Annotated in this window: 222 protein-coding genes (2 of these 222 only partly in view); 125 read left to right on the top strand and 97 right to left on the bottom strand. The window is 56.8% G+C overall.

Features of this window, described 5'->3' with window-relative positions; translation table 11 throughout:
* Positions 1 to 1992, bottom strand: the 5' portion of a protein-coding gene (locus tag MDHKLMBL_RS09760) for a methyl-accepting chemotaxis protein (protein WP_104270717.1). It extends 24 nt beyond the left edge of the window; 1992 of the gene's 2016 nt are visible here — the first part of the coding sequence; its start codon is at positions 1990 to 1992; the stop codon falls past the left edge of the window.
* Positions 1993 to 2299: 307 nt separating this feature from the next.
* Here MDHKLMBL_RS09760 and ubiU point away from each other — a divergent pair, with 307 nt between their 5' ends.
* The 3 genes from ubiU (at position 2300) to MDHKLMBL_RS09745 (ending at position 4674) form a co-directional block, all read left to right on the top strand.
* Positions 2300 to 3295 carry a ubiquinone anaerobic biosynthesis protein UbiU gene (gene ubiU / locus MDHKLMBL_RS09755; protein ID WP_104270716.1) on the top strand — a complete coding sequence of 332 codons (996 nt, stop codon included), beginning with the start codon at positions 2300 to 2302 and terminating at the stop codon, positions 3293 to 3295.
* A 13-nt stretch (positions 3296 to 3308) separates the two neighbouring features.
* A complete protein-coding gene (locus MDHKLMBL_RS09750; protein ID WP_104270715.1) occupies positions 3309 to 4202 on the top strand; it encodes a U32 family peptidase in 894 nt (297 codons plus the stop codon).
* A 109-nt stretch (positions 4203 to 4311) separates the two neighbouring features.
* Complete coding sequence (locus tag MDHKLMBL_RS09745; protein WP_008175419.1) at positions 4312 to 4674, top strand: DUF488 domain-containing protein; 363 nt, start codon at positions 4312 to 4314, stop codon at positions 4672 to 4674.
* 77 nt (positions 4675 to 4751) lie between these two features.
* Here the strand turns inward: MDHKLMBL_RS09745 and MDHKLMBL_RS09740 are convergent, their stop codons facing one another.
* On the bottom strand, positions 4752 to 5078 hold the full coding sequence (locus MDHKLMBL_RS09740) for a carboxymuconolactone decarboxylase family protein (RefSeq protein WP_081467548.1): 327 nt from the start codon (positions 5076 to 5078) through the stop codon (positions 4752 to 4754).
* Positions 5079 to 5863: 785 nt separating this feature from the next.
* On the opposite strand from MDHKLMBL_RS09740, the gene MDHKLMBL_RS09730 reads away from it, so the two are divergent.
* The gene (locus MDHKLMBL_RS09730) at positions 5864 to 7852 is read left to right on the top strand and encodes a putative bifunctional diguanylate cyclase/phosphodiesterase (protein ID WP_008175413.1); all 1989 of its coding nucleotides are present in this window, start codon (positions 5864 to 5866) and stop codon (positions 7850 to 7852) included.
* Positions 7853 to 7862: 10 nt separating this feature from the next.
* On the opposite strand, the gene ubiT is transcribed toward MDHKLMBL_RS09730, so the two are convergent.
* The 3 genes from ubiT to MDHKLMBL_RS09715 form a co-directional block, all read right to left on the bottom strand.
* Positions 7863 to 8354 (bottom strand): ubiquinone anaerobic biosynthesis accessory factor UbiT, encoded by a 492-nt coding sequence (ubiT, locus tag MDHKLMBL_RS09725; RefSeq protein ID WP_241956212.1) that lies wholly within the window; start codon positions 8352 to 8354, stop codon positions 7863 to 7865.
* 68 nt (positions 8355 to 8422) lie between these two features.
* Positions 8423 to 9082, bottom strand: a complete 660-nt coding sequence (gene narL, locus MDHKLMBL_RS09720; RefSeq protein ID WP_104270714.1) for a two-component system response regulator NarL — start codon at positions 9080 to 9082, stop codon at positions 8423 to 8425.
* Positions 9083 to 9099: 17 nt separating this feature from the next.
* Entirely contained in the window at positions 9100 to 10959 is a 1860-nt protein-coding gene (locus MDHKLMBL_RS09715; protein WP_104270713.1) for a HAMP domain-containing protein, read from the bottom strand.
* 181 nt (positions 10960 to 11140) lie between these two features.
* Between MDHKLMBL_RS09715 and MDHKLMBL_RS09710 the strand changes: the two genes are divergently transcribed.
* The 15 genes from MDHKLMBL_RS09710 (at position 11141) to MDHKLMBL_RS09640 (ending at position 30165) form a co-directional block, all read left to right on the top strand.
* Positions 11141 to 12409: an MFS transporter gene (locus MDHKLMBL_RS09710; RefSeq protein WP_104270712.1), complete on the top strand. Its 1269-nt coding sequence runs from the start codon at positions 11141 to 11143 to the stop codon at positions 12407 to 12409.
* Between the two features lie 130 nt (positions 12410 to 12539).
* Positions 12540 to 16283, top strand: coding sequence for a nitrate reductase subunit alpha (locus MDHKLMBL_RS09705; protein ID WP_104270757.1), 3744 nt, complete (start codon positions 12540 to 12542; stop codon positions 16281 to 16283).
* Positions 16280 to 17854, top strand: a complete 1575-nt coding sequence (gene narH / locus MDHKLMBL_RS09700; protein WP_008175403.1) for a nitrate reductase subunit beta — start codon at positions 16280 to 16282, stop codon at positions 17852 to 17854. Before MDHKLMBL_RS09705 ends, narH begins: the two co-directional genes overlap by 4 nt.
* A 10-nt stretch (positions 17855 to 17864) precedes the next feature.
* A complete protein-coding gene (narJ, locus tag MDHKLMBL_RS09695; protein WP_008175401.1) occupies positions 17865 to 18605 on the top strand; it encodes a nitrate reductase molybdenum cofactor assembly chaperone in 741 nt (246 codons plus the stop codon).
* Between the two features lie 23 nt (positions 18606 to 18628).
* Positions 18629 to 19306 carry a respiratory nitrate reductase subunit gamma gene (narI, locus tag MDHKLMBL_RS09690; RefSeq protein WP_104270756.1) on the top strand — a complete coding sequence of 226 codons (678 nt, stop codon included), beginning with the start codon at positions 18629 to 18631 and terminating at the stop codon, positions 19304 to 19306.
* A gap of 64 nt (positions 19307 to 19370) precedes the next feature.
* On the top strand, positions 19371 to 20177 hold the full coding sequence (locus MDHKLMBL_RS09685; protein ID WP_104270755.1) for a peptidylprolyl isomerase: 807 nt from the start codon (positions 19371 to 19373) through the stop codon (positions 20175 to 20177).
* Between the two features lie 341 nt (positions 20178 to 20518).
* Complete coding sequence (locus MDHKLMBL_RS09680; protein ID WP_008175395.1) at positions 20519 to 21268, top strand: Crp/Fnr family transcriptional regulator; 750 nt, start codon at positions 20519 to 20521, stop codon at positions 21266 to 21268.
* Between the two features lie 43 nt (positions 21269 to 21311).
* Complete coding sequence (locus tag MDHKLMBL_RS09675; RefSeq protein WP_053112952.1) at positions 21312 to 21698, top strand: putative zinc-binding protein; 387 nt, start codon at positions 21312 to 21314, stop codon at positions 21696 to 21698.
* 36 nt (positions 21699 to 21734) lie between these two features.
* On the top strand, positions 21735 to 22136 hold the full coding sequence (locus MDHKLMBL_RS09670; RefSeq protein ID WP_053112951.1) for a hypothetical protein: 402 nt from the start codon (positions 21735 to 21737) through the stop codon (positions 22134 to 22136).
* 157 nt (positions 22137 to 22293) lie between these two features.
* Complete coding sequence (gene nosR, locus MDHKLMBL_RS09665) at positions 22294 to 24393, top strand: transcriptional regulator NosR (RefSeq protein ID WP_092032136.1); 2100 nt, start codon at positions 22294 to 22296, stop codon at positions 24391 to 24393.
* 64 nt (positions 24394 to 24457) lie between these two features.
* Positions 24458 to 26353: a TAT-dependent nitrous-oxide reductase gene (gene nosZ, locus MDHKLMBL_RS09660; protein ID WP_053112950.1), complete on the top strand. Its 1896-nt coding sequence runs from the start codon at positions 24458 to 24460 to the stop codon at positions 26351 to 26353.
* Between the two features lie 227 nt (positions 26354 to 26580).
* Positions 26581 to 27849, top strand: coding sequence for a nitrous oxide reductase family maturation protein NosD (locus MDHKLMBL_RS09655; protein WP_092032133.1), 1269 nt, complete (start codon positions 26581 to 26583; stop codon positions 27847 to 27849).
* Entirely contained in the window at positions 27846 to 28778 is a 933-nt protein-coding gene (locus tag MDHKLMBL_RS09650) for an ABC transporter ATP-binding protein (protein WP_053112949.1), read from the top strand. The genes MDHKLMBL_RS09655 and MDHKLMBL_RS09650 overlap by 4 nt, the downstream gene beginning before the upstream one ends.
* Positions 28775 to 29605, top strand: coding sequence for an ABC transporter permease (locus MDHKLMBL_RS09645; protein ID WP_053112948.1), 831 nt, complete (start codon positions 28775 to 28777; stop codon positions 29603 to 29605). Before MDHKLMBL_RS09650 ends, MDHKLMBL_RS09645 begins: the two co-directional genes overlap by 4 nt.
* 14 nt (positions 29606 to 29619) lie before the next feature.
* Positions 29620 to 30165 (top strand): nitrous oxide reductase accessory protein NosL, encoded by a 546-nt coding sequence (locus MDHKLMBL_RS09640; RefSeq protein ID WP_053112947.1) that lies wholly within the window; start codon positions 29620 to 29622, stop codon positions 30163 to 30165.
* Positions 30166 to 30233: 68 nt separating this feature from the next.
* Here the strand turns inward: MDHKLMBL_RS09640 and moaA are convergent, their stop codons facing one another.
* Both moaA and MDHKLMBL_RS09630 read right to left on the bottom strand, forming a co-directional pair.
* Positions 30234 to 31226 carry a GTP 3',8-cyclase MoaA gene (gene moaA, locus MDHKLMBL_RS09635; RefSeq protein WP_092032036.1) on the bottom strand — a complete coding sequence of 331 codons (993 nt, stop codon included), beginning with the start codon at positions 31224 to 31226 and terminating at the stop codon, positions 30234 to 30236.
* A 144-nt stretch (positions 31227 to 31370) separates the two neighbouring features.
* Positions 31371 to 33662, bottom strand: a complete 2292-nt coding sequence (locus MDHKLMBL_RS09630; RefSeq protein ID WP_104270711.1) for a nitric-oxide reductase large subunit — start codon at positions 33660 to 33662, stop codon at positions 31371 to 31373.
* Between the two features lie 262 nt (positions 33663 to 33924).
* Here MDHKLMBL_RS09630 and MDHKLMBL_RS09625 point away from each other — a divergent pair, with 262 nt between their 5' ends.
* From MDHKLMBL_RS09625 to MDHKLMBL_RS09615, 3 genes are read left to right on the top strand one after another with little or no spacing between them, the layout of a single operon-like run.
* Positions 33925 to 34149, top strand: coding sequence for a hypothetical protein (locus MDHKLMBL_RS09625; RefSeq protein WP_008175371.1), 225 nt, complete (start codon positions 33925 to 33927; stop codon positions 34147 to 34149).
* Between the two features lie 23 nt (positions 34150 to 34172).
* Positions 34173 to 34565, top strand: coding sequence for a YbaN family protein (locus MDHKLMBL_RS09620; protein WP_008175367.1), 393 nt, complete (start codon positions 34173 to 34175; stop codon positions 34563 to 34565).
* A gap of 28 nt (positions 34566 to 34593) precedes the next feature.
* The gene (locus MDHKLMBL_RS09615) at positions 34594 to 35031 is read left to right on the top strand and encodes an RrF2 family transcriptional regulator (RefSeq protein WP_008175365.1); all 438 of its coding nucleotides are present in this window, start codon (positions 34594 to 34596) and stop codon (positions 35029 to 35031) included.
* A gap of 42 nt (positions 35032 to 35073) precedes the next feature.
* On the opposite strand, the gene MDHKLMBL_RS09610 is transcribed toward MDHKLMBL_RS09615, so the two are convergent.
* Together MDHKLMBL_RS09610 and MDHKLMBL_RS09605 are read right to left on the bottom strand one after the other, a co-directional pair.
* Complete coding sequence (locus MDHKLMBL_RS09610) at positions 35074 to 36147, bottom strand: fatty acid desaturase family protein (protein ID WP_008175363.1); 1074 nt, start codon at positions 36145 to 36147, stop codon at positions 35074 to 35076.
* A 54-nt stretch (positions 36148 to 36201) separates the two neighbouring features.
* Complete coding sequence (locus tag MDHKLMBL_RS09605) at positions 36202 to 37305, bottom strand: ferredoxin reductase (protein ID WP_104270710.1); 1104 nt, start codon at positions 37303 to 37305, stop codon at positions 36202 to 36204.
* Positions 37306 to 37501: 196 nt separating this feature from the next.
* Here MDHKLMBL_RS09605 and MDHKLMBL_RS09600 point away from each other — a divergent pair, with 196 nt between their 5' ends.
* Positions 37502 to 38128, top strand: a complete 627-nt coding sequence (locus MDHKLMBL_RS09600; protein ID WP_008175361.1) for a TetR family transcriptional regulator — start codon at positions 37502 to 37504, stop codon at positions 38126 to 38128.
* A 12-nt stretch (positions 38129 to 38140) separates the two neighbouring features.
* Here the strand turns inward: MDHKLMBL_RS09600 and MDHKLMBL_RS09595 are convergent, their stop codons facing one another.
* A complete protein-coding gene (locus MDHKLMBL_RS09595) occupies positions 38141 to 39610 on the bottom strand; it encodes a WS/DGAT/MGAT family O-acyltransferase (protein ID WP_104270709.1) in 1470 nt (489 codons plus the stop codon).
* A 216-nt stretch (positions 39611 to 39826) separates the two neighbouring features.
* Here MDHKLMBL_RS09595 and MDHKLMBL_RS09590 point away from each other — a divergent pair, with 216 nt between their 5' ends.
* From MDHKLMBL_RS09590 to MDHKLMBL_RS09570, 5 genes are all read left to right on the top strand, one after another.
* Positions 39827 to 40711 carry a bile acid:sodium symporter family protein gene (locus MDHKLMBL_RS09590; protein ID WP_008175359.1) on the top strand — a complete coding sequence of 295 codons (885 nt, stop codon included), beginning with the start codon at positions 39827 to 39829 and terminating at the stop codon, positions 40709 to 40711.
* Positions 40712 to 40726: 15 nt separating this feature from the next.
* Complete coding sequence (locus tag MDHKLMBL_RS09585; protein WP_092032020.1) at positions 40727 to 41107, top strand: CidA/LrgA family protein; 381 nt, start codon at positions 40727 to 40729, stop codon at positions 41105 to 41107.
* On the top strand, positions 41100 to 41837 hold the full coding sequence (locus MDHKLMBL_RS09580) for an LrgB family protein (protein WP_014578190.1): 738 nt from the start codon (positions 41100 to 41102) through the stop codon (positions 41835 to 41837). Before MDHKLMBL_RS09585 ends, MDHKLMBL_RS09580 begins: the two co-directional genes overlap by 8 nt.
* A gap of 101 nt (positions 41838 to 41938) precedes the next feature.
* The gene (locus tag MDHKLMBL_RS09575; RefSeq protein WP_104270708.1) at positions 41939 to 44014 is read left to right on the top strand and encodes a TonB-dependent receptor family protein; all 2076 of its coding nucleotides are present in this window, start codon (positions 41939 to 41941) and stop codon (positions 44012 to 44014) included.
* 38 nt (positions 44015 to 44052) lie between these two features.
* Complete coding sequence (locus MDHKLMBL_RS09570) at positions 44053 to 45411, top strand: TrpB-like pyridoxal phosphate-dependent enzyme (RefSeq protein ID WP_008175355.1); 1359 nt, start codon at positions 44053 to 44055, stop codon at positions 45409 to 45411.
* Here the strand turns inward: MDHKLMBL_RS09570 and MDHKLMBL_RS09565 are convergent, their stop codons facing one another.
* The 5 genes from MDHKLMBL_RS09565 to tmpT form a co-directional block, all read right to left on the bottom strand.
* Complete coding sequence (locus MDHKLMBL_RS09565) at positions 45412 to 47247, bottom strand: alkaline phosphatase D family protein (RefSeq protein ID WP_241956211.1); 1836 nt, start codon at positions 47245 to 47247, stop codon at positions 45412 to 45414.
* A 92-nt stretch (positions 47248 to 47339) separates the two neighbouring features.
* A complete protein-coding gene (locus tag MDHKLMBL_RS09560; RefSeq protein ID WP_104270706.1) occupies positions 47340 to 48899 on the bottom strand; it encodes a SpoVR family protein in 1560 nt (519 codons plus the stop codon).
* Complete coding sequence (locus MDHKLMBL_RS09555; RefSeq protein WP_206748289.1) at positions 48896 to 50185, bottom strand: YeaH/YhbH family protein; 1290 nt, start codon at positions 50183 to 50185, stop codon at positions 48896 to 48898. The genes MDHKLMBL_RS09560 and MDHKLMBL_RS09555 overlap by 4 nt, the downstream gene beginning before the upstream one ends.
* A 39-nt stretch (positions 50186 to 50224) precedes the next feature.
* Complete coding sequence (locus MDHKLMBL_RS09550) at positions 50225 to 52147, bottom strand: PrkA family serine protein kinase (protein WP_053112944.1); 1923 nt, start codon at positions 52145 to 52147, stop codon at positions 50225 to 50227.
* A gap of 402 nt (positions 52148 to 52549) precedes the next feature.
* The gene (tmpT, locus tag MDHKLMBL_RS09545; RefSeq protein ID WP_008175346.1) at positions 52550 to 53203 is read right to left on the bottom strand and encodes a thiopurine S-methyltransferase; all 654 of its coding nucleotides are present in this window, start codon (positions 53201 to 53203) and stop codon (positions 52550 to 52552) included.
* Between the two features lie 93 nt (positions 53204 to 53296).
* Between tmpT and MDHKLMBL_RS09540 the strand changes: the two genes are divergently transcribed.
* The 6 genes from MDHKLMBL_RS09540 to MDHKLMBL_RS09515 all read left to right on the top strand — a co-directional run bounded on the left by MDHKLMBL_RS09540 (position 53297) and on the right by MDHKLMBL_RS09515 (position 59748).
* Complete coding sequence (locus MDHKLMBL_RS09540) at positions 53297 to 54232, top strand: D-2-hydroxyacid dehydrogenase (RefSeq protein ID WP_104270705.1); 936 nt, start codon at positions 53297 to 53299, stop codon at positions 54230 to 54232.
* Positions 54233 to 54526: 294 nt separating this feature from the next.
* Positions 54527 to 56035, top strand: coding sequence for a COG3014 family protein (locus tag MDHKLMBL_RS09535; RefSeq protein ID WP_104270704.1), 1509 nt, complete (start codon positions 54527 to 54529; stop codon positions 56033 to 56035).
* Positions 56036 to 56056: 21 nt separating this feature from the next.
* The gene (locus tag MDHKLMBL_RS09530; RefSeq protein ID WP_104270703.1) at positions 56057 to 56452 is read left to right on the top strand and encodes a YcfL family putative periplasmic lipoprotein; all 396 of its coding nucleotides are present in this window, start codon (positions 56057 to 56059) and stop codon (positions 56450 to 56452) included.
* Positions 56453 to 56464: 12 nt separating this feature from the next.
* A complete protein-coding gene (lpoB, locus tag MDHKLMBL_RS09525; protein WP_104270702.1) occupies positions 56465 to 57067 on the top strand; it encodes a penicillin-binding protein activator LpoB in 603 nt (200 codons plus the stop codon).
* A gap of 18 nt (positions 57068 to 57085) precedes the next feature.
* Positions 57086 to 58492, top strand: a complete 1407-nt coding sequence (locus tag MDHKLMBL_RS09520) for a DUF6844 domain-containing protein (protein WP_104270701.1) — start codon at positions 57086 to 57088, stop codon at positions 58490 to 58492.
* Positions 58486 to 59748 (top strand): CsgG/HfaB family protein, encoded by a 1263-nt coding sequence (locus tag MDHKLMBL_RS09515; protein WP_104270700.1) that lies wholly within the window; start codon positions 58486 to 58488, stop codon positions 59746 to 59748. The genes MDHKLMBL_RS09520 and MDHKLMBL_RS09515 overlap by 7 nt, the downstream gene beginning before the upstream one ends.
* A gap of 92 nt (positions 59749 to 59840) precedes the next feature.
* On the opposite strand, the gene MDHKLMBL_RS09510 is transcribed toward MDHKLMBL_RS09515, so the two are convergent.
* The gene (locus MDHKLMBL_RS09510; protein WP_092032009.1) at positions 59841 to 61094 is read right to left on the bottom strand and encodes an OmpP1/FadL family transporter; all 1254 of its coding nucleotides are present in this window, start codon (positions 61092 to 61094) and stop codon (positions 59841 to 59843) included.
* A gap of 200 nt (positions 61095 to 61294) precedes the next feature.
* On the opposite strand from MDHKLMBL_RS09510, the gene MDHKLMBL_RS09505 reads away from it, so the two are divergent.
* Complete coding sequence (locus MDHKLMBL_RS09505) at positions 61295 to 62656, top strand: YihY/virulence factor BrkB family protein (RefSeq protein WP_092032006.1); 1362 nt, start codon at positions 61295 to 61297, stop codon at positions 62654 to 62656.
* Here MDHKLMBL_RS09505 and MDHKLMBL_RS09500 read toward each other — a convergent pair.
* The 4 genes from MDHKLMBL_RS09500 to MDHKLMBL_RS09485 form a co-directional block, all read right to left on the bottom strand.
* On the bottom strand, positions 62639 to 63688 hold the full coding sequence (locus MDHKLMBL_RS09500; protein WP_104270699.1) for an HDOD domain-containing protein: 1050 nt from the start codon (positions 63686 to 63688) through the stop codon (positions 62639 to 62641). The genes MDHKLMBL_RS09505 and MDHKLMBL_RS09500 overlap by 18 nt on opposite strands.
* A 110-nt stretch (positions 63689 to 63798) precedes the next feature.
* Positions 63799 to 65028: a DUF445 domain-containing protein gene (locus MDHKLMBL_RS09495; RefSeq protein WP_104270698.1), complete on the bottom strand. Its 1230-nt coding sequence runs from the start codon at positions 65026 to 65028 to the stop codon at positions 63799 to 63801.
* 119 nt (positions 65029 to 65147) lie between these two features.
* On the bottom strand, positions 65148 to 65882 hold the full coding sequence (locus tag MDHKLMBL_RS09490) for a 16S rRNA (uracil(1498)-N(3))-methyltransferase (protein ID WP_104270697.1): 735 nt from the start codon (positions 65880 to 65882) through the stop codon (positions 65148 to 65150).
* Positions 65883 to 65911: 29 nt separating this feature from the next.
* Positions 65912 to 67264, bottom strand: coding sequence for an adenosylmethionine--8-amino-7-oxononanoate transaminase (locus tag MDHKLMBL_RS09485; protein WP_104270696.1), 1353 nt, complete (start codon positions 67262 to 67264; stop codon positions 65912 to 65914).
* 247 nt (positions 67265 to 67511) lie between these two features.
* Between MDHKLMBL_RS09485 and MDHKLMBL_RS21180 the strand changes: the two genes are divergently transcribed.
* The 7 genes from MDHKLMBL_RS21180 to MDHKLMBL_RS09455 all read left to right on the top strand — a co-directional run bounded on the left by MDHKLMBL_RS21180 (position 67512) and on the right by MDHKLMBL_RS09455 (position 72033).
* Positions 67512 to 67979, top strand: a complete 468-nt coding sequence (locus MDHKLMBL_RS21180; RefSeq protein WP_241956210.1) for a type VI secretion system PAAR protein — start codon at positions 67512 to 67514, stop codon at positions 67977 to 67979.
* A 6-nt stretch (positions 67980 to 67985) separates the two neighbouring features.
* Complete coding sequence (locus MDHKLMBL_RS09475) at positions 67986 to 69248, top strand: phospholipase effector Tle1 domain-containing protein (RefSeq protein WP_199185500.1); 1263 nt, start codon at positions 67986 to 67988, stop codon at positions 69246 to 69248.
* Positions 69245 to 69853 carry a DUF2931 family protein gene (locus MDHKLMBL_RS09470; RefSeq protein ID WP_053112937.1) on the top strand — a complete coding sequence of 203 codons (609 nt, stop codon included), beginning with the start codon at positions 69245 to 69247 and terminating at the stop codon, positions 69851 to 69853. The genes MDHKLMBL_RS09475 and MDHKLMBL_RS09470 overlap by 4 nt, the downstream gene beginning before the upstream one ends.
* A gap of 85 nt (positions 69854 to 69938) precedes the next feature.
* Positions 69939 to 70331 (top strand): hypothetical protein, encoded by a 393-nt coding sequence (locus MDHKLMBL_RS09465; RefSeq protein ID WP_053112936.1) that lies wholly within the window; start codon positions 69939 to 69941, stop codon positions 70329 to 70331.
* A gap of 64 nt (positions 70332 to 70395) precedes the next feature.
* Positions 70396 to 70788 (top strand): hypothetical protein, encoded by a 393-nt coding sequence (locus MDHKLMBL_RS20805; protein WP_139216037.1) that lies wholly within the window; start codon positions 70396 to 70398, stop codon positions 70786 to 70788.
* A 125-nt stretch (positions 70789 to 70913) separates the two neighbouring features.
* Positions 70914 to 71348, top strand: a complete 435-nt coding sequence (locus tag MDHKLMBL_RS09460) for an ABZJ_00895 family protein (protein ID WP_053112935.1) — start codon at positions 70914 to 70916, stop codon at positions 71346 to 71348.
* Between the two features lie 151 nt (positions 71349 to 71499).
* Positions 71500 to 72033 (top strand): DNA-binding protein, encoded by a 534-nt coding sequence (locus tag MDHKLMBL_RS09455; protein ID WP_092031998.1) that lies wholly within the window; start codon positions 71500 to 71502, stop codon positions 72031 to 72033.
* On the opposite strand, the gene MDHKLMBL_RS09450 is transcribed toward MDHKLMBL_RS09455, so the two are convergent.
* Positions 72023 to 72580 carry a DUF6933 domain-containing protein gene (locus MDHKLMBL_RS09450; protein WP_053112933.1) on the bottom strand — a complete coding sequence of 186 codons (558 nt, stop codon included), beginning with the start codon at positions 72578 to 72580 and terminating at the stop codon, positions 72023 to 72025. The genes MDHKLMBL_RS09455 and MDHKLMBL_RS09450 overlap by 11 nt on opposite strands.
* A gap of 193 nt (positions 72581 to 72773) precedes the next feature.
* Here MDHKLMBL_RS09450 and MDHKLMBL_RS09445 point away from each other — a divergent pair, with 193 nt between their 5' ends.
* Both MDHKLMBL_RS09445 and MDHKLMBL_RS09440 read left to right on the top strand, forming a co-directional pair.
* The gene (locus MDHKLMBL_RS09445) at positions 72774 to 73586 is read left to right on the top strand and encodes a HipA family kinase (protein ID WP_227507821.1); all 813 of its coding nucleotides are present in this window, start codon (positions 72774 to 72776) and stop codon (positions 73584 to 73586) included.
* Positions 73583 to 74437 (top strand): DUF3037 domain-containing protein, encoded by an 855-nt coding sequence (locus MDHKLMBL_RS09440; protein WP_075267582.1) that lies wholly within the window; start codon positions 73583 to 73585, stop codon positions 74435 to 74437. Before MDHKLMBL_RS09445 ends, MDHKLMBL_RS09440 begins: the two co-directional genes overlap by 4 nt.
* Positions 74438 to 74678: 241 nt before the next feature.
* Here MDHKLMBL_RS09440 and MDHKLMBL_RS09435 read toward each other — a convergent pair whose 3' ends face one another.
* The 7 genes from MDHKLMBL_RS09435 to MDHKLMBL_RS09405 all read right to left on the bottom strand — a co-directional run bounded on the left by MDHKLMBL_RS09435 (position 74679) and on the right by MDHKLMBL_RS09405 (position 82011).
* The gene (locus MDHKLMBL_RS09435) at positions 74679 to 75425 is read right to left on the bottom strand and encodes an amino acid ABC transporter ATP-binding protein (RefSeq protein WP_053112931.1); all 747 of its coding nucleotides are present in this window, start codon (positions 75423 to 75425) and stop codon (positions 74679 to 74681) included.
* A 13-nt stretch (positions 75426 to 75438) separates the two neighbouring features.
* Positions 75439 to 76110 (bottom strand): amino acid ABC transporter permease, encoded by a 672-nt coding sequence (locus MDHKLMBL_RS09430; RefSeq protein ID WP_053112930.1) that lies wholly within the window; start codon positions 76108 to 76110, stop codon positions 75439 to 75441.
* 91 nt (positions 76111 to 76201) lie between these two features.
* The gene (locus tag MDHKLMBL_RS09425) at positions 76202 to 76960 is read right to left on the bottom strand and encodes a transporter substrate-binding domain-containing protein (protein WP_053112929.1); all 759 of its coding nucleotides are present in this window, start codon (positions 76958 to 76960) and stop codon (positions 76202 to 76204) included.
* Positions 76961 to 77324: 364 nt separating this feature from the next.
* The gene (metF, locus tag MDHKLMBL_RS09420; RefSeq protein WP_053112927.1) at positions 77325 to 78194 is read right to left on the bottom strand and encodes a methylenetetrahydrofolate reductase [NAD(P)H]; all 870 of its coding nucleotides are present in this window, start codon (positions 78192 to 78194) and stop codon (positions 77325 to 77327) included.
* 12 nt (positions 78195 to 78206) lie between these two features.
* On the bottom strand, positions 78207 to 79601 hold the full coding sequence (gene ahcY / locus MDHKLMBL_RS09415; protein WP_008175303.1) for an adenosylhomocysteinase: 1395 nt from the start codon (positions 79599 to 79601) through the stop codon (positions 78207 to 78209).
* A 68-nt stretch (positions 79602 to 79669) separates the two neighbouring features.
* Positions 79670 to 80860 carry a methionine adenosyltransferase gene (gene metK, locus MDHKLMBL_RS09410; RefSeq protein ID WP_053112926.1) on the bottom strand — a complete coding sequence of 397 codons (1191 nt, stop codon included), beginning with the start codon at positions 80858 to 80860 and terminating at the stop codon, positions 79670 to 79672.
* A 149-nt stretch (positions 80861 to 81009) separates the two neighbouring features.
* The gene (locus MDHKLMBL_RS09405; protein ID WP_039882088.1) at positions 81010 to 82011 is read right to left on the bottom strand and encodes an ArsR/SmtB family transcription factor; all 1002 of its coding nucleotides are present in this window, start codon (positions 82009 to 82011) and stop codon (positions 81010 to 81012) included.
* 235 nt (positions 82012 to 82246) lie between these two features.
* Here MDHKLMBL_RS09405 and tkt point away from each other — a divergent pair, with 235 nt between their 5' ends.
* The 6 genes from tkt (at position 82247) to MDHKLMBL_RS09375 (ending at position 89071) form a co-directional block, all read left to right on the top strand.
* A complete protein-coding gene (gene tkt, locus MDHKLMBL_RS09400) occupies positions 82247 to 84247 on the top strand; it encodes a transketolase (protein WP_053112925.1) in 2001 nt (666 codons plus the stop codon).
* On the top strand, positions 84247 to 85278 hold the full coding sequence (gene gap, locus MDHKLMBL_RS09395) for a type I glyceraldehyde-3-phosphate dehydrogenase (protein ID WP_008175297.1): 1032 nt from the start codon (positions 84247 to 84249) through the stop codon (positions 85276 to 85278). The genes tkt and gap overlap by 1 nt, the downstream gene beginning before the upstream one ends.
* Before the next feature lie 29 nt (positions 85279 to 85307).
* Entirely contained in the window at positions 85308 to 86468 is a 1161-nt protein-coding gene (locus MDHKLMBL_RS09390; protein WP_008175289.1) for a phosphoglycerate kinase, read from the top strand.
* A 54-nt stretch (positions 86469 to 86522) separates the two neighbouring features.
* A complete protein-coding gene (gene fba / locus MDHKLMBL_RS09385; protein ID WP_048496096.1) occupies positions 86523 to 87587 on the top strand; it encodes a class II fructose-bisphosphate aldolase in 1065 nt (354 codons plus the stop codon).
* 154 nt (positions 87588 to 87741) lie between these two features.
* A complete protein-coding gene (locus MDHKLMBL_RS09380; protein WP_104270695.1) occupies positions 87742 to 88713 on the top strand; it encodes a DnaJ C-terminal domain-containing protein in 972 nt (323 codons plus the stop codon).
* 13 nt (positions 88714 to 88726) lie between these two features.
* Positions 88727 to 89071, top strand: coding sequence for a chaperone modulator CbpM (locus MDHKLMBL_RS09375; protein ID WP_053112922.1), 345 nt, complete (start codon positions 88727 to 88729; stop codon positions 89069 to 89071).
* Between the two features lie 13 nt (positions 89072 to 89084).
* Here MDHKLMBL_RS09375 and MDHKLMBL_RS09370 read toward each other — a convergent pair whose 3' ends face one another.
* Positions 89085 to 89258, bottom strand: a complete 174-nt coding sequence (locus MDHKLMBL_RS09370) for a DUF6435 family protein (RefSeq protein ID WP_104270694.1) — start codon at positions 89256 to 89258, stop codon at positions 89085 to 89087.
* 205 nt (positions 89259 to 89463) lie between these two features.
* Between MDHKLMBL_RS09370 and MDHKLMBL_RS09365 the strand changes: the two genes are divergently transcribed.
* From MDHKLMBL_RS09365 to MDHKLMBL_RS09350, 4 genes are all read left to right on the top strand, one after another.
* On the top strand, positions 89464 to 90924 hold the full coding sequence (locus MDHKLMBL_RS09365; RefSeq protein WP_104270693.1) for a DUF5666 domain-containing protein: 1461 nt from the start codon (positions 89464 to 89466) through the stop codon (positions 90922 to 90924).
* Positions 90925 to 91006: 82 nt separating this feature from the next.
* Positions 91007 to 91894: a DUF6502 family protein gene (locus tag MDHKLMBL_RS09360; protein WP_104270692.1), complete on the top strand. Its 888-nt coding sequence runs from the start codon at positions 91007 to 91009 to the stop codon at positions 91892 to 91894.
* 40 nt (positions 91895 to 91934) lie between these two features.
* Positions 91935 to 93458, top strand: a complete 1524-nt coding sequence (locus MDHKLMBL_RS09355) for a DUF5666 domain-containing protein (RefSeq protein WP_104270691.1) — start codon at positions 91935 to 91937, stop codon at positions 93456 to 93458.
* 127 nt (positions 93459 to 93585) lie between these two features.
* Positions 93586 to 95526, top strand: a complete 1941-nt coding sequence (locus MDHKLMBL_RS09350) for a methyl-accepting chemotaxis protein (RefSeq protein WP_104270690.1) — start codon at positions 93586 to 93588, stop codon at positions 95524 to 95526.
* Here MDHKLMBL_RS09350 and MDHKLMBL_RS09345 read toward each other — a convergent pair.
* Entirely contained in the window at positions 95523 to 96497 is a 975-nt protein-coding gene (locus MDHKLMBL_RS09345; protein WP_104270689.1) for an NAD(P)H-dependent flavin oxidoreductase, read from the bottom strand. The genes MDHKLMBL_RS09350 and MDHKLMBL_RS09345 overlap by 4 nt on opposite strands.
* A gap of 126 nt (positions 96498 to 96623) precedes the next feature.
* Between MDHKLMBL_RS09345 and MDHKLMBL_RS09340 the strand changes: the two genes are divergently transcribed.
* From MDHKLMBL_RS09340 to MDHKLMBL_RS09330, 3 genes are all read left to right on the top strand, one after another.
* Positions 96624 to 97355 (top strand): DsbA family protein, encoded by a 732-nt coding sequence (locus MDHKLMBL_RS09340; RefSeq protein ID WP_053112916.1) that lies wholly within the window; start codon positions 96624 to 96626, stop codon positions 97353 to 97355.
* Between the two features lie 135 nt (positions 97356 to 97490).
* Positions 97491 to 98510, top strand: a complete 1020-nt coding sequence (trhO, locus tag MDHKLMBL_RS09335; protein WP_104270688.1) for an oxygen-dependent tRNA uridine(34) hydroxylase TrhO — start codon at positions 97491 to 97493, stop codon at positions 98508 to 98510.
* Between the two features lie 21 nt (positions 98511 to 98531).
* Positions 98532 to 99263, top strand: coding sequence for a DUF481 domain-containing protein (locus MDHKLMBL_RS09330; RefSeq protein WP_053112914.1), 732 nt, complete (start codon positions 98532 to 98534; stop codon positions 99261 to 99263).
* Between the two features lie 51 nt (positions 99264 to 99314).
* On the opposite strand, the gene MDHKLMBL_RS09325 is transcribed toward MDHKLMBL_RS09330, so the two are convergent.
* The 5 genes from MDHKLMBL_RS09325 to MDHKLMBL_RS09305 form a co-directional block, all read right to left on the bottom strand.
* Entirely contained in the window at positions 99315 to 100262 is a 948-nt protein-coding gene (locus MDHKLMBL_RS09325) for a YbgA family protein (protein ID WP_008175265.1), read from the bottom strand.
* Positions 100263 to 100365: 103 nt separating this feature from the next.
* Positions 100366 to 102609 carry a glycosyltransferase gene (locus MDHKLMBL_RS09320; protein ID WP_008175264.1) on the bottom strand — a complete coding sequence of 748 codons (2244 nt, stop codon included), beginning with the start codon at positions 102607 to 102609 and terminating at the stop codon, positions 100366 to 100368.
* Positions 102606 to 103664: a lysylphosphatidylglycerol synthase transmembrane domain-containing protein gene (locus MDHKLMBL_RS09315; protein ID WP_053112913.1), complete on the bottom strand. Its 1059-nt coding sequence runs from the start codon at positions 103662 to 103664 to the stop codon at positions 102606 to 102608. Before MDHKLMBL_RS09315 ends, MDHKLMBL_RS09320 begins: the two co-directional genes overlap by 4 nt.
* A gap of 65 nt (positions 103665 to 103729) precedes the next feature.
* Entirely contained in the window at positions 103730 to 104752 is a 1023-nt protein-coding gene (locus MDHKLMBL_RS09310) for a DUF6160 family protein (RefSeq protein ID WP_104270687.1), read from the bottom strand.
* A 312-nt stretch (positions 104753 to 105064) separates the two neighbouring features.
* Complete coding sequence (locus tag MDHKLMBL_RS09305; RefSeq protein WP_104270686.1) at positions 105065 to 105724, bottom strand: GntR family transcriptional regulator; 660 nt, start codon at positions 105722 to 105724, stop codon at positions 105065 to 105067.
* 251 nt (positions 105725 to 105975) lie between these two features.
* Between MDHKLMBL_RS09305 and MDHKLMBL_RS09300 the strand changes: the two genes are divergently transcribed.
* Together MDHKLMBL_RS09300 and gloA are read left to right on the top strand one after the other, a co-directional pair.
* The gene (locus MDHKLMBL_RS09300; RefSeq protein ID WP_104270685.1) at positions 105976 to 107112 is read left to right on the top strand and encodes an alkane 1-monooxygenase; all 1137 of its coding nucleotides are present in this window, start codon (positions 105976 to 105978) and stop codon (positions 107110 to 107112) included.
* 329 nt (positions 107113 to 107441) lie between these two features.
* Positions 107442 to 107990 (top strand): lactoylglutathione lyase, encoded by a 549-nt coding sequence (gene gloA / locus MDHKLMBL_RS09295; RefSeq protein WP_008175256.1) that lies wholly within the window; start codon positions 107442 to 107444, stop codon positions 107988 to 107990.
* 6 nt (positions 107991 to 107996) lie between these two features.
* On the opposite strand, the gene MDHKLMBL_RS09290 is transcribed toward gloA, so the two are convergent.
* The 7 genes from MDHKLMBL_RS09290 to atzF form a co-directional block, all read right to left on the bottom strand.
* Complete coding sequence (locus MDHKLMBL_RS09290) at positions 107997 to 108950, bottom strand: DMT family transporter (RefSeq protein ID WP_053112909.1); 954 nt, start codon at positions 108948 to 108950, stop codon at positions 107997 to 107999.
* The gene (locus tag MDHKLMBL_RS09285) at positions 108947 to 109600 is read right to left on the bottom strand and encodes a LutC/YkgG family protein (protein WP_104270684.1); all 654 of its coding nucleotides are present in this window, start codon (positions 109598 to 109600) and stop codon (positions 108947 to 108949) included. The genes MDHKLMBL_RS09290 and MDHKLMBL_RS09285 overlap by 4 nt, the downstream gene beginning before the upstream one ends.
* Positions 109597 to 111036, bottom strand: coding sequence for a LutB/LldF family L-lactate oxidation iron-sulfur protein (locus MDHKLMBL_RS09280; RefSeq protein WP_008175234.1), 1440 nt, complete (start codon positions 111034 to 111036; stop codon positions 109597 to 109599). Before MDHKLMBL_RS09280 ends, MDHKLMBL_RS09285 begins: the two co-directional genes overlap by 4 nt.
* Positions 111029 to 111811 carry a (Fe-S)-binding protein gene (locus tag MDHKLMBL_RS09275; protein WP_008175233.1) on the bottom strand — a complete coding sequence of 261 codons (783 nt, stop codon included), beginning with the start codon at positions 111809 to 111811 and terminating at the stop codon, positions 111029 to 111031. Before MDHKLMBL_RS09275 ends, MDHKLMBL_RS09280 begins: the two co-directional genes overlap by 8 nt.
* Before the next feature lie 151 nt (positions 111812 to 111962).
* Positions 111963 to 112232 carry a ComEA family DNA-binding protein gene (locus tag MDHKLMBL_RS09270; RefSeq protein WP_008175232.1) on the bottom strand — a complete coding sequence of 90 codons (270 nt, stop codon included), beginning with the start codon at positions 112230 to 112232 and terminating at the stop codon, positions 111963 to 111965.
* 461 nt (positions 112233 to 112693) lie between these two features.
* Complete coding sequence (locus MDHKLMBL_RS09265) at positions 112694 to 113386, bottom strand: GntR family transcriptional regulator (RefSeq protein ID WP_104270683.1); 693 nt, start codon at positions 113384 to 113386, stop codon at positions 112694 to 112696.
* A 44-nt stretch (positions 113387 to 113430) separates the two neighbouring features.
* Positions 113431 to 115245 (bottom strand): allophanate hydrolase, encoded by a 1815-nt coding sequence (gene atzF, locus MDHKLMBL_RS09260; protein ID WP_104270754.1) that lies wholly within the window; start codon positions 115243 to 115245, stop codon positions 113431 to 113433.
* A 352-nt stretch (positions 115246 to 115597) separates the two neighbouring features.
* Between atzF and urtA the strand changes: the two genes are divergently transcribed.
* From urtA to MDHKLMBL_RS09165, 19 genes are all read left to right on the top strand, one after another.
* Positions 115598 to 116905, top strand: coding sequence for an urea ABC transporter substrate-binding protein (gene urtA, locus MDHKLMBL_RS09255; protein WP_104270682.1), 1308 nt, complete (start codon positions 115598 to 115600; stop codon positions 116903 to 116905).
* Positions 116906 to 116996: 91 nt separating this feature from the next.
* Positions 116997 to 118595 (top strand): urea ABC transporter permease subunit UrtB, encoded by a 1599-nt coding sequence (urtB, locus tag MDHKLMBL_RS09250; protein ID WP_104270681.1) that lies wholly within the window; start codon positions 116997 to 116999, stop codon positions 118593 to 118595.
* Positions 118596 to 118598: 3 nt separating this feature from the next.
* Positions 118599 to 119723, top strand: a complete 1125-nt coding sequence (urtC, locus tag MDHKLMBL_RS09245; RefSeq protein WP_062781283.1) for an urea ABC transporter permease subunit UrtC — start codon at positions 118599 to 118601, stop codon at positions 119721 to 119723.
* On the top strand, positions 119720 to 120544 hold the full coding sequence (gene urtD / locus MDHKLMBL_RS09240) for an urea ABC transporter ATP-binding protein UrtD (RefSeq protein WP_104270680.1): 825 nt from the start codon (positions 119720 to 119722) through the stop codon (positions 120542 to 120544). The genes urtC and urtD overlap by 4 nt, the downstream gene beginning before the upstream one ends.
* Positions 120544 to 121242 (top strand): urea ABC transporter ATP-binding subunit UrtE, encoded by a 699-nt coding sequence (gene urtE, locus MDHKLMBL_RS09235; protein ID WP_088827170.1) that lies wholly within the window; start codon positions 120544 to 120546, stop codon positions 121240 to 121242. Before urtD ends, urtE begins: the two co-directional genes overlap by 1 nt.
* On the top strand, positions 121239 to 122135 hold the full coding sequence (locus tag MDHKLMBL_RS09230; RefSeq protein WP_104270679.1) for an urease accessory protein UreD: 897 nt from the start codon (positions 121239 to 121241) through the stop codon (positions 122133 to 122135). The genes urtE and MDHKLMBL_RS09230 overlap by 4 nt, the downstream gene beginning before the upstream one ends.
* Positions 122136 to 122176: 41 nt before the next feature.
* A complete protein-coding gene (gene ureA / locus MDHKLMBL_RS09225; protein ID WP_008175208.1) occupies positions 122177 to 122479 on the top strand; it encodes an urease subunit gamma in 303 nt (100 codons plus the stop codon).
* 12 nt (positions 122480 to 122491) lie between these two features.
* Positions 122492 to 122809 (top strand): urease subunit beta, encoded by a 318-nt coding sequence (locus tag MDHKLMBL_RS09220; RefSeq protein ID WP_104270678.1) that lies wholly within the window; start codon positions 122492 to 122494, stop codon positions 122807 to 122809.
* The gene (gene ureC, locus MDHKLMBL_RS09215) at positions 122806 to 124509 is read left to right on the top strand and encodes an urease subunit alpha (RefSeq protein WP_104270677.1); all 1704 of its coding nucleotides are present in this window, start codon (positions 122806 to 122808) and stop codon (positions 124507 to 124509) included. The genes MDHKLMBL_RS09220 and ureC overlap by 4 nt, the downstream gene beginning before the upstream one ends.
* A 47-nt stretch (positions 124510 to 124556) precedes the next feature.
* Positions 124557 to 125099 carry an urease accessory protein UreE gene (gene ureE / locus MDHKLMBL_RS09210; RefSeq protein WP_104270676.1) on the top strand — a complete coding sequence of 181 codons (543 nt, stop codon included), beginning with the start codon at positions 124557 to 124559 and terminating at the stop codon, positions 125097 to 125099.
* On the top strand, positions 125071 to 125784 hold the full coding sequence (locus MDHKLMBL_RS09205) for an urease accessory protein UreF (RefSeq protein ID WP_104270675.1): 714 nt from the start codon (positions 125071 to 125073) through the stop codon (positions 125782 to 125784). Before ureE ends, MDHKLMBL_RS09205 begins: the two co-directional genes overlap by 29 nt.
* A gap of 23 nt (positions 125785 to 125807) precedes the next feature.
* Positions 125808 to 126446 (top strand): urease accessory protein UreG, encoded by a 639-nt coding sequence (ureG, locus tag MDHKLMBL_RS09200; protein ID WP_104270674.1) that lies wholly within the window; start codon positions 125808 to 125810, stop codon positions 126444 to 126446.
* Between the two features lie 44 nt (positions 126447 to 126490).
* Positions 126491 to 126676: a hypothetical protein gene (locus MDHKLMBL_RS09195; protein ID WP_104270673.1), complete on the top strand. Its 186-nt coding sequence runs from the start codon at positions 126491 to 126493 to the stop codon at positions 126674 to 126676.
* Positions 126677 to 126802: 126 nt separating this feature from the next.
* Positions 126803 to 127213, top strand: a complete 411-nt coding sequence (locus tag MDHKLMBL_RS09190) for a hypothetical protein (protein WP_146083412.1) — start codon at positions 126803 to 126805, stop codon at positions 127211 to 127213.
* Positions 127214 to 127378: 165 nt separating this feature from the next.
* Entirely contained in the window at positions 127379 to 128410 is a 1032-nt protein-coding gene (locus tag MDHKLMBL_RS09185) for a phosphoribosyltransferase-like anti-phage protein (RefSeq protein ID WP_104270671.1), read from the top strand.
* The gene (locus tag MDHKLMBL_RS09180) at positions 128400 to 129050 is read left to right on the top strand and encodes an NADAR family anti-phage protein (protein WP_104270670.1); all 651 of its coding nucleotides are present in this window, start codon (positions 128400 to 128402) and stop codon (positions 129048 to 129050) included. The genes MDHKLMBL_RS09185 and MDHKLMBL_RS09180 overlap by 11 nt, the downstream gene beginning before the upstream one ends.
* Before the next feature lie 86 nt (positions 129051 to 129136).
* Positions 129137 to 130381, top strand: coding sequence for an AAA family ATPase (locus MDHKLMBL_RS09175; protein WP_104270669.1), 1245 nt, complete (start codon positions 129137 to 129139; stop codon positions 130379 to 130381).
* Positions 130382 to 130504: 123 nt separating this feature from the next.
* Complete coding sequence (locus MDHKLMBL_RS09170) at positions 130505 to 131440, top strand: nuclease-related domain-containing protein (protein ID WP_104270668.1); 936 nt, start codon at positions 130505 to 130507, stop codon at positions 131438 to 131440.
* Between the two features lie 77 nt (positions 131441 to 131517).
* Positions 131518 to 132063, top strand: coding sequence for a hypothetical protein (locus MDHKLMBL_RS09165; protein ID WP_104270667.1), 546 nt, complete (start codon positions 131518 to 131520; stop codon positions 132061 to 132063).
* 657 nt (positions 132064 to 132720) lie between these two features.
* Here MDHKLMBL_RS09165 and MDHKLMBL_RS09155 read toward each other — a convergent pair.
* On the bottom strand, positions 132721 to 133152 hold the full coding sequence (locus MDHKLMBL_RS09155) for a tautomerase family protein (protein ID WP_104270665.1): 432 nt from the start codon (positions 133150 to 133152) through the stop codon (positions 132721 to 132723).
* Between the two features lie 242 nt (positions 133153 to 133394).
* On the opposite strand from MDHKLMBL_RS09155, the gene MDHKLMBL_RS09145 reads away from it, so the two are divergent.
* A complete protein-coding gene (locus MDHKLMBL_RS09145) occupies positions 133395 to 134306 on the top strand; it encodes an alpha/beta hydrolase (RefSeq protein ID WP_104270664.1) in 912 nt (303 codons plus the stop codon).
* Between the two features lie 670 nt (positions 134307 to 134976).
* Here the strand turns inward: MDHKLMBL_RS09145 and MDHKLMBL_RS09135 are convergent.
* On the bottom strand, positions 134977 to 135657 hold the full coding sequence (locus MDHKLMBL_RS09135) for a hypothetical protein (protein WP_104270662.1): 681 nt from the start codon (positions 135655 to 135657) through the stop codon (positions 134977 to 134979).
* 39 nt (positions 135658 to 135696) lie between these two features.
* Positions 135697 to 137043 (bottom strand): hypothetical protein, encoded by a 1347-nt coding sequence (locus tag MDHKLMBL_RS09130; protein ID WP_241956209.1) that lies wholly within the window; start codon positions 137041 to 137043, stop codon positions 135697 to 135699.
* A 311-nt stretch (positions 137044 to 137354) separates the two neighbouring features.
* Between MDHKLMBL_RS09130 and MDHKLMBL_RS09125 the strand changes: the two genes are divergently transcribed.
* Entirely contained in the window at positions 137355 to 137990 is a 636-nt protein-coding gene (locus MDHKLMBL_RS09125) for a hypothetical protein (protein WP_104270661.1), read from the top strand.
* Positions 137991 to 138071: 81 nt separating this feature from the next.
* On the opposite strand, the gene MDHKLMBL_RS09120 is transcribed toward MDHKLMBL_RS09125, so the two are convergent.
* Positions 138072 to 138818, bottom strand: coding sequence for an NYN domain-containing protein (locus MDHKLMBL_RS09120; RefSeq protein ID WP_104270660.1), 747 nt, complete (start codon positions 138816 to 138818; stop codon positions 138072 to 138074).
* A 176-nt stretch (positions 138819 to 138994) separates the two neighbouring features.
* Here MDHKLMBL_RS09120 and MDHKLMBL_RS09115 point away from each other — a divergent pair, with 176 nt between their 5' ends.
* Positions 138995 to 139282: a hypothetical protein gene (locus MDHKLMBL_RS09115; protein ID WP_104270659.1), complete on the top strand. Its 288-nt coding sequence runs from the start codon at positions 138995 to 138997 to the stop codon at positions 139280 to 139282.
* Between the two features lie 135 nt (positions 139283 to 139417).
* On the opposite strand, the gene MDHKLMBL_RS20910 is transcribed toward MDHKLMBL_RS09115, so the two are convergent.
* The gene (locus MDHKLMBL_RS20910; protein WP_158254280.1) at positions 139418 to 139591 is read right to left on the bottom strand and encodes an RSP_7527 family protein; all 174 of its coding nucleotides are present in this window, start codon (positions 139589 to 139591) and stop codon (positions 139418 to 139420) included.
* Positions 139592 to 139717: 126 nt separating this feature from the next.
* Between MDHKLMBL_RS20910 and gcvA the strand changes: the two genes are divergently transcribed.
* Together gcvA and MDHKLMBL_RS09105 are read left to right on the top strand one after the other, a co-directional pair.
* A complete protein-coding gene (gene gcvA / locus MDHKLMBL_RS09110) occupies positions 139718 to 140596 on the top strand; it encodes a transcriptional regulator GcvA (protein WP_104270658.1) in 879 nt (292 codons plus the stop codon).
* A gap of 50 nt (positions 140597 to 140646) precedes the next feature.
* Entirely contained in the window at positions 140647 to 141309 is a 663-nt protein-coding gene (locus MDHKLMBL_RS09105) for a hypothetical protein (RefSeq protein WP_104270657.1), read from the top strand.
* 66 nt (positions 141310 to 141375) lie between these two features.
* Here MDHKLMBL_RS09105 and MDHKLMBL_RS09100 read toward each other — a convergent pair whose 3' ends face one another.
* Both MDHKLMBL_RS09100 and MDHKLMBL_RS09095 read right to left on the bottom strand, forming a co-directional pair.
* Positions 141376 to 141930, bottom strand: a complete 555-nt coding sequence (locus MDHKLMBL_RS09100; RefSeq protein WP_092034361.1) for a hypothetical protein — start codon at positions 141928 to 141930, stop codon at positions 141376 to 141378.
* The gene (locus MDHKLMBL_RS09095; RefSeq protein ID WP_146083411.1) at positions 141930 to 142733 is read right to left on the bottom strand and encodes a protein nirG; all 804 of its coding nucleotides are present in this window, start codon (positions 142731 to 142733) and stop codon (positions 141930 to 141932) included. The genes MDHKLMBL_RS09100 and MDHKLMBL_RS09095 overlap by 1 nt, the downstream gene beginning before the upstream one ends.
* A 573-nt stretch (positions 142734 to 143306) precedes the next feature.
* On the opposite strand from MDHKLMBL_RS09095, the gene MDHKLMBL_RS09090 reads away from it, so the two are divergent.
* Entirely contained in the window at positions 143307 to 144698 is a 1392-nt protein-coding gene (locus MDHKLMBL_RS09090) for an esterase (protein ID WP_104270655.1), read from the top strand.
* An 84-nt stretch (positions 144699 to 144782) separates the two neighbouring features.
* Here the strand turns inward: MDHKLMBL_RS09090 and MDHKLMBL_RS09085 are convergent, their stop codons facing one another.
* From MDHKLMBL_RS09085 to MDHKLMBL_RS09070, 4 genes are all read right to left on the bottom strand, one after another.
* Positions 144783 to 145583, bottom strand: a complete 801-nt coding sequence (locus MDHKLMBL_RS09085; protein WP_104270654.1) for a class I SAM-dependent methyltransferase — start codon at positions 145581 to 145583, stop codon at positions 144783 to 144785.
* Between the two features lie 70 nt (positions 145584 to 145653).
* Positions 145654 to 146148 carry an MOSC domain-containing protein gene (locus tag MDHKLMBL_RS09080; protein ID WP_167450399.1) on the bottom strand — a complete coding sequence of 165 codons (495 nt, stop codon included), beginning with the start codon at positions 146146 to 146148 and terminating at the stop codon, positions 145654 to 145656.
* 37 nt (positions 146149 to 146185) lie between these two features.
* On the bottom strand, positions 146186 to 146932 hold the full coding sequence (locus MDHKLMBL_RS09075; RefSeq protein ID WP_241956208.1) for an SDR family NAD(P)-dependent oxidoreductase: 747 nt from the start codon (positions 146930 to 146932) through the stop codon (positions 146186 to 146188).
* Between the two features lie 128 nt (positions 146933 to 147060).
* Positions 147061 to 147603, bottom strand: coding sequence for a nucleoside 2-deoxyribosyltransferase (locus MDHKLMBL_RS09070; protein WP_104270652.1), 543 nt, complete (start codon positions 147601 to 147603; stop codon positions 147061 to 147063).
* Positions 147604 to 147751: 148 nt separating this feature from the next.
* Between MDHKLMBL_RS09070 and rho the strand changes: the two genes are divergently transcribed.
* The 6 genes from rho (at position 147752) to MDHKLMBL_RS09035 (ending at position 152021) form a co-directional block, all read left to right on the top strand.
* Positions 147752 to 148798 (top strand): transcription termination factor Rho, encoded by a 1047-nt coding sequence (gene rho, locus MDHKLMBL_RS09065; protein WP_241956207.1) that lies wholly within the window; start codon positions 147752 to 147754, stop codon positions 148796 to 148798.
* A gap of 288 nt (positions 148799 to 149086) precedes the next feature.
* Entirely contained in the window at positions 149087 to 149719 is a 633-nt protein-coding gene (locus MDHKLMBL_RS09055; RefSeq protein WP_039881949.1) for a nucleotidyltransferase domain-containing protein, read from the top strand.
* Entirely contained in the window at positions 149682 to 150101 is a 420-nt protein-coding gene (locus MDHKLMBL_RS09050) for a hypothetical protein (RefSeq protein WP_008172514.1), read from the top strand. Before MDHKLMBL_RS09055 ends, MDHKLMBL_RS09050 begins: the two co-directional genes overlap by 38 nt.
* An 87-nt stretch (positions 150102 to 150188) precedes the next feature.
* A complete protein-coding gene (locus tag MDHKLMBL_RS09045) occupies positions 150189 to 150368 on the top strand; it encodes a DUF1294 domain-containing protein (RefSeq protein ID WP_081467527.1) in 180 nt (59 codons plus the stop codon).
* A 97-nt stretch (positions 150369 to 150465) separates the two neighbouring features.
* Positions 150466 to 150906 (top strand): DUF4174 domain-containing protein, encoded by a 441-nt coding sequence (locus tag MDHKLMBL_RS09040; RefSeq protein ID WP_104270649.1) that lies wholly within the window; start codon positions 150466 to 150468, stop codon positions 150904 to 150906.
* 167 nt (positions 150907 to 151073) lie between these two features.
* Positions 151074 to 152021 carry a ferric reductase-like transmembrane domain-containing protein gene (locus tag MDHKLMBL_RS09035; protein ID WP_104270648.1) on the top strand — a complete coding sequence of 316 codons (948 nt, stop codon included), beginning with the start codon at positions 151074 to 151076 and terminating at the stop codon, positions 152019 to 152021.
* Positions 152022 to 152178: 157 nt separating this feature from the next.
* Here the strand turns inward: MDHKLMBL_RS09035 and gtfA are convergent, their stop codons facing one another.
* Both gtfA and ggpS read right to left on the bottom strand, forming a co-directional pair.
* Positions 152179 to 153621: a sucrose phosphorylase gene (gene gtfA / locus MDHKLMBL_RS09030; protein WP_104270647.1), complete on the bottom strand. Its 1443-nt coding sequence runs from the start codon at positions 153619 to 153621 to the stop codon at positions 152179 to 152181.
* A 17-nt stretch (positions 153622 to 153638) separates the two neighbouring features.
* The gene (gene ggpS, locus MDHKLMBL_RS09025) at positions 153639 to 155912 is read right to left on the bottom strand and encodes a glucosylglycerol-phosphate synthase (protein WP_104270646.1); all 2274 of its coding nucleotides are present in this window, start codon (positions 155910 to 155912) and stop codon (positions 153639 to 153641) included.
* Between the two features lie 224 nt (positions 155913 to 156136).
* Here ggpS and MDHKLMBL_RS09020 point away from each other — a divergent pair, with 224 nt between their 5' ends.
* Complete coding sequence (locus tag MDHKLMBL_RS09020; protein ID WP_053112881.1) at positions 156137 to 157069, top strand: MFS transporter; 933 nt, start codon at positions 156137 to 156139, stop codon at positions 157067 to 157069.
* A 73-nt stretch (positions 157070 to 157142) separates the two neighbouring features.
* Here the strand turns inward: MDHKLMBL_RS09020 and MDHKLMBL_RS09015 are convergent, their stop codons facing one another.
* The gene (locus MDHKLMBL_RS09015; protein ID WP_104270751.1) at positions 157143 to 157577 is read right to left on the bottom strand and encodes a DUF3010 family protein; all 435 of its coding nucleotides are present in this window, start codon (positions 157575 to 157577) and stop codon (positions 157143 to 157145) included.
* A gap of 26 nt (positions 157578 to 157603) precedes the next feature.
* Positions 157604 to 157948, bottom strand: coding sequence for a PBPRA1643 family SWIM/SEC-C metal-binding motif protein (locus tag MDHKLMBL_RS09010; protein WP_104270645.1), 345 nt, complete (start codon positions 157946 to 157948; stop codon positions 157604 to 157606).
* A 260-nt stretch (positions 157949 to 158208) separates the two neighbouring features.
* On the opposite strand from MDHKLMBL_RS09010, the gene MDHKLMBL_RS09005 reads away from it, so the two are divergent.
* Positions 158209 to 158502, top strand: coding sequence for a hypothetical protein (locus MDHKLMBL_RS09005; protein WP_104270644.1), 294 nt, complete (start codon positions 158209 to 158211; stop codon positions 158500 to 158502).
* Positions 158503 to 158529: 27 nt separating this feature from the next.
* On the opposite strand, the gene MDHKLMBL_RS09000 is transcribed toward MDHKLMBL_RS09005, so the two are convergent.
* Complete coding sequence (locus MDHKLMBL_RS09000) at positions 158530 to 159144, bottom strand: PEGA domain-containing protein (RefSeq protein WP_014578102.1); 615 nt, start codon at positions 159142 to 159144, stop codon at positions 158530 to 158532.
* A gap of 36 nt (positions 159145 to 159180) precedes the next feature.
* Positions 159181 to 159732, bottom strand: a complete 552-nt coding sequence (locus MDHKLMBL_RS08995; protein ID WP_104270643.1) for a hypothetical protein — start codon at positions 159730 to 159732, stop codon at positions 159181 to 159183.
* Between the two features lie 230 nt (positions 159733 to 159962).
* Here MDHKLMBL_RS08995 and MDHKLMBL_RS08990 point away from each other — a divergent pair, with 230 nt between their 5' ends.
* Together MDHKLMBL_RS08990 and MDHKLMBL_RS08985 are read left to right on the top strand one after the other, a co-directional pair.
* On the top strand, positions 159963 to 160595 hold the full coding sequence (locus MDHKLMBL_RS08990; RefSeq protein WP_104270642.1) for a DUF1294 domain-containing protein: 633 nt from the start codon (positions 159963 to 159965) through the stop codon (positions 160593 to 160595).
* Between the two features lie 2 nt (positions 160596 to 160597).
* Complete coding sequence (locus MDHKLMBL_RS08985) at positions 160598 to 160933, top strand: thioredoxin family protein (protein WP_104270641.1); 336 nt, start codon at positions 160598 to 160600, stop codon at positions 160931 to 160933.
* Positions 160934 to 160982: 49 nt separating this feature from the next.
* Here MDHKLMBL_RS08985 and MDHKLMBL_RS08980 read toward each other — a convergent pair whose 3' ends face one another.
* The 4 genes from MDHKLMBL_RS08980 to MDHKLMBL_RS08965 form a co-directional block, all read right to left on the bottom strand.
* On the bottom strand, positions 160983 to 161663 hold the full coding sequence (locus MDHKLMBL_RS08980) for an arginine N-succinyltransferase (protein WP_104270640.1): 681 nt from the start codon (positions 161661 to 161663) through the stop codon (positions 160983 to 160985).
* 487 nt (positions 161664 to 162150) lie between these two features.
* Positions 162151 to 162795, bottom strand: coding sequence for a TetR/AcrR family transcriptional regulator (locus tag MDHKLMBL_RS08975; RefSeq protein WP_104270750.1), 645 nt, complete (start codon positions 162793 to 162795; stop codon positions 162151 to 162153).
* Positions 162796 to 162823: 28 nt separating this feature from the next.
* Positions 162824 to 163585 carry an SDR family NAD(P)-dependent oxidoreductase gene (locus tag MDHKLMBL_RS08970; protein ID WP_104270639.1) on the bottom strand — a complete coding sequence of 254 codons (762 nt, stop codon included), beginning with the start codon at positions 163583 to 163585 and terminating at the stop codon, positions 162824 to 162826.
* A gap of 356 nt (positions 163586 to 163941) precedes the next feature.
* Positions 163942 to 164148: a cold-shock protein gene (locus MDHKLMBL_RS08965; RefSeq protein ID WP_008172483.1), complete on the bottom strand. Its 207-nt coding sequence runs from the start codon at positions 164146 to 164148 to the stop codon at positions 163942 to 163944.
* Positions 164149 to 164461: 313 nt separating this feature from the next.
* Between MDHKLMBL_RS08965 and MDHKLMBL_RS08960 the strand changes: the two genes are divergently transcribed.
* Positions 164462 to 165331, top strand: a complete 870-nt coding sequence (locus MDHKLMBL_RS08960; protein ID WP_104270638.1) for an NAD(P)-dependent oxidoreductase — start codon at positions 164462 to 164464, stop codon at positions 165329 to 165331.
* 7 nt (positions 165332 to 165338) lie between these two features.
* Here the strand turns inward: MDHKLMBL_RS08960 and MDHKLMBL_RS08955 are convergent, their stop codons facing one another.
* Entirely contained in the window at positions 165339 to 166274 is a 936-nt protein-coding gene (locus MDHKLMBL_RS08955; RefSeq protein WP_104270637.1) for a sensor domain-containing diguanylate cyclase, read from the bottom strand.
* Positions 166275 to 166433: 159 nt separating this feature from the next.
* On the opposite strand from MDHKLMBL_RS08955, the gene radD reads away from it, so the two are divergent.
* Positions 166434 to 168212 carry a DNA repair helicase RadD gene (gene radD / locus MDHKLMBL_RS08950; RefSeq protein ID WP_104270636.1) on the top strand — a complete coding sequence of 593 codons (1779 nt, stop codon included), beginning with the start codon at positions 166434 to 166436 and terminating at the stop codon, positions 168210 to 168212.
* A gap of 60 nt (positions 168213 to 168272) precedes the next feature.
* On the opposite strand, the gene MDHKLMBL_RS08945 is transcribed toward radD, so the two are convergent.
* From MDHKLMBL_RS08945 to MDHKLMBL_RS08935, 3 genes are all read right to left on the bottom strand, one after another.
* A complete protein-coding gene (locus MDHKLMBL_RS08945; RefSeq protein ID WP_053112870.1) occupies positions 168273 to 168953 on the bottom strand; it encodes a hypothetical protein in 681 nt (226 codons plus the stop codon).
* Entirely contained in the window at positions 168950 to 169438 is a 489-nt protein-coding gene (locus MDHKLMBL_RS08940) for a hypothetical protein (RefSeq protein WP_053112869.1), read from the bottom strand. The genes MDHKLMBL_RS08945 and MDHKLMBL_RS08940 overlap by 4 nt, the downstream gene beginning before the upstream one ends.
* Positions 169439 to 169530: 92 nt before the next feature.
* On the bottom strand, positions 169531 to 172191 hold the full coding sequence (locus tag MDHKLMBL_RS08935; protein WP_104270635.1) for a cation-translocating P-type ATPase: 2661 nt from the start codon (positions 172189 to 172191) through the stop codon (positions 169531 to 169533).
* Between the two features lie 159 nt (positions 172192 to 172350).
* On the opposite strand from MDHKLMBL_RS08935, the gene MDHKLMBL_RS08930 reads away from it, so the two are divergent.
* Positions 172351 to 172833: an FKBP-type peptidyl-prolyl cis-trans isomerase gene (locus MDHKLMBL_RS08930; protein ID WP_053112867.1), complete on the top strand. Its 483-nt coding sequence runs from the start codon at positions 172351 to 172353 to the stop codon at positions 172831 to 172833.
* Positions 172834 to 172906: 73 nt separating this feature from the next.
* Here the strand turns inward: MDHKLMBL_RS08930 and MDHKLMBL_RS08925 are convergent, their stop codons facing one another.
* The 3 genes from MDHKLMBL_RS08925 to dctP all read right to left on the bottom strand — a co-directional run bounded on the left by MDHKLMBL_RS08925 (position 172907) and on the right by dctP (position 176034).
* Entirely contained in the window at positions 172907 to 174316 is a 1410-nt protein-coding gene (locus MDHKLMBL_RS08925) for a TRAP transporter large permease (RefSeq protein WP_199185497.1), read from the bottom strand.
* The gene (locus MDHKLMBL_RS08920; protein WP_053112866.1) at positions 174313 to 174939 is read right to left on the bottom strand and encodes a TRAP transporter small permease subunit; all 627 of its coding nucleotides are present in this window, start codon (positions 174937 to 174939) and stop codon (positions 174313 to 174315) included. Before MDHKLMBL_RS08920 ends, MDHKLMBL_RS08925 begins: the two co-directional genes overlap by 4 nt.
* A gap of 87 nt (positions 174940 to 175026) precedes the next feature.
* Entirely contained in the window at positions 175027 to 176034 is a 1008-nt protein-coding gene (gene dctP / locus MDHKLMBL_RS08915; RefSeq protein ID WP_053112865.1) for a TRAP transporter substrate-binding protein DctP, read from the bottom strand.
* A gap of 249 nt (positions 176035 to 176283) precedes the next feature.
* On the opposite strand from dctP, the gene MDHKLMBL_RS08910 reads away from it, so the two are divergent.
* Entirely contained in the window at positions 176284 to 177216 is a 933-nt protein-coding gene (locus MDHKLMBL_RS08910; protein ID WP_053112864.1) for a DUF4124 domain-containing protein, read from the top strand.
* 58 nt (positions 177217 to 177274) lie between these two features.
* Here the strand turns inward: MDHKLMBL_RS08910 and MDHKLMBL_RS08905 are convergent, their stop codons facing one another.
* On the bottom strand, positions 177275 to 177868 hold the full coding sequence (locus MDHKLMBL_RS08905) for an NUDIX hydrolase (RefSeq protein WP_094182577.1): 594 nt from the start codon (positions 177866 to 177868) through the stop codon (positions 177275 to 177277).
* A 138-nt stretch (positions 177869 to 178006) separates the two neighbouring features.
* On the opposite strand from MDHKLMBL_RS08905, the gene MDHKLMBL_RS08900 reads away from it, so the two are divergent.
* Complete coding sequence (locus MDHKLMBL_RS08900) at positions 178007 to 179311, top strand: ferredoxin reductase family protein (protein ID WP_053112862.1); 1305 nt, start codon at positions 178007 to 178009, stop codon at positions 179309 to 179311.
* Positions 179312 to 179578: 267 nt separating this feature from the next.
* Complete coding sequence (locus MDHKLMBL_RS08895; protein WP_053112861.1) at positions 179579 to 181150, top strand: inorganic phosphate transporter; 1572 nt, start codon at positions 179579 to 179581, stop codon at positions 181148 to 181150.
* On the opposite strand, the gene MDHKLMBL_RS08890 is transcribed toward MDHKLMBL_RS08895, so the two are convergent.
* Entirely contained in the window at positions 181128 to 181373 is a 246-nt protein-coding gene (locus MDHKLMBL_RS08890) for a hypothetical protein (RefSeq protein WP_008172468.1), read from the bottom strand. The two genes, MDHKLMBL_RS08895 and MDHKLMBL_RS08890, sit on opposite strands and share 23 nt — an antisense overlap.
* A gap of 38 nt (positions 181374 to 181411) precedes the next feature.
* On the bottom strand, positions 181412 to 183220 hold the full coding sequence (locus MDHKLMBL_RS08885) for a Na/Pi cotransporter family protein (protein WP_053112860.1): 1809 nt from the start codon (positions 183218 to 183220) through the stop codon (positions 181412 to 181414).
* A gap of 202 nt (positions 183221 to 183422) precedes the next feature.
* Here MDHKLMBL_RS08885 and MDHKLMBL_RS08880 point away from each other — a divergent pair, with 202 nt between their 5' ends.
* Both MDHKLMBL_RS08880 and MDHKLMBL_RS08875 read left to right on the top strand, forming a co-directional pair.
* On the top strand, positions 183423 to 183890 hold the full coding sequence (locus MDHKLMBL_RS08880; RefSeq protein WP_167450398.1) for an AtaL-like protein: 468 nt from the start codon (positions 183423 to 183425) through the stop codon (positions 183888 to 183890).
* Between the two features lie 63 nt (positions 183891 to 183953).
* Complete coding sequence (locus tag MDHKLMBL_RS08875; protein ID WP_104270634.1) at positions 183954 to 184388, top strand: SRPBCC family protein; 435 nt, start codon at positions 183954 to 183956, stop codon at positions 184386 to 184388.
* A 23-nt stretch (positions 184389 to 184411) separates the two neighbouring features.
* Here MDHKLMBL_RS08875 and MDHKLMBL_RS08870 read toward each other — a convergent pair whose 3' ends face one another.
* Complete coding sequence (locus MDHKLMBL_RS08870; protein ID WP_008172460.1) at positions 184412 to 184615, bottom strand: hypothetical protein; 204 nt, start codon at positions 184613 to 184615, stop codon at positions 184412 to 184414.
* 72 nt (positions 184616 to 184687) lie between these two features.
* Between MDHKLMBL_RS08870 and MDHKLMBL_RS08865 the strand changes: the two genes are divergently transcribed.
* The gene (locus MDHKLMBL_RS08865; RefSeq protein ID WP_008172458.1) at positions 184688 to 185017 is read left to right on the top strand and encodes a rhodanese-like domain-containing protein; all 330 of its coding nucleotides are present in this window, start codon (positions 184688 to 184690) and stop codon (positions 185015 to 185017) included.
* 80 nt (positions 185018 to 185097) lie between these two features.
* On the top strand, positions 185098 to 185256 hold the full coding sequence (locus MDHKLMBL_RS20980; protein ID WP_008172456.1) for a PFL_1563 family small protein: 159 nt from the start codon (positions 185098 to 185100) through the stop codon (positions 185254 to 185256).
* Positions 185257 to 185264: 8 nt separating this feature from the next.
* Here the strand turns inward: MDHKLMBL_RS20980 and MDHKLMBL_RS08860 are convergent, their stop codons facing one another.
* Positions 185265 to 185450 carry a hypothetical protein gene (locus tag MDHKLMBL_RS08860; RefSeq protein ID WP_014578070.1) on the bottom strand — a complete coding sequence of 62 codons (186 nt, stop codon included), beginning with the start codon at positions 185448 to 185450 and terminating at the stop codon, positions 185265 to 185267.
* 164 nt (positions 185451 to 185614) lie between these two features.
* Here MDHKLMBL_RS08860 and MDHKLMBL_RS08855 point away from each other — a divergent pair, with 164 nt between their 5' ends.
* Positions 185615 to 186754 (top strand): mechanosensitive ion channel family protein, encoded by a 1140-nt coding sequence (locus MDHKLMBL_RS08855; RefSeq protein WP_062782166.1) that lies wholly within the window; start codon positions 185615 to 185617, stop codon positions 186752 to 186754.
* 225 nt (positions 186755 to 186979) lie between these two features.
* Complete coding sequence (locus tag MDHKLMBL_RS08850) at positions 186980 to 188287, top strand: carboxylate--amine ligase (protein WP_014578068.1); 1308 nt, start codon at positions 186980 to 186982, stop codon at positions 188285 to 188287.
* Positions 188288 to 188347: 60 nt separating this feature from the next.
* Here MDHKLMBL_RS08850 and MDHKLMBL_RS08845 read toward each other — a convergent pair whose 3' ends face one another.
* From MDHKLMBL_RS08845 to MDHKLMBL_RS08820, 5 genes are all read right to left on the bottom strand, one after another.
* On the bottom strand, positions 188348 to 189079 hold the full coding sequence (locus MDHKLMBL_RS08845) for an SDR family oxidoreductase (protein ID WP_104270633.1): 732 nt from the start codon (positions 189077 to 189079) through the stop codon (positions 188348 to 188350).
* 22 nt (positions 189080 to 189101) lie between these two features.
* The gene (locus MDHKLMBL_RS08840) at positions 189102 to 190715 is read right to left on the bottom strand and encodes a GMC family oxidoreductase (protein WP_104270632.1); all 1614 of its coding nucleotides are present in this window, start codon (positions 190713 to 190715) and stop codon (positions 189102 to 189104) included.
* Between the two features lie 253 nt (positions 190716 to 190968).
* Positions 190969 to 191346: a cupin domain-containing protein gene (locus MDHKLMBL_RS08830; RefSeq protein ID WP_104270631.1), complete on the bottom strand. Its 378-nt coding sequence runs from the start codon at positions 191344 to 191346 to the stop codon at positions 190969 to 190971.
* 66 nt (positions 191347 to 191412) lie between these two features.
* A complete protein-coding gene (locus MDHKLMBL_RS08825) occupies positions 191413 to 192081 on the bottom strand; it encodes a glutathione S-transferase family protein (protein ID WP_053112853.1) in 669 nt (222 codons plus the stop codon).
* A gap of 90 nt (positions 192082 to 192171) precedes the next feature.
* Positions 192172 to 193065: a patatin-like phospholipase family protein gene (locus MDHKLMBL_RS08820; protein ID WP_008172443.1), complete on the bottom strand. Its 894-nt coding sequence runs from the start codon at positions 193063 to 193065 to the stop codon at positions 192172 to 192174.
* A 154-nt stretch (positions 193066 to 193219) separates the two neighbouring features.
* Between MDHKLMBL_RS08820 and MDHKLMBL_RS08815 the strand changes: the two genes are divergently transcribed.
* Positions 193220 to 194815 (top strand): BCCT family transporter, encoded by a 1596-nt coding sequence (locus MDHKLMBL_RS08815; RefSeq protein WP_008172442.1) that lies wholly within the window; start codon positions 193220 to 193222, stop codon positions 194813 to 194815.
* A 72-nt stretch (positions 194816 to 194887) separates the two neighbouring features.
* Here the strand turns inward: MDHKLMBL_RS08815 and ltaE are convergent, their stop codons facing one another.
* The gene (gene ltaE / locus MDHKLMBL_RS08810; RefSeq protein ID WP_104270630.1) at positions 194888 to 195898 is read right to left on the bottom strand and encodes a low-specificity L-threonine aldolase; all 1011 of its coding nucleotides are present in this window, start codon (positions 195896 to 195898) and stop codon (positions 194888 to 194890) included.
* Positions 195899 to 196033: 135 nt separating this feature from the next.
* Here ltaE and MDHKLMBL_RS08805 point away from each other — a divergent pair, with 135 nt between their 5' ends.
* Positions 196034 to 196489, top strand: coding sequence for a GatB/YqeY domain-containing protein (locus MDHKLMBL_RS08805; RefSeq protein WP_014578054.1), 456 nt, complete (start codon positions 196034 to 196036; stop codon positions 196487 to 196489).
* 115 nt (positions 196490 to 196604) lie between these two features.
* Positions 196605 to 197033: an organic hydroperoxide resistance protein gene (locus tag MDHKLMBL_RS08800; RefSeq protein ID WP_104270629.1), complete on the top strand. Its 429-nt coding sequence runs from the start codon at positions 196605 to 196607 to the stop codon at positions 197031 to 197033.
* Positions 197034 to 197066: 33 nt separating this feature from the next.
* On the opposite strand, the gene MDHKLMBL_RS08795 is transcribed toward MDHKLMBL_RS08800, so the two are convergent.
* On the bottom strand, positions 197067 to 197354 hold the full coding sequence (locus MDHKLMBL_RS08795; protein ID WP_062781409.1) for a hypothetical protein: 288 nt from the start codon (positions 197352 to 197354) through the stop codon (positions 197067 to 197069).
* Between the two features lie 157 nt (positions 197355 to 197511).
* Here MDHKLMBL_RS08795 and MDHKLMBL_RS08790 point away from each other — a divergent pair, with 157 nt between their 5' ends.
* The 4 genes from MDHKLMBL_RS08790 to MDHKLMBL_RS08775 all read left to right on the top strand — a co-directional run bounded on the left by MDHKLMBL_RS08790 (position 197512) and on the right by MDHKLMBL_RS08775 (position 200649).
* Positions 197512 to 198207, top strand: a complete 696-nt coding sequence (locus tag MDHKLMBL_RS08790) for a hypothetical protein (protein ID WP_104270749.1) — start codon at positions 197512 to 197514, stop codon at positions 198205 to 198207.
* Positions 198208 to 198253: 46 nt separating this feature from the next.
* Positions 198254 to 198973: a DnaJ domain-containing protein gene (locus tag MDHKLMBL_RS08785; RefSeq protein WP_104270628.1), complete on the top strand. Its 720-nt coding sequence runs from the start codon at positions 198254 to 198256 to the stop codon at positions 198971 to 198973.
* A gap of 107 nt (positions 198974 to 199080) precedes the next feature.
* Positions 199081 to 199875, top strand: a complete 795-nt coding sequence (locus tag MDHKLMBL_RS08780) for a transporter substrate-binding domain-containing protein (protein ID WP_227499638.1) — start codon at positions 199081 to 199083, stop codon at positions 199873 to 199875.
* An 84-nt stretch (positions 199876 to 199959) separates the two neighbouring features.
* The gene (locus MDHKLMBL_RS08775) at positions 199960 to 200649 is read left to right on the top strand and encodes a transporter substrate-binding domain-containing protein (RefSeq protein WP_104270627.1); all 690 of its coding nucleotides are present in this window, start codon (positions 199960 to 199962) and stop codon (positions 200647 to 200649) included.
* A gap of 9 nt (positions 200650 to 200658) precedes the next feature.
* On the opposite strand, the gene MDHKLMBL_RS08770 is transcribed toward MDHKLMBL_RS08775, so the two are convergent.
* From MDHKLMBL_RS08770 to MDHKLMBL_RS08755, 4 genes are all read right to left on the bottom strand, one after another.
* Positions 200659 to 202551 carry a PHA/PHB synthase family protein gene (locus tag MDHKLMBL_RS08770; RefSeq protein ID WP_104270626.1) on the bottom strand — a complete coding sequence of 631 codons (1893 nt, stop codon included), beginning with the start codon at positions 202549 to 202551 and terminating at the stop codon, positions 200659 to 200661.
* A gap of 25 nt (positions 202552 to 202576) precedes the next feature.
* Complete coding sequence (fabG, locus tag MDHKLMBL_RS08765) at positions 202577 to 203320, bottom strand: 3-oxoacyl-[acyl-carrier-protein] reductase (RefSeq protein ID WP_053112845.1); 744 nt, start codon at positions 203318 to 203320, stop codon at positions 202577 to 202579.
* Positions 203321 to 203428: 108 nt separating this feature from the next.
* A complete protein-coding gene (locus MDHKLMBL_RS08760; protein ID WP_039881948.1) occupies positions 203429 to 204646 on the bottom strand; it encodes a polyhydroxyalkanoate depolymerase in 1218 nt (405 codons plus the stop codon).
* Entirely contained in the window at positions 204643 to 204972 is a 330-nt protein-coding gene (locus MDHKLMBL_RS08755) for a 2OG-Fe(II) oxygenase (RefSeq protein ID WP_082813960.1), read from the bottom strand. The genes MDHKLMBL_RS08760 and MDHKLMBL_RS08755 overlap by 4 nt, the downstream gene beginning before the upstream one ends.
* 110 nt (positions 204973 to 205082) lie before the next feature.
* On the opposite strand from MDHKLMBL_RS08755, the gene mtgA reads away from it, so the two are divergent.
* Together mtgA and ybiA are read left to right on the top strand one after the other, a co-directional pair.
* Entirely contained in the window at positions 205083 to 205775 is a 693-nt protein-coding gene (mtgA, locus tag MDHKLMBL_RS08750) for a monofunctional biosynthetic peptidoglycan transglycosylase (protein WP_104270625.1), read from the top strand.
* Positions 205776 to 205870: 95 nt separating this feature from the next.
* The gene (ybiA, locus tag MDHKLMBL_RS08745) at positions 205871 to 206350 is read left to right on the top strand and encodes a riboflavin biosynthesis intermediates N-glycosidase (RefSeq protein WP_104270624.1); all 480 of its coding nucleotides are present in this window, start codon (positions 205871 to 205873) and stop codon (positions 206348 to 206350) included.
* 40 nt (positions 206351 to 206390) lie between these two features.
* Here the strand turns inward: ybiA and tenA are convergent, their stop codons facing one another.
* The 3 genes from tenA to MDHKLMBL_RS08730 are packed head-to-tail and all read right to left on the bottom strand — an operon-like array spanning position 206391 to position 208257.
* The gene (gene tenA, locus MDHKLMBL_RS08740) at positions 206391 to 207059 is read right to left on the bottom strand and encodes a thiaminase II (protein WP_104270623.1); all 669 of its coding nucleotides are present in this window, start codon (positions 207057 to 207059) and stop codon (positions 206391 to 206393) included.
* Between the two features lie 24 nt (positions 207060 to 207083).
* The gene (locus tag MDHKLMBL_RS08735) at positions 207084 to 207296 is read right to left on the bottom strand and encodes a hypothetical protein (RefSeq protein WP_008172415.1); all 213 of its coding nucleotides are present in this window, start codon (positions 207294 to 207296) and stop codon (positions 207084 to 207086) included.
* Between the two features lie 58 nt (positions 207297 to 207354).
* A complete protein-coding gene (locus MDHKLMBL_RS08730; RefSeq protein WP_104270622.1) occupies positions 207355 to 208257 on the bottom strand; it encodes a DMT family transporter in 903 nt (300 codons plus the stop codon).
* Between the two features lie 112 nt (positions 208258 to 208369).
* Between MDHKLMBL_RS08730 and MDHKLMBL_RS08725 the strand changes: the two genes are divergently transcribed.
* The 6 genes from MDHKLMBL_RS08725 to MDHKLMBL_RS08700 all read left to right on the top strand — a co-directional run bounded on the left by MDHKLMBL_RS08725 (position 208370) and on the right by MDHKLMBL_RS08700 (position 214606).
* On the top strand, positions 208370 to 209233 hold the full coding sequence (locus tag MDHKLMBL_RS08725) for a LysR substrate-binding domain-containing protein (RefSeq protein ID WP_104270621.1): 864 nt from the start codon (positions 208370 to 208372) through the stop codon (positions 209231 to 209233).
* Positions 209234 to 209290: 57 nt separating this feature from the next.
* The gene (locus MDHKLMBL_RS08720; protein ID WP_104270620.1) at positions 209291 to 209938 is read left to right on the top strand and encodes a DsbA family oxidoreductase; all 648 of its coding nucleotides are present in this window, start codon (positions 209291 to 209293) and stop codon (positions 209936 to 209938) included.
* Positions 209939 to 209958: 20 nt separating this feature from the next.
* Entirely contained in the window at positions 209959 to 210414 is a 456-nt protein-coding gene (locus MDHKLMBL_RS08715) for a DUF4112 domain-containing protein (protein WP_104270619.1), read from the top strand.
* A gap of 116 nt (positions 210415 to 210530) precedes the next feature.
* The gene (locus MDHKLMBL_RS08710) at positions 210531 to 211892 is read left to right on the top strand and encodes a glycine cleavage T C-terminal barrel domain-containing protein (protein WP_104270618.1); all 1362 of its coding nucleotides are present in this window, start codon (positions 210531 to 210533) and stop codon (positions 211890 to 211892) included.
* Positions 211893 to 211958: 66 nt separating this feature from the next.
* Complete coding sequence (locus tag MDHKLMBL_RS08705) at positions 211959 to 212873, top strand: methylenetetrahydrofolate reductase (protein ID WP_104270617.1); 915 nt, start codon at positions 211959 to 211961, stop codon at positions 212871 to 212873.
* Positions 212870 to 214606: a formate--tetrahydrofolate ligase gene (locus tag MDHKLMBL_RS08700; protein WP_008172404.1), complete on the top strand. Its 1737-nt coding sequence runs from the start codon at positions 212870 to 212872 to the stop codon at positions 214604 to 214606. The genes MDHKLMBL_RS08705 and MDHKLMBL_RS08700 overlap by 4 nt, the downstream gene beginning before the upstream one ends.
* A gap of 8 nt (positions 214607 to 214614) precedes the next feature.
* On the opposite strand, the gene gbdR is transcribed toward MDHKLMBL_RS08700, so the two are convergent.
* Positions 214615 to 215739: a choline metabolism transcriptional regulator GbdR gene (gene gbdR, locus MDHKLMBL_RS08695; RefSeq protein ID WP_008172402.1), complete on the bottom strand. Its 1125-nt coding sequence runs from the start codon at positions 215737 to 215739 to the stop codon at positions 214615 to 214617.
* A gap of 310 nt (positions 215740 to 216049) precedes the next feature.
* On the opposite strand from gbdR, the gene MDHKLMBL_RS08690 reads away from it, so the two are divergent.
* Positions 216050 to 217432: an L-serine ammonia-lyase gene (locus MDHKLMBL_RS08690; protein WP_008172400.1), complete on the top strand. Its 1383-nt coding sequence runs from the start codon at positions 216050 to 216052 to the stop codon at positions 217430 to 217432.
* A 26-nt stretch (positions 217433 to 217458) separates the two neighbouring features.
* Here the strand turns inward: MDHKLMBL_RS08690 and MDHKLMBL_RS08685 are convergent, their stop codons facing one another.
* From MDHKLMBL_RS08685 to MDHKLMBL_RS08680, 3 genes are all read right to left on the bottom strand, one after another.
* Positions 217459 to 220029 (bottom strand): GcvT family protein, encoded by a 2571-nt coding sequence (locus MDHKLMBL_RS08685; protein ID WP_104270616.1) that lies wholly within the window; start codon positions 220027 to 220029, stop codon positions 217459 to 217461.
* A gap of 233 nt (positions 220030 to 220262) precedes the next feature.
* Positions 220263 to 220478 (bottom strand): hypothetical protein, encoded by a 216-nt coding sequence (locus MDHKLMBL_RS21345; RefSeq protein ID WP_227497799.1) that lies wholly within the window; start codon positions 220476 to 220478, stop codon positions 220263 to 220265.
* 232 nt (positions 220479 to 220710) lie between these two features.
* Positions 220711 to 221229: a DsrE family protein gene (locus MDHKLMBL_RS08680; protein ID WP_008172396.1), complete on the bottom strand. Its 519-nt coding sequence runs from the start codon at positions 221227 to 221229 to the stop codon at positions 220711 to 220713.
* Between the two features lie 350 nt (positions 221230 to 221579).
* On the opposite strand from MDHKLMBL_RS08680, the gene MDHKLMBL_RS08675 reads away from it, so the two are divergent.
* Entirely contained in the window at positions 221580 to 221786 is a 207-nt protein-coding gene (locus MDHKLMBL_RS08675) for a diguanylate cyclase domain-containing protein (RefSeq protein WP_081467523.1), read from the top strand.
* On the opposite strand, the gene MDHKLMBL_RS08670 is transcribed toward MDHKLMBL_RS08675, so the two are convergent.
* Positions 221783 to 222526, bottom strand: coding sequence for a maleate cis-trans isomerase family protein (locus MDHKLMBL_RS08670; RefSeq protein ID WP_008172391.1), 744 nt, complete (start codon positions 222524 to 222526; stop codon positions 221783 to 221785). The genes MDHKLMBL_RS08675 and MDHKLMBL_RS08670 overlap by 4 nt on opposite strands.
* Before the next feature lie 134 nt (positions 222527 to 222660).
* On the opposite strand from MDHKLMBL_RS08670, the gene MDHKLMBL_RS08665 reads away from it, so the two are divergent.
* Entirely contained in the window at positions 222661 to 223053 is a 393-nt protein-coding gene (locus MDHKLMBL_RS08665; protein ID WP_008172389.1) for a DUF2784 domain-containing protein, read from the top strand.
* Positions 223054 to 223068: 15 nt separating this feature from the next.
* Here MDHKLMBL_RS08665 and MDHKLMBL_RS08660 read toward each other — a convergent pair whose 3' ends face one another.
* Genes MDHKLMBL_RS08660 through MDHKLMBL_RS08650 form a run of 3 tightly spaced genes read right to left on the bottom strand, consistent with a single transcriptional unit; the run spans position 223069 to position 224203 of the window.
* Positions 223069 to 223272: a DUF3185 family protein gene (locus MDHKLMBL_RS08660; protein WP_053112831.1), complete on the bottom strand. Its 204-nt coding sequence runs from the start codon at positions 223270 to 223272 to the stop codon at positions 223069 to 223071.
* A gap of 44 nt (positions 223273 to 223316) precedes the next feature.
* Positions 223317 to 223541, bottom strand: a complete 225-nt coding sequence (locus MDHKLMBL_RS08655) for a hypothetical protein (RefSeq protein WP_053112830.1) — start codon at positions 223539 to 223541, stop codon at positions 223317 to 223319.
* 35 nt (positions 223542 to 223576) lie between these two features.
* Positions 223577 to 224203 carry a class I SAM-dependent methyltransferase gene (locus MDHKLMBL_RS08650; RefSeq protein ID WP_053112829.1) on the bottom strand — a complete coding sequence of 209 codons (627 nt, stop codon included), beginning with the start codon at positions 224201 to 224203 and terminating at the stop codon, positions 223577 to 223579.
* A gap of 105 nt (positions 224204 to 224308) precedes the next feature.
* Between MDHKLMBL_RS08650 and MDHKLMBL_RS08645 the strand changes: the two genes are divergently transcribed.
* A protein-coding gene (locus MDHKLMBL_RS08645; protein WP_053112828.1) for a LysR family transcriptional regulator crosses the window boundary here: on the top strand, positions 224309 to 224320 show its start. 891 nt of this gene lie beyond the right edge of the window; 12 of the gene's 903 nt are visible here — the first part of the coding sequence; its start codon is at positions 224309 to 224311; the stop codon falls past the right edge of the window.

Genomic DNA, 224320 nt, shown 5'->3' with positions numbered 1-224320 from the left:
CTCGTTGGCAAGGTCCTGAAGGACCCTGGCCAGCCGTGCCTGCTCGCCGGTCACCTGGGTGATTTCCTGGGAGCCGGTCAGCGTCAGTATGGCGGCTTCACTGACTGATTCCATGCTGCCCGCCAGCTCCCGGGTAACCGCCACCTGCTCTTCAGAGGCGGTCGCAATCTGGCCGGCCATATCGGAGATGCTGTTCACGTCGGTCAGGATATCCGCGAAGGTCTGCTCCAGCTCGGACGCCTGCTCACTGGTGGCGTTAGCCAACTTATGGCTTTCGACAATCGAGCGGCTGGCATTGTCTGTAATGCTCTGAAAGCTGGTGATAATCTCCTCGATCTGGGTGGTGGATTCATGGGTCTGTTGCGCCAGAGTGCGGACTTCGTCGGCGACCACCGCAAACCCTCGACCATGCTCGCCGGCGCGGGCGGCTTCAATAGCCGCGTTCAGCGCCAGCAGGTTGGTCTGGTCGGCAACCTTCCGGATCACATCGACCACATCGGCGATGGTTGAGCTGCGGCTTTCCAGCTCTTCGATCACCTCGTTCACCTTCTGAACCGACCTGGCCAGCGACCGGATGCTCTTCACGCTCCCGTGCAATACCTGTTCGCCACTGCGGCTTTTCTCCATGGCACTGCGTGCGGCATCGGCCACCTGCTGGGTGTTTCGGGAGATTTCCTCGGAGGTAGCCGACATTTCTTCGGTCGCCGCCGCCACTTGCTCAATCTGTTGCTGCTGGTTCTTCACCTGGCTGGCGTTCTGACCGGCGGTGGAGCTGGTCTCTTCCGTGGCGGTGGCCAACTGGACGCTGGACTTGTCGATGTGCAGCAAGGCATTGCCGAAGCGTCCGAACAACTCGTTGATGGCCTTGCCAATGGTGCCCACTTCATCTCGGCTCGAAATTTCGATTTCGCGGGTCAGGTCCTTGTTGTCCATGGCAAAGCGTACTCCATCCAGCAGTCGACCGACCTGCAAATTGATCGCGCGGATGATAACCAGCATCAGGATCAAGACGATCAGAACCGCGCCGGCGGAAATGACGGCAGCCACCATCAGGTCTCGACGGGCATCGGCGACGCCTGCCGAGGCGAGGCTCATGAGTCCGGAGAGCATTTCCTGTCTGGCCTGATTGAGGACACCGATTCTCTGGGTTGTGGTGGCAAACCAGTCAGATGCGTCCAGTGCATACATGCCAGATGGACTGCTGAACAAGGTTTCACGACGCTCCGCCAGAGCATGGCTCGCGGCACTCAGGTGCTGTTTTTCCAGGGTTTCACGTGTCTTGTCATCCGCCGACAGCATGGCCATGGCTTCATTCAGGTAGGCTTCCTGATGGCCGCCAAGACGTGCAATTCGAGCCACGGCAGGCAGATTGAAGTCACCGCTGCGAATCATCGACGCGCCGGCAGCCCGCTCGCGACCGGCCATCTCTGCGACGTTGGCGAGGGCATAGTAGCCGTTAACCTCGCGAGTAATTTCTGGATCTGTCGAGCGCCGGACGATGAGGCCAATCCGGTCGATCAGCTCCATAATCATCGCGGTATAGCGGGGAGCAGCGTCGCTGCGGTTGTCCACCAAGTTGCGGAGGGCACCAAGATTTCCGAGACCATCACGGACAGACCGAATGCTTGCTTCAACCGACTGATCGAACTCCGTGTCAGCCATCAGGGCCTCGATTTCACGAAAGTAGGCCGAAATCCGGTTGTCGGTCTGGTTCCGCTGGTCCCTGAGGTCTCTTTCAGCCTGGCGAGCAGTATCGCTTCCCGGTTTGCTGGCAAGGAACACAGCAGAACGGCCACGCTCTTTTTGCAAGGCTTCGGTCAGTGGATCGCCGGCTTGGGCCAGTTCCACCATTTCGCCCAGTTCACGCATGTCGACGAGTTTTCCATAGCTCAGCACGATACTGCCTGCGGCAAAGAAGAGAATAACGAGCAGGGCCGGTACCACCAGGGTAACCAGCTTGCCTCGCATAGAGAGGTTGTTAATGAGTTTCATAGCCGTGCCTTGATCAAATAGACGTTAAGTCAATTATCCCGGCCTGTCCCGCACAGGTTCTATAATCTTGACGGGGTAGCCGATGGGGTAGTTTCAGGTGTGTGAGTTCCTGTGATCGTGTGTTAATTGCCTGATATTGATCAAGAAACGGTGCTGGTACGTAGCAGTGCGGAGGGTACCTCTCCCGGGGTAGGTCCCTCGGTCGATGAACCAGCGAGGAGAGCGGCTTGCCCGAGGCTGACAATGGTCAAGGCATTTACTGCGTAAGTGCCGGTAACGTATGGGCATTCTAGTAGTGGAGAATGCCATGGAACTTGTCTGCCCTGCCGGTAGCCTTCCGGCCCTGAAAGCCGCCGTGGAAAACGGTGCCAACGCCGTCTATTTCGGTTTTCGTGACAGCACCAACGCCCGTCAGTTTGCTGGCCTGAACTTCAACGAAAAGCGCGCCGCAGAGGGTGTCGACTATGCCCACTCGCACGGTGCAAGAGTGTTCTGTGCCATCAATACGTACCCGCAACCAGACGGCTGGGAGCAATGGAAGGGGGCGGTAGACCGCGCCGCAAGGCTTGGTGTGGATGCCATCATTCTGGCCGACATGGGCCTGCTGGATTATGCCGCCAACCGTTATCCCAACATCCCACGGCATCTCTCAGTTCAAGGGTCTGCCACGAGCCACGAAGCGCTCTCCTTCTACAAGGACAACTTCGATATTCGCCGGGCCGTGCTGCCCCGGGTTCTGTCGCTGGACCAAGTGCGTGGTGTGGCCAAACACAGCCCGGTGGAACTGGAAGTGTTTGCCTTCGGTAGCCTGTGCATCATGGCTGAGGGCCGCTGCTACCTGTCTTCCTACCTGACCGATGAGTCCCCGAATACCCGGGGCGCCTGTTCCCCGGCCAAAGCTGTGCGTTGGCAGGAAACCCCGCAGGGGCTTGAGTCCCGCCTCAACGATGTCCTGATTGACCGTTATGGGCAGGGCGAATCCGCCGGCTACCCGACGCTGTGCAAAGGCCGTTTTGAGGTTGAGGGTCATGTTTACCACGCCATTGAGGAGCCGGTTAGCCTGAACACCCTGGACCTGTTGCCGGAGCTTCAGGCGCTGGGTATCAGTGCCGTGAAGATTGAGGGGCGCCAACGAAGCCCGTCCTACATCGCAGACGTAGCCAGAACCTGGCGCCATGCCCTGGACGAGCTTGAGGCCGGCCACGACGGCTTTACTGTTGAACCTCAGTGGCAGCAGACGCTTGCTGGGCTTTCCGAGGGCGGCCTGACAACGCTGGGCGCTTACCATCGCAAATGGAAATAGGGTTTTACCATCCATGTTGAAGTTATCCTTGGGGCCGATCCTGTGGTTCTGGTCCAGGCAGACCGTTTTCGATTTCTATGCCAATGCCGCCGAGTGGCCGGTGGATACCATCTATCTGGGCGAAGTGGTGTGTTCCCGACGGCGGGAACTGAAACCGGATGACTGGCTCGATCTGGCCCTTGATCTGAAAGCCTGTGGCAAGAATGTGGTGCTCTCCACGCTCACGTTGATTGAGTCGGAGGCCGATTTGCGTCGCCTGCGCCGGTTTTGTGAGCAGGATGAATTCCTGGTGGAGGCCAACGATCAGAGCGCTCTGCAGGTGGCCATCCGGAACAGGATACCGTTTGTTACCGGTCCCTCGATGAACATCTACAACACCGCCACCCTGAAGATCCTCGCCGGGCAGGGCCTGAAGGAGTGGAGCCTGCCGGTGGAGCTGGGCAAGGAAACCCTGGAACAGCTAATCAGGGAGCTGCAGCAGGAAGAACTGGACCTTCCCGCCGAAGTGTTTTCCTGGGGCTTCCTGCCCCTGGCATGGTCCTCCCGATGCTTTACCGCCCGCCATTACAACCTGCCCAAGGACAACTGCGAGTTCCGCTGCCTGCAGCACCCGGACGGCATGGAGTTGCGCTCCCGGGAAAGCCAGGAGCTGTTCCGCATCAACGGCATTTCCACCTTGTCTGGCTCCCGTTACGACCTGATGCGGGAGTTGCCGGATATGGAGCGTATGGGGGTAAGCACCGTGCGCCTGAGCCCGGAACATCAGGGCATGGAGGAGGTGGTCAGACGCTTTGATCAGGTCCGCCGGGGAGAAGTGCCAGCCTCCGACCCGCTGCAACTGGTGGAGGCACCGCCGTGCAACGGGTACTGGTATGGCAAGCCGGGGATGGACCTGATCCCGACTTGATATAGATAAACCGCCCCTGCGACTTTTGCTGGTTTTTGTTAGCGTCGTTTGCTGAGATTGCTCTATATCCCGAGTTTTATTCTCTGGAAAATCCGGGAGGAATGCGCTTATGGATATCCGACTGAAACGCGCTTATGCAGAACCCTCAACCTCAGATGGCCCACGGCTGCTTGTTGACCGTATCTGGCCTCGGGGAGTGGCCAAAGAAGATGCGGATATAGCTCACTGGCTGAAGGGTCTGGCGCCGTCAACTGAACTGCGCAAGTGGTTCGGTCACGATCCCGAAAAATGGCCGGAGTTTCGGGAGCGGTACCTTGAAGAGCTGACATCAGGTGATGCCAGCGAGGATCTTGAGGCACTTAAGAAGCTGCTTGAGCAACATGACCGCATAACGCTCGTGTTTGCTGCGAAGGATACCGAGCACAACAATGCTGTGGCGCTCCGGGATTATATTTTGAATGACCAACTCTGAATCATTGGAGAATGGCGGCCCGTTGGGCCGTCCAGATTGCTGAAAACGCTCGCACCTTCTTGGTCTGTCGGCGAACCTTATTCCTGGCTGAGCGCTTCCTGAGCCCACTGCCAAGCGGCAACCGTCGCCGGAAAGCCTATCGAATTCATGCCCAGCACCAGCGCGTGCTCGATTTCCTCACGTGTGAGGCCCAGTTCCAGACTACGACGAATGTGGGACTTCAACGCGGATTCGCGACCCGCACCAACGCAAACGCCGAGCTTTACCAAAGCGCGCATTTTTTCATCCAGAGGGCCAGCATCGGCGAGGGCTTTACCAAGCTGTTTATGCGCTTGTTGCAGCTCTGGAAACCGTTCGCTGAAGGCAACGAAAGTTTTGGGGAGTTCGCTGTCGTGTTTATTCATTTGATTGCCTCGTTTGCGGGTTCCGCCAAGCCTCCGTGGTCGGTTTCACCGGTGAAGAGATTCTGATATTAAACGAAAACCTTACCTGACATTGCAGGATTATAGAATCGGTAAATGCATTCAGATAATGCAGCCTCTGCCGTATCCAGGCGTCAATAGCGTCAGTTTGCACATGCTAATCGACCAACTATTCGTGTTGGCGGCTTATTTGCAATTTTTCAGAGAAATTACCAGTGTTCAGCGAGATTAGGCTGCGGCTTCTACTCGGTCCCGCCCATTGGCTTTGGCCTTGAACAACGCCATATCCGCTCGCATTAAAGCTTGGCACGGCAGCTCATTGGGGGAAACTTCAGCAACCCCCAGACTAATCGTCTGATGGCCGACCAGGGGAAACGACATTTCCTTAATCCTTTTTCGCAAAGCATCTGCCAAAAGCAGAGCGCCCCAGAGGCTCACGCCAGCAGCATTGGCCCAGACAATGTTGAGATGTTGTATATCAAAAACCCAGAGTGGGGTTTGTAATCGGTCAGCCACCAAAGTGGGTGGTTGTAACGTCCTGTGGGAGTTTTGGGATAGGCTGTTCATCGGTTCAACGAGATTGAGTTCCAGAGTTTGCTGTTTAATTTTCGCCCACTATCAGCGTCGTTGCGATACCCATAACAGGTCCACCTAATCATGGGTAAGTGCAGACTTAACTGACTAGTCGCGCTGAACGATTCGGCAGGTTGTTGTCTGCGTCTTGCGCTATTCTGTGACTACCGGCTTTTCGATAGAGGTGATATCAGTTGGCGAAATCACAGTTTGACGGATCAACGACTTTCGAGATTTTTCCCTGGAACAGGAATTTTGAGACCGGGTTTGGGGATATTGATGATCAGCATAAAGCCCTGGTGGAGATTCTGAATCGACTAGCGTGGCATTTTGCCTCAGATGCTTCGGAAATGACGGCAGATCGGGTAATGGACGAACTGCTGTCTTATGCATCCTATCACTTCCAGTTTGAAGAGCAGATCTGGGATCGCGCCCTGGGCGATTCGGAAATGGCCAAGAATCACCACGACAACCACCAAATGTTTTTTGCGCGAATTCAGATGCTCAAGCAAGGGCCTGGATCCCACGAAGAAAAACTGACCGAGCTATTTGACTATCTTACCAAGTGGCTGGCTTTTCATATTCTTGAATCAGACCGACGTATGGCGCTTACCATTCGGGCGATGGATCAGGGGCTAACGGTCGGAGAGGCGAGCGAGAAGGTGGATTCCGAGTTGAGCGGTTCCATTTCTGTGCTGGTCAGCGCGCTGCTCGAAATCTATGGCAAATTGTCTGCAAGCACCATTCAGTTGATGCGGGAAAAAATGGCGCGACTGCGAACCGAAGATGAACTGCACCGTCTTCAGCAAGAGCAAATAAAGGAGGCCTTGGATAATCAGGCCAGCGAATATCAAATACAACTGGAAGCGCTCGCATTTGAGGATCCGTTGACAGGCTTGTTAAACAGAAATGGAATCGTTCAAGCACTCAGGAAGCAGTTACAAGGAATAGGTCAGAGTGGGTCGGGCTGGTCGGGTGCTGTGGTTGCTATTGATCTTGATGATTTTGTGATGATCAATGCCACGCTCGGCGAAGACACCGCCGATTATTTCCTCAAGCTTCTCACGCGACGTTGGCTTGATTCAATCCCGTCGGGAGCCCGCCTCGCCCGAACAGGGGGCGATGAGTTTATACTGCTACTACCAGATACGAGCGAAATAGAATCCACGCTCGAAGCTCTGCGCCTATCGGGCCTGCAGGCCTTTCATCTGAATGATCAGCAAGTGATCGTCGAATTCACGGCCGGTATCGTGTTTGTCGTGGAGCAGACGGTTTCGGATGCTGATAGTTTGCTTCGCAAAGCGAACCAGACACTGTTCCTTGCCAAGCACGAAGCGAAAGGCGACTGGCTATATCTGGATGCTGAAGAACAGGGCCGTTACCGTGCCAGAGAGATAATTCTGTCAGGAATCCGTGAGGCCCTTACCAGAAACAATTTCCGGCTCCTGTATCAGCCCAAAGTTAACCTGCGAACGGGCGAGATCGTCGGGGCTGAGGCGCTGATACGCTGGCAACACCCGGACAAAGGGTTGATGTCTCCGGGCAAGTTTCTGCCGGCAATTGAACACCACAATCTGAGCATCTCAGTTGGGGAGTGGGTTCTGCGGGAATCGCTGCGGCAAATGCAACGTTGGGATCAGCAGAACCTCGAACTGAAGGTGAGCGTTAACATTGCTGCCTTGCATCTGCAGTCCGAGGCGTTTCCTGAGACCCTGACAAATATTCTCAAGGAATTTCCGGACATCAATCCCTCTCGACTGGATCTTGAGATTCTTGAATCCGCAACGCTGGGTGATCTGGGGCAGGCCGTGGCTACCATCTCAGCGTGCCAGGCTCTGGGTGTGGTTTTCTCACTCGATGATTTTGGAACCGGCTACTCTTCATTGTCGTATCTTAAACAGCTGCCAGTAGAAACTCTGAAACTCGACAGGGAATTCGTTTCTGGCGCCGAAAATGATCTGGAAAACCACTCGATACTCCGGAGTGTTATCGAGTTGTCCCGGGTATTTCGCAAACAATTTATTGCGGAAGGTGTGGAGACGGTTCGTCAGGGTGAAATCTTGCTGGAGCTTGGTTGTGAGGTCGCACAGGGCTATGCCATCTCGCCGCCAATGGAGCCCGAAAAGCTGCCAGCATGGGTTGCCAGTTGGCGGCCCTTTCCCGAATGGCTAAAACATCGCTAACGCAAGAGAGCTATTGCCGCAACAGATTTCGCAGACTGAGACACCACTCCAGGCTATCCAGCAGGTTTTTTACGCCCAGGCCCAGCTCCGTGTCACCTTCGATAACCAGCTTGCGCTGGAAAAACAGCTGATCTGGGTCCTGTCGACGTTCTGCCAGGGTTCTGAAGGCGGTCAGCGAGCCCCGGATGGTTGCCTCCCCGGGGCCGTCGATCACCCTGAGTCGGCCGGCCCAGAAGCCAATGGTGATACCGGGTTGTCCGCCATTCACCTCCAGGCGAATACGGCGGCCTTCGAAGTCATCGAATTCTCCGTCATCGATTGCCTGGGCAAAGATGCGATTAAGCGGCGCTTCTGCAGCCAGCTGCTTCAGGGGCACCGGGATTCGGCGATCAATAGCGCCTAGCATGGGCACAGGGGAGGGCAGGTACTCCCGAAGGACCGAAAGCGTTTGCCCCACGAGGGGAGAGTTCAGGGAGGTGATGGAAGCTAGTGGAAAAGCCATGCTTTACTCCGGGCGGTCAGTAACCGGCCTAGAGTAAAGCAAAGTGCTCTGGAACGATTTGATATAACTCAGCCCTTGTGCAGGCCTTCTTCCACCGCCCAGACGGCCACTTCCACCCGTGAGCGCAGGTTCAGTTTCTTCAGCAGGTGTTTCACATGGACCTTGACGGTGCCGTCGCTGATGTCGAGCTTGCGACCAATCATCTTGTTGGAGAGGCCCTCGGCAATCAGGCGCAGAATATCCTTCTCCCGCGGCGTCAGGCTGTCGAAATCCGGGCGTGATGCCTGCTGGGGCTTGTTGGAGCGCAATGCCTCTGCCAACAGCGTGGTCAGTCGGTCACTGATCACCATTTTGCCGACCGCCGCCTGATGGAGCTGGTTGATCATGTCTTCCGGTTCCATGTCCTTCAGCAGGTAGCCGTCTGCACCGGCCCGCAGTGCCGCTACCACGTCATCTTCCTGGTCCGACACGGTGAACATCACAATGCGGGAGCTGATATTCTGTTCCCGCAGTTTCTTCAGGGCCACAATACCGTCCATCTCGGGCATGTTCAGGTCCATCAGGATCAGGTCGGGCTCCAGCTCAGTGGCCAGCCGAATGCCGTCGGCGGCGTTACTGGCCTCCCCGGCCACAACCATATCGTCTTCCATGTCGATCAGTTGTTTGATGCCCTGGCGAAGAAGCGGGTGATCGTCGATCAACAGAATACTTGCGGGTGACTCAGACATCGGGTTCTCTCTTATTGTCAGGCGTTTGATGCTTCTGTGGGAATCAGGTTCCGGCTTTTGGGGACGTAGCCCAGGGTGACTTCCACACCCCCTTCCTCCCGGTTGCTTACTTCGACTTTGCCGCCCAGCGTTCGGGCACGATCCTGCATGATGATCAGGCCGTAGTGATTGACGGGCTGATCACTGCCGGGCAGCCCCTTGCCATTGTCCCGAATCCGAACCCGCACCTGCGGTGATTCGAACAGGACATCCACGGTTATGTCTGTGGCATCCGCATGTTTAACCGCGTTGGCCAGACCTTCCCTCACGATCTGAAGGGTATGGATCTCCTCGTTTGGCGACAAGGTTTGCGGTGGCAGATTGTAGTGCAGCTCAACCGGTTTACCCAACCGCTCCGAGAACTCTTCAATGGTCTTTTGGAGGGCAGTGAACAGGTCCGGCGTATCTAGCTTCAGGCGGAAGGTAGCCAGCAGCTCCCTGAGCTGCCGGTAAGCACTGTTCAGGCCGTTACTCAGTTCATCGAGAATGGCCTCGTGAATCTCTTGCTTCTCGCCCTCAATATTGAGACGGCGCAATCGGGCCACCTGCATTTTCAGGTATGACAGTGACTGGGCCAGAGAATCATGAAGCTCCCGCGCGATCACGGTGCGCTCCTCGGCGAGGGTCTGCTGCTGCTCCTCGGTGATCTGACGTTCCAGAAAAATGGCGGTGGCCAGCTGGTCGCTGAGGGTTTCCAGCAGGCGGCGGTTGGTTTTTGACAGACCTTCCTTGGCCGGGTACCAGACTTCCAAAGTACCCAGTAATTCCCCGGGGGTACGAATTGGAAGCAGCAACCTACGCCCGTCGTTGTCTTCGATCGGCAGCTCATCATAAACCTCGGGCGTAACGAGGCAGGCATCGCAGTTATGGTCACGGCAGTAGAAGGGCCTCTCCCGGGAGGCGGTGGTGATGGCCTCTATCGGTTCAGCCGATTGTCTGTCATGAAGAAACAGACGAATGGGTCCGATGCCCAGAAGCTGCTCCAGCTTCTGAAGCATGGGGATCGCCCCGTGACACAGGTCGTGCTTGGCGAACAGGTCGCGGCTTGCCGAGTGCAGCAGCTGGAGGGCCGTGTGGCTTTTTTCGAGCTCTTCCGTTTTCAGGCGCGCCCGTTCCTCCAGCTCGTGGTAAGTCAATGCCAGCTCGCTGGTCATCTGGTCGAAGGCCTGGCCCAGTTGCGCGAGCTCGTCAGAGCCGGCCAGGTCGGCTCTGCGGGAGAAATCCTGTTCGCCAACGGCGTTGGCAATGCTCACCAGCTTTCGCAATGGCCGCAGAATCCGGTTTTTCAGGTCAATGAATAGCGCGACGATGATCAGGATTGAAAAGGCCAGACTGATGATCTGGATCAGGTGCAGCAGGTCAATGCGCGCCTCGGTGCGTTGTTCCAGCATCTTGACCAGCTGGTCCACTCGATCAACGTATTGCTGCGTTGAGGCGAGCATATTCACGGTTATGGGCGTGCCCTGATCGTGATTCTGCATGGCCGGCCGGAGCATGGTTTGCCAGGATTCCAGAATCATCTGGTACTGAATGGCAAGCGGATGCTCCCGGCTCGCGGGGATCGCATGGGTAATGCTCGAATCGGCCAGCTTGGCCTCATAACGGTCGAGCATCTGCACGATGGAGTCTAACCCCGAGGCCGGCGCTTCCGGGCCGGCACTCCGGGCCAGTAACTGGAATGCCCCCATGCGCAAGGCACCTGCCAGATTGATGGCAGTGGCATTGCCTTCAATGCTTTTGGACACCGCAAGCGTGGTCGCCATGCTGACAATGGCTGTCAGCACCACGGCGCCAACGACGATGGCGATTCGGGTAACAAGCGGGCTTCTGGATGTCATTGAGTCTTTTGCGAATCGATGTATTTGGCGGGACGGACTGAATTATGCCCGGCCCGGACAGTCCCTGATACCTCCTTGAGGATAGTCAATTACCCCAATGGTTGGTAACCCATCATAATCTTTGACCCTTTTGTGATCAAAAGATGAAACTGAAAAGCAGGTTTTTAGCAGAGCAAAAGTAATGAAGTCCGAAAGGGATGGTGCAGAGGACCGGCTAGCGTCACTGGCGGTGGTGCTGCCGCTGGCGATGGCGGGCTTCGTTGTTGCTGCCGGATGCTGGACCCTGTTCGCGGTAGCCGGAGTCCACCTGCGCCTGGAACTGGATCTCAGCGACATCCAGTTTGGCTTCCTGCTGGCGATGCCGATGGCGGTTGGGGCAGCACTCGCCGTTCCGGCAGGGATTGCTGCACAGAAATTCGGTGCCCGTCGGATCATGCTGATCTGTCTGGCCGGACTTGCCGCCTGCATGCTGATACTTTTAATCACCGACACCTTTCCAGGCTACCTGATCGCCGCTGGCGGATTGGGGCTGGCGGGCGGATTCTACAGTGCCGGGTTACAGTTCGTGACGGGACACTGTGAATCTCCACGCCTGGGCCTTGTCCTGGGGGTATTCGGTGCCGGAGTCACCGGCGCCGGATTCAACTACTACCTGGTGCCTCTGTTTCATGAAGCTTTTTCCTGGCACGGGGTGCCGCTGGCGTACCTCATCGTCCTGGTGCTGGTTCTTGCTTTGCTGGTCATGCTGACCGATCCGGAAGACGCGGCGGCGGACCCGAGCGCTGAAACGTCAGTCAGGGTCTTGTTGCGCCAGATGCAGTCAAGGAGAGCCGGTCAACTCTGCGGCTATTTTGGCATTGTCGCCGGTAGTTTTTTTGCCCTGGCGTTGTGGCTGCCGGATTATCTGTCGTCACAGTTCGAGCTGCCGGTGGATTCCGGTGCCCGGCTGGCGCAATGGTTTGTTATTCCGGGAGCCCTGGCCCAGATCGCTGGCGGAGGTTTTTCCGATCGGTTCGGCAGTGCAAGAGTTGTCAGCCGCGCTCTGGTTGTCTGCCTGATTGCGCTGTTTGTTCTGTCCTACCCACCCATGACGCTCTTCATCCAGGGCGTCGACGCCATGATCCGTGTTGAATTTGCCCTGCCCATGCAGGTCGAGAGCGTGTTTGTGGTGACTCTCGGGCTGGCCATGGGTTGCACCATGGGTAGTCTCCAGCGGCTGGTCATTATCGAAAATCGGCCTGTGGCGGCCTTTGTTGCCGGGCTGCTTCTGGTAAGCGCCTGTTCCGTGGCGTTTCTTCTACCAGTGATCTTCAGCAGTGTGAACCACTGGCTGGGCATCCGCAGTGCGGTCTTCATGATTCTCTTCCTCTTACTTGTGGGCTGCCTGTTCCTGTTTGCCCGGGAAAGTCGCCGGCACGAGCGCGAGCACCTTCTCCACCCGGGGATATAGGCCGCCTACCCCCTGGGTGGTAGAAGCGGGTTATGAGGTAGTAACCACGCAGATTTCGCGGTTTTTCTCACACACAATGGTCTCAAATCGGAGCAACGATCCAGCAGACGGGTTGATGGAGAAAGAGACCATGAGTCATTTGATCGATAAACTGAATTACTTCAGGAAGAAGCGCGAGCCGTTCGCCAACGGCCATGGCGAAACCCACGAAGTCAGTCGCGAGTGGGAAGACAGCTACCGCCAGCGCTGGCAGCACGACAAGATCGTGCGTTCCACCCATGGCGTAAACTGCACCGGCTCCTGCAGCTGGAAAATTTACGTCAAGAACGGCCTGGTTACCTGGGAAACCCAGCAGACCGATTACCCCCGTACCCGCCCGGATCTGCCCAACCATGAGCCCCGTGGTTGCCCCCGCGGTGCCAGCTACTCCTGGTACATGTACAGCGCCAACCGCCTGAAATACCCGCTGATGCGCAAGCACCTGATGAAGCTGTGGCGCGCGGCAAAAGTTGAGCACAAGGATCCGGTGGATGCCTGGGCCTCCATTGTTGAAGATCCCAAGAAAACGGCGGAATACAAGCCTCGCCGGGGTATGGGCGGGTTCGTGCGTTCCAGCTGGGACGAAGTCAACGAGCTGATTGGCGCCTCCAACGTTTACACCGCCAAAAAGCATGGCCCAGACCGCATCATCGGCTTCTCGCCGATTCCTGCCATGTCCATGGTCTCCTACGCAGCCGGCAGCCGTTACCTGTCCATGATCGGTGGCGTCTGCATGAGCTTCTACGACTGGTACTGCGACCTGCCGCCGGCCTCCCCGCAAACCTGGGGTGAGCAGACCGACGTGCCTGAATCCGCAGACTGGTACAACTCCGGCTATATCATTGCCTGGGGCTCCAACGTACCCCAGACCCGTACCCCGGACGCCCACTTCTTTACCGAAGTTCGCTACAAGGGCACCAAGACCGTCGCCATTACTCCGGATTACGCCGAAGTCTCCAAGCTGTCCGACGAGTGGATGAACCCCAAGCAGGGCACCGATGCCGCTCTGGGCATGGCCATGGGCCACGTGATCCTGAAAGAGTTCCACGTCGACAACCCCAGTGAGTACTTCACCGACTACGTGCGTCGCTACACCGACATGCCTTACCTGGTCATGCTGGAAGAGAAGGATGACGGCAGCTTCGTGCCGGGCCGCTTCCTGCGCGCCAGTGACCTGGTGGACGGTCTGGGTGAAGAAAACAACCCCGAGTGGAAAACCATCGCCATTGATGAAGCCTCCGGTGAGCTGACGGCTCCCAATGGTTCCATTGGCTACCGCTGGGGTGAAAAGGGCAAGTGGAACCTGAAGCAGACCGCCAAAGGCTCCGACGTCAACCTGCAGCTGTCCATGGTCGAGAAGCACGATGACGTTGTGGACGTCGCCTTCCCGTACTTCGGTGGTATCGAGCATGATCACTTCAAACACGTGGAAATCAAGGACATCCTCAAGCACAAGCTGGGTACCCGCAAAGTGCAGCTTGCGGACGGCTCCGAAGGACGTGTGGTTACCGTCTATGACCTGATGGTCGCCAACTACGGCATTAGCCGTGGCCTGGGCGAGGATGACGGTGCCACTTCCTATGACGAAGTTAAGCCTTACACCCCGGCCTGGCAGGAAAAGATCACCGGCGTCCCCGCCGAGAAAGTGATCCGCATTGCCCGTGAGTTCGCCGATAACGCCGACAAGACCAAGGGCCGTTCCATGGTCATCGTCGGTGCCGGTATGAACCACTGGTACCACATGGACATGAACTACCGCGGCCTGATCAACATGCTGATCATGTGTGGCTGCATCGGCCAGAGCGGTGGCGGTTGGGCTCACTACGTAGGCCAGGAAAAACTGCGTCCGCAGACCGGCTGGCAGCCCCTGGCCTTTGGTCTGGACTGGCAGCGTCCGCCCCGGCATATGAACTCCACCTCCTTCTTCTACGCCCATTCTGGCCAGTGGCGTTACGAGAAGCTGGGTGTCGACGAGATCCTGTCGCCGCTGGCGGACAAGTCCAAATTCGGCGGTAGCCTGATTGACTACAACGTGCGCGCCGAGCGCATGGGCTGGCTGCCGTCTGCCCCGCAGCTCAACCGCAACCCGTTGGGTATTGCTGCTGAGGCAGAAAAAGCCGGAATGGAAGTGTCGGACTATGTGGCGCAGTCCATGAAAGACGGCTCCCTGGCGTTTGCCAGTGAGGATCCGGAAGCGCCCCAGAACCATCCGCGCAATATGTTTATCTGGCGATCCAACCTGCTGGGGTCCTCCGGTAAGGGCCACGAGTACATGCTCAAGTACCTGCTGGGTACCAAGAGCGGCCTGCAGGGCAAGGATCTGGGCCACGAAGGTGGCGCCAAGCCGAAAGAGGTCAAATGGCATGACGAAGCGCCGGAAGGCAAACTCGACCTGCTGGTGACCCTTGACTTCCGCATGTCCACCACCTGTCTGTATTCCGACATCGTTCTGCCGACGGCCACCTGGTACGAGAAGAACGATCTGAATACCTCCGACATGCACCCGTTCATCCACCCGCTGACCGCCGCTACCGATCCGGCCTGGGAAGCGCGCAGTGACTGGGAGATCTACAAGGGCATCGCCAAGGCGTTCTCCAAAGCCACCGAAGGCCACCTGGGTGTCGAGAAAGACGTGGTTACCCTGCCGCTGCTGCACGACGCTCCGGCCGAGCTGGGCCAGCCGTTCGATGTGAAGGATTGGAAGCGGGGCGAGTGCGACCTGATCCCGGGCAAGACCGCGCCCAACTTCATCACCGTTGAGCGGGACTACCCGAACACCTACGCGCGCTTCACTTCGCTTGGTCCTTTGATGGACAAGCTGGGTAACGGTGGCAAGGGCATCAACTGGAACACCGAGAAAGAAGTGACGTTCCTGGGTGACCTGAACTACAAGCACATCGACGGAGCCAACGCCGGCCGTCCGAAGATTGAAAGCGCCATTGATGCCGCGGAAGTGATCCTGACCCTGGCCCCGGAAACCAACGGCCAGGTTGCGGTGAAAGCCTGGGCTGCGTTGTCAGAAATGACCGGTCTGGACCACACCCATCTGGCGAAGAACAAGGAAGAGGAGAAGATCCGCTTCCGGGACATCGTGGCGCAGCCGCGCAAGATCATCTCCAGCCCAACCTGGTCTGGTCTTGAAGACGAGCATGTCTCCTACAACGCGGGTTACACCAACGTCCATGAGCTGATCCCCTGGCGCACCCTGACTGGTCGTCAGCAGTTCTACCAGGACCACGAGTGGATGCGCGCCTTCGGCGAGAGCCTGCTTGTGTATCGCCCGCCGATCAACACCAAGACGGTCAGCAGCATGATCAACCAGCGCAGCAACGGCAACGCCGAGAAAGCGTTGAACTGGATCACGCCGCACCAGAAGTGGGGTATCCACAGCACCTACAGCGACAACCTGTTGATGCTCACCCTGTCCCGCGGTGGCCCGATTGTGTGGCTGAGTGAGGACGACGCCAAAGAACTGGCCATTGAGGACAACGACTGGATCGAGCTGTTCAACGCCAATGGCGCCATTGCAGCCCGGGCGGTTGTGAGTCAGCGGGTGATGCCCGGCATGGTGATGATGTACCACGCCCAGGAGCGGATCGTGAACATTCCGGGCTCGGAAATCACCGGTACCCGTGGCGGTATCCACAACTCGGTCACCCGGGTGTGCCCGAAGCCGACCCACATGATCGGCGGCTACGCCCAGTATTCCTACGGCTTCAACTACTACGGAACCGTAGGTTCCAACCGCGACGAATTCGTGGTGGTTCGCAAGATGCACAACGTCGACTGGCTCGACGGTGAAGGCAATGACACTGTTCAGGAGGCTGTAAAATGAAGATCCGTTCCCAAGTCGGCATGGTGCTGAACCTGGACAAGTGCATCGGTTGCCACACCTGTTCAGTGACCTGCAAAAACGTATGGACCAGCCGTGAAGGCATGGAATACGCCTGGTTCAACAACGTCGAGACCAAGCCCGGTATCGGCTACCCGAAAGAGTGGGAGAACCAGGACAAGTGGAAGGGCGGCTGGATGCGTGACAGCTCCGGCAAGATCCGCCCGAAGATCGGTGGCCGTTTCCGGGTACTGGCGAACATCTTCGCCAACCCGGACCTGCCCCAGATTGACGACTACTACGAGCCGTTCGATTTCGACTACCAGCACCTGCACACCGCTGGCGACAGCAAGCACCAGCCGGTGGCACGGCCGCGCTCGCTGATCTCCGGCCAGCGCATGCAGAAAATCGAATGGGGTCCGAACTGGGAGGAAATCCTCGGTACCGAATTCGCCAAGCGCCGCAAGGACAAGAACTTTGACCAGGTGCAGGCGGACATCTACGGCCAGTTCGAAAACACCTTCATGATGTACCTGCCGCGCCTGTGCGAGCACTGCCTGAACCCGGCGTGTGTTGCCAGCTGCCCGAGTGGTGCCATTTACAAGCGTGAGGAAGACGGCATCGTCCTGATCGACCAGGACAAGTGCCGTGGCTGGCGGATGTGTGTCTCCGGCTGCCCGTACAAGAAGATCTACTTCAACTGGAAAACCGGCAAGTCCGAGAAGTGCATTTTCTGCTACCCGCGGATCGAAGCCGGCATGCCCACCGTGTGCTCCGAGACCTGTGTTGGCCGGATTCGCTACCTCGGTGTGCTGCTGTACGACGCAGACCGCATCGAGGAAGTGGCCAGCGCCCCGGGCGAGCATGAACTCTATGAAAAGCAGCTGGAAATCTTCCTGGACCCGTTCGACCCGAAAGTGATCGAGCAGGCGAAGAAAGATGGCATCCCGATGAACGTGATCGAAGCCGCCCAGCAGAGCCCGGTGTACAAGATGGCGGTGGACTGGAAACTGGCCCTGCCGCTGCACCCGGAATACCGCACCCTGCCCATGGTCTGGTACGTGCCGCCCCTGAGCCCGATCCAGTCCGCGGCGGAAGCCGGCAAGGTCGAATTCGACGGCATACTGCCGAAGATCGAAAGCTTGCGGATCCCGGTGAAGTATCTGGCCAACCTGCTTACAGCTGGTGACGAGAAGCCGATTGTCCGGGCTCTCAAGCGGATCATGGCCATGCGTCTGTACAAGCGTGCCGAGACCGTTGAAGGCAAGGAAGACCTGCGCGCCCTTGAGGAAGCCGGTCTGACCAAGGCCCAGGCGGACGAGATGTACCGCTACCTGGCCATCGCCAACTACGAGGACCGCTTCGTGATTCCCACCAGCCACCGCGAGCTGGCGAAAGAAGCCTTCCCCGATGCCACCGCCCATGGCGAGCGCAACGGTTGCGGCTTCAGCTTCGGTGAAGGCTGCAACGGCGACAGCAAGTTCAACATGTTCGGTGGCCGCAAACAGACCACCAGCATGGTCCAGAAGCTGTCGACCGTGAAGCAGGTTGACCCGAAACAGCTGCAGGAATAAGGAGGCCAAGATGCAACTCTTAAAAGTACTGGCCCGGGTGCTCGAGTACCCGACCGAAGAACTCCAGGCCTCCAAAGATGCCCTGATTGCCGCTGTCCTTGAGGACAGCCGGCTGCCGAGGCAGAACAAGGAGCAACTGCTGCGCTGCGTGGAAATGGTCTGCGATGGCGACCTTCTGGACATGCAGGAGAACTACGTGGGTATGTTCGACAAGGGCCGGGCCACGTCCCTGCTGCTGTTCGAGCACGTGCACGGGGAATCCCGCGACCGTGGCCAGGCCATGGTGGACCTGATGGAAGAATATCGCAGCAACGGTCTGGAAATCGACGCCAGGGAACTGCCGGACTACCTGCCACTGTTCCTGGAATACCTCTCAACCCGACCCTGGGACGAGATCCGGAACTGGTTGGAGGACATCCACCACATCCTGGGCTTGCTGGGTGAGCGTCTGTACCAGCGGGAAAGCTTCTATCACGTGGTGATGGACTCGCTGCTGACCCTCTCCGGGCGTGCGGCAAACCGCCAGGAGCTGGCCCGGATCGTCGCCTCGGAAGAGCGCGACGACACCCCGGAGGCTCTGGACAAGGTCTGGGAAGAGGAAATGGTGAAGTTTGTTGATGATCAGGGCAGCTCCTGCAGTACCGGCAGTGTTGTAGGCCAACGCCGCCGGGAACTGGAACAGACCCAGACCATTCACCTGAGTGATCAGCTGATGACGGACGCAACACCCCGTCAGGCAGGGCGCGCCTGAGGGCGCAGGAGGAAACGGAAATGATGTCCTATCTCAATACACTACTGTTCGGGGTTTATCCCTACATTGCTATCGCGATCCTCGTGATCGGCACCTGGGCCCGTTACGACCAGGGCCAGTTCACCTGGAAAGCCCATTCCAGCCAGATGTTGCGCAAGAAAAACATGGTGATGGCCAGCGTGCTGTTCCACGTCGGCGTACTGGTGATCTTCTTCGGCCATCTGGTGGGCCTGCTGACACCGCACGCGTTCTACGAGCCGTTCATGACACCCGGCACCAAGCAGATCATGGCGATCGTGGTGGGTGGTATTGCCGGCATCATGGCTATCATTGGCGGCGGCATGCTCGCCTGGCGTCGTCTGACTGATCCACGTATCAAGGCCAGCAGCACCTTTGCGGACAACATGATCATCGTCATCCTTGTCATTCAGCTGGCACTCGGCCTGCTGACCATTCTGCCCACCATGGGTCACCTGGATGGCAGCACCATGCTCAAGTTCTCTGCCTGGGCCCAGGGCATTGTCACCCTCCAGGGCGGCGTGGCCGGCTACATTGCCGACGTGCACTGGATCTACAAGACCCACATCTTCCTGGGCCTGACCATCTTCGTACTCTTCCCGTTTACCCGACTGGTGCACATGCTCAGCGTGCCGGTGGAGTATTTCGGGCGCAGGTACCAGGTGGTTCGCAAGCGCGCCTGATGCAAATGAAATCGGGGTCGGATGAAAGCATTCATCTGACCCCATGTTTACCGAGGTTATTGCTATGCAACTCATCCCCGTCGGCGACGCCGAAGAACCCAGAAACCAGTTCCCGCCGGTCACCGTGGGTGAAACCCTCATCGGCGAAGACGACATCGCCCGGGAAATGCAGCACCACCCGGCCGAAGAAGTGGCCGAAGCCTGGCACGACGCTGCCAGAAGCCTCGTCATCCGCGAGCTCCTCCTGCAACAGGCCAGCCGCCTCAAGCTCGACGACATCGCCGACGAGGAAGACCGCATTGCCCGGGTACTGGAACTCGAACTCAACGTCCCGGACCCCACCGAACAGGACTGCGAACGCTTCTATAACGCCAACCCGGCCCGCTTCCGCAGCCCAACGCTGATGGCCGTCAGCCACATCCTCCTCGCTGCTGCCCCGGACGACGTCCAGGAACGCATCCGCCAGGAAGAAGCCGGCCAACAGCTGCTGTCGTCCCTCATCGACGGCCGCTCCCAGTTCGCCGAACTGGCCAAACAATACTCTGCCTGCGAATCCCGCCACCAGGGCGGCAGCCTCGGCCAGATCAGCAAGGGCCAGACAGTGGACGAATTCGAGCGCCCCGTCCTGTCCCTGGAAGAGGGCCTGAACCCGGAACTGATCGAAACCCGCTACGGCTGGCACATCGTCCGCGTCGACCAACGCATCGACGGCCAGCAGCTCCCGTATGAGCACGTCAAACCCCAGATCCGACAGTACCTGAGCGAGAGTGTAACCCGCCGGGCGTTTCGTCAGTACCTGCAGGTTCTGGCAGCGGAAACTGGCGTAGAAGGAGTAGATCTCGAGCTGCCCGACTCGCCACTAATGCAGTAAAAGGCGCGCGACCAAAGCCTGGAGACTGGCAGGAACCCCCTTTCCAAAACTGTCTGCAGCCATGGATGGCTGCAGTCAAGCGCCACATGGATGTGCCGCAAGGAGCGTGTTTTGGAAAGGGGGTTCCTGCCAGTCTGTACTCGATGTTCAGTGCGCCAGGCGCCAGACCTAGCGGTAGCCTTTTCGACTCAAATTAGTTAGCAAAAAAACACTTTGAGTTAGATCAATTACTCCCGAATAACCCCCCGACTACCCCCATGGGGGGAGCGATTTTCCCCCAGTATCCTTCTACTATTTAAATCATGATTTCGCATGCATGAATATGCAGAGAGGATACACCAATGGCACTGACCCAAACGGCCGAAACCCGCTACACCAAACCCGTGCTCGTCGCCGTCAACAAACCCTTTGACGACGAAGACGGCCTCCAGGCCCTGCGCAGCCATCCACTGTTCTCGGAACTCAATGGCAAAGACCTGCAGCACCTGATCCAGCAATCTCGAAGAATCCGCCTTGGCCATCACCAGCTGCTCTATCGCCAGGACATGCCGGCGCACCATTTCTTCTTCGTGATCTCCGGCCGCTTGCGTCTTTACCGCCTGGACTCCTCCGGCATCGACCGAACCCTCGACAGCATCGCCCCTGGCGACTGCTTCGCCGAAGTCATGATCTATGCCGATCCGCCCCGGTATGCCTGCTACGCCGAGGCCCTGAAATCCAGCGAGGTTCTGATGATCCCCGTGAAGGCCTACCAGGACATGCTGGAAAGCAACCCGAAATACGCCCAGGCAGCCCTGCGGCATTACGCCAAACGCGCGGTTTCCCGGTTCCACGACCTGGAAATCATGACCGTGCAGAACGCCCGTGACCGCCTGATCCGCTACCTGATCGACCTGCTGCCCAATGGCGCAGATGAGGGTGGAGAAGTCGAGTTGCCGCTACCCAAGTGCCTGGTGGCCTCCAGGCTGGCCATGCAGCCGGAGACTTTCTCCCGGATTCTGGCGGACCTGAAAGCCAACGGCCTGGTGCGGGTCAACCGCAGCCGACTGTTCATCTCGGATCCGCAGCGTCTGATTGAGATCAGCCAGTAACGGATCACATTCAAACCTCCAGGCTTTTTGGAAAGGGGGACAAGTGACATCGAGAAAGCAACGTCCACTGATTTACTCATGTTCCGGCTGCTCTGATGTGGCGCAGCTGGCCAACAATGTGGCGGTAAGGCTCGATCATGCCGGTGAGTTCGAAATGTCCTGCATCTCCGGCGTCGGCGGCAAGGTGCCGTCCCTGGTGAAAACAGCCAGGTCCGGTCGCCCGATCACCGTTATTGATGGCTGCCCATTGCACTGTGCCCGGGCCTGCCTCGAGAACATCGGTGTTGAGCCCGATGAGCATGTCCGGCTCTACGAATTCGGCTTCAAGAAACATTATGGACAGAGCTACGGCGAAGATGCCGTGGAAGAAGTGTGCGACGAAGTCCGCAGGCTAACCTCGTCCGACCAGCTCATTGCCCGCCAGGCGTAAATCGCAGCGGCCCGGTACCAGTAAGGATTCACCAAAATGATCAGCAGTTACAGTGACCTGATTCAGGCCTCCTATAGCCAGCAGGAACCCCAGCGTCTGCTATTCGTGTTCTGTCGGGCGGAGTTGCCGGATGAGGCCTCCCCGGAGGAAAAAGCCGCTTTTGAACGCGGCGAAGGCGGCGCCCTGACGCCGGTGGTCTGCGTCGATAAAACCCCTGATGAAGCACCGGATTTCGATGTCCTGCATGAAGAATCCCGTGCCACCGGCCAAGCCTGGGATGTGGTGTTCGTTGCCGCCATGTCCGGCCGGGGAGGCACGCCTCCATCCAGTGATGAAGCGCAGCAGCCACTGACCATGATGGTGGAGTCTATCCGCCTCGGCCATATCAGTAATTACCTCCCGCTCGATTCAAACGGAAACGCTGTCAGCCTGGGCTGACAGCGGGTATCTGATCGATTCGTCAGCCAGGTGTATTCAATAAGAGGTATTTGATTTTCCTCTAATTTGCCTAGGCTTAAGCAATAAGGCGCTTTTTTTCAGGGAGTCTTCAGTGTCCGTTTTTTCCCGCTTCGTTTTTCTCTTTTTCGCATTGATCATGGCCATGGCCCTGAATGCAGCGCCTTTGGCCAAGTATGAGCCCGTTGCCGGTCGTCAGGTTATCAAGCAGGCGTTTCCGGATGTCACCCGGGTCATTCCCCGCAAAGGCAATCGAGCGATCCAGGAGCTCTATGCCCGCAAGGAACTGGTGGGCTATGCCTATCAGTCCCTGGATTTTGTCCAGACGCCCGCCTACTCAGGAAAGCCGGTCAATGCCATGGTGGTGCTGGATATCGAAGGCACCATCAAGGCTGCCAAGGTCATCCACCATGACGAACCCATTCTTCTGGTGGGTATACCTGAAAGTAAGATGCACGCCTTTACCAATCAGTACACGGGCCTCAAAGCCGACCAGCGGGTAACCGTGGGCGGAACCTCTTCGGAACGAAAGGTGGCCGTTGACGGATTGTCCGGGGCCACTGTGACCGTGATGGTGATCAATGAAGTGATCATGCGCACTGCCCACCGGGTGGGAGTGGAACTGGGCATGGTTGAAGGCGAGGATGGAACCCGTCCGCCTCTGGCGACCGTCGACAAACAGGCCTTTGAACAGAAAACCTGGCAGGAACTGACCGGTGACGGCTCGGTGCGCCGGTTAATGCTTACCAAGGGCCAGGTGGATGATTCCTTCAAGGGGACGGAAGCCGAAGGCGTTGATACCGCGGGCCCGGAGGAACGCAAAGAGCCGCTGATTGATCTGTATGCCGCTTACCTGGATGCGCCCACCATCGGCCGGAATCTGCTGGGCGAGAGCCAGTACCAGTGGCTGACATCCGAGCTGGAGGAGGGCGAGCATGCCATTGCCGTGATGGCCAACGGTGAATACTCCTTCAAAGGATCGGGTTACGTTCGCGGCGGCATCTTCGACCGTATCCAGATTCGCCAGTTTGGTGACACCTTTAACTTCCGTGACCTGGACTTCTACCGGCTGAGTGATGTCTATGCCGAGGGCATGCCGGAGTTCACCGAGATGGCGATCTTCATCATTCGCCAGCAGTACAACTTCGATCCCGGTACACCCTGGACAATCGAACTCACTGTGAAGCGCCAGACCGGCCCCCTGGACAGCGAGTTCCAGGTGTTTCCGTTGGAGTACCAGCTTCCGGAGCAGTATTACACCCGTCCGGAGCCTGTAGTGTCCGAGGAAGAATGGCTGGAAAACCAGCCCATGTGGGTTCAGGTGTGGTACCAGCGGGAATTCCAGATTGTGGTGCTCGGTATCGGTATCGGCGTGCTGATGTTCATCCTGTTTTTCCAGGACTGGCTGGTGAAAAAACCGAAGATGATGCGCTGGATCCGCCACGCCTTCCTGACCTACACGCTGTTCTTCATCGGCTGGTATGCCATGGGGCAATTGTCCATCGTCAACGTGCTCACGTTTGTGAACAGCCTGATCAGTGGCTTCAGCTGGAGCACGTTCCTGATCGATCCGATGCTGTTCATCCTCTGGGCCGTGGTGGCCGGCATCATCCTCCTCTGGGGCAGGGCGGTTTACTGTGGCTGGTTGTGCCCGTTTGGCGCGCTGCAGGAGCTGCTGAATGAAATTGCCCGCAAGTTGAAGGTGCCCCAATACACCGTGCCGTTTACCGTGCACGAGCGGCTATGGGCCATCAAGTACATCATTCTGCTGGTGTTGTTCGGAGTGTCGCTGGATTCCATGGCGACCGCCGAACGGCTTGCCGAGGTGGAGCCGTTCAAGACCGCGATCACGCTCAAGTTTGATCGTAGCTGGCCCTTCGTGACCTACGCCGTCCTGCTGCTGGTGGTCAACCTGTTCACCCGCAAAGTGTTCTGCCGCTATATGTGCCCGCTGGGTGCGGCTTTGGCACTGCCGACCAAACTGCGAGTGTTCGACTGGCTCAAACGGCGCAAGGAGTGTGGCAATCCCTGCCGGTTGTGTGATCACGAGTGTGAAGTCCAGGCGATCCACCCGGACGGCCACATCAACTACATGGAATGCCATTACTGCCTCGATTGCCAGATGACCTATTTCGATGACCACAAGTGTCCGCCGCTGATCGTCAAGCGACGCGGCAAGCGCCGGGGTCATAACGCACCGGGCCACCCGGAGGAAATACCCGTGGTTCAGGTGTCTTGAGTAGTCCGATAAAAAGAAAGCATGAGAAGTAAAACCGCCATTACCAATAACGGAGTTGGATGTTATGAAAAAAAGAGATGATCTGACCAAAGACCTGCCGGAGCTTCCGGAAAGCGGCCAGAGCCGCCGTCGGTTTATGGGGGCTGCTGCGCTTGCGGGAGTCGCCGGTGCAGCCGGCCTGGGTACTGCCGTGATGTCGCGGGAGTCCTTTGCGGCTGCCGCCGAGGAGGCCCGTAACAAGTTCGTGGTGCATCCCGGCGAGCTCGACGAATACTACGGGTTCTGGAGTGGTGGTCACTCCGGTGAAGTACGGGTTCTGGGTGTACCGTCCATGAGGGAACTGATGCGCATCCCCGTGTTCAATGTGGATTCTGCCACCGGTTGGGGGATCAGCAATGAAAGCAAGGACGTGCTGGGCCATGACAATACCCACCTGAACGGCGATTCCCATCACCCCCACATTTCCATGACGGATGGTCGTTATGACGGCAAATACCTGTTCATTAACGACAAGGCCAACACTCGTGTAGCCCGGATCCGCCTGGACATCATGAAGTGCGACAAGATCACCACCATTCCGAATGTTCAGGCCATTCACGGCCTGCGTCTTCAGAAGGTTCCCAAGACCAAGTACGTGTTCTGTAACGCCGAGTATGTCATCCCCCATCCGAACGATGGCAGCGACACCAGCCTTGAAAGCAGCTTCACCATGTTCAACGCGGTGGACGCGGAAACCATGGAAGTGGCCTTCCAGGTGATTGTGGATGGCAACCTGGACAACACCGATGCCGACTACACCGGCAAATACGCCTGTGCCACCTGCTACAACTCGGAGAAGGCACTGGATCTGGCCGGCACCATGCGCAACGATCGGGATTGGGCCGTCGTGTTCAACATCGAGCGCATCGAGAAGGCAGTCCGGGACGGTAACTACAAGACCTTGGGCGACTCCAAGGTGCCTGTGGTAGACGGTCGTGCAGGCTCGGACCTGACCCGCTACATCCCGGTTCCCAAGAACCCGCATGGCCTGAATACCTCCCCGGACGGCAAGTACTTTATTGCCAATGGCAAGTTGTCGCCAACGGTCACCATTATTTCGATCGAGAAGCTGGATGACCTGTTCGACGGAGCGATTGAGCCCCGTGATACCGTGGTGGGTGAGCCAGAGCTGGGTCTTGGGCCCCTGCACACCACATACGACGGTCGGGGTAACGCCTACACCACTCTGTTTATCGACAGCCAGGTGTGCAAGTGGAACATTGCCGATGCCATCAGGCACTACAACGGCGAGGACGTGAACTACATCCGCCAGAAGCTGGATGTGCATTATCAGCCGGGCCACAACCACGCGTCTCTGACCGAATCCCGGGATGCCGATGGCAAGTGGCTGGTGGTGCTGTCGAAGTTCTCCAAGGACCGGTTCCTGCCGGTTGGACCTTTGCATGCGGAGAACGACCAGCTGATCGATATCTCCGGTGAGGAAATGAAGCTGGTTCATGATGGCCCGACCTTCGCCGAGCCTCACGATTGCATTCTGGTGCGTCGTGATCAGATCAAGACCAAGAAGATCTACGACCGTGACGATCCGTTCTTTGCCTCTGCCGTTGAGCAGGCCAAGAAAGATGGCGTGACTCTGGAAGCCGACAACAAGGTTATCCGCGATGGCAACAAGGTTCGTGTTTACATGACCTCAATTGCGCCGCAGTACGGGATGACGGAGTTCAAGGTGAAGCAGGGTGATGAGGTGACGGTGTACGTGACCAACCTGGACACCATTGAGGATGTGACCCACGGTTTCTGTATGGTGAACCATGGTGTCAGCATGGAGGTCAGTCCGCAGCAGACCTCTTCTGTGACCTTCAAGGCAGATCGTCCCGGGGTGCACTGGTACTACTGCAACTGGTTCTGTCATGCGCTGCATATGGAGATGCGGGGTCGCATGATTGTAGAGAAAGCCTGATCCACTGAGGTTCTTGCCGGGGTTCATTAATGGGCCCTGGCAAGGCCGCAGGCTTGGGTGTGGCAAACCGATGGTAAAGGGCTTTCCGAAACACGCCCGCGAGTACGTCCCTGTAGGGCTCGAATCGGGCCATCCATGGCCCTCAACGGTTTCGGAAAGCCCTTTACCATCGATTTGCACCAAACTCGGTGCAGTCCTCCTTCATCCTGACTTTTGAGAAAACATTGATGTATCGAATCATGCGTTATGGAGTGGCCCTGACCGTCGCTCTGTTATCGCTGACCGCGCAAGCGGAGCTGCAAGAACAGCTTGATGCCCTGGAACCGGGCGCGAGCTTTGAGCTTCCCCCTGAGCAGATTTCGTCTCTGGCAATCCGGGTGCCCGGTGTGTCTGTGTCTTGCCATGCCGAGACGGTGATTGACCCGGGCGGTCAGGGCAATGCGGTGGATATCATCGCCGAGGGGGTGACGTTTTCCGGATGTGCCGTTCGCAACTGGGGCAGCGATCTTAACGAGCTGGATGCGGGGATTTTTGTGGCTCGGGAGGCCAGGGGTGCGGTGGTTGCGAACAACCGTTTGCAGGGGCCGGCGTTCGGGGTGTGGTTGGATGCAACGCCGGATGTGACGGTCCGCGATAATAGGATTCGCGGTGATGACAGTCTGCGTCCGAATGACCGGGGCAATGGGATTCATCTGTTCAATACCACCGGCGCGCTGATTGAAGGCAATGACATCCGTCGGACGCGGGATGCGATTTATATCGAGACGGCGAATAACAATACGATCCGGGGCAATGAGATGGCGGATCTGCGTTATGGCATTCATTACATGTACTCGATGAATAATCTGCTGGAGAACAATGTCACCCGTAACACGCGAACCGGTTATGCGCTGATGCAGAGCAAGCGTCTGACGGTGATTAACAACCGGTCGGTGAATGATGAGAACTACGGGATTCTGATGAATTTCATTACCCAGTCGGAGCTGCGGGGCAATGTGGTGACGGGTGTGTCCCAGGGGCAGACCGCCGGTGTTGCCATTGAGGGGGCTGAAGGCAAGGCGGTGTTTATCTACAACTCGCTGTACAACACCTTTGAAGGCAATGTCTTTGCCGACAGTAATATCGGCATTCATCTGACCGCGGGCTCGGAAGACAACGAGGTTTTTGACAACGCGTTCGTGAATAATCAGCGCCAGGTCAAGTATGTCGCCACCCGCACCCAGGAGTGGTCAAAAGGGAAGAAGGGCAATTACTGGAGTGATTATCTGGGCTGGGACCGGAATCAGGACGGCGTTGGCGATGTGCCCTATGAGCCCAATGACAACGTGGACCGGCTACTTTGGAAATACCCGGAAGCGAAGGTTCTGATGTTCAGCCCGGCGGTGGATACTCTGCGCTGGGTGCAGGATGCGTTTCCGGTGGTCAAGTCCGCCGGTGTGACCGATTCCCATCCCCTGATGCGGATGCCCGCAGAGCTTCAACCGGAGAACCGATGAGCTGTTTTCACCTTGATAATGTGAGTTACCGGTACGATAAGAGCCCGGTCCTTACGGGGATCGACCTGACTCTGGAGCCGGGGGAAATTCTTGGGTTGTTCGGCCATAACGGGGCCGGTAAGACAACCTGTATCAAGCTGATCCTGGGGCTTATGACCCCTAACCAGGGATCGGTTTCCGTGCTTGGTGGTCACGCCGGTGATCCGCAGGTAACCCAGCATATCGGTTACCTGCCGGAGAATGTGATGTTCTATCCGCAGCTGACCGGTCGGGAGATTCTGAACCATTTCGCACGGCTGAAGGGCGCCTCCCTGCAACAGGTGCCTCAACTGCTGGAACAGGTTGGCCTTGGCGATGCCATGGATGCTCGTACGAAGACATACTCGAAAGGCATGCGTCAGCGTCTTGGTCTGGCGCAGGCGCTGTTGGGCAAGCCGAAGCTGCTGATGCTGGACGAGCCTACCGTTGGTCTGGATCCGGTCGCCACGGCAGATCTGTACCGGCTGCTCCGGGAACTGTGTGAGGGAGGCACCGGCATTGTGCTGTGTTCCCATGTCCTGCCCGGTGTCGAACCTTATATTGACCGTGCAGCCATTCTCACCGATGGCGCACTGAAGGCTGCCGGCGATCTGGCGGCATTAAGGCGACAGGCCAATATGCCGGTAACCCTGTCTCTGGATCCCGCCAACAGTATCTCGGCGCTGGAACATGTGATCGACAGCGCTTCGAGCAGCAGTGGCCTGATCATCAAGTCCGATAGCGGGCGCCTGCGGGTGGATGTGCAGCCAAGGGATAAAATGGCCTTGCTGCATGCAGTGATGGCGTCGGGTGAAGTGGCAGATATCAGCATTCATCAACCCAGCCTGGAAGACATCTACGTGCACTTTATCGGTTCGGGTGGCCTGGCCCACCGGGGAGGCAGCCAATGAACAGTATCTGGACCATTGCCCGCAAGGAACTCAGTGACAGCCTGCGCAACCGCTGGCTGATGGCCATTTCCCTGGTTTTCGCCACCCTGGCTTTGGGCATCGCCTGGTTTGGCGCCGCCGCCTCAGGGCAGGTGGGATATGCCTCCACGCCGGCCACCATTGCCAGCCTTGCGAGCCTTGGAATCTTCCTGATCCCGTTGATTGCACTGTTGCTGGCCTACGATGCCATCGTCGGGGAAGAAGAGGGTGGAACCCTGCTGTTACTGTTGACCTACCCTCTCAGCCGCAGCCAGTTGCTGCTCGGCAAGTTCCTGGGCCATGGCCTGACCCTGGCTTTCGCCACTGTGATTGGCTTCGGCGTCGCCGGCGTGGCCATTGCGGTGCTGGTGGAAAACGTTGCCATTGCCAGTCTCGCAGCAGCCATGCTGCGGTTTATTGGCTCCACCGTGCTTCTGGGGTGGGGTTTCATTGCCCTTGCCTACGTGATCAGTGTCCGGGTCAGCGAAAAGCCCATCGCCGCCGGCCTGGCCCTGGCGATCTGGTTCTTCTTCGTGCTGATCTTCGATCTGATGCTGCTGGGTACCCTCGTGGCGAGTGAAGGCCAGTTCAGCGCGGAACTGTTGCCCTGGCTGTTGATGCTCAATCCCACGGATATCTACCGCCTGCTCAATATCGTTGCCTTCGGCGACAGCGCCCAGCTAAGTGGCGTCCTCAGCCTCGGTGCCGATCTGCCCATCGGCGCCGCTGGCCTCTGGATTGGTCTGGTGCTGTGGTTCGCTATCCCGCTGGCGGGTGCCTTGTTACTTTTCCGAAACCGTCGTATCTGAACGGAGTTATCCCGATGAACAGAAGTAAACTCAACTGGCTCCTCGCCGCTCTGGCAGCCATAACCCTCACCGCCTGTTCGGGCAATGAGGAGCAGACCATGGCCAAACCCGAACCGGTGCATTTCGAAAGCGGCGATGAATGCCACGTCTGCGGCATGGTGATCTCCAATTTCCCGGGCCCCAAGGGTGAGGCCATAACCGAGAAAGAGCAGCACGTCCGTAAGTTCTGCTCCACCAAGGACATGTTCGCCTGGATGCTCCAGCCGGAGAATGAAAACCGTGATCACACCCTCTACGTCCACGACATGACCCAGACCGAGTGGGAGCATCCGGACGACACCGCCCTGATCGACGCCCGGGACGCTTTCTTCGTGGTTGGCTCTGACCGCTCGGGCGCCATGGGGCCGACGCTTGCCTCCTTTGCGACCGAGGAAGCCGCCCACGGGTTCATGATGGAACATGGCGGTGAGGTTCTGAAATACAGTTCGATCACCATGGAGCATCTGAATACCGGCATGGCGAAGCATGGTATGGATGGTATGGACGGAATGGACCACTAGAAATGAAAAAGGGTCAGATGAAAGCTTTCATCTGACCCTTTTGTTGTGCTGGTTGCTGTGCCGGCCGCTTAGCCGCCGGTCATGTTCATGAACCGGAGGATCTGCACATCCCCGTTGCTGGAGAAGTGATGCCGCTCCGGCTTCAGATCCATGGCATTGATAATGGTTTCCCGCAACTTGTCATCAGTCACCGGATTGCCCCGTAGCACCCTGCGCAGATCCACCGAGTGCTCGTTACCCAGGCACAGCAGCAGCCGACCTTCGACGGTCACCCGCACCCGATTACAGGTAGAACAGAAGTTGTGGGAATGGGGAGAAATGAAACCGACCCGGGTCTCGCTGTCTTCCATGCGGTAATAACGGGCGGGACCGCCGGAATCCTCGGTAGCGGGCACCAGCTCGTGATGCTTGCGGATGATGTCCCGAACTTCTTCGCTGGTGCAAAGCGCCAGGCCCCGATCGTGTTCGGAAATCTCACCCAACGGCATCTCTTCGATAAAGCTGATATCCACCTTTTTCTTGCGGGCGAACTCGATCAGCTCCGGGATCTCCTCGTCGTTGCGGCCCTTCATCACCACTGTATTGATCTTGATGCCCCGGAAGCCAGCTTCCCGGGCAGCATCAATACCGTCCAGCACATGTGACAGTTTGCCGGTGCGGGTGATGTTGCGGAATTTGTCGGCGTCCAGGGAATCCAGGCTGATGTTCAGGCGATGCATCCCCGCCTTGCGCAGAGGCTCGGCCATGGTGGTGAGCTGGCTTCCATTGGTGGTCATGGCAAAGTCGCGCAGACCGTAAGTGCCAATCTCCTTTACCAGCTCCAGGATATCCTTGCGTACCAGCGGCTCGCCGCCGGTCAGACGAATTTTTTCGGTACCCAGGTCAACGAAGTTGCGGGCAACGCGGGCAATTTCTTCCAGGGTGAGAACCTGCTGGCGGGGCAGGAAAGTCATGTCCTCGGCCATACAGTACACGCAGCGGAAATCGCACCGGTCAGTGACGGACAGACGCACGTAGTTGACGGTGCGACCAAAACGGTCTGTCAGCTTGTTCTGGGGCATCGGGTTGGTCCTGTTGCCGATTGTTTTTTAACCTGAGTATAGACCAAGTATTGCAGATCGGATCACCAATTCCGATACCCCTCGGGAGGTAAGCCTGCTGTCAGGTAATTCAGAGTGGGCCGTCCCTGGCCCGGGCTCTTTTTTTCAGGCGCTGAGCTCGCTGGTTGCGCCGCTTTCATCGGTTTCGAGGGCAACCGGCTCCAGATCCGGGAAGAAAACGCCCTTCACGACTTGCCAGGTTACGGCGAGTGCGCCAACGATGAAGACCACGTCGCCAACGGTTCTGACCCAGCGCAGGGTTTGCAGGATATCGCTCTGCATGAAGGCTTCACTGCGTGCGTACCACAGGCCCTCGCTGGCGCTGGCAATGAACTGGATAAAGCCGACCGGCAACAGGCTGGTGAACAGCATCAGGACCAGGCCAATATTCAGCCACCAGAAACCTACCTTCATCAGCCGCTCGTCAAAGATGATGCGCGGACGGATGTAACGCAGGATCATCAGTGCGAAGCCCAGGGCCAGGAACCCATAGACACCGAACAGGGCCGCGTGGGCGTGGGTGGGCGTGGTGTTCAGGCCCTGGATGTAATACAGCGCGATTGGCGGGTTGATCATGAACCCGAGCACGCCGGCACCCAGCATGTTCCAGAAGGCAACCGCCACAAAGAAGGTCAGCGGCCAGCGAATATTTTCCATCCACGGTGCGCGGGACTTCAGGCGCCAGTTTTCCCAGGCCTCGTATCCCAGGACCACAAGTGGTACCACTTCCAGTGCACTGAAGGTGGCGCCCACTGCCATTACCGGCGTGGTCGTGCCGGAGAAGTACAGGTGGTGGAAGGTGCCGGGCACGCCCCCGAGCATGAACAGGCTGGCGGATGCCAGGCTGGCAGATGTTGCCACGGTGCGGGACACCAGGCCCATGCTGCAGAAGATAAAGGCTAGGGCAGTGGTTGCGAACACTTCAAAGAAGCCTTCGACCCACAGGTGGACAATCCACCAGCGCCAGTACTCCATGATCGAGATATGAGTACGCTCGCCGTAGAAGAAGCCGGCACCATAGAACAGGCCAATGGCAACCACCGAAGCGGTCAGCAGGGCCAGCAGGTTCTTGTCACCAGGCTGGCGCAGGGCGGGAACAATACCGCGCAGCATCAGCACCAACCAGAACACGATGCCGAGGAACTTGCCGATCTGCCAGAGGCGGCCAAGGTCTACATACTCGTAACCCTGGTGGCCCAGCATGAAGCTGAGATTGGCCGGCATGATCTGGTTGATGGCGAGGAAGTTGCCAATAAACGAACCGGCAACCACAGCAACCAGGGCCCAGAACAGCACATCAACACCCAGTTTCTGGAATTTCGGATCCTTGCCGCCATTGATGATGGGGGCGAGGAACAGACCAGCGGCGAGGAAGCCGGTGGCAATCCAGAACATGGCGGACTGAATGTGCCAGGTACGCATCAGGGAGTAGGGGAACCACTCGGAGGTCTCGATGCCGTAGAAACCCTGACCTTCAACCGTATAGTGGGCAGTGAAGCCGCCAAGCATGACCTGGAAAGTGAACAGGCCAACCACCAGCAGAAGATACTTGCCCAATGCTTTCTGGGAAGGCGTAAGCCCGACTGCACTCAGTGGATCCTTCAGTGGCGCCTGCGGTTCCTCATCCTCCTTGCGAAGGAAGGCCCAGGCCCAGATCAGACCACCGACACCGGCAATCAGGAGAACCACACTGATTAACGACCAGACCACGTTCTCGCCGCTAGGCCTGTTATCGATAAGCGGTTCGTGGGGCCAGTTGTTGGTGTAGGTAACCTCGCTGTCCGGGCGTTCGGTAGCAGCGGCCCAGGCAGTCCAGAAGAAAAACTCGGTCATCCGCTCGCGACGCTCGGCGCTGGGCAGGGTGTTTTCCTTCATGGCGTAGTTTTCGCGGGTTGACTGCAGTTCCGGAGCGTCGCTGAACAGTCGGCTGTAGTAGTCGGCTGTTCTGGCAATAGCTTCGCTCCTGCGCTCGGAAAGCTGCAGAGTGCTGGTAGCGGCGTCGTAGGTATTGGTGCGGTACTCGGTCTTCAGGTCGTACTGCAGGGCGTTCTGCTGCTGCCCGCTGAGGCTGTGCCATTCCTGCCCGTACTCTTCCAGGGCTGCGATTTCCAGCCAGGTTTCCAGTTCACGGTGCAGCCAGTCGGCGGTCCAGTCCGGTGCCTGGTAGGCACCGTGGCCCCAGATCGAGCCAAGCTGCATGCCTCCGACGGACTGCCAGGCAGTTTGTCCATCAAGAATGCTTTCCTCGGTCATCAGGGTGTCGCCGTCGGCGGACACAACGCGATCCGGGATGGGCGGTGCTTCGCGGTACACCTCGGCACCGAAATACCCCAGGAGCGTGAAGGTTACTGCCAGGATTCCGATCAGCAAAAACCAGAGGCGGCGGTACTTAGCCATGGTGCGCTCCTCCCAGTCGGGTCGGGTAGGCGTCTTTCTGTTTCATAACACTGTCTCCTCATTAAACATTTATTTAAGATAAATCTTTATGCAGGAATTTTGATTTGATGCATTTAAGGTGTCAAATTTATTTTGTGGGTATATCGGAAGTCGTAGATGGGTAAGGGAAGGTTTTTAGGTGGGTGACTTTCTACGGTTTGATTTTTTTCTGGTGCCGGCTTAGCATTAAGATGTATTTATAGTAAATGTTATAGGTGGATTCATGAGTGAATACGAAAAGTGGCTTTTCACAGCAAACAGCACCCTGGGACTGTCAGTGTTGGGTTTGATGGTTACAATTCTGCTTGCATACCCGTTGGCGGGCGCGCTTGCACTGTCTGTGCAAATTGCTGCCCATATCGGAACCCTGGTTTTTGCGGTCGGTATCAAGGTGGCCTATGTGGCGCGTCTGGTTTTTCTCAGCCGTTTGGGCAGACCTGTCCATTGAATCCCGGTAGAATAGATGCAGTTATGAACCTTGGTGAGAACCCCGTGATGGGCGATCGTTTTGGGAAAACCGGATTTCGTATTCTTGCGTATATCTCGATTACGCTGGCTGCTGCAGGAGTGGTTCTGCCGTTGTTGCCCACAACACCCTTCGTTCTGCTGGCCGCATTTTTTGCCAGCAAGGGGTCTCCGGCTTTTGCTCAGTGGCTTGAAGACCATCCCAGGTTTGGTCCTGCCATTGATCAGTGGCGTACACGCAGGGCAGTGCCGGCACGGGCGAAGGTGCTGGCGTGCAGCATGATGGCCCTGAGTTGGGGGATGCTGTTTGCGTTGGGAGCGTCAGCGATGGTGTTGGGCATTTCTGGCGTATTTTTGTGCGGCACCGCCTGTTATCTGGTAACCCGACCTTCTTATTGAACGATTGCACACACGACTGGAGTATTGAATGCACATCACCCGCTACACGGATTATTCACTTCGAGTACTGATATATCTGGCAGTTCAGGGTGATCGTCTGGCGACCATTCAGGAAATCGCTGACAGCTATGACATTTCCAAAAACCACCTCATGAAGGTGGTGCACCAGCTGAACAAGAAGGGCTACATTGAAACCATCCGGGGCAAAAAGGGTGGAATGCGTCTGCATCGGGCGCCCTCGGATATTAACGTTGGTATCCTGGTACGGGAAACCGAACAGGACCTGAGCATCGTGGAGTGCTTTTCCTCCAAGAACGCCTGCAAGATAACCCCCGTGTGTGGCCTGAAATCGATGTTCGGTGAGGCGTTGAAGGCCTTCCTGGAAGTGCTGGACAAGTACACCCTGGCCGATGTTATCCAGGATCAGCACAGGCCCCAGCTCTTGAGATTACTTCAGATAGCCTGACGCGGCCAGGCGCGCCCTTGGCGCCTGGCCGCTCCAGCCCTGTCAGGCCGCTCTGGCCATTCCCATCAACTTCTCCGGCAGTGAATGTCGGAGTATGCGTTTGACTACCGTGCCGTACTGCTTGGCAAAACTGCCGGTGTTGTAGTGAATGCCGTGCTTTCGACACACCGCCTGTACCTTCCCGGAAATCTCCGGATACCGGTGGGCGGGCAGGTCCGGGAACACGTGGTGTTCCACCTGGTAGCTAAGATGGCCGCTCAGAATATGAAGCCAGCGGCCCCCGGTGAAGTTTGAGGACCCCGTGAGCTGGCGCAAATACCAGTGGCCCTTGCTCTCGCCCTCGCATTCCTCCTCTGTGAAGGTTTCCGCATCCTGGGTAAAGTGGCCACAAAAAATCACCGTGGATGACCAGAGATTACGGATCAGGTTGGCGCCCACATTCCCCGCCAGAACAATCGGAGCCACCGGAAAGGTAAGCAGCGGGAAGAAAACGTAGTCCTTGAAGGCCTGGCGGCCACCCTTGCGGGCGAATTGCTTCAGGAACGGCAGTTTTTCCCGCCAGCTTATTTCCCGGCTTCGCAGCTTCTCGGTTTCAAGTTCGTGCAGGCCCACGCCCCATTGGAAGAACACGCTCAGCAGAATGTAATTGATGAACTGCAGCGTGTGCCAGGGTTTCCAGGGCTCGTCATCGGTCAGTCGTAAGACGGCGTAGCCGTAGTCACGGTCCTTGCCGATGATGTTGGTGTAGGTGTGATGTTCATAGTTATGGGTACGGCGCCAGGAGTCACCTGTGCAGACCGTATCCCACTCGTAGGTCTGGGAATTCAGGCTCGGGTCGTTCATCCAGTCATACTGGCCGTGCATGACATTGTGACCGATCTCCATATTTTCCAGGATCTTGGCAATGCCGAGGGTTGCCGTGGCAGCAACGAACACCGGCGGAAGGAAGCCGAATGGCATCATGATCCGGCCACCGGCCTCAAGACTCCGGTGCAGCCGGATCATTCTCCGGATGTAACGTGCGTCCCGTTCTCCGAGGTCCGCCAGAACCTCCTCCCGGATCGCGTTCAGATCGGTTTCAAGTTCTGCGAGTTGCGCTTCGGTCATCTTTTTCATGGTCATACTCCCTGCGGTGCGCTCAGGCCCCGCAATAAAATCGGATGTGGGTTCTTAAAGGTCGAGTGAGACCGGGCCGCGGGGAACGGAGATACAAAGTTGGACAGTCTCCTCGCCGGGGCCGGAAGTTTGGCCGGTCAGACGGTTGATGACGGTACCCGTGGTTTTCCGGCAACTGCACTGGTGGCAGATGCCCATGCGGCATCCGTGGCGCGGTGTCAGTCCGGCGGCCTCGGCGATTTCCAGCAGGGTGGCATCGCCCTCGGAATCGACCATCATCTGGCTGCTCTCAAACTGAACCTCACCACCGAGTGTTTCGTTTCCAAGGTTGGCACTTGGCACTGAAAAGAACGTGCTGTGGATATCCGCGTCAGCAAAGCCTCTCTCGGAGAGGAGGCCCTGGGCCAGATCCATCAGGCCTTTGGGGCCGCAGAGATAGACCTGCCGAGCCTTGATGCCTGGCACTGTGTCCAGATCCTGGCCACGCAGGTAGCGGGGTTCCCTGGACTCGTTGGTGGCGATGATATTAAGCGTGAGGGCGCTATAGCGTGCCTTCAGGGCCAACAGTTTCTCCCGGGCAATAACGTCATCACGGGTTCTGACGAAATACAGCAGAGTCACCGGTGCCCGGTAATCCTGGGCCGCCATGGTCTCAAGCTGGCTCAACACTGGCGTGATGCCGCTGCCACCGGCAATAAACAGCACCGGTTGGGCCGGTTCTGGTATCAGAAAATCACCAAAGGCTTCGCCCAGACCGATTACCGCCCCAGTTTGCAGGTGATCGTGAAGCCAGTTGGTCACCAGGCCGCCGGGAAGGCGTTTGATGGTCAGCGTGACCAGTCCCTGTTCCTGCCAGAGCAGGGGTGAGCTCGAGAGGCTGAACGTACGGTTTCGGCGTACTCCATCCACTTCAACACAGATGTTCACATGCTGGCCCGCGCGGAAGCCCGACCAGCGCCTGGCCGGTTTCAGAACCAGTGTCTTGGTGTCCCCGGTTTCAGAAAGGATCTGCTCCACTCTGGCCGGTGTGTACTCTTGTACCCACATGGGGTTGATGCGTTCCAGCAGTGGGTCAAAAAACGCTTCCGGGTCATCCCGGTTGAATAGCTGCCTTCCGAGCCAGTGAAGGGCTTTTTGCTGGGTCTGTTTCGCTAACATGATCGTTGCCTCCCTGAGGCTTTTCGCTGTCCGTGTGTACAAGTGTTCACTTATGTGTACGAATGTACACACGACTACGTAAACTGACAACGGCTGAGCTCGTAATGGCTCAAAATGACAAGCATTCTGTACTTTTATTTTTTGGGATGTGTACACTTGTGAACCATTGGCTAACGGCAGGCGGTATGGGCACAGGATGGCGGAAAAACAGCGAAGAAAGCCCGGTGAAACCCGCGAGAAACTGATGACCGCGGCGTTAACCCTGGTAGGCAAGGGCCGGCATTTCGCCAGTCTTGGTATCCGGGAGGTGACACGTCAGGCAGGCGTGGTGCCCACCTCGTTTTACCGGCATTTCCGCAATATGGACGATCTGGGGTTGCAGCTTGTGGATGAGCTGGGCCTGGTGCTACGCAGGATGATGCGAGAAGCCCGGGCGAATGTGTTGCAGGCGGACAAACTGATTGAAGAGTCGGTGGCCATCTTTATCAGCCACGCGCAGGCCAACCGGAGTTTCTTTCTGTTCATGGCCCAGGGGCTGGCCGGTGAGAGCAGGGCAGTGCAGGAAGGTATCCGGAGCGAGATGCGTTTCTTTGCCAGTGAGCTTGCGAATGATCTGCGCAGGTTGAGGCTGGTGGACCATCTGACCGATCAGGATCTGGACATGACCTGTGACCTGGTGGTGCGCAGTGTCGCCTTCAGCCTGACTGATCTGCTCGGCGTATCCGCCGAAGACGACTATCAGATCGAGCAGATCAGGAAGCGGACCACCCGCTTCCTGCAACTGATTTTCGTGGGCGCCGCCCACTGGCAAAGCGCGGGCTGATTGTCCGTTGTATCAGTCCGCTTTACTCTTTTTCGTCGACTGTTTGCGCGGCGCACTGGGCTTGGCCGCAGCTTTCGGTTTGGCCTTTGGCGGAAGAATCAGGCTTTCCAGTTCGTCCAGTGCTTCACCCGTGTAAACCGCAAGTCTCTGCATACTTGGCAGGGTATCCCTGCAGCCCGTATAGCCGAAGTTCAGTGAGCCGTCATAGCTCAGGCAGGTGATGTTCAAAGCGCCACCGTGAGTAATCAGCGAGACAGGGTACATGGCTTCCAGTTTCGCGCCCTCGTAGTAGAGCGTTCTCTGGGGCCCCGGCACATTGGAGATCGTGACGTTAAATACCGGCCGCATGCGACCGCCAAGGCCGGACATCAGCTGCAGTATATAAGGCGACATCAGGAGCATGGTGTACTGGGTGAGCGCGCTTTTGGGCAGCTTCTGCAAATGCTCTTTGGCCCTTCGCGTTGACGCCTTGATGTTTTGCAGGCGGGTCAGCGGATCGGCTTCGTCGGTCGCAAGCGAAGAGATCATGAAACTGATCTGGGTGCCTGTCCCTTCGTCATCGGACGGCCGGATGTTGACCGGTATGCCGGCGGTGAGGGGAGCGTCCGGCAGTTCATTCTGTTCCAGCAGAAAACGCCTGAGGGCAGTTCCGCACAGGTACAGAACGATATCGTTGAGGGAAGCGCCGGAAACGTGGGCAAGTTCCTTGATCCTGTCGAGCTGATAATGCTGGGTGGCAAACCGGCGCTGGCCGGTAACCCGGTGATTGATCTTGGAGACGGGCCCGGTGAACGGCGCCGTCAGACCGTCCTCGGGGTGGCGGACCGAATGCACCAGCCGGTTGCCCGCCTGCAGCAGACGCGGTGCCATATCTGCCTGCAGTTTCAGGGCATCCATGGCCTGTGAAACCGCACCGGGCACGCTGGCCTCGGAATCGGATTTGCTGCCGCGACGGCGCTCCGGCCGAACCGACCAGGGTGGCGGCATGTCCCGTTTGTCGGGATCGGTTGTCAGTACCCGTTGCATCAGGCGTACACCACTGATGCCATCAATCATGGAATGATGCATCTTGGTGTAGAGCGCAAAACGGTTGTTCTCGAGGCCCTCGATAACGTGGCATTCCCAGAGTGGGCGGGCAAAATCCAGGGGGTTGGAGTGCAGGCGCGATACCAGTATGCCCAGTTCCCGTTCACCGCCGGGGCGCGGCAGTGCCGAGTGACGCACGTGGTAATCCAGATCGATTTTCTTGTCGACTTTCCAGCCCGGCGCCAGTACCCGACCCAACAGCCCGGACCAGGCAAGCTTTAAACCCCAGGGGGGCGCGACATCGCCGGTTTCCTTCATGCGGGTCACCATGTCCCGGAGGAAGGTTTCAGGGGCGCCCTCCGGTAGCGAAAAGATCTGCAGGTTGCCCACATGCATGGGGGTGTCTTCAGATTCTACGGCCAGCCAAGAGGCATCCAGCGTTCCCAGGCGTTTCATTCCTTGTGCGTCTCCACCAGTATCCACGTATTTTAGTTATCTGCTGCAAGTATACTTGCAACTGCTTCGTGACACGATGTTTCAGGTCATAAAGTTCCCCGGTTTTGCAGTGCTTTATCGCCTCAAACGTTTGCCGTTTTAGTCTCCCGAAAGAGGCGAGTGTGTGCTACTTTTCATCGGTTGGTTGCAGTAAAAACAAAAACATCCGGAGGCGTTGTGGAATCCAGCCCGCTTATCTCGGCAGGTCTGCCGATTGCTCTGTTCATCATAATGATCGGTATCGGCATGACCCTGACGATACGAGACTTCCGCCAGGTGGCGGTGTATCCGAAAGGGATGATCGTCGGCACCATTGCCCAGATTCTCGTCATGCCCCTCATCGCCTTCATGCTGGCCACGTTGCTGGCGGTTCCGCCGGCCATAGCGGTCGGACTGGTGATCATCGCTGCCTGCCCTGGAGGCACCACCTCGAATCTGTTTGTGCTGCTCTCGCGGGGGAACATTGCCCTCTCCATAGTACTGACCGTCAGCGCCAGCCTGATCACCATTCTTACCCTGCCGCTGTTTACCAATATTGCCCTTCAGTACTACATGGGAACCGAGGAAGACATTGTGCTGCCGGTCTGGAAAACCGTGGGCATGCTGATTGGCATCGTGCTCTTCCCGGTCGCCATCGGGATGGTGGTTCGTACCCGCAAGCCGGAGGTTGCCCGCAAGGCAGAAAGCATTGTGAGTATCTTCGGCGGTATCGTGCTGGCGGTGCTGATCGTGGCGCTGGTGTACGGTGTTCGCGACCAGATCTGGGAGCTCCTGAAGCAGGCGGGGCCGGCAACCATCCTGTTGAATCTGGCCGGTATTGGTCTCGGCCTGGCGGCCGGCCGGATGGCGGGTCTGACCCAGCGGGAATCCCTGGCAGTGGCGGTGGAGCTGGGTGTAAAGAACGGCACCATTGCCCTCATGGTCACTCTGACTCTGCTGGAATCCAGCGCCATGTCGATCCCGGCTGCGGTCTACGGGGTGCTGATGTTCCCCATCGGCTTTGTTCTCGCCATGTATGGTCGAAGCATCATTCCCATTTCGACGGTACAGAGCAAAAACTGACTGGAGTCCTGCGTTATGCAGTTCCTGAACGGCATTACCCTTCTGCTTGTCTACCAGTTGATAGGGGAGATTACAGTTCGCTTGCTCGGTGTTCCCATCCCCGGGCCCGTACTTGGCATGGTGATGCTGTTCGTAACTTTGATGATACGGGGCAAGGCGCCGGAGTCTGTCGATCAGGCGTCCACGGCCTTACTCAGTCATCTCTCGCTTCTGTTTGTTCCCGCTGGCGTGGGCATGATGGCGCACTTTGGCCGCATCGCCGACGAGTGGCTTCCAATAACCCTGGCGCTGTTGTTAAGTACCGTGATTACCATGGTTGCCACCGCGCTGATCATGCAGGTAACCACCCGCTGGTTTGCCAAGCCGCTTGCTGAAAAGGAGGGCGGCGATGAATGAGCCGGGCCTGCAAGACATCTGGGTATATCTCTCCGCATCACCGCTATTGGGGCTCACGATCACCCTGGTGGCCTATGGCCTGGCCTACCGGCTGTATCTGAAAACCAACTCCAACCCTCTGGCCAACCCGGTGGTCACGTCCGTCGCCATGCTTATTATTCTGCTGCTGGCGACAGGCACCTCCTACAGCGATTATTTTGAAGGCGGCCAGTTTGTTCACTTTCTGCTCGGTCCGGCCACGGTGGCGTTGGCCGTTCCCCTGTACCAGCAGTTTTCCAGGCTTCGACAGCTCTGGTTACCGGTGACCATTTCGCTCTTTTGCGGCGTTGTCATCGCCGCAGGCAGCTCTATCGGCCTGGCCCGGCTTCTGGGTGGGTCTACGGAGATCCAGATGTCCCTGGCCCCGAAATCGGCAACGGCGCCGGTGGCCATGGGGATTTCCGAAAAAATTGGCGGCCTTCCGTCGCTGACTGCCGTATTGGTTGTTATCACGGGCATCACCGGCGCCGTTCTGGGCACCAAGCTCTTTGAGTGGATCCGGGTTCGCGATGACACCGCCAGGGGCATTGCCATGGGTGTTGCAGCACACGGTATCGGGACCGCCCGGGCGTTTCAGGTAAGTTCGCAGATGGGTGCTTTTTCCGGGCTTGCGATGGCGCTTTCCGCCTTCGCTACCGCCTTGCTCGTGCCCTGGCTGGTCGATCTGCTTGAAGCCTGGATCCCCGCCTGAGCCGGCTCTTCCGATGGATTCAATGGGATAACTCCATTTCCCCATCGCTGGCGTACCCGTTATCAAGAGAAACCTTGATAAGCGAACCCTGAGGAGGCCCCTTGAGCAGGAATAACTACCTGGCAGTGCTTGTTCTGTCACCGGTGTGGATGTCGAGCTCGCTTCCGGCGATTGCACAGTCGTCATTGGACAACGATGAGGAGCTGGTGCTTCAAGTAACGTCACCAAGACTGGTTCGGGATCTGTACGAAACGCCCGCGGCAGTCTCGGTCATCAACGCACCCGATATCCGTGAGGGTCAGCAGCGTCTGCAACTGGATGAATCCCTCAATACCGTTCCGGGCCTGTTTTTTCAGAACCGCTACAACTTCGCCCAGAATCTCAGATTGTCTACTCGCGGATTTGGTGCCAGAGCGCCCTTCGGTATTCGGGGTATCCGGATTCAGGTGGATGGTATCCCCTACACGCTGCCCGATGGCCAGTCCCAGATCGATGCCATTGATCTGGATTCCGCCCAGCGAATCGAGGTCATTCGGGGGCCTGCCTCCGTTCAGTATGGGAATGCCGCGGGCGGTGTGATCGATATTTCCACTGCGTTGGGTGATGAGCTGCCCCAGGGCGGTCGGCTGCGGCTCGATGGCGGCAGTGACGACTATCGCAAGGCCGCGATACAGGGAAATGGCGTTGATGGTGATACCAGCGGCATAGCAACGCTTTCCTGGCTGACCTTTGATGGCCACCGGGAGCAGAGCAAGGCAGAGAAAGCACTGTTCAACGCCCGTGTGGCACGGGATCTGGATTCTGGACGGCGGATAACCGCCACATTCAACGCGCTGCATAACCCCAAATCCGAAGATCCGGGTGGGCTCACCCTGGCCCAGGCCGAAGAAGATCCGGAGCAGGCCACCGCATTGGCCAAGAGGCTGGACAGCAGCCAGACCGTGAACCAGCAGACCCTGGGTGTAAGATTTGAAGACTCGGGCGTCCTTCCCGGCCAACTCACCCTCGATACCTTCTACACTCACCGGGATTTCGCACAGCAGTTGCCGTTTCCCGGAAGCAGCCGCATAGCCTACGACCGGCACTTTTACGGCATCAGTTCCCAGTATCAGCAGGAATCGACGCTGGCCGGATTGCCTCTGGTGTGGGTAACCGGCCTGGATGTTCACCATCAGTCCGACGACCGGCGCCGCTATTCGGTGTCTATCGATGGCGATATCACCGGCCAGACCCAGGCGGAAAACCAGAGTGCTACCAATGTGGCGGTGTTTGGCCAGGGCGACCTGGCGCTGAGCGACGCACTCAACGTCTCCCTTGGCGTGCGGTTCGACCGGTTGCGTCTGGCCATTGACGACGACTGGCTGCAAGACGGTAACGATGATTCGGGCAACCGGACTTTCCGGGAATACAGTGGCGTTGCCGGTATCAGCTACAAGCTGGCACCGGCGCACCAGGTATACGCCACCCTCGGTACGGCGTTCGAGTCACCCACCTTTACCGAGTTTGCCAATCCGAATGGCGGCGGCTTCAATCCCGAGCTGGAGCCGCAGCAGGCATTGAATCGCGAGATGGGTATGCGCGGCATGCTTGGCCGTGGCCTCAGCTATGACATGGCCCTGTTCTCCATCCGGGTGGAGGACGAGATCCTGCCCTTTAACGTGGGCGATCAGACCTTCTACGAAAACGCCGGCGAAACCCGTCGCAATGGTTTTGAACTGGGTCTGGCCTGGGACCTTTCGTACGCCTGGCGGGTAACCAGCGCGCTGACCCTGGCGGATTACGAGCTAAGGGACTTTGTGGATGAGCAGGGCAACGACGCCAGCGGCAACGCTATTCCAGGTCTGCCGGAGCAACTCTGGGTGAGCGAGCTGGAGTGGCGCGGTGCAGCCGGTCGTTTCGCGGCTCTGGAGTGGCAGTATGTGGGCGAGTTCTACGCCGAAAACAGCAACCAGACCCTGGTGAGTGACTATTGGCTGGTCGGTATGCGTGCCGGCGATTCAGTACGGATGGCGGATCAGGCCCTGAACCTGTATGCCGGGATCCGCAATCTGCTGGATCAGGACTACTTCAGTAACGTGCGGATAAATGCCAATGCGAACCGCCCTGTGGAAGACCGGGGCTATTTCGAACCCGCCCCGGGAAGAACTTTTTATGCGGGCCTGGAATGGGTATTCTGAGGGGCGATAACAACACAAACAGTAGGGATTTTTAATTCATGCAAACCAAGTTCCTTCTCGAAGAAAGCCAGATGCCGAAATACTGGTACAACCTGCAGGCGGACCTCCCCGAGCCGCTGCCGGCCGTCTTGCATCCGGGTACCCAGCAGCCGGTGGGCCCATCGGATCTGGAACCGTTGTTTCCGATGGCGCTGATCGAACAGGAAGTGACCACCGAACGGGAAATAGAGATTCCTGAGCCGGTGCGTGATGTCTACAACCTATGGCGTCCGGCGCCGCTTTATCGGGCCCATCGCCTCGAGAAGGCCCTCGGCACGCCGGCAAAGATTTTCTACAAATACGAAGGCGTCAGCCCGGCGGGCAGTCACAAACCGAATACTGCAATTCCCCAGGCTTTCTACAATCGTGAAGCGGGCATTCGCACCCTCACTACCGAAACCGGTGCAGGGCAGTGGGGCACATCGCTGTCCTTTGCCGGCTCTCTGTTCGATATCGACGTTACGGTGTTCCAGGTTAGGGTTTCCTACAACCAGAAGCCCTATCGCCGAGCGGTCATGGAAACCTACGGCGCCAAATGTGTGGCTTCGCCCTCGGAGCTGACCGAGTTTGGCCGCAAGGTGCTGGCAGAGACTCCGGACCACAATGGTAGTCTGGGCATCGCCATCTCCGAAGCGGTGGAACTGGCGGTCAAGGACCCGAACACCAAGTATGCCCTGGGCTCGGTTCTCAACCATGTGTTGCTTCACCAGAGCATCATCGGCCTGGAAGCCATGCAGCAGATGGAAATGGCGAACTGCTGGCCCGATGTGATTGTGGGTTGTACTGGCGGTGGTTCCAACTTTGCCGGAATTGCTTTCCCGTTTATGGGGCACGCCCTGAGAGGCGGCGAGAAATCCCGGATTGTGGCGGTAGAGCCCTCGGCCTGTCCCACGCTGACCCGGGGCAAGTACGCCTACGATTACGGTGATACTGCCCACATGACCCCGCTGACCAAGATGCATACCCTGGGCTCCGGCTTTACACCGCCGGGCTTCCACGCCGGCGGTCTGCGGTACCACGGTATGGCACCCCTGGTTTCACATGCCAAGGAGCTGGGGCTGTTTGATGCGGTGTCCTACACTCAGCGGGAGTGCTTCGAGGCCGGCGTTCTGTTTGCGAGGAACGAAGGTATCGTGCCGGCTCCGGAGGCCAACCATGCGGTCAAGGGTGCCATTGACGAAGCCCTGCGCTGCAAGCGGGAAGGCAAGGATGAGGTGATCCTGTTCAACCTCTGCGGTCATGGCCATTTTGATATGGCAGCCTACACCTCCTACTTCGCCGGTGAACTGAGCGACCACGAGTACGACGAACAGGAACTGGCCATGGCCCTGTCCGGGCTGCCCTCGGTCAACGCCTGATCAGTCGTCTTTCGCCCGCTGTTTGAAAATCGTACCCCCGCCGCCGGCATCCAGTTGTCGGATGGCGGTGGGTGCGCCCTCGTCATCCAGTCGCACGTCTCCGATGCCCGCGCCGTTCCACAGCCGCTCGCCGGCCTCGCGGCCCTCGGGTAGCCTGGGGGAAATCCACATGCGCCGTCTCTTGGTGAACCAGTTAAGGGGCGACCAGGGTGCGAACAGCCAGCGATTGAGCCGGTCCAGCCATTCCAGCAGGGCGTTGGGGAATTCGTTCTTGATGCCGCTACTGGTGATCTGCCAGACGCGGGGACCGTTCTGTTTGTGGCGCACCCTCACATCGTAGGCAAACGAATAGTGAACATCGCCTGAGAGAATCACGAAGTGTCTGGGCGTTCGGGGGTGGCCGAAGATATTCAGTAGCACACTGGCCGCGCCCCGATGCGCCATCCAGTTTTCAGCATCCACCAACAGCGGCTTGCCAAAGAAGGTAAACACCCGCTGGATCATCTCGATGAGCTTTACCCCGAACATTGGCGCCGGCGAAACCACCACGACGGCATCCTCGCCCATGATTTCGTGTTGAAAATCGGTCAGTGATTCCCAGTCCATCAGTCCGGAGGGGTGACTGCGCCGGATTTCGCTCCGCCAGCGATGGGTGCGGGTGTCCAGCACCACCAGTCTGGGTGATGTTGGCAGGCTGAAGTGCCAGTGTTGAAAGTGGAACAGCTGGTCGATCAGATCATCCTGAATGGCCGTATCCAGCTCGTGTTGCCCGTTGCTGGACTCGAACAGCCTCTGACACTGTTCGATCAGTTGGCCGAAATTGCCAGGCTGGTTGCCCCAGCCCTGGCACAAAAGATAGCCCAGCAGGGCATTGCCAATAATGCGCCGGGAAAAGGGGTGTTCGTAAGCGGTGGTTTCCCAGAGCGCGGAGAGATTCCAGTCGTCCGTCACGTCATGATCGTCAAAGATCATATAGACGGGCACGTTGGCCATGGCCCGCGCTGCCTGCGGAAGGCTCTTGCGGAACTCGTTGATGGCGGCCTGTTCTTTCCGATAGCGCGCCAGCTCGTCCGGGTCATCGACCGGTTCAGCACTGGTCACACACGCCCAGGGTTCCGGGGACCAGACCAGCAGATACATGGCCATCACCTCGGCAAAGGAAATCAGGTGATTGCCCGCATTGGCCGTGGTGAACACCGGTTTGCGGACGCCACCGAAGAAGCGCTCGGTCAGGTCTTCATTGAATTCGGATTCCGGCAGCAGTTCATCCCGGTGGTAATAGGCATTCGCCACCGAAGTCAGTTCCTTGCTGTGCGAAAGCGAGGCGCCTTCCAGTACCTCCTGGTAAAGGCCCAGTTGGTGAATGACACACTGGATGGCATGTAACATCGGGCCGGCCACATCATCGGCGTAAACCTGGTCGCCGGTCATCAGGAGCAGAGACGGAACGTCCTCAAGCTTCTTTGCCTTCTGCAGCTCTTCATCCACTCGAACCAGCCCGTCAGGAGAGGGGTGGTGGGGTCTTCGGCAGGAGCCGTGGAGTATTCGGTCCAGCCTGGATTTCAGGGTAAAGCCCGGCCTCTCCCGGCCCTCGGGGCAGAGATGTGGAGCCCACGTCCGGATCCACTTGCAAACCTCTGAGCCGTCGGCGGTGAGCCCCAGGTCGTATTCCAGCCGGGTGTCCTGTGGAAGAGCAGTTTCAGGAGTAATGGTCAGCAGATTCAACCAGGCTCGGGTACCGACCCACAGCCGGGTAATCTCTGAATTCTCCAGCGGGCGATCCAGGAGGAGATCTTCGCCCTGGAAAATTCGCACAGTGAAGGAGGCCCGCTCCATTGTGACGAGCCATAAAACTATCGCGTCAGGCGCTGAATGACGAAGTACCGGTCCGGCCAGTACCCCGTCGGATTTGCCACCAGGCTCCAGGTTCAGTCCTCCTCAACTTCCCTGGGCGGGCAGTGGTGGTCCTCCACCACGGTGCCATCGTCCACGCTCTCGAGGTGCACATCAAAGCCCCACAACCGGTGCACGTGCCGCAGGACTTCGTCAGTTTCCTTTCCAAGGGGGACGCGGTCCACGGGAATGTGGCGCAGGGTCAGTGAGCGATCGCCGCGGACATCCACATTCCATACCTGGATGTTGGGTTCCCGATAGCTGAGGTTGTACTGGCGCGCCAGCTTCTCTCGCAGGTCTCGGTAGCCGGGGTCGTCGTGGATGGCGGTTACCCGGTACACGTCTTCCTGATCATCATTCTGGATTGCGAAAAGTTTCAGATCCCGCATTACCTTGGGGGAGAGGAACTGCTGGATGAAGCTCTCGTCCTTGAAGTTCTTCATCGCAAAATGAAGGGTTTCCAGCCAGTCGCTGCCGGCGATGTCCGGGAACCACTCCCGGTCTTCCTCGGTGGGGTTCTCGCAGATTCGGCGGAGATCCGTAAAGATGGAGAACCCAAGAGTGTAGGGATTAAGCCCGGAATACCAGGGACTGTTATATGGCGGCTGGTACACCACCGCCGAGTGGCTCTGGAGAAACTCGAGCATGAAGCCGTCGGTCACCAGCCCCTTGTCGTACATGCGATGCAGCAGGGTGTAGTGCCAGAAGGTGGCCCAGCCTTCATTCATGACCTGGGTCTGGCGCTGGGGATAGAAGTACTGCCCAAGCTTCCGCACGATGCGGATGATTTCCCGTTGCCAGGTTTCCAGCAGGGGCGCGTTCTTCTCGATGAAGTAGAGAATGTTTTCCTGGGGCTCTTCTGGATAGCGTTTGCGACGCCTTACCGGGTCATCGTCCTCGTCAAGCTTCGGTATTGTCCGCCAGAGATCGTTGATGCGCCTCTGCTGGTATTCTTCCCGCTCTTTCTGGCGCCGCACTTCTTCCGACGCCGATATCGGGGCTGGCCGCTTGTAGCGGTCTACCCCATAGTTCATGAGGGCGTGGCAGGAATCCAGGATCTCCTCCACGGCGTCCACGCCATAGCGCTCCTCGCACTCCGCCACGTAATGACGGGCAAACACCAGGTAATCGATGATCGCGCTGGCGTCGGTCCAGGTGCGAAACAGGTAGTTACCCTTGAAGAAGGAGTTGTGGCCATAAGAGGCATGGGCAATAACCAGCGCCTGCATCGGCAGGGTGTTTTCCTCCATCAGGTAGGCGATGCAGGGATTGGAGTTGATCACGATCTCGTAGGCCAGGCCCATCTGGCCGCGCTGATAGCCCTTGGATGTGCTGAGAAACTGTTTGCCGAAGGACCAGTGATGGTAGCCAACCGGCATGCCCACGGAGCTGTAGGCGTCCATCATCTGCTCGGCGCTGATCACCTCGATCTGGTTCGGGTAGGTGTCCAGGCCGAACTCGGCGGCGCACTTGGCAATCTCGTCATCGTATTCCTGGATCAGCTCGAAGGTCCACTCAGAGCCCGTGGAGATCGGCTCCCGGGCCCTGGGCTGATCGCTTTCGGGCGGATTGGGTCGGTCCATGAGGTTAGTCATGCGGCTTTCCTCTCGAACAGCTGGCGGAATACCGGGTAAATTTCACCGGGGTCGGCGATCTGCTGCAGGGCAAAGCTCTGGGGGAATTGCTCCTGGATCTTCTCGTATTCATACCAGAGCATCTGATGGTCCTGCGGCGTGATTTCCACATAGGCAAAGTACTGCACCAGTGGCAGGATATTGTCGGCCAGGATCTTGCCGCACACCGGCGAGTCATCGTTCCAGTTATCACCGTCGGACGCCTGCGCTGCGTAGATGTTCCATTCAGCCGGGGAATAACGGGACTCAATAATCTTGTGCATCAGCTTGAGGGCGCTGGAGACAATCGTGCCCCCGGTTTCCCGCGAATAGAAGAACTCTTCCTCGTCCACTTCCTTGGCGCTGGTGTGGTGCCGGATGAAGACCACTTCGATCTTCTTGTAGTTCTTCTTGAGGAACAGGTACAGCAGGATGAAAAACCGCTTGGCGATGTCCTTGTGCATCTGGGTCATGGATCCGGATACATCCATCAGGCAAAACATCACGGCGCTGGTGGCCGGCTGCGGTTTTTTCAGGTGCTGGCGATAGCGCAGGTCGATTTCATCAATGAAGGGAATGCGGCGAACGTTTGCTTTCAGTCGCGCGATTTCCTCCTCGAGTACCTGGATCTGATCCTCATGGCTGAACGCCGGGTCCAGATCCTCTGGCGCCGATTTCAGCGCTTCAAGCTGCTTTTCCAGATCCCGGATCTTCTTCTTGCGCGCCCCTCCAAGGCCCAGCCTGCGCGCGTGGGCCCCGCGCAATGAGCGTACTACATCCAGCTTGGCCGGCACCCCATCGGTGCTGAAGCCAGAGCGGACATATTTGAACGCTTCGGTATCCTTGAGTTTCTTACGGGCCAGATTGGGCAGTTCGAGATCGTCGAACAGAAAATCCAGGAACTCTTCCTGGGTTATCTGGAAAGCGAACTCATCCATGCCTTCGCCGTCCGGGCTGGCCTGCCCCTGCCCGGAGCCCTGGCCCCCACCACCATCGGGCTTTGGAATGGTGTCACCGGCCACAAACTCCTGGTTGCCCGGATGCACCATCTCCCGCTTGCCGCCCTGGCCATGGTGAAAGATGGGTTCTTCAATGTCGCGAGACGGAATACTGACTTTCTCGCCCCGCTCTATATCGGTGATCGAGCGTTTCTGAACAGCATCCGACACCGCACGTTTGATGTGGTGTCGGTAACGGCGCAGGAACCGTTCACGGTTCACTGCGCTCTTGTTCTTACCGTTCAGTCGCCGGTCGACTATGTGGGTCATTCCCATGGCGTTACTCCAGCTCAGTGAATGGTCACTGACTTAGTGAGACTTGCGAACCCGCAGGTACCATTCAGCCAACAGCCGCACCTGCTTCTCCGTGTAGCCTCGGTCGACCATACGCTCGACGAACTGCTTGTGCTTGTTCTGATCTTCCTGACTCGCTTTCGGGTTGAAAGAAATCACTGGCAACAGATCCTCGGTGTTCGAGAACATCTTCTTCTCGATCACGGCGCGCAGTTTCTCGTAGCTGAGCCAGGACGGATTCTTGCCACCGTTGTTCGCCCGGGCCCGCAGGACGAAGTTGACCACTTCGTTGCGGAAATCCTTCGGGTTGGAAATGCCCGCCGGTTTCTCGATTTTTTCCAGCTCTTCGTTGATTGAGGAGCGGTCGAGGATCTCGCCGGTATCCGGATCCCGGTATTCCTGATCCTGAATCCAGAAATCAGCATAGGTGACGTAACGGTCGAACAGGTTCTGGCCGTATTCGCTGTAGCTCTCGAGGTATGCGGTCTGGATTTCCTTGCCGATAAACTGCACATAGTGCGGTGCCAGGAATTCCTTGATGAACCGGAGATACTTCTCGTGAGTTTCAGCAGGGAACTGCTCCTGTTCGATCTGTTTTTCAAGAACGTAGAGCAGATGCACCGGGTTGGCGGCCACTTCGGTGGTGTCGAAGTTGAACACTTTGGACAGGATCTTGAAGGCGAAACGTGTGGAGAGCCCATCCATACCTTCCATCACGCCGGCGGCGTCACGGTACTCCTGGATCGATTTGGCTTTCGGGTCGGTGTCCTTGATGTTCTGGCCGTCATAAACCCGCATCTTGGAGAAGATGCTGGAGTTTTCCGGCTCCTTGATGCGCGACAATACCGAGAACTGGGCCAGCATATCCAAAGTGTCGGGCGCGCAGGGAGCACCTTCCAGGGAGCTGTTGCTCAGCAGTTTCTTGTAGATCTCGATTTCTTCCGTCACCCGAACACAGTAGGGCACCTTGACGATATAGACCCGGTCAAGGAACGCCTCGTTGTGTTTGTTGTTGCGGAAGGTCTGCCACTCTGATTCGTTGGAGTGGGCCAGGATCACGCCATCAAAGGGCACCGAGCCCATGCCTTCGGTGGTGTTGTAGTTGCCTTCCTGGGTCGCTGTCAGCAACGGATGCAGGACTTTGATGGGAGCCTTGAACATCTCCACGAACTCCATCAGGCCCTGGTTGGCCTTACACAGGCCACCGCTGAAGCTGTAGGCATCCGGATCATCCTGGGAGAAATCCTCCAGCATGCGGATGTTGACCTTGCCCACGAGGGCGGAAATGTCCTGGTTGTTGTCGTCCCCGGGTTCGGTCTTGGAGACAGCAACCTGGTCGAGTACCGACGGATACATCTTTACAACGCGGAACTGGCTGATGTCGCCGCCGAATTCGTGCAGCCGTTTAACGGCCCAGGGCGACATGATGTTTTTCAGGTAGCGAGCGGGGATGCCGTATTCTTCTTCCAGAATCTGGGCGTCTTCGGCCGGATCGAACAGGCCAAGTGGAGATTCGTTCACTGGCGAGCCCTTGATGGCGTAGAAGGGCACTTTTTGCATCAGTGACTTGAGCTTTTCCGCGAGGGACGATTTACCACCGCCCACGGGACCAAGCAGGTAAAGAATCTGTTTCTTTTCTTCCAGGCCCTGGGCAGCATGGCGGAAGAAGGAGACGATGTTTTCTACGGCGTCTTCCATGCCATAGAACTCGGAAAACTCGGGGTACCGCTTGATGACCTTGTTGGAAAATATCCTTGAAAGCCTCTGATCTTTCGAGGTGTCGACGAACTCTGGTTCGCCGATGGCAATTAACATTCTCTCAGCGGCCGTGGCGTAGGCCGTTGGGTCCTTTTTGCAGATCTCCAGGTATTCCTCAAGACTGTATTCTTCTTCCTGAGTACTCTCATACCGGTCTTTGAAGTGCTGCAGTATGCTCATAGATCGCCCTCGCTCGCTGTATCTTCAGCTTTCAGTTCACGCAATTTCCCCGTTGCAGTCAGTTCCGCCCGTCCGGGCGGTTTATTTAGTTATGGGTGGAAGGAATGGATACTTACAAGCCTGTGCACGATCTTGTCGAGGTCGGCTTGCTTACTGTGAGCTTAGTTCACGGTTCGGGAGTTGGACAGTGGGTGAGTGGTTAAGGTTCATTAAATTATGTTAGGCGGGTGTGTTGGTTTTGTAGCTTGCCGGGTTTGTGGGGGGACCGTGTGAGGGGGCTGGAGTGCACCGGGTGGCTTTCTGACAACGAATTGGCAACTCGCTTCGCTCAGACATCAAATTCGTTGTCAGAAAGCCACCCGATACACTCCGATCAGGCCTCCGGGGGGATGCCCCGGGAAGCTAGAGTTTGGTTAAACGGAAGACGCTTTCAGATGCGTTTTCCAGGCCTTTTCTCTTTGTAAACGGATGATCCTTGGCCAGGGTATTGGTCAGGATGTGCTCGATTTTATAGTCGTCCTGGTAAAGTTCCCGCACTTCCTCGTCACTGACGTTGAACGGCGGGCCCTTGATTTCGGTGTCGTAGTCCAGGGTGATGAGCAGGATTCTGGTGCCGTCGGGGATTATGGCGGTAAGGTGGTTTACGTAGTCTCTGCGCATGTGGGGCGGCAGGGCGATCAGGGCGGCCCGGTCGTAGACCAGTCGAACGTGTTTGAGGTCTTCCGGAACCAGTTGGAAGAAGTCGCCGCACCAGAGCTGCAGGTTGTCGTGTTTGAAGGTTATGAAGGGTTCGCCGGGGTGAACTTTGGCTTTCTCGCCGGCTTCTTCGAAGAAGTCCTTGCAGGCCAGTTCGCTCAGCTCTACACCGATGATCGGGTGGCCGCGGTCGTGGAGCCACCACATGTCGTGGGCTTTGCCGCAGAGGGGCACGAAAACGGCGTCGGTGCCTTTGCCAGCCAGTTCCGGCCAATGGTCGTGGAGATACTGGTTAACCGTGCCCTCGTGGAAACCGATTTCTTTTTTGGCCCAGCGTTCGTGCCAGAATTCATGTTCCATGGTTCATACCCTGTTCGTGCTTGGACATGTTGAGTTTTGGACGTTTAACCAAGTCTACCCTAATCTGTGGCCATCTGGATTCAGGAGAAAAGTATGAAAGCGGTGTTTCTTGATGCCAAAACCCTTGGCGACGATGTGGATCTCTCGCCCATCGAGTCGGTGACCGGCGGGTTGGAAAAGTATGATCGGACCACGCCGGATCAGATACTGGAACGTATCCGGGGGTTCGATACCGTGCTGGTCAATAAAGTCGTGCTCTCCCGTGAGCATTTCGAGGCCTGCCCCGAGCTCAAGACCATCGCCGTAGTGGCGACGGGATTGAATAATATCGATCAGGCGGCGGCGAAGGATCACGGCATCAAGGTGATGAACGTGACCAACTACGGCCGCTCAACGGTGGCGCAGCACACCATGGCTTTGATGTTGGCACTGGCCACTCGGCTTCTGGATTACACCCGCGACGTCCAGGCAGGGCGCTGGGGCAAAAGTGACATGTTCTGCCTGATGGATCATCCGATCATGGAACTGGAAGGGCGCACTCTTGGTATTGTCGGCTACGGCGATCTGGGTCAGGGCGTGGCGGAGCGGGCCGCGGCGTTTGGTATGAAGGTTCTTCTTGGAGCTCGGCCCGGGCAGGAACCGGGTGTGGTCGATGGCTACTCGCGAATTCCACTGGAAGAATTGCTGCCCCAGGCAGACGTGCTCTCGTTGCACTGCCTGCTGACCGATGAGACCCGGGACCTGATCGGTGCCCGCGAACTGAAAATGATGAAGCCCGACTCGCTGCTCATCAACACCAGCCGCGGAGGTCTGGTGAACGAACAGGCGCTGGCGGATGCGCTTCGCGCCGGCGAGATAGGCGGCGCCGGTTTCGATGTGTTGACCGAGGAGCCACCCCGAAACGGCAATCCGCTGCTAGCGGACGATATCCCGAATCTGATTGTTACCCCGCACTCGGCCTGGGCCAGCCGGGAGGCGCGGCAGCGGATTGTTGGAATTACTGCAGCCAATCTTGCTTCCGTCGCCTGAGCCGGTCGGAGGCGTGTTGGATTTCGTTGTGATCGACTCGATCGTTGAGTTCTTATAGTCAAGCGGTCGATTGATACGTTGTTCATATTCCGAGTAACAATCTGTATGTCGGAATGTAAAACCTTGCAATAACAAGGGTTTTTCTCCTACCCAAGAGTTCTCTTTCCGATTAACGTGACGCCCCTGGAGTTTTTTTGGACATGTAGTAATTAAGTCTGGCGATCAAGGGAATGTATAGCCATGTGGTGTTTCCCTGTGTTTCAGGCTTTAGCTGTTTCATCAGGGAGTGTTCGTGTGAATCTATTCAACCAATCTATTTTGGCCGTTGGCGTTGCGGCTCTTGTCTCTGGGTGTTCCTCTTTTCAGCACCGTAATCAAATGTCCTCGTTTAATACGGCATACTCGACTGGGGACTACGAAAGTGCACTCGCTGCTGTCAGTTTCGAAACAAGCGAAGATGAAGCTGTAGACACAGAAGGGCACTTGCTGGAGCTTCTTCATCAAGGGGAACTCTATCGTCTTACGGGGCAGTATCAGCAGGCCGCAGATACTTTTGATCTTGCTGAAGAGGGTATGAAGTACCTCGACACGGAGGGGGTTGTCGAGGAAGCAGCTGAAGGTTTCATGGCGGTGATGGTAAACGACTCGGAGCGGGATTATGAGGCTCTCATGTCGGAGGCAGTCCTTGTGAATACATATAAAGGACTGGCTTTCCTTGCGGCTGGTAACAACGAGTATGCGCGCATTGAGTTCAACCGGGCGAATGATCGTACCCGACGGGCTGTAGAGTACTTCCAGAAAGAGATAGCGGCGCAACAGGCTACGCTTGAAGAACAGGCTGAAGACGAGGAAAGTAATGCCTCCCTCGTTAATAATAGTCTCAATAACGAGGATCTTCATACCGCCATCGCGGAAAACTACGGGGCCCCTTCAAGCTGGTCTGTTTTCCCGGAATTTATCGTACCTTCAGCCACTTATCTGCACGGTCTCTACTTCCTAGCGAATGCCTCAAGTGGTGCGGACTATGAACGTGCCGCAACTTCCCTGAAACGTGTCGCCGAAATGAATCCGGATAGCTCTATCCTTAAGGCGGACGCTGAACTTGCTACAGGGCTTTCCAATGGATCTGTAAGCCGCTCTGCATTGGGAGCGCAGGTTTGGATTGTCTACGAAAACGGTCTTGGGCCGGTCCTTGAAGAATCACGATTCGACGTTCCTCTCCTGCTTTTCCATGGAAATCAACAGGCACCAGCCTACTTCGGACTGGCTTTGCCCAAATATTCCGATAGACAGGCTGTGCCGGGAACGATTGGTGTGGTTGGGGATGCGGGCGAGTCAATAGAAACCGAACAGATTTCTGATATGGGAACCGTTATACGGACCGAAATGAAAGAGCGCTTCCCCGGTGTTTTGGCACGGGCAGTTACTTCTGCGGTTATAAAAGCTGTGCTTCAAAATGAAGCCTCCGAGCAGTTCGGCATTGTTGGCCAACTTGGCGCTGCAGCGTTGACCGTTGCGACGACCCAGGCCGATTTGCGGGGCTGGCAGGCGATGCCGGATCACTGGCAGGCCGCGCGCCTGGATCGGCCTGAAAGTGGAACGCTGACACTGCTGGATCATCAGGGCTCGGTGCTTGGTAACCTCGATCTTCCTGATCGGCCGTTTACCCTGGTCTATGTGAAACGGCCCACCACCTTGGCTCCGGCAACGGTTATAACGATGGATCTGCAAGGGAAATCGGAAGCAACGTTTGCGAGATTTCCTGAGGTAACCGAACAGACTCAGGTTTCCAGCGCCCAATAAATCATTGACAGGAAAGTTTGCATGAGATTCGTATTTATCGCGGTTCTGTTGAGTGTAGGTGTTTTCATGGCGGGATGTGCCTCCCAGCCGGAGGCCAATGCGTTGATAGAAAGGCAGGAGCTCAAGGTCGATCCTGAGGTGATCTATACGATGACCGTAACCGAGCTACTGGAGGAACGTCTCCCGCAGCCAGGAGGGGAGAGCCTGCTGCAAATTCAGTTCGCCGTGGAAGCGCGTTCTGATGCGGAGCTAGCCTGGAAGGTGACCTGGTTTGACGCCAGCGGCCTGGTAGTCAAGGGGGTTGGAGACGCTTACCGAAAGGCTTCGGTATTGACAGGGCAGACTCGTTATTTCAAGGCCGCGGCACCTCATGCCCGTGCGACCAGTTATCAATTACATTTACGTGAACCCAAGTAAAAGGAAAAATTAATGTTGAAACGAGCCCTTATATTGTCTGCCAGCGTTCTGATTTTTGCCGGTTGCTCTACACCTACCCGTTATGTTGATCCTGCCGCCGATGATGGTCCGGTCGCAATGACCATGGATTATCGGGATTTCGAGAAAGCCGCGACGGAGGCAGTCGACGACATGCTCGCCAGTGGCGCTGTGTCCAATCCGAACGGTGGCCGCTACATCATGGTTGTAAGTCGGATTACCAATGACACCATGCAGCGAATCGATACCGATCAGCTCACCAAGAAAATTCGTGTAGCCCTGCTGCGTTCCGGAAAGGTTGTGACGACCACTGCGGTTGGCCTCAATGGGGCCGAGGATGAGATGACCATGCGAGCTCGTGAACTTCGGAATTCAGAGGAGTTCGACCAGAGCGGTGTTCAGAAGAAAGGTACATTGCAGGCGCCGGACTTGAGCCTGTCCGGGAAGATTCTACAGCGCAACCACAAGGTCGGGGACGAGCAACAGGTCGAGTACTACATCCAGCTGTCGTTAACAGACCTGGCGTCCGGCCTGGCCTTCTGGGAGGGCGAGACACCCATCATCAAGCGTGGCTCCAACAGTTCGGTGAGCTGGTAACGAATCGGGAGAACTATGATGATTATTCGAAAAACGGCTCTTTCTTTAGCCATGGCGGGGTTTTTCAGCGTGTCTGCACCGGGTGTGGTGATGGCAGCCGAGGGTGAGCTGGCACAGCAGGCCCAGGCCGCAGAACAGCAGGCCAGTAAAACGCCGCCTTCTCCTTTCATGGCGGTCTCTGAGGTGGACCCCGGTGATAAGAAAATTCAGGAATTTCTGGATGCTCGTGGCTGGGTTCGCGGAGAGTCCGATCGTAACCCTGCGGGTGGCACGCTCGTGGTGGCCAGCCAGGCAATTGCCGCCGATCCAACCCACATCGAGTTTAGCCAGGCTCGAGTGATCGCGACAGAGGAAGCGTTTCTAAAGGCTATGGGTGAGCTGGTGTCGCAGGATTCCGTCGACATCGGAGTCTCGCTCGCGGACAAGTTCATGAAGGACGACTTGCCTGAGGATGTCAGGGACAACACCAGCCTTGAAGCATTGGGTAAAGCTGTTGCTGGTCGTGCCGCAGAGTTGACGGTACAGGGCATGAACGCGCTGCTTGAAGAGCTGGGCGTTGATACCGCAAAAATGCCCGAACTGACGATCGCAGAACGTAAAAACCTTATCTATGACGAGTTCGTGAGCGAAACGGCCTGGCGTGCGATGGGGCGTTTAAGTGGTGTCGGGATTTTCGGTGTGATCGAGGAGGTTGGCGGCGACGGCCCGGTGAACAATGGCCGGATGAGTGTTGTCGTGGTGCGGTCTGACCGCTTCAGCGAATTTGGCCGCCAGCTTCGTACCGGAGATGTTGCGCCTGGTCAGGCCATTTCCATGGACGAAATTCGGGAACGCCTGGATCCCCAGCTGCGCGAAGGTACTCCAATGCTGGGCTACTTCGGTGTTCAGCCAATTGTCGACGCCAATGGCCGCTATGGGTTGCTGTCGTTCGGGACCTCTGGCCCCCAGTTGGTTCGTGGTGCCATGGAGGAGTTTGAGATTGCCGCAGAAATGGAGGCCGCCCGGGATGAAGCCATGTTGATGGCCGATGGCTGGCTGGCGCAGTTTGCGTCCATGACCGTTCAGGGGCAAAAGGAAACGACCCGTCGCAAGCTGAAACAGAAGGTGCGTGAAACCCGGGGCGACGGTAATACTGAAATCAAAACCTCCGAAGGTATCGGGCGGATGGTGAATAACATCCTTAAATCCGAGGCCAATGCCCGCCTGACAGGTATTCAGACCGTAGGCCAGTGGGACGCTGTGGATCCTGCCACGGGCCATCCATACCTTGGCTATGTGAAATACTGGTCGCCGGCGACGTCGGCCAAGGCCCAAGGATTGGGAAAAAAAGCTGAAAAAGCCAGCGCCACAACGTCTCAGAGCAGTGGCAGCCAGCCAGCGACGGAGAAGTCCACACGTAGCACAGGATCTTTCGGCTCATGGTAAAGCAGTTGGTCACGTTTCTGTTACTGGTACTGCTGCCCGGGCTGGTTCTTGCTGCGACGGAAGTTCGCACCGTCAATGCGCAAGCAACCGGAATTGATCGCGAGCAGGCCATCTTCAATGCGTTGGGTGATGCGGTGCGACAGGTCCGCGGTGCTCAAATCAGTGCCAGTCGACAGGTGCAGTCGGCTCTGAGCCGAATGTCGGTGCGAACCGCAGATGGTCGCAAAGCCAGCGTTGAAATCCAGAAAGGGTCCAGTAGCCAGACCAATGTATCGGCAGAAGGGCTCATCAGTGGCTATCGGGTGCTATCGGTGACCGATGCCTCCGGTGGCGGCCAGTTGGCGCGACTCGAGGTAGACGTTCCGATTTACAAGACGCCGGGCAACCCTGACGACGGGCGATGGCGGATGGCTGTGTATCCGGTATGGTCCGCGCGCCCTTTCTACGAGGTGAATAACCGGCGACTGTCACGTGAGGAAGTGTCTGATCGCATGACCCAGTCAATCACCGAGGCCCTGGTGCAGTCTCGGCGATTTGCCATGCTCGCTCGCGATAAAGAGCGGGCCGTGATCTCTGAGCGTGCCCGGATGAAGGGAAAGGATATCCCCGTTGCCGAGAAAGCAATGTTGGGTAACGAACTGGGTGCCGAGTATCTGGTGGTGGCTCAGGTGACAGACCTCACCCTCTGGGAGCAGACAAAGGTTTCCAGCCTGACCGGTGAGCAGTTAACCACACAACACGGTGCGCTGGTGCTGGAGGTCCGAGTGGTGGTTCCGGCCACGGGCGAGATAGTGTGGACGCGGACGCTGAATTTGGCATCAAGGGATCTCGGGCTGGAACTGGATGGATCTGCTGGCTCTATGCAGACTCTGTTTGAACGCGCCGGTCAGGAGGTTGCGCTTTCGGTTATCGATGTAGTCTGGCCACCGCTCGTGGATGGCCGACAGGGCAACGAGCTGATTATCAATATGGGCGGTGAGCTAATGAGGCCAGGTCAGCAGTGGCAGGTGTTTGCTCTGGGCGATTCCGTCCGAAACAGTCACAACGGGAAAAACCTCGGTCGCTCGGAGACCCTTGTCGGCACGTTAGAGGTCATCCGTTCAACTCCAAAGATGTCCTATGCCCGGCTTGTTGAGGGCGATATTAGCGGCAAAGGTCAGGTCCTTCGCCGTCCTGAAATGGTTTCAAGTGAAGACCCGGCAGAGGCTATCCGGGGAACGCGAAAACGTACCTGCCTTCCAGTTGATCCTTGTTGAATTATCGAGCGTCGGGTTCCCGCTGATACTTTCTGCCTCCCGGTCAGCCTTTGATGGCGACCGGGATTCTTTTGTTATCTGAGATTCCGGTTCTAGTATTTCCAGCCCACACTCACCGATGCGCCCAATTGGTACATTTCCAGATCAATGGTCTGGTTCGGTGCCAGCGGGTTGGGACCGGTCACTGTCTTGGCCGGGGAATAAAAGGCCATGCCAGACACATCAAGGTTTTCGCTGAAGCTGTGGGTAAATCCTCCAGTGAAGTGCCACTCCTGAACGCCCGGTGCCAGGATGTTGAACAGCACATCTTCATCGGAGATAGGATTCTCTCCATAGCTGACGCCGGCCCGCCAGGCATGCGCCGGTGTTTGCTGCCACTGCCAACCCAGCTTGACGATGGTCATGTCGTCCCAGCCAAAGCCTGCGCCATTATCATCGCCGAGCTGTGCCGTCTGCAGATTGGGCAGCAGCGGGTTGCCCACGCTGTTGATCTCGCTGTAACGGATGTGCTGGATATCCAGCAGGAACCAGTGGTTTTCAAGTCCGGACCAGGCGATACCCGCGTTGAACATCTGGGGAATGTCGAAGTCGCCCTGTTCCGCAAAAAGGCCGCGGTATTTGTCGAACTCGTTCATCTTCAGAATGTTGCGCCAGCTCAGGCCGCCGCGGAGGGTGTCGGTGATTTCACCTTGCCAGCCGATCTGGTAACCGTAACCCCAGGCATCGTCGGTGCCGTTGTTGGAGAGTGCGCCCGGGTCTGAAGAGAATGGCGCGAAACTCTGCAGGCCTTCAGCTTCAAAACGCTGATAGGCAATGACTGGTGAAAGGCCGAAGGCGTGGTTGTCGGAGAACTCCCAGGACCAGGTCGGGGCAATAAAAAGCTGCTCGAGGTTAACGCCGGTACGGCCTGCGTAGAAAGGCCCACCGCTTTCACCCGAGTAGTCGGTGTTCATGCCACCATTGGCAAACACCGAAACGCCGAAACTTGTGGTGTCGGAAAGTTCCCGATTAAAGCCCAGGTGGGGGATAACGAAACCGTTGCGGCTGCTTTTGTAAGTGCCCGGCTGCAATGAGAACGCAGGGGGAGGAGAGACCGGACCCTCTACGGTGTATTCCCGCCGGGGCGAAAAAACTTCGAATCCACCGTCAATCCGGTTCCCGACAAAAGCCATACCGGCCGGGTTGGTTGCCGCTGCAATGCTGTCCTGGGACAGTGCAGTGCCCGCGCCGGCCATGCCTTTACTGGTGGTGCCGTAGCCGTGACTGAAATAGCCGTTGGTGGCCAGGGCAGTCACCGGTGAGAAGACGGTAAGTGCAGCAACGCCCAGAGCAAGTTTGATTCGCATGAGAAAATACCTGATCAGAAAATACCATTTCTTGAATAGCGGCCTTTTTACAGAAGATCTGTTATAAGAGGGAGTAATAAATGCTGATATGGTTATATTGGATGTGTAGCCCTCGCAAACTGCCGTTAATCGGCCATACTCTGGTTACACCGGATATCTGACTGATAATCTGAATAAAACATGGAACGACAGGACCTAAAGTGGCTTCATTCCAATTAAAAGACCGGCTTCAGGCAGCTGAGCGCTGGATTCTGGCGAATCCCAATCCGCCCCAGAGTTGGCCCTGGACCTGGTTGTACAAGGTCGGCCGCACTGCCTATGCGATGGCTCGGGATGTTCTCAGTGGACAATTGACTCTCCACGCCATGAGTCTTGTGTACACAACCCTCCTGAGTATCGTGCCTCTCCTTGCCCTGAGCTTCTCGGTATTGAAGGCGCTGGGAGTGCATCAGCGGATGGAGCCGTTCCTGTTCCAGTTCTTTGAGCCGCTGGGACCGCAGGGGATTGATCTTGCCGAACAGATCCTGGGCTTCGTCGATAATATGAAAGTCGGCGTACTGGGATCGGTGGGCCTGGCGCTGCTGGTTTATACGGTGGTGTCACTGCTCCAGAAAATCGAGCGTTCCTTCAATATGATCTGGCGCGTGCCAGACATGCGTTCCATGGCGCAGCGATTCAGCAATTACCTGAGCGTGATCATGGTGGGACCGCTTCTGATGGTTTCGGCCATTGGCGTCAGCGCGACCATTTTTTCCTCAACCATCGTCCAGAAGCTAATCGAAATCGAACCGTTCGGCTCGGTGATTCTTGTGGCCAGCCGGTTCACCCCGTTTTTCCTGGTGGTTGGTGCTTTCACATTCGTCTATGTATTCATGCCCAATACCCGGGTCAAGCTCCGTTATGCGGCCATCGGTGGTCTGGTGGCCGGGGTATCCTGGCAGGCGGCCGGCATGCTGTTCGCCTCTTTCGTTGCCGGGTCTGCGAAGTACGCGGCAATCTATTCCAGTTTCGCCATCGGCATTATTCTGCTCATCTGGATCTATCTGAACTGGATGATTCTCCTGCTGGGCGCCAGCATCGGGTTCTATCTGCAGAATCCCGGCTCCGTGGCCAAGCGGCGCGAGGTGCAACTGGCACCAGAGCTGCAGGAAAATGTGGCGCTGGCGACCATGTGGCTGGTGGCCAAGCCCTTCAGCGAGGGCAAGCCTGCACCCCAGCAGGAATTACTGGAATACGAGCTGAGGGTGCCGGGTGAGGTAACCCGGGCTCTCAGTGACAAACTGATCCGTGCCGGTTTACTGAGCCTGGCCGGCAGTCAGGGCGATCGGCTGGTGCCCGGGCGGGCGCTGGATCTGATAACGATCGGAGACGTTCTCAGGGTTGTACGCCACGACGAGGACCGGATTGTTGATCGGCTCCCGAAAGTGATTCCTGCCGAATTGGTGGGAATCCGCAAGGTGGAGGAAACACGAACCTTTGCGGAGTTATTGCGCGGCGACGAGGCAAAGGAAAAACCAGGAGCTGTGGCGGAGAGGGAGCCTGTCTCAACTTCTGACAGTTGAACGGCCGCCTTCCCGAAGCATTTTCTGCAGCGCGTTGCGAATGTTGCTGATCTGATCCGGGGTCAGGCGCACCACTTTTGGCAGGTCCTCTTCTGCGAGGTTGCGCTGATGGGCGTGCCTCAGCACTTCCCGGGTGCCAATAACCATGCCGTCCGTCAGCGGAGTGTGCTTCTGTTTTGGGGCTGGCCGTTCCGCGGCCAGCAGGTAGGCATGGTACTTGGGGGGAAGGTTCCATTCGTTCGCCAGGAGCTGGCAGGTAGCCCACTGGTATCTCGCCAGAGCATGCCGAATAAGCGCCGGCTCCGGTTCGCCGATTGCTGTGCGCGACCGGCAGATTCGCTGAAGTTCGCGGCGGATCGTGATGTACGCCAGTGAGGGCAGCAGGCCCACCATAAAGTGTGCACTGGTGTCTTCGCCCTGGGTTCTGGCAATGAGTTCTGCGGCTCGCGCGCAGGTCAGGCCCCAGCGCCAGCCACGCTGACCAAACAGCGCTTCCCGGCTGTTCCTTGCGGCCATCATGGGGCGCATAACCGCCGCGGAAATCACGTTCCGGATGCCATCTACCCCCAAAACAAATACCGCCTGGTCCACCGATTCGATGGCGTGGTCGCTGGTTCGGAAGTAGGGGCTGTTGGCAATCTGAAGCAATTGATCGGTCAGGGAGGGATCACCAAGAATGATCTCCGTGAGCCGCTGGCGATCGGTGGACTCGTCGGACAGGGCCCGCATGAGCATGGGCAGGCTCATGGGTTGGCGGGGCAGTTCCTCCATTTTGTTGCTGGTGAGCCGCTGATAAAGCTCCTCCAGCACTTCCTCGTAGGAAGAAAGATCAGCGCGCAGGGCCGCCGGCTCTGCATCCAGCAGCCAGCAGAACAAATGTTCCTCAAGCTGTTGGGCAAGCTCCGGGCTGGTGTAAGGGGTATCGGCCGCAGGTTTCTCCGGGGATGGATTGAACAGCCGCGCTTCCGGAGCGGGTGGTGCAGATTGTTTGCTTGGGAATAATCCTGAAATCCAGGAGAGAAAACCTGGCATCCGTTGCCTCCGGGTCGAACCTGTGCGAAGTAATGAACCTCCGTTTCCGAGAGTATAGATGTACGACGCATCCTTGCACAGGTTTTAAGCCGGTGAATTATGGCAGGAATTTACAGGAACGACTCCCCGAACACGAACACCAGTTGGCAGATACCGGCGCCAAAGCCGAGGAATGCGCCCACCAGAATCAGTTTGATTTCATCCTCCTGGAAACAGGGCCGTAGCAAGTCCTGAAACTCTTCGGAAGACAGTGCAATCATCCGCTCGACCATGATCGATTCGACGGCTCTGGCCCGGTCCTTCTCGAACACCGGGTTGTTGAACGATGTCTGTGATATTTCGATGGCCTTCTCGCCAACCTTGTTCTTGAGGGTGGCAAAGCCGGTGGGTCCGAAGGCCATTTGGGTCAGTGCCTTGCCCATGCCGGCGGTTTCATCCACCAGCGGTTTGATGTGCTTCTTGACCATGTTGCGGGCGCGATCACCCTTGGGCCCATCGAGAATCGCGTTGATGATGTTGCCAACGGTGAGTATCTCGTGGGTCACGATGTGGCAGAACGACTCTGCCACGGCCGGCTGGCGTTTCAGGAACAGACCCTGAACCCGGAAGGGGCCGACTTTTTTGGCGTGCAGCGGCCGGAAAATCACATTCAGGGCAATCCAGTTGGTCGCCCAACCCACCAGAAGACCGAAGAACGGCAGCACCCACCAGCTCGGATAGACATACCAGACTGCCATCTGGATCAGGCCGAACAGAAAGCCGAAGTAGAGCCCAGAGTTGATGATGAACCGGAATTCCACCTCACCGCACTCGATAAAGATCCGGTTCAGCAGCTCCTTGTCGCTGGCCAGGCGCTCGATGACCATGCCCTTGATATCCAGCAGGTCTTCAATGTTGTCGGAGACATCTTCCACCAGGTTGTCCACGAGCTGGGGCGTGGATTTGCGGACGCGATCGTAGACCATCTTCCTGGCCGAGGCCGGCAGGTTTTCCCAGAAGGTGGGGTATTCCTTGAGCATCATTTCGTCCACGTATTCCTCGATGCGGGGTTCGACGGAGTGAACGATATGGGTGGCGAGAACTTTCGGATCGATCTGCTGGAAGATCTCCCGAACGGTTCCGATCTTGGAGATAGTGGCGTCGACACTGATGGCCGCCATTTTGCGGGCCTTCGAGGGAATAATACCTTGCCAGCCAAGCAGCGGTGGTTTGCCAATGAATTCCAGGGGGTAGAAGGTCATCTTGATGGCAAGCCAGTTGGTGGTCCAGCCAATCAGGGCGGCAATGACCGGAATACTGAGGTATTGCCAGAATTCTTGGGTGCTTAGCAGGCTTGTCATCCCGTTACTCGCGTGTGATCGTTTTTTTGCTTCCGGAGTCGACAGGGATAATGTTGTTGGCACCCCGTTATGTCAATGACTTGCGTGCCAACATGAGACGGCGGTACGGTCGGTGTCTGTCAGCCGCCGATGTCGCCCCACAGCCATTGGCAAAGCGCCATGGCCGCAACCGGGGCGGTTTCCGTTCGCAGTACCCGGGGGCCGAGGGCTACCGGCAGGAAGCCTTCCTTTTCTGCGTGAGCGATTTCCTCGGGAGAGAGGCCGCCTTCCGGTCCGATCATTAGAGCCACCCGCTCTGGGGGAATGATGGACTTCAGCGCGTGTTCGGTGCGGTGGTGGAGAACCAGGCGGACTTCGCAATCGCGGCTGTGTTCCAGCCACTCGGAAACCGTCATCACCGGCAGGATCTCTGGCACCCGGGCGCGCCCGCACTGCTCGGCGGCGCTGATTGCAACGGATTGCCAGTGGCGCAGGCGCTTGTCTTCCCGGTCGCCCTTCAGTTTTACGTCGCATCGTTCGGTGGTTAGCGGCACGATACGGGTAACACCCATTTCCACCGCTTTCTGCACTGCGTAGTCCATGCGGTCACCCTTGGAGAGGGTCTGGCCGAGAACGATTTCCAATGGGGATTCGGTGGTGTTGGCTTCCGGGGTGCCAACCTGGACTTCCACGTTCTTCTTGCTGGCACTGGAAATGGTGGCGGGGTAGTCGTTGCCATCACCGTTGAAGAGCAGCAGCTCCTGTCCCGGCTGCATGCGCAATACCCGGCCCACATGTTGTGCGGCGTTGTCATCAAGTTCGGCAGTGCTGCCCTGGGCGAGGGCAGAATTGGTATAGATGCGGGGTATGCGCATGAGCTGGTCTCTCAGGTTCCTGGCGGTTGTCAGTCGCGAACCGCGATCTCAATGCCTTCCGTTGCAACCTGGCCGAGGTGGCGGATCTGCTCTTCAGTGATCACGTAAGGCGGCATGAAGTAAACCACATTACCCAGGGGGCGAAGCAAGGCCTGGCGGGTCAATGCGTGCTGATAAACACGAATGCCGCGGCGTTCCTGCCAGGGGAAAGGCGTTTTCGACGCTTTATCTTTCACCATCTCCACGGCCAAAGTCATCCCATGCTGGCGGATGTCGCCGACATTGGGGTGGTCTGCCAGGTGCGCCACCGATTCGGCCATACACGTGGAGAGCGCGCGGTTGCTCTCAATCACATTGTCATCCCGGAAGATGTCCAGGGTCGCCAACGCCACGGCGCAGCCAATGGGGTTGCCGGTGTAGCTGTGGCTGTGCAGAAACGCCTTGAGGGTTTCATAGTCGTCGTAGAAGGCGTTGTAGACATCATCCGTGGTCAGCACCACCGACAGTGGCAGGTAGCCGGCGGTGAGCCCCTTGGACAGGCACATGAAATCCGGAGTGATGCCCGACTGCTCACAGGCAAACAGGGTGCCGGTGCGGCCAAAACCCACGGCGATCTCATCCGCAATCAGGTGCACGCCATAGCGGTCGCAGGCTTCCCGCAGTTTGGTGTGATAAATCGGATGGTGCATCCGCATGCCGCCAGCGCACTGGATCAGCGGTTCCACCACCACGGCGCAGATTTCGTCGTGCTTCTCGGCCAGCAGCTTTTCCATGGCTTCAAACTGTCGCAGCGCGTAGGCTTCGTCGGTCTCACCCGGCTCCTTGTTGAAGGCGTCCGGGGAGGGCGCTGTCAGCACTTCCATCAGTAGCGGCTGATAGGTGTCCTTGTAGAGCGAGACATCGCCGAGTGCAAGGGCGCCCAGGGTTTCACCGTGGTAGCTGTTGCTCAGGTTCACGAAGTTCTTCTTGCCCGGTTTGCCGTGGTTCTTCCAGTAGTGGAAGCTCATTTTCAGGGCGGCTTCGATGGCCGAGGAGCCGTTGTCGGCGTAAAAGACCTTGTTCAGACCGGGCGGGGTCACTTCAATCAGTCGCTCGGACAGATTGACCACCGGCTCGTGGGTAAAACCGGCGAGGATAACGTGTTCCAGCTCGCCAATCTGCTTCTGGATCGCTGCGTTGATTCTCGGATTGGCGTGGCCAAACAGATTGACCCACCAGGAGCTGACGGCATCGATAAATCGATTGCCCTCAAAGTCTTCAAGCCAGACACCCTCGCCACGCTTGATGGGCACCAGAGGCACGGCGCCTTCGTGGTCTTTCATCTGGGTGCAGGGGTGCCACACGGACTTGAGGCCACGGGTGACGAGGTCAGCATTGCGCATGATAATTCTCCGTCAGACGGTCTGATTCTGGGTTGTCGCTGTTAACCTGTGCGGATATTACAGTTAACAGCGGATATCGGCCACCCGGATTTCGGGTCGAGCTGGCCCGGTATTGCCTGACGTTTCCTCGCTCTTGATTCCGTCACACTGTGAGATCGATGGGTTTGGCTGGAAGAGCGCTTCAGTATAAACTGGCGCCGTATACCCCAAGGGTCAGGATGGCCCGGCAAAACGCAAAGGACGCGACATGAGTAAAGCGATAGTTCTGCTCGGAGACCTTGGCTCCGATCACGAAGGTTTCCCGCCCACGCCGGTGATCGCCGGTTCCCCCGATGTGTTGATTGATGGCAAGCCCGTTGCCCGGGTAGGCGACCCGCTGGCACCCCATTCCAAACCCAAACACCCGCCCCATCCGCGCACCATCACTGGAGGTTCGTCCACCGTCATGATCAATGGCAAACCGGCGGCGGTGACAGGCGGGGCGATTTCGTGTGGCGGTGTGACGATTGGGTCGGGGTCTGTGGTGATTGGTGATACTCACACGCCGGCGTCATTTTCGGGAGTATCCAGCGCCCCTGCGAAGTTAGGCAGGATCTTTGATGCTGCAGAATCCAAGAGTGGAGTTGAGGGTCTTTTGGATGCAGAAATGAAGACTGGGCCATCTCAATTGCGAGACGGTAGTCGTGCCGATGACGCCGATTTGAAGCATAGTTAAGATAAGATTCTTACTCGTCCTAACAAGCGAGAGAAAGCTGGAAATTCGCTGAGAATAGGCATCTTCTTCGATGGAACTGCCAACCACAAAGACAACGACAAACACCTGCCAGATAGGGATATTACCAATGTCGCGAAGTTGTTTGATCTCTACGAGTCTGGAGCAAATTCAGAGCGGATTTACATCCCCGGGCCAGGAACGATTGCCGGGCATATCGCGCCAGACGGCTTTGACGCTCGCGAAGACATAATTGGTTTGGCCTTGGGGGTAGGTCCCGAAGGGGGCCACAAACGGATTCAGACAGCGATCACTGCACTCAACGACATTCTGGACGAAAGTAAGCCTGATGTAGTTGTGTTGGATGTATTCGGGTTTAGCAGGGGAGCCGCGCTGGCCCGGCATTTCGTGAATCTCGTTAATGAGTGGCCCGCCTCAATAATTTTGCCAGAGATAAATGAGCCGAGCCTGTCAACGTCGGTAGTTAGCTTTCGTAAGTTAAATGCGTTTCCTCGCGATATCACTGCAAGAGTCGGATTTATAGGATTATTCGATACTGTAGGAAGCTTCTATCTTCCCGGAAATCAAAATAACCTGGATTTTAATGTCAATCTCAGGCCGGACAGTGCCGACAGGATTGTTCATCTGACCGCTCATCATGAGATCCGTAGAAACTTCCCCCTTTCGAGTATCCGGGAACCTGCTGGACTTCCATCCAATTTCTCAGAGATAGCATTGCCGGGTGTCCACTCGGATGTTGGTGGGGGTTATGAAAATCCGGTTGGAGGTATCCAGAATCACGAAATCTTCACTGTCAGAGTCTTTTCTGGTCACGGTATGAATTATCGGACAATCCAGAGTGCCCAGAAAAAAATTGAAGCGCTTAACCGAAATGATCACCGCAACATCCAGGCTCGCGTTGAGGGCACGGATGTAATCGCGGAGGAGAGGCGAGCAACTCGAAAGGAATTGGCGATTCATGCTCTTCACCTTATGTATGAGATGGCGGTATCAGAGGGCCTGCCCATGTCGCCTATGGATTTGTCAAACGCCAACCACAGAATCCCCGATGACCTTAAGAAAGCTATTGACGCTTGGCAGGAAGCTGGAGCCAACCTCTTTGCTGCTAGGAAGTATTTGGGGAAATACATGCATACCTCACATCGAGAGGATGTATTGCCTCACCTTCCTGAGAACTCTGGTAAGAGAAGGATCTTCTATAACAGGCCCTCGTTAGCCGTCCAACAACAAGAGGTCACTGCACGACCATGACAAAGCACGTTGCAAATTGTCTCGCCATCAGCCGCCAGATGGTGTTGTTGGTGTTGATCACTGGCCTTGTTGCCTGCTCTTCGGAGAGAAAAACCTATGAATACACCGTCATCGTCTCCGGGGGGCCATCCGGGTGGCCGGTCTGGGTTGAAGAGGTAACACTGAACGGCGACCGCAGAATACCCGGTGGAGCAATCAGTTACGGGTATGATCAAACGCCTCCAACTGGCGGCCGAATTGTTATAGACCCGGCACCAGTTCCGGAACGGGTCGAAGCCCGCTGGTTTTCGCACAGGGAGCAGAAATTTTACGAGGTCTCGCTACCCATGCCCGAGGAATTCAGTGAGACCGTTGCCGAGTGGTTCGAAGATTATCCGACGCCGAAGTATGGGCATTACTTTATCGTTGGCTTCTCAGGCAAAGGCCAGGCTCTGGCGTGGTGGCGAGCATCGTGTCGGGATTGCGCGGGTGACGAAGATTCAGGTTTTGCCGCCCCGGTAATCGACGAATTACGTGCTGAAGCTGCAAATGGTGACCCCTCCGGCTATCAAGCGCAGGTGCAGCATTACATTGACAAAGGGGTCATCCCTGCGCCCGCCAGGTAGGACGTTGAGCTGTCGTTACGCAAAAGAGAAATGCGTAGTGAAGGTGACTCCATGATGGGCACCAATATCACTTAGGTCATTGCTGATGATCGAGGCACTCACAGTTATTTCAGCGTTCTTGGGGATTGCCTCCATGATAGGCGGCTTACTGGGAATACTGTTTACAGTGACAGTAGCGTTTTCGAGGATACGCGTGGTAGAGGCCAAGATTGCCGCGCCCGGCGCCTACCTGGATATGACAAAAATTCTGTGGGGCGATGGCCCCTGGGGAAGGTGGATTCGTGCCATGAACGTCTGGGCCTTTTTCACCTACAGGAATCTCCCTGTGATCGGTAGCAAAGTTGCGTTGCGAATGGGTACAGAGGATAAGGCGACTCCCAGGAATTTAAAGCTGTGGGCGCTTATCCCTGTCAGCTTTACTTTTGTCTGCGCAATGATCTTTGCGTTGTCGGCAATTTTTTTGGTGATTGTTGAGTGAAAAGTCGCCCGCTGTGAACAGCCCCTTTTTTCTCTTACAAAACCGAGCTATGGGGCGAGCAACCGTGAGTGATGAATGGCGAATCTTTGCAGCACATGTGGTGGCTGGAGGCATTCTGCTGAACCTGTTGTTCATCTTTGTGATCGTGACCACGGGGTTTCGTTATGCCAAAAAAATAGAACAACGAGTCGCGACGCATTCTGGCAGTCTTTCCAGTATCAGCCAGATCTGGTCAGAGGCGCTTGTCGGTCGTCTCGTCAGGTGCAGCCATGTCTTTGCGTTCCTTGTTTTCCGTAATTGTTCGTCTCGTTTCTGGCACAGGCGAGCATCGACGTTGGGCGACCCAGATGTTCCGCTGCCAAAGCTCTGGCAAGCGTGGTGTCTCGTTCCTGTTCTGTCAATGTATGGAACGCTCGCCGTTGTTCTGGTGGCAGGTGTATTAATGCAGTCTGAATGAAGCGCTCCCGCCGATGGCAAACTGCTGGGCTTGCCGGCATCTGCCGCAGCGCAAGTGTCTGAGATTTTGAAGTTCTTGAGAACGTGCCAATAAATTAAAAACCAAAAAAGCAAGGAAGCTTAAATATGATCACAAAGACAATTCTCAACTTTACCGGCCTCTACGCCGCTCTCCAGCTCTGCATTATTACGATCGGTGAGGTATTCAACATCGATATGAATTCCGGCGTGCAAATCGGGGCGATGATCGGTGCCGCCTATGGCGCAATGGCCGCATCGGTTTCGGCGTTTGGTAGGGCGCCGACGCTCCGGGAGAACTGGATGATGTCCGTCTCTGTGAACATCAGTGCGCTGGTTGTCTCTTTCATTTCCCTCATCGCTCTGCTGTTCGTTTCAGCCGATGCCCCTGTGATTGATGACCTCATGATAGTTATCTCAGAGCTTCCAATGGGCCTTGTGATGATCGGTTTTGCGGTTGCCGTTCTATTGCAGACCCTCGTGTGCTTGCTGATCTTTGGCAAGGTGGCGCGCCGGTATCTCACGAAGCTCAATCCGGCCTAACTTTTCGATACAGCAAGGTTGTCATATGACAACCTTGCTGTATATGATTTGCCCAAGGAATGGCACGAGTGCCCCGCAAGAGACATGCGAACAAAGATATAGAAGCGGCGCTGGCCTGTGCAGAACTGACTCGCTAACGGAGTTGAAGACCATGAATCGTGAATACGACTTCACGCTTAAATATTCAGTTCCACAAGACTTTGCACATGACCAGCTCGAGAGCTCATTGTTTCAAGCGGGATGCGACGACGCCATCATCGGCCTCGGCCAAAAAGGCCGGCTCGCTCTGAACTTTACACGCGAGGCCGAGTCAGCAGAACAAGCCATGCTGAGCGCGCTGCAGGATGTGCAACGGGCGGTTCCTGAGGCCCGCCTGGTGGAGGCCGGGCCGGATTTTGTGGGTATTTCCGACATGGCGAGCCTGCTGATGTTTTCCCGCCAGAACATGCGAAAGCTCATTCAAACCCATCTGGCCAGTTTTCCAATGCCGGTCCATGAGGGCGCGTCAGCAATCTGGCATCTGTGTGATGTCCTTGCCTGGTTCTCCGAAACACAGAAGCGAGCGATTCCGGCTGATCTAATGGACGTGGCCCGAGTAAGCATGGGCGTGAATATGGTGCGAGAAGCAGGGCGGATCGATCATCGATTGCAGGCGCAGTTAAGACAACAAAGCGCTATCGATTAATGGTATCCAACAACGCCAACATCTCCCGCTGCGGCCAGATCGCGCCTTTGACTCCCTTAACCGTGCAGGGCCTTTCCGCCAGCCACGCGCCGGTTCTGTAGGGTGCAAGATCGCTGATTGAGAGCCGGTTATACCAGATCTGATGCTCAAGATCCTGCCCCATCCGGTTCATGGTCGCCTGCACGGAACGGTCGCACTCCAAGTCGCAAACCAGTTCTGCGAGGGCGCTTTCGGCAGCGTCCATCTGTGCCTGATTCGCGCCGGACTTGAGCAGCGTGTTCATCAATGCATCCTGAAACCACCAGTCCAGCTCCGCGAAGTCCGGTTTTGTCAGGCAGGTTGCCAGCAACGGAAAGCGGGTGCTGTCGTGAACAAAAAACACGCAGTTGCGGCGCTGGATTGTGAGCAGGTTGGCGTGCCAGCCGCTAAGCGGGCTCTCAGGCTCGTCATTAGCGGCATGTGGGATCGGCAGTTTGCGTTTGAGACGAGCGGACGAATCCAGCGGCAGCTTCGTATCAAGTTTCTTTGTGCAGTGGATGCGGATCATGGTTTTCTGGCTATATATTCTATCGAAGTCTTGTTTAGGCCGACTTTGATTTGCGGTGAAATTATAAGTGCATGAAATTACAGTCAGTTATGTATCCTTGTGTGCCGCAATGCGATTACTGATCAAATAAACTTGCCGGTTTATCTGCGCTTCCACAAGAAGAGAATATGGGATACGGTTGGGTCGTTCTACCGTGACCGTCAGCAACAAGATGTACCGTGGTTACTACCGAGAAAAAGGGAATTTCACACCTGTGTCCAGTTTGCCTCCCAATGAAGTCGAGATCGTCGAGGTGTTGCGCCGCTCGGAACACGGCATGACTCTGCCGTTCATCTGCAGGGGCGACGATGGAGAGATTTATTTCGTCAAAGGCAGCGGGGCGGGCAGACAGAGTCAGATTAACGAATGGATCTCTGGCAACCTCGCTCTGGCCATGGGAATTCCCGTAGCTCCGTTCAGACTTGTCGATGTTCCCGACGAGTTAACCGATGTATTATCAGCGGAAGATGCGCTTGCGTTGGGTCGCGGCCCGGCTTTTGGATCCGTGGAGCAGAGGATAACGGAGTTGGCTTTCTCCCAGATTCATGATGTCCCATCGGAAATGCGTGGCTCTCTCCTCGTTTTCGATTGGTGGATATCGAACGTTGATCGTCAATTGACGAAAAACGGCGGAAACGCCAATCTGTTCTGGGATGCGGAAACTCAGCGCCTCGTGGTCATTGACCACAACCAGGCGTTCGACCCTGATTTCGATGCCGACCAATTTTTTCGGTATCACGCCTTCAAGGACAGCGTGCCAGATGTGTTCGATGACTTGATTGAGCGCCAGCACTATACTGAAAGGCTGGAACAGGCTTTGAGGGAGTGGGACGGCATTATCCAGGCCATTCCCGAGGAGTGGTTTTACATAGACTCTGAGATGACGATGAAACTGGACTTTGATCCGGATTCATTCCTGACACACTTGCAGCGTTTTCGTAGCGACAACTTTTGGAACCGGAAATGACCAGGACAGCGTGCCAATACGCCATCGTGCGGTTTATGCCTTATATCGAGACGGGCGAGTTCGCCAACGTCGGTATTTTGCTGTGGGCACCGAAAACCCGCTACCTGGGCTTTAAACTGCTTCGGAAAAAGCATGCCCGTATCACCCAGTTCTTTGAGGAGCTGGACCGGGGACTGTACCTCAAAACCATGGCGAATCTGGATGCTGAGCTGCGCAGAGTACAGGGCATGCTCAAAGACCAGGTCGGCGAGTTTGGTGACAACGACCGGGATTATGGATTTCACAAAGGTCTGTTTCAGGAACTGATCCGACCCCGTGAAACCATCGTTCGTTTCAGCGAGCAGCGGGCAGTGCTGGCGGAGAATCCAGAGCAAACACTGGCTGAGCTCTACGAATATTACGTTGGCCGGAACTTCGTCACCAGGGAATATCAGGAGACCATTCTCGAGAAGGGCATCAAGCAACTCCTGGAACAGCGGGATCTGGCAAAGCGTTTTACCAAGCGTCGGATCGAAGATCAGCTATACGGAGTCACCTTCCCCTTCGTTGAGCAAAAGGACAACGAGGCCATTCGGGTAATCAAGCCCCTGTTCCTGGGGCAGACCGATTCCACGGCCATTATCGAACATGGTGGCAAGTGGAAGCTGAAAGTGGATCAGCTCCGCAAGCGGCATCTGCTGAAAGGCCCCGTGTTATTTCCGGTTAAAGGCCCGGAGCCTGGACAGGTTAATGACCTTCGTGTAGAGGCTTTCGAGGAAACCCTTGCCAACCTGGAGGGCGACGGTATCGAGATAACTCTGCACACTGAAAAAGACAGGATTCTCGAGTTTGCCGGAATGCACGCCCATTAGCGATCTCGGGCTCGTCGGCGGGTATGATTGCGCCTGCCGATTGCCCTCCCGAGGAGCTTGTAATTAATCCTTACAGGTTGCACCCCGAGCGGGTTGCAATTATCGGTACTGCAGGCGATCAGTATGCAGACAGGCTAGGTTACTTCCTCCACTTGCTCTCCCTCCTCCGGAACTTGCAGTTCGCCGGCGGGCATTCAGGAAAAAGCCTCCGCAAGCGGAGGCTTTCAAAGCTGGGTTTGGCTCAGTGCGCCAACACCCGCGAAAGAAACGCCTGGGTGCGCTCGTTCTGAGGGTTGTCGAACACATCGTCCGGTTTACCCTGTTCCACAATCTGGCCCTCGTGGATGTAGATCACGCGGTCGGCCACTTCCCGGGCGAAGCCCATCTCGTGGGTGACGACCATCATGGTCATGCCTTCCTTGGCCAGTTCCCGCATAACGTCCAGCACTTCACCGATCATTTCCGGGTCCAGGGCTGAGGTTGGCTCGTCGAACAGCATCAGGCGCGGTTCCATGGCCAGGGCCCGGGCGATCGCGACCCGCTGTTGCTGGCCGCCGGACAGTTGGCTGGGGTACTTGTCGGCCTGGTTGCCGATGCCTACCCGGTTTAGCAAACGCTCTGCGGTGGCGTTGGCAACGGTTTCCGGAGCATCCTTGACCTTCTTGGGCGCCAGCATGATGTTTCTCTTCACGGTGAGGTGAGGGAACAGGTTGAACTGCTGGAATACCATCCCGACTTCCTTGCGGATTTCAGCCAGAGCTTTCGGGTTGCCGCTCTTGGGCGCGAGCTGCTGGCCGTCCACTTCCAGTGTTCCGGATTCATATTCTTCAAGGCCGTTCACACAGCGAATCAGGGTGGATTTGCCGGAGCCGCTGGCGCCGATAATAACCACCACTTCGCCCTGTTCAACGGTAAGGTCAATATCTTTAAGGACATGCAGTTTCCCGAAGTACTTGTTCATGCCCTTCATTTTTACAATCTGAGTCATGGGTAACGTTCCTTCAGACAGAAGCCAGTCCGCGCCGCTCAACGAAGCGGAGAATGATGGACAGGGACAGGGTGATGGCCAGGTAGAGGATCGCCACCACAAAGTACACCTCAAATGCGGTAAAGGTGTTGGCGATGTAAATCTGACCCTGACGGACCAGTTCACCAACGCCAATCACCGAGAATAGAGATGTGTCCTTGATGCTGACAATGGCCTGGTTACCCAGCGGCGGAATCATCCGGCGGAAGGCCTGGGGCCAGACGACAGACCAGAATGTCTGGTTACGGGACAGCCCCAGGGAAAGCCCGGCTTCGGTCTGGCCCTTGTCGATGGACTGTACGCCACCGCGAACCACCTCGGAAATGTAGGCGCCGGAGTTCAGGGCGATGGCCGCAATACCGGCCGTCAGGGGATCAATGGGGCCACCGATAAGGTCGGGCAGGCCGTAGAAAATGAACAGGACCTGGACCAGGATCGGAGTGCCACGAAAGATTTCGATGTAGGCGGTTGCCGGCCACCGCAGGAACCACTTCTTGTTGATGCTCAGCAGGCCAAAGACAATGCCCAGAGCAAAACCGATAAGAAGACCGCCGAAGGAAATCAGCAGGGTGTAGGGGATCCCTTTTATCAGAAAAGGGATGGAGTCGATGGCTGCCTGCCAGTCGAACTGAAACTGGAATTCCACAGTGAAAGTCTCCGCAGAGTTTTGGAGTCACGAATTGCCGGGGCAATGGTGCCCCGGCACAGGGAATCAGACCACTGGGGTCCGGGAGCCCTTACATGCCCTCGGGCATTGGGCCAAACCACTTCTCGTAGATGGTTTTGTAGGTACCATCTTCCTTCATTGCGGCGAGGGCGTCGTTAACGTCATCAACCCACTCACTGCCATTTTTCAGGGCGATGCCGTATTGCTGGCCTTCATACAGCGGGCCAACGGTTTTTACCTTGCCTTCACCCTTGGTGCGGGCAAAGTAGCCCACGTTCGGGGCATCGTAGAAAACAGCATCGATGGAGCGTGACATCAGCGCCATGTACATATCGGAGCTGCCCGGGTAGGGGGTTACGCCGTCATCGGCTTCCAGGTTCTTGACCAGGTAATCGTAACTGGTGCTGCCGATCTTGGTGCCGATTTTCTTGCCTTCGAGGTCGTCGAATTCGCTGACATCGCCGTTACTCTCGCGAACCAGAATACGGAGACCCGAATCGTAGTACGGGTCTGAGAAATCGACGATCTCTTCACGCTCTTCGGTAATGGTGATGCCGGCAATGGCAATGTCTACATTACCGGTTTGCAGGGCCGGTATGATGCCGTTGAAATCCATGGTATTGAGGTCAATCTCGAAACCGGCACGGTCGGCCACCTCGCGGATGATTTCCATGTCGAAACCGATCATCTCACCGGTCTCCTGGTCCATCATTTCAAACGGAACGAAACTGGGGTCAGTGACGACGCGCAGGGTTTCTGCGCTGACGGTTCCTGCGGCAACGGTCAGTGCCAGACTGGCGCTTACGGTCTTCAGCCACTTCGTGCTCATACATTCTCCTTTTCTTTCTTATGAGGCTCCATTTGCCCGGTAAGGCAAGCCGGACCAATCACTGCTGTTGACTGCGATCTCCGGGGAGCGTTGATGGAACTGCATCACATACACTTTAGACTATTACGCAGATGTGCACAGGAAATCAAATGCTTGGCGGGGAGGTTGGCGGCTCAGGACGGGTGTTGGATTACGGTCCTTCGGACCTAATCCAACCTACGAAGGCTGGTAAGAACCGTAGGTCGGATTAGGCCCGAAGGGCCGTAATCCGACACAAAGCCAACCCAGAATCATTGCCGGTTGCCAGGAGTACTGTAGGTCGGATTAGGCCCAACGGGCCGTAATCCGACACCAGCAAACTACATCAGAAAGCAATCTTCTCCCGCTCACTGATGCCCAGGTTCTTCCAGATGCTGATACTGGGTTCCACCTGGTTCAGGGTATAGAAATGCAATCCCGGCGCGCCGGCCTTCAACAGCTTCTCGCACATCTCGGTGACCACTTCCTCACCGAACTTGCGGATGGAATCGCTGTCGTCGCCGTAGGCTTCGAGCTGTTTGCGAATCCAGCGAGGAATTTCCGCGCCGCACATGTCCGAGAAACGAACCAGGTTGGAGAAATTGACGATGGGCATGATGCCCGGGACCACCGGAATGGTAACGCCCATTTTCTCCAGCCGGTCGATGAAGTAGAAGTAGCTGTCCGCGTTGAAGAAGTACTGGGTGATGGCGCTGTTGGCACCGGCCTGAACCTTGCGGGCAAAGTTCTTCAGATCTTCTTCGGCGTTGCGGGCCTGAGGATGAAACTCAGGGTACGCGGCTACTTCCAGGTTAAACGTATCGCCGCTGTGCTCACGGATAAACTCCACCAGCTCGTTGGCGTAGCGCAGCTCACCGGCGGCACCCATACCGGAGGGCATGTCGCCCCGTAGGGCGACAATCCGGTTGATTCCGTGCTCCCGGTACAGATCCAGAAGCTCCCCGATTTCCTGGCGGGTGCCCCCGACGCAGGAAAGATGAGGTGCCGTGGAAATGCCCTGGCTATGCAGGTTGAGCACGGTCTCGATGGTGCGGTCCCGGGTGGAACCACCGGCGCCGAAGGTGACGGAGAAAAAGTCCGGATTCACCTCGGCCAGCTGGTTGCGCACGTTCTGCAGCTTTTCCTTGCCCTGGTCGGTCTTGGGCGGGAAAAACTCAAAGCTGAAACGACGCTTGAACTGTTTCTGGGATTGCATCTGTTTACCCGATCAGTACTTGTAGCTTTCTGGCTTGTACGGGCCTTCGACCGGTACACCGATGTATTTCGCCTGCTCCGGAGTCATCTTGGTGATCACGCCACCAAAGCCTTCCACCATGGCCCGGGCCACTTCCTCGTCCAGGTGCTTGGGCAGAACCTGAACGTATACGCCTTTCTCGCGGGCATCTTCCGGCAGATCGGCGAACTTGCGCTCGAACAGGTACATCTGGGCCAGAACCTGGTTGGCAAAGGAGCCATCCATGATCCGTGACGGGTGACCGGTGGCGTTGCCCAGATTCACCAGGCGGCCTTCGGACAGCAGGATCAGGTGGTCGTTGGTGGCCTTGTCGCGGTACACCACGTGCACCTGCGGCTTCACCTCGTCCCATTCCCAGTTCTTGCGCATGTAGGCGGTATCGATCTCGTTGTCGAAGTGACCGATGTTGCACACCACAGCACCGCTTTTCAGGGCTTTGAGCATGTGCGCGTCGCACACGTTCATGTTGCCGGTGGTGGTGACCAGCAGATCGGTGTTCTGCAGCAGGTCGCGGTTCACGGCAGACTCGGTACCGGTGTTCACGCCGTCAATGTACGGAGACACAACTTCGAATCCGTCCATGCAGGCTTGCATGGCACAGATGGGGTCGGCCTCGGTCACTTTTACAATCATGCCTTCCTGGCGCAGGGAAGCAGCAGAGCCCTTGCCTACATCACCATAGCCAATCACCAGGGCTTTCTTGCCTGCCATCAGGTGGTCGGTAGCGCGCTTGATGGCGTCATTCAGGCTGTGGCGACAACCGTATTTGTTGTCGTTCTTGGCCTTGGTGACCGCGTCGTTCACGTTGATGGCCGGCACCTTCAGAGTGCCCTCGCGCAGCATTTCCTGCAGACGATGCACACCGGTGGTGGTTTCTTCGGTCACGCCGTGGCAGTTAGCCAGGATTTCCGGGTACTTCTCATGGAGCAGGGCGGTCAGATCGCCGCCGTCGTCCAGAATCATGTTCGGTTCCCAGCCGTCTACATCGGCTCCGACCGTACGCTCCAGGCACCAGTCGTACTCTTCGTCGGTTTCGCCCTTCCAGGCAAACACGGGAATGCCCTGCGCGGCGATGGCGGCAGCGGCCTGGTCCTGGGTGGAGAAGATGTTGCACGAAGACCAGCGCACGTTCGCACCCAGTTCAATCAGCGTCTCGATCAACACGGCGGTCTGGATGGTCATGTGGATACAGCCCATCACATTGGCGCCTTTCAGCGGCTGCTCGGCTTTGTATTTCTCGCGGAGCTTCATCAGGGCCGGCATTTCGCCTTCAGCGATGTTGATTTCCTTGCGGCCCCAGCCGGCCAGGGAAATATCGCGAACTTTGTAGTCGTCAAAGCTGTTCAGCTTTTCTGCGGGAGTGCTCATGGTGTTCTCCTGTCAGTTCAATCAGTTTGGCTTGGGCGTATGCCTGATGACATACGCCCGAAATCGGTTTAGATACCAGCCGCATCTTTCAGGGCCGCGGCGCGATCGGTCTTCTCCCACGGGAAGGCGGTAAAGGTTTTGCCGCCAACCGTCATTTCATAGGGGTCGCGACCGAAGTGGCCGTAGGCGGCTGTTGCCCGATACATCGGATGCAGCAGATCGAGCATGTTGGTAATTGCGTAGGGCCGCAGGTCGAAGTTGTCGCGCACCAGTTCAATGATCTTGTCGTCGCTGATCTTGCCGGTGCCGAAAGTGTTCAGGGAGATCGACGTCGGCTGCGCCACACCGATGGCGTAGGACACCTGGATCTCACACTTGTCAGCCAGTCCGGCGGCGACGATGTTCTTGGCAACGTAGCGGCCGGCGTAGGCGGCGGAGCGGTCAACCTTGGACGGATCCTTTCCGGAGAAAGCACCGCCACCGTGGCGTGCCATGCCGCCGTACGTGTCTACGATGATCTTGCGGCCCGTCAGACCACAGTCGCCAACGGGGCCACCGATCACGAACTTGCCGGTCGGGTTGATGTGGAACTGGGTGTCCTTGTGCAGCAGTTCAGCTGGCAGCGCGTGCTTGACGATCAGCTCCATCACCGCTTCTTTCAGGTCTTCCTGGGTCACGTCTTCATCGTGCTGGGTGGACAGAACCACTGCGTCGATACCAGCAACCCGGCCGTTTTCGTAGCGGCAGGTAACCTGGCTCTTGGCGTCCGGGCGCAGCCACGGCAGCAGGCCGCTCTTGCGGGCTTCGGCCTGGCGCTGAACCAGACGATGAGAGAAGGTGATTGGCGCCGGCATCAGTACATCGGTTTCGTTGCTGGCATAGCCGAACATCAGGCCCTGGTCGCCGGCGCCCTGGTCTTCCGGCTTCTGGCGGTCGACGCCCTGGGCAATATCGACGGACTGCTTGCCGATAATGTTGATGATGCCGCAGGTGTCGCCGTCGTAGCCCACTTTCGAGGAGGTGTAGCCGATGTCCTTGATGACACCGCGCACCAGGTCTTCCAGATCCACCCAGGCGCTGGTGGTGATCTCACCGCCAACGATGGCCACACCGGTTTTTACCATGGTCTCGCAGGCAACGCGGGCATGGGGATCGTCGGTCAGGATGGCATCCAGCACGGCATCAGAGATCTGGTCTGCCAGTTTGTCCGGATGGCCTTCAGAGACCGATTCGGAAGTGAAGATGTTGTAGTCAGCCATAGCGCATGCTCCTCTGTGAGCGATTCAAATTCAGGCCGGTAAGCGGTTTTCTTAAAGCGCTTTCCGGTATCCGGTTTGTTGGTCTGTGTGAGGATACGTAAAACTACGTATCCGTATATCAAAATTTGTTGATATTGCGATCCAGGTCGTCAAATCTGACCGCTGTGTTTCCAGAATTCCCGAACCTGGATCTGGAACCCGTTCCGCAAGCCGATAAACAGCTGTTCTCCGGCAACCAGGCCGGCGTCCGCGGCCCAGGTGGTGAGCTCTTCCGGCTCAAACCCGAGCCAGAGATCACCGCAGTTTGCTTTTGCCCAGTCCTGGTCGTGACTGCACAGGTCGCTGATTACGAAGCAGCCGCCGTTGTTCATCAACGCCGCGGCATCAAGGAAGATGTCAGCGGGGCTGGGCACGTGATGCAGAACCATATTCGCAACGACCAGGTCGAAGGCGTCGCCCCTGGCCAGCAGGGTGTCGGTAACACCTTCTATCAGGTCGATGTTGTTCAGCCGTTCGTCAATGCAGGTGCGGGTGGCCTTGGCCAGCATGTCCCGGCTGTTATCCAGGGCAACCACATGCCCACAAAGCTCTGCCAGAACCGGTAGGAAGGCACCCTCGCCGGGGCCGATTTCCAGTGCGGCCTGCCATTGATGTTTGCGGGACCGTTTGCGGATCATTTCCGCGACCGGCTCTGCGTAAAGATCAAAAGCGGCGATCAGTTCCTGCTGCTCGCGGAACTGCTCTGCATGCCGGGCGAAGAAAGCCTGGGACTGGTCTGCGCGCTGAGTGCGAATGGCCTCAATGCGCTCCTGCAGATGTGGTGGCAGTGGCACCCGGTCTACCGCTTCAAATATCTGTCGGATGGTCTGGTCGGTTGGCTTGTCGCTGTCCAGGTGCAGCGGGCGGCGATAGAAAATCGCATTGCCTTCACGCTGGGGCTCAAGCAGACCAGCCTTGTTCATTACCTTCAGGTGGTGGCTCATACCGGACTGGCGCATATCAAACAACTGGCTGAGCTCCAGAACTCCGAACGTATCCCGTCTCAACACACGCAGAATCTCCAGCCGCAACGGATCCCCGCCCGCTTTGAAGATCGGGGCCAGTGCGTCCACGGAGGACAGGTTATCGGCGTATGTGTTCATGGATGTCATGGAAACGAAGTGTAGGGGGCTTCGGGTGGTCAATCAATAGGCATATCAAAAAATTTTGATATAGATTTATCGTTCTTTGAAATCAGACCTTTCGGAAATCCACAGGCAAACAATCGTGAAACAGGCACATGCCGATTTGCCCCGGCACACACTAATCGGCGAAAATACGCGCCTCATTTTGATCGCCCTTTAATCACTACGAATTCTTTTCCTGCAAAACACTGGAGAAACGTCAATGCCGTCTCGTAAAGATCTCGCCAACGCCATTCGCGCGCTGAGCATGGATGCGGTTCAGAAAGCCAAGTCCGGCCACCCGGGTGCGCCCATGGGTATGGCGGATATCGCCGAGGTTCTGTGGAACGATTACCTGAGCCACAACCCGGCCAACCCTCAGTGGGCCAACCGGGACCGCTTCGTGCTGTCCAACGGTCACGGCTCCATGCTGCAGTACTCCCTGCTGCACCTGAGCGGTTACGACGTTTCCATCGAAGACATCAAGAACTTCCGTCAGTTGCACTCCAAGACGCCGGGCCACCCCGAGTACGGCTACACCCCGGGTATCGAAACCACCACCGGCCCCCTGGGCCAGGGTATTGCCAACGCCGTTGGTTTCGCCATTGCCGAGAAGTCCCTGGCAGCGCAGTTCAACCGTCCGGGCCACGAGATCGTTGACCACTACACCTACGCGTTCCTCGGCGACGGCTGCCTGATGGAAGGCATCTCTCACGAAGTTGCCTCCCTGGCAGGCACCCTCGGCCTCGGCAAGCTTGTGTTCTTCTATGACGACAACGGCATCTCCATCGATGGCGAAGTGGATGGCTGGTTTACTGATAACACCCCGCAGCGTTTCGAGTCTTACGGCTGGCAGGTGATTCCCGCAGTCGACGGCCATGATGCTGACGCCATTCGCGCCGCGATCGAAGCCGCCCGTGCCAACACCGAACAGCCCACGCTGATCTGCTGCAAGACCATCATCGGCTTTGGTTCCCCGAACAAACAGGGCAAGGAAAGCTGTCACGGTGCCCCCCTGGGTGACGACGAAATCACCCTGACCCGCGAGCAGTTGGGCTGGCAGTACGGTCCGTTCGAAATTCCGGCCGACATCGCCAGTGCCTGGAACGCCCGTGAAAAAGGTGCCGCTGCCCAGTCCGAGTGGGAACAGAAGTTTGCCGCCTACGAAAAAGCGGAGCCGGAACTGGCGGCTGAGTTCAAGCGCCGCATGGCTGGCGACCTGCCCGCCGACTTTGCCGAGAAGGCCCAGGCTTACATCCAGGAATGCCAGGACAAGGCCGAGACTGTGGCTTCCCGCAAGGCGTCCCAGAACACTCTGAACGCTTACGGCCCGCTGCTGCCGGAACTGATGGGCGGCTCTGCCGACCTGGCCGGTTCCAACCTGACTATCTGGTCCGACACCAAGGGTCTGACCAAGGAAGATGCCAGCGGTAACTACATCTATTACGGTGTCCGTGAATTCGGCATGGCTGCGATCATGAACGGCATCGCCCTGCACGGCGGTTTCGTGCCCTACGGCGCGACCTTCCTGATCTTCATGGAATATTGCCGCAACGCCGTGCGCATGGCTGCGCTGATGAAGCAGCGTTCCATCTTCGTGTTCACCCACGACTCCATCGGCCTGGGTGAAGATGGCCCGACTCACCAGCCTATCGAGCAGATGGCCAGTCTGCGCACCACGCCCAACATGAGCATGTGGCGTCCGGCGGATACTGTTGAATCCGCAGTGGCCTGGAAAGCAGCTCTTGAGCGCACCGATGGCCCGACCGCCATGGTCTTCTCCCGTCAGGGGCTGCCGGCACAGCCGCGCGATGCCCAACAGCTGGCGGACGTAGCCAAGGGCGCCTATATCCTGTCAGACAGCGAAGGCACGCCGGACCTGATCCTGATTGCCACCGGCTCCGAAGTCGGCCTGGCGCAGGATGCGGCTGCCCAGCTTCGTGATCAGGGCAAGAACGTGCGCGTGGTTTCCATGCCGTCCACGGACGTGTTCGATGCCCAGAGCGCCGAGTACAAGCAGCAGGTCCTGCCGCTGGATGTCACCAACCGCATCGCCATTGAAGCCGGCATTGCCGATTACTGGTACAAGTACGTTGGCCTGGACGGTCGCATCATCGGCATGACCACCTTCGGTGAGTCCGCCCCGGCCGGTGAGCTGTTCAAGGAATTCGGCTTTACCGTCGACAATGTCCTGGAAGTGGCTGCTGAGCTTCTGGACGCCTGATGACGGACTCTGCGCCTTTTCGTGTCGCCATCAACGGGTACGGCCGAATCGGCCAGTGCGTGTTGCGTGCGCTTTATGAAAACGGCTTCCGCGATCACCTTCAGGTGGTCGCGATCAACGAGTTGTCGGATATCGACACCATTGCCCACCTGACCCGATACGATTCCACCCACGGGCGTTTCCAGGGTGACATTTCGGTATCGGGTCAGGACCTGATGGTCAATGGCGATGCCATCCGCGTGTTGAGTCACGCTGACCCGGCAGAGCTGCCCTGGCGCCTGCTTGATGTCGATCTGGTACTGGAATGTTCCGGCGCCTTCTCGGATCGTGCTACGGCCGAGAAGCACATCGATTCCGGGGCCAGACGCCTGCTCTTCTCGCAGCCGGCCGAGTCCGATGTGGACCGCACCGTTGTCTACGGGGTCAACCACGCTGATCTCACACCGGAAGACGTGATCGTTGCAGCCGCCTCCTGCACCACCAACTGCCTGGTGCCTGTGATCAAGGTGCTGGACGACGCCTTTGGCGTGCAGCAGGGCAGTACCACCACGATTCACGCGGCCATGAATGACCAGCCGGTTATCGATGCCTACCACCACCAGGATTTGCGACGAACCCGCAGCGCCCTGCACAACATCGTTCCGGTGGAAACCGGTCTTGCGAAAGGTATTGAGCGGTTGCTGCCGAGCATGGAAGGCAAGTTCAGTTCGGTCGCCATGCGGGTGCCGACCATGAATGTCTCCGCCATCGACATGGTGGTGAACGTGGGCAAAGCCACCAACGTGGCAGCGGTGAACAACCTGTTAGAAGAGGCCGCCAACGGCCCGTTAAAGAGCATACTCGGCTATACCGACGAACTGCTGGCCAGCTCCGACTTCAACCACGATGCCCACTCCGGCGTGGTGGATGGCGGCCAGACCCGGGTCACCGGGGGCACCATGGTGAAAGTGCTGTGTTGGTTCGATAATGAGTGGGGGTTCGCGAACCGGATGCTCGATGTCAGCAAAAGCTGGTTAACCAAACATTCTTAATCTGAAATTTTGTTGAAGGGACGAACGTTATGGCCATCAAGAGAATGACCGACCTTAACCTCGCCGGTAAGCGAGTGCTGATCCGCGAAGATTTGAACGTGCCGGTCAAGGACGGCAAAGTCTCCAGTGACGCCCGCATTCGCGCGTCACTGCCCACCATCAAGGCGGCTAAAGACGCGGGCGCCAAAGTCATGCTGATGTCCCATCTGGGCCGCCCGGAGGAAGGCGTTTACGACGAAGCCTCCTCCATGAAGCCGGTCGCCGACCACCTGACCAAGGTGCTGGGCCAGGAAGTTCGCCTGATCAAGGACTATCTGGACGGCGTTGAAGTCGCCGATGGCGAAGTTGTCCTGTTCGAGAACGTTCGCTTCAACAAGGGCGAAAAGAAAGACAACGAAGACCTCGCGAAGAAGTACGCGGCCCTGTGCGATGTCTACGTCATGGACGCCTTCGGCACGGCGCACCGCGCCCAGGCCTCCACCCACGGCGTGGCGAGATTCGCCCCAGAGGCCTGCGCCGGCCCGCTGCTGGCGGCCGAGCTTGAAGCCCTTGGCAAAGCCCTGGACAACCCGGCCAAACCGGTGGTTGCCATCGTTGGCGGCTCCAAGGTTTCTACCAAACTGGACGTGCTCAACGCCCTTGAGAAAGTGTGTGACTCCATCATCGTGGGCGGCGGCATCGCCAACACCTTCCTGGCCGCGGCCGGTCACCCGGTCGGCAAATCGCTATGCGAACACGACCTGATCGACACCGCCAAAGACATCGCCAGTCGCGTTGAAATCCCGCTGCCGGTCGACGTGGTTGTTGCCAGCGAGTTCGCCGAAACCGCCACCGCAACCGTCAAGAACATCTCCGACGTCACCGACGACGACATGATTCTCGATGTGGGCCCAGAGACCGCGGGCGAATTCGCTGAACTGCTGAAAAACGCCAAAACCATCCTCTGGAACGGCCCGGTTGGCGTTTTCGAATTCGACCAGTTCGGCAACGGCACCAAAGCGCTTGCTAATGCCATCGCCGAAAGTGACGCCTTCTCCCTCGCCGGCGGTGGTGATACCGTCGCCGCCGTTGACAAGTACGGCGTTGCTGACAAAATCTCGTACATCTCCACCGGTGGTGGCGCGTTCCTGGAATTCGTAGAAGGAAAGACGCTCCCGGCAGTAGCGGTGCTGGAAGAACGCGGCGCGTAACGAGTTACTGAAAGAATCCAACTATCCCCAAAGTCCAAATGAAGGAGACGACCCATGGCCCTGATTTCGATGCGGCAAATGCTGGATCACGCCGCCGAGCATGGTTACGGTGTGCCAGCCTTTAACGTCAACAACCTGGAACAGATGCGCGCCATCATGGAAGCCGCCGACAAAACCGATTCGCCGGTGATTGTCCAGGCCTCCGCCGGTGCCCGTAAGTACGCCGGTGCGCCATTTCTGCGCCATCTGATCCTGGCGGCCATCGAGGAATTCCCGCACATCCCGGTGGTCATGCACCAGGACCACGGCACCAGCCCCTCCGTGTGCCAGCGCTCCATCCAGCTGGGCTTCAGCTCCGTGATGATGGACGGCTCCCTCGGTGAAGACGGTAAAACCCCCACCGACTACGAATACAACGTTGATGTTACCCGTCGCACCGTTGAAATGGCCCACGCCTGCGGTGTCTCCGTAGAAGGCGAGCTGGGTTGCCTGGGTTCTCTCGAAACCGGCCAGGCCGGTGAAGAAGACGGCATCGGTGCCGAAGGTACCCTGGATCACAGCCAGATGCTGACCGACCCGGAAGAAGCGGCGGACTTCGTCAAGAAAACCCACGTTGATGCCCTGGCCATTGCCATCGGCACCAGCCACGGCGCCTACAAGTTCACCCGTCCGCCCACAGGCGACATCCTGGCCATCGACCAGATCAAAGCCATCCACGCTCGCATCCCGGACACCCACCTGGTTATGCACGGCTCCAGCTCCGTACCCCAGGAGTGGCTGAAGATCATCAACGAATACGGTGGCGAGATTCCGGAAACCTATGGTGTGCCGGTCGAAGAAATTGTAGAGGGCATCAAGCACGGCGTGCGCAAGGTCAACATCGACACCGACCTGCGCCTGGCCAGCACCGGCGCGGTCCGTCGCTTCCTGGCTGAAAACCCGGCCGAGTTCGACCCGCGCAAATTCCTCAAGGAAACGATGAAGGCCATGACCGAAGTGTGCATCGCACGCTACGAAGCCTTCGGTTGTGCCGGCAACGCCAGCAAAATCAAGCCGGTGAACCTTGAGCGCATGTTCGAGCGTTACGCCTCCGGTGAGCTGGATCCGAAAGTTAAGTAAGTTATGTTATTCATTTGGGGCGGATCTCCGCCCCAAATGCCTGACCCACCTCAAGTACGAACGACCTTCCCCTTGTAATTTCCCCAATCTCATCAAATATAGTGGTTAGTAAGCGGGCGTACGCCCAGCAGAATAACCAGTGGTGAGGATCCTGATGGACTTCAAAGACTATTACGCCGTGCTCGGTGTGAGTGAGTCTGCCTCCGCCGAGGAGATAAAAAAAGCCTACCGAAAGCTGGCACGGAAATACCATCCGGATGTCAGTAAGGAAGAGGACGCCGACACCAAATTCAAGGAAGTGGGTGAAGCCTACGAAGTACTGAAAGATCCCGAGAAGCGCGCGGAGTACGACCAGCTGCGTAAATACGGCGCCAGGGCGGATGGTTCTTTCGAGCCACCTCCGGGCTGGCAAAGTGGGTCCGGCTTCGGTGGCGGTGGTTATACCGAGGCCGATGCGCGCCAGTTCAGTGACTTCTTCGAGGAGATCTTCGGTGGTGGACGCCGGGGCGGTTTTTCCGGTGGCTTTGGTGGTGGCGGTTTCCGCCAGAATATGAAAATGCGCGGTGAGGACGTGCACGCCAGGATTGCGCTGTTCCTGGAAGAAGCGTTTCACGGCTGTGAAAAACAGGTGTCTTTCGCGGTCCACGAGGCCGATGAACATGGCCGGGTGATTCCCCGGCAAAAGACCCTGAAAGTGAAGATCCCCGCCGGCATGCGCGAAGGCCAGCACATCCGCCTCAAAGGCCAGGGTTCGCCGGGTGTGGGCGGTGCTGAGCCGGGCGATCTGTTCATTGAAGTCGAGTTTGCGCCGCATCCACATTTTTCCGTGGAGGGCCGGGATGTCATGGTTACTGTGCCGATAGCGCCGTGGGAAGCGGCTCTGGGGGCAACGGTGACCGTGCCAACCGTAGGCTCAAAGGTAAATGTGAAAGTGCCGAAGGGCTCCACCAGTGGCCGGAAGCTGCGGCTCAAGGGCAAGGGGTTCCCGGGCAAGCATCCGGGTGATCAGATTGTCATTCTGCAGATCACCATGCCCGAGAAACACAGCGCCGAGGCCGAGAAGCTCTACGAGCAACTGGCCGAGGCAGAGAAAAACTTCAATCCACGCAGCAAGCTTCACGTGTAAGCGGGAGTAAGGTATGAGCAAGCAGGATCATATTTTGACGGTAGAGGTGGTCGACCAGGATGGCAGCACCTTCACCCTGCGTGAAATATGCGAGCGTGGCGAGTGCCATGCCGAGTTTGTCATAAAACTGGTGGACTACGGGATCATTGCCCCGCTGGAAGATTACCCGGAGGCACGGCAATGGGAGTTCGATGTCGCTGCCCTGAGCCGATTGCGCAAAGCGCAGAGATTACAGAGGGACCTGAAAATGAATCTGCCCGGCCTGGCCATGTCTCTGGAACTGCTCGATGAGGTGGAGGAAATGCGTCGGGAAGTGGCCCGTCTCAATCACCGCATCCGGCAATTGATGGGGGAGTAAACGCTCCCCCCGCTTATTTCTTTTCGTCCAGCGCCTGGATCTCGGCGTAGATCTTTTCTGCCTCCTCCATGAGGGTTCCATGGGTTCTCAGATCGCCGTTGCGCTGGGCATCCAGTGCTTTGGCGAGCTTCGCCTCGTATTCCTTCTGCAGTTTTTTCCTCGGATCGCCTTTCAAAAATCCCAGCATAGTAATGAACCTGTTTTGGCTGACTGTTCAAAGATTTACGTTTCCCGCTCCATAAAGTTCACAAAATTTTCATGATCAAAAACTGGACAGGCGCAAAAAATGGGATTAAATTCCCAAATACAAGATTGGGAAAAATATCCCAATTTAAGATCGGGTGTTTAAACGCGGTCGCCCGGGGACGCAACAACAAGCCTGGAGAAGAACGATGAATCGCAAACCTTTAGCAATTGCAGTGAAACTGGCCATGACCGGCGCTCTTGCTGGCGCGCTCGCCGCTTGCGGAGGCGGTGGCTCTGGAGACGCCTCAACAAGTGATGCTTCATCGGGGACCAGTGTCGGGGCGGTATCCGGTTTCGGCAGTGTTTACGTGAACGGTACCCGATTTGAGACCAACGGCAGCGTTAGCAGCGACGATGGCCTGGAACGCGAGGATCAGCTCGAAAAGGGCATGATCCTCAAAGTTGAGGGCGATTGGGATGACAGTGGTCAGGGGCGGGCGGACAAAGTCAGTTATGACGATACCCTGCGCGGGCCGATTTCCGGCATGAGTTGGGATGAGGTTACCCGCACCGGCACTCTGACCATGCTTGGCCAGAGCATTGCCCTGGATGGCAAAACCGTCTTCCGCGGCGCAACACCAGCGGCTCTTGCCGACAATCCCCAGGGCTATCGTGTAAGGGTCAGCGCCTGGCGCCTTGAGGATGGCAGCTTCCGGGCAAGCTTTGTGGGTGCCCGGGCCATTGGCCTGGAATTCGATGACAACAACGAAGTAGAAATTGAAGGCGTTGTTGCCGATCTGGACACAAGCGCCCAGACCTTCACCATCAACGGTTTCCTGGTTGATTACACCAGCGCTGTCGGCGATGACGGCTTCTCCCTGGATGATCTGGCAAACGGAATCGTGGTGGAAGTGGAAGGCTACCTGGACGGCAACACCATCATGGCCGAGGAGATCGATGATGAGGACGACCTCTTCGACGATGATGACGATGTCGAAATCTCCGGAAGCATTTATGACTATGACGCCGCCAGTGGCCAGTTCTCGGTGAATGGGGTGCGCGTCCAGATTGATGGTGGCACCGAGTTCGACGATCTTCGCGAAAGCAACCTTGCCGATGGCCTGTTTGTGAAAGTGGAAGGGGATTTCCGCAATGGCGTCCTGGTGGCTGAAGAGATCGAAGGCCGGGATTCCGATGCCGAGCTGGATGGTCGCATCGAGTCTCTTGATCTGACCAATGAAACCATGGTCGTCAGTGGCGTCCGGGTCCAGCTGACCGGCAATACCCTGATTGATGACGACGACGATGACGGAGATGACCGTCGCAGTCGCGTTCAGGATATCCAGAGCCTGCAGGTGGGAGACTATCTCGAAATTGAAGGTCGCCAGCAGAGCAGTGACGGCGGATTCCTCGAGGCCATCAGCATTGAACGCGAGGATGACGACGACGATGATGACTTTGAGCTCGAGGCACGGGTGAGTGCCATCGGAACCGATTCCATCACCATCATGAATCTTGAGGTGCTTCGCAATGGCTACAGCCTGTCCGGCGCACAGGTTGGTGATGAAGTGGAAATCGGGTACCGCCAGACCAGTGGTGGCCTGTATGAGCTGACCGAGAACGTCGAGGTCGACGACAGCAATGACGACAGTGACAGCGATGATTGATCAGTAAACCGCCGGAGCGGGCCGGGGTGTTGTCGGCCCGCATTCTGGCTTTCGAAGTCGCTATGGGAATACAATCCCAAACATGAAAAAACCCAACCCCCTGCATCAAGCGCTGTTTCGCATTCTGCGCCCTCTGGCGAGGTTGCTGTTGCGCAATGGTATTCCTTTCGGTGAGTTCTCCGAGCTGGTTAAACGTGCCTACGTGGAAGCCGCCCTGGAGGACTTCACCGACGACCGGCGAAAGCCCACGGACTCACGGGCTGCAGTCATGACCGGGCTGACCCGAAAGGAAGTCAAACGCCAGCGGGAGATCCTGGCAGGGGAGGATGCTGGGAGCCGCGACGTGCTTCATACCAACCGGGCGTCTCGGGTGGTATCGGGCTGGGTCCACGATGCGGAGTTTCAGGCCAAGGACGGAGAGCCTGCAATGCTGGCTTTCGACGGGCCTGCAAGCTTCAGCGAGCTGGTCAAACGCTACAGCGGCGACATGCCGCCCCGTTCCGTGCTGGATGAACTGCTTCGGGTGGGGGTGGTTTCCGTGGAGGGGGAATCGGGCCGCCTGGTCCTGCAGCAAAGGGCCTTTGTCCCGGCCGGAGACAGCGAGGAAATGCTGCAGATTTTCGGTGAGGACGTATCGGACCTCATCGCAACCATTGATCACAATCTGGTCAGTGACGAGTCCGGGCAGCCACCGCTGTTCCAGCGAACCCTGACCTACAACAATATCCCTCCGGAAGTGATGGAGCGCTGGCGCAGGCACGCAGCCGAACGGTCCCAGTCTCTTCTGGAAGAACTGGACAAGTGGCTTGGTCCCCATGATCGGGATATATCCGGTCAAGAGACTGAAAGTGTATCCGGTGAGCCCGTCCGAACCGGCGTGAGCATCTTCTTCTTCGAAGAGCCCGCAGGAAACGGCGGCCGGGGTGGGGAAGAAAAAAGTTTCCGCAGGCGCTTTAAAGAAGCGATATGACAGATGCCGGCCAGGAACGCCGGCTACGGAGATAAAAGTTATGAAACGGCACTTCTGCAATCGTGTTATTGGGCTGGCAGCCGGAACAGTGGTCTTCGGGGCGATCTCCGCCTGCGGTGGCGCTGGCGGAGGCCTTGATGTTGCCGATGGTGGTATCCGGGGCACCGGGTCCAGCGTTGGTCCGGTTTCCGGATTCGGAAGTGTTTTTGTTAATGGCGTTGAATTCAGCACCGATGACATTCCGAATCGGGAAGTGGAAAGCAATGACGGCATCACTGCCGAAGGCCTTCTGAGCGAAGGAATGATTCTCAGGGTTGAAGGCGAGTGGTTTGATGATGGCAAAGGCACGGCCGAGAAGCTCAGTTACGACGATACGTTGCGGGGTCCGGTAGACCTGGTGACCGCCGATCCAAGTGGTGCCGGTGAATTCGTGACCCTTTCAGTGATGGGGCAATCCGTGCGGGTTGATCGCCAGACGGTGGTTCGCGGCACAACTTACGCCACACTGCTTGGCGAACCCTCTATCACAGATCATGTCCGTGTCAGCGCCTGGCGTCAGGCCGATGGCTCCTATCGGGCCGGCTACATTGAGGTCATCAATCCGGATCTGACTAGTATCGAGTTGGAAGGCACATTGTCAGCGGTGGATATATCCCAGAATCAATTCACGATTGGCACGATCACCGTTGAATATGATGAGAACAGCGTCAGTTTCGGATCAGACCTGACCGAGGCGAACCTGATCAACGGCGCTGTCCTGGAGGTAGAAGGAACCCTGTCAGGAAGTGTGTTGACTGCCGCCACCATTGACCGGGACGACGCCCGACGCTTCAGTCGCAGCAGTGCCGACGATATCGAGTTTACTGCAATCATCGATGCGTCTTACGCGCCTTCCGGTGCTGGCACACTTCCCGGCGAGTTCACCATGGGAGGCCTGACCGTTCGGGTGACAGATGCAACCGAACTGGATGACAGCATTACTCTCGACGAGCTTACCGAAGGCCTCCTGATTCAGGTGGAGGGGCAATTCGTCTCGGATACGGTTGTTGAAGCTGAGGAAATTGAACTGCGGGACGGCGACGCAAAAATCAGGGGCGTGGTTTCGTTAACGACCGATAGTGCGTTCTTCATCGGGGGCGTTGAGGTCCGGGTAGGTCCAACCACAACGTTCACCGTTGAGGACGGTTCTGACATCACACTCCAGATGCTTCCTGTGGGCAATACCGCAGTTGAGGTTGAAGGCATCGAAAAGGAGCTGGGAGCAGACATCTTCATCGATGCGTTGAGGGTAGAAGTTGATAGCGAGGAGGCTGACTTCGGAGATCGTGACAAGTTTGAGCTTGAGGGCCAGCTTCGTGGCATCTCCGCGATCCCCGGAACCATCACGCTCTTCGGGGTGCAGATAAACGACACAAGTGCCGATTATGACAATGTGTTGAGGGGCGACATCGTTGATGCGTTCTTCGGGAGTGATGCGCCGATCATTCTCGAAGTGGAATATCGCAAAACGGCCTCCGGATATACGGCCGATGAAATCGAACTCGAAGAAAGCGATGACGATTAACTACAAAACCCGTACATAAAAGCGCGCTATTCAGGCCCGGGTTTTGCTATACATACGGACACGCCAAGCAGGGACGCTGTTGCCGACTGTGCAGGATGCATGAAGCACACATGCTAGCGGAGTCCGTATGTCACTCAGTTTTATCCGGCGGCTGATTTCTAGCCGCCTTCTCCGACCGGTTTTTGTTGTTCTGGTCGTTGCCGGTCTGGTTCAGGTCCTGGTCAGCCAGTGGCTGATTTCCAGCCAGGTAGAGCGCCTGGTAGACACCGCAGGGTCCGCCCTTGAGGCCAGTAGCCAGCAGGTCAGTGCCTCCTTCGGTGATACCCGTGAGGATGTCCGATCCCGCCTGGAGACCATGCGGCAGAAGACCACCGAGGAACTCTCCGCCGAACTCACCCGCCAGCAGACGGCGCAGCAGGAACGCGTTGCCGGCAACGTTCGCACCGCTGTCATGGCGGAAGCTCAGGGTCTGGCTGATGTCCTCGCCGCTGTTGCGGCCCCGCTGATCTGGGATCGGGATGTCCCGCGCCTCACCGATCTTGTCGAGCTGGCCGACGCCCGTGAATCCGTTCTGTTTGCCGTGTATTACGACCAGTACGGTGAACGCCTGACCCGTTATGTGGACCGCACCGATGACCGGGTACGCACCTTAATGGAGCAGGGGGAAGGTCGTGGTGCGGCAAATCGGGTCCTGGATGCGGCAAGTCGCGACCCCAACGTGGTCATCATTACGGCCGATATCGCTCCCCAGGGTTCCGCCATTGGTCAGCTGAAGCTGGGACTGTCGCTCGAAGGCATCAATCAGGACCTGGCGGCCCTGGAGCAGGAATTCAGCGCTACCATCACCGGCAGCATCGACGCGCTGCATGACACCCTCGAATCAGAAACCGAGCAGGTTAACCAGCGCCTTCAGCAACAGTTGGCGAGTATGGACGCTGACACTCGCTCCAGAATCCAGAACACTGTGGAGGCGTTGAATACCGAAGCCTCGAGCCTCTCCGCCAATTTGAGCATGTTGGCAATCGGTTCCGTGGTGGTTCTGATCCTGCTGGTGGCACTGGTGCTCGGCGGAGGCTTGCTGCCCAGAGTTTTCCGTTTGAGCTCGGCGATCTGGGGTATCGCCGATGGCGAGGCCGATCTTACCCGCCGGGTTTCCATGAAAGGCAAGGATGAGCTTACGGAGATGGCCGAGGGCGTGAACCGGTTCATTGCCCGTATCCAGGAGCTGGTCTCCGACGTGAAGGAGTCTGCCGAATCGGCCGCCGGCCAGGCGCAGGCTCAGGGTGACATCAGCCGCAGTGCGGTGGCGGCCGTGAACCGTCAGGAACAGGAAGTGGCGGAGGTGTCTGGCACCATGGATGCCATGTCCCGTAGTATTTCCGAGGTGGCTGAAAACATTCAGGATATCGCAGGCTCGGTCAGCAACGTCAGTTCCGAGAGTGAGGCCACCGCGGGGATTTCCCGGGAAGTGCGGAACCGGTTGGATCAGGTAGTCCGTAATGTTGAACAGGCGGTGGAAGCGGTCAATCAGCTGGATCACCAGAGCAAGGAAATCGGATCGGTGCTGTCAGTGATCGGCGCCATCGCAGAGCAGACCAACCTGCTGGCTCTCAACGCCGCCATCGAGGCCGCTCGCGCCGGAGAATCCGGCCGGGGCTTTGCCGTGGTGGCCGATGAAGTCCGCACTCTGGCGAGCCGGACCCAGGAATCCACCACCGAAATCCAGTCCATCATTGAACGTCTGCAGCAGGGCAGCCGGCAGGCTGTCAGCGCCATTGGCGAGGTGTCAGGGCAGGTTGCAGAGTCGTCGTCGGAGTTCCGTCGGGCTGACGAGCATTTCGACCGGATCAACCAGTTGCTCAGCAGCCTTCAGGATCGGGCCATGGCTATTTCATCCGTGGCGGAAGAGCAGGGCCGGCATGCCAGTGAAGTCAGTGTGAGCGTGAGCGATATTGCAGGCTCATCCCGCCAGACGGTAGAAGCCATTGAGCGCTCCGACGAGGCCAGCGGCCAGATTGCCCGGACACTGACCTCGTTGAAGGATAAAGCCTCACAGTTCCAGGTTTAGGAACCTGTCGATAACAGGCGCTCCCGGGCGTTTCTGTACTCCTCGGTCAGACGGCTCACCAGGTCCGGGACGGTGAGCACGTCGTGAATCTGGCTGACGCCCTGGCCGGCCGACCACACGGTTTTCCAGGCCTTGGCTTCATCATCAATGGGCTTCAGCTTTTCCCCGTAGTTGATCTCGCCGGCCTGGTTCAGTTTGTCCATGGGGAAGCCGGCCGCTTCCAGACTCTGGCGCATAAAGCTGGCGGGTACACCGGATACCGCCGGTGTATGGATAATGTCGCCAGACACCGCTTCAATTATCATGTTCCGGTAGGCCTCATCGGCCTGGGACTCGAACGTGTTTATAAAACGGGTACCCAGGTAGGCCAGGTCCGCACCGAGGGCCTGGGCCGCCAGCAGATCCTCACCATGGGATAGCCCCCCGGCCAGCAAAATCGTGCCGTCAAAGACTTCCCGGATTTCATGCACCAGAACGAACGGGTTGATCGTGCCCGCATGGCCACCGGCACCCGCTGCCACGGCAATAATGCCGTCCACACCGGCTTCGGCCGCCTTGCGGGCATGCTTCTGGTTGGTCACGTCATGGAACACCACCCCGCCGTAGCTGTGCACCGCCTCCACCACCTGGCTGGCGGCGCCCAAGGAGGTGATGATAATGGGCACCTTGTGTTTAACACACAGTTCCAGGTCTGCCTGCCAGCGCGGATTGGTCCGGTGCACGATCAGGTTCACGGCGTAGGGCGCCGTTTTTGCTTCCGGATTGGCGCTTCGGTAAGCGGCCAGCTCTTCGTTCATCTGGATCAGCCATTCCTCAAAGCCCTCGCTGGTGCGTTGGTTCAAAGCCGGGAAACTGCCAACGATGCCCTGCTTGCAGCAGGCCAGCGCCAGTTCGGGCCCAGAGATCAGAAACATGGGTGCGGCCACCAGGGGCAGTGAGAGAGAGTCTGTCAGGGAAGCGGGCAATGGCATGAGGATTCCTTAATTTTTGTTGGAACTTTTGTAGGATATAAAGGATCTTAGCGTGCCACGCCCGATCTGAAAACGGTCGCGAGCTAATTAATTCCGGAAACCAGAAACACAATAAGGAGTCCCTCCATGGGTGAAGCAAAACGTCGCAAGGAAACCGGTGCGCCGCCGCCCCAAAAAGGAAAATCAAACAAGCTTTTGTATGCGGGTATCGGACTGCTTGCGCTTGCGGCAGTGCTTCTTGGCGTATTTTTCCTGACCGCTCCACCAAAACCCACGTCTGACGGGCTGCCTGTGGCCGCTCCGAATGCCGAGGACTTCCCCGCCCAGTTGGACCAGTTCGGTGTCTCCGTGGGTCCCGACGACGCACCGGTCGTGGTGCGTGAGTTTGCCGACTACCAGTGCCCCGCCTGCGGCAACTTTGCCTCTGCCAGCAAGCAGTTGAAGGAAGAGTATGTGGCTGAGGGCAAGGTTCGCTTTGTCTACTTTGATCTGCCATTACAGCAGCATCAGAACGCCATGCCAGCCGCCCAGGCAGCACGCTGTGCCGGAGACCAGGACGCCTACTGGGCCATGCACGAACGCCTGTACGATTCCCAGACCGAGTGGAGCGGCTCGAACGATCCGGTTGCCACCTTTACCCGCTACGCCGGTGATCTGGGCCTTGAAGAACGGCGCTTCCGCCGGTGTATGACCACCGAATTGCACCGGGAAGCTGTCGAGCAGAGCCGCCAGGTGGCCATGCAGCTTCGGGTAACCAGCACACCGACGGTTCTGGTGGATAACATCCGCCTGACCCGTCCCGGCTGGGGGCAGCTCTCTGCCGTAGTTGAACGTGAACTGGCCAACGGGGCGGAGTGACCTGTTGAGCCCCGGGTAACCCCGCACTTGATCGTGAGCCTGAGTTGGTTAAAATTTGCGCCCTCTCAGGCTCCCGCCTCAGATGAACCCCGAAACCATGCTCCGGATTTACGGTCCGGCCCGCAGGAGAACATGATGAGCAACAACGTTGTTGTCTGCGCACTGTACAAGTTCGCAGTCCTGAATGATTATAAATCCCTCCGCCAGCCGCTGCTGGACCTGATGCTCGAGAAAGACGTGCACGGCACTTTGCTGCTGGCGCGCGAGGGCATCAACGGCACCATTGCCGGCAGCCGCGAAGGCATTGATGCCGTGAAAGACTGGATCGCCAGCGACGAGCGGTTCGACGGCATTGATTACAAAGAGTCCTTTGTGGACATCCAGCCGTTCAAACGCACCAAAGTGAAGTTCAAGAAAGAGATTGTCACCATGGGTGTGGACGGTATTGATCCGAAGCGGATTGTCGGCACGTATGTGGATCCGAAAGAATGGAACAAACTGATTTCCGATCCGGATGTGGTGCTGGTGGATACCCGCAACCAGTACGAAGTGGAAATCGGCACCTTTGAAAATGCCGTCAATCCGGCCACTGATACCTTCCGGGAGTTCCCGGAATACGTGAAACAGAACCTGGATCCTTCGAAGCACAAGAAGGTGGCGATGTTCTGTACCGGCGGTATCCGTTGCGAGAAATCCACCGCGTATCTCAAGGAGCAGGGTTTCGAGGAGGTCTATCACCTGAAGGGCGGCATCCTGAAATACCTGGAGGAGGTCCCGGAAGATCAGAGCCTGTGGCACGGAGAGTGCTTCGTGTTTGATGACCGGGTAACGGTCAACCACCGGCTGGAGCGCGGCGATTACGACCAGTGCCATGCCTGCCGGAGGCCAATCACCGAGGAAGACAAACAGCGCCCCGAGTACGAGCAGGGCGTGAGCTGCCATCAGTGCATCGATTCGCTGACTGAAGAGCAGAAAGCCCGGTTTGCCGAGCGTGAACGTCAGATGCGTCTGGCGGAAGAGCGCGGCGAAGCCCACGTTGGTGGTGAAGCCGCGCGCATCATTGCCGAGCGCAAGGCCCGGAAAAAGGCTGAAAGAGAACGTCAGGCCCGGAAAAGCCTCGATGGCGAGAGGGCGAGGAGCACCGAGGGCGCCTGACCAACCCCCAAAGGAGACTTCATGGATTTACGACAGGCTGTAGCCATTACCGCAGTTGCAATCGCGCCCTTTGCCAGTGCGCAGGAGGCAGATAACTGGAAGGGCGAAACCGAGCTGGGTGTGTTGATCACCTCGGGCACTACCGAAGAGACCAACATCAAGGGTCGCCTGGGGTTGGTCCATGAAGTCGAAACCTGGCGTAACACCGGCGAATTCCGCACCAACTATTCCGAGACTGAAGACGAAACCACTGCCGAGAAATATCAGGCCGCCCTGGAGACCGACTACAAGTTCGCCGAGAACCAGTACTGGTTTCTCCGTGGCTCCTATGAAGACGATCGCTTCTCCGGCTACGACTTCGAATCAACCGTAACCACGGGTTACGGCAACCGGGTCTGGAACTCCGGAGATCGCTCGTTTCTGGACCTCTCAGTAGGCGCCGGTTACCGCTACAACAAGCTGGATATGGTGAATGCGGAAGGCGAGGATACCGAGGAAGAGGCCATCGCCCGCCTTGCTGGCCAGTTTGATTACGCCCTTTCGGAAAATTCCCTGTTCCGTCAGAAGCTCAGTACCGAAGTTGGCCTGGACGAAAACAACACGGTGACCGAATCGGAAACATCGCTGCAGGCGAACGTGGTGGGGAATCTCTCCATGAAGGCTGCTTTCCGGGTCAAGCACGTGTCTGACGCTCCGGCCGGCTCCGAAAACACCGACACCGAAACGTCACTCTCGCTGCTCTACGGTTTCTAACTGCGTGAATTCGGGGTCAGATGAAAATTTCATCTGACCCCAACTTTATCTTCAGACGTTGTTACGCAGCCCCAGCTCATCTGGGTAGGGCGTCAAATACTGCTGGGCATGCAGGTAATCCACCGGCTCCCTTCTCTGGGCCATACGCAGCAGCGTCATGGGAACCACTAGCGGGACCTCGCCTCGATGGTAAGCCTCCATCTGCTCCATCAACACCTTGCGGTCTTCATCGCCCATGGAATCCCTGAGGTAGCCCATCAGATGCTGCATGGCGTTCATGTGTGAACCCCGGCTCACCTTCTTGCTCATGGCTTCCATGAACTGGTGGATATAGCGTTCGGCAATGTCTTCCAACGGCTCGGACTTCAGGTCTCCAAGCATCGGACCAAGCTGGCGGTAGATCTTTTCGGAGTGAGCCAGAAGCTGGAATTTGTGGCGGGTATGGAATTCAATCAGCGCCCTGGCCGAAAGCTTGTCTCCGGCCACGTTCTGCATCCAGTCGTCGTAGGCGAAAACCCTCTCAACGAAATTCTCCCGGATCATGTTGTCGTTCAGTCGGCCTTCCTCCTCCACCGGCATTAGCGGGTAGGCCTTCAACAGCGCCTCGGCAAACATGCCCCGGCCATCCCGGCGGGTTACATTGCCATCCTCGTTATGTACCTTGATCCGCTCCATGCCACAGCTGGGAGACTTGGCCATCAGGATGTAACCACGAAGGTCTGCCAGGGTCGGCATCACCTGTTCGATAAAGCCCTGCATGGCGTCGGTATGGTCCGCCGCGCCCTTGGTCTCGATCAGGCGCAGGCCATCACTGTATTCGCGCAGGTGGATCGCCGGGCGCGGAACGCCCAGGCCCGCTTCCAGCTCCGGGCAGATGGAGCGGAAATCAAAGTGTTTCGAGAGCACCTGGGTGCAGTAGCGGGAATGTTTATGGCCGCCATCATGGCGAACTTCCTTGCCCAGCAGGCAGGTGCTGATTCCGACGGGGATGCCGCTCACGTTAGTCTCCGATAATTAACCAGGTCTGATAGCTAAAACTGTCTTTGTAATACGTGAATTCAGTCTAGCCCGATCAGGCCGCTGCGGAAAACTGTAACCCCACCTATTCAGGATGGATTATCGAGCCTTTTCGTTTCTTCGCGGCCATGGCGAGTGTGGTGGCGTAGATGGTGCGGACGTCTTGGGCGAACTGCTCCACTGAGTAGTCCCTGGCAAATTCCAGGGCCTGTTCGGAGAGTTTTTCACGCAGATCGTCGTCTTCCAGTAGCTTTTTGACTTGCGCCCGCCACTGGTCCTGTTTTTCCGGCGTCTTGAAGCCGTTGAACCCGTGTCGGACAACGTCTTCAATGCCACTGGAGCGAACCGCTACGACCGGCAAACCGGCAGCCATCGCCTCCAGAATTACCATGCCCTGGGTTTCGGAGATGGAGGCGAACAGGAAGGCATCCCCCAGTCGGTACCAGGTGGCCATTTCGTCCGGCGGCACGGCACCAACAAGGGTGAAGTGTTGTTGAAGTCCCAGGTCTTCGATCTTCTTCTGCAAGCGGTCCTTTTGGTGGCCATCGCCGATCATCAGGAACCGGAAGGGCACATGGGTTTCCCGCCGCAGGGCATCAATGGCCTCAATCATGAAGTCGATGTTTTTCTCGTTCGAGAGCCGGGAAACACTGACAAACACTTTCTCATTCCTGAGCTTCAGCTTCTCCCGGAGTTGCTCGACGTCCTTTTCCTGAACCTCCTGGAACTTGTGATATTCAATGCCGGTAGGCTGCACGAAGGTCGGTGTTTTAACCCCGATCATCCGCAGATATTCCTCCGTGGAGTAGGTAGGCACGATCACACCGTCGCACTTGTTGGCAAAGCGTTTGATCAGCGCGTGCGAAATCAGGTTCCGGAACAGCATGCCGGGTAGCGGCACGAAGTGGGCGTAATGCTCCAGGCGGGTATGGTAGGTGTATATGGCCGGGATATTCAGGGTGCGAGCCACGAACAGGCCCAGCGACCCCAGCCAGAACGGATGGTGCAGATGGATGATATCCGGCTTGAACGCCCGAACCCGTTTGCGAATCCGCCCGAGGAAAATATTGGCCAGCCGGAATTCCCGCTTCTCGCCCATGGCCAGTAGCGAGGGCACTCGCAAAACGTGGGATTCGGTTTCCGGCTGCCCCTTGTAGCGGGGCGCCACGACCAGCAGTTTATCGCCAAGCGCTTCCAGGCCCCGGCGCAGGCGTTCAATGGAAATGGGTACCCCGCCGATGAAGGGCAGGTAGTTGTTGGTAAACATGGCCACCCGCATCGGTTTGTCCAGCCAGGGCGAGGGGTCCAGGTCGTAGTCCGGGTAATAATCCTTGCCGATGAAAATGGCGCCGTACAGCTTGATCGCAATGGCCGCAAACACGGCGACGATCAGAATAAAGTTGAGGTAACCGGTGTAGAACAGGGAGTAGATAAAGAACCAGAGACTTTCCAGCCGCTTCAGAACCGGGTGCTGGCCCACTTCCAGTCGCTGCAGACGGTGTGTTACCTCGCCATCTGAGTCTACATTCACCTGCACGTAGTGATAGAAACTGGTGTCGTTGTTCATAACCAGGCCACCGGCGCCACCCGTGGTAACGAAGGTGGTGTCTTCTACCGTCTTTTCCGAATAGAGCGAGAGGTTGGCTGAAAATACCCGGTCAACGTCATGCTCCTCGATGGCCTGTAGAAGGGCGTCCCGGAACTCGGGCGGCGCCAGGTAATCATCCTTCTGGTCGAACGGGGCATTCTCGTCCGGATGAAGGGGAGGGTGCCCGATGAACAAGATCCTCGCCTTCGACGTGTCCTGGGCCAGCAAATCCTTCAGCCAGCGGATCTGCCAGCGCCAGGGAGTTTTACCGGTGCTGTCCAGAAAAATCAGCCGGCTATTGCCCGCTTCGATACTGAAGAAGTGCGGGCCGAAGTGATCGTAGAAACGGAAACTGCCAAAGTCCTCGTACTCGTGGGCACCGAAGGTCAGCAGATAGGGGATCTCCAGGTGGCTCAGAGTGCCGTAGAGTGCCCGGTACTTGTCTTCGCCGCCACCACTGACAGCGTTCCCCGCCGAAACCAGAAAATCCAGCCCGGATCGATTCAGCTCCGGGATGATGCGGTCCTCGAAGATGCCCACCGAATTATTGATATTGCCCACCACCGCGAAACTGAAGGGCTCGCCGGGTTCAAGTGCCTGATAAATCCGTTCTACCTGCTCGGTATGAACCCCCTCGAAATCCTCCGTGAACAGATTCAGGTAGGTTTTGTAGCCAACCAGCAGAAACACCACCAGAAGACAGAGGTAAAACAGCAGCTTGAGTGGGTTTCGGAAGATCATCCGGCTCTCCTGCGATTGGCAACAAGTTCCTTCTGTAGCACCACCAGCCCGATAATCATGCCCAGATAGATGGTCAGCAGACGCCAGCAGACGATGACCAGAATCAGGTGGTTTCCCGAGAGGATATCCCGGAAGAAGCTCCCGAAAACACCCTCCGAGATGCCTGAGGCGCCCGGCGTGGGCGAGAAGTACATCACGAAGGTGGTCACAACCAGCAGGCCCACGGACATCACATAATCAACACTGTAGTCCAGGCTGTGCATCAGCAGCGCCGGGAAGCTGAACAGGCTAAGCAGAAACACGGCGGTGAACAGGATGGACAGCCAGACGAACACCGGAGCACCACGCAGGTAATCACCAAAGCTCCGTGACAGCCGCAGCATTTCCCGGCGTGCCTTGAACTGCCAGCGCCGATGGCGGGGTTCACTGATCAGATGGAGCCGACGCGCGGCCCTCAGCAGCCGGGCCAGGGGGCCGATCAGCCAGCGGGTCCGGAGCAGCAGAACCAGGAAAAAGCCGAGGTACAACACAATCAGAACTGCCAGAGCGGTGCCGATATCGCCAGTGATGGAATTGCCGTCCAGGGGTTTGAGCGTGAGCAGGAATACCGGCGTCAGCGAAAATATGAACAGCACCGCCAGGATCGTCCGGATCGTGGTCGCAGCCGTCGCACGCCCAATCGGAACGCCATGGTGGCTCAGAAACCAGATCTGGGCGAAACCGCCCCCGGTGGCCATCGGCGTGATGTTGGAAAAGAACAGATTGATAAACACCAGCCGCACCATGGCCGGCAGGGGAAGCCGGTGCCCCAGGGCTCTCAGGGTAAAATAGAGTCGAAGGCCATCCGAGATGAAATAAACCAGCAGAAGGCCAGCCACCGATAACAGGGTTCCCGGAGCGATCAGCCTGGTATCGAAGGTAAGGGTGCGTTCGGCGAACAGATGGTAAACGGCATACAGCCCGGCAGCGGTGAGCGCCAGAAACAACAGACTGAACATCGCCAGTCTTTTTCCAGAAGCGCGCTTTGAATAGCTGATTTCAGTGGAGTCAGTCATGGGCTGCCCGTCAGAGTGAGACGGGCAGTTTACAGGGTAGGGTGTGGTCGGTGTCCAGTGTCGGGCTAGTGGCCATACACCATCATGGTGGTGTTGATGATGGCGAAGTCCGTGAACTGAACACTGCCGATACTGGTACCGCCCATCTTGAAGACCGGCATATCAATATCCGCCCGGAACTCAACATCGTGCACCGAAAGCCCGTCGTTGCCCGAAGCAGAACTGGTGCCTCTGGACAGTTTTGCAGTGGCACTGGCCATACCGAAATGGCCCAGCGTGTCATCGCCGCGCCGATTATGAATCTGAAGTCCTTCAATACCGACCGCGGCAAAGTTGAACAGCAGAATCACATCCGCTGCATCCCAGTTCAGACTGCCGTCGGTAATTTCGAAATGGGTATCCAGCTGCAGTTCAGAACCGGACACCTCGTTGCCGTTCGCCAGAGTGCGAGTGGAACTGCCCCCGTTACGAATCACCAGATCCGTCGGCCCGATATGCCCTTGCAGAAGAACGTCCGAGAACAGCGTCGCCGAACCCTCGCTGCCTGAAGTGGTCACACTGTCTACCGCCAGCTCAAAATCCACCGCCTGCAGGTATTCATCCAGACTGGTTGGATCGCCATAATCGGTTGCACCGAGGTGCATCACCAGATCACCGCTATTGAACTGCTTGCCAAAAGAGCCCGCGACGGAATACTTCGCCAGAGCATCGGCCACATCCGGATTGGTTGGGTCCAACAACCCCGCATCGGCCCGCCGGGCAATCTCCGAAAACCCGTGCTCCAGCACCTCCCCATCGCCGGCAATATCGATCGTCAGCTTCATGTTATCCAGCACCGTATCGTTCTGCCCGGATAACCGCAGCCCGTTCACATTCAACGAACCCTCATCAATCCAGCTGAACCGATCAATGCTGAGCTTGGTCTCCAGCTCAATCGTCACACCCGCCTGCCCGGTCACACCCGACATCGCCCCATCGTCCAACGGCTTGAACTCCGCCATCGCTGGCAATGGCAGCGAGAGGGCGAGCACCCAGAGCGAGAGAGTGGAAGATGTGGTGTTTCGACGACAGTCTAGTGACTGAGTCATGGTGGCCCCAAAAGTCTGGTTTATTGTTTTTTAGCGGTGAGCGCTCAACGCTCCCCGGGCCGCAGGGGGACAGCACAACCTATGCAGCAAGAACTTTGGTTTGTTACAGACTGTTACGATAAGCGGGGGAAGGAGAAAGATCTGTGAGCTCTGTCACAGGGAGGCCACTGGAGAGGATCGGGCAAAGCGGACGGGAAGTTCTCCCAAAACTGTGCGGAGCCAGGGATGGCGGAGCCAAGCGTACAGGGAAGTATTCACAGCGTGTTTTGGGAGAACTTCCCGCCCGATTTGCGTGTACCCAATGTTCTTGGACTACGAAGCCAAAGCCTGCTGAATAAGAGACTTCTGGTGCTCCGCAAACTCCCGAATCAACGCCTGCGCCTTGACCGAATCCCGCGCCAGCACCGCCTGCGGCAGATTGGCAAAAAACTCACTGGTCTGCGTCAAACCTCGACGATACCGATCGGCACTCAGATAATAGGCCCGACTGACCGCCGGCTTGAAATTCGACAAAGCCTCCGTGAGATAAGGATTCCCCACCACCTCGCAGCAGGCATCCATCACATTGAAACTCGCCTCAACCACCCCGGAGATATCGCTCGACGAATCCTTTATCTGTTCAACAACGTTACTGACCGCCGCCAGCATCCGCGGCTTGTCACCCTCTTGCCAGCGCTCACACAAACGCACCGCCATCATCATCAGCAAGTGCATATAAACATCGTAGAGCTCCGAAGCATGGGCCGCATCCAGCCGGGTTGCCGAAGCGCCCTTACGGGGCGTGATCTCCACCAGATGCCAGCGCTCCAGGGTGTACAGGGCTTCCTTCACCGATGCCCGGCTCACCTTCAGTTTACCGGCGAGCGTGGCCTCCTGAATCCGCTCACCCGGACGAATCTGCCCGGTCATGATCCGTTCTGCAAGGTAATTGGCAATCTGCTCGGCCAGTGTGTTCGGCACCTGAAAATCCATAAAGGCTCTCTGGACAGGTCGTAAAAACCGGTCGGCTGCTGCAGTAAGCCGACCGGCGGAAGAGTATATGCGCATGAGTTTATCACAGCCTCGGAGTGCGATAGCGACAACGCCTTGATTCGGCGGGGCTTCCTGACAATTGTCAAAAAACCTCGCCAGAAATGTTGACGACTGATGTATTGTAGGACAATAATGCAGAAAACAACAGGTGATCAGAGTTTCACCAACAAGCATTTGATGGAGAGAACCCAATGAGCACAACGCAGTTATCGGTCAATCGCGAGGCCACCCGCCGAAGGATATTGCTGACCCTCAAGAAGTACAGCTACCTGATCGCCATGGTGCCCCTGTTGCTGCCGCCTCTGCTGCTGGCCGCCGGCCAGGCCACTGATCTGGTGAACCTGTTTTCCTGGGGCGTCCCCGTGGTCGTGTTCGGGATCATCCCGGTACTGGACATGCTGCTCGGCAAGGATTCCCTGAACCCGGATGAAGAAACCGACGTGCCGCGGATGGTCGGCGAACGGTTCTATAAAGCCATTACCCTGGGCTGGGTGGCAGGCTTTGCAGCCTTACTGGTCTGGAGCATGCTGGAACTGGCGTCCGGCACCTTCAGCCTGGTGGGCAGTATTGGCTGGATCGTCTCCATCGGCATCGTCGGAGGCCTCGGCATCAACGTCGCCCACGAACTCATCCACAAAGACGAAAAACTCGAAACTCGGGCCGGCGGCTTCCTGCTGTCACTGGTCTGCTACGCCGGTTTCAAAGTCGAACACCTGCGCGGCCACCACGTACACGTCTCCACCCCGGAAGATGCCTCCTCGTCACGCTACAACCAGTCCCTGTATAACTTCTTGCCCCAGGCCTACATGCGCAACTTCCTGAATGCCTGGAAACTGGAAGCCGAACGCCTGCAACGCAAAGGCCACAAAGCCCTCAGCTGGCGCAACGAACTGATCTGGTGGTACAGCATCAGCGCCCTGGCACTGGCTGGTTTCACCATCGCCTTCGGCTGGCTCGGCGCCGTCTTCTTCCTGGGCCAGAGCTTTATCGCCTTCACCCTCCTGGAAATCGTCAACTACCTCGAACACTACGGCCTGCACCGGAGAAAACTCGAAAACGGCCGCTACGAACGCACCGGCCCCGAACACAGCTGGAACAGCAACTACTTCCTCACCAACGTCTTCCTGTTCCACCTCCAACGCCACAGCGACCACCACGCCTGGGCCAAGCGCAGATACCAGATCCTCCGCCACCACGACGTAGCTCCCCAACTACCGGCCGGCTACTCCGCAATGATCGTCCTGGCAATGTTCCCCCCACTCTGGCGGCGGGTAATGAACCCAAGGGTAGAGGCCTATTACAAAGGCGAAGAACACCAGTTGGCCTAGCGCCAAAGGGCAGGCTGCCTCAAAAGTTCGATCGGCGGGGGTGTGAGGGTGCTATTTCTGCAGGGAAACGACTGTCTGAGCGCAGCGAGTTCGGCTTCCCGAAAGAAATAGCACCCTCATGGCCCCGCCAGCCCCCAAACTTCATATCGGCCCAACTCCACAGGCCCCCAGACTTCAGAGCGTCTCTGAAGAAACGCCGGCCAAAAACCGGCCCTCAAGACCCCGGCGGTTCGTCTCTGGCCCCGGGGTCTTTTTTCACGCCCTTGAAATCTCCCTGAAACGCACACAGGTATAACCTTTGAATCCTGCGAAAAAAAGGGAAAACCAACATGCCCAAGCATTTCGAACAGGCCCCTGGCCTATACGAAGAAACCGTTCCCGAAACCGAAGGTTACGTCTTCAACCAGACCATGATGCGCATCAAGGAACCCGAGCGCTCCATGGACTTCTACACCCGAGTGATGGGCATGCGCCTCGTTCGCAAACTGGACTTCCCCGAAATGAAGTTCACCCTGTATTTCCTTGGCTACCTGGATGATCGCCAGGCCGGCCTCGTGCCGCAGGACGATGCCCACCGCACCACCTACACCTTCGGCCGCGAAGCCATGCTTGAGCTCACCCACAACTGGGGCACCGAAGACGACAACGACTTCGGCTACCACAATGGCAACGACGAACCTCAGGGCTTCGGCCACATCGGCGTAGCGGTGCCAGACGTTTACGCCGCCTGCGACCGCTTTGAAAAGCTCGGTGTGGAGTTTGTGAAAAAGCCGGACGACGGCAAGATGAAAGGCCTGGCCTTTATCAAAGACCCGGACGGCTACTGGATTGAAATCCTGCAGCCGGACATGCTTGAGAAACAGCGCAAGGAAGACTGATCTTCCTTACTCCGCACCGGCCTCCTGGCCGGCTGCGGGTTTACGGCCGTAGCGGGAGGCCACCACCACCGCTGCGGTCAGTATCAGTGCCCCCGCAATACCAATCGGCCCCAGAATCTCCTCCAGAAACACCCAGGCCAGCAGCGCCACAAACAGCGGTTCCAGAGTCACAATGATGCTGGAGAGCGTGGCCGGTGTCGTTTTCATGCCAGAGAAAAAGCACACATAGCCAATACAGGTTGGCACCACCCCCACATACACCACCATCAGCCAGTGCCCGATACTGAGAGTTTCCAGCCCCTCGAAACCGCCAGACAGGGCAACCACCGGCAACAGAATCAGCGCCGCAGTGAAGAAGCAGATAAACGCCGTGGTGAACACCGGTGTCCCGGCAGAGCTGTAACGGCTGGTCAGCGTGAAACCGGTGTACACGCAGGCGGCCAGTAACGCCACCAGAATGCCCGCAAGCCGAAGTGTACCGGTGGTGTCCATATCGCTGAGAACCAGCATGCCCGTGCCCGCGATGGCGGCAAACAGCGACAGAACCGTCAAAAGGCTGGGCTTCTCTCCCAGAAGAGGCGCAGCAAGAATTGCCACCAGCACTGGCGGAAGGCAGAGCGCGATCAGGGTGGCGATGCCGGCACCGGTGAGGTCCACGGCCAGAAGGTAGCTGCCCTGGTAGAACGCCTGGAACAGGCCAAGGGCTGCCAGCGGAATCAGGGTCTTGCGTGTGAGGCTCCGTAGGGAACTGCCGGGCACTTTAGCGCCCGGATTGGCTCGCTCAAGGCGTGCCTGCTCCCGTCGCATCAGCAGCCAGAAAAACGGCAAAGCCACGGCCAGTCGCAGGAAGCCCAACGTAATGGCCTGCAGTTCGGTACCGGTAAACAGAAATTTCGCAACAATGCCCGTGGTCGCCCATAGCAGGGCAGCCAGGGCGATCAACAGGGCGCCTTGGATCATTCAATAATCAACACAATCAGCTCTTTGGGACCGTGAACACCGTAGGCAAGGGTTTGCTCGATGTCAGCGGTTTTGGAAGGGCCAGAGATTAGCAGGGCATTGGTCGGCATGCCAGCGGCCCAGTTCTGGGCCTTCATGGCTTCGTGGAAGGTGGTATAGAGCTCAGAGGCCCGGAGCACGGCAATGTGCACCGGCGGCACCAGGCTCATTAGCCGTGGCTCGTCCTCGTTTGGCCACAGGATCAGCGAGCCGGTTTCGGCAATACCGCCGCGGGTGGACGTAATGCTGGCGTCCACCTCGTTGAACAAATGCGACTGCCAGCTTTCGATAGGCTCGTCGTAGATCAACAGTTCCGGCAGATCGTTACGACCGGCAGTGCGAAGTGACTGTCCGATTTCGTGTTGTTTTGGAATCAGCAGATTCCTGGCCCCGCGGGTGTTCAGCACCTCCGCCAGGCGTTCCATCCACATGTCTTCGGTGCAGTGGTGCACCTCGCCGTGGACCGACTCGATCATCTTCTCGAACCGCTCGATACGCTCCTTTGTCGACCAGTCATCCCGTACCAGAACTGAAAAGTCGCACTCCGGCACCGTCAGTTCACCGCCGGTTCGGTTGCGCAGACGCTGAAGAATCGTTTCCCGGGAACTCATTGGCCACGCTCCTTCATTCGCTGGTGCAGGGTTTTGGCCGCCAGTTTGGGGGGCGTGCGGTAATCGGTCCAGGCGCCCGCTTTCGAGGGCTGCAATGCCCTGAATTTGCTGGCGGCACCGGTGCCGAAGCGATAAATGCCGGGGCTGGCGTGCATCCAGGCCCAGCCTTTCCAGATCATCGCTTCCATTGAGCTTCGCTTGGCCCCGTGGCCACGGACCTTGGCCGGGTGGAGCTTGTCGCCATCCACCGATTCCTGGCGCAGTCGCACCAACAGATCGGGAATGGGGATTTTCACCGGGCAGACCTCGCCACAGGCGCCACACAGACTGGAGGCGCTGGGCAGGTGCCGGCCTTCGTCCAGGCCAATCAGGTGCGGCATCAGGATCTTGCCGATCGGGCCCGGATAGGTGGTGCCATAGGCATGGCCGCCTACCCGTGTGTACACCGGGCAGTGGTTCATGCAGGCGCCGCAACGGATGCAGCGCAGGGTGTCCAGCAGCTCGTCGTCCTGGTAGATCGACGAGCGGCCGTTATCCACCAGCACCAGATGCACTTCTTCGGGCCCGTCCAGCTCCTCGGCCTTGCGCGGGCCGGAAATCATGTTGAAGTAGGTGGTGATGTGCTGGCCGGTAGCAGACCGGGTCAGCAGGGCGAGCAGGGCAGAGACGTCCTCCATGCTCGGCACCACCTTTTCTATGCCGGTAACGGCAATATGGCACTTGGGCACCGTGGTGGTCATCCGGCCATTGCCTTCGTTTTCCACCAGGCATAGGGTGCCGGTCTCCGCCACCGCAAAGTTAACCCCCGAAACGCCCACATCGGCATTCATGAACTTTTCCCGCAATTGCAGGCGGGCACTGGCGGTGAGGTATTCCACATCGTTGGACAGATCCGTGCCGGTTTTCTCGTGCAGCAACTGGGAGATCTCTCCAGTGTTCTTGTGAATCGCCGGCATGATAATGTGTGATGGCGTTTCATCCGCCAACTGCACAATGTACTCGCCCAGGTCCGATTCCAGGGCTTCGATCCCCTGTTCCTCCAGGTAATGGTTCAGCTCCATTTCCTCGGAGACCATGGACTTGCCCTTGATCACCGTCTTGGCATCCCGGGCCTTGCAGATGTCCCGCACAATCCGGCAGGCCTCATCGCCATCCACCGCCCAGTGCACCCTGATGCCGTTTTCGATCAGCTTTTTCTCAAGCTGCTCCAGCAAATCTGGCAGGTTGGCCAGGGCGCGGAGGCGAACGTTGGCACCCAGATCCCGGAGGGTTTCCAGATCCCAGCCCTCGAACGCCGTCTTGCGCTTGGACATCAGCCCGTCCATGGCGCTGCGGAAATTCTTGCGGATCTTGGGGTCGTGAATGGCCGCCTGAGCCCGCGGATGGAACTCTTTCACGTCGATGTGATGGCCAGTGTGCTCGGCTGTCTCACTCATGACTGCTGCCCCCTTTGCCCTGGGTGCGCGACCACAGGAAACTGAGAATGTGCTGGCCTTCAACAGGCTTCTGGTTTTTCTCGGCGTAGCCGGCGATGTTCATCAGGCAGCCGCAATCGGTGGTGACAAACTGCCTGGTGCCGGTATCCACCAGTGCGTCCACCTTCTCGCTCACCATGGCGCTGGAAATCTCCGGGTGGCGAACCGCAAAGGTACCGCCAAACCCGCAGCATTCCTCCGGCCGGATCTGCTCTACCAGGTTCACGTTTTTGAGCTGGCCCAGCAGTTTTGGTCCAACCTCGGCCACGCCCATTTCCCGGCGGGCGGAGCAGGAGGTATGCATGGCCACGGTGGTGGGTTCACCCAGGTCTTCCAGTTTGATGTGGCAGACATTGAGCAGGAAATCCGTCAGCTCCCAGACCCGGCCCGCAACCTCAGCGGCTTTCACCTCATCCGTGGTGTCCTTGAACAGGTCGGGGTAGTGCTTGCGCATCATCCCGCCACAGGAGCCGGATGGCACCACAATGGGCCAGTCGCCGGGGAACAGGTCGAGCTGCGCCCTGGCTACTGATCGGGCCTCGTCGTGATAACCAGAGGTGTAGGCTGGCTGGCCACAGCAGGTCTGGTTCTGGGGAAACAGCACCTCAATGCCTTCACGCTCCAGAAGTTCCACGCCGGCAATGCCCGCATCGGGGTAAAACATGTCCACCAGACAGGTGCCGTAGAAATAGACTTTCGCGGGTTTTGCAGGATAAACCTTGATCGGATCAACCATGTGCGGATGCTCAACGGTTTTTGAATTGTTATCCAGCAATAATAGGGTGGCGAGCGCGGTGTTGCCAGACGACTTTATGGGTAGCCGGAAAGAGGGAGGAAAGGGATTCAGAAAGAGGAAGGGCAGCGGCAGCGCGCCACTGCCCGGGGTATTACTTCACGGTGAGGCGAGCGGCATTTTTCTCGATGGTACGTTCGCCAATGCCCTTCACATTTGCCAGGTCTGCGGTAACTGCAAAAGGACCATTCGCTTCGCGATAGGCAACGATGGCTTCGGCCTTGCTCTGGCCAATGCCGTTCAGGCTGGCGAGGGTAGCCACATCGGCCGTGTTGATATTGATAGCGGCGTCCTGGGCGTAGGCAAAACCGGTAACCAGGCTGAACAGCAGAACGAGTGTTGCGAAAAGCGGTGTGCGTTTCATAGATACGAGCTCCTGAAGCTGTGTTGCGTTTTTTGGTTTTGTGCCAGGGCGCAAAGCAGCAGAAGCGAAATGTAAAGAAGAGAGCAGAAATGTCTGTGGGTACGGGGAGTGCACGGACGGGACCACATTCCTTGTGATCCCCGATTCCGTGGCTGACCCCTGCCTGTTCCCTCAGGCGTGCGACTCATCCTGAGCGCGTCTTCCCTGTGATCATCCCTGTAAGCCCTGATCCTTCGGGCAACTCCCGAGCCGCGGAGGGCTCTTCCCTGGAGTTCTCATCCTTGAGCCAACGTTCCTTGCTGGCTTGTCATCCCTGACACTAACCATTCTACTTTGGATCGAATTCCTACCTATCGGAGAATCGCTCCATGGTTTGTGCGATATATCTTACGGATCTGTAAGCGTTTCGGCGGGTTCAATTATGAACCTGAGTTCAGTATTTCCGGGGCCTGAGAGGCAATTTATTGCTCACTGCGGTGGGCAGCAGCCGCCTCGCGGATTCGCTCCATGGTGATTTCCCGCACGGCCTTCTGGCTGGCACGGATATGACGGGTGAGACGATCCGCCGCCTCGCTTGCCTGCCCGTTGCGCAGTGCCTCCAGAATCGCGGCATGCTCCACGTAAGTGGCATCAATACGCTCGTCCCGGCTGAAGTCCAGGCGCCGCACGATCCTCAGCCTGTCGGTGATCTCACGATGAATTCGTGTCATCTCCCGGTTTCCGGCAGCGGCCACCAGATCGCAGTGAAAGCTCTCGTCCAGCATTCTGACGGTGCTGCCCACCGCGCGCTCGGATGGATGGTCCGGGTTCCAGAGGGCTACCAGTGTTCGCAGTGCTGCAGGCTCTTCAGGCAGGTTGCAGATTTTGTGCACGGCCGCCCGTTCGAGAGTGGTGCGCAGGTCATAGAGTTCCTCCACCTGCTGGAAATCGAATGGCTTTACCTGCCAGCCACTGCGGAACAGCACCTCCACATGGCCCTCCCGCTGCAAGCGGTACAGTGCTTCCCGCACCGGTGTCCGGCTTGCGTTCAGGCGGGTTCCGACATCCCCCTCGCTGAATCGGTCGCCGGGGATCAGGCGGAACTCGAAGATGTCCTCTTTCAGGGCCTCATAGACCCTGTCGGCTACGGACTCTTTTCGTCTAGGGTTTGCCATTGGCACCGTTTCCCCTCGTGGAGCGCCAGATTGCCCCGGCTTGGTCAGGCTCTGGAGGCGATATAGGCGCGCCAGCCACCGAACTCTGTTACGTCCTCTGCGCCCTCGAAGCCGTAGCCCTCACAAACAAAACCGTTTACCCACCGGCCATCAGCCAGCTCGACGTTGCCTATGCCCAGAGGCGCAGGAATCAGGTCCACAAAGGAGCCAAAGGCCGAGGCGGGCATTTCCCAGACTTCCACAATGATTTCCCTGCCTTCGCCAGGGGCCGCCCGTTTCAGCCCGGGCTTCGGCGGTGTGGTGTTTGGTAGGGCGAACAGCCGGTAGTTGGCAGACGTTGTGGTTTGCTCAAGCAGAACCGCGTAGCGCTCACTGAGCTGGGTGTTCAGGGGCATGCCACTGAGGTGGGCACCAACAACGGCCACCTTGATGGTGGGTGTCGAAATGGCGGCCCCGGGGGCTTCTTCGGGGCGGTCGTTGCCTGTAGCGCCCAAAGGGGTCGGGTGGGCATTCAGCCACTGGCACGCCAGGCGTTGCAGCTCCGTGTCTTTCCAGGCACCAGTTATCAGGGTAACGCCAAAGGGCAGGCCGTCGTCCCGGAAACCGGCAGGAATCGCGAGCGCACTCATGTCGGCCAGGTTCACGAAATTGGTGTAGGTGCCGAGTTGGCTGTTCAGTGCAACCGGGTCCGCATTTACCGCTTCGATGGTGGGAGCCGTCGGAGCCGTGGGCACCAGCAGGGCATCCACATCGGCTAACAGTTCATCGATCTGGCGCTGCAGCTCTTCCTTGCGGTACTGGGCCTTGAAGGTATCCGTGGCGCTGAAATTCCCGGCCTTGCTGATAATGCCTTTGACCACCGGGTTCATATCATCGCCGTGGCTGGCCATGAACGATTCCACCGCCGCGTGGCGTTCAGCCACCCAGGGGCCTTCGTAGAGCAGTGCAGCCAGTTCCAGCATGGGGCTGAAATCCAGCGGCACCAGTTCCACATTCTGTTGTCGCCACTGGCTGACGGCGGTATTCCAGGCCGCTTCTGCCTTCTGATCACCAAACCATTGCGGGTGGTCGGGAATCGCCAGTCGTTGGATGGGGCCGGGCCGCCGAAGGGCTGGCCCATCCAGAGGCAGCGCATAGGGAGGCTTGCGGGAAAAGGCATCGGCGGCATCGAAGCCCGCCATGGTATCCGAGACCAGGCCGGCGTCATTCACGGTCAGCGCAAAAATGGACACGCAATCCAGTGAACGACAGGCCGGTACCACGCCGCGAATGCTGAAGAGCCCTTTGGTCGGTTTCAGCCCCACCAGATTATTCAGCCCGGCAGGCACCCGGCCGGAACCGGCGGTGTCGGTACCCAGGGCAAAAGGCACCAGACCTCTTGCAACCACAGAAGCCGAACCGGAGCTGGAGCCGCCGCTCACCACGTCCGGTTTGAAGCTGTTGGGCACGGCGCCATAGGGAGAGCGGGTGCCCACCAGGCCGGTTGCGAACTGGTCCAGGTTGGTTTTGCCGATGACGATGGCGCCGGCGGCCTTGAGCCTGGCCACGGTGGTGGCGTCTTCTTCCGGAGTATAGGCAAAGGCCGGGCAGGCCGCTGTTGTCTCAAATCCTGCCGCATCAATATTGTCTTTGGCGGCAAAGGGAATGCCGTAGAGCGGCAGGTTGTCGATCTCTCCGCCGGCGTCCTGGAGTTTCTGTTTCAACCCGGCAAGTGCCTCATCCAGGCCTTTTTGATCCAGAAGCGAAATCCAGGCAACGTCTGTTTTGTCCAGGCGGGTCAGTAACTCACCCAGCAATGACTCGGGCGTAGCGCCCTCTTTATAAGCAGTCTGCCAGTCCCTGATGGTCCATCCGAGCATTGAAGGCATTGGTCATCCTCATGTGCGTAATCAACTTGTATACATGTGGAATGGCAATGCTTGTGCCATTTGCGGATTTTTCTTGATAGTTACCAGAAAACATAAAGTTATGAGTGCTTTTGAGGCAAAAGGTTGGTCGGGTCTGCCCGGATCGGGTGCGCTCGCACCAAAAACGCTCAGAAATACTGCGCTCTGGAGGGGCATTCAGCCCCGCGGGCTTCCATGATTTGCCTTGTATACTAGATAAGTGACTGTTTTTTATTGGGATATGAGGGGTGTGGAACAGCAGATGCAGAGGCTCTGCTGCGTTTGAAGACGAACTGCACACCCAACTAAGAAAAGGACGCCTGAAATGAGCCTCAAAAAACACGTGAAACTTGGCCTCTCTGCACTCGCACTGTCCATCTCCTTTAACTCCGTTGCAGCGGAAGATCCCATCAAGGTGGGCATCCTGCACTCACTGTCCGGCACCATGGCGATCAGTGAAACCGTTCTGAAAGACACCGTTGAAATGCTGATCGAACAACAGAACGCCAAGGGCGGTGTGCTCGGTCGTCAGATGGAAGCGGTTGTTGTAGACCCGGCCTCCAACTGGCCGCTGTTTGCTGAAAAAGCCCGTGAACTGCTGGCCCAGGAAAAGGTCGACGTGATCTTCGGTAACTGGACCTCGGTTTCCCGCAAGTCCGTACTGCCGGTGGTGGAAGAGCTGAACGGCCTTCTGTTTTACCCGGTACAGTACGAGGGTGAAGAATCCTCTGAAAACGTCTTCTACACAGGCGCTGCGCCCAACCAGCAGGCGATTCCTGCGGTTAACTACCTTATGAACGAAATCGGCGTGGAGCGCTGGGTTCTGGCAGGTACCGACTACGTTTACCCGCGCACCACCAACAAGATCCTTGAGACCTACCTGATGGACATGGGTGTGGCCAAGGAAGACATCATGATCAACTACACGCCGTTCGGTCACTCGGATTGGCAGAACATCGTGTCTGATATCAAGCGTTTTGGTTCCGCCGGCAAGAAGACCGCCGTGGTCTCCACCATCAATGGCGACGCCAACGTGCCCTTCTACCGTGAACTGGGTAACCAGGGCATCGCGGCCTCCGACATCCCGGTTGTTGCCTTCTCCGTGGGTGAGCAGGAACTCTCCGGTATCGACACCGGCCCGCTGGTTGGCCACCTGGCTGCGTGGAACTACTTCATGAGCGTGGACAACGACGCCAACTACGACTTCATCGACCAGTGGATCGAGCACACCGGTAATGATGAAGCGGTCACCAACGACCCGATGGAAGCGCACTACATCGGCTTCAACATGTATGTGGAAGCGGTCAAGAAGGCCGGCACCACAGATGTTGATGCGGTAAAAGACGCCATCATCGGTGTGACTGTACCCAACCTCACCGGTGGCTACGCCGCCATGATGCCCAACCACCACATCACCAAGCCGGTGCTGATCGGCGAGATCCAGGACAACGGCCAGTTCTCCGTCGTCTGGGAAACCTCTGGTCTGGTCGCGGGCGATGCCTGGTCTGACTACCTGCCTGGTTCGCGGGACATGATTGCAGATTGGCGCAAGCCGTTGTTCTGCGGCACGTTCAACACCGCAACCGGCACCTGTGGCGCGTCTGCGGGCGAATTGGCCGCTGAAGCCGAGTAAGGCTCAGACGGTAAAGCACCATCGACAGCCGGGGGTAGTTACGCCTCCGGTTGTTGCCCCGCAACACGCTTGAAACAGACAGGACACTCTCATGAGCATCTGCCGATCGCTCACATTGCTGCTTATCGCCCTGTTTTCCCTGCTATCGCTGCCTGCAACGGCGCAGGAAGACGATCCTGGCAAGGCTCTGCTGATCAATCTCGCAGAGGCGCCGGCCAGTAAAGTGGAAGAGGCGGTGAACGCCATCGTCAGCAGTGGTGATGAAAGAGCCAGGGGCTGGCTCGAAGCCTACGGAAATAACCGCCTGAGCCGGGTAAAAGACACCGGGCAGGTTGTACTGGTACTGAACAACCGGGGCAGGGACTGGGAAATTGCCGATCCGCTGACCGGAGAGAATATGGGTGAAATGTCCCGCCGTGAGCTGGCCAGAGTCGCCATCAATAACCGCATACGGGGCCAGCTTGAAGGCATACTGGCCATGCTGGACCTGAATGCCAAAGACCCGGATGTGCGCGAAGCGTCCGCGCAGGACATGATGGGCAAAGTGGATGCTTCCCTGGTTGAGCCACTGGAAGCTCAGCTGGCGAAAGAAGAAGACGCGGCCGTCCGCAACCGCATTGAAGAAGCCCTGGCCATCTACCGGGTGGGCGAGGGCAACCTGGAGGCCGTGGACGTGCTCGCCGGCAGTCTTCATCCCCGGGCCCGTGCCGCTTTGAACGAAGCCGTTCGCGGTGACAACGAGGCGCTGGCTCAACGTGCCGCCAGGGCCCTCGAAAGCATTGAACAGAAACTCCAACTGAACCGCGCCGCCGAGACCCTGTATTTCGGCCTTTCCCTCGGTTCGGTTCTGGTACTCGCCGCCATCGGCCTGGCCATCACCTTTGGCGTGATGGGCGTGATCAACATGGCCCACGGCGAACTGATCATGCTCGGTGCCTACACCACCTGGGGCATGCAGCAACTCTTCCCCGGCCAACCCGGCCTGGCGCTGATTCTGTCGATTCCCGCCGGCTTCATTGTGGCGGCCACCGCCGGCATCATCATTGAGCGAAGCGTCATCCAGTACCTCAAAGGCCGGCCGCTGGAAACCCTGTTGGCCACCTTTGGTATCAGCCTGATCCTGCAGCAGCTGGTGCGCACCGTGATCTCTCCTCAGAACCGTACCGTGGTAACGCCGGACTGGATGAGCGGCTCCCTCGTGATCAACGACGCGCTCTCGCTGACCCTGAACCGCCTCTACGTGTTGGCCTTTGCGTTGATTGTCTTCGCCGGGCTGATGCTGATCATGCGCAAGACCCGCCTGGGCCTGGAAGTGCGCGCCGTTACCCAGAACCGCGCCATGGCGCGCTCCATGGGAATCCGCGCCACCCGGGTAGACATCATGACCTTTGCCCTGGGCTCCGGCGTTGCCGGCCTGGCGGGTGTGGCGCTTTCGCAGCTCACCAACGTGGGCCCGAACCTGGGCCAGAACTACATCATCGATTCCTTCATGGTGGTGGTGTTCGGCGGCGTCGGTAACCTCTGGGGCACGCTCATTGCCGGGCTCTCCCTGGGCACCATCAATCAGCTGCTCGAACCCTGGGCCGGTGCCGTACTCGCCAAGATCATCGTGTTGGTGTTCATCATCCTGTTCATCCAGAAACGGCCGAAGGGGCTCTTCCCCCAGAAAGGCCGGGCAGCGGAGGGTTAAGTTATGTGGTTAACAAGACCCTTGCAGGAACGTTCAACCCAGATCTTTCTCGGCGTGCTGTTCTCGGCCGTGGTGCTGGTGACCTTCCTTCACCTGTTCATGCCCCAGGATAGCGCCCTGCACGTGAGCGCCTTTACCGTCACGCTGCTTGGCAAATACCTCTGCTACGCCCTGCTGGCGGTGGCAGTGGACCTGGTGTGGGGTTACCTCGGTATCCTCAGCCTGGGCCATGGCGCCTTCTTTGCCCTCGGCGGCTATGCCATGGGCATGTACCTGATGCGCCAGATTGGTGATCGCGGCGTGTATGGCGACCCGATCCTGCCGGACTTCATGGTGTTCCTGAACTGGCAGGAGCTGCCCTGGTTCTGGCACGGGTTCGACATGGCCTGGTTTGCCTTCATCATGGTGCTGCTGGCCCCGGGCCTGCTGGCGCTGGTGTTCGGCTTCCTGGCCTTCCGCTCACGGGTAACCGGGGTGTACCTCTCCATCATCACCCAGGCGCTCACCTTCGCGCTGATGCTGGCTTTCTTCCGCAACGAGATGGGCTTTGGCGGCAACAACGGCCTCACCGACTTCAAAGACATTCTCGGCTTTAACCTGCGCACCGACGCCACCCGCCTCGGGCTGTTCATTGCCACCGGTATCGCCCTGGCCATCGGCTACGTGATTTGCCGGGGCATTGTGACCAGCAAGCTGGGCCGGGTGAGTGTGGCCTGCCGGGATGCCGAGGCCCGAACCCGCTTCCTGGGTTACCGGGTGGAGCGGGTGCAGCTGTTCGTGTTCGTGGTCTCCGCCATGCTGGCTGGTGTGGCCGGGGCGCTGTACGTGCCTCAAGTAGGAATCATCAACCCCAGTGAATTTTCACCGCTGTTCTCTATCGAGATCGTGGTGTGGGTGGCACTGGGTGGCCGGGCAACGCTCTATGGCGCGGTGATCGGGGCCATCCTGGTGAACTACGCCAAAACCGTGTTCACCGGCATCATGCCGGACGCCTGGCTGTTCGCCCTCGGTGGCCTGTTTGTGCTGGTGACCGTGTTCCTGCCCAAGGGCATTGCCGGGCTGCTGCAGAAGCGCCGGAAAGCCAGGGAAGATGACGATACCCCCACCGCGCAGGAGGCGACTGTATGAGCTTGTTTCAGGAGCTGACCGACCGCGAGCATGTGTTCGAGTTTCTGACCCAGGTGCAGTCCCCGGTGGACGTGCGCCACGGGCCGATCCTGTACCTGGAAGACGTGAACGTAAGCTTTGACGGCTTCAAGGCCATCAACAACCTCAACCTCACCATCGACGACGGCGAGCTGCGCTGCATCATCGGCCCCAACGGCGCGGGTAAAACCACCATGATGGACATCATCACCGGTAAAACCCGGCCGGACACCGGCTCGGTGTGGTTCGGCAGCCGCCACAACCTGCTCACCATGAACGAGCCGGACATCGCCAGCCTGGGCATCGGTCGCAAGTTCCAGAAACCCACGGTGTTCGAAGCACTCACCGTGTTCGAAAACCTGGAGCTGGCCATGGCGACGGACAAGCGGGTGTTCCCCACGCTCACCGCCGTGATGAAAGCCGAATACCGGGACCGGATCGACGAAGTGCTGGAAATGATCGGCCTGGAAGCCCTGCGTGACCGGCTCGCCGGCATTCTCTCCCACGGCCAGAAGCAGTGGCTGGAGATCGGCATGCTGCTGATGCAGAAGCCCCGCCTGCTGCTGGTGGATGAGCCCGTGGCCGGCATGACCGAACAGGAAATGGAACGCACCGCCGAACTGCTCACCAGCCTCGCCGGCAAGCAGTCTGTGGTGGTGGTGGAGCACGATATGGGCTTCGTACGCTCCATCGCCCGCAAGGTCACCGTGCTGCACCAGGGCAGCGTGCTGGCGGAAGGCTCCATGGACCAGGTCTCCAACGATCCGGAAGTGATCAAGGTCTATCTCGGGGAGGAGGCGTAATGCTGAAGATTGAAAAGCTCAACCAGTTCTACGGCGAAAGCCACACCCTCTGGGATCTCGACCTCGACGTGCCCCAGGGCCAGTGCACCTGCGTGATGGGCCGCAACGGCGTGGGCAAGACCACCCTGATGAAATGCATCATGGGAGAGGAAACCACCAAGAATGGCAGCATCGAATTCGCCGGGGACGTGGAACTCACCAAAAAGAAAGTGGAAGACCGCTCCCGGCTGGGCATTGGCTACGTGCCCCAGGGCCGGCAGATCTTCCCGCTACTGACCGTGGAAGAAAACCTGCGCACCGGCCTGGCCGTTCGCAAGGACGGCAGCAAGAAAATTCCCGAGCGGGTGTATGAACTCTTCCCGGTGCTGAAAGAAATGCGCCACCGCAGGGGCGGCGACCTCTCCGGCGGGCAGCAACAGCAACTGGCCATCGGCCGGGCCCTGGTGATCGAACCGCGCCTGCTGATCCTCGACGAACCGGGCGAGGGCATCCAGCCCAACATCGTGGCCCAGATCGGCGAGGTTATCCGCAAGCTGATTGAGGAAGACGGCCTGACCGTGTTGCTGGTGGAGCAGAAGCTGCCGTTCGCCCGCAAATACGCCGACCGCTTTGCCATCCTCGATCGCGGCCGCCGGGTGGCGGAAGACGAGATTGCCGGCCTCACCGATGAACTCATCAAGAAGCATCTGACGGTATGACGGTCTTCGAACGCATAGAACCCGCCCACGACTCCGGCCATCGCTTCGACGCCGGCCGGCGCTGGGCAGCGTCCATTGCCCTGGGTTTCGACGCCCGCCCGGATGGCAGCAATACCGCCACCCGCATGACCCATGTGCGCCATAACGGCCCGTTGCGCGTTCAGCGCCCGTTCTACCCGGAAGGCCGCAACGGCTGTTGCCACGTGTACCTGCTGCACCCACCGGGTGGGCTGGTCAGCGGCGATGCCCTGAGCATCGAAGCCCGTGTCGGCGAGGGCGCCCATACCCTGCTGACCACCCCGGCGGCCGCCAAGCTCTACAAGGCGGACAGCCATGGCGTCGCCTGGGCCCAGCACACCCGACTGAAGGTGGAGCAGGGCGGCATTCTGGAATACCTGCCCCAGGAGACCTTGGCGTTTGACGGTTCCCGGGGCGAGCAGAGCACCACCATCGAACTGGAAACCGGCGCCCGATGCATCGGCTGGGAAATCCTCGCCCTCGGCCGCCCGGCCAGCAAACTGCCGTTTGTCTCGGGCCACCTGGAGCAAAAATTCCGCCTGCTGATGGACGGCCGCCCCCTATGGCTGGAACGCCAGCTTATGGACCCGAACCACGCCAGGTTCAAAGGCCACTGGGGCCAGGGCGGCGCCACCGTGCAGGCCACTCTCTGGGTGGTCGGCCTGGATGACGAAGCCGGCGCCATTGAAGAACTCAGGGAAACCCTGCCGGAAAGCCACCGCTGGGCGGTGACCCGCCGAAGGGGTGTGCTGCTGCTGCGCTACCTGGGGCAGGAACGAAACGAAGCCTGGGCGCTGTGCCAGCAAGCCTGGGAACTGATCAGACCAAGACTCACCGGCCAGCCTGCCAGCGTTCCCCGAATCTGGCTGACCTGAATAACAGGCAGAATGCGACGCGATCAACGGAGCAAACAACGATGGAATTAACGCCAAGAGACAAAGACAAACTGCTGCTGTTCACCGCAGCCCTGCTGGCCGAGCGCCGCAAAGCCAAAGGCCTGAAGCTCAACTACCCGGAAGCCGTGGCCCTGATCAGCGCCGAAATCATGGAAGGCGCCCGTGAAGGCCGTACCGTGGCCGAGTTGATGACCGCCGGCACCGAAGTCCTCACCCGTGATGACGTGATGGACGGCATCGCCGAAATGGTCGACGAAGTGCAGGTGGAAGCCACCTTCCCCGATGGCACCAAGCTCGTCACTGTCCACAACCCGATTGTCTAAGGAGCAGACGCCATGATCCCCGGTGAATACCAGCTCAAAGACGGCGACATCGAACTCTGCGAAGGCCGTGAGCGCATCCAGATAGACGTGGCCAATACCGGCGACCGCCCGATCCAGATCGGCTCTCACTACCACTTTGCCGAAGCCAACCCGGCCCTGGATTTCGACCGTGCCAAGGCCCGTGGCTACCGCCTGGATGTGGCGGCCGGCACCGCTATCCGCTTCGAACCCGGCCAGAGCCGCGAAGTGACGCTGATCCCGTTTGCGGGTGGGCGTCAAATCTACGGTTTCCGGCAGGAAGTCATGGGCAAACTGGAGGGCCAGAAATGAAAATTACCCGACAAGCCTACGCTGACATGTACGGCCCAACCACCGGCGACCGGGTACGGCTCGGCGACACCGACCTGTGGATTGAAGTGGAAAGCGACGCCGCCCACTACGGCGACGAAGTAAAATTCGGCGGCGGCAAGGTTATCCGCGACGGTATGGGCCAGAGCCAGCGTGCCGATGCGGCGGTGATGGACACCGTGATCACCAACGCCCTGATTCTCGACTGGTGGGGCATCGTCAAAGCCGACGTGGGCATCCAGCAAGGCCGCATCGCCGCCATTGGCAAGGCCGGCAACCCGGATACCCAGCCAGACGTGACCATCGTCATCGGCCCTGGAACCGAAATCATCGCCGGTGAGGGCAAGATCCTCACCGCCGGCGGCATTGATGCCCACATCCATTTCATCTGCCCCCAGCAGGTCGAAGAAGCCCTGATGAGTGGTATCACCACCATGCTCGGCGGCGGCACCGGCCCGGCTACGGGCACCAACGCCACCACCTGCACGCCGGGCCCCTGGCACATTGGCAAGATGCTCCAGGCGGTGGATTCCCTGCCCATGAACATCGGCTTCCTGGGCAAGGGCAACGCCTCCCTGCCGGAATCCCTGGAGCTCCAAATCCAGGCTGGCGCCATTGGCCTGAAACTGCATGAAGACTGGGGCACCACCCCGGCCAGCATCGACAACTGCCTCACGGTGGCGGACAAATATGACGTGCAGGTGGCGATCCACACCGACACCCTGAACGAATCCGGCTTTGTGGAAGACACCCTGGCCGCGTTCAAGGGGCGCTGCATCCATACCTACCACACCGAAGGCGCCGGCGGCGGCCACGCACCGGACATCATCACCGCCTGCTCCAAGGATTACGTGTTGCCATCGTCTACCAACCCGACACGGCCCTACACCGTGAACACCATCGACGAACACCTGGACATGCTGATGGTGTGCCACCACCTGGATCCGAACATCCCGGAAGACGTCGCCTTTGCAGACTCCCGCATCCGCCGCGAGACCATCGCCGCCGAGGACATCCTGCAGGACATGGGCGTGATCTCCATGATTGCTTCCGATTCCCAGGCCATGGGCCGGGTGGGTGAAGTGGTTTGCCGCACCTGGCAGACCGCGCACAAGATGAAACAGCAGCGCGGCCTGCTGCCGGAAGACGAAGACCTGGGCGCCGACAACCTGCGCGCCAAACGCTACATCGCCAAGTACACCATCAACCCGGCCATCACCCATGGCATCGCCCATGAAGTGGGTTCCGTGGAAGTGGGCAAGCTGGCGGACCTGGTGCTCTGGAGCCCGGCGTTCTTCGGCGTGAAGCCGGCCACCATTCTCAAGGGCGGCATGATTGCCGCTGCGCCCATGGGCGACCCGAACGCCTCGATTCCCACGCCCCAGCCGGTGCATTACCGCCCCATGTTCGGCGCCTTCGGCAAAGCCGCCAGTGCCACCCGCCTGAGCTTTGTGAGCCAGGCAGCGATTGATGCGGGCATTGGCAAAGAGCTTGGCCTGGACAGCCCGCTATCCGCCTGCAAGGGCGTGCGTGAGGTGCGCAAGGGCGACATGAAACTGAACGACGCGTGCCCGCACATGACCGTGGACCCGCAAACCTACGAAGTGCATGCCGATGGCGAGCTGCTCACCTGTGAGCCCGCCACCGAGCTGCCCCTGGCCCAGCGCTACCATCTCTTTTAATCAATACAGCTCAAGGCTGTTCTGAGCCGGGTACTGGAGAACTGATTATGTTGGAACTGACAAAACGCCTGAGCGAACAGGAAGCTGCCGAAATCGACAGCTCCGAGATCCTCGATAACCTGATTTTGCCGTACGAGCTGCGCATCCGTGGCCGCCTGCGCGCCACCACCCAGACCAGGGTGGACGTGGGCCTGTTTCCTGATCGCGGCCCCGTGCTGCGGGACGGCGACCTGCTGCTGGCCAAAACCGGAGAGATCATTCGCATCCGCGCGGCGGAAGAACAAGTGGTTACCGCCCGTATCGAAAACGGCCAGCCCCTGGCGCGCCTGTGTTACCACCTGGGCAACCGCCACGTGACGCTGGCTATCGGCATGGACGACAAAGGCGCCTACGTGCGCATCACCCCGGACCACGTGCTGGAAGAACTGGCGGAACGCCTGGGCGCAACGCTGATCCATCACACCGCGCCATTCGATCCGGAACCCGGCGCCTATACCCAGGCAGGGTATTCCCATGGGCACGGTCACAGCCATTCACACGATCACGACCACGGGCACAGCCATGGCCACAGTCACAAACACACCCACTGAGGCCGCCACCCCTCAGGTGGACGACCTGGCGTTGCTGGGCCTGATGCAACTGGTCAGCCCGGCACTGCCCATCGGCGCCTTTGCCTGGTCCCAGGGCCTGGAAAGCGCCTTTGAACTGGGTTGGGTAAACAACGAAGCCGAACTGGCCGAGTGGATTGAAGGCGTGCTGGAAGACGGCCTCAGCCGCTGCGAACTGCCCCTGCTGGTGCGTTTGCAGACCGCCTGGGCCGAAGGCGATGCCATTGCGCTGGCAAAGTGGAACGACTGGCTGCACGCCACCCGGGAAACCGCCGAACTGAGCGACGAAGACACCCGCCTGGGCGGCGCCCTGGTCACGCTGTTGCGCAACCTGGAGCTGCTGCCCGAGCAACACCTGATTCCGGAAGAGCCCGGCTACATCACCATGTTCGCCTGGGCCGCCCACAAACGCTTCGTACCGGTTCGCCAGACGCTGCTCGGCTTCGCCTGGGCCTGGCTGGAAAACCAGCTTGCCGTGGCCTGCAAGGCATTGCCCCTGGGCCACACCGCCGCCCAACGCATTATCGAGCGGCTACGGCCACAGCTGGCTGTGGCGGTAGACACCGCCCTGGAACGAAACGATCACGAACTCGGGCCCATCCTGCCGGGACTGGCGCTCGGAAGTGCACTACACGAAACACAGTATTCACGGCTTTTCAGAAGCTGAATAACAAACGAGGAGAAACTGCCATGACACATTGCCTGAGAGTTGGCGTCGGTGGGCCGGTTGGTTCCGGTAAAACCGCCCTGCTGCGCCAGTTGTGCAAAGCCCTTCGCGACCACTACAACATCGCCGTGGTGACCAACGACATCTACACCCGGGAAGACGCCGACTTCCTCCTGCGTCACGAAGCCCTGGCCGCAGACCGCATCCTCGGCGTGGAAACCGGCGGCTGCCCGCACACTGCCATCCGCGAGGACGCCTCCATGAACCTGGCGGCCATCGACGACCTCCAGCGCCGCCATCCGGACCTGGAACTGGTGCTGGTGGAATCCGGCGGCGACAACCTCTCCGCCACCTTCAGCCCGGAACTGAGCGACCTCACCCTATACGTGATTGACGTCTCCGCCGGCGACAAAATCCCCCGCAAAGGCGGCCCCGGCATCACCAAATCGGACCTGCTGATCATCAACAAGATCGACATCGCCGAACAGGTGCACGCCTCCCTGGATGTGATGGAGCGGGACAGTAAGAAAATGCGCGGCGAACGCCCCTTCGTGTTCACCAACCTGTACGACGGGGTAGGGCTGGAGACGATCATCAGCTTCATTCTGGAACGGGGCATGCTGCCGGAACGCCGGCCTGAGAAGCTTGCGGAGACTGCTTAATAACAACGGATTTTGAGACTTAAACGAACAACGGAGAGAAAACTATGAAACTGACTAACCGACTGACTCTGGCTGCCAGCCTGCTTCTGATATCAGGGGCCGCCTTTGGACATGCTGGCCATGAAGCCCTGGGTGATGGGGTGCATATTGAATATTTCCTGGCGGCTGGTGCTGCGGTTGCTGTTGGCATCTATGCACTGATACGGCATAAGCGGGATGGGCAGGATTGAGGAAGAGCCTCAACTGATCCGCTCGCTGGTGATTTTAAAAGCCGCTCTTAACTTGAGCGGCTTTTTCGTATCGGAGTTACCAAATTTTACGTCCGACGGGTAGGAAGTTTCCTTACGATTAGGCTAGTGTGTAGTTATAAGAAACGGACTGACGCCGCTGTTAAGGATAACGGATGGACCACACCCAGCCACTGCACACCCTTCAAAACGCCCATGCCGGAGAACGTGACCCACGGTGGTGGGTATGTCCGCTATATCAAAGCCCAAACCGAGCAGCGGCTGTCGGATGTTGAGGTTCAGAAGGTGATCGAAGCCATTGAATCCGGGCGGCTGGCGGCTACGTTCAGCAATCACCGGAAGCACGTGGCGCATGTGAAAGAGATTGTGGAGAAGAAAAGCAGTGAGCCACGGTGCCCGAAGTGCCAGGGTGAGATGGTAAAGCGGATTGTAAAGCGTGGACGGATCGGCGGGAAGGAGTTTCTTGTGTGTAAGATTTTTTCCAAATTTCGGGGCGTTGTCGATGCGTCGCTATTGTAATAGCAAAGCGCTCTATCTAATCGCAATTCGGCCAATGTTGGCTACCAAAGAATAGAGGAAGTTCCGTGGTTTCAATGCATTGCAGAAAAATAGATCTGTTCCGGTTTTCCTAAGTGCTAGCATATTTTATGCGTCGAGCACCTAGTAGGGGAGTAAACGTAATTTATGACTAGAAAAGAATTATTGCACAGCATCTGCAATACCACAGCAGACTATCGCGCAGGTGATCTTGAACCGCCGACACCAGCTCATGTCGAACGCTGGGTTAGCCAGTTTGATCCATCCATTCAATTACCTGTTTTAGCCGAAATGGATCACGTTCTGAAGAAAACCTACTTCTCAGTAGAAGCGGTTACGAGTTTTTTGCGAAATGGAATTAGAACGAAAAAACTTGTCGGAGAGGATCCAGGTAGTTTTTGGTCAAAAGTTAAACTCTTAGATGTGCAAGGTGGCGGGAATAGCCAAAGGGAATTGAATATCCTCTTTTCCGAAATTCTTCGTGCCGAATGTGGCGTCGATTTCTATCAGGGAGATCATCCCCCGAGTGCCTTTGTATATTTGGACGATGGAATATTTACAGGAAACCGGGTTCGGCGCGACCTAGAAGACTGGATAGAGCATGAAGCGCCGAATCGCTGTCAGATTCACGTAATTTGCATCGCACTACATAGTGGTGGGCACTATTATGCACAACAGCGTATAAACAAGAAGATAAAAGAGGTCGGTAAGGATGTAGTAGTTGATTGGTGGAGACGGATCGAGTTAGAAGACAGAAAAGCCTACACTGATTCAAGCGACGTGCTTCGCCCCACGTTCGTGCCAGATAATCTTGAAGTCCAAGAATATGTTGAAGGTCTAAGATACAAACCCACTTTCCGGAACGCGGGCAACATAGGTGGTAATGGAATCTTTTCAAGTGAAGAGGGGCGCGCACTCCTCGAACAGACGTTTCTAGTCGCAGGTACGAAAATTCGTAGAATGTGTCCCAACTTGGGTGAGACTCAGCGTCCTTTGGGTCATATGACTTTAGAGTCTTTGGGATTTGGCTCTCTTGTGGTGACTTTCCGCAATTGCCCAAACAATGCGCCACTCGCCCTTTGGGCAGGGGAGCCATGGTACCCATTGTTTCCGCGCACGACTAACTCGGAAACGGCGATGCAAAACCTTATTGCCAGGATTTTTTCTGATGGTTCCTGACAGATCAAAGCACCTTCGCATCTATCAGAGAGAAAGCTGCGTGGTTTTCCTCAAGACTAATGAAACGTTTGGTGGACTGTCGAACATGGCCGGCGGCTATCCAGTCAAAGTTAACGGCATGCACATACGTTCTTCAGAATCGCTTTACCAAGCCTGCCGGTTTCCGCATTTGCCTCAAGCTCAGAAATTGATTTTGGAGCAATCTAGCCCAATGACGGCAAAAATGAAAAGTAAGAGGTTTAGAAAAGATAGCCGTCCCGATTGGGAGAATATTAGAGTTACGGTCATGCGTTGGTGTCTTCGAGTAAAGTTAGCTTACAACCCGGATTCATTTGGAAAACTTCTCTTGGCTACCGAAAAAAAGCCAATTGTTGAGGAGTCTCGGAAAGATAGTTTTTGGGGAGCAAATCCCGAAACAGATAGGACGTTAATCGGTTACAACGTGCTGGGGCGTTTGCTTATGGAGTTGAGGGAAGAGCTCAGAGAGCGCCCGAATGGGGATTTCACGATGATTAATCCCCCGGATATTGAAAGTTTCTTGTTGTGTGGCCGACCTATCGAGCCAATATTCGCTCGAAGAGACAATGGTAAGAGTCCTTCAGGAGAAGCGAAGGAGCCTCCCCAAGGGGATCTTTTCTGAGTTTATTACATCTGGTGGGGAGCTGGAGCGAAGATCGTTCTTAATGAAGTGCTATCTTAATAAATCTTATAATGAGTCTGCTTTAAATGAGAAAGAAAATTGAAGACGTGTTTACTCCGCGCAATGAAACTGTAAATAGTTCAATGTATATAGAGCGAGAGGAGCATGAAAAGAATTTATTGCGCTCGGTTAATGGGTCGATGCACTCTTTCTTGTTTGGTGAAAGTGGGAGCGGTAAATCTTGGCTATATAAGAAAGTGTTTAGCCAAAATGGAATAAATTTCATTGTAATAAATTGCGCGAATGCATCTAGAAATGGCTCCGTTACCAACGAAATATACTCAAAGTTCCATCCCCATGGAGGTGCAGAGAAGAAGGGGTTTAAACAAACGAAAAAAGCCGGAGTTTCGGTAATCGGGAGTGCGGAGCTCTCTCATGAAAGTCAATACGATATCCAAAAAGAGGATAGGTTATTGACCTGTTATAAAAAGGCTTTTAGTTCAGCGTCTCGCTCAAAAACAATCATTGTACTTGATAATGTTGAAACGATTATAAAAAGCCAGAGCCTAATGGACGAGCTATGTGATATCTTAATTCTTCTCGATGATGAGGAGTATGCGAAGTACAAAGTTAAATATTTGCTCGTTGCGGTCCCTAATGATGTTCTGCAATATTTTTCATCTATTAAAAATCTGGCCTCGGTCGGAAATAGAATCGATGAGTTGCCAAAGATAACTGGTCTCACCTCTGATCAGGTTCTCATGTTTGTTTATAAAGGGCTTGTAATCTCTTTGGAGGTAAAAATTAATTCTCCAAAGCTAAAAGGGTTGGCTCGGCATATTTATACGGTTACTTTAGGGATTCCTCAGAGGGTTCACGAGTATTGTGAAGTTCTTGCATATTGTATTGAAGACAATTCGTGGAAATATACAGACGAATTGATCGAAAGTGCTGATGAGCTTTGGTTAAAGCGAGGGCTTAGAGAATGTTATAACGTAATCCAGTTGCATCTCGGAAGTGGTGAAAGTTCTGATCAGAGGCGGGGTCAGGTGCTTTATGCATTGGGTCGAATATCTACGCATCAAATAGATACTCAGGGTATCGGGATAGTTATTGGCCAAGATTTTCCAAATAGCGCCCCGAAAAGCAATTCTGGTATAGGTCAGGTTTTAGCAGGTTTGTCTAAAGGAGAATATCCAGTGTTAAAGTGCATTTCTAATTCTTCTTTTTATACTTTTGTGGATCCACGTTATTTGATGTGTATCCGACTAATGCTTTATAAGGATGGGGTCTCTGGGAAGGTAAAAAAGAAAGCGTTTAAGTTGAATTGAGTGTGATGACCCGGAAAGATTTATTTGTCCTGCCTCTCCAGTACCTAAAGAGTAATTGAGCAAAACCGGGACAGATTTATTTTCTAGAGCATTTAAAGAATAATTGCAACAGGAAACGCAGTAATGCCTGATTACAAACGGATGGCAGGGGAACAACAGGAGTCGCAGGTTTCGTACTTTCTAGATCGATACTTTGGAAACAACGAAAGCTACAGAATCCTTAATAACCTTGTGATTGAAGTGAACGGTTTTAACTCTCAGATTGATCATCTGATCATTTACAAAGCCGGCTTTATTGTCGTTGAAAGCAAGAGTATTCAGGGGTCGGTTCGGGTAAATGTATTGGGTGAATGGGAACGATCCTATAAAGAGGAATGGTTCGGTATCCCCTCTCCAGTGCAGCAGGCCGCAGTGCAGATTGACAACCTGAAGGCTCTTCTTGCGGAGAATAGCTCTCATCTTCTGGGAAAGCTTCTGGGTCTGCAACAAAGCTTTGGCTTTCGCCAATATAAAACGGTGATCGCGATTTCCAGTTCTGCGAGGTTGGATCGTGACAATATCCCTGCTGATATCTCACAACATATCGTCAAAACTGAGTTTCTTGTCGATAAGATCAAAGATCTCACGCAAGCTGCGAATAGCGCTCTGAAAAGCTTCGTAAAAACGGAGCCGCGTTTTACAGCTGATGAGATGGATCGAATTTATGCATTCTTGAAGAACTACCAGCGGTCTGGCGAAGCGGCACTGAAACTGGAAACCAAAGAAGCCGGTACGGCCACTGAAGCGCTGGAAGCCACTAGCCAAGGGCTTGTAATGGTGAGCTGTAAAAGATGCGGTGAGGCCGAAGCTCTCTCGGCGCAGTATGGCCGCTTCGGTTACTACGTTCAATGCGCTAAATGTTCAACAAACACCGCCCTAAAGCATGCTTGTCCAGCATGTGGTTCAGTTTCCACCAAGACCCGAAAGTCCAAAACTGATATGTACCTGGATTGCCAGTCTTGCAACACGAGCACTCCATTTGCTGTTAAATGGGGTGTTGCAGCCTCCAGCTCGAAATAGCGGGACAGGTTTGTTTTTGAGCAGATAAACGGGGAAAACCGGGACAGACTTATTTTGGCATTAGGCAAGAGGAACATATGAGCGACTGGGACTTTCTGCACGATATGCATAATGAGGGCTATAGCCCTGAGCAGATAGCGGATGCTGCTGCCTGTGGCTATAACCCCTGGGAGCAGGGCGATTGGGATAACATCGAGGAGTTTATTGACGATGAAGCGGGTTGGGATTCTGATAGTGAGCCAAAGAACCCAACGACTCTAGAGCTTTGGGAGTTGCTAGATGAATTGGTTGAAACCGCCCGAAATTACTTTGAAGTTACAGGTCGGCATCTGCCAATTTATGGAGAGCTTGGCGAGCTATACGGTGAAGCTAAATACGGAATCAAAAGGCATAAGCCTTATACACGAGGCTCCGATGGCAAATTGGGAAACGATTTCGTCGAAATAAAAACAATTAGCCCATTTAAGACCGGCAATGCCGTACTTGTGAAGCGGGCCGGTAATTTCAGCAAACTTCTTATCGTGAAAATCAGCAAAGACTTCGAGTTTAAAGCAAAAATGCTCGATCGAAAGAGCTTTGGAAAGGGCACTGGCAAACATATTAAGGCCAAGTGGAGTGAATGAAACCGCATACCAAGTACATGTTCGCGGACTGGTTTTCCGCTGCGCTCCAAGCCAGCCGCAAATGTGGGCGTTGGGCATAAAGGAGCAAACCTTATGAGAGTCTGGGTTGTTGTAATCTGTCTCGCCTTGAGCGCTTGCGCCGGAACTATGAACGGGATGATCCGCGGCTCTGGAAAACCGATTTCAATTGCTTACACACAGGGCATGCAGCACGGCAATCTCCAAGTAACTATGCCTGATGGAGAAACATTTACAGGCAAGGCGGTCATGGTTGGCCGTTCCACTAGTATGGGGACTGGTTTCGGTACTGCTACAGCTACCTCCTCTAGCGGAGCTCATGCTACCGCGAGTGGCACGAGCTTTGGTGTATTAGAGAGCTACACGGGAAGCATGCAGGCTGTTTTGTTCGGTAACAAAGGCCACACCATGCGTTGCAAGTTTCAATATGCCGATTCCTCCGGTTTCACTACGGCCGGCGGGGTCGGGCTCTGTGAAACGTCGGATGGCCGAGTCGTAGACGTCCAGTGGTAACTTTCCACAACAAGGTGCTCCAGCCGACCACTCAACCGCTGCGCGGTTTCGCGTCGGCTGAGCTTTGTTGTTGGCGAAAACCGGGACAGATCTAAGAGGAAAACCGGAACAGATCTATTATCGCGGTTATTTGAGTAAGCTGGCCCGCTTTCCTAGAGACATTCCCTTCTCCCACTCAGCTTCATCTCCCGGCGCTGGCAAAAACCGCCCAAACTCGATCATCTGGGTAGCCGGAATGTCCTGCAGATAGATCCAGACATCTTCAGCTGTGATGTCCACGATTTGGACGATTTCTTCAAGCATCTGGCTTATCAGGGCCTGTTTGATCTCGATGCTTCTGCCCTCCCGCACCAGGCCGTGCACATACACCTGAGGCGCGCTGTTCACTCTGCCACCCACAAAGTGGTCGCCCTGATTGGCCGCAGAAAACAGAACCTGGGCAAAGAACCGGGGAGCGCCGGTTTGGGCATTGTGGGCCGCTGTTATGGCCTCGGCGATCTGTGATTTCTGCTGCGGCGACAGAGACAGATTCGCGACCGTGACGGTGTATGTGGGCATGGGAAACTCCTGCCGTGGGTTGTACGTTTGCACTGTGTCTCGCCACTATGGGAGTGAGGCGGGCTTGTTTCACTATAGCAACGCTTATCTGCCTGGCCCCGGCGATTTACGCTGCCGATCACGGTGGGGCGGTTGCAGGTGAGTGAAGGCGGTGTGGTTGGTGAGATTATTGAACTGCCGGTTTGATTTTGAAGCAATGAGCTATCCTGAGACTCTCGACCTTCAAGCATGCGAGCGAAACAATGATCGAAACGCCCCTGGAATTTCAGAGCGATGGTACAACCTGTCGAGGTGTGCTCTATACGCCGGATGCCGACAGTAAAGGTTTACCGTGTGTCGTCATGGCCCATGGTTTTGGGCTGACTCATGCCAGCGGTCTGGCACCGTTCAAAGAAGCTTTCTGCAATGCGGGTTATGCGGTCTTTGCTTTTGACTACCGCCATTTCGGTGACAGTGGTGGCCAGCCACGGCAGACGCTGAGCCCCCGGAAGGAAGTGGCAGATTGGCTGTCGGCACTGAATTTTGCGCGGCAGCTCGATCGTGTCGATGGCAGCCGCATTTGCCTGTGGGGAACGTCGTTTTCTGGCGGGCTTGTGATTGCGACCGCGGCAAAGGATGGAAACGTGCAATGCACCATCTCCCAATGCCCGATGATGGATGGCTTGGCGTCTTTGCTGGGGGTTGTCGGTTATGCCGGCCTCATGCAGGCGATGCGTCTGACCTGGCACGGAACGGTCGATTGGCTTCGTCGTGGGCTGGGGATGTCTCCCCGGTATATTGCATCGGCCGGCCGCCCCGGGGAGTTGGGCATGATGACCGCTGAGGACTGCCACGAGGGGTATGTTCCCTTGCTGGCCGATAACGCGTCGAATTACGTCGCCGCGGGTGTGAGTTATGCCATTCCTCTTTTCCGGCCCATCCGGTTGGCCAGCAAAGTCGCCTGCCCGGCACTGGTGTTGATTTGCGACCACGATACCGTCGCTCCGGCGAGCTCTGCGGTCAAAGCGGCCCAGAGGATGCCGAACGCGGAAGTGAAGCACTATCCGGTCGGCCATTTTGATGTCTATCGGGGCGAAGCTCTGGATCAGTCCATCGAAGATCAGCTTGATTTCCTGGCCCGGTTTTTCAAACAAATCGGAGCCCGAAGTGATTAAGCCCAGTTGTTACAGCTGTCGGAAACGATTTGAGCCGTCTGAGCTCAGGGTCTCTTACTCGAAGAACTACTGTGAGCGCTGTGGTGTTGGGCTGTTTGGTGACGATTATTTCGGTTTCACCGCTAAGCCTGCCCCAACTGTCCGCAAGAACCTGGCGGTCCATTTTGCAGTGCTTCTTCTCGGGAGTGCTGGCTTGCTGTTATGGCTTTTGGCGGGCCGGTCGTGACCGCTCAGAATCGGAAACGGCCTATTTTCGGAAAGCGTTCGATATAACCATGCACAGCAGCAGCCTTAGAGACACCGATTGCAAAATTGAAAACCGTGACAGATCTATTAATGCGGTTATTCGCGAAAACCGGGACAGATTTATTTTCGCGGCTTCTCTGGTCACTCAGAGTCTAACGCCGGGGGTCAAGTCGTGCGTCTTTCACCACCTCACGAATTTGAGCTGATCCCCAAAGCCTATCCTCGCCCTGAGTAAAACGGTGTAAGGAGCCAAACCTGAAATTGGACGAAGTGATCGGGTTGGCTATCAACGGCAACAGCTTGACGGACAGCGGAAAATTCATCTACGAGATAGATCTTCTTGTTGGTTCCGTGATTTAAGCGAGGAAACCGGGGAAGCCGGTTTCCGGCACATAGATCTTTTTCGGTGTTTGGTCCCTCAGCGTCAGTTAGTAGAGTCGGGAAAGTTTCTTAATAGCTTGTATTTAATGCTGTTGTTGTTCGCTTCGATGACCTCTATAAGCGCGCCCTTGTATCCAATAGTCGAGCTTTCACCTAGGTCATACTCAACCTCGTTGTTAAACGCTGGCCGTGCCAGATTGCTTGAAAACTCACGATAACCGATGTTGATTTTATCTCCGACACGGCCGCTGTAAATCAGTGTTTGTTGGAAACTGTTGCTACTTTCGGAAACTACTTCCTGTCGTTCAAACTGGCCTGCATAACAGCTTTCAACGCCGAAGACAGTAACCACACAGATCTGCGAGTCCTGGTTGTGATCAACTGAAAGGGCGTTGAACGGATCTGCGAAAGGGTTCTTGGTCACGCCCGACGCCTCGTAAAAATCTTGCGATGAGTCGAAACCGAGCTGGGCAAAAGTCTTTGCAGGAATGTTGTACATCGCACCGTCGATCGGTTGAAGAACTCGTAGGACTTCTATTTGGGAAATTACACCTTTCTCTACCATGTGGTCGCCGACATAGGCGGTAACCGTTTTGTCAATTGGGGGATAGTTTACCTTCTGCATTTCGGTCTTCGCGCCGTTGTATTGAACCGAGGTGCAACCCGACAAAAGAATTAGCGTTGTTAACGTAATGATCACTGCGTGCGTGGTTCTGAATAACATCTGTTCGCCTTTAGTTAAGAAAGTGAATGGACAGATAAATCAAGGTTCTGAGGGGTCGTCTAATTCTTTGCCCTCGGATGTTCGCTCGGATTTCGGGATTTTTGGCGGCGGCGGCGTCCAAGCTTTCAACAGTTGCCCCGCTTCTTGATAAAAATGCGGCACTGCTTTTTCCAGTTCCTCAACAAAAACCTTCCGTCCACTGAACTTCCCGGCAAGATCCACCTCGTAAACCACTTCCAGCGTCGTGGCTGCAGTGTTGGAGGTATCCGATTCCAGCAACTCCGGCGAATCCCGCAAGTCTTTCAAAGCCTGATAGGTCGTTTCTGCTTTTCCGGGCCTCGTGGCGCGAATGAAGAACCCGGCTGGTTCGGTCTTTTTCAGTTGCCGCAGGAGCCAGTTCACTCTTGCTTTGGTGCTTTGTTTGTCTTTCGGCGCTGCAAGGCGCATTGAGCAGTAAATCATTCGCCGCTGAAGGTCTGCCGTTACTTCCAGATCCGCCGCCGCGTTGATGATATTGAGTGCGCAGCTCAAAGTCGGTGTTTTACAAAACGTATCCGCATCGTCTTTCAGTCGCTTTGAGGGATCAAGTCGATGATCGTTCTTCAGTTTCAGCGATACGTCGCTGCCGGTAAGGCGAGACATGATTAAGCAAAGGTCTCGTTGCTCCTGGTGCCATGCGGCGACTGTGTTCTGAACCTCATCGCTTGTTTTGGTAAGCGTGGCGTTGCTCTTCACTTTATTGACGACGTCCTTCCACTCGGGGTTCATCTGGTCGAAGTGACTGATGCCGGACCGATCACTTTCAAGATATCGGAGTATTTCACTGAGGATGAACACTTGATCTTCGTCTTCGACACCATCGTTCTTGAGTAGAAGCTGGCACTGGGTTCTGATGAATGCCCATGACCAATGGAAGAGTTCGACGGACTTGGTGGCGTTTTTCGAGAGTTTTACCGGGTGATGCGTTGGTAACGCGGCGAACTGGTTGGTGATGGTGATCACGGCATCCAGTTTGTGGGTTTTCGCCTGCTGAAGGTAGCGCGATACCTGATCCTCGCCAATGGTGTCGTTGTTAACTTTGGCTTCTATCAATGCCCGCCATTCACGCCGGCCGGTGCGGAGGATCAATAGGCCATCTGGTCGATCTTTCAGCTTTACCGCTTTCTTGTCCTCGTTCTGGAACACCACCTCTGTCCAGGCTTCCAGGGTCGCGCTAGTTCCTACACGCACGTTCAGGGATTTTAAAAGAGACTGGCGCAGCTCAAGTACGGAGCGGAGTCCGGCGAGGATAACGGAGACAGATTTCTGTTCTCTTGCGCTGTCTGCGGCTATCGGAATAAGTCGGGCAGGTTCTCCGCCAGTGAGGAAGTCAGGACGGTTTTTCACAGCTAGCTCCATGCTTTTCTTAGATTTAGTTTCCTACCTAAGTCTAGCAGTGATTTTTTGCGGTGCCTGTTTGTTCGGTGATGAATTGTAAAACCCTGAAAAAGGTAAGGGGCCTAACGTAGTAACTCGAATATTCCCGTTGTACCTTGCCGGTCTCTGGAAATCATGCCTGAACAGGTTCCCGTTGAGCTGCCGACCAGTCGGTTCCGCCGAATCTAGCTAAGTAAGGGCGAAAGTTCATGGTTCATGTTTTCCGGAGAAATTTCAGAGGGTGACACGGTTGTCACCTAAAAAAGTGTGAGGATATACATATGATAAGAATGCATTCACTTACTGTAGCGGCCGCTCTTGCAATTGCAGCGGTCCCGGCGGTTGCCCAGGAACATAATACGGGGCTTGGAAAAAGCAATTTTTCATACAGTACGCTGGGTATTCAGCTCGGTAAGGTGACGCCCGATGAGGAAATTGTATTCCTCAACGAGGTATATGAGGACTTCGGTGCAGCTGCACTGAATGGTTCGTTTCAGGTTGCTGACAACTTCGTGATTGGCGCTGGCGCCAGTGCATTCGCAAATGAGGGTAATCGCACTGAAATCACCAGCTCTTCAGTCAACTTGGATCTTTATATTCCTGTCCCCTTGGGTGACCGCGTTGATCTGATTCCTCGCATCGGTTACGTCAGTTCAGAAATCGAGCTTTGCGCAGATGGTTTATGCGCTACTGAAGATGACAGCGCTATGTCGTATGGTTTGGCTGCCAGAATCTGGGCAGTACCTGGCTCTTTGGAGATCAGTGGAGGCTTCTCAGATACGAATGAGGCAGAGTCGGAGTCCGTTACCTCAATCGGAGCAGCGCTTTGGGCTGGTGAGCATCACAGGTTTGCTCTGAACTACGACGCCAGTGACAGTTTTGATGCTGTGTTATTGGGGTATAGCTACAACTGGTGATCCAGCTCTGAGTTAGGATGTTTGTGAACCCCGGTTTTCCGGGGTTTTTACGTTGTTTTTAGCGAGAAAACCGGGACAGATCTATTTTTCTGGGCTTTTGATATAGAAAACGTTCTTATCCCGCACACTCATCTCGAAGAGTTCGCTGGCTCGGATAAGATCGCTCAACTTCTTGTACCCGTAGTTCACGGGGGAGAAAGAGCTGTTATTAGAAATATACTGGCCAACCTTGCCCAGATGGGCCCAGCCATCATCATCAGCAGTCTGTTCCACCGCAGTTCTTAGAGTCCGTACCAGGACCGTATCGCCCCTAAGTTTGTTCCGGCTCCACTTGGTTTCAGCGGGTGGTTTTGGCGTGCCCCCGTTGCTGACGCTATCGGGTTCCTCGGTGTCCTCGCGCAGGTTCTCTGTGTAGATGAATTGCGAGCAGGCGTTCACGAAGGGCATGGGGGTTTTGCGCTCTCCAAAGCCAAAGACTGGGAGGCCGGCTTCAAGGATTCGCATGACCAGGGGCGTAAAGTCGGAATCACTGGTCATGAGGGCGAACGCATCAACGTTGCCGCTGTAAAGCAGGTCCATGGCGTCAATAATCATTGAGGCATCGGTCGCGTTCTTGCCGGTTGTATAGGCAAACTGCTGAACAGGTCGGATGGCGTTGGCGTGCAGCTTTTCGATCCAGCCACCCAGTTGCGGACCGTTCCAGTTGCCGTGGGCATGGCGCACGTTCACAGCCCCGTATTTGGCGAGTTCCTGGAGTACCCCTTCGATGGATTGGTGACTGACGTTGTCACAGTCGATGAGTAGAGCGATTTTGTAGTTGCTGTTCATCGTGCTTGAGCTGTCCCTGTCTCAGATGGTGGTTCTGAATACTAGCAGTAAAGCCGGAATCGCGGAAAACCGGGGCAGAGCTATTTTGGATGGGGTTAAGGGCATAGAATTGGCGAATGGTATCGACCGGGTGTGGATGTGCACTCAGATAACAACCGCAAAGACAGGCCCTCACTATGAACGTGGATAAAGCAAAAAAGCGTATTGCAAAGCAGGTTAAGAAGGGCTTTCACGGCTATCCGTTGGTTTCGCTCGAGTACTTCGGCAAAACGCCCGATTCAGTCAGCGAGGTTGTGATTTCTTATACTGAGGAAGAAGGCGCGGAATCCCAGAAGCAGACGTTCGTCAGTGGCAGTGATGCTCGGGAAGATGAAACGATTCAATCCACTCTCTTGAAAATTATTGAGCGGGCGGATGCTAAAACGGTTACTGAGATCGACGGTATTTCTACTCTCCCTTCTTGAACGTCGCTACTACGTCAATCTTCACGCTATTTCCCGCCTGTATGTCGGAAAAGCCTAGAAGCAGGCTGGTTCGCCAGCGCCGGCGAAACCAGCCAATTCACACGTAAGGTCATTGAGCGCTGAAGGGAGCACAGGTCAATGGCCGGTAGACAGCTTTGGCAGCTTCACGTGGAAAAAGGATTTGATGTTTGCTTTCAGTGACGCCGCCATCTGCGCGATGTGCTCACTACGCTGTTGCTTTGCAAGCTGGGTGTAGTAATCAATGTCGATGGTGCCGTCTTCGTTCAGTTTCGGAGCTTGGTAACTCATGATGCTGTGTCCTCGTTTGATAAATGAGTCATTTCGATAGGGAGCATATTAATGAGTTTGAGGCTGTTGAAAAAGCGATCCTTTCTCATCAGAATGATGAATTAATCTCACCAGTCGAGCGAAGTTATGCGCCACCTGCCACCCCTGAATGCGCTTCGGGTATTTGAATCAGCCGCGAGACATCGCAGCTTTGCCGCAGCTGGCAAGGAACTTTTTGTGACATCGTCCGCGGTCAGTCATCAGGTGAAGACACTTGAAGAATATTTGGGGCTTTCACTATTTGATCGAAGCAGGCGAACGGTGACGTTGACCCCTGAAGGCGAGCAATACCTGACATCTGTCAGGCACGCGTTCGACGAGATTGAAATGGCCACCCAGCGCCTGACTGAGAACCAGGAATCCAACGTGGTCAAGATCAGCGTTGCCCCCAACTTCCTCACCCGCTGGCTGATGCCGCGCATGGCGCGATTTCAGGCCTTGTACCCGGATATTGAACTGGAAATTAACGCGTCCATGGGGCTGCTGGATTTCGACCGTACCAGTACCGACATGGCGGTCTATTTCGGGAGTGGTGAATGGGACGACATCGAAGTGCATTTTCTGCGCAGAGTAATGCTGGTGCCGGTGTGTAGCCCGCAGCTATTGGAAGGTGAGTTACCGCTCGAAAAACCTGAAGACCTGGCTAAACACACTCTGATCTATGTCAGCAAACGTAAGTGGGAGTGGGAGAACTGGCTGCAACAGTCGGGCGTTGATTTTATATCCGCCCGGGGCAGCCTACAGATGTCCAGTGGGCAACTGGCCACGGCGGCGGCCCAGGAGGGCCTGGGAGTTGCCCTGGCTGATAGCACCCTGACGTCCCGTGAGATTAAATCGGGTAAGTTGGTGGTGCCGTTCGACATCCAGCTCGATACGAATAGGGCCTTCTATCTGGTCTACCGCAAACAACGTCCGCTGACCGTCGGGATGAAAGCCTTCAAGGAGTGGCTGATGAGCGAGATGTAACGAAACCGGGACCGGGACAGATTTATTTTCTAAGAGCGTTCGACATAACCATGCATAGCAGCAGCCTGCGAGGCAGCGATTTCAAAATTACCCAGCATGGCGAGGCCATTCCGCACGCGGACTTGTTCTCGTCGTTTCAGGATACGGATCGCCTTGGCATCGTTGTCCCTCGACGGTTTGAGGGCATTGGGGCAATGACCCTCATCATGGCCTACGTTACCGCCTTCTATGACCGCTATCGCGAGCGCGGGCCAGAGTTTTATGCCTACCCGGATTTCTTTACGTTTCAGCGGGAGGCCCCGTGTGCCGACTATGGCATGTTCGACATCTGGCCAAACCACAAGAACGTCCACGTTCCACAAGGCGCGCAGCAGACCGCCGAGGCCATTACCGGGCGGGGCGTGAACGTTTTACTGGTTCCCGACAACGACGCGCGGGAGGTAGTGATCTCACCGGTTGAACGGGAAAGCGCCAGGCGCAATGTGCAGCACTGCTTTGCCTACTCCGGGTCCGGTACTGCGGCGTCGTCCGATCTTGTCATCGAGTGCCGGAGTGAACTGCTCCGGAGTTATGCATTGTCGGTTCTCGATTCCCTGCCTGCCGACGATTCAGTGCTGGAACAGCGCAGGCAATGGGAAGCACGACTGGCCGGAGAGACATTGCGCCAGACGTTTCGTGAATTGGACCTCGAGGATGCTTTGCGGAGGTTATAATTCGAACTATGGCCGACATTGCTGGATGCTGGCTTTCGTGGGTTGCTGGGCTACGCTCGCCCTGTTTTAGAGTATTTCCTCAATCGGATAGACGTACTGCAGGTACAGGTAGAAGAACAGCAGAGAGATCACCAGGATGATCACACCCAGTACTGGTGAACTGACCTTGATGCCGGAGGTCGACGCTTCCAGCGTGGAGACGCCCCGATTTCCTTCCTTGTCGGTCGCTTTCAGGTCCGCCCGAAACTGCAGCCACGAAAAATAGATGCCAGCTCCTACCAGGACAATGACGACGACAAAGATGATCCGCGACGACAACAATTGCCACTCGAATACGCGTTGTCGGTGGCCGTATCCTTCCGTACGGTAGTCGTAATAGGCCTTGAGGGCGGACTTCATAGCGGCTTGCCCTTCCGAGTCCATCAAATTTCCAGAGATGATCACCGGGGCCTGTAGCGGTTGGAGACCGCTCTGATCGTCCTCCGCTTCGAGGGCAGACTTCATGGCATCGATCCGTGAAGTATCCGCCAGTTCAGAGCTGTTTTCACGTTCCTCGCTCCAGGACATCGCCATCGGCCCCATCAACAAGGCACTTACGAATAATGCATGCCAAAATCGCATTATATGTTGTCCTCCAGGGCTGTCAGGAACTGGATGCTGCGCAGGCGCCAGTTGATACGCTCGTAATAGCCTTTGTCGGCCTCGGTTTGCTGGTAGGCCTCGAACTCAGCGTCGGTCAGGATGTTTCTGAGGATGGCCAGCAGGTCGTTTGCGAGGCCGCTGCCCCAGTCATCCAATGCTTCGGGCAGCTCCGGCAGATCGGCGCCCTGAACCTGGATAGCTATGGGAGACATTATGGTGCCATCCGGGCTAACGTACTCAACCAGGCCGTCCGGTCTCAGGCGCCGCTTTGACCCGTCCTGCCATGTCAAGACGATTGAGCCATCTTCAAGAATGGTTCGTGTAGCGTCGGATGTCCCGACTGGGGTCTCCGGGGTGACGGAAGGCGGGCCGAGATGGACCTCTTCACGCTCCAGGATGCGAAATTCCTGGTTTCGATGTTCGGGCAGGAGCACCTCGAATTTCGGCAGGGCTTGAATGAGCATGAGGGACAAGTTAACCGCCAGTGTCTGGCAATGAGTGTTGTTGTCTTCGATGGCCTCTTGGACTTTGTCTCCCGGGTCTATGCGGGCGCAGAGTTGGTACCGGCCCGGTGGAATGTCTTTTGGCAGTATTGCCGAGGTGTGATAACGCGCGCGTTGCCGTGGAGGCAAGGTATCGGTATTGCTGACGCGTCCACCCTTGAGCAGGACGCCATCGAAGTAGTGTTCGTCGTAGCGGGCATAGCCAGTGGGCATGATTTTACGGGTTATGAAAATGTCGATCATGTAGCCGTTGTTGGATGACCGGGTCCCCTGTGCCACATGATCCCCGCGGTTTATGGCAGTCAAGGTGAGAGAAGTGCCGATGTCTTCTCCGGCGTTTGCGGTATCTGGCGCTTCTAGCCCGATCATCAGATCGGGCTGAGCCCAAGTCAGTCCGGGAGAGAGGGATAAGCCGAAAATCACAAAGAAGTAAAAATAAAACGGCGTATTTATGTTCTGGGGGGCGTGCCTTTGCAAACTGCTTTTTTTGTTAGACCCGTTTTCAATCTGGTCTTTGAGTGACCTAATCCCGGATGAAATTTTTTCCTTGAGTCTATTCATTTCGCCACATCCTTTTAGCCTGTTGATAGCGGCACAGATCGATAACTCCGGAAATATCTCGACCTGACGTTGTATAAAAAATATACACCCATATTGTTTGATTGTCGTCGGACAGCAAAAACATCCCCCGCGCCATGGCTTGCTGGATGCTGGCTTTCGCGGCCTCGTGGGCTATGCTTGCGTTATCTGGAGGCGGCCTTGGGGCGGCTTGCAGGAGAAGCTAATCGAATAAGTGCAGAGTAGTGGCTGTAACAGGAGGTTCTGCCCAAGAAAATCGAAAAGGAATTTGTCATGAAAGATCGCTTCAACGGCACCCGTCTTGCTTTCATTATTGCAATAGTTCTCTCACTGTCGGCCTGTATTTCCCATCAGCGTTACCGTACCGAATCTGGTTTGTGTATTTCCGCCAATCCTCTTGACGAGTGCGCTCAGCATTCGCTTCAGGTATTTCAGTCGCCCAACGCCATTGATGAAAAGTACCATTTGGGCTTTGTCGAGTTCGACGACCAGGGGCAGCTCTGGGATCGCGAGCAATTGAGGGAGGTGATCGGCCAGGTTAATACCTTGGCCGCCAATCAGGATCTCTTGATGGTGGTGTTCGTGCATGGCTGGAAGCACAGTGCCCAGGCTGGAGACAGTAATATATCCAGCTTTCGAGAGTCTCTACGTCGATTGAGTGCGCTGGAGTCAGCTATGAGCGCGAAGACCGGTGTGCAGTCAAGGGAGGTGGTGGGCATCTATTTGGGCTGGCGCGGTGGTTCCGTGAGTTTGCCTGGATTAAAGGAGCTGACATTCTGGGAGCGCAAGAATACCGCCCATAAAGTAGGGCGCGGAGGCGCTACTGAATTACTCAGTCGCCTTGAGCTTGTGCAGAAAACAAAACGGGCCCAGTCGCTTGACGATGGCAAACCCCACCGTACCCGTTTTGTCGTGGTAGGGCACAGTTTTGGCGGAGCGCTGGTCTTTTCTGCGATGAGCGAGATTTTAGAGAACGGATTTGTACAGACTCATGGCCCGGACGCGGTGGTGAGCGATACTGTCGGCTTCGCGGATCTGGTTGTCCTGATTAACCCGGCTTTCGAGGCTGCGCGCTATGCAACGCTCAGTGACATGGCAAATGAGCGGCGGCGGTACTTTGAGAGCCAATTGCCAGTATTGGCGGTACTCACCTCTGAGGATGACGATGCCACTGGCATGGCATTCCCCCTCGGCCGCTGGTTTTCTACGCTGTTTGAAACCGAGCGGGACGCCCAGCGCCTCAATCCCGTTACGGGGGAGAGCGAAGTTATCGATCAGGGCTCTGCGAATGTGACGGCATTGGGCCACTTCGATCCCTATCTGACCCATTACCTTCGTGCGGAGGAGACCCTTGCGGACGACGAACAGGCCGGTTTCAGCGCATCCACGGCAGTTCAGACGTTCGTTGCAGCCAGCAAGGGCTGGGAAGCAGACAGGTCAGGTAGCCGCATCCCGTTTGAAGGCGCAGTGCTTGAGCGCACGGATTCCTCGGCCGGCCGAAATCCTTATTTGAATATACGGGTGGATGGCGAATTGATTCGGGATCACAACGATATTTATGATCCAAGAATTGCGAGCTTCATTCGGCAACTGATTCTGATTTCTTCCCAGAGCCAGGATGAGGAAGATCGGGCAGATGCGCGAATAAAGATGGCCAACCCGTAGATACGGAGACAGATCCATCTTACTCGAAAAACCACTGTGAGCGCTGCGATAGTGGGCTGTCCGGTCGTGACAGTCATCCGTTCTCTATTTCGAACAAGTGTACAGAAAGCGCAATAAACGCCTCTCGCTCGTTAACCGGTGAACGCCGGCCAAAAATTGCTGCACGCCCAGAAAGTTCTCCTCACCCTCACAGGCGATAAGTGCCTCTTTTCGTTTTTCGCGCGCATCGTGCCAACGTTTGGACAACAGAGCACAATTCGCGGTGGTATCGCGAGCTTCAAGCAGCTTGAGACCGGATTCCCGTATTAATTGCTCGTTGACGCCGGGAGGGCTGAAAAAATACAGACCGTCTGGGCATCGATTCTCAAGCTCTTCATAGGAAATCAGTCCCCCAATCACCAAAGCGTCGCTAAAGACGAATTTCCCACCAGGTTTGAGCAACCGTTGTGTGTTGGAGAGAACCTCTCGCCGACGAGGGACATGGCACAGGACATCCGTGGAATAGATGGCGTCGAACGAATTATCTTCATAGGGCAATTCTTCAGACGCATCGTGTTGTTCGAATTTCACGAGGTCGCTGACCTTCTCATCTTCGGCCAACGCATTCGCCGTTTTCACGCCCGATTCATTTATCTCGAACCCTACAACCCGACAGCCTATACGCTTTGCCAGGCCGACAGCGTACCCGCCAGATCCACAGCCGATGTCCAGGACCGATGAATCCGATGTCAGCTGAAGTAACTCGGGTATCTCGTGGGATTCTTCAGTCGAAACCCAGCTGGTTTGCCCATAGTCCTCGCCATAGGTCTCCAGCCGGACCTCGCTGTAGGTTTCCAGCGAGTAATTGCTGTACGAGCTACTGTAGAGATCGATCTTTTTGCTCATGGATTCTTCCCTTCCTGTGCTGCTGACTTTCGCTGCTAGGTAGTGGATACGGGAAACCGGTGGTCTTGTTTCACTGTAGCAACGCCTGAACTTCGTCACCAAGAGCCAGCTCACCCCCTTCAACCACTCGTGTAGTAATGCCGCCATGCCCGCGCATAGCGTTGTATCCACCCGGCCCGAGAGCAGTCTCCATCTTGCTGCAGGGGTGGCACAGGCCCGTGTATTCCAGCACCACACCACCAATCCGGAACCGTTTGCCTTTCAGGGCCAGCAGGTTCAGGCCAGAGACGACGATGTTGCGCCGGAAAACCTCGGGGTCAATGGCTTCCCGCTGCAGGCACGAGGCAATGGCATGCAGATGTTCTTTCTGGATCAGGGTCACCTGCCGTTTGCTGGTATCGCGGCCCTTGAATCGATCCCCATCCAGCCCTTTGCCCGGGGTGACCGTGACCCTCTCGAGCACCTGCATGGGCTCTCCGCGTGCAGGGCGGATTCCAATCCACTCAATGCGGCCGCATTGAGGCAGTGTGTCCAGCAGGGTTTGCATTGGGGTCGATTCGGGCATGGGCGTTATAAAACTCCTTGTGCGATTAGTTGGCGGCTCAGGACAGAACCTGGCCGCCGTCGACCACCAGTGTCTGGCCGGTAATCCAGCGGGCCAGATCGGAGGCCAGAAATAATGCCACGTCGGCGACTTCCTCCGGCGTGCCCAGGCGCCCAAAGGGAATCCCCTGGCGAATACGCTGGTAGAGCTCTGGATTGTTCTGCCGGGCCTGATCCCACACGCCGCCCGGAAACTCGATCGAGCCAGGGGCAATGCCATTAACACGCACTTTATGCGGGGCCATGGTCACCGCCAGGCTGCCGGTGTAGTGAGCAACCGCAGCCTTGATGGCTGCGTAGGGGGCGGTGCGTGTCGAGGCGTGCAGGGCGGCGATGGAGGCAATGTTGATGATCGTGCCCCCGGTTTCCTTGAGTGCCGGAAGGCAGATGTGGCCGGCGCGAACCGTGCCCATCAGATCCACTTCAACACTGCTCAACCAGCCTTCTTCGTTGTCCTCACGCCCGAATGCCGATGCGCAATTGACCAGCACGTCCAGGCCGCCCAGCTCGTCCATAGCGTTCTGCAGATAAGTTTCCAGCTCGGCCTTGTCGCCGATGTCGCAGGGGGCCACATGCAGCGCCAGCCCCTCGCTTGCCACTTCTTTTGCCAGAGCGTCCAGGGACGCCTGCCCCCGGGCGCATACAGAGACGCCGGCCCCGGCCCGAGCAAACCCCAGCGCGATGGCCCGACCAATACCCTTGCTGCCGCCAGCGACGATGACGCGCCGGCCGTGGAAATCAAACATCACTGAATGCTCCTGTTTTCCCATAAGCTTTGGTCTCGCCCTCGGGCACCGCGAACTGTTTGGCTAGGTTCTCTCTTTGAATTTCAGTTTGCAATTGCCGTTCATGCGCTGTGGAAACCGGGACAGATTTATTTTTTTATCGCCCTCACGCAACGGCGGAACAGCTCTGCCGAAAAGTATCGGTGTTCGCCGGGCTGCTCTGCCACGAAGAGCTGGCCACCGGAACTGTAGATTCCGCCCTCGATCATCAGGTTGTCGCTCATTTCAAAATCTTCAATGGTATGGCCCAGTTCGTCCAGGTCGGTGGCGCCTGCTCGTTCCCGGTAATATCGGCTTTCGAGGGTAAACCCGAAGGCGGGTTTACCCTGTCCGATCATATAACCCACCTCAAAGACGGTGCCCGGGTCCGCGCTGATGCCGCGGAAGGGGGTCAGGTTGGCGATGATGGCCTGGCAGCTGTCCATCAGTTCCCGGTTGGCCCGGTAGATCCGATGCCCGCGCCTGAATTTCGCCTCGCTGGCGGACAGCGCCAGTTCAGTATCCAGCGGGTCTACGCCCTCCAGTCCGTTTTCCTGTAGCAGGCGTTTTTTCTCGGCCACGATGGCCTGATGTTCAGCTGCGGGGAAGAAAACTTCCGGGCCGGCGAGGTAGATTCGTTTTGGCTTCGTCATGGGTGCCTCATAGAGCTGATGAAACAGCAGGATAGCATCCAGTATTTCGGAGGTAGCAGAAATGGTGCAGCGTGGTCATACTCGCCAGCCTGCTTTCACGTTCCTTTGTGACCGTTCGGATGAGTGAAAATCGGGACAGACGTATTTTGTGCACGCTGGTGTTTTGCTTTGGGCTGTGTTTTTCGAAAAATATGTATCAAACAAGAGCTATCAAACAATCATGACGAGAAAGACATTAGGTTTAACCGGAACACGAAAAAAAGACCCTAAACCAGTGGCTACGGAATCCGAAGCTAAGGTTGAGGTTGAAAGTGAGGCTGATCCACAAAAACGTTTTTTAAATGCTGTGGCTATCAATCCCGCGCCGGGGATTCGCCTGGAGTTGGGTTCCGAACAGCTCACGGTGCGCGCGATGGATTTGATCACGCCGATTGGCATGGGGCAGCGAGGTTTGATCGTTGCGCCGCCGGGGTCTGGAAAATCGACGGTTTTAAAACATATTTGCCAGGCGGTGGGAAAGGCGTATCCCGAGATTAAACTCTACGCGTTATTGATAGATGAGCGACCCGAGGAGGTCACTGATTTCAGGCGTAGCGTCCCGGCTGAGGTACACGCTTCTTCTTCGGATGAAAGCTATGCTCATCACGTTCGCGTTGCCAACGAACTTCTTGATATCGCTCGCCAACAAGCGGGCGAGGGTCACAACGTTATGATTGTGATTGATTCTCTCACGAGGCTTTCGCGTGTGCATAATGCGGAGCGAAAGAGCAGCGGTCGTACTATGTCTGGCGGGATGGATGCGCGAGCGATGGAGATCCCGCGGAGGTTGTTTGGCGCTGCACGAAACATTGAGAATGGCGGCTCGCTGACCATTCTGGCAACCGTTCTGGTGGATACGGGCAGCCGCATGGACCAGGTTATCTTTGAGGAATTCGAGGGTACGGGGAACATGGAGCTGGTGTTATCGAGAGACGTTGCGAATCAGCGAATTTTTCCCGCGCTGGATATTTCGAAAAGCAGTACACGCCGTGAAGAGCTGCTGTTGGATCCAAAAGATTTAGACAAAATAAGAGCATTGCGCCGGGCGCTTGGCGGTCTCAAACCGCTAGAGGGCACGAAAAAGTTGGTGGAGCTGCTTGAGAAGTACCCCACAAACGCCGAGCTTCTGAAAAACATCCCCCATTCTTTTGATTAGGCGTAAGCGTATCGTTCAAGACAGCGCGTTTTTGAGGAGTAGGTACGTTTCACATTCACGTCGAGCGGGTGCTTGAAAAGGATATTGATACGGTTTTTGAGGCCATTGAATCGGCTTTTCCTTTCGGGCTCTCTCGAGTCGAAGATGAACCCGGAGATGCCAACGATGCAGTCCCCGGCGCCAATGTCGCAGAGGTTTTCTGTGGTTTCTTCAGCCACAGTTTTAGAGAGGTGCTTTCCGACCCATTTTGGGTATAATTGTACCTTAATTGGGTATTTCGGGGTTTGTATGGGAAATCAACAGCTTTCGAAGCAAATGGGAATGGCGGAAGCGCTTTTCCCCGCGACCCGGCAAAAGGTTTTAAAGCTTTTTTTCTTGAGGCCCGATGCCGAATTTGCTCTACGTGAGGTAATTGATGCGGTTGGCGCAGGGTCTGGTGCAGTGCAACGAGAGGTAGCGCGGCTGGTCGATTGCGGACTCGTTTTTCAAGATCATCGAGGCCGGCAAAAGCGCTACAGAGTAAATCGAGAATCCCCGATTTACTTTGAGCTCGCCTCTCTGGTGACGAAATTGCTCGGCCCAGAATCTCAGATCGATGCTGCGTTGCAACCTCTGTACCCTGAGATTGATATCGCGTTGCTTTACGGCTCGGTGGCGAAGGGTGTTGATCACGCGGGAAGCGATGTTGATCTCTTGCTAGTATCCGACACTGTGAGTCTGGAAGATATTTTCGAGACCCTTGATCCGGCAGAACGTTCGCTCGCTCGGACAATTAATCCTACGGTGTATACTCGAAGCGACTTCAGAAGCCGTATTGTGAAACAGCAATCTTTCCTTACCAGGGTCCTGGATGGGCCTTACATCCTACTTAAAGGGAATTTGGATGAATTCGGAATCTCTCGACAATCTGGTCAAGATTAATAAGCTCCATCGGGAGCCTCCCGATGCAGAAGAAATCAAAGGATTGATACGCTCTGGGACCGTTCGTTTGAACGATGCACGTTTTGAATCGCTTAGCATCGAAAGCCGTTTTGATCTCTCGTATAACGCTGCACATGCGCTGTCACTCGCCGCTTTACGGCATTGCGGTTATCGGTCGGACAATCGCTATCTCGTCTTTCAATGTTTACAACACACCCTGGGGTTGTCGGCGGCGAAATGGCGGGTGCTTGATCAAGCCCATAAAAAGAGAAATCTGGCGGAATATGAAGGGGAGATCGACCTGAGCCCTGCCTTGGTTCAGAGTGTTCTCAAAATTGCAGAAGAGATCGAGGAGGCCGTTCTCAGGCTAACGGGCGATTGAAGAACGTATCGTCAAACTCTTGCATCGAATCCAGGGCTGCTCACCTCATTGAGCCAATAAAATCCAGTCGAAGCATTCGAAGCCCAAATTGGGTACAAAAATACCCGATTTGGGTATTTTGATAAGCGGTCAGCAAAGCGGGGCGGTCAGCGCATCGCGGAAAACACGCTGCACCTGTTCGAGCTGTGTTGTCACTGGCCCGGCGCACTGGTCGCCCAGCAGTTGGGCTTTGATTTGTCGAAGTCTTTGCAGCCGCTTATCTGGTAATCGCCACTGGTTTCACGATCCACTCAGGCAGTTCGCCTGATCAACTGAGCACAAACTCTCGTAGCTCTACAGGGAGAACGATAACGGGAGCAAGCAAATGAGCTTCAACTTAGCCGTCAACAAAAATCGCACCATTCTGACGTTGATGCTTTTACTCATCACACTGACTACTCAAGGGGCCGGCATGAACAGCCTGAGCGACTATCAGTGGAAAAACCGACTGATTCTGGTGCAAGCCACAGATGAGAATGCCGGCGAGATTGACACGCTCAGGAGTGCCCGGGCCGAAGTAGATGACCGTGATATCGTCTGGTTTGTAAACACCGGCGCAGACCTGGTTTCAAATCAGGATGGGGTTTCGAGCAGTCTAGAGAGCGAGATCAAGGCTCTGCTTGACCAGTTCCGTTCGGATGAGAGGGTTCTGTTGATCGGCAAGGACGGCGGTATGAAAAGCCGAGAGCCCAGTCTCGATCTCGACGCTATTTTCCGCCGTATCGACCACATGCCAATGCGCATGCGAGAGATGCGCTCTGATTGAAGCACCAGGCTCTATCTCCGTGTTCAAGGGCTATACTGGAAGGGCCTTACGTCGACTGAGATTGACATTCCACTCCATGCCACGTGACCCCATCGGGGTGAGGGTTTCTGGCAGGCTTTGAAGTTGGGTAGATTGAATGACCAAAGGAAGGGAAGCAAACTAGCCAGATGAAACCGCTTTTTCTGATCGTTGCTTACCTTGCCGCTGTCACCCTGCCGTTGCTCCTGTCCGCATGGGTGGGAGGTCCACCACGCCAGTTCCACCAGGAACTGGCCTCCGGCTTTGGCATTCTTGCCTTCTCTATGATCCTCGTGGAATTCATCCTGTCCGGACGATTCCGGGCCATTTCAAATGACGTCGGCATGGATGTGACCATGCGGTTTCATCAGGTCATGGCTCGCACGGCGCTGGCTTTTGCTCTGCTGCACCCGTTTCTTTACCAGGGAACGCCGACAGGAGGGCAGCGCCCATGGGACCCCACGCGCCAGTTGACGCTTACAACGGATTTTTCCGATCTGGCGACAGGAATTGTCGCCTGGCTGTTGCTTACCGGCCTTGTTGTCATGGCCATCGGGCGAACCCAGCTGGGCTACCGATACGAGACATGGCGCCTGTTACACGGGCTCGGCGCGCTGCTGATCGCGGTACTTCTGTTGCACCATACGGTGTATGCCGGGCGTTATGGATCGCAGCCGGTGATGACCTGGGTGTGGCTGGTCATGACGGGTGTGGCGGTTGGGTCACTGCTGATGGTTTACCTGGTGGTTCCCTGGCTGCAGAAGGCTCGCCCCTGGCGCGTGACGTCTGTCGTTCGGTTGACGCCGAAGCAATGGGAAGTGACGGTGACCCCCAACGGTCACCGTGGGCTGGATTATCAGGCCGGGCAATTCGCCTGGCTGAATGTGGGGCAAAGCCCTTTCTCGATGAAGGAACACCCTTTCTCCATTTCCATTGATGGCGAGCTGATGGATCGCGTTTTTTCAGAGCAGGAGTTCCGTGACTGGGTGTTCGTGATGTGCGGGCCGGCGGTCATGATGGATGTTGTTGAAGATCACCTGATCCAGCGGGGCACACCCGCTCACCGGATTCTCTCGGAGCGGTTCAGCTATGACTAATCCAGTCCAGCGGTTGACTCAGCGGCGGCGGCTTTCTCTGGTCATCTGGGGGCTCAATATTACCCTGGTCCTGATCCTGCTGGTTTTTGTGCTGCGCTGATGCCAAGGCAGGCCAGGGGAATGATCAGGTGAGCCCGATGCGCATCCAGCCCCTCGGTCAGCACTCCAGGTGTCGGCTTTCCCCCGTTTCCACATCGGTGTAAGTGACCTTAACGGTTTTGAAGTTCAGGTCTACAAACAGGTGGCAGTAATAGTCTCCATGTCGCCAGGCCATGGCCACGCTTGAGTTGTTGGAATAGTTCAGTTCGAAGTGCCCATCAAAGGCCGGGTAGTTGTTGCGGAACTTCATCAGGCTTAGCAGGCGTTGTACCACCGGTTTCTGGATGTCCTGCTCCACTTCTTCGAGGGTGTAGTAATGGCGGTTGATGTCCCGCAGTTCGCCGCTTTCTTCCATCAGTTCGTGATCGTTACAGCCGGCCAGTAGCCCCACGTAGTAAACCTGTGGGATGCCCGGGGTGAAAAACTGGATGGCCCGGGCGGCGATGTAGGCGTCGTCGTTTTGCATCAGCGCGTCATAAAAGGTGCAGGTGAGCTGATAGATGGCACCCACGCTGTGAATGTTGGCCGCTGAGCGCCGCATGATGGGGTCCGCGCTGCGGGCGTCGATGTTGTCGATCAGTACTTTGATTTTCTCATCCGGCAAAACGCCTTCCACATCGGGAATGCAGATGCCGTCATGGGTATCCAGCACGGTGACCATGTTGCGCGGGCACATGCGCAGCCAGTTCTTCAGATACACACTGTTGGCGTCCAGCAGTGAATAGAGCAGCAGCGGCGGCAGGGCAAAGCCGTAGGGGTGCATGTTGCGCCGGCTGATGGCGTACTGGTAGCTGGTGTGGTCGTGTACTTCCGGCAGGCATTCCGCCCCGTGTTTCAAGGCAACCTGGTTGACCCAGTCAAGGATCTGATACACCTCCGGTTCCACCAGAAAGCAGCTGGTGCCGATCCGTTTGGTGGTGTATCCGAAGGCGTCCAGCCGCAGCAGATTAACGCCTTTTGACGTCAGAAATCCGATGTAGCTTTCCATCAGCTGATAGGCCAGGTCGGATTCGTAATTCAGGTCGATCTGCTGCTCGGTGAAGGTACACCACACTCGGGTTTTGGTGCCGTCGGACAGGGTCACTTCCCGGAAGGGTTCTTTCTCCTTGCGGATGTGAATCTTCGCCATGTCGTCCGGTGAGATCTCGCCGAATTTGTCCACGTGCACAAACAGATCGGCGTATTCCGAGTCGAAGCCGTTGGCAATGAAGTCGGTGAACTCCGGCGATTCATCCGAGATATGATTAACCGTCAGATCCACGCACAGATCGTACTTTGCCGTAAAGGCTTCGATGTCGTCCCAGGTGCCCACCTTCGGGTCCACTTCCTTGTGGGTCAGCGGCGAGAAGCCGCCATCGGCGTTGGAGGGAAAAAACGGCAGGATGTGCAGCCCGCCGATGGCCTCGGACAGATGCGTGTCCACCACGGTGTAAAGGTCTTTCAGATTGTTGCCGATCCGGTCCGGGTAACAGATCAGCTGCACCGCATTTTTGAGCAACATGGTGTGGTTTCCTCCGTTCAGGCGGCGCAATGACCAATGGGCAGAATCTTTTCCAGTTTGGTGGTGCGGCGCTGTTCGGCGGTGTCGATGAATTCCCGCCCCCAGTAATCGATGTCGTAACGGCTGACCACTTCAAAGGCCTCGCTGAGCCGATTCTGTGCTTCGCTGCGGCTCATGGCCAGGGCGTAGTAGCAGGTGTCGGCAAGGTCCTGGGGGTGATGGGGATTGGCCAGGATGGCACCGCGCAGTTCGGCGGCGGCGCCGGCGAATTCCGAGAGCACCAGCCTGCCACTGCCCTGGGTCAGGCCCTGGGTGGCAATGTATTCCTTGGCCACCAGGTTCAGCCCGTCTCGCAGCGGTGTAATCCACATCACGTCCGCCATGGTGTAGTAAGACACCAGTTCCTCGAACGGCAGGGCGCGGAAGAAGAATTGCACGGGCGTCCAGCCCACCTGTGCGAACTGGCCGTTGATGCGACCGACCGTCTGCTCGATCTGCGAAAGCAGTTCCTCGTAGATGGTCATCCCGGCGGCCGCCGGCACGCAGACCATCATCAGGGTAACTTTGGTTTTCAGCTCCGGGTGCTCGTTGAGCATGCGTTCGTAGGCATCCAGTTTTTCGATGATGCCTTTGGTGAAGTCGAGGCGCTCGACCGACAGAATCAGCCGAACGTCCATCAGTTCGTTACGCAGGGTTTCCATGCGGTCAATCACGCTCTGGTCCGCCAGGGCATGTCGCACCCGGTTCAGGTCCAGCCCCACCGGGTGGGCGCCCAGGCCGATCTTGCGATCATTGACCTTGATTTCGGTGCTCATCTCATCAAGGCCCACGGCACAGCCGTAGGTCAGGAACCGGGGCGCACAGCCGGCTTTCTGAGTGACTTCCAGGGGCGTGACACCGCGAGCCACATCGACAAAGTTTTCCGCCTGCCTGGGAATGTGGAAGCCGATGTGATCGCACTGCAACAGGCTGCCAACGATTTCACGGCGCCAGGGCAGCACGTTGAACACGTCTGCTGAGGGGAAATAGGTGTGATGGAAAAAGGCAATGGTGAGGTCCGGGCGAATCTCGCGCAGATAGGCCGGCACCATCCATAGATTGTAATCGTGAATCCACACCACCGCGTTCTCGGCGGCTTCCTCGGCCGCGCGCTCCGCAAACTGCTTGTTGACCTTGAGGAACACCTGCCAGTGATCATCGTGGAAGGTGGCGCGCTCCCAGAAGGTGTGCAGGGTTGGCCAGAAGGCTTCCTTGGAGAACCGCTTGTAGAAAATCTCGACGTCGTCTTTGCTTAGGGGCACCCGCGCGGCCACCAGTTTTTCGTAGCGGTCGGTATCCACTTCGGTGTGGGTCTGGAACGGGCCCAGGTCCGGGTCGTCAATGGACCAGGCCACCCAGGAGCCGGCTTTGCCGTCGGCAAAGAAGCTCAGCAGCGTGGGGATGATGCCATTGGGGGATTTTGGGCGACGGCGGATCAGTTCGCCGTTTTCCACCACTTCTTCGTAGGGCAGGCGGTGGTACACGATTACCAGGTCGGATTTGCCCCGGTTCATGTAGTCCGGCGCTTCCGCTTCAATGCCCAGATGGCCGAGATACCCGAAGTGTTCGAACGCCTCAAGGATACCGCCGCAGCCGGTTGCCCCGGCGTGAAGAACCCTTGCCTTGTGCATGGTAGCGTCCAGCAGGTCGGGCTCAGATTCGCCCACGCACACGCCTTTGAAGCCGTGCTCGTACATCGACAGGTCATTCAGGGTGTCGCCGGCCACCAGCACGGATTCCGGGTCGACGTTCAGGTGTTTCACCAGTCGTGACAGGGTACGCCCCTTGTTCACGCCCCGGGGCAGGATGTCCAGGTACTTGTGGTTGGAGAAGAGCGCATTGCAGGACAGCGCCTCGATGCGGGCGACCATCTCGTCAGTGACCACATCGCCGTCGCAGAAATAGGACACGCGGCGTTCCTGGGGGACTTCCTGTCGCTGCAGGCCGTCAAAGGGGAGCAGGGCGTCTTCGATCATCTGTTCGCCCGGCCAGAGCTCGTCGATCTCGCCTTGCAGCGGTTGGATGGCCTGCTGGGTCTCGCCGTGAACCACGGTGCAGCCGACGTCACAGATGATGTAGTCCGGCTGCGGAATGGTGGGGTCGGACAGCAGCGGCAGCACGGATTCCAGGCCGCGACCGGTCACGAATACCAGGTCTATTTCGGGGTGGGCGGCAACCAGTCGGTAGAGCTTGAGGCGGTTATCGGGATCACCCGCGAGAAAAGTACCATCGAGATCGGTGGCCAGTAACATAGTCTGCTCCTATCGAAACTTTTGCTCAGATAAGGAATGCGTTGCAGCTTTCATACCGGAATCGGATTTAACAGCGTCACCTATGGCGCAGCGATTGCAGGCCAGTAAGCAGTGGCACGGCGATCAGGGCGATACAAAAACTGAACAACACACCCCAAGTGCTTGCTGTCTGAGGCAAACAAGCCCTTTCATTTCAGGGCAGGGAGGTGTGTATCTGGACTTTAATGCGCCCTATTGGTGCAATTCTCGCGAGTGTCGCGCTATTACAGCTCGGCAGTGGCTTGTTGAATACGCTGCTGGCGGTCACGGCCAATGAGCAGGGTTTTTCCACGGCGCGGATCGGCGTCATCATGTCTGGTTTTTTCGTGGGGTTCGCCTGCGGCATCTTTATCAGTGGCCGTTTGATCCGCCGCATGGGCCATATCCGTACCTTTGCCTTCTGCGCGGCGGTGTGCGCGTCCATCGCGCTGCTGCACTCCCTGTGGGTTGATCCCTGGGCATGGATGGCGCTTCGCTTTCTTTACGGATTGTCCCTGGTCACCCTGATGACGGTGACGGAGAGCTGGCTAAACGCCCGCGCTGAGAAGCACGAGCGCGGGCGGGTCTTCGCCATGTATATGGTGGTCAACCTTGGGGGAATTGCCCTTGCTCAGCAACTGCTCAGGCTGAGCCCGGGCGAGCTGTTGGTGCTGTTTTCGGTGTCGGCCATCCTCAGTTGCTGGGCGCTGCTGCCCATCACCATCAGTAGTCGCAGCCAACCCCACATTCCCGAGCGGGCTAAGAGCAGTCTGAAGAAAATCATCGGCTTTGCGCCGCTGGCCGTTGCTACCTCGGCGCTCTCTGGCCTGGCCATGGGCGCTTTCTGGGCGATGGCGCCTTTGTACGCGAGCAAGCTCGGATTCGGGTTGTCGGAGGTGGGGCTGTTGATGAGCCTCACCATTGTGGGCGCTGCCCTGGCGCCTCTGCTCGTGGGTTTGATTATGAATCTGGTGGGCCCGCAGGGCATGCCTGTTTACATGGCGGTTGTTCTGGGCTTGCTCGCCACCTATGCGATCTATCAGGTTCGCCATGTCTCCGTGCTCACCGCGGGCGAGCAGGCGCATTTTGAGCCGATGGCGCAGTCGTCCCATGAGATTGTTGAAATGATTGAGCGGTAGATAGTTATCGCACCGGCTCACCGCTGCAAGGACGCTAAGTGGCCTGCGTTCGAGCTTCTCGATAGCCGGGAAGTCATTGGCTCTGTAGCTGCCCTACATAGGCGCAAACGAAGGCCGCTTCCTGGAAGGCCTTCAACCCCGTATCTGCAAACGCAATGGGCAGCGGATTGGCGGCCAGGGTGGACTTGATGAGAGCGGAGGGCAGCAGGGTCACCGTCAGTTCGGTGTCGGTGATCAGTTGAATGGCCGCTTCCATTTTAAAGCTGACAGCACCACCGGCAAATTTGCCTTTGGGCATCCGCTCTTTGATTGCGACGTGAGTCACGCCGTACTCGGCCATTAAGGCGGCAAAGGCCGCCTGGAACTGCTTCAGGTCTTCACGGCTATGGTTTTTTGGCAGTGACAGTTTGCGCACCTTGCATTCCGGCAGGTTGAACTGCCCCCGGTCCATATTCAGGAAACACACCACTGCATCACTGCCGGTAAGCTCAACACCGCAAACAATCATAGCCATTTCCCCGTCTCCGCCTGTTATCAGCCGCAGCACTTCTTGAATTTGAGCCCGCTACCGCAGTTGCAGATATCATTACGTGAAGGCGATTTTACCGTGGTAACCGTCCCGCCTTTGGTCAGGATAGCGGTAAGTTCGGTAATGGACTCAACGGCGCCCTCGCGGGTATCCACCGAAATGTTCGCGTACAGCTTTGCCTTGGCCACTTGCGCTTCGACTTCCTGCTTGCGCGCGTCACTGGTCACCACCAGCGTAAGCGGGTATTTCTTGCTGCCACTCTTCTGGCTGGCGTTGGTCTGAAAGCCGCCGTAAGTGGTGTGGTGCTGGCGTGCGTCCTGCCGGCCTTTGAAGAAAAATTTGTCTGACATGCTGAGATCCTGATGGGGAGAATGCCCGGGCTATTGCCGGGAGGAGTCTTTTAGCATGCTTATGGAGACGGCGATATAGGGAGATACGAAATCCGTCCGCTCCCCCGTGACGGTTTTGTGACCTTTCCTTGATCGACTTTTTACCCAGCCGTGACGGCCGCGTAAGCGTTCCTGCTTAGTCTGCATTCTGATGCTGCTGGTCTTCAGGTATGGGGTCGGCAGTGTCGAATAGACACTATTTCCAATAAGGAGAATGCACAATGAAAAGCCTGACAGCGACGCTTTTGGCCCTCGGTACCACCCTGGCCCTGATGGCCCCGGCCCATGCGGACGACATGGACAAGGGCAACAAGGGAATGGACGACACCATGATGCAGGACGACATGAAAGAAGACGGCATGGCCAAAGACTCCATGAAGTCCGACACCATGGACACCATGCATGACGGGATGAAGACCGAAAGCATGATGGATGAGGACATGAAGAAAGAGGGTATGGAAAAAGACGCCATGAAAAAGGATGGAATGTCCGAAGAGGATAAAACATCCATGTAATGGCCGGAAATTTTCCAGAGTGGCGCTCTATTGAACGCCGTAAACCTCAATAATCGTCTTGGCCAGCTCCAGGTCGTTCTGGTTCGCCAGTGCGAGCTGGTTCAGTGCCCGGATGGTGGTGTCTTTCTGGGAGGCATCGACACCCAGCAGTTGCACGATGGTGTCCACCTTTTCACCGCCACCGCTTGCCAGCTGGTGGCGAAACTCTCCGCTGAACGCGATGATGATTTCCTTGATCTGTCGCGGCTTGGAGGTGGAGATCCCGGTCGGGGTGTCAGGCTTCAGGGTGACGAAGTACTGGTCCGGCGAGAACTCGTGAATGGCACCTGAAACACCATCGGTAGTGGAACCCAGAAGCCCGCCGATCACGATGTTCCCGAAGAACCAGGGGTTGGTTGTGGTAGAGAGCTGAGCGGTGTAGGTCTTGTAGCCTTCCTTCTCAAAGGTAATGGACTGGTTGGAGCCCCGATCCACTGGCACCGTCAGTGGCGTTTTACCGAGCACTCGGCCGGAAACCGTAACGGTGGCTTCTTCGGGCTCGCTGTTGAAGGTGAGCTTCTGGTCGGTTCCTGAGACGACCGACGCGCAACCGGTCGACAGAAACGCGATTGCAGCGAGTGTGAGGAGTAGGGAGTACTTCATGGTTCTTCCTTGTTGTAGAACGTGGTTCCAGAAACGTTATTGCGTGAGGGAGACGTCACCGGGCTGGATTTGCAGTTCGGCGAGTTTGTCGAGCAGACCCTGAATGTTGGCTTTGCCGGAGCCTTCGTTGGCCAGTCTCAGGCGCTTGATAGCGGCGAATGCATCGCCAATGGTGGCGGTGTAGGGGGCGACAACCGTTTCATTCAGAACCACGGCACCGTTGTTATCGCGGTCAGTGAGGATGTATCTCACGTGGGTGGTTACCTCGAAGTCCAGACCGAACATGGGTTGGTCAACCTCAAGCAGGAGAGCTTCGAGCTGATATCGACCAGATCCGGAGAGCAGTCCCTGTTTCTGCAGAGTCTGTTTCAGGGCGCCTGCGAAGGCATCGTTGTCGATCTCTGAGGTCCATGCGGGGTTCGTTTTCTCGCCGCCCGAGACGTTGGTGACATCCACATTGTCTTCCAGGGCCGTGTCGTAGGCCTTCACTGGCCCCTCATACACCATGTTGCCCATTTTGGCGCCAGAGGCGCAGCCAGTGAGGTAGATCAGTGCGGCCAGTACTGCCAGGATCCTTGCGTTTCGCACGATAGATTCCTTCTTACTTAGTTGATTGTTTTGGGAATTCCCTGCCTATAAGCCGTAACTCATAGCGGCGCGCCATAGTAGCCGAGCGGTTGTGAGCTTGCTATGAATTGAGTGGGTAACCGGGGTAAAATTTCGTGAAATCTATCGAGGGTGCTCTACCGGATTGCTGGTCAGGTTTGCGGCCTCTTTCTGCCAGGTGCCGGGGAAAAACCGATCTAAGGGAACCGCAAGTGAATCAAAAAGGCTCACTCACCTCATGGAACGACGCCAAGGGTTTCGGCTTCATCACACCGGAAAACGGCGGGGAGCGTCTGTTTGCCCATATCAGCGCCTATCAGGGGCGGGGCCGGCCTTCGGCCAGCCGCAAGGTGGTTTACGCGCCGACCAAAGACGAGAAAGGGCGGTTGAGGGCGGCCAGTTTCCAGTACGCCGGCGTGGCGCGGCACCGTGTAGCGGTCGCGCCCGGAGTCTGGGTTGCCCTGTTGATTGCAGCTGCAGTCGGAGGTGCGGTCTCAACATTGTATCTTCAGGGCTATGTTCCGGTTCTTTTGCCCGTGGCTTATGGGGTGATGAGCCTGGTTACCTTCCTGATGTACGCAATCGACAAAGGGGCCGCCGAAAGCGGTAACCGACGCGTGCCGGAGGGGCGGCTGCACCTTTTTGAACTGCTGTGTGGCTGGCCGGGTGCGCTGGTGGGCCAGCAATTTTTTCGGCATAAAACCCGCAAGGCTTCGTTTCAGGTGTCGTTCTGGTTTTATGTGATTCTGAATCTTGCGGTTCTCGGGTGGTTGTTGCTGTGGCCGGATGCGGAGTTTGCCCGGCAGGCGCTGGAGATTAAACCGGTCATGCTTATCAGGATTTAACGGTGCACAAAGTCTGCTCAGAAGAGGCCTTATCGGCATTGCTCCAGTCCAGCCCGGCGGTGCTGCTTTTGTATGGGGGCGCGAACTGCGGTGTCTGTCAGGCCATAAAGCCCCGGCTGGAGACGCTTGCCAGCGAGGAATTCCCGAAGCTGGTGACCGCTTACATCGATTGCCAGGAAGCCGCCGGCCCGTTATGTGCAGCTCGCGGTATCTTTTCTCTGCCGGTTGTTCAGCTGTGGTTTGATGGGCAACGATTCGCGGAATTCGCCAGGGTGTTTTCTATTGGCGATGTGCGTGCTGCGCTGGAACGGCCTTATGGGCTTATGACACAGAAGTGAATCGGGGGATACGATCTGCTTCTGAGTTGGCCACGAAATACGTCAGACGCTATTCCTTGAGTCGAACGAGCAACCGCCCATCTTCGACCTGGATATAATCCACGCCGGCTGCAAAAGATTGCCAGAATCCCGGGTTGGCGCCGAACTCGTTAACCAGGTCCACATTCTTGAGGTTGCCCAGCCAGGCATTCGGGATGGGGACGCCCATCAGGCTCACACCCTTTAACTTAACCAGGGGGCGGCCGTTGGCAAAAGAGAGTTCTACTCCGGCATTTACTCGTAGGGTTCTGCCTCCGAGTACAGGGAAATCTTTTTCAAGAGGCACGAGAAGCAAGGCGCTCAGAAGATTGTCCGAGAGATCGACGGCAAGTCTTTGGGCCAGATCGGTGTTGTTGGCCAGCATGCCGTTGAGTTCCCGCTCGCTAAAGCGTACCTCCCGGCTGGCCCCTTCCTCACTGTAGGGTTCCGGCTGCAGGGGGCCGCCAGATTCACCGCCTTGGGTATCAATGCCCAGAGTATTCAGCTTGTTGTTAAGTGAATCCTGTTCACTGGCATTCAGGGTTACGGGTTCGAAGTTGTCTGGGAACACATAGTGGCTTAACCACCAGTAACCTATGCCGACAGTGGCAACGATGGTAAGCAGGACAATGCCAAAGACATGCAAGCCACTGAAGCCCTTCTTTGCGGGCGTTGGCGCTGACGCTGGTTTATCGTCGGTTGTTTCATTCATTGCCGATGACACCTGATTGCCCGCTGAAACCGCCTTGATGCGGTGGTTTCAGTTCCCTTTTTTGAATTTGGCTTTGCAATTCCCGCTCATGCACATCGTACAGTAATGCTCACGGTCCTCGTGACTGGTGCCCTCTGTGATTTTGATACCACAGCCGTTGCAGAGCAGGATGGCAACGTCGCCTTCAAATTTCACGATAGCGTGTTCGTATTCCATAAGACAGCCCGTTCCCGATTTAAAGTGCTTACTGAATGGTACGGTATTTCCGCCGGGGTAGACCGCCGGCAGGCGATCACCCCCGTGCAGCCTTGTTGCCACAAAACACCCCATGCTGAATCGTTGATGTTTGCTCCCGTTCTTTGAACACAAACGAGGTGGTTTGTTTCGCGCCCTGAACCCTGCAGCTCATAAAAAGATGTGCAGAAGCTGCTATGCCACTTTCCGTAGCCACAAAATCGGAGGCGGTGAGTAGGGCAAGACACTGACTCTACTGCCGAATAAACGCTTCGGTCAGAACACTCAGGTGGTTTCCCAGTGTGTCCGAGAACTCCACCTGAAACACTGTCAGCGGTTCCACCTGCATGGCTTTGCGGGCGGGCTCCGGTGGGTGGGACATATGCCAGCAGCCGATCAACGCCTGCTGGCACTGCATCAGATACCGAAAACAGGCGGCTTCGTCCTGGCCTGTCGCTGCGGCGAACACGGCCGTCAGGCGGCGCGTCTGGGTCAGCAGAAACAGTTTGAATTCCCGGGCCTCCTCCTCGCTCAGACCAGTTTCCAGGGCAATGTGAAGGATGGCGGTGAGGCCGCAGAACACGGGATGAGCCAGAATGCGGTCAACGAACTGTTCAGGGAGGCCGTCTGGGCCAATCGCTTCAACGTCTGCAACCCAGTCCGACATCGCACGGCGGTACACTGCAATGAATAACAACTCCTTGCTGCGGAAATAACGATACAGCGCGGCCTTGGTAAGCCCGGTCTCACGAGCCACATCTGCCAGAGTCAGGCCGTGGAACCGATGAGTCAGAAACAGGCTTTCCGCCGCATCGAGAATTTGTTGTTCTCGCAGCGCCTTTTCAGACTCGGTACGGGCTCGCTGTTTACCGCTGCATAATCTGTGCTTCAAAACCACCTCAAAGTACTCGCTTCGTTGGTCAACATCAGGCCTGCAGCCAGCCGGCAAGCCGTCTTGTCACGGCCCGGGGCGAGAGTTTACCAGACCAGACCATCAGCAGGTTACGCAGCCCTGGAATCACAATCGCTTTTCTGCGCTGGGCCAGGGATTTCTTTACCACCGCTTCGGCCGTCATGGTGCCGGCTTTGAACAGTTTGGTGTTGGTCATGTGCGCTTCCGTCGCAAACTCAGAATCGGTAGCTCCCGGGCACAGCGTACTCACCGAAACACCTGCCCCCCTCAGTTCTTCATGCAATGCCTCGGAGAAGGACAGTACGAAGGCCTTGGTGGCATAGTAGATGGCCATATTGGGCCCGGCCTGAAACGCCGCTGTGGACGCCACATTAATCACAAAACTCCCCGGCTGCTTGCGTAGCGAGGGCAGCAGTTGCCAGGTCAGGGAGACCAATGAGGTAATGTTCACCTGAATCATCGATAGCTGACGTTCAAGCCCCAGATCGGCAAAGGCGCCGCGGTCGCCAAATCCAGCGTTGTTGATCAGGCCAGACAGTACCCAACCGACGTCGTTGATTTGCCGTGCCAGTGCTTCTGCGCCAGCCTCATTCGCCAGGTCGGCTTTCAGGACAATGGCCTCGATCCCATGCTGCTGCTTCAGCTCTGTGGCTAGGGTATTCAAGCGCTCTTCCCGGCGGGCTACCAGAATCAGATTCTGCTTTTCAGCCGCCAGTGCCCGGGCGAAGCGCTCGCCAATGCCGGCACTGGCGCCGGTGATAACCACATATGACATGACTTTCTCCATTTAAGTGAACGTTGGTCACTTAATGTACCCGGGTGATCGGGATCTGTAAATAACCATTGGTCACCTATTTTCGGGTTTCCAGTTCTGAACTTGAAACCCCGATGGTTCAGCACAGCTTCAACGTGTCAGCGTGTTCGGAGCTGCAACTGGCGGGAGGCCTTCTGTGAATGCATCGAGCCGGTCACGTGGGATATCGAGCAGGTTGAAACAAGAAGAGGATGATGCGGAGGAAGAGGCACTGAGGAAGACGATGAAGAACCCGGATACATACGCCGTAGTGAACTGGTTTTCAATAAAAAAGGCAGCCCTAGGGCTGCCTTTTTTGATCACGTATTGGCTGTTATTTACAGACCAATAACGTTCTCTGCCTGCGGGCCTTTCTGGCCTTGAGTCACGGTGAACTCAACTTCCTGGCCTTCGGCCAGAGTTTTGAAACCGCCACCCTGAATATTGCTGTAATGAACAAAGACGTCTGCGCCGCCTTCACGAGTGATAAAGCCAAAACCTTTTGCTTCGTTGAAGAACTTAACGTTACCGGTAATTGTAGACATAAATATTATCCTGATATTAATCAATAAGGTGCCGCCAAAGTATCGTTGTGATCTTTGATCAGCGATATGCGGGAAACAAGAAAACGTGCAGGATCAAAAACAGGACAAAAGGTGTGGTAACACAAGAGGTCTTATTCGTGAAATGCTTTGCTAAATCTTTCCAACGAGACTCACGGTACGCTATTTAAGAGGCCCTGCATAGCAAAGTTTTGAATATTGCGAATATAACTTTGTCCCGTGTCTTCCCGTAATTCGGGACAGGTTTGTTTTTTGGGCTGAACTACACTTACCGAAAACGAAAGGGGAGGATTGCATGAACGTCGCGTTTATCGGTCTCGGTATCATGGGCAGCCGCATGGCCAGGAATCTGCTCAAGGACGATGGCATTTCACTCACGGTCTTCAACCGGTCTTCAGAGGCTACGGCCGCTTTGGAGAAGGCTGGCGCAAACGCCGCTGACTCGGCGCGGGCAGCCGTGGCGGGTGCGGAGGTTGTATTTACCATGCTCAGTGCGCCGGAAGTGGTGGAAAAGGTTGCGTTCGGCGATGAGGGCTTCATCGATGCGATGGAGCAGGGCGCGTTGTGGGTGAATTGCTCCACGGTGAATCCGTCCTACACCCGTGAATGTGACGACCGTGCTCGTGCCCGCGGTTTGCGGTATCTGGATGCACCCGTAGCAGGGACGAAAATGCCGGCGGAGACCGGGGAGCTGACGTTCCTGCTTGGGGGTGAATCCGACGACCTGGAGCAGGTTCGGCCATTGCTTGAGCACATGGGCCAGAAGATTCTCCATGTTGGTCCTGCTGGCCAGGGAAGTGCGTTCAAGATGTTGGTGAACGCCTTGTTGGCCCAGAGCATGCTGGTGTATTCAGAAACCGCTCTGCTGGGCGAAAAGCTGGGCTTCAGTCGGGATTTTCTGATGGATACCTTGCCGAACCTGCCGGTGACCGCGCCTTTCCTCAAGGGCAAGGCAGAGTTAATCAAAGAGGGCAATTATGACGCCCAGTTTCCGCTGGAGCTGATGCTCAAGGATCTGCATTTGCTGGATTTGACCGCCTACGAGGAGCGCCAGCCGCTGTTCCTTGCGGGCCTTGCCAAATCCGTTTATGGCCAGGCCAACAGCGCCGGTCACGGACGGGATGATTTTGCAGGGGTTTTCGATTATCTGGAAAAGCTTAAATAGCCGCAGCCTATTCGGACGGTTGCGCCAGGGAATCCTGCGAAGCCACACAATTACGCCCGGCAGCCTTGCCAGCATAGAGAGCTTTATCAGCCCGTCTGACCAGCGAATCGTACGATTTATCCGAGGGGAAGAACGAGGCCACACTCATGGTGACGGTTGCATGAAAGACGGTGTCTTCCAGCCTGAACTCAATGGCTTCGATCTCTCTGCGAATGCGCTCTGCTAAATGCTTTGCGTTTTGTATCGGCGTGTCTGGCAGGATGACGGCAAACTCTTCTCCGCCAATACGGCAGGCTATGTCTAGTGGGCGGAGTTTCTCCTTGATCATTTTTGCGGTATCAATGAGTACGATGTCGCCTGCGGCGTGACCGTGTTGGTCATTGATGCTTTTGAAGTGATCGAAATCAAACAGGATGACGGAAGAGGGCACGCCCGACCGAGTGAAGCCGGAATGCTGTGCCTTCAACTGATTGATAAAGTGTTTCCGGTTGAAAAAGCCTGTCATTCCATCCGTCAGGGATTCCCGAATCAGTCGTTCTTCCAGTTCTCTCTGGTAGGAGACATCCCTGACAAGTGCCATGGCAACTCGGATCCCATCCAATATGATGGTGTTGATCATGATGTCGACAGGGACTTCCGTGCCATCGGCACGCATGCCGCAGAATCTTTTGTTCACGTCCATGGGGCGGGGCATAGGACTTTGGAAAAAGTTACTGACCAGTTGCCTGTGGGCGTTTCGGTGAAGTTTCGGGATGATAATCGACAGATCTGAATCTTTCAGGTTTTCTGCAGAGTAACCAAACATTTCCCCGGCCCGGGAGTTCACCAGAACGATTCTGTGGTCACCATCCACGATAATGGCAGAATCGGGTAGAGCATCGATAAATGGCAACAGGCTACTGGTAGTCGTAGTGAACTGGTCGGCGATTTGCTTGGCGAGCATGGTCAGGGGAGCCCGATTTCAAAAAAAATGAACATATGTTCAGCACTATAAGTTATAGCGGAGAAAATCACCAATACGATGGGAAACACAGATCTGTTCCGGTTTTCCCCTTTGCTAGTATGCTCGGCCTTTCATCCTGAGAACGATTGAGCTGCCGGAATGCAAACTTCTTTCAAACTGAGGCCTTACCAACAGGAAGCGGTGGATGCCACGCTGAGGCATTTTCGCCAATCGGATGAGTCTGCCGTTATTGTGTTGCCGACCGGTGCGGGTAAAAGCCTGGTTATTGCCGAGTTGGCCCGTCTCGCCAAACGCAAAATCCTGGTGCTGACTCACGTCAAAGAGTTGGTGGAGCAGAATCACGCCAAATATCAGAGCTATGGTTTAACAGGCGGTATCTTCTCTGCCGGACTGAAGCGAAAGGAAAACCGGCATCAGGTGACCTTTGCCAGTGTGCAGTCGGTATCGGCGAATCTGGATCAGTTCCGGGATGAATACTCGTTGGTCATCATCGATGAGTGCCATCGGGTCAGCGGTGAGGAAACCAGTCAGTATCAACGGATTATCGAGCTGCTGCGGCAACAGAACGACGCCCTCAAAGTGCTCGGGCTAACCGCCACTCCTTACCGTCTGGCTATGGGATGGATCTATCGCTATCACTACCGGGGCTTTGTCCGCGGCTCCAGTGAAGAACAGGCAAAGCCCTTCCAGCACTGCATTTACGAATTGCCGTTGAGCTACATGATCAATCGTGGGTATCTCACCCGGCCTGAGCTGGTGAACGCGGCGGTGGCGCAATACGATTTCTCGGCGTTGTCTCAGGACCGCTTTGGCGAATACGCCGAGAAGGACGTCAACCAGTTGCTCAGCAAACACAAGCGGGTGACCCGAGCCATCGTTGAGCAGGTGATGGAGCTGGCCACTGAACGCCAGGGGGTGATGATCTTTGCGGCCACGGTGGAGCATGCGCGGGAGATTACCGGCTACCTGCCGGAACACGAAACGGCCCTGGTGACCGGCGCGACCGATCTGAAGGATCGGGACTTGCTGATTCAGCGCTTCAAGCAGCGCCAGTTAAAGTATCTGGTGAATGTGTCCGTGCTCACCACGGGTTTTGACGCGCCCCATGTGGACTTTATCGCGATTCTCCGTCCGACCCAGTCCGTGAGCCTGTATCAGCAGATTGTGGGCCGTGGTCTGCGTCTGGACGAAGGCAAGCAGGATTGCCTGGTAATAGATTACGCGGGAAACCACGTGAATCTGCATCACCCGGAGGTGGGGGAGCCGAAACCGAACACTGACAGTGAGCCGGTGCAGGTGTTCTGCCCGGGCTGCGGGTTTGCCAATATCTTCTGGGGCAAAACAGACGATGACGGCCGTGTGATCGAGCACTACGGCCGCCGTTGTCAGGGGCTGCTGGAGCTGGCGGAAGGGGATGAGCCCGCCGGGCAGAACGGGCGCCCGCAACAGTGTGATTACCGTTTTCGTTTCAAGGAGTGCCCACACTGCGGTGGCGAGAATGATATTGCGGCCCGCAACTGTCACCAGTGCCATAAAGCCATCATCGACCCGGATGATCAGCTGAGAGATGCGCTGAAGCTCAAGGATGCCATGGTGATCCGTTGCGCCGGAATCACGCTAGGTGTTGATGGCGGCAAACTGAAGATCATCTATCACGGTGAAGACGGCGAGGAGCTCAACGAGTCGTTTGATTTCAGCAAGCCCGGACAGCGCGCCATCTTTAACAAACTGTTCGGGCGTCGTTTTGCCAACGGCCAGGCCCCGAAAGCCTTCAATAGGGCGGAAGAGGTCCTCGAGATGCAGGCCCTGTTATCGGCCCCGGATTTCGTCATCGCCCGCAAGCAAAAGCACTATTGGCAGGTACAGGAGCGGATCTTTGATTATCGGGGTGCCTATCGTAAGGCGAATGAAACCTAAGGCCGCTTCGTTAAATTGTTCAATCTGAGAGCGAGGAGTGCCGGCCACTCGATCGCTGACTCATATCGGCCAGTTGGCAAATCGATCACCGAATATCAACAGAATGATCGGGAGGGGAGAAATTGCGACGGCGACTAAAAGCAGGTACCTACCCACGGAGAATATCTTGCTCATTCCGGCCATCATCGCAAGCCCACCACCCCCGCCCAGAACCATATTGCCCGGCAGATTGATGGCAAGCATCAGGGTGAGGTAACGGTGCCGCAAAAGCCACGGGATCCAACGCCGGGGAGACAGGTCTGACAGACGTGTCAGTCGCTGCTCGGCAGATAGCCCGCTGAAGCTCTCAAGGAATGAAGCGGCTTTAACGAGATGTATTTCTCGCAAGAACTTGATGATACCCCTCTCCGGGACCAGGCGACCGATCAAAAAAGCCAGGCACATGGATATCAGTGTGCAGCCATACACCAGTGGCACGATTTTGGGTCCGAGGATCATCATCAGGGCGAGTCCGATTTCGACGCCCGGCACAAATGGAATTGCCATCAACACAATATAAGCGGCCATGGAGATCATGATGATCTGGTGCAGCATGGGCTCGTTCGTGGGGCGGACGTCCATCTCGATGCCATCAACGATACCGCTCGTCAACAGGTTGCCGGCGATGATGACGCTGATTAGAAGGGCAAGTTTTAGGAGTCCTGCCAGGCCTTTACCCGCCAGTAGGCCTTGCCGGGTCATTGACTGTTGGTCTCCACCAACCGGCCTTTGAAACTGAACTCTTTTTCAAAGGTCCAGTACCAGCGCTTGTTTACCCAGGTGAACGAGCCCTCGATTTCGTCCCCCCGCACAGTGCCCCGCCAATACATGACTGCATCCGACTTGCTACATGGCACTTCGGCTCGCATCTGAATGCCATCATCATGCGCCCTGACCCAGTATTCGACCTTGGCATAGCCGCAACGCCGAGCGCACTCCTCAGAGACGAAATAGCCGTCTTTGAATACCAACAGATCGTCAGTATCGGCGGGTCGCCCCATCGGGCCGAGTTTACTCTGGAAGGACATGCCATCCAGCGCTTGGTGGGAGATGGTCTGTTCATCAGCGAGCGAGAGGTTGCTAATTGCGAAGGCCGCAAGGAGCACCAGCCAAGAAATCGCGTGATCAGGAATCAGTCCTAATGAATGGGTGGAGGTGCTTCTTGTTGAGCCAGGAGACAGATTCATGGCACGAACTCCGCGCACTTGATCTGATTAAATTTTAGTCAATTTGTTGGTAAATTGGAAAGCAAGAGTCGGTTTTATTCTGCCGGTCCTGATCAGCGTGCCCGCCGCCTGATCAGGACCTTATGCAGCTCCTCCACAGCGAGCAGGCTCATAGCCAATGCAAGCAACTGCAACCATTCGGCCACTGAAATTGGCTGGATCTGCAGGACATCGGACAGCCCCGGGGTGTACATGGCACCAATGTGTGCCAGCTGCGCGAGGGGAACTGCCAGCATCAGGAAAGGGTTACGGAACAAGGAGATCTTGAATAGGGAACGGGACTCCGAGCGGCTGTTCAGCGCGTGAATGTTGCCGAAGAGCACCATTAGCATCAGCGTCAGGTTGCGCGCTTCCTCAATGCTTTGGCCCTGGTCGAGTGTCCACTGAAAATTGAGGAATGCGACGAGGCCCATCCACGATCCCACCACCAGGACATGCTCAATAATGTGTTTGTCGAATACGGGCTCGTGAGGTGAGCGTGGCTTTACAGACAATTCGCCGCCTTCCTTCGGTTCAAATGCCAGTGCTACGTCCTGGAAGCCGTTCGCAACCAGATTGAGCCAGAGTAGCTGGACCGCGATCATGGGCATTGGCAGGCCGGCCAGTACACAAAAGAAGAAAAGCAGGATTGCCGAGAAACCGGTGGCAACCAGCAGTCCAATCACCTTGCGGATATTGTTGTAAACCACCCGCCCTTGCTCGATGCCGGCAACAATGGAGGAAAAATTATCATCGGTGACGATCAGGTCTGCCGTTTCCTTCGCCACATCCGTGCCGCGTTTGCCCATGGCGATGCCCGCATGGGCCTGCCGCATGGCGGGCGCATCATTGACACCATCCCCGGTGACCGCGACAAAATGCCCGTCCCGCATGAAGCTGTCCACAATCTGGGCTTTCCTGGCGGGTTCGATGCGGGCGAATACCCGGGCCTGGCGAATGAGCTGGTCGACCGCCGCCTGGCCCTCCGCTTTGGCTTCATCAAGCATGGGCCCCGTGACAACCGTAGCGTCCGTGTCACACAGGCCCAGTTCCAGGGCGATCGATTTTGCAGTAGCAGGATGGTCGCCCGTGACCATGGCCACCTCAATTCCGCCGGTGCGGCACTTTTCGATGGCATCAAAGGCTTCATGACGGAGGGGGTCGATCATGGCGACCATGCCGAGAAAGACCATATCGGCCATCTCATGGTCGCCGGATGAAGACGTTTTCTTCGCCAGGGCGATAATCCGGTAGCCTCGGGACGCGAGCTCGGTGAACTGGCTTTCGAGGGCGGGCTTGTCTATTGCCGTGGAGCCGTCAGTGGTTGCCATCTGGTGGCACATGGCCAGCATCTTTTCCGGGCTGCCTTTGGCATAGATGACGGTTTGATCACCAATGCGGTTGACCACACCGCTGTAGGCCTTTTCCGACTCATACGGGATCAGGGCCACCTGCTCCTGCCGGGTTCGCAGGTCAGTGATGGACATACCCAGTTTTTTGGCCATAACCAGGAAGGCGATGTCGACGATATCGCCCTGGGACACCCATTCGCCGCCGCTATAGTCCAGATGACTCTCATTGGCGAGGACGCCTGCGACACAGAGCTCCCGCAGCGTATCCTGGCCTGCTGTATCCACCTGGGTTCCGCCATGGCCTGTTATCTCGCCGCCAGGGGCCACGCCCTCGCCAGTGACATCGAATTGGCGCCCATCAGGCAGCATCACTTTGCGAATCGTGAGTTCGTTGACGGTCAGCGTGCCGGTCTTGTCGGAGCAGATCAGGGTGCAGGATCCGAGGGCTTCCACAGCCACGAGCTTGCGGATGATTACATTGCGCTTTGCCATCCGGGACATGCCGATGGCCAGGGCCACGGTCAGTGCGGCAGGCAGCCCCTCGGGAATGACCGAGACCGCCAGGCCGATGGTCATGAGGACCATGTCTTCGATCGAATAACCACCATCCAGGATCATCAGGCAGGCGAGGGCGCCTATGGCCACGAGAATGCCGAAAGCAACCTGGTAGGTGAACTTTCGGATCCGGATCATCAGGGGCGGTTCGGCGGACGTTTTGCCGGTGACACCCTGGGCAATCTTGCCAAGCTGGGTGTCAGAGGCGGTTGCTATCACCCGGCCGCGTCCGCGCCCGTGGGTGATGATGCTGCCCGCAAAGCACTGATCAACCCGCTCTGTGAGTGGCGTGCTGTCGTCGCTTGCCGCTCCGGCGTTCTTGGCAACCGCCAGGGATTCCCCCGTCAGCATGGACTCATCCACTGCCAGGCTGCTGGCGCTGAGTAACTGAATATCAGCGGGCACCTTGTCGCCGGAAGAGAGCAGAACCACGTCGCCCGGAACGACCTCCTCCACTTCCACGGTGACCACCTGGCCATCCCGCAGAACGTGAGTGGTCCCTTTCATCATTTGCTTCAGCGCGGCAGCCGCTTTCTGGGCCGAAAACTCCTGGACCGTGCCGATAATCGCGTTGATCAGCAGGACGATCAGGATAAAAACCCCGCTGGGGGTCTGGCCGAGTGCAAATGACACCCCGGAAGCGATCAGGAGGATGTAAATGAAAGGGCTAAGAAATTGCCGCGCAAAAAGCTCCACCAGGCCTGGCATGGGCGGGGTGGGCAGTTGGTTGTAGCCAAATTGCTCCAGGCGTGCACTGGCTTCCGCTCGGGTGAGTCCGTTACCAGCGGGATCCGGTGTGCCGGGTAGCTCTGGGACTGCGCTGTTCATGGTGTTTTCTCTGGCCCTGCAGGAAAGTGGGTGCGATGCACAGGAAGTGTAGACTCCTATTTTTCCCTTGGGCCATCAACCGCTTTGACCGAAGGCGCTGCTGAAGTCAGCATCGCCGCTGGTTATAATGCTATATCGTTAACCGCCACAGAGAACCCTATGTCTATCGAAAAGAATCAAGTCGTCCTGTTTCACTACAGTGTCCGTGATGAACAAGACAACGTTGTTGAAAACTCCCATGGTGGCGAGCCGAACGCGTACCTGCATGGCCACGGTGGCATTATCAAGGGCCTGGAAGAAGCCCTGGAAGGTCGCGATGCCGGTGATACGTTCAGTGTTACCGTCACTCCCGATAAAGCCTACGGACCGCGCAAGGCTGATGCCATCCAGCGGGTGCCGATCAAGCATTTGATGGGTGCCAAACGCTGGAAGCCGGGCATGGTCGCCCAGGTGCAAACCGAGCAGGGTCCACGGCATGTGGTGGTTGCCAAGGTCGGCCATAAGTTCGCGGATGTCGATACCAACCATCCGATGGCCGGTAGAACCCTGACCTTTGATATTGAAGTCATTGACGTGCGCGCCGCTACTCCGGAAGAGTTGTCGCACGGTCACGCCCATGGGCCGGGTGGGCACCATCATTGAGGAAATAAGGGAGCGTGAGTATGCAGATGGGTGTCATCCCAGACGCCCATAGCAAAATGCCTCAGGCCTATTTTCAGCCATAGCCCATCATGCCCGGTAACCACAACACGATGCCGGGCAGCGCGATCAAGGCGGCGATGGTTAATACATCGGCCACAAAGAAAGGGGTGCAGCCCCGGAACACGTCCTGCACAGTACATTCTGGGCGCACGCCGGCAACAACAAAGCAGTTCAGTCCGATGGGAGGGGTAATCAGGCAGAGCTCCGCCATCTTTACCACAATAATGCCAAACCAGATGGCGCAGCCGGCGCCAGAGACCCCGAAGGCCGACTCGGCGGCAGTAACGTCGATCCCCCCATTCAGGGCTATCACCGCCGGGTACACTACGGGCAGGGTCAGCAGGAGCATGCCGATGGCGTCCATAAACATCCCCAGCACGGCGTAAGCGCAGAGAATGAGCAGGAGCGTTAGCAGCGGACTCTGTTCCAGGCTGACGATCCAGTCTGAAAATGCGCTGGGCAGATCGGCGAAGCCAAGAAAGCGAACGTAGATGAGAACGCCCCAAATGATGGCAAAAATCATCGCCGACAGCTTCGCCGTTTCCATCAGGGAAGCCTTTAGCTCTGGCCACCGGCTTCCGTTGTAGATCGCCATGCAGAGAATGACAAACGCACCCAGGGCACCGGCTTCAGTGGGCGTGCCCACGCCGCCATAAATACAAACCATGATGATGCCAACCACCACGAAAATAGGCAGTGCGCCTGGCACTGACTCAAAGCGCTGTTTCCAGGTATAGCCTCGAACCGGCGGGCCGAAGTTCTTGCGGGTCATTGCCATGAATATGACAAGTGCACCGTAAACCAGGGCTGAAAATGCACCGGGCAGGAAACCGGCCATTAGCAGCGCGCCGACGTCCTGTTCAACAATAATGGCGTAGATAACCAGAATGGCAGAGGGCGGGATCAGCGACGCCAGTGTTCCGCCCGCTGCAACAACGCCAGCGGCGAAGCGCTTGTCATATCCCAGTTTGAGCATTTCCGGCACGGCGATGCGGGCGAAAACCGCAGAAGTCGCCACTGACGCGCCGGACACGGCTGCGAAGCCTGCTGTGGAAAAGACGGTAGCGACACCCATGCCTCCTGGTAGCCAGCCCACCCAGCGTTTGGCCGCTTCAAAGAGAGCTTTAGTGAGTCCTGCGTGATAGGCAAGAAAGCCGATCAGTATAAAAGCGGGAATCAGTGACAGGGCAAGCGAAGAAACTTTTGAATGGGGAATGGTGCCCGCCATTTTTACAGCGACCAGGAATCCCCGGTCGAAACCGAGCTTGGCGGAAAAGATCCACACCAGACCGAGAAAGCCGGCTGTGGCCGCTGCGAAGGCTACTCGAACGCCTAACAGGACGAAGACCAGCATGGCGCCAGTGACCCAGAGGCCAATGTCGATGGAATCCATGTTGCCCATGGTTTGAAACAGTTCAGTCATGGTGTTTTTTCGTCCTCGTGGCCACTGACGGCACTGGCTTCCCGGGCGGCAACGTCGGCCGCCGACTCCACAAGCGGGACAGCCACAGGCGTATCGCCACCCTGTCTGAGCGCCCGCAGGTAGCCCCACAATTGCAGTAACAGACGCATTGCCAGAATGGTTAGAGCGATTGGAACCACCAGTTTGGCGGGCCAGGTGGGCAAATTGATGTCGAGCGATGAATCACCAATGGAGTAGGCTCGCCAGAAATGCATGTAGCTGCCGTAGATCAGCACAGACGTGACTGCCAGCATCAGCAGGGTTGTGACCATTTCGGTAAACCAAAGGTAGCGGCCGCGGAATTTGCCAACCAGTATGTCCATGCGGATGTGGCCGCCCATTCTCTGGGTATAAGCAATGCCAAGAAAAGCAATGAACGCCATGGCCTGTTCGACCCAGTCAACATAGCCACTGATTGGCGATGAAAAGATCCAGCGACCGAGAATGTTTACCGTTGCCAACAAAACCAGCAGAAAAATCGCAAAACCGCCGGCAAGGGTGAGTAAGGACTCCAGCCGGAAAAACAGACGGTCCAGACGACTCAGCGTCGAGTTGTCAGAAAGTACAGATGCGGCTGCAGACATGTCAGCCTCCAGTTAGTGATGGTTCGGTTTCCCAAAACCAAACCGGGGCCCGATGAGATTGAATCGGGCCCCGATTTTCAGGGCAGGTTACTGTTCGGCGAAGAGTTTGGCTGTGAAATCGAAGACAGCCTTTGCATCAAAATCGCCCTTGTGGGTTTCAATCCACTCCTGGCGGACAGACTCAGCCAGTTCGTTGAGTCGGGCAGTCTGCTCTGGGGTGAAGGTAACCTCGGTAATGTTGGTTTCGTCCTTGGCGGCCTCGAACCTGGCCGTGGTGTTCTGCTCGTAGTTTTCCACGTAGTAGTCGAGAGCTTCCTCTACAGAACCCAGCAGTGCCTCGCGGTGGGCCGGCTCAAGCATGTCCAGGGCATCGGTATTGACGACCACCGGGCAATTGGCTGAGCCGAGATTAAGGTTAGTGGTTGCCCACTGACCTACTTTGTAAGTTGTGGTGGCCAGGTGTGCGTGGGGGGCGAAGGAGGCTGCGTCGATGACTCCGGAATCCATGGCCTGGCGCACCTCAGCGAAAGGCACCCCTGTCTTGACCGCGCCCAGTTTTCCCAGCACACCCATGATTCCGCCCGGGCCACGGATGCGCATGCCTTCAAAATCTTCCAGAGTCCCGATCGGCTCTCCTTTACCGACGATGTTGTACTGAGGCAGTGGGGTGGGCATCAGCAGGGTGGCATTCCATCGGGCCAGATCTTTCTTTACCTCGGGGTGATTGAACACTTCGGTATAGATGTCGCTGATCCGAGCCAGAGAAACGTCTTGTGAGAAAGGCAGCTCGGTTACTGTGATGGTCGGGTTTTTGTCGGTGTGGTAGAAGGAGCAAAACTGCGCCATTTCGAAAGCGCCAAACGAAATACCATCAAGGTTTTCCCTTGCCTTGGACAGCCCGCCATAAGAAATGTTGAGGGTGAACTCTCCATTGGTTTTGGCTTCAACCAGTTCGGCGAGTTTCTCGACGTTTTCGGTGAAAGCTCGGCGCTTTCCCCACAAAGATACGTTCCACTCGGTCGCCGCATGAACATCGGCTGCGATAAAACTGGCTGCGGCCACCGAGGCGACCAATGCGGTTTTTATGGTAATCATGAGGTTTCCTTCCGGTTAGTTGTTGTTTGTCGGTGTTGGCATTCGTGGCGCAGGTGATTGCGTTGATGCTGAAGGTGAATGCTAAGGTTTTCGTTCACAAAGCTTAGGTCACGTTCTTCATATTTTGCAGTAGTATATTGGTCGGGTAGGGCTCAGAATCTGTTTGTTCGGTCGCACTCGTATTCGTGCCGCATTAACTGCTTACGCTCTCCAGAGGGTAAAGCGCAGTGTTAATAGGGTTAAAGGTTAATGAAAGCAGTCCATTCAGTCTTTGTGTTTGCGCTGTTCGTGATCTTTGCAAGCACAGTCTCTGCAAAGATTTACAAATGGGTAGATGAAGACGGTAAGGTTCACTTTAGCGATCGTCTGGATCATAGCGTTCAGCAGGAAGTGGTCAATGTGAAGCCGAGCGCTTCGAAATGGTCCCGCTTTGAGATCGATGTCAAAGCTGTTGATATTGAGCTGAGTGAGGAAGAGCACCGGCAGATCGTTGACGGCGTGAACAATGTCTACGAGTTTTTTGACCGGGTGATGTCCTTTGACATGTACGAGACGGTGCCCGTCAATATCCTGATTTTCAAGAACAGTGCCGAATACCGGGACTACCTGGTTCGCAAGAACAGGGGCATGTCGGTTGCCTCGTACGGGCTTTACATCCCCTCCGAGCATCAGATCGTCGTCTATGTGCAGAAAAACAGAAGCCTCACCTTTAAAACGATCAAGCATGAAGTGAGTCATGCGGTTGTCGATACAATCGTTCCCTATGCGCCTGCCTGGCTGAATGAGGGGCTTGCGGAGCAAATGGAGATGCTGGAACGTGATGAGTCGGGCTTGTATTTTGAGCGTCATCACGAAAACCAGTGGGTTGTTGATCAAGCCCGTGAGCAGGGCCGTTTAGCGGCTATCGACCAGTTGTTGAAACTGCCCAGCAATAAGTGGCGACATTCAGATCTGTCGGGGCGCGGAAGCCTGAGGGCTCAGTCCGGCCAGTTTGTCTATTTTCTGTTTTCCAAGCCGACCAGCCGTAACTTTGTGGTGCGACTGATGCACAACTTTAACCGGGGTGACCGCACCATCTCGTACTACCTGGTGGATGACAATTACATCGGCGGTGTAACCATGTTGGGGCTGGACTGGCGGCGTTGGTTGCATGATCAGGGTGAGGGGATTGTCAGGCTTTAGTCTTCTGTCGTTGTTATTGGGTGTCGCGAGGGCAGGAAACTGCTGGCACAGGAGCGACTCACGGCTCCAGCTCACGTCCTGTTTCGGAAATCATCTCCAGCAGCTCCTGCAACATGCTGTAGCTCAGTCCCCAGATGCATGAATCCAGGTAGTGGCAACACGGCAGGTTCAGGGTTCCGAGGGGCGTGCGCCAGGGGAGTTGGCTTTGGTTCTCGCCGGCAGCGAGGTAGTCCAGGGGGACCCAGACCGCCCGCTCGACTTCATGATTAGGCGAGACAGCCTTTGGCCCCCGCCATTCGAACACGTAGGGTGTAACGACCATCGGACGCCAGCGGCTGTGATGGCGGGTAATCAGGTCTGATAAGCGGGCTAGGTAACGGCCATGGCGACTGAGGTCGATACCCGTTTCTTCCAACGTCTCCCGTTGGGCCGCGGCCCGGGCGGACGCGTCTTCGGATTGCAGCCGGCCTCCGGGGAATGCCATATCGCCGGACCAGGGATCACCCGCCCGGCGGGCTCGCTGGATAAAGAGCAACTCCTTGCCGCCGTCTTCTGTTTTCCGAAAGATCAACGCAACAGAAGCGCGAGCGAATCGGCGCCGGAATGGTATTTTCTGAGGTCGCAATTGGCTGACCCAGGATTTACGGGGCACGGAAATCTGTCCTCTGGTAAGTAGAGCTATAGTAAAACACATCTTGCAAGGCCGGGGTGTGTTCGTTGCGTCCGCGTTGCCAGGGGCTCTGTGGAAGACTAGATTGCAAGGCCAGAGGAAGTAAATCAGGCTGGATAGATGAAACCGTTCTTTTTGATCCTTGTTTACCTTTTTGCTGTCACATTGCCCTTGATCTTGTCCGCGTGGGTGGGAGGGCCTCCTCGCCAGTTCCATCAGGAACTCGCATCCGGTCTTGGCATCCTTGCCTTCTCGATGATCCTGATGGAGTTCATCCTGTCTGGCCGTTTCAAGGCCATCTCAAATGGCGTTGGAATGGATGTGACCATGCGGTTTCACCAGATCATGGCTCGTACGGCACTGGTCTTTGCCGTGCTGCACCCGTTCCTTTACCAGGGAACTCCGACCGGTGGTCAGCGCCCCTGGGACCCAACGCGCCAATTGACGCTCACGACCGATTTTTCCGCTCTGTCGACAGGTATTGCCGCCTATCTGCTTCTCGCGGGCCTTGTTGTAATGGCGATCGGGCGCACCCAACTGGACTACAAATATGAGGCATGGCGCCTTCTGCACGGGATCGGTGCGCTTTTGATTGCGGTTCTTCTGTTGCACCACACCGTCTATGGCGGGCGTTATGGATCGGAGCCTGTGATGACCTGGGTGTGGCTGGTCATGACTGGTGTGGCTGCCGGGTCATTGCTTGCGGTTTACGTGTTGGTTCCCCTCTGGCAGAAAGCTCGTCCCTGGCGTGTGGCCTCGGTCACCCAGTTGACGCCAAAGCAATGGGAGTTGACCGTAAAACCCGAAGGTCATCGGGGGCTTGATTACCAGGCCGGGCAATTCGCCTGGCTGAATGTCGGCCACAGCCCCTTCTCGATGAAGGAAAACCCGTTCTCCATTTGCTCGGCACCGGCGTCCGGGGCTGAAGTATCTTTCATGATCAAAGAGCTTGGCGACTTCACGCGAACAGTTGGCCAGATAGAGGCGGGTACCGTCGCCTACGTTGACGGTCCTTATGGCAATCTTTCTGTCGATGGTCGCACTGAACCCGGGGTCGCTCTCATCGCAGGTGGCGTTGGCCTTGCTCCGCTGCTGGGCATACTTCGGCAAATGCGCCTCACCGGCGATTCGCGCAAGGTAAGGGTGATCTATGGAAATCGGCTGATTGATCAGATTGCGTATCGTGAGGAGTTGGGTGAGCAGGACGTAGTCTATGTGCTGTCGGAACCGCCTGAAACCTGGCAGGGAGAGACGGGTTTCATCGATGCAGAGCTTATGGATCGTGTGTTTTCAGAGAAAGAGATCAGCGAATGGCTCTTTGTGATGTGCGGGCCGTCGATCATGATGGATATCGTTGAAGATCATCTGATCAAGAAGGGTACGCCCTCTCACCGTATCCTGTCGGAGCGTTTTAGCTATGACTAATCCCATCAGCCGCATGAGCCTGAAGCGCCGAACTTCGTTGATCATCTGGGCTGTAAACATCATTTTATGCCTGACTCTTGTGTTTTTTGTTTTGCGCTGAGTCATGGCTTTGCATTTTCTGTGACGTTGGGGATGGCCTGAACTCGGTCGGCTTCAGCGCCGCGAACTGAACTGCCTCAGATTTCCCGGCTTTGGTCTACAGTGTATTGGAGCGAACGGTTGCTAAACGATTGTCGCACCAATTATCGAGACGGTGACGGTGGGTTTATGGAGTTGGAGCAAATCAATGCCATAGAGCGGGCAACACGTTATGGGCGTGCCGAGGTTCTTCGCATCGGCGTGGCGGTGATCTTCATTGTGGGGATCATGTTGTATGTCCGTTCCATCGGGGCCGATGCGCCGAATATGGTCATGCTGGTAGCGGCGGCCATGATTGGCGGATACATGGCGATGAATATCGGCGCCAACGATGTTGCCAATAATGTTGGCCCCGCTGTTGGCTCCAAGGCCCTGACGCTGGCCGGTGCAATCGCCATCGCCGCAATTTTTGAGGCCAGCGGGGCGCTTATCGCCGGTGGCGATGTGGTGAGTACCATCAAAAAAGGGATTATTGATCCGGCTCTGATTGCCGATGCCGATACGTTCATCTGGCTCATGATAGCCGCGCTGCTTGCCGCTGCACTGTGGTTGAATACGGCGACATACGTCGGCGCGCCAGTCTCCACGACACACTCCATTGTTGGTGGTGTTATGGGCGCGGGTATCGCTGCCGGTGGCACGGGCATTGTTGATTGGGGCCAGTTCGGCCAGATCGCTGCCAGTTGGGTTATTTCCCCGGTGCTTGGCGGTGCCATTGCAGCCTTGTCTCTATACCTTATCAAGCGCCGGATTACCTACAAGCGGGATATTGCCCAAGCTGCGAAACACAACGTTCCCCTGTTCGTTGCAATCATGGCCTGGGTCTTTTCGACCTATCTGGCGTTGAAGGGATTAAGCAAGATTGTCGAGATCGGGTTACTCCCCGCCGTTGGGTTGGGGGCAATCGTCGGAGCCATCGTGTGGTGGCTTACAAAATGGTTGATTCACCGCCACTCCGCCGAGGTGGAAAACAGCAAGGCGGGCGTTGATGGCCTTTTTACTATCCCGCTGATTTTTGCGGCCGCGCTTCTGAGCTTTGCCCACGGCGCGAATGACGTTGCCAACGCAGTCGGCCCGCTGGCCGCGATCAATGAAGCCGTGCTTCAGGGCGGAATAGCGTCCAAGGCCGCGATTCCCAGCTGGGTGTTGTTGGTGGGTGCACTTGGTATCGCGCTTGGCCTGGCACTGTTTGGCCCCAAGCTCATACGCACGGTAGGTTCGGAAATAACGGAGCTCGACCGGATGCGGGCTTTCTGCGTAGCGATGGCTGCGGCGGTTACGGTTATCGTTGCCAGTCAGTTAGGCCTTCCGGTGAGCTCAACGCATATTGCGATAGGGGGTGTGTTTGGCGTTGGCTTTTTGCGCGAACATCTCAAAACGACCTATCGCCAGAAGATTGATGAGATCGAGGCGCACTATGCCGGAGAGGACCGGGAGAAAGTAGAGCGGGTGCTGGAGGAGTTCGAGGAAGCTTCCTTTGAGGAGAAGGGGCAACTTCTACAGAACCTCAAGAGGAATAATGGTGGCACGGCACCGATCTCGAAAAGCGATCGCAAGGGTCTGAAAAAGGTTTATCGCCAGGAGCTGGTAAAGCGATCAGCGGTGTTCAGGATTGTGGCTGCCTGGATTGTCACCGTTCCATTATCGGGACTGTTAGCGGCTATGCTTTTCTTCACGATCAGGGGGATGCTTCTTCCATAAGCTCTCTCAGTTTGGCAAGTTGCGCCTCAACGACTCGCAGGCGAACTTCTGTTTGAGCGGGTGTTTCCCCCGGGGCGCCGGAAGTCAGTCGGTCGCGGTATTTCTCCTGTTTCTCCACCAGCCGCTCTTCAAGCCGCTTCAGTTCTTCAAGCTCCAGGGACTTACCCTTGTCATGGTCGCCCAGAATATCGTCAAGCTTCGCCACAAGATCCTTGAAACCCACTGTTCCGTCCTCTCTGTTTAAAGCTTAATCGGAATTCGTCATGGCATGACTTCTGCCCGCCCTGCGTCGCTCACCGACAGCTCCTCTGTGGTTCGAGCGGCTTCAACATCCATGGCAGTCAGGAGCTCGCGGGTTCCTGTCAGAATAGCATCGACGGTTTCGCTGGCGTAGGCAGAGTCGTTTAGCAGAGACGTAGCCATGGCGGCATCAATCCGTTTTGCACCCAGGAGTTTTGTGACACGACCGACCATCGATTCGCGGTCTACTCGTGCACGCACAGCGATCTCGTCGAGCTCCAGTATTGCTGCGCTGGCATCCTCAAACCGGCCTTCGTAAAAACGATGGGTCTCACGCAGTACCATCGCGACTCGCAGTCGAAGCTCGTTGTACTCTTTGCGAATCGTGGCGTTATCCGACGCCATATAAATTGTGAGATTCTTGCGTAGGTGTTTGACATGCTTGATGGCTTCGACCATCTCCGCGGCAGCATGCTGAAGACGATAAAGCGATTCGGTGGAGTTGGCCGGCGACTCCCGGGTCATTCGCCCGGAAATAAAGTCGAGAATGGCGTTGTACAGGCGTTTTACTCGCTGTCGGTAGATCAGGTCGATGTCGATATCGATGCGTTCCCGGGAATTGTTAATCATCGCTTCAAGGTCATCGCTCTGGCGAATATTTTCGCGGTGCAGGTGGAGACCATGGGAAAGGATAACGAAGGCTTGATCGAACAGGTGCCAGACCTCCCTGCGCACTGCCGCGTTTGCACTATCGGGTGAGTCCATCGCAGCCTGATTCAGGTACCGCGGCTGTGCGGCGACCTCTTCCTCTCGCTCTGGCAGCCAGCGCTCGAGTGCCCGTGCCATTCTCGATATCAGTGGCAGCATGATGGCAACACCAAGGCAGTTGAACAGGGTGTGGAATACGGCGAGCTTGACCGTGTAGTCATCGTCGGCGATCGACATGAGGGCTGACAGGGCATCCACTGACCAGCGCAGGGGCTCGATCAGCACCAGGGCAATCACCGCCGTTACCGCGTTGAACAGGAGATGGGCGCCTGCCAGACGCTTGCCAGTGATATTTGCACCCAGACCACCGATCAGAGCGGTGACGGTTGTACCAATATTTGCACCAATGGCCAGGGCCAGAGCGTTTTCGTAGGTAATCTGGCCCGTGGCCAGACCGGCCAGAGTCAGCGCCAGCGTCGCATGGCTGGATTGCATCACGACGGTCGCCAGAATTCCGAGGCCTGTGTAGACAAGAAGTCCTGAGATACCGTCCATTGCATACTCGCGCAGATCGACAGCCGACTGATAGCTTTCGAAGCCCGCCTTCATGAAATCGATACCGAGAAACAGAAACCCGAGCCCGGCGAGAATTGCACCGAAGGCTTTCCAGGCTCGTGGTTGCTGAAAATTCAGTACCACGCCAAAGACAAGCATCGGCAAGGCAAAGGCCGAAAGGCTCATTTTCATACCGATGGTGGCGAATAACCAGGCGCCGGTCGTGGTGCCAAGATTGGCGCCGAAGATAATGCCGATACCCGTGATCAGCGGAAGCAAGCCGGCGCTCAAAAACGAAATCGTGATCACCGATACCAGGGAACTGGACTGCATGATGGCGGTACTGACGATGCCAAAACCGAGGCTTTTCGGAATCGTATCGGTTGTACGACGCAGCACGCTCTCGAGAAAACCACCGGTAAACTGGCGAAACCCGTTCTCCAGCGAGAGCATGCCGAACAGAAAAATGGCAACGCCGGCGGCAATCTGTTTGAACTCTGGGCTCACCCATAGCGCAAGGGCGAGGATTCCGAGGATCAGAGCAAGAAAGAGTTGGCGATAGTTCACTGGGATTCAACGTCCCCTTTTATGAATTATTTGACTATCAGGTTGCACTGGAACCATTCCAGTGATCATCCTTTTGAATTGTAGGCTGTTAACTTTTTAAACGCGTACCCAAACCGTGAATCGAACTTTAATAACCCGGCATTCATCGCAAAAAGGCGAGCGATTGAAACCGTGCCTTGCGATGCGCACGACAGGAGGCCAGATGACGTTCGAGCATATCGTTCAGATAAACGACCTGACCAAGCCAGAGCTACCGGTTCTGACCCGATTCCAGGTGTGGGAGGGGCTGGTGCTCAGGGCCCGGCGCCCGGACAAGTTCCTCGTTGGTGTCGATGATTACGAGATTCTGGATCAGGGTCCGGCTTACCTGAAGCGTAGCCTCCAGCTGCCGGGACTGCATGTGGTCGATGAAGTCACTTTCTGGCACGAGGCGAGGATAGAGTACCGGACTCAGCCAACGGCCAACCTCCCGGCCGCAACACTTGTCATGGATATCGAAGAGCCCGAGCCGGCATCACTGTTTGTCCGTTTCCGGTATGAAACAGCGAGCATCGAGAACCGCGGTGATTCGATGCCCTATGACCAGTATCTTGAACAGGCCTATGTAGCCACAGACATTGAGACGATTCAGATCATTCGGCAGTTGGCCGAGACAGGGGTATTCCGATAAATCCCACTCGTTTGATGGAGTGGGAGCGTATCCTGTCCGTGAGCCCAAAGTTGAGGAGTAGCCATGTTTCGCATTCATGTCGAACGAGTTCTCGAGAAGGATATCGAGTCAGTCTTTGAAGCCATCTCCGACCACGCCCGCTATTCCCGGTTTCCAGGGGTTAGCAAGTCTTTACTGATTGAAGAGGGTAGAGACGAGAAAAATGGCACTGGCGCCCTGAGAATTATCGGAGCGGGCCGGCTCGGGCTCACTGAGCGTATTACCCGGTTCGAGAGGCCAAACCGAATGCATTATCAAATTGAAAAATCGAGCCCGTTCGCCGTTCAGCACACGAAGGGAGAGATTGTTTTAAAGCCAGAAGGTGAGCAGACCCGGGTTACCTGGGTTTCTGAAGGGCATGTGCAGGTGCCGCTGCTGGGTGGGGTAATGGACCGATTGGCTGAGCGCAGCTTTTCCAGAGCCTTCAGTTCTTTGCTCAAGGCTATTGAGCGCCTCTAGAGCTTGAGCTGAGCCCACACTATTCATAACTCGACAAACCGTGGCACAACCATGAGCCCTACACCCACTGCCAGCATCTCCCAGGCGCTGCTGGCCAGGTAGGGATACAGGATCATGGCAATGCCGCAGTAGCGGGTGACGATGTTTTTCCTGCGCCGGCCATACATGAAATAGGCGAAACCGATGCAGCCAAACAGCAGCGACAGGAAGATGTCAGCGGTTTCCATGCGGTGAACTCCTCCGGTAAGTTTACCCGTATAGACTAATTGTAGAGCCTCGAAATAGGGAGCAAGTTGGTTATGAGAGTGTCTTTTTCAGTGAAAGCGGTGCTAATCCTGCTATCACTTGCGCTGGCACCGATAGTAGCGCACGCGAAGCCCGTGTGGATCGATGTCCGCACAGAGGCGGAACATCGGCAAAGCCACATAGATGGAGACCCGCTGATTCCGCATGACCAGATCGTTGCGGAGGTTACCGAGAGGTTCCCGGACAAAGACACCGAGATTAATCTTTATTGCCGCAGTGGCAACAGGGCAGGTAAAGCAAAATCGGCTCTGGAGCGTGCCGGTTATACAAATGTTGAGAACAAGGGGAGCCTGGCTGAGGCGCGTGAAGCGCGTAGTCTATAGGGAGCGAACAATTTTTAGCCACTTCAGGTATAATGGAGGGCTCACGATATTAATTAAGCCATCCCGACCTGGATATCACTATGAGCAAGAAACCCGAGAAAGTTACCCTGACCTCTGCTGCGATTGAAGAACAGACAGCCGCGTTTTTGAAAGCGGGCGGATCTGTGGAATACGTCGGCAAGGGCAAAAGCGGACAAGTATCCCCCACGGGTTCAAAGCAGATCAGCCTGAAAAAGTAACGCCCATCTCAGTGACGAGGATTGCTCTGATCGGGGGAGGACTCGTCATCTGAGGCGTTGTCATTCGATGTGAGGTAGTAGTCTTTCTCATCGAATGTTTTCACATCAGGATCTTCAATATAGTTTTTGCGTTTGCCCCGATACAGCCAGACGGCGATGATCGCGACAATTACTGCGAGCACAATCCATTTCATTGTTATCTCCTTCACAAGGTCGTCGTTCTTATATTGAGCACCTTGCAGAGTGATCCGTCAATGTAACTTGCACATACGCTTCAAAGAGGCTCGGATCGGCATTTGAGCAAAATGCCATTCGCGCCTTTACTTGGTGTATGGACAGCAAAGGTGTCGTGCAGATCATGATGGAATCATTCGGTGCAGATTTGATTGAGCAGCTCCGTCGAAATCTTGGCGATGCCTTTCAGGCAGTGTCAGGCGAGAATCTCGACTGGGGGGCGTTGCTGGTACAGGTACTTGGCCAGCTGCTGGTCTCTGTAATCTACCTTGGCGTCTTCCTGGGCGTTTATCTGATTCTGATCGCTGCCATCAGGCTGGGCCTGGGTGAGCGGCGAACGAAAACCCCTCTTTACATCCAGATGCGCAGTGGCCTGCGCTATCTGGCCGGGTTGGGTGCGCTGGTAGTTATTCTTGCGCAATTCGGGGTTTCGCCTGAGGTTCTCAAGGCGATGGCGAGGGCGGGTTTCATGGTCCTCGGTTTCTACGTTGTCTGGGTAGTTTTCCGACGTCTGATCAAGGAAGGCACTTCACGCTATCGAATGGATCCTTCCATCCGGCAACTGGTCGAGAATCTGTTTGCGGTTATCGCCGCAACCCTTGCGGTGGTAACGGTGCTTGCCCAGTTTGGTTTCGATGTGGTGTCGATTATCGCCGGTCTGGGCATCGTCGGTATTGCCGTTGGTTTTGCAGCGCAATCCACTCTCTCCAATTTCATTGCGGGTATCACCCTGCTCATTGAAAGGCCTTTTCGAATCGGTGATTGGGTCACCATCAACGGACAGGAAGGCAAAGTGGTGAAGATTGCCTTGCGAACCACCTGGCTGCGAACCCGGGATAATATCTTCACGATGATTCCAAACGACAGTGTTGCCTCCACGGATATCATCAATTACAGCGCAGAGGGCGTGACACGCCTGAATATTCCCGTGGGGATTGCTTACAAGGAATCTGCGAAGGCGGCGAGGGAAGTGCTGATGCCGGTTTTGCTGGCTCATCCCGAAGTTTTGCAGGGCGCTGGCATGGAGCCCCGTGTTTTGCTCAAAAGCCTCGGTGATTCGTCAGTGAACCTCGAAGTCAAAGTATGGATAACGCCGGATAACCTGGATGTTCGGCCCAGAATCATGGCCGATATTCTCGAGCAGATGAAAGAAGCCCTGGATGCCGCCGGTATAGAGATTCCCTTCCCGCATCTGCAGCTGTTCATTGACGATGCAAAAGGATTGAAGCCGGTTCTCGAACCCTTCTACAGGCTGCGGGGATAAAACGGAAAATCTCTGCAGGCAGGCCTTTGGATGCTTGCATCTTTTGACTCGAGATCCTTTCGCAATCGTCTTGATAGTGGAGGGTCGGGCTCGCTTCCTGGCCTGTAAGGGTCTAGATTGTTGTGTATGGAAACTAATTTCCGCGTTTGGCTGGGACACTCTGGTCTGACGCATCGGGTTGTTGCCAATGCCCTTTGCGTTATTTCGAATATAAAAGGTTAACTTATGGCGATCACACCGGAATCCAAAATGTCGCAGGAAGTGCTGGCCTGGCGCGATCCCTCCATGGACTCGGTTCTCGGAACGGAAACACCCAAGGACCCAAACAAGGGCTATATTGCCCTTCTTGGCTGGAGTATTAATGCGATCAAGGCGGCTCAGAAGTTCGATCGCCGCTATATCGTGGTTGCCCCGGATTGGGCTGCCGATTTTTGCACGGCCAACAATATTCCCTTCATTCCCTGGGATTTTGTTCGCCTGAACGATCGGTCCATGGAAATCGCTGAAAAGCTGAAAGCCGAAGGCGTGGATGTCGCAATCCCATTGTTCGAGGAAACGGTGGAATGGTCAGGCGCGATCAACTCTGTTCTGTTGAATAATCCGCGTATGTACGGCCAGTCCATTTTGTTCCGGGACAAGGCGCTGATGAAACGTCGGGCCCAGCTTGGTGGTATTCGCGTCGGGATTTTCGAAGAAGCCCACGAAAAGGATGACATCATTCGCTTCATGAAGCGGGTTAACCAGACGCTGCTCAAACTGGATGGTGACCCGGACGATCCGATTCACGTGAAGGCCTTCGATAAAGCCGGCTGCCTGGGTCACCGCATGATCCGCACTCTGGAAGAAATCGATACGATTCCGGACGAGGAATACCCCCTTCTCATGGAAAGTCACCTGAGTGGCTGGGAATTCGCCGTTGAGGCCTGGATCCACGATGGCAAAATCAAATTCCTGAATATTTCAGAGTACGTCACCCTGGGTTACTCGGTATTTGTTCCTGCCACGAAGGAACTTGAAAGCTGGCGCGAAGCAATCACCAAGCAGATCGAGTTGCTGGTCAAAACATTTGATATCCAGTTCGGTCTGATTCATCCGGAGTACTTCGTAACCAGCGACGGCACCATGTACTTTGGCGAAGTTGCGTATCGCCCACCCGGGTTCAAGGCCTTCGAATTGATTGAACGCGCGTATGGATTCAATGCCTACCAGGCTTCCATGCTGGTGTTTGATCCCAAGAGCACCAAGGAAGAGGTCGATGCCTTCTTCCCCCGCGAAGTGGTCGATGCCAAAGGTTATGCCGGCTGCTTCGGTGTTTATCCGAGACGCCGCGTGGTGAGCAAGCTGGAAATGCCCAAAGAGTGCATTGAGCATCCTTACTTCGAGTCTCACGAGTTGGTGGCCCCTGCCGAGGAAACAGTTCCGGACCGATCCGCTTTTGGTACTCACTGGGGGCTTGTGTTCTTTTTCGGTGACGACCCGATCAAGATGCGGGATCTTCTGAAATCCCAGGAGGAGCTGGACTTCTACGTCTAGGAACGACAGGAGCCGGCTGATACCCGGCTCCTGATAGTCCGACACAGCTTCTCCGGGGCGTTACCAGTTCTCTGAGAAAGGCCGCGCATCGAGCTCGAAAGTCCAGGCTGAGCGTGGCTGGTTGTGTAGCTGCCAATAGATTTCCGCGAGTTCGTCGGGCTCGATAATGCCGTCCTCGCCCTTGCTCGCATAGAGGTCCGGCAAAAATTCTGCCGTGGCTTCATTGCGGATGAGGCCATCCACCACCACGTGAGCGACGTGTATCCCTTGCGGGCCCAATTCCCTTGCCATGCTTTGCGCCAGGGCGCGCAGCGCATGCTTGCCGCCGGCAAAGGCCGCAAAGCCGCGTCCGCCGCGGAGGCTCGCGGAGGCGCCGGTAAAGAGGAGAGTGCCTTCATTGCGTTGCAGCATTTTCTTTGCGACCTCGCGCCCGACCAGAAACCCGGCCAGTGCGCACATCTCCCAGACTTTCCGGTAGACCCGGGTGCTGGTCTCGCAGATATCGAATCGAACGTTTCCGCCCACGTTGAAGACGGCTACCCGTATTGGGCCATGCTCTGACTCAACGCGTTCAACCAGCTCAATGACCTGGTCTTCGTCCCTTGCATCGGAATGGATGGCTGTCGCGCTCGAGCCGAGAGCCTGAATTTCCGAGCTGAGAAGATCAAGATCCCCGCGCCGGCGGGTGACCACAAGGTGGAAGCCTTCCTTTGCAAAGCGCCGGGCGATGGCAGAGCCGAGGTGGTCTCCGGCCCCGATGATTAGAGCAACTGGTTTGTCTTTTGTTGTCATTTTGCCACCTTTAGTGAGGCCTTTATCCGCTGGTTCGAATCGTATCGGCGATCTTTTCAGCAATCATGATCGTCGGGGCGTTGGTGTTACCACCAATCAAAGTCGGCATGACCGAAGCGTCGACCACCCGCAAACCCTCAAGTCCGTGAACCTTGAGGCTGGAGTCAACCACGGCCAGATCATCTATGCCCATCTTGCAGGTGCCCACCGGGTGATAGATCGTATCCGCACGGGCGCGAATGTGGCGTTCCCATTCCTCATCGCTCATGCCGTCGTGAACGCCGAACATTTCGGATTGTCGGTACGGCGAGAGTGCAGGCCCTTCGAGAATCTCCCGGGTGATTTTTGCGCCTTTGATAGTCAGATTCAGGTCGTCCGGGTCGGACAAATAGTTGGGGTCGATGCCGGGATCGGCCATTGGGTCGGCGCTGAGCAGAAAAACACGCCCTCGGGATTTCGGCCGCAGGTTGCAGACGTGGCAACTGAAGCCGTGTCCCCAATGCAGTTTACGGGCGTGATCCTCCACGATGGAGACGACGAAGTGCAGCTGCAGGTCCGGCTTGTTCTGCTCCGGGTCAGACTTCAGGAATGCCGCCCCCTCTGCAAAGGGCGAGGCAATCATACCCGTCCCATCCGTTCGCCATTGGAGGGAATGGCGAAGCATGTTTTTCATGCCCGTTAAACTGAAGCCAAAGTTATCGGTATCCGCGGACTTGTAGGCCAGAATGAAATCCAGATGATCCTGCAGATTTCGGCCGACGCCCGGCAGCTCGTGAACCATGGGAATTCCATGCGGGAGGATGTCGTCGGGATTTCCCACTCCGGATAGCTGAAGTAACTGCGGGGAGCCGAAGGCACCGGCGGATAGGATGACTTCGCGGTTTGCTGAGGCCGTGAGCGATTGGCCCTTGAGTCGATACTCAACGCCGGAAGCACGTTTTCCGTTAAAAAGAATTCGGGTCGCACGGGCACCGGTCACAACCTTTAGGTTGTTGCGCTGTTCCATGATCGGATACAAATACGCCGCAGCGGTGGAGCAGCGTTCACCATTGCGTTCGGTGTCATGAAACTGGGTAACTTCATAGAGGCCAACGCCCTCGTTGTCGCCGGTATTGAAATCGTCGCTTGCGGGATAGCCGTGCTCTTTAGCCGCCTCGATAAAGGCTTCGGAAATGGGCCTTGGTGATCGCTGTTTGCAAACATGCAGTGGGCCCTTGGCTCCATGGTATTCGCTGGCTCCACCTTCATGGCATTCCGCTTTGCGGAAGTAGGGCAAAACATCGTCCCATCCCCATCCGTCGCAACCCAGCTCGGCCCATCCATCATAATCCGCGCTGTGTCCACGCACATAAAGCATTGCGTTGATCAGGCTGGAACCACCCAGCCCACGGCCTCTGGGTTGGAATCCTCGACGCCCAGCCAGCTCGGGCTGATGCTCTGTATTGAACGCCCAGTTGTTGATCTTGCCATGGCCGGGCATGATCGCGACCACACCAGCTGGCGCGCGGGTCAACAAGTGATCGCCCTTGCCGCCTGCCTCCAGGAGACAAACGCTGACATCAGGGTCCTCACTCAATCGCGCCGCCATCACGGCGCCAGCCGATCCGCCACCTACAATGATGTAATCAAAAATCATACGGTCCCCGGTTCCTGTTTTTGTTTTGGGTGTACGCTTTCCTGAGCCAGAAAAGGCAGCAGTCAACGAGATGCAGGATCAAGGTTAGACCATCGCCTGGCCGAGCGCCTCTTGGCAGATGGACAGACTGCTAAGAGCGTAGGATGCCGAACTGGTCGTGATTCCCGGTGCCGGGCATGCTGCAAATCTTTCGCACCCGGATCCGGTTAATCAGGCATTGGATAATTTCTTGGAGCGACTGTAGGCCGCGGATTCATTCCGCGGCATCCGCTTCCTGCTTGGTTTCATGCTCGTTTCCCGGGGCGTGCTCTGGTGGGCAGTAGGTTGTGTAAAGCTTGAACATGCCGTTTCCGGTGTTACGGAAGTTGTGAAAGGTACCCGAGGGCACGATGCTGACGTCGCCCGCCTTTACAGGTACCTTCGTTTCGCCGATCGTCGCTTCTCCCTCGCCCGAGACGAAATAAAGCAGTTGATCATGTCCCTCGTGAACTTCGCCGCCAATCTCGCCGCCTTCGGGAATGGCCATCAGAACGAGTTGCGTATGATCTCCGGTCCATAATACCTGCCGGAACTCTTCGTTGCTTTTCGCCATTTCCACAACGGGTAGCGTGGTTCTGCGAACTTCTTTCATTCCAGTATCTCCATCCGTGAATTCAGTATTTGGTACTCCTTTTAGCCGCAATCGGATCGCCGGTCTTCAGGCGAAGTCGTAATCACCGCCTTTCTCGAGCGCCCTCTGATAAGCCGGTCGGGCATGAACGCGTTTGACCCATCCGCTGATGTGAGGCCGGTTCCTGCCGACGATGCCCCTGGCTACGGAAGCCTCAAGCGGGAAGCTCATCTGGATGTCCGCCGCGCTCAGTTTGTCCCCCAGGAACCAGGTGTTCTTCGCCAGATGGCTTTCCACGAAATCCAGGTGGGTCTTGATCATCGGGCCTATAAACATCTCGTTGGTTTTGTCCGAAATGCCTTTGGCGACAGGTTTAACAAAGAACGGCATCGGGCTGGTTTTTACCTTTTCGAAGACAAGGCGCAACACCAGAGGCGGCATCAATGAGCCTTCGGCGTAGTGCAACCAGTAGGTGTAGTCGAGCCAGGCTTGCCCCCCGCTCTCCGGGAGCATGGTGTCTTTGCCATAGGTGTGCGCCAGGTATTCGATGATGGCACCGGATTCGGCAACCACCAGTTCGCCGTCTGTGATCACCGGGGATTTTCCAAGCGGGTGCACCTTTTTCAGGCTTTCGGGGGCCAGCATGGTCTTGGGATCTCGCTGGTAATGCTTGATCTCGTAGGGAACACCCAGTTCTTCCAGCATCCAGAGAACGCGCTGTGAGCGGGAATTGTTGAGGTGGTGAACTGTAATCATGCGCAAGCTCCGTTCGCATTGAAAAATGGTCGGGTGTGAAGAGTAGTCTGCAAAGAGCGTTTTGGTTCACCGCTGGCGGTGATTAAGTGGCTAATTACGATTGCGCACCGCAAAGCCGTGGCGCCTGAGCTCCTTCAGAATCTCGGGCACCTTGAAGGGCATCAACGTTCGCGTTGTTTTCAGAAGACTGATGGCAACATGCATCCTTTTGTACCAGAGTACCTGGCGGATCTTCTTCTTCATCGGGTGATAGCCTTCCCGATAAAGCTCGTCAACGCGGTCGGCGTTATTGGTAAGGCTGTAGTCGCTCAGGTCCAGAGGTACCGATATGTCGGCATGCTTCAGTTGCTTGCGGGTGTTGAAATCGATGCCAATGTTGATGGCGTTGGAAATGACATCGAAGGTGTTGTCCGGCTTCGGATAACGGCTGACATGGCTGAGATCAACGGCCACCGTAATACCAGCACCCATTTTGGCCAATGGCGAAATGGGGACGTTTTCCACCAGCCCCCCGTCCACCAGAATCCGCCCATCGATTTCAACAGGTACAAACAGGCCGGGAACCGCCATTGAGGCGCACACGACATCCGCCAGATTGCCTTCCCGGAAGATCAACTGTTCGCCGGTTTCGATATCCGTGGCACAGATGGCCAGCGGAATCTCGGCGTCCTCGATCCGGACATCGCCCAGATCGCGGTGAATCATCTCCCGAATGGCGTTGGTGCTGAACAGCCCTCCGCGCTCAAAGGTAAAGTTGATGATTTTGGAGAGGTTCAGCGTTGAGCAAATGCTGAGGATGGATTCCGCCGGGCGGCCGAAAGCGTAATAGCTCGCGATAAGCGCGCCGGCGCTCGTGCCCGAAATGCAATGAATCTTGATTTGCTCTTCTTCAAACGCTTTCAGCACACCAATGTGCGCAATGCCTTTGGCAGCGCCGCCTCCCAGAGCCAGACCGATGCGGGTGTTAAAGGGGTTGAGTTTCATCAGCGGGAACCTTCAGGCGTTGCGAGGATTCGTAGCGCCCAAGTCTAACAGAGTTGGAAATTTTAATTCTTAGAGTTCAAAATATTGGGGTGGCACTTAGAGAGGTAAACTTTCCAACCGACTGCCGGGTTATGCAGTCATAGGAGTCCTCACATTGGGTGACGTCATTTCAGACGATTATCAGACCGACTATGTAGCCGGTCAGGATAATATCGAGAAGTTCGGCTTCGATATCCACAACATCGTATTTCCGTTAACCGCAATCCTGATTGTTGCCTTCGTTGTCGGAACACTTATTTTCCCCGCAGGTGCAAAGGAGTTGCTCGATAGCGCCAAGAATGGTGCGATTGCTGTGTTCGACTGGGGCTTTCTTCTCAGCGCAAACCTGTTTGTTGTTTTCTGTCTGGCCCTTATTTTCATGCCGGTGGGCAAGATTAGGATTGGCGGGCTTGATGCCAAGCCAGAGTTCTCTCTGCTGTCCTGGTTTGCCATGTTGTTCGCAGCTGGTATGGGTACCGGGCTGATGTTCTGGTCGGTTGCCGAGCCTGTGGCCTATTACACCGACTGGTATGGAACGCCCCTCGGTGTTGAGCCAAACACTGCTGAGGGTGCCCGCCTTGCGATGGGCGCAACCATGTACCACTGGGGTCTGCATCCCTGGGCAATCTACGCGATTGTCGGGCTCTCGCTGTCGTTTTTTGCCTTTAATAAAGGCCTGCCACTAACCATTCGCTCTGCCTTTTTTCCAATTCTGGGAGACAAGGTGTGGGGATGGCCCGGTAATGTCATCGACACCGTGTCGGTACTGGCGACCATCTTTGGTCTTGCAACCTCGCTCGGGTTTGGCGCCCAGCAAGCGGCATCCGGTATTTCCTACCTGTTTGATATTGAGGGAGGCCTGAATATTCAGGTCGGCGTGATCGCCGGCGTTACGGCTGTTGCTACCCTCTCCGTGATTCGGGGGATCCATGGTGGTGTCCGGATTCTCAGTAACGCGAACATGATCATGGCCGGGCTGCTGCTTCTGTTTGTAATATTTGCCGGCCCCACACTCGCCGTGTTCCAGTGGCTCTGGGATACGTCGGTCTCCTACGCGTCCAATATGTTCTCGCTCAGTAATCCCTTTGGCCGCGAGGAAGACACCACCTGGTTCCATGGTTGGACGGTCTTCTACTGGGCCTGGTGGATTTCCTGGTCACCGTTCGTAGGTATGTTTATCGCGCGGGTATCCCATGGCCGCACGGTGCGTGAGTTCGTCACGGCGGTTCTGATCATCCCGACCATCATTACTCTGTTCTGGATGAGCGCATTCGGAGGCGGGGCGCTAAATCAGGTCCAGAACGAGATTGGCGTGTTGGGTTCCGAGGGTCTTACCGAAGTGTCGTTGGCCATGTTCCAGATGCTGGAAAATATCTCACTGTCTGGAATCACCTCGTTTATCGGGATCACTCTGGTGTTGACGTTCTTCGTCACATCCTCAGATTCCGGTTCCCTGGTGATTGACAGCATCACGTCTGGCGGCAAGACCGATGCCCCGAAAGCCCAGCGCATCTTCTGGGCGGTCACTGAAGGGACCATTGCCGGGGTGCTTCTGTTCGTTGGCGGTGAACAAGCCCTCAACGCTCTGCAAGCTGGCGCCCTGAGTGTCGGGCTGCCGTTTACGCTGGTGCTGTTGGTGATGACCTACAGCCTGTTCAAAGGCCTTCATCATGAACGCCGCTTGCTGATTGCCGAAGGCAAGATGGTGTAACCCCAGGCTGATATAAGGTGACGCTGGAAGGGCCCCTCATTGAGGGGCCCTTTTTTGAGCGAGAGTATCCGGTCAGGACGGGTAGAATTGCCGGATGGCCGTCAGCAGCGTGTCGACATCCTCACGGCTGACATCCTGGTGGGTCACAAAGCGGATCGGGTCGCCGGCCGTAATCAGGATGCCCTGTTCGGCCAGGTAGTCTTTCAGCTGTGACGCCTGGCCCGCCTTGCACCTTGCGTAAACGATGTTGGTCTGGGTACTGGCCGGGTTGACCTCAAGTTCCGGAATCTTTGCCAGGCCGTTGCTCAGGTATTCGGCGTTTTCATGGTCCTCGAACAGTCTAAGCGGCCCCCTTTCGAGCGCGATACGTCCCGCGGCGGCCAGAATGCCGGCCTGGCGCATGCCGCCCCCCACCATTTTGCGCAGCCGGGTGGCCCGCTTGATGAATGATTCCGACCCCAGCAGCAGCGATCCAACCGGTGCGCCCAGGCCTTTGGACAGACACACGCTGACGGAATCGTAGTGCCGGGTTATTTCGGTGACATCGCAGTTTGATTTTACGGCGGCATTGAAAATACGGGCGCCGTCCAGGTGCAGAAGAAGCCCGTGTTCGTCGCAGAACGCACGGGCCTGCGCCTGGTAATCGAGGGGCAGTACTTTGCCTCCGATGGTGTTCTCAAGGGAGAGCAGACGGGTGACGGCAAAATGAAAATCGTCCGCCTTGATCGCGGCCCGGGCTTTTTCCAGATCAATGCTCCCGTCCGGCTCGTTCTCGATCGGTTGGGGCTGGACACTGCCCAGCACCGCGGCGCCTCCGCCCTCGTACTTGTAATTGTGAGCGGACTGGCCACAGAGATACTCATCCCCGCGGCCACAATGGCTCATGATGGCAAGCAGGTTGGCCTGGGTGCCTGTGGCAGTAAAAAGGGCCGCTTCGAAGCCGAGCCTCTCGGCGGCGTAGGCCTGCAGGCTGTTAACTGTAGGGTCGTCGCCATAGACATCGTCTCCAACCTCGGCGCTGGCCATGGCTTCGCGCATCTCGGGGGTAGGGCGGGTCACAGTATCGCTGCGGAAATCAATCATTGTTCCTGGCGCCTTTTTCTTTCCTCGGGTGTCTGCATTCTACAGTGCAGCATGAATCATGGAATTCCCACCCTTTGCATTATTCCCGATTCGTCCCCATAAACCAGAACAAAGCCAAACAACAGGAGATCAGCAATGACGGCACCAACCCTTAAGGAACAACTGAACAGCGCGGTAAAAGAAGCAATGCGGAACAAGGATAAAACCCGCCTGGTTACTTTGCGCATGGCCCAGTCTGCCGTGAAGCAGATTGAGATTGATGAACGCCGCGAGCTCAATGACGAGGATGTTCTCAAGGTGCTGGACAAGATGCTCAAACAGCGCCGCGACGCGGCCAGTCAGTACGACGAAGCCGGCCGCGAGGAATTGGGCGATAAAGAGCGAGCGGAAATGGTGATCATTGAAGAGTTCATGCCGGCGGCTCTCAGCGAGGATGATCTTGACGGGTTGATTCGGATGGCCATCAGTTCAACGGATGCCCAGGGCATGCAAGACATGGGCAAGGTGATGAATGAACTGAAACCCCAGGTGCTTGGCCGCGTTGAGATGGGGCATTTGAGCAAGAAAGTGCGGGCCGCGCTGGCGGGTTGATCCAGTTAACCATTTCTATCGCATAAAACGGGGCGACGCGTCGTTCAGAAAATCGTCGCGCGGAAATGCCTCGGAAGGTATTTCTGTTCAAATTCGAAGGAAAAAGGAAAGCGTTATGTCTATCGAACAAGTGCTCTATCGTGCCCATGCAGAAGCAACCGGTGGTCGTGACGGCCGTGCAATTTCGTCAGACGGCATTCTCGATGTAGAGCTGGCAACCCCGACAGAAATGGGCGGTGCCGGCGGCAAGGGGACCAACCCGGAGCAACTTTTTGCTGCAGGCTATTCCGCATGCTTTATCGGCGCCATGAAATTTGTGGCCGGTCGCGACAAGCTCAAGATGCCGGAGGATGCTTCCATTGAAGGCGTGGTTGGCATCGGCCAGATCCCCAATGGGTTTGGCATTGAAGTGGAATTGCGCATCAGCCTCCCGGGTATGGACGATGCCGAAGCCAAGCAGCTGATCGATGAAGCGCACAAGGTTTGCCCATATTCCAACGCGACCCGTGGCAACATCGACGTAACACTCAACCGGGTAGGCTGATACCCGGTTTGGATCCGGTCTCGGAACCTGGATCTACCAATCGAGCCTGAGGCTTGCCAGCAGGGCATCCCCAAGGCTCAGATCCTCGGTGCCCGTGTTCAGGTCCTTGTATTGGACACGGGTAGCCAGACTGGCTCCTATACCAAGAATGATGGTTGGCCAGGATTGTTTCCCCTGGTGCGCCCGATAAGTCAGTTGGGCTCTCCACTCACGTAAATAGAGCGCGCTTTCTACTTCCCTGTCCTTATCCAGCGTGGCCCAACGGTCCCCGTTTCGTTCCACCCGGAACGCCCAAACCTGCCCCGGGCTCTGCCACTGCATCAGAACAGGGAGGTCTACCAGCCAATGGCCTTGTGCGTTGCTTCGTTCCCAGCGTGCTCTGGGGAGCCAACGGAAAGAGCCAAACCTGTGAATTGCGCGATCTATGCCCTACTATTTTAGCGTCAGTTTTTTCAGCCGCCGTGATTTTCAGGAGCCTATGTCCGATAAAGAGCTACGCACCCGATCCGACAAACAGGCGATCGACCAGTTTATCAATGAGGTTCGCACATTGCCCAAGCAGGGTGGCGGGCAGGGGCGGCTGATTTTCGCGCTGGACGCGACTGCAAGCCGGGAAGCTACCTGGGACCAGGCCTGCCATCTGCAGAGCGAACTGTTCATAGCAACCCGGGATCTGGGTGGCCTGGCCATTCAGCTCTGCTACTACCGTGGCTTCGGTGAGTTCAAGGCCACGGGGTTTGTGACCGAAACCGGGCAGTTGCTGAATCTGATGAACGGCGTTTCCTGCCTCGGTGGGCGCACCCAGATCAGCCGGGTATTGGCCCATGCGGTGAAAGAGACCCGTGCAAAGCCCGTCAAAGCTGTGGTGTTTATCGGTGACTGTTGCGAGGAACCGGTGGACGAGCTCTGTCACACCGCCGGGGAACTGGGAATGCTGCGCACACCGGTGTTCATGTTTCATGAGGGCAATGATGCCCATGCAAGGGCGATATTCCAGCAGGTGAGCAAGCTTTCAGGGGGCGCATACGCACCCTTTGACCGTAACAGTCCTCAGGTGCTCAAGGATCTTATGGCGGCAGTTGCGGTCTATGCTTCCGGGGGAGCCAAGGCCCTGCAGGATTTTTCCAGCCGTAGTTCCCCGGAAGTGAAACGCCTGACCAGCCAGATCCGGTAATGTTTGTGAGAATCCATTGATGGGCCGGTGTGCCCGGGGTATTTGAGTGCCTTTAACGCTTGTTGCCATCGTTGTCGCGGTTGTGGCTTGGGTGTGGTTGCGCAATCAGCCTGCCAGTCAGCGCAATGCCGCCATTCTCAAGCTGGCTCTGCTGGCCGGTATCGGCATCGTCGTCTTGCTGGCTGTGACCGGGCGTTTGCATTTTGTCTTCGCCGGTTTGGCCTTTCTCTATCCTCTGTTGCGTCGCCTGCTGCCATCTCTATTGCGTGGCGGGCTCGGTCGCGTGGCCGGTGGTGCCGGGGCCAAGTCGGGCAACCAGTCCCATGTTTCCAGCGATATTCTGGAAATGACTCTGGACCACGACTCGGGAAACATGAGCGGCAAGATCATCAAGGGCCCGATGGAAGGGAGAGAACTGGCGGAGTTAAGCGAAAGCGAGTTCCTCGAGCTATTGCGCTATTGCCGCGGCCAGGACGAGGATTCTGCCCGGCTCCTTGAAACTTACCTGGACCGCCGGTTCGGAGACTCCTGGCGAGCAGACGATGAGGCGGCCTCTGAAAGCGATCCGTCGGACGGCAGTGGCAATACGGGCGGCCCGCTTACCGAGAGCGAAGCGCTGGACATCCTGGGGCTCGAGCCCGGAGCCAGTCGGGAAGAGATCATCAAAGCCCATCGGAGGATGATGCAAAAGCTTCACCCGGACCATGGTGGCAGCAATTACCTGGCGGCGCGCATCAATGAGGCCAAGGAGTGTCTCCTGGGCTGAGGTGCATCCTGGTTTGCAGGCATTTGCTCAGAGTGATTGCCTGCACGCCGGGATAAGGATATTGTTCAAAAACTGAACTTTTTAGCCCGAGGTGAGAAGACAGCGGTTTGAAGATTTCAACGCTCGCCCAGTGTTTTTTATTGCTTCTGACAGGGTTCCCGCTGGTCGCGAATTCGGAGCCACTGCCGCGGCTAACAGTTCTTGCTGCTGAGATACCGGGGGCAGCGGAGCCAAGTCTCGAGGGGCGAGATATTGAATTGGTTTTGGCGACTTTCGATGAGTGCGGATTTGAGGCCGAATTCATCATGCAGCCTTTTGAGCGCCATGCAAGGACCTACACGGATCGTCAGGACTTCGATGCTATTGCCACAGTACCTTTGCACTGGCGTCTTCCCGGTTATTCCACATCCGCCTACATCTGGTACCAGAACGGTGCCTTCTACAATCATTCTCGAGTAGGCCCGATCGAAAGGCTCACAGACCTCGCCGGTCTTGACGTGGTGACCTTCCGCGAAGGGGTCGATGTGCTGGGAATCAGCGACAACGTACCCGAATTCGCCTCCCTCACCGAGATCGCCGATCAGACCATTCACTCCCGGCTACTGTTTATGGGCCGGGTCGATGCGATCCTGGCCGACGGATTCGTGGTCGCGGAAGTGAATCGGAGAATCTTCAACAAGAAGCGCCGTGGTGAAAGCTGGCCCTCGCAGTCTGATGCTTTTCGTTTCGCGCCAATCTTTAACCCGGCGCCGCACAAGATGGTTTTTCGGAACCCCGCATTCGCCGCTGCCTTTGATCAATGCTTCGACGATTTGCGGCAATCGGGTGTGATTGGTCTCATCAATCAGAAATACATCGATAAGTATCAGAATGTGCTACGTTTCAGGTATCTGGGGCGATAAGTACAGATCCTTACGGAAAACCAAGCGAACGTGGACGATCGTGTGCGTATAAAGTGAAAGCGTGCAGCCTCATGGAGCGGAGCGATGCATTATTTAACCTTTCCAATCGTCATTGGCCTGCTGGTTCTCTTTTCGAAACTTGCGGCCGCTTCGGTTCCTGTCGCCGTTGGTGAAGGATTGAAGGGCGTGATCGGGTACTCCGATGGCAAGCTCCATGGGTCCCTGGCGCCGCTCTACGAATGTGTCTTTGATCGCGCTGACATCCAGCCCCAGTATATTCAGGTGCCTCTGAAAAGAGGCCTGGGGTATTTGCACTCGGGAGAAGTCTCGATGGTTCTGCCCCTTGCCCAGAGTGAGCGTCGGGACAGAATCGGCGAGTTCGCCGGTGAGTTGTTTTCGGCGGACTATGTTTTTGTTTCGAATCGTCAACTTCCGCCGATATCTGAAACCTCGGGCCTTAAATATGGGCTGCCTCGGAGCTTTGTTGGTGAACAGTTCATTACCGACAAAAACCCGAGAATCGAAGAGGTGACGGACTGGATGCAGTTGGTCGCCATGCTTCACTACGACCGCCTGGATGCCATCGTTCTGCCCGCCCTTCTTGTCGGGGATCTGTTCGGCCCGGAGGTGGTGAATGTCTTCGAACAGCCCGCGGGCACGCTGCCTGTCTCTCTCTATATGTCTCGGGACACGCTAGCGACGGCAGATATGAACCGAATTAAAGGCGCGATTGAAAACTGTCGGAACGGCGATCTGGTATCCGAACTGAAGTAGAGCGCCGACTCAGGCGCCCTCGGGAGACCTCACTTTCTGTTTACCGGAAGCCGTTTTCCTTCTCGACGGTTGCCTTGGTTTTCTGACTATTGGGGTTGGAGGTGCCGGCTCGTTGCGCAAGTAAGCCCCGGGCGCCGGTTCAATCACCGGCAGATTGCCCTCTCCCGGAATGCGAGCCTTAACCTCACCGCCACCGAACTGCTCGGCCCAAGCCACCCAATCCGGCCACCAGGAACCTTCGAACTGCTCGGCACCTTTCAGCCATTCCTCTGGATTGGCCGGGTTGTCTTCGTTGAGGCGATAGCCGTACTTCTTCTTCTCGGGTGGATTGATGATGCCGGCGATGTGCCCTGAACCGCCGAGGACAAAACGCAACGGGCCGCCCAGGTTACGTGCGCCTTTGTAGCAGGAGATCCAGGGTGCGATGTGGTCTTCAATCGCAGATGCAAAGTAGGCGGGGGCCTTTACCTTTCTCAAATCGATCGGAGTACCCGCCAGTGTAATACCCCCGGGCTCACGCAGCCGGTTGTTCAGGTACATATTGCGGAGGTAAAAGCTGTGCATGGCCGCTGGCATGCGGGTGGCGTCCGAGTTCCAGTACAACAGGTCAAAGGGCGCCGTGTCGCGGCCGAGAAGGTAATTATTGACGAAAAAAGACCATATCAGACTGTTGGCCCGCAGCATGTTGAAGGCCGTTGCCATGGAAGCGCCTTCAAGATAGCCCTGTTTGTTCATGGCCTTCTCGATTTTGGCAATAGAGTCCTCGTCGATGAACACTTCGAGATCGCCGACTTCCGAGAAATCCATCATGCTGTTGAGAAACGTCGCACTTTTTACGCGATCATCCCCGCGAGCGGCCAGCCAGGCGAGCGTGCAACCAAGCAGAGTGCCGCCGATGCAGTAGCCGACGGTATTGATTTCCCGCTCACCCGTCGCCTGCTCGATGGCATCCATGGCGGCGACCGGACCTTCGAGCATGTAGTCCTCAAAGGTCTTGTGTGCCAGCTCTGGCCCGGGATTTACCCAGGAAACCACAAACACGGTGTGGCCCTGTTCCACCCAATAACGAATGAAGGATTTTTTCTCGCCAAGATCGAGGATGTAGTACTTGTTGATCCAGGGCGGTATCACCAGCAAAGGCCGGCGATGAACTGTCTCGGTGGTCGGCCGGTACTGGATGAGTTGCATCAGATCGTTCTGGAACACCACGTCGCCGGGTGTGTTGGCCAGATTGTCGCCCACCTCAAAGGCGTCCGGGTCGGACATGCGGAAAGGCATCGGGCCCTTTCCCTCGTCCAGATCACGCAGCAGGTTTGCCAGGCCTCGCAGGAGGTTCTTGCCCCGTGTCTTAACGGTTGTGCGCAACACTTCCGGATTGCTCAGAACGAAGTTGCTTGGGGCGAGGGCATCGGTCATCTGGCTGGCGAAAAAACGGACTTTCCGCTTATCGTGATCGTCCAGATCCCTGACATCGTCAATGGTGTCCATAACCCAGCGAGTTGACAGTAAATAGGCCTGCTTGACGGCGTTGAAGGCTATGACGTCGTTCCAGGCCTGATCCCGGAAGCGGCCGTCGCCGGGCTCCGGTTCGGCTACGGTCAGTGGTTTCTTGCCAATACCGCTGGCCAGCAGGCCAGACCAGAACAGACTGGTGTCCTTGATCAGTCGCATCTGCGCGAACAGAAGCGTGTCTGGCTGGGTTGCAAGCTTGCCGGTCAGGGTGACAAAGGGTTTGGTCATGCTCCCGACGCTGGCCGGATTCGGCGGGCCACCGCGCAAACGGCGCATTATGGAGCGCTTGAGCAGGTGACCACCATGAACACCCACTCGTGCCAGAGAGCGGCTTACCACATTGGGTTCGAAGTCAGGCGTTGATTGCTTTTTTATTGGTTTATCAGCCATTTTTTCGCCTTCTGTCTTTCAAGTGTTACATGTAAACGCCGCCGTTAACGTTGATCTGCTGGCCGGTGATGTAATCGCCTTCCGCGGCCAGGAAGACCACGGCGCGGGCAATTTCCTCCGGCTTGCCAAACCGACCCATGGGAACCCTGGCAATGATCTGTTCACGGATATTCTCCGGGACCTGGGCCAGCATTTCGGTTTCCGTGAAGCCCGGGGCAATGGCGTTGACCGTAATGTTGTATTTGGCCATTTCCAGTGCCAGGGTCTTGGTAAACGCGATAATGCCGCCCTTGCTGGCCGCATAGTTGGCTTGCCCGAAGTTGCCGGCCTGCCCGACGAATGAGGTGATGTTGATGATGCGGCCGTACTTCTGGTCCATCATGATTTTCAACACTTCCGAGCAGGTGGCGTAGACGCTGCCCAGGTTGGTATCCAGGACGTCGTTCCAATCGTCGTCGGTAAGCTTCTTCATGGACTTGTCTTTGGTGATGCCGGCGTTGTTCACCAGAATGTCTATGCGGCCCCACTCGTCCTGAACCTGACGAACCAGGCTCCGCGCTTCCGGCATCTTCGAGAGGTCTGCTTTGAAGGCAAGTGCCCGGACGCCGGTGGCCTCGATTTCCCTGGCAACTTCGTCGCCTTCAGGCTGACGTGAGCGGTAGTTGATGGCGACATCGGCGCCGCGTTGAGCAAGCTGAAGTGCGATGTGACGACCGATGCCGCGTGAGGCACCGGTTACGAGGGCGACCTTGCCCTTGAGGTCTTGCATGAAATCCTCCCTGGAGCGGTAGCCCGCTCTGGTTGTTATTCCTTATTATTAATCACCTCATTCAAGCTAGCAGAGCACCTGAGTCGCGACAAGAAAATGTGATACCCGTCACGCTTCGCGGATGAATGTCTTGAGCCGCGGCGCAATGGATTCGCGCCATTGGCTGCCATTGAAGACACCGTAATGGCCAACCCCCTCTTGCAGATGGTGCAGACGCCTGGCGTCCGGGATATTCACGCATAGTTTATGGGCGGCCCGGGTCTGCCCGGGGCTGGAAATGTCGTCTTTCTCGCCTTCAATCGTCATCAGTGCTGTTTTTTCGATAGCCGCCGGATTCACTTTTCGGCCCCGGTGCATGAAGCAGCCCCGGGCAAGGTGAAACTCCTGGAAGACACGCTGGATGGTGTCCAGGTAATAGGTGGCCGGCAGATCCATGACCGCGAGGTATTCGTCATAGAATTCACGATGACGTCTGATCTTTTCGACCTCCTTGTCACGCATGGACTTGAACAGGCCCCGGTAGGCATCAATGTGGCGGTCGAAGTTCATGTTCACGAATCCGGTCAGTTGCAGAAAGCCGGGATAAACCTTCCGCATGGCCCCCGGATAGGGCGCGGGTACCGGGTGAACCAGGTTGCGTCGGAACCAGGCCAGGTTGTGTTTGGTGGCCAGTTCGCAGGGTGCCGTGGGATCAATACGTCCGTCGATGGGGCCGCTCATGAGAGCCAGCGAGCGCGGTGTTGCCGGGTTTTTATCTTCGGCCATGAGAGCGGTGGCTGCGAGCACCGGCACGACGGGCTGGCAAACCGCCAATACATGGGTGTCTGGCCCAAGCTGTTCAATAAAATCGATAACGTAGTCGATATAGTCGTCCAGCCCAAAGTCGCCAGCCGACAAGGGGACACGACAGGCATCACGCCAGTCGGTGATGTAGACGTCGTGGTCTGGCAGCATTTCCTTGACGGTACCCCGCAGCAGAGAGGCAAAGTGTCCGGAAAGCGGCGCAACGATCAGGAGTTTCGGGTCATCAGGCCGCGATACGCTGCGCTGGAAATGCTTGAGCTGGGCAAAGGGTTTGCGCTGGAGGATGACTTCACTGACGTCCACCTTTTCGCCATCGCACACTGTTGAGTGCAGATTGAAGGCCGGTTTCGGGTAGCGCCGGGTCAAATCGCCAAACACGCCATAGGCGGAGGCAATGCTGCGAGCGCCCGGTAAGCGGGATAAGGGGCTCAGGGGATGTCTGAGCAGTTTACTCTGTGCGTCTGTCGCGATACGCAAGGGCATCAGCGCTGCGCGGCTCATTTCATGGGCAAAATACATCATGATACTGTCCTGCTTGAGTTATGGAGTCCGGAAGTCAACGCAAAACTCAACAGCCATCGATTTCCGCGCTCGATCTTTGATACCCGATGCTCATAGAGATCCGGGCGAAACAGATACAATCTTCCAAAAAGGTTGAAAATGTTCTTGTCGCAAATGAATTCGCCACCGGCCTTGGGTTTGGCCAGAACCCAATTGAGTTTGTAGAGCCGGCCCTCGGAGACCATGTCCACGTGCGGGCCTACCTTGTGGCCTTCTGGATATCGGACCAGGTATATATTCAGGCGTCTGGAATGAAAGAGAATCCGGGTTTTTACTTTTGCAGGCATGGTAGTGGCATACGCTCTTGCAGAATCGCTATCAGCAGTTTGCGCGCTGTGCGGCCCGTTGGTCAATTATGGCCGGGAACTCGATCGTACAAAGATGAGGATTTGAACTGATGGCCAGAGCATCAGGTGGTCGCAAGCTTTTGCGATGGTTTTTGCTGCTATGCGCTGGCGCTATCGTGCTGGTCCTGTTGGTGGTTCTGATGTTCCGTTTCGTAAATCCACCCACCTCGGCCTTCATGCTGGGTTATCAGCTTCAGGGCACGAACAAATCCATCGCCCACGAATGGGTGCCCATGCGCGAGATCTCTCACTGGATGCCGCTGGCGGTAGTTGCCAGCGAGGATCAGCGATTCCCGCATCATGTGGGCGTGGATTTTGAGGCGGTTCGTCAGGCGCTCTCGGAGTACCGGGCCGGCGACGGGCTTCGAGGAGCCAGTACCATCACCCAGCAAACGGCCAAGAACCTCTTTCTCTGGAACGGTCGCAGTTTCATTCGCAAGGCCATCGAGGCGGGGTTGGCACTTGTAATAGACGGCCTCTGGTCAAAACAGCGGGTACTGGAAGTTTATCTGAATATTGCCGAGTTTGGCCCCGGAATTTATGGCGTTGAAGCCGCCAGCCAGGCCTACTTCGGCAAGCCTGCCCGTCACCTTACCGAGTACCAGGCCGCGCTGCTCGCGGCCGTGCTCCCGAATCCGAAAGTCCTGCGGGTCAATTCGCCATCGTCGTATGTGTTGGAGCGAGTGGCCTGGATTCGGGGCCAGATTGCACAGCTGGGTGCTGGATACCTGCGAGATCTCTAGTTTGCAGATGAGCAGATTTATTGGCGTGACCCCTGGCGCGGACTCGTTGATACTAGGGGTATTGCAGGACCACTTATTTTTAAAGGATTGCACGAATGTCTCTCTTCCCCGACGACAACGGCGAGAACGATCTGTTCATGTCACGAACCGACCCGGAAAACCCGCTGGGCACCCATGCCCCCTACAGTTTCGAGTTGGAAGGCAAGATCTGGCCAACCGTGGAACACTATTTCCAGGGAATGAAGTTCACTGACGACAACCGCCAGGAAAAGGTGCGCAACGCCGACACGCCCGGCAAGGCAGGAAAGCTTGGGCGCAAGCGCCACAAGAGCCTGCGTCGGGATTGGAAACAGGTGCGCGAAACCGTTATGACGCGGGGGATCTACGTGCGTTGCCGAACCCACCCCGAGCTGGCGGAGGCTCTGCTGGATACCGGCGACACGAAAATCGTTGAAAACAGCAATTTCGATTATTTCTGGGGTTGTGGCCGGGATCGGCGGGGTGAAAACCGGTACGGGAAAGTGTTGATGAATGTGCGGGCCAGATTGCGGGAAGAGCGGGCGGCGCAGGCTTGAACTCCAGCCTGCGCGCCAACTGCAACGCTGGTAGCGCAGGTTAATCGCTCTGCTTCAAGCCCATTTCCCAGAAATCAATCTCAAGCCGGGTGGCGTCGCTGAAAATCCGGGTTAGTTCCTTGAAGCGGGCAGGGGAGACGTCGGCCAGTCGCTCATTGAGCCAGCTGATCTCTGCCTGCATTGCGTCCTGGAACTCGTCGCTCTCGTACATGGCGATCCAGGCGTCGTACGGGTTGTTCTCACCCCGAATCGTTTCCGCCCGGCTGTTCAGCCAGTTGGCGATTTCACCGTAACCCACCATGCAAGGCGACAGGGCGACGTGGAGGTCCAGCAGATCACCACGGTTGCCGGTATCCAGAACATAGCGCGTGTAGGCGAGTGTGGCGCGGGCTTCCGGCAGTTCGGCCAGCTCTTGTTCGGAAATTCCCCATTCCTTGCAGTAGCTGATGTGCAAATCCAGCTCCACATCCACAATGGCCTGCAAACCTTGCTTGGCCTGGCGGAGATCCGACAGTGTCGGGCTTTTATAGGCTGCAAGAGCAAAGGCACGCGCGAACTGGATCAGGAACAGGTAGTCCTGCTTGAGGTAATGCTGGAACGCTTCGGGCGCCAATGACGCATTACCCAGTTGCTGCACAAAGCTGTGCTCAATATAGGCTTGCCATTCCGTCTGACAGCTCTTTTTCAGGTCTTCGAACTGATAAGGCATGCTTTCTCCTGGAGGACGGTCGACTCAGTAACAGGAATTCGGTGACGAGTCCGGGTTGATTTCGCCGGCGACTTCTTCCGGATCAATGCCGTGACTGACCAGTACTTCCCGCACAAAATTCACCTGCGCGAGAATTCGGTCAGCATCATCTCCGTATTCAAACCGGTTGATCTCGACCGGCTGGGGCATGAAGGTAAAGGCGGTTTTCAGGGCGGTGAGCGTGTCTTCGTCGGCCATTGGCATACTCCTCGTGCGATTTGAGTTTCACAGGAGGAGTATACGCAAGTCTTCAGGTTCAGGCCCGCCGACGGCTGGATGCCACCAGCGAACCCAGAACCACGAGTATCGCTGCCAGCGGAAGCCGCCAGTCTGGCGCGGCAATCCCGGCCAGTACCAGGAAAAGAGCAGCCAGTACCGGCACCGCATAGGCGAGGCTTCCCACCAGGGCTGTAGGCCCCTTCCGAAGGGCCAGATCCCAGGCCACCATGGCCAGTCCGTATGGCCCCAGGCCCAGGGCGACGCCAGCGGCCAGCGCGGTTCCTGAAGGCAGCGCATGGGCCGAGCCGGATACGGTGTCTGCGGCGGCTGCTCCGGCGCCTGCCAGAAGGAACAGGCCGGGCATTACCGGAGCGATCGCCACAGGTGTTGCCTGGCAGATCCACGAATACAGGGCCCAGCAGCCCCCGGCCAGAAGAGCCAGGCCGTAACCAGTCAGATTGCCTGAGAAACCATTACTCAGGGCCTCCGGGCCCAGCAGCAAAGCCGCCCCGGAAAAGGCAATCAGTGCCCCTGCAACAACCGGGAGGGCGATCCGCCGATGGAAAGCCCACTGGCTGATCAGGATAAACATAACCGGCCAGGTATAGGTGATCAGAGACGCCTCTGCGGTGGGCGCCATGCCCAGGCCGGCCAGATACGCGCCGACCGCCCCCAGTACCAGCAAAGGCACAAGACCGAAAATCACCAATTTCCATTGCCAGGACACTTTCACAGATTTACGCGCTTCGCGGCCCCGGAAACTCATGGGCAGCACCGCCAGTGCGCCACTGATCAGGGCGATGGTTGTAAGTTGAAACGGAGGGATGGAGCGCGCTGCATCCACCAGCAGAGGTGCGACGGCCCAAAGCACCACGGCAACCAGAGCTGCGATGATGCTCAGGACGTTTGGCAGACCGATGGTCGCGTTAAGAATCCTCATGGGCAGTCCTCCTTTAGCCGGTGTGTTGCGATCTGACAGTGGCAGGATATACTCGGATTAAAGATCACAAAAACAACGGTTTTTGATAAAAAGCATCACAGGAGTTGATGGTTTGCGTCCCAGGATTCTTGATCTGAACGTGCTGCAAACGCTGGTGGCCATTGCCGACACCGGAACGGTGACCGCAGCGGCCGAACGGCTTGCTTATACCCAGTCAACCGTGAGCATGCAGCTGCATCGCCTGGAGTCCCTGCTGGAGGTGCCTCTTCACGAGCGGGAAGGGCGGCGGATACGCTTTACCGCGGAGGGCGAGCAGTTGATCGGTTATGCCCGGAAGATGCTGGCCCTGAACAACGAGGCATTGGATTCGCTTCGGCAGCGGCAGGTTTCAGGACAGTTGAGCCTGGGTATCCCGGAAGACTATGCGTTTTTGCTTACCTCCGTTCTTTCCCATTTCAGCCAGTTGTTTCCGGCGGTTCAGTTACAGGTAATTTGCGGGTCTAGTGTCAGGCTTTTGCAGCAGGTGCAGGCCGGTGAGCTGGACCTGGCGGTTGTAACACGCCAGACCCGCTCTCCCGGGGGTGAAGTGATTCGCCGGGAGCCACTGGTGTGGGCGGTCGGCGCCGAGAAACAGCCATCCCTCACAGATCCCATTCCTCTTGCGCTCTACTCGCCGGGCGCCGATGTGTTCCGGGAGGTGGCGGAGCAGGCGCTGTTTTCTGCGGGTCGGCAATGGCGACTGGCCTACTCAAGTCAGTCGATGACGGGGCTGATGCCCGTCGTTGTGGCCGGATTGGCGGTGGTACCGGTAACCCGCGATATGCTCACGCCCCAGTTGCGTGTTCTGGACGAGCGAAGCGGTATGCCGGCCCTGCAATCCATCGAGATGGCTCTGCACCGGCCATCGGGCCGCCCCACTGAACCTGCACGGCAGATGGCGGAGCTGATCCGGGAGCATCTGGCGGGAGATGGCTGATCTGTCCCCGTGTTAGGCTGACGATATCGTGTCTAAATGCAATGAACGGGATATGCCATGAAAACGATCAACATCGACATTGTTTCCGACATCGCCTGCCCCTGGTGTGCCATTGGCTACGCCCGCCTGGAGCAGGCCATGAAACAGCTGGCGTCTGAATACGAATTTGGCCTCCAATGGCATGCCTTTGAACTGAACCCGGATCATACGGGTGAGGGTGAGCCCATCCTGCCGGCTCTGGCCCGCAAGTACGGCCGGAGCGAGGATGAGATGCGCGCTACCCAAAACCAGATGATGACGATTGCGAAGGATCTGGGCCTCAATTTTGAGAAAATGCAGGAGCGTTTCACCTGCAACACCTTCGATGCCCATCGGCTGGTCAAGTGGGCTGCTGAGCAGGGCAAGCAGACGGAGATGAAGCAGGCGCTGTTCGAGGCCTATTTCGGAAAGGCAGAGGATGTTTCAGACCCGAACGTGTTACTGGGCTGCGTCGAGAGCCTTGGGCTGGATCGCGACAAGGCTAAGCAAATTCTGGATTCAGATGAATTCGCCGACGTGGTCCGGGAGGACGAAGCGACCTACCAGCAGGCCGGCGTTTCTGCCGTGCCGGCGTTCATCGTGAACGGTAAGTACCTGATTTCCGGCGCCCAGGAACCGGATACCCTGGTACAGGCATTCGAGGAAATCGGCGCAAAGCCTGAGTGAGCGCCTGAACTGGAGAGGAAATGCCGAAACCTTCCGAAGCCCGCCAGAAGGCCATTCTGGAGCGGCTGGATAAATTCAGCCGGTTCACCGACAGCAACATTGCTATCCCGTTTACCAATATAAAGATAGGTGCGGAGGCAGTGATTGGCCTGTTGCCCGTGGTGGGGGACGCCGTGGGCCTGGTACTGGGCGGGTACGTATTGGTGGAAGCGCAGAGGGCGGGCGCCAGCAAGGACGTCAAGCTTCGCATGCTGCGCAACATGGGCATTGATTTCCTCGGTGGCCTGCTGCCTGTGATAGGTGATGGCTTTGACGCGGTATACAAAGCCAACACCCGCAACACCCGCTTGCTGAGAAACTACCTGGAAAAAGAGTTGGCGATTGAGCCACCCCCGCCGCCTTTCCCCTGGATGACCGTGATCTGGTTGTCCGTGCTGTTCGCTGTTGTTACCGGTGGCTTGTCGCTGATCCTTTAGAGCGGCTGCGGTAACTCTGACGTTTTTAGTCGACTCGGTGTCGTATTGGTTCCTTCCGAAAAGCTAAAAGAGGGCCACATTAGGGCTATCGACAACCCGGGAAGGGGGAGATAGCAATGGCTGTTAAATTCGAGCAAGCACTTCTGGATTATCCACAACAACGGGCCGGTGCGGCACGCCAGCCCGACAGCGTCGACCAGTCTGATCGACGCGTTCCCATCAACCTGCGCCAATCTGGACCCACGCCGGTGGAGATGCTGATTTCCACACGGGTCCGCAAGTCACCGTACTGGCATCTGGCCTATGAGGCGGGCTGCTGGCGCGCGACGGTCTACAACCGTATGTACCACCCCCGGGGTTATGTCCGCCCGGAAGACGGCGGTGCCATGCTGGAATACGAGTCGCTGATCCACGACGTCACCATGTGGAACGTGGCGGTTGAGCGTCAGATCCAAGTCAAAGGCCCGGATGCCGAGCGGTTCGTGAATTACGTGATCACCCGCGATGCGACCAAGATCAAGCCCATGCGTGGCAAGTACGTCATCCTCTGCAACGAGGAGGGTGGCATTATCAATGATCCTGTTCTGCTGCGGGTCGCCGAGGACGAGTTCTGGTTTTCGCTTTCCGACAGTGATCTTGAGCTGTGGATGCGGGGCGTAAACGTTGGCATGGGATTCAATGTCACCATTGCGGAAATCGATGTGGCGCCCGTGCAGATTCAGGGGCCCAAGTCTGAAGCCCTGATGGCGGACCTGTTTGGCGACGCCGTTCGGGACATTCCCTACTATGGCTTGATGGAGGGCCAGGTGGCCGGCCACGACGTGATCGTTTCCCAGACCGGCTTTACCGGAGAGAAGGGGTATGAGATTTACCTCAAGGATGCGACCAAATACGCCGAGGATCTCTGGTACACGGTGCTTGCCGCGGGCGAGCCGCACAATCTTCGGGTTATAGCGCCCGCCCACCATCGCCGGATTGCTGCGGGCATTCTGTCCTGGGGCCAGGATGTGGATCAGGAAACCCTGCCGTTCCAGTGCAACCTGGCGTACCAGGTGCCGCGCAACAAGGAGGCGGATTACATCGGCAAGCAAAAGCTTGAGCAGGTCCGTGAGCAATTGGACGCCGGTCGCCCGCCTTTCAGCCACATCATGGTGGGCATCCGTTTTGGCGGCGGCAAGGTGACTGACTACTCCAACGATTTCTGGCTGATCAGCGGCCCGGACGGCGGCGAACCGGAGGGCTATGTTACTTCCCCCTGGTACTCCCCGGAGCTTGAGACCAACATCGCGCTGGCGTATGTGCCGTTTGACCTTCGGGCTGTCGGCACGCGGCTGACTGTGCATCTTCCTGTGGAATATGCTGCCGCGGATGGCTCAACCGCTGTGGAGGCGGAAGTGGTGGAAGTGCCCTTCCGGCCCTCGGTGAATCCCAACGCCCGCGAAAGAGCCCGGGCCAAGGGGATCGACTTCGCCGATTAACCGAACGGCGGGAACCGGCGATAGCAGCTGTCGGGTAAACACCGTTGGCAATGGGGTACGCGGTTTATGACACTGGTTAGCGAAAGACAGCCGTTCAATCGGCCCGATGAGGAGGCAGCAGCACGGTTTCGTGATCTGGTGCGCTCGGCATCCATCGAGGCCACACCCCGCCAGATCCTGACGACAGAACATTTGCCGGATCTTCTGCCGGCGGGCACCTGCGTTTACGTGCCCTTCCTGCCAAAGGGGCAGTTCAGTGACACGCTGGAAGCCTCCCGCCGTCTGCTGGATCTGGGTATGCAGCCAGTGCCGCATGTGCCCGCCCGAATGGCCCAGAGCCGGGGGCAGTTGCGGGACTGGTTGGCCCAATTAGATGAAAGCGGGGTAGACCGTCTGCTGCTGATCGCGGGCGACAGCGATGCCGTGGCCGGCCCGTTTCCCGACACTTTGGCCGTGCTCGAATCGGGATTGTTGGCCCAGTTCCGGTTCCACGGTATCGGTGTTGCGGCTCATCCGGACGGCCATCCTATGGCGGATCGGGCAACCCTGGCTCAGGCATTGAGCGTCAAGCGTGAATACGCCCGTACGACCGCTACCAGGCTCTGGGTGGTCACCCAGTTCACCTTCGACGCTGAGGTGGTGATCGACTGGCTGCAAGGGCTGGGCAATATTCTGGAAGAAGTGCCTGTCTATATCGGCATGGCGGGCCCAACCCGGGTTAAAACGCTTATCGCTTATGCAGCTATGTGTGGGGTAGGCGCATCCGCACGTATGCTGCTTCGTCGCCCTGGCAGTGCCCGGATGCTGGGTGCCTGGAAACCCGACGATATGGTCCGGGCGCTAGTGCAGTACTGCCTGGAAAATCCGGAGACGTTGCTGCGGGGCATTCATCTGTTTCCGTTCGGAGGGCTGCGCCAGTCAGCGCAATGGATTCGGGATCACAGTGGGTCCTGCGAGAACAACAGGGAGGCAGTGCCATGAGTCTTCAGTACAGTAAACTGACGCCCGACACGCCAGCGCCGTCCGAGTTTCCACCGCCGGGCACTCCGGATATCGAGATTGCCCGTTCGGTTCAGCCCCAGTCTATCCTGCTGTTGGCGCAGCAGCGTTTCGGTTTGCCGGCGGAGAGCCTGGTGCCCTTTGGCCATTACAAGGCAAAGCTGGACATGGCCTACGTGGATACGTCCGACTCGGCACCCAGAGGCAAGCTGGTACTGGTGACGGCCATTACGCCAACCCCTGCGGGGGAAGGTAAGACCACCACCAGTGTAGGGCTGAATGATGGCTTCAACCGGCTGGGTGTGCGTTCCTCCGTGTGTCTGCGGGAACCGTCCCTGGGGCCCTGCTTTGGCATGAAGGGTGGTGCTGCCGGCGGAGGCCGGGCTCAGGTGATCCCGATGGAAGACATCAACCTGCATTTCAACGGCGACTTCCACGCCATTACCAGTGCTCATAACCTGCTGGCGTCACTGATCGATAATCACATTCACTGGGGCAATGAAGCCGGGCTGGATCCGCGTTACATAAGCTGGCGCAGAGTCATGGATATAACCGACCGGTCGCTGCGAAACATGGTCTGTGGCCTGGGCGGAGCGGCACATGGCGTGCCCCGTGAGACCGGGTTCGATATCACGGTGTCATCGGAAATCATGGCCATCCTTTGCCTGGCGGATGGCCGGGCGGATCTGAAGCAGCGCCTGGGAAATATCATCGTTGGACGGCGCTCGGACATGTCGCCGGTAACCGTTCGTGATCTGGGTGTCGAGGGTTCACTCACCGTACTGCTGAAAGAAGCCCTGCAGCCAAACCTGGTGCAGAGCCTGGAGCACAATCCGGTGTTTATTCATGGTGGGCCCTTTGCCAATATCGCCCACGGGTGCAATTCCGTCACCGCAACCCGGGCTGCGCTGGCCCTGAACGACGTGGTGGTTACCGAGGCGGGCTTTGGTGCCGATCTGGGCGCGGAAAAGTTCATTGATATCAAGTGCCGGCACACGGGATTGCGCCCGGATGCCGCCGTAGTGGTCTGCACCATTCGGGCTCTCAAAATGCAGGGCGGTATTCCCCGCAGCCAACTGGGGATTCCCGACCTGGCGGCGCTGCGAAAAGGGGCGGCCAACCTTGAGCGGCATATCCGCAATCTGCAGCAGTTTGGCCTGACCCCGGTGGTGTGCATCAACCGTTTCCCGGATGACACTGAGGAGGAGATGGCGCTGGTCCAGTCCATCAGCGAGGAGCTGGGCGTGCGGGCAGTGCCCGCGGATCACTGGGCAACCGGTGGTGAAGGCGCCACTGAGCTGGCCCAGGCGGTGCTGGACCAGATGGATGAGGGCAAACCGGAGGTGAAATTCCTCTATGAAGACAGCCTGCCCCTGGCGGAAAAGATTCGCACCATTGCTACCCGTATCTACCATGCCGGAAGCGTGGAGTTCACAACGATCGCCAAACGACAGCTGGAGGAATACGAGAGCCTGGGGTTTGGCCACCTGCCGGTGTGCATTGCCAAGACCCAGTACAGCTTCTCGGTGGACTCGTCGGTGAAGGGCGCGCCGTCCGGGCATATGTTGCCGGTGAGGGAAGTGCGCCTGGCGGCCGGAGCCGGGTTCGTGGTGGCGGTCTGTGGTGACATTATGACCATGCCGGGGCTGCCACGGCGCCCCGCTGCCCTGGACATTGCGCTGGATGAAAATGGCCTGGTGGTGGGGTTAACCTGAGACTGGGTTTAACTTGGGACAGTGTGCCCCGGGGAATCCTCAAAGGTTCCGTAAGTGGGCTCGGTCCTGGCCCGCTTCAGGGCCTGCAGGGATGAAGACGGTAAACTGGCCATGGTGTCGGTCAGGAGGCCGTCCGCCCTGGCCGGAGTAAAGACTTCCATCCGTTCATACTTGGGCGCGCGCCCCATGGTCTTGCGATAACAACGGCTGAAGTGGGTGGCGGAAACGAAACCGCACATGGAGGCAATTTCCACGATCGAACAGGAAGTCTGCTTGAGCAGACGGCGCGCCCGGTTCAGCCGCACTCTCAGGTAATAGCGCGACGGCGTGCACCCCATGTGCTTCAGGAACAGCCGCTCCAGTTGCCGGCGTGAAATGCCTGCCAGAGTCGCCAGTTCCTGCAGTTCGATCGGCTCTTCGATATTGGATTCCATCAGCTGGGCAGCTTCCGCCAGCTTGGGTTGCGCCCGGGCCAGGCCCGGATGCATGGGCATGGGCTGTTGCTCACTCTCCTCCCGGACCCGGTCGCAGACAAACATGTGGGATATGGCATTGCTGAGCTCCTGGCCATGCCGCCGTGCCAGGAAGCTGAGCATCATGTGCATTGGCACCGTGCCTCCGGTGCAGGTCATGCGTTCACGCTCGACCGTAAACAGGCGGTTGTTGGTCTGAACCCGGGGAAAGTCTTCCTGCATGGCTTCCAGGCATTCCCAGTGGGCACTGCAGGCGTAGCCGTCGAGCAGACCGGCACTGGCCAGCACATAGGGGCCGGTACAGACCGCTCCCAGCAGGACATGCTGCCGGGCCATCTGTTTCAGCCAGTGCGCTTCCTTGCGTGAGAAACTGCGGGTGACATCAATCCCGGCGACCACGATGACCAGATCAAAGCTGTGCGCTTCCTGAATGGAGGCATCCGGGACCATGGTGATGCCGTCACTGGCGCGGGCGTAATCGCCCTCGGCCGTAAGCAGTTGCCAGGAATAGAGTTCGGTGCCTGCCAGCTGGTTGGCCATTCGCAGAGGTTCAACCGCCGTGGCAAGGGCAATCAGGGTAAAGTTGTCGATCAGCAGGAAGCCGACCCGATAGGGCTGCTGGACGGGCTTGTCTGTTTGCGAACCGGTATCAGTGGTCATAAACAACCCCCTTTGCCCTGCCTGGGCCAGTTGCGCCGGCCAATACCCGGAATGTCCGTACCGACCACCCCAACCTGAACACTAGCTGTTGCATCCGAGTCGTGCAATAAGTGATCAATTCCATACTCCTTTTATTCTATGACGGGGGCAATAATGCGGATGGTCCACATGCGACACGGTGCATGCCAGGATGGACTCAACGCGACGTGTCCTGCTGTCGGAAATCATCGTTTCCATGTCGCCAAAAAGCATGCGATTGGCCTCGATTGGCGCTAGTGTTGAATTACGTTCCTCAACAGGAGGCCACACATTGGCAGTCAGTCTGTTTGAGCTGTTCAAGGTTGGTATTGGCCCCTCCAGTTCCCACACAGTGGGACCCATGGAGGCGGCCAGAAGATTTGCCGGGTCTCTTGTGAGTGAGGGTCTGCTTTCTTCTGTCGGTCGGCTCAAGGTGTCCCTTTACGGGTCTCTCGGTGCCACCGGCAAGGGGCATGGCACCGGCCCTGCGGTAATGATGGGACTGGAAGGTGAACGACCAGACAAGATCGACCCGGCGGTAATGCCGGCTCGTCTTGAGCAGATCCGCGACCGTGGAAACCTCTTGCTTGCAGGGCAGCAGGCCATTGAATTCCGTGAGAATACCGACCTGGTCTATTACCGCCGCAAATCCCTTCCCGAGCACCCCAACGGCATGACCTGTCAGGCTTTCGACCGCGACGGGCAGTGCCTGTTCGAGAAAAGCTATTATTCGGTCGGCGGTGGGTTCGTGGTGGATGCAACCGTTGAGGGCACCCTGAAGGTGCGCGAGGATGACACCCCACAGCCATACCCATTCAGCAGTGCCAGGGTGTTGCTGGAGCTGTGTCGGGAACACAACCTGGCCATTGCCGACATTATGTCTGCCAACGAACAGGCGTGGCGCACGCAAGAGGAGGTTCGTAGCAGCATTCTGGCGCTATGGCAGGTGATGCGGGAGTGCGTACAGAGCGGCATTCAGCACGAGGGCGAGTTGCCCGGTGGCCTCAAGGTCCGGCGCAGGGCCGCGTCGCTGTATCGGTCGCTGATGGACAAGCAGCGGGTGGACCTGATTTCACCTTCCCTGAGTGCACTGGACTGGGTAAACCTCTATGCCCTGGCCGTCAATGAGGAAAATGCCGCCGGCGGGCGGATTGTGACGGCGCCCACCAACGGCGCAGCAGGGATTATCCCCGCCGTGCTTCACTATTACTGGGAATTCTGTCCCCGGGCGGACGAGGACGGCATTGTGCGTTTCATGCTCACCGCCGGTGCCATTGGTGTGCTGTTCAAGGAAAATGCGTCCATTTCCGGGGCCGAGGTGGGCTGCCAGGGCGAAGTGGGTTCGGCCTGTGCCATGGCCGCGGCCGGGCTTGCTGCGGCAACGGGCGGTTCACCGGAACAGGTAGAAAATGCCGCGGAAATCGGTATGGAGCATCATCTGGGCATGACCTGCGACCCCATCGGTGGGCTGGTGCAGATTCCCTGCATCGAGCGCAACGCCATGGCCTCGGTTAAGGCTATCGATGCCGCCATCATGGCCCTGAGGGGTGACGGCAAGCATTACGTTTCGCTCGACAAGGTTCTACACACCATGCGGGAAACCGGTCGCGATATGCTGGATAAATACAAGGAAACCGCCAGGGGAGGGCTGGCGGTCAACATCATTGAGTGTTGACCACCGCGCCTCTTCTCTGAACCCGGTCAGGATTTGACTCGCTCGTTGTCCGGATCAAACAGTGCCCGGTAACCCACCGCTTCGATTCGGATAGGGTAGTGCTCCTGGAAGTATTCCAGGGTGAGCTCACGCCCTTCCTGGGCGTACTCGACGGGGATGTAACCCAGCAGAATGATCTTCCCCACCGAAGGCCCCCACGCCACACTGGTGTTGTAAGAGCGGCGGCCGTGGCTATCCACCAGCACTTCACCGGTTTGTGGGTCCAGAATCGGCCATTGGCCAACCGGGTAGCGCAGAATGCCGTTGGCATCCCGGTGCTCGGTCATGGTCATCGTGCACAGGTAGGCCGATTGCCGTGGCCACTCCCGTTGCTCCAGATACGCGGCCTTGCCGTGAAAATCGGCTTCTTTGACCTTGGGTCGTTGCAAACCGGCTTCGTAGAGATTGTATTCCGTTTCCAGGTCCACGTTCTGCAGTCGCAGGCTCTTCTCCAGGCGACGGGTATTGGCGTAGGTTTCAATGCCCACCGGCGTAACGCCCGCATCGTAGAGCAGGTCCCAGATTCTCAGGCCATAGCTGAAGGGGAAATAGAGCTCCCAGCCCTGCTCGCCCACGTAGGATATTCGGAAGGCCCAGACCGGGACCCCTCGAATGTTCAGTTCCCGGACGGTGGCAAACGGGAAATTGTCCGCGGACAACTGGTCCGGGTCGGTAACGAACTGGGCCAATGTCTCCCGGGCCTTTGGTCCCCAGAGGCCAAGGGTCGCCAGTTCGTCCGTGCGGTCATGCACCTGGATGTTGTCCAGCCCCTTCTCCCGGGCCATACGGGTGATCCAGCAATAGTCCCGATGGCCGGTGTCGCCGCCGCAGACGACCCGATAGTCTTGCGCGCCCCGCCGAATGATGGTCAGGTCGGAACGCACGCCCCCGCGCTCGTCGAGGAAATGGGTGTAGACACCTTTGCCGTTGGGCGTGGTACCGCCGACTTTGGCAACCGACAGATATTCCAGCAGCGCTTCGGCGTTATCACCGGAAATGTCGAAGATGGCGAAGTGCGAGAGATTGATCATGCCCACGGATTCGCTCATCTCAAGCTGTTCGGCGTTGGATACCTCCCAGAAGTGCCGGGCGTCCCATTCGTGTTCCCGCACCGGGATCCGGTCGCGGTATTTCGCCAGCAGGGTGGACTCGTTGGCTGCATAGCCGTGAGCACGCTCCCAGCCTGCGGCCTCCATGAAGTAAGCACCCAGACCCACTTCCCTCAGGTAGAAAGGGCTGGTTCGCATCTTGCGACCGGTAAGGTACGGCTCACGGGGGTGAACCGCCGGGGTGTAGATCTTTTTGGCCGTCTCGTAGCAGCGGTTGTACACGTAGTCCGGGGTTTTCTGCAGCGGGTAATGACGCGCAATATCGATACTGTGGGGATCCATCTGCGGGGAGCCGTGGGTCATCCAGTCGGCCAGGACCTTGCCCGCTCCCGGGCCGTCCTTGACCCAGACCGCCTCGCAGAACCACAGGTTACGGACTTCCGGGGATTCGCCCATGAGTGAACCGCCATCCGGTGTGACCGACAGCAGGCCGTTGAAAGAGTGTTTCTCTTCCCAGCCCAGTTCGCCGAGGATCGGCGTCATCTCAATGGCTTTTTCGTAGGCGTCCATGACCTGGTCCAGTGAAAGATCCCGCATTGAGGGGGACATCCGCGCATCACCGGGCTCCGCAATGGCGCCGGGGTAGACCAGCCGCGGGTTTTCCGCTTCGTAATAGCCCCACTCGATACGGCCGCCTTCGGTGGTGGTCGGGTCGCCGGTGTCCCGCACATAGGCGGAATTACCCTGGTCGCGGAACAGGGGATAGACAATCTGCTTGCCGGTGCCATTGAGCTCTTCGTAGGGCCCGAAAAACAGCAACGGATGCTCCAGTGGCATCAGTGGCAGGGGCGCGTTCGCGGTGTTGGCCATCAGGGGCCCCCATATGCCCATGGAGAGAACGACGTATTCGGTCTCAATGTAGCCCTTGTGGGTTTCCACGCCACGTACCTGGCCGTCCTGGACATCAATGCGGATGGCCGGCGTGTAGGCAAAGGCCTGCAGTTTGCCGGTGGCCACGGCTTCTTCCACCAGGTCGCCGGCAACACTCTGGGAGCGGGGCACTACCAGCCCGGCATCCGGATCCCACATCGCGCCCTGGATCTGACTTTCGTCCAGCAATGGAAACAGCTCCTTTGCCTGTTTGGGCGAGATCATGCTGACATTGGTGCCGAACGCTTTTCCGGAACCCACCTTGCGACGAAGCTCGTCCATCCGCTCGTCGTCGTCAGACCGGGCCACTTCCATGCCGCCGCATTTCACGTAATTGCCGCGTTTTTCGTAAAACGCCTGGCTGTACTTGGTGGTGTAAATGTTCAGCTTGTCGTGGGAAGTGGTGAAGCAGAAATCCGAGGCGTGGGAGGTGGAGCCGATGTCGGAGGGAATGGCGGATTTTTCCAGCCCTACGATGTCATCCCAGCCCTGTTCGATCAGGTGGTGTGCTACCGAGGAGCCAACGATACCGCCCTGGCCAATGATTACGACTCTTGCACGTTTCGGTAGTTGTGCCATTTTGGTTCCCCTTTGCCTGCAATGAACGCCCTCGCGCTGCCGCATATCGGCCAGGGCCCTGATTCAATGTGGCTCTAATTGCTCAGTGCAGGTGAATCCAATACGACACCGAGTTGTCCAAAAACGGCAGAGGCAGCCCCGAAGAATCCGGGCCACCGGCTGGCCCAATGTGTCAGTTTTTGTTGGAACGACCGGTATTGTGGAGAGATTCTTCGTGGTAATGCAGGGCTGCTTCAGCGCGGGCGACGGCACCAATTAATCAACCCGGAGATGACTAACAGTAAAATAGCAAGTGCTGATAAGTCAGATATCCAAGGTCCAATGCGCATAATGCGCCCAGAATGGAGATCCAGTAACAACTGCTGCAAAGAGATGCCTTCGCCATGATAAGTATCGAGAAGCTGCTTCCTGACTGCCGCAGGTGTGGCGCGTGGACTTGACCACGCCACCTGCTTATTTGCGGGTGGGACCGAAGTCCAGATCAATAATACTGATTCCGCCGCTCATGGGATGAGTGGAAACGGCTTAGCGACCGTCCGACCTCACCAGAACGTGGTGCACTGGCCCCGGAACCTCCAGTTTGCGAGCAATCGCATTCGTGTTCCACCTTTTATGTGATCAATCTTGACCAGCGGACCTCAAGGTGAACTTCAGCTCGCAGAGCAACAACCGATTTTTTGCTTAGGGGATTCGGACAACCGCGTACCCCTGCATCTGATAGCCGATGACCGAGACGAAACCATTATCTACCGGGTCGACCTCCGGAATGATCGTCGCCTCATCTACACCCATCCCTTTCAACGCGTAACGGCAAACTTCCAGTGTCACCCCGTCCTTCTTCATTTGTTTAAGAGTCGTCTGGAATTTCTGTACCTCGGCCAGCTCTGCCTCATTAAATGATGCGCTGTCAGTCGAAAGCAGTTTCACCACCGGCCCGTGAAAAACGATGGCGATGTTGGGATCTTTCGCAAGTGCCTTCACTTCAGGTGCTTTGTAGGAGTTCTTTATTACCAAGAAAACGGGGTTAACGACCTTGGGATCTCCTTGGCTCACCTCGTAGACAGCGTCATAGTTTTTAACGCCCTTCAGAGCATTGTCGTACCCGGCTGCACCTGCAGGTAAAGACATCAGGACCATATAGATGGCCGCAAAGAAGATGGGGGGAATTCGGCGAAGTATGCTTTTATAATTCACGCTCATGACAAATCTCCTTGAGGGATAGGAACTTGTTTTTTTGTCAGCCAACCCATAAAAATGCTCCAGAATCTAAAATATTCTCCCTAAGCTAATACAGGTACGATATATCATAAATGTACCAATTTGGAGCAAGTTGGGGTTCTAGCAGTCGAACACACGAAGCTGAAATAGACCTGAAAACAGTTGCCAGGCATGCAGTTGAAACCGGACAGTTGAAACCGGGACTGAAACCGGGGACTGAAACCGGGACAGATCTATTTAGTTGAAACCGGGACAGATCTATTTGGGGTGAAAATAGGTCTGTGGGATGAAAATAGGTCTGTCCTGAGGGCGAGCATGCCGACCGGTTTGAGCTGCTGGCTGCGGAGGTTCTGAAACAATGGCAGGAGAGTGCGGTGCCAAACGAGCACAGCCCCGATAGCAAGGTGCTCAGCTGCTCCATCGGGATTTGTCAGGGCCTGGCCAACGAGTTTGATTCAATCGACGACATGATCCGAAGGGCCGACGAAGCCCTGTATTGCGCGAAAAAACAGGGCCGCGCCAGATACGTAGTGGCCTAATCCTCGGGCATGTGTTCGAACAGACTGCCCAGCCCCGACTGGGGACTGAGCTTGCCGCACAGTCGCAAAGCCTCCCAGAAACTGACCTGATTAGCGGTCAGTATCGGCTGCCCGATTGCCTGCTCCAGATCGGTGAGCCAAGCTGAAGAGTGGAGAGCTGTGTCTGGCATCAGCAGGGCGTCGGCCTCTTCCCTGACGTTGGCCAGAGCGAATTCGATAACCGCGTCTTTCTCAAGCAGACCGACTTCCGCGGCTGTGATGATGCCTCGGCTGGCCAGGTGCACGACCTCGATATCGAAATGATTCAGGAATGCCCGGAATCGCTGCGCGACCTCCTCCGGGTAGGTGGCAGCGATGGCCACCCGTTTGGCGTCAATGGCTTTTACCGCTCTGGCGAATGCCATTGCTGTCGTCGAAGCCGGTACACCGAGCAGTTTCTCGAGCGTATCGATCTGCTGGCGAATGCCATCTAGGCCGAGCACAAAACTGGCGCTGGTGGAGGTCCACATCACCGACTCAATCCCTGAGCCAGCCAGCGCTTCTGCACCCTTGGAAAGCCGGCTGACGCTGCCCATCTCACTGAGGGCTTCAACGGTGTGGGCGTCCTCCAGGAATTCAGTGTGGATGAGGGTTATTTGCGCCGGGGGCTCTATCATGGAACCCATCAGGGGATAATCATCTTCGGCCGCATGGCCCGGGTAGAGGAACCCGAGTCTGGCTGGAGGCGGGGTGTGGCTCATAGAACGCTCCCTCACTGGCAGAGATTGACGTGCCTGTACAATAGACCAAAACTGGCAACTCAGCAGTCTTTGGAGAGTAGCGATGGAGAATAGCTATGGAGAGTAGCTATGGAGAGTAGCTATGGAGAGTAGCGATGGACAGCCAATGGTTACTGATCTTTGCTGATGCGCTCCTGATCCTGCACACGATACTGGTGGCCTTCGTCATCCTGGGACTGGTGGCCACATTCGCTGGCTATTTCCTGAATTGGCGGTGGGTGCGCAATTTCTGGTTCCGTCTGAGCCACCTGGCGGTTATTGCTATTGTGGTTCTGCAATCATGGCTGGGTGTGTTATGCCCGCTTACGAGCTGGGAAATGGCGCTTAGGGCTAAGGCCGGGGAGGCGGGCTATGAGGGATCGTTTATCCAGCACTGGCTGCAGTCCATTCTGTATTACAGTGCTCCGGACTGGGTGTTTATTCTGGCTTACACGGTGTTCGGCGCGCTGGTCCTGGCCAGTTGGTTTGTGGTCAGGCCCAGGCGGTGAAAAAAACGGGCTGGCTTATTTCCTGAAAAATAGAAGGAAAGCGCCCGCTGCGGCCGAGGCTGCCCCGCCAATCAGATACCACATGGTGTCGTCGGTAAATCGGCCTGTGACCGTTTCGGTCAGCTGGTTTCCCAGGGACTGAGTTGATTGGTAGCCGAAGTAGAGCAGCCCAATGCCAATGACCAATAAAACAATGCCGACCAGTTTGGAACTTCCCATTGAATTCTCCTTATGATTGGCACTGCCGTTCAGCGTGCCTCGGGTCAGGGCAGCTTGCCATCGGATTCCGGATTTTCCAATAGATCCTTTCGTTCTCGCTGGTATTCCTCAAAGGATTTATTTGCGCGATCAAGGCATTCGAAGTAGGTCGATGGCGGCTCGTTGGCACAGTCGTTCCGTTGATTTATTTGAACGTTCTCATAGACAGCTCTGTGGCTGCAGCCGGTGGTCACTGCGAGCAGGGTGATTAGAGAAAGTGCTGTCTTCATTGGCCGACATTACTCTTCTGAGGATTAGCCCAGCCCTATTCTGGTTTCTTGGCAATCAGGAAGTAAACGTCTTTTGAGGTTTCCGGTACCCAGCGATAATCGATCTGGAATCCGGCATTTTCCAGATGCATTTCCAACTGACGACGCGATACGAATTTGACATAGGGTGCAAATCGCAGTAAGCGGGCCAGGCAGGCTACTGGCTTGAGATGTGGGCGCGTGTCCTGAAGGCAGGCGGTATTGCTGACGAACACGCCGCCGGGTTTGAGCATGCTGAAAACCTGGTTTATGGCCCGCTCCGGGTCTCGGAGCAGGTGCAGGATGTTCAATCCCAGAATCGCGTCGAACGCTTGCTGCCGATGTTGCATGTCCTCAAGCGTGGCAACGACGAAACGAAGATTGTTGAGAGTATTTCCTGCCATCCTTTCCCGGGCAATGTCGATCATTCGGGAGGAAGCGTCGGTTGCAAGGTAGCTGCGGACTTTTGGAGCATGAATTAATGCTGTGGAACCGGTACCGCAGCCGAACTCCAACACGTCCATTTCGGGGTGGAAGTATTTTTGGGTAAGGGCAATCTTTCTTAAATAGGCATTCTGATCTGAGATAGGGCGACGGGCGTAACGCGCTGCGCTGCGGTTCCAGAAATTGACAGACGAGCTCATGGATTCCCCTTTCCAGCCTGGCGGCATAAATTCAGTGAACCCATTCTATCTGTGCGAAGCTGTTGGTAATATTGCCAGAATCGAATGTCTGGTATGCAAATCTGAATGAATTGGCAA

Source organism: Marinobacter flavimaris (assembly GCF_002933295.1).
In the GTDB taxonomy this organism is placed as follows: Bacteria; Pseudomonadota; Gammaproteobacteria; order Pseudomonadales; family Oleiphilaceae; genus Marinobacter; species Marinobacter flavimaris.
Note: the sequence above shows the minus strand (reverse complement) of the source record. Positions and strands in the feature narration are given on the sequence as shown.

Excerpts from the sequence above, each read along its gene's own strand:
- ubiU (WP_104270716.1), top strand. The coding sequence starts at position 2,300 with ATGGAACTTGTCTGCCCTGCCGGTAGCCTTCCGGCCCTGAAAGCCGCC.
- MDHKLMBL_RS09750 (WP_104270715.1), top strand. The coding sequence starts at position 3,309 with ATGTTGAAGTTATCCTTGGGGCCGATCCTGTGGTTCTGGTCCAGGCAG.
- MDHKLMBL_RS09745 (WP_008175419.1), top strand. The coding sequence starts at position 4,312 with ATGGATATCCGACTGAAACGCGCTTATGCAGAACCCTCAACCTCAGAT.
- MDHKLMBL_RS09740 (WP_081467548.1), bottom strand. The coding sequence starts at position 5,078 with ATGAATAAACACGACAGCGAACTCCCCAAAACTTTCGTTGCCTTCAGC.
- ubiT (WP_241956212.1), bottom strand. The coding sequence starts at position 8,354 with ATGGCTTTTCCACTAGCTTCCATCACCTCCCTGAACTCTCCCCTCGTG.
- narL (WP_104270714.1), bottom strand. The coding sequence starts at position 9,082 with ATGTCTGAGTCACCCGCAAGTATTCTGTTGATCGACGATCACCCGCTT.
- MDHKLMBL_RS09715 (WP_104270713.1), bottom strand. The coding sequence starts at position 10,959 with ATGACATCCAGAAGCCCGCTTGTTACCCGAATCGCCATCGTCGTTGGC.
- MDHKLMBL_RS09710 (WP_104270712.1), top strand. The coding sequence starts at position 11,141 with ATGAAGTCCGAAAGGGATGGTGCAGAGGACCGGCTAGCGTCACTGGCG.
- MDHKLMBL_RS09705 (WP_104270757.1), top strand. The coding sequence starts at position 12,540 with ATGAGTCATTTGATCGATAAACTGAATTACTTCAGGAAGAAGCGCGAG.
- narH (WP_008175403.1), top strand. The coding sequence starts at position 16,280 with ATGAAGATCCGTTCCCAAGTCGGCATGGTGCTGAACCTGGACAAGTGC.
- narJ (WP_008175401.1), top strand. The coding sequence starts at position 17,865 with ATGCAACTCTTAAAAGTACTGGCCCGGGTGCTCGAGTACCCGACCGAA.
- narI (WP_104270756.1), top strand. The coding sequence starts at position 18,629 with ATGTCCTATCTCAATACACTACTGTTCGGGGTTTATCCCTACATTGCT.
- MDHKLMBL_RS09685 (WP_104270755.1), top strand. The coding sequence starts at position 19,371 with ATGCAACTCATCCCCGTCGGCGACGCCGAAGAACCCAGAAACCAGTTC.
- MDHKLMBL_RS09680 (WP_008175395.1), top strand. The coding sequence starts at position 20,519 with ATGGCACTGACCCAAACGGCCGAAACCCGCTACACCAAACCCGTGCTC.
- MDHKLMBL_RS09670 (WP_053112951.1), top strand. The coding sequence starts at position 21,735 with ATGATCAGCAGTTACAGTGACCTGATTCAGGCCTCCTATAGCCAGCAG.
- nosR (WP_092032136.1), top strand. The coding sequence starts at position 22,294 with ATGGCCATGGCCCTGAATGCAGCGCCTTTGGCCAAGTATGAGCCCGTT.
- nosZ (WP_053112950.1), top strand. The coding sequence starts at position 24,458 with ATGAAAAAAAGAGATGATCTGACCAAAGACCTGCCGGAGCTTCCGGAA.
- MDHKLMBL_RS09655 (WP_092032133.1), top strand. The coding sequence starts at position 26,581 with ATGTATCGAATCATGCGTTATGGAGTGGCCCTGACCGTCGCTCTGTTA.
- MDHKLMBL_RS09650 (WP_053112949.1), top strand. The coding sequence starts at position 27,846 with ATGAGCTGTTTTCACCTTGATAATGTGAGTTACCGGTACGATAAGAGC.
- MDHKLMBL_RS09645 (WP_053112948.1), top strand. The coding sequence starts at position 28,775 with ATGAACAGTATCTGGACCATTGCCCGCAAGGAACTCAGTGACAGCCTG.
- MDHKLMBL_RS09640 (WP_053112947.1), top strand. The coding sequence starts at position 29,620 with ATGAACAGAAGTAAACTCAACTGGCTCCTCGCCGCTCTGGCAGCCATA.
- moaA (WP_092032036.1), bottom strand. The coding sequence starts at position 31,226 with ATGCCCCAGAACAAGCTGACAGACCGTTTTGGTCGCACCGTCAACTAC.
- MDHKLMBL_RS09630 (WP_104270711.1), bottom strand. The coding sequence starts at position 33,662 with ATGGCTAAGTACCGCCGCCTCTGGTTTTTGCTGATCGGAATCCTGGCA.
- MDHKLMBL_RS09625 (WP_008175371.1), top strand. The coding sequence starts at position 33,925 with ATGAGTGAATACGAAAAGTGGCTTTTCACAGCAAACAGCACCCTGGGA.
- MDHKLMBL_RS09620 (WP_008175367.1), top strand. The coding sequence starts at position 34,173 with ATGAACCTTGGTGAGAACCCCGTGATGGGCGATCGTTTTGGGAAAACC.
- MDHKLMBL_RS09615 (WP_008175365.1), top strand. The coding sequence starts at position 34,594 with ATGCACATCACCCGCTACACGGATTATTCACTTCGAGTACTGATATAT.
- MDHKLMBL_RS09610 (WP_008175363.1), bottom strand. The coding sequence starts at position 36,147 with ATGAAAAAGATGACCGAAGCGCAACTCGCAGAACTTGAAACCGATCTG.
- MDHKLMBL_RS09605 (WP_104270710.1), bottom strand. The coding sequence starts at position 37,305 with ATGTTAGCGAAACAGACCCAGCAAAAAGCCCTTCACTGGCTCGGAAGG.
- MDHKLMBL_RS09600 (WP_008175361.1), top strand. The coding sequence starts at position 37,502 with ATGGCGGAAAAACAGCGAAGAAAGCCCGGTGAAACCCGCGAGAAACTG.
- MDHKLMBL_RS09595 (WP_104270709.1), bottom strand. The coding sequence starts at position 39,610 with ATGAAACGCCTGGGAACGCTGGATGCCTCTTGGCTGGCCGTAGAATCT.
- MDHKLMBL_RS09585 (WP_092032020.1), top strand. The coding sequence starts at position 40,727 with ATGCAGTTCCTGAACGGCATTACCCTTCTGCTTGTCTACCAGTTGATA.
- MDHKLMBL_RS09580 (WP_014578190.1), top strand. The coding sequence starts at position 41,100 with ATGAATGAGCCGGGCCTGCAAGACATCTGGGTATATCTCTCCGCATCA.
- MDHKLMBL_RS09570 (WP_008175355.1), top strand. The coding sequence starts at position 44,053 with ATGCAAACCAAGTTCCTTCTCGAAGAAAGCCAGATGCCGAAATACTGG.
- MDHKLMBL_RS09565 (WP_241956211.1), bottom strand. The coding sequence starts at position 47,247 with ATGGAGCGGGCCTCCTTCACTGTGCGAATTTTCCAGGGCGAAGATCTC.
- MDHKLMBL_RS09560 (WP_104270706.1), bottom strand. The coding sequence starts at position 48,899 with ATGACTAACCTCATGGACCGACCCAATCCGCCCGAAAGCGATCAGCCC.
- MDHKLMBL_RS09555 (WP_206748289.1), bottom strand. The coding sequence starts at position 50,185 with ATGACCCACATAGTCGACCGGCGACTGAACGGTAAGAACAAGAGCGCA.
- MDHKLMBL_RS09550 (WP_053112944.1), bottom strand. The coding sequence starts at position 52,147 with ATGAGCATACTGCAGCACTTCAAAGACCGGTATGAGAGTACTCAGGAA.
- tmpT (WP_008175346.1), bottom strand. The coding sequence starts at position 53,203 with ATGGAACATGAATTCTGGCACGAACGCTGGGCCAAAAAAGAAATCGGT.
- MDHKLMBL_RS09540 (WP_104270705.1), top strand. The coding sequence starts at position 53,297 with ATGAAAGCGGTGTTTCTTGATGCCAAAACCCTTGGCGACGATGTGGAT.
- MDHKLMBL_RS09530 (WP_104270703.1), top strand. The coding sequence starts at position 56,057 with ATGAGATTCGTATTTATCGCGGTTCTGTTGAGTGTAGGTGTTTTCATG.
- lpoB (WP_104270702.1), top strand. The coding sequence starts at position 56,465 with ATGTTGAAACGAGCCCTTATATTGTCTGCCAGCGTTCTGATTTTTGCC.
- MDHKLMBL_RS09520 (WP_104270701.1), top strand. The coding sequence starts at position 57,086 with ATGATTATTCGAAAAACGGCTCTTTCTTTAGCCATGGCGGGGTTTTTC.
- MDHKLMBL_RS09515 (WP_104270700.1), top strand. The coding sequence starts at position 58,486 with ATGGTAAAGCAGTTGGTCACGTTTCTGTTACTGGTACTGCTGCCCGGG.
- MDHKLMBL_RS09510 (WP_092032009.1), bottom strand. The coding sequence starts at position 61,094 with ATGCGAATCAAACTTGCTCTGGGCGTTGCTGCACTTACCGTCTTCTCA.
- MDHKLMBL_RS09500 (WP_104270699.1), bottom strand. The coding sequence starts at position 63,688 with ATGCCAGGTTTTCTCTCCTGGATTTCAGGATTATTCCCAAGCAAACAA.
- MDHKLMBL_RS09495 (WP_104270698.1), bottom strand. The coding sequence starts at position 65,028 with ATGACAAGCCTGCTAAGCACCCAAGAATTCTGGCAATACCTCAGTATT.
- MDHKLMBL_RS09490 (WP_104270697.1), bottom strand. The coding sequence starts at position 65,882 with ATGCGCATACCCCGCATCTATACCAATTCTGCCCTCGCCCAGGGCAGC.
- MDHKLMBL_RS09485 (WP_104270696.1), bottom strand. The coding sequence starts at position 67,264 with ATGCGCAATGCTGACCTCGTCACCCGTGGCCTCAAGTCCGTGTGGCAC.
- MDHKLMBL_RS21180 (WP_241956210.1), top strand. The coding sequence starts at position 67,512 with ATGAGTAAAGCGATAGTTCTGCTCGGAGACCTTGGCTCCGATCACGAA.
- MDHKLMBL_RS09470 (WP_053112937.1), top strand. The coding sequence starts at position 69,245 with ATGACAAAGCACGTTGCAAATTGTCTCGCCATCAGCCGCCAGATGGTG.
- MDHKLMBL_RS09465 (WP_053112936.1), top strand. The coding sequence starts at position 69,939 with ATGATCGAGGCACTCACAGTTATTTCAGCGTTCTTGGGGATTGCCTCC.
- MDHKLMBL_RS09460 (WP_053112935.1), top strand. The coding sequence starts at position 70,914 with ATGATCACAAAGACAATTCTCAACTTTACCGGCCTCTACGCCGCTCTC.
- MDHKLMBL_RS09455 (WP_092031998.1), top strand. The coding sequence starts at position 71,500 with ATGAATCGTGAATACGACTTCACGCTTAAATATTCAGTTCCACAAGAC.
- MDHKLMBL_RS09450 (WP_053112933.1), bottom strand. The coding sequence starts at position 72,580 with ATGATCCGCATCCACTGCACAAAGAAACTTGATACGAAGCTGCCGCTG.
- MDHKLMBL_RS09440 (WP_075267582.1), top strand. The coding sequence starts at position 73,583 with ATGACCAGGACAGCGTGCCAATACGCCATCGTGCGGTTTATGCCTTAT.
- MDHKLMBL_RS09435 (WP_053112931.1), bottom strand. The coding sequence starts at position 75,425 with ATGACTCAGATTGTAAAAATGAAGGGCATGAACAAGTACTTCGGGAAA.
- MDHKLMBL_RS09425 (WP_053112929.1), bottom strand. The coding sequence starts at position 76,960 with ATGAGCACGAAGTGGCTGAAGACCGTAAGCGCCAGTCTGGCACTGACC.
- metF (WP_053112927.1), bottom strand. The coding sequence starts at position 78,194 with ATGCAATCCCAGAAACAGTTCAAGCGTCGTTTCAGCTTTGAGTTTTTC.
- ahcY (WP_008175303.1), bottom strand. The coding sequence starts at position 79,601 with ATGAGCACTCCCGCAGAAAAGCTGAACAGCTTTGACGACTACAAAGTT.
- metK (WP_053112926.1), bottom strand. The coding sequence starts at position 80,860 with ATGGCTGACTACAACATCTTCACTTCCGAATCGGTCTCTGAAGGCCAT.
- MDHKLMBL_RS09405 (WP_039882088.1), bottom strand. The coding sequence starts at position 82,011 with ATGACATCCATGAACACATACGCCGATAACCTGTCCTCCGTGGACGCA.
- tkt (WP_053112925.1), top strand. The coding sequence starts at position 82,247 with ATGCCGTCTCGTAAAGATCTCGCCAACGCCATTCGCGCGCTGAGCATG.
- gap (WP_008175297.1), top strand. The coding sequence starts at position 84,247 with ATGACGGACTCTGCGCCTTTTCGTGTCGCCATCAACGGGTACGGCCGA.
- MDHKLMBL_RS09390 (WP_008175289.1), top strand. The coding sequence starts at position 85,308 with ATGGCCATCAAGAGAATGACCGACCTTAACCTCGCCGGTAAGCGAGTG.
- fba (WP_048496096.1), top strand. The coding sequence starts at position 86,523 with ATGGCCCTGATTTCGATGCGGCAAATGCTGGATCACGCCGCCGAGCAT.
- MDHKLMBL_RS09380 (WP_104270695.1), top strand. The coding sequence starts at position 87,742 with ATGGACTTCAAAGACTATTACGCCGTGCTCGGTGTGAGTGAGTCTGCC.
- MDHKLMBL_RS09375 (WP_053112922.1), top strand. The coding sequence starts at position 88,727 with ATGAGCAAGCAGGATCATATTTTGACGGTAGAGGTGGTCGACCAGGAT.
- MDHKLMBL_RS09370 (WP_104270694.1), bottom strand. The coding sequence starts at position 89,258 with ATGCTGGGATTTTTGAAAGGCGATCCGAGGAAAAAACTGCAGAAGGAA.
- MDHKLMBL_RS09365 (WP_104270693.1), top strand. The coding sequence starts at position 89,464 with ATGAATCGCAAACCTTTAGCAATTGCAGTGAAACTGGCCATGACCGGC.
- MDHKLMBL_RS09360 (WP_104270692.1), top strand. The coding sequence starts at position 91,007 with ATGAAAAAACCCAACCCCCTGCATCAAGCGCTGTTTCGCATTCTGCGC.
- MDHKLMBL_RS09355 (WP_104270691.1), top strand. The coding sequence starts at position 91,935 with ATGAAACGGCACTTCTGCAATCGTGTTATTGGGCTGGCAGCCGGAACA.
- MDHKLMBL_RS09350 (WP_104270690.1), top strand. The coding sequence starts at position 93,586 with ATGTCACTCAGTTTTATCCGGCGGCTGATTTCTAGCCGCCTTCTCCGA.
- MDHKLMBL_RS09345 (WP_104270689.1), bottom strand. The coding sequence starts at position 96,497 with ATGCCATTGCCCGCTTCCCTGACAGACTCTCTCTCACTGCCCCTGGTG.
- MDHKLMBL_RS09340 (WP_053112916.1), top strand. The coding sequence starts at position 96,624 with ATGGGTGAAGCAAAACGTCGCAAGGAAACCGGTGCGCCGCCGCCCCAA.
- trhO (WP_104270688.1), top strand. The coding sequence starts at position 97,491 with ATGAGCAACAACGTTGTTGTCTGCGCACTGTACAAGTTCGCAGTCCTG.
- MDHKLMBL_RS09330 (WP_053112914.1), top strand. The coding sequence starts at position 98,532 with ATGGATTTACGACAGGCTGTAGCCATTACCGCAGTTGCAATCGCGCCC.
- MDHKLMBL_RS09320 (WP_008175264.1), bottom strand. The coding sequence starts at position 102,609 with ATGATCTTCCGAAACCCACTCAAGCTGCTGTTTTACCTCTGTCTTCTG.
- MDHKLMBL_RS09315 (WP_053112913.1), bottom strand. The coding sequence starts at position 103,664 with ATGACTGACTCCACTGAAATCAGCTATTCAAAGCGCGCTTCTGGAAAA.
- MDHKLMBL_RS09310 (WP_104270687.1), bottom strand. The coding sequence starts at position 104,752 with ATGACTCAGTCACTAGACTGTCGTCGAAACACCACATCTTCCACTCTC.
- MDHKLMBL_RS09305 (WP_104270686.1), bottom strand. The coding sequence starts at position 105,724 with ATGGATTTTCAGGTGCCGAACACACTGGCCGAGCAGATTGCCAATTAC.
- MDHKLMBL_RS09300 (WP_104270685.1), top strand. The coding sequence starts at position 105,976 with ATGAGCACAACGCAGTTATCGGTCAATCGCGAGGCCACCCGCCGAAGG.
- gloA (WP_008175256.1), top strand. The coding sequence starts at position 107,442 with ATGCCCAAGCATTTCGAACAGGCCCCTGGCCTATACGAAGAAACCGTT.
- MDHKLMBL_RS09290 (WP_053112909.1), bottom strand. The coding sequence starts at position 108,950 with ATGATCCAAGGCGCCCTGTTGATCGCCCTGGCTGCCCTGCTATGGGCG.
- MDHKLMBL_RS09285 (WP_104270684.1), bottom strand. The coding sequence starts at position 109,600 with ATGAGTTCCCGGGAAACGATTCTTCAGCGTCTGCGCAACCGAACCGGC.
- MDHKLMBL_RS09280 (WP_008175234.1), bottom strand. The coding sequence starts at position 111,036 with ATGAGTGAGACAGCCGAGCACACTGGCCATCACATCGACGTGAAAGAG.
- MDHKLMBL_RS09275 (WP_008175233.1), bottom strand. The coding sequence starts at position 111,811 with ATGGTTGATCCGATCAAGGTTTATCCTGCAAAACCCGCGAAAGTCTAT.
- MDHKLMBL_RS09270 (WP_008175232.1), bottom strand. The coding sequence starts at position 112,232 with ATGAAACGCACACCGCTTTTCGCAACACTCGTTCTGCTGTTCAGCCTG.
- MDHKLMBL_RS09265 (WP_104270683.1), bottom strand. The coding sequence starts at position 113,386 with ATGGCAAACCCTAGACGAAAAGAGTCCGTAGCCGACAGGGTCTATGAG.
- atzF (WP_104270754.1), bottom strand. The coding sequence starts at position 115,245 with ATGCTCGGATGGACCATCAGGGACTGGCAGACTGCTTATAAAGAGGGC.
- urtA (WP_104270682.1), top strand. The coding sequence starts at position 115,598 with ATGAGCCTCAAAAAACACGTGAAACTTGGCCTCTCTGCACTCGCACTG.
- urtB (WP_104270681.1), top strand. The coding sequence starts at position 116,997 with ATGAGCATCTGCCGATCGCTCACATTGCTGCTTATCGCCCTGTTTTCC.
- urtC (WP_062781283.1), top strand. The coding sequence starts at position 118,599 with ATGTGGTTAACAAGACCCTTGCAGGAACGTTCAACCCAGATCTTTCTC.
- urtD (WP_104270680.1), top strand. The coding sequence starts at position 119,720 with ATGAGCTTGTTTCAGGAGCTGACCGACCGCGAGCATGTGTTCGAGTTT.
- urtE (WP_088827170.1), top strand. The coding sequence starts at position 120,544 with ATGCTGAAGATTGAAAAGCTCAACCAGTTCTACGGCGAAAGCCACACC.
- MDHKLMBL_RS09230 (WP_104270679.1), top strand. The coding sequence starts at position 121,239 with ATGACGGTCTTCGAACGCATAGAACCCGCCCACGACTCCGGCCATCGC.
- ureA (WP_008175208.1), top strand. The coding sequence starts at position 122,177 with ATGGAATTAACGCCAAGAGACAAAGACAAACTGCTGCTGTTCACCGCA.
- MDHKLMBL_RS09220 (WP_104270678.1), top strand. The coding sequence starts at position 122,492 with ATGATCCCCGGTGAATACCAGCTCAAAGACGGCGACATCGAACTCTGC.
- ureC (WP_104270677.1), top strand. The coding sequence starts at position 122,806 with ATGAAAATTACCCGACAAGCCTACGCTGACATGTACGGCCCAACCACC.
- ureE (WP_104270676.1), top strand. The coding sequence starts at position 124,557 with ATGTTGGAACTGACAAAACGCCTGAGCGAACAGGAAGCTGCCGAAATC.
- MDHKLMBL_RS09205 (WP_104270675.1), top strand. The coding sequence starts at position 125,071 with ATGGCCACAGTCACAAACACACCCACTGAGGCCGCCACCCCTCAGGTG.
- ureG (WP_104270674.1), top strand. The coding sequence starts at position 125,808 with ATGACACATTGCCTGAGAGTTGGCGTCGGTGGGCCGGTTGGTTCCGGT.
- MDHKLMBL_RS09195 (WP_104270673.1), top strand. The coding sequence starts at position 126,491 with ATGAAACTGACTAACCGACTGACTCTGGCTGCCAGCCTGCTTCTGATA.
- MDHKLMBL_RS09185 (WP_104270671.1), top strand. The coding sequence starts at position 127,379 with ATGACTAGAAAAGAATTATTGCACAGCATCTGCAATACCACAGCAGAC.
- MDHKLMBL_RS09180 (WP_104270670.1), top strand. The coding sequence starts at position 128,400 with ATGGTTCCTGACAGATCAAAGCACCTTCGCATCTATCAGAGAGAAAGC.
- MDHKLMBL_RS09175 (WP_104270669.1), top strand. The coding sequence starts at position 129,137 with ATGAGAAAGAAAATTGAAGACGTGTTTACTCCGCGCAATGAAACTGTA.
- MDHKLMBL_RS09170 (WP_104270668.1), top strand. The coding sequence starts at position 130,505 with ATGCCTGATTACAAACGGATGGCAGGGGAACAACAGGAGTCGCAGGTT.
- MDHKLMBL_RS09165 (WP_104270667.1), top strand. The coding sequence starts at position 131,518 with ATGAGCGACTGGGACTTTCTGCACGATATGCATAATGAGGGCTATAGC.
- MDHKLMBL_RS09155 (WP_104270665.1), bottom strand. The coding sequence starts at position 133,152 with ATGCCCACATACACCGTCACGGTCGCGAATCTGTCTCTGTCGCCGCAG.
- MDHKLMBL_RS09145 (WP_104270664.1), top strand. The coding sequence starts at position 133,395 with ATGATCGAAACGCCCCTGGAATTTCAGAGCGATGGTACAACCTGTCGA.
- MDHKLMBL_RS09135 (WP_104270662.1), bottom strand. The coding sequence starts at position 135,657 with ATGTTATTCAGAACCACGCACGCAGTGATCATTACGTTAACAACGCTA.
- MDHKLMBL_RS09125 (WP_104270661.1), top strand. The coding sequence starts at position 137,355 with ATGATAAGAATGCATTCACTTACTGTAGCGGCCGCTCTTGCAATTGCA.
- MDHKLMBL_RS09120 (WP_104270660.1), bottom strand. The coding sequence starts at position 138,818 with ATGAACAGCAACTACAAAATCGCTCTACTCATCGACTGTGACAACGTC.
- MDHKLMBL_RS09115 (WP_104270659.1), top strand. The coding sequence starts at position 138,995 with ATGAACGTGGATAAAGCAAAAAAGCGTATTGCAAAGCAGGTTAAGAAG.
- MDHKLMBL_RS20910 (WP_158254280.1), bottom strand. The coding sequence starts at position 139,591 with ATGAGTTACCAAGCTCCGAAACTGAACGAAGACGGCACCATCGACATT.
- gcvA (WP_104270658.1), top strand. The coding sequence starts at position 139,718 with ATGCGCCACCTGCCACCCCTGAATGCGCTTCGGGTATTTGAATCAGCC.
- MDHKLMBL_RS09105 (WP_104270657.1), top strand. The coding sequence starts at position 140,647 with ATGCATAGCAGCAGCCTGCGAGGCAGCGATTTCAAAATTACCCAGCAT.
- MDHKLMBL_RS09100 (WP_092034361.1), bottom strand. The coding sequence starts at position 141,930 with ATGCGATTTTGGCATGCATTATTCGTAAGTGCCTTGTTGATGGGGCCG.
- MDHKLMBL_RS09090 (WP_104270655.1), top strand. The coding sequence starts at position 143,307 with ATGAAAGATCGCTTCAACGGCACCCGTCTTGCTTTCATTATTGCAATA.
- MDHKLMBL_RS09085 (WP_104270654.1), bottom strand. The coding sequence starts at position 145,583 with ATGAGCAAAAAGATCGATCTCTACAGTAGCTCGTACAGCAATTACTCG.
- MDHKLMBL_RS09080 (WP_167450399.1), bottom strand. The coding sequence starts at position 146,148 with ATGCCCGAATCGACCCCAATGCAAACCCTGCTGGACACACTGCCTCAA.
- MDHKLMBL_RS09075 (WP_241956208.1), bottom strand. The coding sequence starts at position 146,932 with ATGTTTGATTTCCACGGCCGGCGCGTCATCGTCGCTGGCGGCAGCAAG.
- MDHKLMBL_RS09070 (WP_104270652.1), bottom strand. The coding sequence starts at position 147,603 with ATGACGAAGCCAAAACGAATCTACCTCGCCGGCCCGGAAGTTTTCTTC.
- MDHKLMBL_RS09055 (WP_039881949.1), top strand. The coding sequence starts at position 149,087 with ATGGGAAATCAACAGCTTTCGAAGCAAATGGGAATGGCGGAAGCGCTT.
- MDHKLMBL_RS09050 (WP_008172514.1), top strand. The coding sequence starts at position 149,682 with ATGAATTCGGAATCTCTCGACAATCTGGTCAAGATTAATAAGCTCCAT.
- MDHKLMBL_RS09040 (WP_104270649.1), top strand. The coding sequence starts at position 150,466 with ATGAGCTTCAACTTAGCCGTCAACAAAAATCGCACCATTCTGACGTTG.
- MDHKLMBL_RS09035 (WP_104270648.1), top strand. The coding sequence starts at position 151,074 with ATGAAACCGCTTTTTCTGATCGTTGCTTACCTTGCCGCTGTCACCCTG.
- gtfA (WP_104270647.1), bottom strand. The coding sequence starts at position 153,621 with ATGTTGCTCAAAAATGCGGTGCAGCTGATCTGTTACCCGGACCGGATC.
- ggpS (WP_104270646.1), bottom strand. The coding sequence starts at position 155,912 with ATGTTACTGGCCACCGATCTCGATGGTACTTTTCTCGCGGGTGATCCC.
- MDHKLMBL_RS09020 (WP_053112881.1), top strand. The coding sequence starts at position 156,137 with ATGCGCCCTATTGGTGCAATTCTCGCGAGTGTCGCGCTATTACAGCTC.
- MDHKLMBL_RS09015 (WP_104270751.1), bottom strand. The coding sequence starts at position 157,577 with ATGATTGTTTGCGGTGTTGAGCTTACCGGCAGTGATGCAGTGGTGTGT.
- MDHKLMBL_RS09010 (WP_104270645.1), bottom strand. The coding sequence starts at position 157,948 with ATGTCAGACAAATTTTTCTTCAAAGGCCGGCAGGACGCACGCCAGCAC.
- MDHKLMBL_RS09005 (WP_104270644.1), top strand. The coding sequence starts at position 158,209 with ATGAAAAGCCTGACAGCGACGCTTTTGGCCCTCGGTACCACCCTGGCC.
- MDHKLMBL_RS09000 (WP_014578102.1), bottom strand. The coding sequence starts at position 159,144 with ATGAAGTACTCCCTACTCCTCACACTCGCTGCAATCGCGTTTCTGTCG.
- MDHKLMBL_RS08980 (WP_104270640.1), bottom strand. The coding sequence starts at position 161,663 with ATGAATGAAACAACCGACGATAAACCAGCGTCAGCGCCAACGCCCGCA.
- MDHKLMBL_RS08970 (WP_104270639.1), bottom strand. The coding sequence starts at position 163,585 with ATGTCATATGTGGTTATCACCGGCGCCAGTGCCGGCATTGGCGAGCGC.
- MDHKLMBL_RS08965 (WP_008172483.1), bottom strand. The coding sequence starts at position 164,148 with ATGTCTACAATTACCGGTAACGTTAAGTTCTTCAACGAAGCAAAAGGT.
- MDHKLMBL_RS08960 (WP_104270638.1), top strand. The coding sequence starts at position 164,462 with ATGAACGTCGCGTTTATCGGTCTCGGTATCATGGGCAGCCGCATGGCC.
- MDHKLMBL_RS08955 (WP_104270637.1), bottom strand. The coding sequence starts at position 166,274 with ATGCTCGCCAAGCAAATCGCCGACCAGTTCACTACGACTACCAGTAGC.
- radD (WP_104270636.1), top strand. The coding sequence starts at position 166,434 with ATGCAAACTTCTTTCAAACTGAGGCCTTACCAACAGGAAGCGGTGGAT.
- MDHKLMBL_RS08945 (WP_053112870.1), bottom strand. The coding sequence starts at position 168,953 with ATGACCCGGCAAGGCCTACTGGCGGGTAAAGGCCTGGCAGGACTCCTA.
- MDHKLMBL_RS08940 (WP_053112869.1), bottom strand. The coding sequence starts at position 169,438 with ATGAATCTGTCTCCTGGCTCAACAAGAAGCACCTCCACCCATTCATTA.
- MDHKLMBL_RS08935 (WP_104270635.1), bottom strand. The coding sequence starts at position 172,191 with ATGAACAGCGCAGTCCCAGAGCTACCCGGCACACCGGATCCCGCTGGT.
- MDHKLMBL_RS08930 (WP_053112867.1), top strand. The coding sequence starts at position 172,351 with ATGTCTATCGAAAAGAATCAAGTCGTCCTGTTTCACTACAGTGTCCGT.
- MDHKLMBL_RS08925 (WP_199185497.1), bottom strand. The coding sequence starts at position 174,316 with ATGACTGAACTGTTTCAAACCATGGGCAACATGGATTCCATCGACATT.
- MDHKLMBL_RS08920 (WP_053112866.1), bottom strand. The coding sequence starts at position 174,939 with ATGTCTGCAGCCGCATCTGTACTTTCTGACAACTCGACGCTGAGTCGT.
- dctP (WP_053112865.1), bottom strand. The coding sequence starts at position 176,034 with ATGATTACCATAAAAACCGCATTGGTCGCCTCGGTGGCCGCAGCCAGT.
- MDHKLMBL_RS08910 (WP_053112864.1), top strand. The coding sequence starts at position 176,284 with ATGAAAGCAGTCCATTCAGTCTTTGTGTTTGCGCTGTTCGTGATCTTT.
- MDHKLMBL_RS08900 (WP_053112862.1), top strand. The coding sequence starts at position 178,007 with ATGAAACCGTTCTTTTTGATCCTTGTTTACCTTTTTGCTGTCACATTG.
- MDHKLMBL_RS08895 (WP_053112861.1), top strand. The coding sequence starts at position 179,579 with ATGGAGTTGGAGCAAATCAATGCCATAGAGCGGGCAACACGTTATGGG.
- MDHKLMBL_RS08880 (WP_167450398.1), top strand. The coding sequence starts at position 183,423 with ATGACGTTCGAGCATATCGTTCAGATAAACGACCTGACCAAGCCAGAG.
- MDHKLMBL_RS08875 (WP_104270634.1), top strand. The coding sequence starts at position 183,954 with ATGTTTCGCATTCATGTCGAACGAGTTCTCGAGAAGGATATCGAGTCA.
- MDHKLMBL_RS08870 (WP_008172460.1), bottom strand. The coding sequence starts at position 184,615 with ATGGAAACCGCTGACATCTTCCTGTCGCTGCTGTTTGGCTGCATCGGT.
- MDHKLMBL_RS08865 (WP_008172458.1), top strand. The coding sequence starts at position 184,688 with ATGAGAGTGTCTTTTTCAGTGAAAGCGGTGCTAATCCTGCTATCACTT.
- MDHKLMBL_RS20980 (WP_008172456.1), top strand. The coding sequence starts at position 185,098 with ATGAGCAAGAAACCCGAGAAAGTTACCCTGACCTCTGCTGCGATTGAA.
- MDHKLMBL_RS08860 (WP_014578070.1), bottom strand. The coding sequence starts at position 185,450 with ATGAAATGGATTGTGCTCGCAGTAATTGTCGCGATCATCGCCGTCTGG.
- MDHKLMBL_RS08855 (WP_062782166.1), top strand. The coding sequence starts at position 185,615 with ATGATGGAATCATTCGGTGCAGATTTGATTGAGCAGCTCCGTCGAAAT.
- MDHKLMBL_RS08850 (WP_014578068.1), top strand. The coding sequence starts at position 186,980 with ATGGCGATCACACCGGAATCCAAAATGTCGCAGGAAGTGCTGGCCTGG.
- MDHKLMBL_RS08845 (WP_104270633.1), bottom strand. The coding sequence starts at position 189,079 with ATGACAACAAAAGACAAACCAGTTGCTCTAATCATCGGGGCCGGAGAC.
- MDHKLMBL_RS08840 (WP_104270632.1), bottom strand. The coding sequence starts at position 190,715 with ATGATTTTTGATTACATCATTGTAGGTGGCGGATCGGCTGGCGCCGTG.
- MDHKLMBL_RS08830 (WP_104270631.1), bottom strand. The coding sequence starts at position 191,346 with ATGAAAGAAGTTCGCAGAACCACGCTACCCGTTGTGGAAATGGCGAAA.
- MDHKLMBL_RS08825 (WP_053112853.1), bottom strand. The coding sequence starts at position 192,081 with ATGATTACAGTTCACCACCTCAACAATTCCCGCTCACAGCGCGTTCTC.
- MDHKLMBL_RS08820 (WP_008172443.1), bottom strand. The coding sequence starts at position 193,065 with ATGAAACTCAACCCCTTTAACACCCGCATCGGTCTGGCTCTGGGAGGC.
- ltaE (WP_104270630.1), bottom strand. The coding sequence starts at position 195,898 with ATGATTGATTTCCGCAGCGATACTGTGACCCGCCCTACCCCCGAGATG.
- MDHKLMBL_RS08805 (WP_014578054.1), top strand. The coding sequence starts at position 196,034 with ATGACGGCACCAACCCTTAAGGAACAACTGAACAGCGCGGTAAAAGAA.
- MDHKLMBL_RS08800 (WP_104270629.1), top strand. The coding sequence starts at position 196,605 with ATGTCTATCGAACAAGTGCTCTATCGTGCCCATGCAGAAGCAACCGGT.
- MDHKLMBL_RS08795 (WP_062781409.1), bottom strand. The coding sequence starts at position 197,354 with ATGCAGTGGCAGAGCCCGGGGCAGGTTTGGGCGTTCCGGGTGGAACGA.
- MDHKLMBL_RS08790 (WP_104270749.1), top strand. The coding sequence starts at position 197,512 with ATGTCCGATAAAGAGCTACGCACCCGATCCGACAAACAGGCGATCGAC.
- MDHKLMBL_RS08775 (WP_104270627.1), top strand. The coding sequence starts at position 199,960 with ATGCATTATTTAACCTTTCCAATCGTCATTGGCCTGCTGGTTCTCTTT.
- MDHKLMBL_RS08770 (WP_104270626.1), bottom strand. The coding sequence starts at position 202,551 with ATGGCTGATAAACCAATAAAAAAGCAATCAACGCCTGACTTCGAACCC.
- fabG (WP_053112845.1), bottom strand. The coding sequence starts at position 203,320 with ATGCAAGACCTCAAGGGCAAGGTCGCCCTCGTAACCGGTGCCTCACGC.
- MDHKLMBL_RS08760 (WP_039881948.1), bottom strand. The coding sequence starts at position 204,646 with ATGATGTATTTTGCCCATGAAATGAGCCGCGCAGCGCTGATGCCCTTG.
- MDHKLMBL_RS08755 (WP_082813960.1), bottom strand. The coding sequence starts at position 204,972 with ATGCCTGCAAAAGTAAAAACCCGGATTCTCTTTCATTCCAGACGCCTG.
- mtgA (WP_104270625.1), top strand. The coding sequence starts at position 205,083 with ATGGCCAGAGCATCAGGTGGTCGCAAGCTTTTGCGATGGTTTTTGCTG.
- ybiA (WP_104270624.1), top strand. The coding sequence starts at position 205,871 with ATGTCTCTCTTCCCCGACGACAACGGCGAGAACGATCTGTTCATGTCA.
- tenA (WP_104270623.1), bottom strand. The coding sequence starts at position 207,059 with ATGCCTTATCAGTTCGAAGACCTGAAAAAGAGCTGTCAGACGGAATGG.
- MDHKLMBL_RS08735 (WP_008172415.1), bottom strand. The coding sequence starts at position 207,296 with ATGGCCGACGAAGACACGCTCACCGCCCTGAAAACCGCCTTTACCTTC.
- MDHKLMBL_RS08730 (WP_104270622.1), bottom strand. The coding sequence starts at position 208,257 with ATGAGGATTCTTAACGCGACCATCGGTCTGCCAAACGTCCTGAGCATC.
- MDHKLMBL_RS08720 (WP_104270620.1), top strand. The coding sequence starts at position 209,291 with ATGAAAACGATCAACATCGACATTGTTTCCGACATCGCCTGCCCCTGG.
- MDHKLMBL_RS08715 (WP_104270619.1), top strand. The coding sequence starts at position 209,959 with ATGCCGAAACCTTCCGAAGCCCGCCAGAAGGCCATTCTGGAGCGGCTG.
- MDHKLMBL_RS08710 (WP_104270618.1), top strand. The coding sequence starts at position 210,531 with ATGGCTGTTAAATTCGAGCAAGCACTTCTGGATTATCCACAACAACGG.
- MDHKLMBL_RS08705 (WP_104270617.1), top strand. The coding sequence starts at position 211,959 with ATGACACTGGTTAGCGAAAGACAGCCGTTCAATCGGCCCGATGAGGAG.
- MDHKLMBL_RS08700 (WP_008172404.1), top strand. The coding sequence starts at position 212,870 with ATGAGTCTTCAGTACAGTAAACTGACGCCCGACACGCCAGCGCCGTCC.
- gbdR (WP_008172402.1), bottom strand. The coding sequence starts at position 215,739 with ATGACCACTGATACCGGTTCGCAAACAGACAAGCCCGTCCAGCAGCCC.
- MDHKLMBL_RS08685 (WP_104270616.1), bottom strand. The coding sequence starts at position 220,029 with ATGGCACAACTACCGAAACGTGCAAGAGTCGTAATCATTGGCCAGGGC.
- MDHKLMBL_RS08680 (WP_008172396.1), bottom strand. The coding sequence starts at position 221,229 with ATGAGCGTGAATTATAAAAGCATACTTCGCCGAATTCCCCCCATCTTC.
- MDHKLMBL_RS08670 (WP_008172391.1), bottom strand. The coding sequence starts at position 222,526 with ATGAGCCACACCCCGCCTCCAGCCAGACTCGGGTTCCTCTACCCGGGC.
- MDHKLMBL_RS08665 (WP_008172389.1), top strand. The coding sequence starts at position 222,661 with ATGGACAGCCAATGGTTACTGATCTTTGCTGATGCGCTCCTGATCCTG.
- MDHKLMBL_RS08660 (WP_053112831.1), bottom strand. The coding sequence starts at position 223,272 with ATGGGAAGTTCCAAACTGGTCGGCATTGTTTTATTGGTCATTGGCATT.
- MDHKLMBL_RS08655 (WP_053112830.1), bottom strand. The coding sequence starts at position 223,541 with ATGAAGACAGCACTTTCTCTAATCACCCTGCTCGCAGTGACCACCGGC.
- MDHKLMBL_RS08650 (WP_053112829.1), bottom strand. The coding sequence starts at position 224,203 with ATGAGCTCGTCTGTCAATTTCTGGAACCGCAGCGCAGCGCGTTACGCC.